The organism is Hoeflea algicola, from assembly GCF_026619415.1.
GTDB classification, from domain to species: domain Bacteria; phylum Pseudomonadota; class Alphaproteobacteria; order Rhizobiales; family Rhizobiaceae; genus Hoeflea; species Hoeflea algicola.
This window is the reverse complement of sequence record NZ_JAOVZR010000001.1, coordinates 3,853,823-4,084,508: the sequence shown is the minus strand read 5'-3', so window position 1 is coordinate 4,084,508 and position 230,686 is coordinate 3,853,823. Positions and strand designations below refer to the sequence as shown.

General features: G+C 59.1%; 215 protein-coding genes, 5 tRNA genes, 15 pseudogenes, 1 riboswitch and 1 other annotated feature (2 of these 237 cut by a window edge). Of the genes and pseudogenes, 94 read left to right on the top strand and 141 right to left on the bottom strand.

The window, feature by feature from the left end; all coding sequences use genetic code 11:
- From OEG84_RS19905 to OEG84_RS19845, 13 genes and pseudogenes are all read right to left on the bottom strand, one after another.
- Positions 1-547: the 5' portion of a protein-glutamate O-methyltransferase gene (locus OEG84_RS19905; RefSeq protein WP_267655343.1), read on the bottom strand. It extends 344 nt beyond the left edge of the window; only the first 547 of its 891 coding nucleotides appear in the window; the start codon lies at positions 545-547; the stop codon falls past the left edge of the window.
- Positions 544-759 carry a hypothetical protein gene (locus OEG84_RS19900; RefSeq protein WP_267655342.1) on the bottom strand — a complete coding sequence of 72 codons (216 nt, stop codon included), beginning with the start codon at positions 757-759 and terminating at the stop codon, positions 544-546. The genes OEG84_RS19905 and OEG84_RS19900 overlap by 4 nt, the downstream gene beginning before the upstream one ends.
- 10 nt (positions 760-769) lie before the next feature.
- Positions 770-3,100 carry a chemotaxis protein CheA gene (locus OEG84_RS19895; protein WP_267655340.1) on the bottom strand — a complete coding sequence of 777 codons (2,331 nt, stop codon included), beginning with the start codon at positions 3,098-3,100 and terminating at the stop codon, positions 770-772.
- Between the two features lie 13 nt (positions 3,101-3,113).
- Positions 3,114-3,478, bottom strand: a pseudogene (locus tag OEG84_RS19890) (response regulator).
- Positions 3,475-3,774: an STAS domain-containing protein gene (locus OEG84_RS19885; RefSeq protein WP_267655339.1), complete on the bottom strand. Its 300-nt coding sequence runs from the start codon at positions 3,772-3,774 to the stop codon at positions 3,475-3,477. The pseudogene OEG84_RS19890 and the gene OEG84_RS19885 overlap by 4 nt, the downstream one beginning before the upstream one ends.
- A gap of 66 nt (positions 3,775-3,840) precedes the next feature.
- Entirely contained in the window at positions 3,841-5,409 is a 1,569-nt protein-coding gene (locus OEG84_RS19880; protein WP_267655338.1) for a globin-coupled sensor protein, read from the bottom strand.
- A 624-nt stretch (positions 5,410-6,033) separates the two neighbouring features.
- Positions 6,034-7,101: a DUF1513 domain-containing protein gene (locus tag OEG84_RS19875; protein WP_267656265.1), complete on the bottom strand. Its 1,068-nt coding sequence runs from the start codon at positions 7,099-7,101 to the stop codon at positions 6,034-6,036.
- 5 nt (positions 7,102-7,106) lie between these two features.
- Positions 7,107-8,198, bottom strand: coding sequence for an imelysin family protein (locus OEG84_RS19870; protein WP_267655337.1), 1,092 nt, complete (start codon positions 8,196-8,198; stop codon positions 7,107-7,109).
- Positions 8,199-8,200: 2 nt separating this feature from the next.
- Complete coding sequence (locus OEG84_RS19865; RefSeq protein WP_267655336.1) at positions 8,201-9,706, bottom strand: di-heme oxidoreductase family protein; 1,506 nt, start codon at positions 9,704-9,706, stop codon at positions 8,201-8,203.
- 160 nt (positions 9,707-9,866) lie between these two features.
- Complete coding sequence (gene bfr / locus OEG84_RS19860; RefSeq protein WP_267655335.1) at positions 9,867-10,349, bottom strand: bacterioferritin; 483 nt, start codon at positions 10,347-10,349, stop codon at positions 9,867-9,869.
- Between the two features lie 46 nt (positions 10,350-10,395).
- Positions 10,396-10,713, bottom strand: coding sequence for a (2Fe-2S)-binding protein (locus OEG84_RS19855; protein WP_267655334.1), 318 nt, complete (start codon positions 10,711-10,713; stop codon positions 10,396-10,398).
- Positions 10,714-10,720: 7 nt separating this feature from the next.
- Entirely contained in the window at positions 10,721-11,995 is a 1,275-nt protein-coding gene (locus OEG84_RS19850; protein WP_267655333.1) for an imelysin family protein, read from the bottom strand.
- A gap of 32 nt (positions 11,996-12,027) precedes the next feature.
- Positions 12,028-12,558 carry a hypothetical protein gene (locus OEG84_RS19845; protein WP_267655332.1) on the bottom strand — a complete coding sequence of 177 codons (531 nt, stop codon included), beginning with the start codon at positions 12,556-12,558 and terminating at the stop codon, positions 12,028-12,030.
- Between the two features lie 400 nt (positions 12,559-12,958).
- Between OEG84_RS19845 and OEG84_RS19840 the strand changes: the two genes are divergently transcribed.
- The 5 genes from OEG84_RS19840 (at position 12,959) to OEG84_RS19820 (ending at position 18,220) form a co-directional block, all read left to right on the top strand.
- Positions 12,959-14,302, top strand: coding sequence for a substrate-binding protein (locus OEG84_RS19840; protein ID WP_267655331.1), 1,344 nt, complete (start codon positions 12,959-12,961; stop codon positions 14,300-14,302).
- A gap of 109 nt (positions 14,303-14,411) precedes the next feature.
- On the top strand, positions 14,412-15,443 hold the full coding sequence (locus tag OEG84_RS19835; protein WP_267655330.1) for a branched-chain amino acid ABC transporter permease: 1,032 nt from the start codon (positions 14,412-14,414) through the stop codon (positions 15,441-15,443).
- Positions 15,444-15,446: 3 nt separating this feature from the next.
- Positions 15,447-16,658 (top strand): branched-chain amino acid ABC transporter permease, encoded by a 1,212-nt coding sequence (locus OEG84_RS19830; RefSeq protein ID WP_267655329.1) that lies wholly within the window; start codon positions 15,447-15,449, stop codon positions 16,656-16,658.
- Positions 16,659-16,676: 18 nt separating this feature from the next.
- Positions 16,677-17,435 carry an ABC transporter ATP-binding protein gene (locus OEG84_RS19825; protein ID WP_267655327.1) on the top strand — a complete coding sequence of 253 codons (759 nt, stop codon included), beginning with the start codon at positions 16,677-16,679 and terminating at the stop codon, positions 17,433-17,435.
- Positions 17,432-18,220, top strand: a complete 789-nt coding sequence (locus OEG84_RS19820; RefSeq protein WP_267655326.1) for an ABC transporter ATP-binding protein — start codon at positions 17,432-17,434, stop codon at positions 18,218-18,220. The genes OEG84_RS19825 and OEG84_RS19820 overlap by 4 nt, the downstream gene beginning before the upstream one ends.
- An 88-nt stretch (positions 18,221-18,308) precedes the next feature.
- Here the strand turns inward: OEG84_RS19820 and OEG84_RS19815 are convergent, their stop codons facing one another.
- From OEG84_RS19815 to OEG84_RS19785, 7 genes are all read right to left on the bottom strand, one after another.
- The gene (locus tag OEG84_RS19815; RefSeq protein ID WP_267655324.1) at positions 18,309-20,117 is read right to left on the bottom strand and encodes an SLC13 family permease; all 1,809 of its coding nucleotides are present in this window, start codon (positions 20,115-20,117) and stop codon (positions 18,309-18,311) included.
- 126 nt (positions 20,118-20,243) lie between these two features.
- Positions 20,244-20,462 carry a hypothetical protein gene (locus OEG84_RS19810; protein WP_267655322.1) on the bottom strand — a complete coding sequence of 73 codons (219 nt, stop codon included), beginning with the start codon at positions 20,460-20,462 and terminating at the stop codon, positions 20,244-20,246.
- A 113-nt stretch (positions 20,463-20,575) separates the two neighbouring features.
- Positions 20,576-20,830 (bottom strand): hypothetical protein, encoded by a 255-nt coding sequence (locus OEG84_RS19805; protein WP_267655320.1) that lies wholly within the window; start codon positions 20,828-20,830, stop codon positions 20,576-20,578.
- Complete coding sequence (locus OEG84_RS19800) at positions 20,827-21,450, bottom strand: NifU N-terminal domain-containing protein (RefSeq protein ID WP_267655319.1); 624 nt, start codon at positions 21,448-21,450, stop codon at positions 20,827-20,829. Before OEG84_RS19800 ends, OEG84_RS19805 begins: the two co-directional genes overlap by 4 nt.
- A 56-nt stretch (positions 21,451-21,506) precedes the next feature.
- The gene (locus tag OEG84_RS19795; protein WP_267655318.1) at positions 21,507-22,049 is read right to left on the bottom strand and encodes a DUF2249 domain-containing protein; all 543 of its coding nucleotides are present in this window, start codon (positions 22,047-22,049) and stop codon (positions 21,507-21,509) included.
- A gap of 19 nt (positions 22,050-22,068) precedes the next feature.
- Positions 22,069-23,466, bottom strand: a complete 1,398-nt coding sequence (locus OEG84_RS19790) for a hypothetical protein (RefSeq protein WP_267655317.1) — start codon at positions 23,464-23,466, stop codon at positions 22,069-22,071.
- 11 nt (positions 23,467-23,477) lie between these two features.
- Positions 23,478-23,723 (bottom strand): DUF2249 domain-containing protein, encoded by a 246-nt coding sequence (locus OEG84_RS19785; RefSeq protein WP_267655316.1) that lies wholly within the window; start codon positions 23,721-23,723, stop codon positions 23,478-23,480.
- A 231-nt stretch (positions 23,724-23,954) separates the two neighbouring features.
- On the opposite strand from OEG84_RS19785, the gene OEG84_RS19780 reads away from it, so the two are divergent.
- The 6 genes and pseudogenes from OEG84_RS19780 (at position 23,955) to OEG84_RS19755 (ending at position 27,443) form a co-directional block, all read left to right on the top strand.
- Complete coding sequence (locus OEG84_RS19780) at positions 23,955-24,611, top strand: hypothetical protein (protein ID WP_267655315.1); 657 nt, start codon at positions 23,955-23,957, stop codon at positions 24,609-24,611.
- The gene (locus OEG84_RS19775) at positions 24,608-24,853 is read left to right on the top strand and encodes a hypothetical protein (RefSeq protein ID WP_267655314.1); all 246 of its coding nucleotides are present in this window, start codon (positions 24,608-24,610) and stop codon (positions 24,851-24,853) included. Before OEG84_RS19780 ends, OEG84_RS19775 begins: the two co-directional genes overlap by 4 nt.
- A 44-nt stretch (positions 24,854-24,897) precedes the next feature.
- On the top strand, positions 24,898-25,062 hold the full coding sequence (locus OEG84_RS19770) for a hypothetical protein (RefSeq protein WP_267655313.1): 165 nt from the start codon (positions 24,898-24,900) through the stop codon (positions 25,060-25,062).
- A gap of 213 nt (positions 25,063-25,275) precedes the next feature.
- A complete protein-coding gene (locus OEG84_RS19765) occupies positions 25,276-25,746 on the top strand; it encodes an RrF2 family transcriptional regulator (RefSeq protein ID WP_267655312.1) in 471 nt (156 codons plus the stop codon).
- Positions 25,747-26,128: 382 nt separating this feature from the next.
- Entirely contained in the window at positions 26,129-26,344 is a 216-nt protein-coding gene (locus OEG84_RS19760) for a hemin uptake protein HemP (RefSeq protein ID WP_267655311.1), read from the top strand.
- A pseudogene (locus OEG84_RS19755) lies at positions 26,341-27,443 on the top strand (alpha-hydroxy acid oxidase). Before OEG84_RS19760 ends, OEG84_RS19755 begins: the two are co-directional and overlap by 4 nt.
- Here the strand turns inward: OEG84_RS19755 and OEG84_RS19750 are convergent.
- The 7 genes from OEG84_RS19750 to OEG84_RS19720 all read right to left on the bottom strand — a co-directional run bounded on the left by OEG84_RS19750 (position 27,428) and on the right by OEG84_RS19720 (position 35,200).
- Complete coding sequence (locus tag OEG84_RS19750) at positions 27,428-28,273, bottom strand: energy transducer TonB (protein ID WP_267655310.1); 846 nt, start codon at positions 28,271-28,273, stop codon at positions 27,428-27,430. The pseudogene OEG84_RS19755 and the gene OEG84_RS19750 overlap by 16 nt on opposite strands.
- Positions 28,270-28,755, bottom strand: coding sequence for a TonB system transport protein ExbD (gene exbD, locus OEG84_RS19745; protein ID WP_267655309.1), 486 nt, complete (start codon positions 28,753-28,755; stop codon positions 28,270-28,272). The genes OEG84_RS19750 and exbD overlap by 4 nt, the downstream gene beginning before the upstream one ends.
- 5 nt (positions 28,756-28,760) lie before the next feature.
- Positions 28,761-29,660 carry a tonB-system energizer ExbB gene (exbB, locus tag OEG84_RS19740; protein WP_267655308.1) on the bottom strand — a complete coding sequence of 300 codons (900 nt, stop codon included), beginning with the start codon at positions 29,658-29,660 and terminating at the stop codon, positions 28,761-28,763.
- A gap of 3 nt (positions 29,661-29,663) precedes the next feature.
- Positions 29,664-30,347: a Fe2+-dependent dioxygenase gene (locus OEG84_RS19735; protein ID WP_267655307.1), complete on the bottom strand. Its 684-nt coding sequence runs from the start codon at positions 30,345-30,347 to the stop codon at positions 29,664-29,666.
- Between the two features lie 63 nt (positions 30,348-30,410).
- Positions 30,411-32,840 (bottom strand): TonB-dependent receptor, encoded by a 2,430-nt coding sequence (locus tag OEG84_RS19730; protein ID WP_267655306.1) that lies wholly within the window; start codon positions 32,838-32,840, stop codon positions 30,411-30,413.
- A gap of 603 nt (positions 32,841-33,443) precedes the next feature.
- Positions 33,444-34,199, bottom strand: coding sequence for an SDR family oxidoreductase (locus OEG84_RS19725; RefSeq protein WP_267655305.1), 756 nt, complete (start codon positions 34,197-34,199; stop codon positions 33,444-33,446).
- 296 nt (positions 34,200-34,495) lie between these two features.
- Positions 34,496-35,200: a fumarylacetoacetate hydrolase family protein gene (locus OEG84_RS19720; RefSeq protein WP_267655304.1), complete on the bottom strand. Its 705-nt coding sequence runs from the start codon at positions 35,198-35,200 to the stop codon at positions 34,496-34,498.
- 273 nt (positions 35,201-35,473) lie between these two features.
- On the opposite strand from OEG84_RS19720, the gene OEG84_RS19715 reads away from it, so the two are divergent.
- The 21 genes from OEG84_RS19715 (at position 35,474) to OEG84_RS19615 (ending at position 52,175) form a co-directional block, all read left to right on the top strand.
- Complete coding sequence (locus OEG84_RS19715; protein ID WP_267655302.1) at positions 35,474-35,860, top strand: transposase; 387 nt, start codon at positions 35,474-35,476, stop codon at positions 35,858-35,860.
- A complete protein-coding gene (tnpB, locus tag OEG84_RS19710; RefSeq protein WP_267653392.1) occupies positions 35,857-36,210 on the top strand; it encodes an IS66 family insertion sequence element accessory protein TnpB in 354 nt (117 codons plus the stop codon). The genes OEG84_RS19715 and tnpB (OEG84_RS19710) overlap by 4 nt, the downstream gene beginning before the upstream one ends.
- 68 nt (positions 36,211-36,278) lie before the next feature.
- Positions 36,279-37,838, top strand: a complete 1,560-nt coding sequence (tnpC, locus tag OEG84_RS19705; protein WP_267655301.1) for an IS66 family transposase — start codon at positions 36,279-36,281, stop codon at positions 37,836-37,838.
- Positions 37,839-38,088: 250 nt separating this feature from the next.
- A complete protein-coding gene (locus OEG84_RS19700; protein WP_267655300.1) occupies positions 38,089-38,997 on the top strand; it encodes a hypothetical protein in 909 nt (302 codons plus the stop codon).
- A gap of 35 nt (positions 38,998-39,032) precedes the next feature.
- Positions 39,033-39,674, top strand: a complete 642-nt coding sequence (locus OEG84_RS19695; RefSeq protein WP_267655299.1) for a hypothetical protein — start codon at positions 39,033-39,035, stop codon at positions 39,672-39,674.
- Between the two features lie 8 nt (positions 39,675-39,682).
- Positions 39,683-40,006, top strand: a complete 324-nt coding sequence (locus tag OEG84_RS19690) for a hypothetical protein (RefSeq protein WP_267655298.1) — start codon at positions 39,683-39,685, stop codon at positions 40,004-40,006.
- Positions 40,007-40,268: 262 nt separating this feature from the next.
- Entirely contained in the window at positions 40,269-41,822 is a 1,554-nt protein-coding gene (locus tag OEG84_RS19685; protein WP_267655297.1) for a hypothetical protein, read from the top strand.
- Between the two features lie 340 nt (positions 41,823-42,162).
- Entirely contained in the window at positions 42,163-42,600 is a 438-nt protein-coding gene (locus tag OEG84_RS19680; RefSeq protein WP_267655296.1) for a MerR family transcriptional regulator, read from the top strand.
- The gene (locus OEG84_RS19675; protein ID WP_267655295.1) at positions 42,593-43,981 is read left to right on the top strand and encodes a phage portal protein; all 1,389 of its coding nucleotides are present in this window, start codon (positions 42,593-42,595) and stop codon (positions 43,979-43,981) included. The genes OEG84_RS19680 and OEG84_RS19675 overlap by 8 nt, the downstream gene beginning before the upstream one ends.
- Positions 43,982-43,995: 14 nt before the next feature.
- The gene (locus tag OEG84_RS19670; protein ID WP_267655294.1) at positions 43,996-45,738 is read left to right on the top strand and encodes a prohead protease/major capsid protein fusion protein; all 1,743 of its coding nucleotides are present in this window, start codon (positions 43,996-43,998) and stop codon (positions 45,736-45,738) included.
- A complete protein-coding gene (locus tag OEG84_RS19665) occupies positions 45,738-45,962 on the top strand; it encodes a phage head-tail joining protein (RefSeq protein ID WP_267655293.1) in 225 nt (74 codons plus the stop codon). Before OEG84_RS19670 ends, OEG84_RS19665 begins: the two co-directional genes overlap by 1 nt.
- A 1-nt stretch (position 45,963) precedes the next feature.
- Positions 45,964-46,338 carry a DUF2190 family protein gene (locus tag OEG84_RS19660; protein WP_267655292.1) on the top strand — a complete coding sequence of 125 codons (375 nt, stop codon included), beginning with the start codon at positions 45,964-45,966 and terminating at the stop codon, positions 46,336-46,338.
- A gap of 2 nt (positions 46,339-46,340) precedes the next feature.
- Positions 46,341-46,715: a hypothetical protein gene (locus OEG84_RS19655; RefSeq protein ID WP_267655291.1), complete on the top strand. Its 375-nt coding sequence runs from the start codon at positions 46,341-46,343 to the stop codon at positions 46,713-46,715.
- Between the two features lie 2 nt (positions 46,716-46,717).
- Positions 46,718-46,942 carry a hypothetical protein gene (locus OEG84_RS19650; protein WP_267655290.1) on the top strand — a complete coding sequence of 75 codons (225 nt, stop codon included), beginning with the start codon at positions 46,718-46,720 and terminating at the stop codon, positions 46,940-46,942.
- 57 nt (positions 46,943-46,999) lie between these two features.
- Complete coding sequence (locus OEG84_RS19645) at positions 47,000-47,719, top strand: TIGR04255 family protein (RefSeq protein ID WP_267655289.1); 720 nt, start codon at positions 47,000-47,002, stop codon at positions 47,717-47,719.
- Positions 47,698-48,312, top strand: a complete 615-nt coding sequence (locus OEG84_RS19640) for a hypothetical protein (RefSeq protein WP_267655288.1) — start codon at positions 47,698-47,700, stop codon at positions 48,310-48,312. Before OEG84_RS19645 ends, OEG84_RS19640 begins: the two co-directional genes overlap by 22 nt.
- Before the next feature lie 22 nt (positions 48,313-48,334).
- A complete protein-coding gene (locus OEG84_RS19635; protein ID WP_267655287.1) occupies positions 48,335-48,787 on the top strand; it encodes a hypothetical protein in 453 nt (150 codons plus the stop codon).
- A 494-nt stretch (positions 48,788-49,281) separates the two neighbouring features.
- Positions 49,282-49,788: a terminase small subunit gene (locus tag OEG84_RS19630; RefSeq protein ID WP_267655286.1), complete on the top strand. Its 507-nt coding sequence runs from the start codon at positions 49,282-49,284 to the stop codon at positions 49,786-49,788.
- Positions 49,712-51,481, top strand: coding sequence for a phage terminase large subunit family protein (locus OEG84_RS19625; RefSeq protein WP_267655285.1), 1,770 nt, complete (start codon positions 49,712-49,714; stop codon positions 51,479-51,481). The genes OEG84_RS19630 and OEG84_RS19625 overlap by 77 nt, the downstream gene beginning before the upstream one ends.
- Positions 51,482-51,483: 2 nt before the next feature.
- Positions 51,484-51,831, top strand: coding sequence for a hypothetical protein (locus OEG84_RS19620; protein WP_267655284.1), 348 nt, complete (start codon positions 51,484-51,486; stop codon positions 51,829-51,831).
- A complete protein-coding gene (locus tag OEG84_RS19615; RefSeq protein ID WP_267655283.1) occupies positions 51,828-52,175 on the top strand; it encodes a hypothetical protein in 348 nt (115 codons plus the stop codon). Before OEG84_RS19620 ends, OEG84_RS19615 begins: the two co-directional genes overlap by 4 nt.
- On the opposite strand, the gene OEG84_RS19610 is transcribed toward OEG84_RS19615, so the two are convergent.
- Together OEG84_RS19610 and OEG84_RS19605 are read right to left on the bottom strand one after the other, a co-directional pair.
- A complete protein-coding gene (locus tag OEG84_RS19610; RefSeq protein ID WP_267655282.1) occupies positions 52,172-52,459 on the bottom strand; it encodes a hypothetical protein in 288 nt (95 codons plus the stop codon). The genes OEG84_RS19615 and OEG84_RS19610 overlap by 4 nt on opposite strands.
- A gap of 85 nt (positions 52,460-52,544) precedes the next feature.
- The gene (locus OEG84_RS19605; protein ID WP_267655281.1) at positions 52,545-52,766 is read right to left on the bottom strand and encodes a helix-turn-helix domain-containing protein; all 222 of its coding nucleotides are present in this window, start codon (positions 52,764-52,766) and stop codon (positions 52,545-52,547) included.
- Positions 52,767-52,891: 125 nt separating this feature from the next.
- Here OEG84_RS19605 and OEG84_RS19600 point away from each other — a divergent pair, with 125 nt between their 5' ends.
- From OEG84_RS19600 to OEG84_RS19585, 4 genes are all read left to right on the top strand, one after another.
- The gene (locus tag OEG84_RS19600) at positions 52,892-53,215 is read left to right on the top strand and encodes a hypothetical protein (RefSeq protein ID WP_267655280.1); all 324 of its coding nucleotides are present in this window, start codon (positions 52,892-52,894) and stop codon (positions 53,213-53,215) included.
- Between the two features lie 11 nt (positions 53,216-53,226).
- Positions 53,227-53,304: transfer RNA gene (locus tag OEG84_RS19595), tRNA-Gln, on the top strand.
- Positions 53,305-53,802: 498 nt separating this feature from the next.
- On the top strand, positions 53,803-54,384 hold the full coding sequence (locus OEG84_RS19590) for a hypothetical protein (protein ID WP_267655279.1): 582 nt from the start codon (positions 53,803-53,805) through the stop codon (positions 54,382-54,384).
- 238 nt (positions 54,385-54,622) lie between these two features.
- The gene (locus tag OEG84_RS19585) at positions 54,623-55,687 is read left to right on the top strand and encodes a tyrosine-type recombinase/integrase (protein ID WP_267655278.1); all 1,065 of its coding nucleotides are present in this window, start codon (positions 54,623-54,625) and stop codon (positions 55,685-55,687) included.
- Positions 55,688-55,771: 84 nt separating this feature from the next.
- Here the strand turns inward: OEG84_RS19585 and OEG84_RS19580 are convergent.
- From OEG84_RS19580 to OEG84_RS19535, 10 genes are all read right to left on the bottom strand, one after another.
- Positions 55,772-55,847: transfer RNA gene (locus OEG84_RS19580), tRNA-Phe, on the bottom strand.
- Positions 55,848-56,221: 374 nt separating this feature from the next.
- Positions 56,222-56,422 carry a DNA gyrase inhibitor YacG gene (yacG, locus tag OEG84_RS19575; protein ID WP_267655276.1) on the bottom strand — a complete coding sequence of 67 codons (201 nt, stop codon included), beginning with the start codon at positions 56,420-56,422 and terminating at the stop codon, positions 56,222-56,224.
- Positions 56,423-56,426: 4 nt separating this feature from the next.
- The gene (locus tag OEG84_RS19570; protein ID WP_267655274.1) at positions 56,427-57,047 is read right to left on the bottom strand and encodes a Maf-like protein; all 621 of its coding nucleotides are present in this window, start codon (positions 57,045-57,047) and stop codon (positions 56,427-56,429) included.
- A 22-nt stretch (positions 57,048-57,069) separates the two neighbouring features.
- Positions 57,070-57,288 carry a translation initiation factor IF-1 gene (infA, locus tag OEG84_RS19565; protein ID WP_004435948.1) on the bottom strand — a complete coding sequence of 73 codons (219 nt, stop codon included), beginning with the start codon at positions 57,286-57,288 and terminating at the stop codon, positions 57,070-57,072.
- A 101-nt stretch (positions 57,289-57,389) separates the two neighbouring features.
- Entirely contained in the window at positions 57,390-57,860 is a 471-nt protein-coding gene (locus tag OEG84_RS19560; RefSeq protein WP_267655272.1) for an arsenate-mycothiol transferase ArsC, read from the bottom strand.
- A gap of 8 nt (positions 57,861-57,868) precedes the next feature.
- Positions 57,869-58,345: a UPF0262 family protein gene (locus OEG84_RS19555; RefSeq protein ID WP_267655271.1), complete on the bottom strand. Its 477-nt coding sequence runs from the start codon at positions 58,343-58,345 to the stop codon at positions 57,869-57,871.
- Positions 58,342-59,658, bottom strand: coding sequence for a histidinol dehydrogenase (gene hisD, locus OEG84_RS19550; protein WP_267655270.1), 1,317 nt, complete (start codon positions 59,656-59,658; stop codon positions 58,342-58,344). The genes OEG84_RS19555 and hisD overlap by 4 nt, the downstream gene beginning before the upstream one ends.
- A gap of 35 nt (positions 59,659-59,693) precedes the next feature.
- Positions 59,694-60,131: a DUF2948 family protein gene (locus OEG84_RS19545; protein WP_267655269.1), complete on the bottom strand. Its 438-nt coding sequence runs from the start codon at positions 60,129-60,131 to the stop codon at positions 59,694-59,696.
- 151 nt (positions 60,132-60,282) lie between these two features.
- A complete protein-coding gene (gene murA, locus OEG84_RS19540) occupies positions 60,283-61,572 on the bottom strand; it encodes a UDP-N-acetylglucosamine 1-carboxyvinyltransferase (protein WP_267655268.1) in 1,290 nt (429 codons plus the stop codon).
- Between the two features lie 117 nt (positions 61,573-61,689).
- Complete coding sequence (locus OEG84_RS19535; protein ID WP_267655267.1) at positions 61,690-61,914, bottom strand: hypothetical protein; 225 nt, start codon at positions 61,912-61,914, stop codon at positions 61,690-61,692.
- Positions 61,915-62,260: 346 nt separating this feature from the next.
- Between OEG84_RS19535 and OEG84_RS19530 the strand changes: the two genes are divergently transcribed.
- A tRNA-Thr gene (locus OEG84_RS19530) sits at positions 62,261-62,335 on the top strand.
- A gap of 354 nt (positions 62,336-62,689) precedes the next feature.
- On the opposite strand, the pseudogene OEG84_RS19525 reads toward OEG84_RS19530, so the two are convergent.
- Positions 62,690-62,782 (bottom strand): annotated as a pseudogene (locus OEG84_RS19525) (transposase); the annotation flags it as partial.
- 117 nt (positions 62,783-62,899) lie between these two features.
- On the opposite strand from OEG84_RS19525, the gene OEG84_RS19520 reads away from it, so the two are divergent.
- A complete protein-coding gene (locus OEG84_RS19520) occupies positions 62,900-63,118 on the top strand; it encodes a phage portal protein family protein (RefSeq protein ID WP_267655266.1) in 219 nt (72 codons plus the stop codon).
- Here OEG84_RS19520 and OEG84_RS19515 read toward each other — a convergent pair.
- Positions 63,113-64,006 (bottom strand): annotated as a pseudogene (locus tag OEG84_RS19515) (IS481 family transposase). The gene OEG84_RS19520 and the pseudogene OEG84_RS19515 sit on opposite strands and share 6 nt — an antisense overlap.
- 687 nt (positions 64,007-64,693) lie before the next feature.
- Between OEG84_RS19515 and OEG84_RS19510 the strand changes: the two are divergent.
- A complete protein-coding gene (locus OEG84_RS19510; RefSeq protein ID WP_267655264.1) occupies positions 64,694-65,479 on the top strand; it encodes an IclR family transcriptional regulator in 786 nt (261 codons plus the stop codon).
- A gap of 474 nt (positions 65,480-65,953) precedes the next feature.
- Here the strand turns inward: OEG84_RS19510 and OEG84_RS19505 are convergent.
- Both OEG84_RS19505 and OEG84_RS19500 read right to left on the bottom strand, forming a co-directional pair.
- Positions 65,954-67,048, bottom strand: a pseudogene (locus OEG84_RS19505) (IS3 family transposase).
- Positions 67,049-67,097: 49 nt separating this feature from the next.
- Positions 67,098-67,895, bottom strand: coding sequence for an IS3 family transposase (locus OEG84_RS19500; RefSeq protein ID WP_425602874.1), 798 nt, complete (start codon positions 67,893-67,895; stop codon positions 67,098-67,100).
- Positions 67,896-67,913: 18 nt separating this feature from the next.
- Here OEG84_RS19500 and OEG84_RS19495 point away from each other — a divergent pair, with 18 nt between their 5' ends.
- The gene (locus tag OEG84_RS19495; protein ID WP_267655263.1) at positions 67,914-68,930 is read left to right on the top strand and encodes an IS110 family RNA-guided transposase; all 1,017 of its coding nucleotides are present in this window, start codon (positions 67,914-67,916) and stop codon (positions 68,928-68,930) included.
- 313 nt (positions 68,931-69,243) lie between these two features.
- Here OEG84_RS19495 and OEG84_RS19490 read toward each other — a convergent pair.
- The 21 genes and pseudogenes from OEG84_RS19490 to OEG84_RS19390 all read right to left on the bottom strand — a co-directional run.
- Positions 69,244-69,711 (bottom strand): annotated as a pseudogene (locus OEG84_RS19490) (DDE-type integrase/transposase/recombinase); the annotation flags it as partial.
- Positions 69,712-69,758: 47 nt separating this feature from the next.
- Complete coding sequence (gene tnpC / locus OEG84_RS19485; RefSeq protein ID WP_267651873.1) at positions 69,759-71,036, bottom strand: IS66 family transposase; 1,278 nt, start codon at positions 71,034-71,036, stop codon at positions 69,759-69,761.
- 146 nt (positions 71,037-71,182) lie between these two features.
- Positions 71,183-72,697 carry a group II intron reverse transcriptase/maturase gene (gene ltrA, locus OEG84_RS19480; protein WP_425602927.1) on the bottom strand — a complete coding sequence of 505 codons (1,515 nt, stop codon included), beginning with the start codon at positions 72,695-72,697 and terminating at the stop codon, positions 71,183-71,185.
- 657 nt (positions 72,698-73,354) lie between these two features.
- Positions 73,355-73,905: pseudogene (locus OEG84_RS19475) on the bottom strand (IS3 family transposase); the annotation flags it as partial.
- Positions 73,706-73,822: a sequence feature (AL1L pseudoknot), on the bottom strand. Its footprint overlaps the pseudogene before it by 117 nt.
- A 110-nt stretch (positions 73,906-74,015) precedes the next feature.
- Positions 74,016-74,774, bottom strand: coding sequence for an IS21-like element helper ATPase IstB (istB, locus tag OEG84_RS19470; protein WP_267652424.1), 759 nt, complete (start codon positions 74,772-74,774; stop codon positions 74,016-74,018).
- A gap of 12 nt (positions 74,775-74,786) precedes the next feature.
- Positions 74,787-76,316, bottom strand: a complete 1,530-nt coding sequence (gene istA, locus OEG84_RS19465; protein WP_267652423.1) for an IS21 family transposase — start codon at positions 76,314-76,316, stop codon at positions 74,787-74,789.
- A 178-nt stretch (positions 76,317-76,494) separates the two neighbouring features.
- Positions 76,495-76,695: pseudogene (locus OEG84_RS19460) on the bottom strand (transposase); the annotation flags it as partial.
- A gap of 58 nt (positions 76,696-76,753) precedes the next feature.
- Positions 76,754-77,163: pseudogene (locus OEG84_RS19455) on the bottom strand (transposase); the annotation flags it as partial.
- 154 nt (positions 77,164-77,317) lie between these two features.
- Entirely contained in the window at positions 77,318-78,091 is a 774-nt protein-coding gene (locus OEG84_RS19450) for an HpcH/HpaI aldolase family protein (RefSeq protein WP_267655261.1), read from the bottom strand.
- Between the two features lie 87 nt (positions 78,092-78,178).
- Positions 78,179-79,906: an L-arabinonate dehydratase gene (araD, locus tag OEG84_RS19445; protein WP_267655260.1), complete on the bottom strand. Its 1,728-nt coding sequence runs from the start codon at positions 79,904-79,906 to the stop codon at positions 78,179-78,181.
- A 39-nt stretch (positions 79,907-79,945) separates the two neighbouring features.
- A complete protein-coding gene (locus OEG84_RS19440; protein ID WP_267655259.1) occupies positions 79,946-80,734 on the bottom strand; it encodes an ATP-binding cassette domain-containing protein in 789 nt (262 codons plus the stop codon).
- A 33-nt stretch (positions 80,735-80,767) separates the two neighbouring features.
- On the bottom strand, positions 80,768-81,760 hold the full coding sequence (locus tag OEG84_RS19435; RefSeq protein ID WP_267655258.1) for a substrate-binding domain-containing protein: 993 nt from the start codon (positions 81,758-81,760) through the stop codon (positions 80,768-80,770).
- Between the two features lie 22 nt (positions 81,761-81,782).
- Positions 81,783-82,763, bottom strand: coding sequence for an ABC transporter permease (locus tag OEG84_RS19430; RefSeq protein WP_267655257.1), 981 nt, complete (start codon positions 82,761-82,763; stop codon positions 81,783-81,785).
- A gap of 63 nt (positions 82,764-82,826) precedes the next feature.
- Entirely contained in the window at positions 82,827-83,276 is a 450-nt protein-coding gene (locus OEG84_RS19425; RefSeq protein ID WP_267655255.1) for a hypothetical protein, read from the bottom strand.
- A gap of 4 nt (positions 83,277-83,280) precedes the next feature.
- Positions 83,281-84,108: an aminotransferase class III-fold pyridoxal phosphate-dependent enzyme gene (locus tag OEG84_RS19420; protein ID WP_267655254.1), complete on the bottom strand. Its 828-nt coding sequence runs from the start codon at positions 84,106-84,108 to the stop codon at positions 83,281-83,283.
- A gap of 39 nt (positions 84,109-84,147) precedes the next feature.
- Positions 84,148-84,576: pseudogene (locus tag OEG84_RS19415) on the bottom strand (SDR family NAD(P)-dependent oxidoreductase); the annotation flags it as partial.
- Between the two features lie 25 nt (positions 84,577-84,601).
- Positions 84,602-85,436, bottom strand: a protein-coding gene (locus tag OEG84_RS19410; protein WP_267655090.1) for an IS5 family transposase whose coding sequence is annotated in 2 segments (ribosomal slippage) — positions 84,602-85,052 and positions 85,051-85,436 — 837 coding nt in all. Because the reading frame shifts where the segments join, the coding sequence is not laid out codon by codon here.
- Positions 85,437-85,496: 60 nt separating this feature from the next.
- Complete coding sequence (locus tag OEG84_RS19405) at positions 85,497-85,898, bottom strand: SDR family NAD(P)-dependent oxidoreductase (protein WP_267655252.1); 402 nt, start codon at positions 85,896-85,898, stop codon at positions 85,497-85,499.
- A complete protein-coding gene (locus OEG84_RS19400) occupies positions 85,891-87,576 on the bottom strand; it encodes a hydantoinase B/oxoprolinase family protein (RefSeq protein WP_267655251.1) in 1,686 nt (561 codons plus the stop codon). Before OEG84_RS19400 ends, OEG84_RS19405 begins: the two co-directional genes overlap by 8 nt.
- A complete protein-coding gene (locus tag OEG84_RS19395; protein WP_267656263.1) occupies positions 87,573-87,878 on the bottom strand; it encodes a hypothetical protein in 306 nt (101 codons plus the stop codon). Before OEG84_RS19395 ends, OEG84_RS19400 begins: the two co-directional genes overlap by 4 nt.
- Positions 87,879-88,211: 333 nt before the next feature.
- Positions 88,212-89,608, bottom strand: a pseudogene (locus OEG84_RS19390) (hydantoinase/oxoprolinase family protein); the annotation flags it as partial.
- Between the two features lie 360 nt (positions 89,609-89,968).
- On the opposite strand from OEG84_RS19390, the gene OEG84_RS19385 reads away from it, so the two are divergent.
- Together OEG84_RS19385 and OEG84_RS19380 are read left to right on the top strand one after the other, a co-directional pair.
- Complete coding sequence (locus OEG84_RS19385; protein ID WP_267655250.1) at positions 89,969-90,238, top strand: transposase; 270 nt, start codon at positions 89,969-89,971, stop codon at positions 90,236-90,238.
- Between the two features lie 5 nt (positions 90,239-90,243).
- Positions 90,244-90,621: an enoyl-CoA hydratase-related protein gene (locus OEG84_RS19380; protein ID WP_267655249.1), complete on the top strand. Its 378-nt coding sequence runs from the start codon at positions 90,244-90,246 to the stop codon at positions 90,619-90,621.
- Positions 90,622-90,731: 110 nt separating this feature from the next.
- Here the strand turns inward: OEG84_RS19380 and galE are convergent, their stop codons facing one another.
- From galE to mscL, 3 genes are all read right to left on the bottom strand, one after another.
- Positions 90,732-91,724, bottom strand: coding sequence for a UDP-glucose 4-epimerase GalE (galE, locus tag OEG84_RS19375; protein WP_267655248.1), 993 nt, complete (start codon positions 91,722-91,724; stop codon positions 90,732-90,734).
- An 82-nt stretch (positions 91,725-91,806) separates the two neighbouring features.
- Positions 91,807-92,973 carry a pyridoxal phosphate-dependent aminotransferase gene (locus OEG84_RS19370; RefSeq protein WP_267655247.1) on the bottom strand — a complete coding sequence of 389 codons (1,167 nt, stop codon included), beginning with the start codon at positions 92,971-92,973 and terminating at the stop codon, positions 91,807-91,809.
- Positions 92,974-93,168: 195 nt separating this feature from the next.
- Positions 93,169-93,582 (bottom strand): large conductance mechanosensitive channel protein MscL, encoded by a 414-nt coding sequence (gene mscL / locus OEG84_RS19365; RefSeq protein WP_267655246.1) that lies wholly within the window; start codon positions 93,580-93,582, stop codon positions 93,169-93,171.
- Between the two features lie 235 nt (positions 93,583-93,817).
- Here mscL and OEG84_RS19360 point away from each other — a divergent pair, with 235 nt between their 5' ends.
- Positions 93,818-97,318, top strand: coding sequence for a PAS domain-containing hybrid sensor histidine kinase/response regulator (locus OEG84_RS19360; RefSeq protein ID WP_267655245.1), 3,501 nt, complete (start codon positions 93,818-93,820; stop codon positions 97,316-97,318).
- Between the two features lie 70 nt (positions 97,319-97,388).
- On the opposite strand, the gene OEG84_RS19355 is transcribed toward OEG84_RS19360, so the two are convergent.
- The 3 genes from OEG84_RS19355 to OEG84_RS19345 all read right to left on the bottom strand — a co-directional run bounded on the left by OEG84_RS19355 (position 97,389) and on the right by OEG84_RS19345 (position 99,086).
- Positions 97,389-98,051 (bottom strand): response regulator, encoded by a 663-nt coding sequence (locus tag OEG84_RS19355; protein ID WP_267655244.1) that lies wholly within the window; start codon positions 98,049-98,051, stop codon positions 97,389-97,391.
- Between the two features lie 66 nt (positions 98,052-98,117).
- Positions 98,118-98,426: a hypothetical protein gene (locus OEG84_RS19350; protein WP_267655243.1), complete on the bottom strand. Its 309-nt coding sequence runs from the start codon at positions 98,424-98,426 to the stop codon at positions 98,118-98,120.
- A 222-nt stretch (positions 98,427-98,648) separates the two neighbouring features.
- Complete coding sequence (locus tag OEG84_RS19345) at positions 98,649-99,086, bottom strand: hypothetical protein (protein WP_267655242.1); 438 nt, start codon at positions 99,084-99,086, stop codon at positions 98,649-98,651.
- Positions 99,087-99,222: 136 nt separating this feature from the next.
- On the opposite strand from OEG84_RS19345, the gene OEG84_RS19340 reads away from it, so the two are divergent.
- Entirely contained in the window at positions 99,223-99,570 is a 348-nt protein-coding gene (locus OEG84_RS19340; protein ID WP_267655241.1) for a DUF952 domain-containing protein, read from the top strand.
- On the top strand, positions 99,567-100,649 hold the full coding sequence (locus tag OEG84_RS19335; protein WP_267655240.1) for a quinone-dependent dihydroorotate dehydrogenase: 1,083 nt from the start codon (positions 99,567-99,569) through the stop codon (positions 100,647-100,649). Before OEG84_RS19340 ends, OEG84_RS19335 begins: the two co-directional genes overlap by 4 nt.
- An 11-nt stretch (positions 100,650-100,660) precedes the next feature.
- Here OEG84_RS19335 and OEG84_RS19330 read toward each other — a convergent pair whose 3' ends face one another.
- A complete protein-coding gene (locus OEG84_RS19330) occupies positions 100,661-102,013 on the bottom strand; it encodes an MATE family efflux transporter (RefSeq protein ID WP_267655238.1) in 1,353 nt (450 codons plus the stop codon).
- Positions 102,014-102,094: 81 nt separating this feature from the next.
- On the opposite strand from OEG84_RS19330, the gene OEG84_RS19325 reads away from it, so the two are divergent.
- Positions 102,095-103,036, top strand: coding sequence for a histone deacetylase family protein (locus OEG84_RS19325; RefSeq protein ID WP_425602873.1), 942 nt, complete (start codon positions 102,095-102,097; stop codon positions 103,034-103,036).
- A 9-nt stretch (positions 103,037-103,045) separates the two neighbouring features.
- Here the strand turns inward: OEG84_RS19325 and OEG84_RS19320 are convergent, their stop codons facing one another.
- The 3 genes from OEG84_RS19320 to OEG84_RS19310 form a co-directional block, all read right to left on the bottom strand.
- Positions 103,046-103,312, bottom strand: a complete 267-nt coding sequence (locus OEG84_RS19320) for a DUF6460 domain-containing protein (RefSeq protein WP_267655237.1) — start codon at positions 103,310-103,312, stop codon at positions 103,046-103,048.
- Positions 103,313-103,379: 67 nt separating this feature from the next.
- On the bottom strand, positions 103,380-104,990 hold the full coding sequence (locus tag OEG84_RS19315) for a cisplatin damage response ATP-dependent DNA ligase (protein WP_267655236.1): 1,611 nt from the start codon (positions 104,988-104,990) through the stop codon (positions 103,380-103,382).
- A 3-nt stretch (positions 104,991-104,993) separates the two neighbouring features.
- Positions 104,994-106,004: a ligase-associated DNA damage response exonuclease gene (locus tag OEG84_RS19310; RefSeq protein ID WP_267656261.1), complete on the bottom strand. Its 1,011-nt coding sequence runs from the start codon at positions 106,002-106,004 to the stop codon at positions 104,994-104,996.
- A 106-nt stretch (positions 106,005-106,110) separates the two neighbouring features.
- Here OEG84_RS19310 and OEG84_RS19305 point away from each other — a divergent pair, with 106 nt between their 5' ends.
- A complete protein-coding gene (locus tag OEG84_RS19305) occupies positions 106,111-107,115 on the top strand; it encodes a class I SAM-dependent methyltransferase (protein WP_267655235.1) in 1,005 nt (334 codons plus the stop codon).
- 36 nt (positions 107,116-107,151) lie between these two features.
- Here OEG84_RS19305 and OEG84_RS19300 read toward each other — a convergent pair whose 3' ends face one another.
- Together OEG84_RS19300 and OEG84_RS19295 are read right to left on the bottom strand one after the other, a co-directional pair.
- On the bottom strand, positions 107,152-107,613 hold the full coding sequence (locus OEG84_RS19300) for a carboxymuconolactone decarboxylase family protein (RefSeq protein ID WP_267655234.1): 462 nt from the start codon (positions 107,611-107,613) through the stop codon (positions 107,152-107,154).
- A 28-nt stretch (positions 107,614-107,641) separates the two neighbouring features.
- The gene (locus OEG84_RS19295; protein WP_267655232.1) at positions 107,642-108,142 is read right to left on the bottom strand and encodes an Rrf2 family transcriptional regulator; all 501 of its coding nucleotides are present in this window, start codon (positions 108,140-108,142) and stop codon (positions 107,642-107,644) included.
- 130 nt (positions 108,143-108,272) lie between these two features.
- Here OEG84_RS19295 and OEG84_RS19290 point away from each other — a divergent pair, with 130 nt between their 5' ends.
- Entirely contained in the window at positions 108,273-110,810 is a 2,538-nt protein-coding gene (locus OEG84_RS19290; RefSeq protein ID WP_267655231.1) for a ligase-associated DNA damage response DEXH box helicase, read from the top strand.
- Positions 110,811-110,821: 11 nt separating this feature from the next.
- Complete coding sequence (gene pdeM / locus OEG84_RS19285; protein ID WP_267655230.1) at positions 110,822-111,550, top strand: ligase-associated DNA damage response endonuclease PdeM; 729 nt, start codon at positions 110,822-110,824, stop codon at positions 111,548-111,550.
- 69 nt (positions 111,551-111,619) lie between these two features.
- Here pdeM and OEG84_RS19280 read toward each other — a convergent pair whose 3' ends face one another.
- The 3 genes from OEG84_RS19280 to OEG84_RS19270 form a co-directional block, all read right to left on the bottom strand.
- Positions 111,620-112,426 carry a TIGR02186 family protein gene (locus tag OEG84_RS19280; RefSeq protein ID WP_267655229.1) on the bottom strand — a complete coding sequence of 269 codons (807 nt, stop codon included), beginning with the start codon at positions 112,424-112,426 and terminating at the stop codon, positions 111,620-111,622.
- The gene (locus OEG84_RS19275; protein WP_267655228.1) at positions 112,426-113,352 is read right to left on the bottom strand and encodes a sulfite exporter TauE/SafE family protein; all 927 of its coding nucleotides are present in this window, start codon (positions 113,350-113,352) and stop codon (positions 112,426-112,428) included. Before OEG84_RS19275 ends, OEG84_RS19280 begins: the two co-directional genes overlap by 1 nt.
- A gap of 281 nt (positions 113,353-113,633) precedes the next feature.
- Entirely contained in the window at positions 113,634-117,560 is a 3,927-nt protein-coding gene (locus tag OEG84_RS19270; RefSeq protein WP_267655227.1) for a peptidoglycan-binding protein, read from the bottom strand.
- 334 nt (positions 117,561-117,894) lie between these two features.
- Here OEG84_RS19270 and OEG84_RS19265 point away from each other — a divergent pair, with 334 nt between their 5' ends.
- From OEG84_RS19265 to OEG84_RS19220, 10 genes are all read left to right on the top strand, one after another.
- Positions 117,895-118,296: a MerR family transcriptional regulator gene (locus tag OEG84_RS19265; protein ID WP_267655226.1), complete on the top strand. Its 402-nt coding sequence runs from the start codon at positions 117,895-117,897 to the stop codon at positions 118,294-118,296.
- Positions 118,297-118,690: 394 nt separating this feature from the next.
- Complete coding sequence (locus tag OEG84_RS19260; protein WP_267655225.1) at positions 118,691-120,487, top strand: acyl-CoA dehydrogenase C-terminal domain-containing protein; 1,797 nt, start codon at positions 118,691-118,693, stop codon at positions 120,485-120,487.
- A 91-nt stretch (positions 120,488-120,578) separates the two neighbouring features.
- Positions 120,579-121,751 (top strand): acyl-CoA dehydrogenase family protein, encoded by a 1,173-nt coding sequence (locus OEG84_RS19255; protein WP_267655223.1) that lies wholly within the window; start codon positions 120,579-120,581, stop codon positions 121,749-121,751.
- A gap of 4 nt (positions 121,752-121,755) precedes the next feature.
- Positions 121,756-122,409: a glutathione S-transferase family protein gene (locus OEG84_RS19250; protein ID WP_267655222.1), complete on the top strand. Its 654-nt coding sequence runs from the start codon at positions 121,756-121,758 to the stop codon at positions 122,407-122,409.
- Positions 122,410-122,437: 28 nt separating this feature from the next.
- A complete protein-coding gene (locus tag OEG84_RS19245; RefSeq protein ID WP_267655221.1) occupies positions 122,438-123,646 on the top strand; it encodes an acetyl-CoA C-acetyltransferase in 1,209 nt (402 codons plus the stop codon).
- Positions 123,647-123,662: 16 nt separating this feature from the next.
- Entirely contained in the window at positions 123,663-125,876 is a 2,214-nt protein-coding gene (locus tag OEG84_RS19240; protein WP_267655220.1) for a 3-hydroxyacyl-CoA dehydrogenase NAD-binding domain-containing protein, read from the top strand.
- Positions 125,877-126,037: 161 nt separating this feature from the next.
- Entirely contained in the window at positions 126,038-126,655 is a 618-nt protein-coding gene (locus tag OEG84_RS19235) for a 2-hydroxychromene-2-carboxylate isomerase (RefSeq protein ID WP_267655219.1), read from the top strand.
- A gap of 152 nt (positions 126,656-126,807) precedes the next feature.
- The gene (locus OEG84_RS19230) at positions 126,808-127,479 is read left to right on the top strand and encodes a S24 family peptidase (protein ID WP_267655218.1); all 672 of its coding nucleotides are present in this window, start codon (positions 126,808-126,810) and stop codon (positions 127,477-127,479) included.
- Between the two features lie 104 nt (positions 127,480-127,583).
- On the top strand, positions 127,584-127,997 hold the full coding sequence (locus tag OEG84_RS19225) for a tellurite resistance TerB family protein (protein ID WP_267655217.1): 414 nt from the start codon (positions 127,584-127,586) through the stop codon (positions 127,995-127,997).
- 108 nt (positions 127,998-128,105) lie between these two features.
- On the top strand, positions 128,106-128,966 hold the full coding sequence (locus OEG84_RS19220; protein WP_267655216.1) for a sterol desaturase family protein: 861 nt from the start codon (positions 128,106-128,108) through the stop codon (positions 128,964-128,966).
- Here OEG84_RS19220 and OEG84_RS19215 read toward each other — a convergent pair.
- A complete protein-coding gene (locus OEG84_RS19215) occupies positions 128,960-129,742 on the bottom strand; it encodes a transporter substrate-binding domain-containing protein (RefSeq protein WP_267655215.1) in 783 nt (260 codons plus the stop codon). The two genes, OEG84_RS19220 and OEG84_RS19215, sit on opposite strands and share 7 nt — an antisense overlap.
- A gap of 232 nt (positions 129,743-129,974) precedes the next feature.
- On the opposite strand from OEG84_RS19215, the gene OEG84_RS19210 reads away from it, so the two are divergent.
- A complete protein-coding gene (locus OEG84_RS19210) occupies positions 129,975-131,798 on the top strand; it encodes a glycosyltransferase family 2 protein (protein ID WP_267655214.1) in 1,824 nt (607 codons plus the stop codon).
- A complete protein-coding gene (locus OEG84_RS19205; protein ID WP_267655213.1) occupies positions 131,773-132,318 on the top strand; it encodes a hypothetical protein in 546 nt (181 codons plus the stop codon). Before OEG84_RS19210 ends, OEG84_RS19205 begins: the two co-directional genes overlap by 26 nt.
- Before the next feature lie 51 nt (positions 132,319-132,369).
- Here OEG84_RS19205 and OEG84_RS19200 read toward each other — a convergent pair whose 3' ends face one another.
- The 3 genes and pseudogenes from OEG84_RS19200 to OEG84_RS19190 form a co-directional block, all read right to left on the bottom strand.
- Positions 132,370-132,675: a hypothetical protein gene (locus tag OEG84_RS19200; RefSeq protein WP_267655212.1), complete on the bottom strand. Its 306-nt coding sequence runs from the start codon at positions 132,673-132,675 to the stop codon at positions 132,370-132,372.
- A 74-nt stretch (positions 132,676-132,749) separates the two neighbouring features.
- Entirely contained in the window at positions 132,750-133,271 is a 522-nt protein-coding gene (locus OEG84_RS19195) for a hypothetical protein (protein WP_267655211.1), read from the bottom strand.
- Positions 133,272-133,379: 108 nt separating this feature from the next.
- Positions 133,380-134,349: pseudogene (locus OEG84_RS19190) on the bottom strand (IS1595 family transposase).
- Between the two features lie 104 nt (positions 134,350-134,453).
- On the opposite strand from OEG84_RS19190, the gene OEG84_RS19185 reads away from it, so the two are divergent.
- The 3 genes from OEG84_RS19185 to OEG84_RS25550 all read left to right on the top strand — a co-directional run bounded on the left by OEG84_RS19185 (position 134,454) and on the right by OEG84_RS25550 (position 136,272).
- Entirely contained in the window at positions 134,454-134,678 is a 225-nt protein-coding gene (locus tag OEG84_RS19185) for a DUF6471 domain-containing protein (protein ID WP_267655210.1), read from the top strand.
- On the top strand, positions 134,636-135,391 hold the full coding sequence (locus OEG84_RS19180; protein WP_267655209.1) for a hypothetical protein: 756 nt from the start codon (positions 134,636-134,638) through the stop codon (positions 135,389-135,391). The genes OEG84_RS19185 and OEG84_RS19180 overlap by 43 nt, the downstream gene beginning before the upstream one ends.
- A gap of 536 nt (positions 135,392-135,927) precedes the next feature.
- The gene (locus OEG84_RS25550; protein WP_425602872.1) at positions 135,928-136,272 is read left to right on the top strand and encodes a Rap1a/Tai family immunity protein; all 345 of its coding nucleotides are present in this window, start codon (positions 135,928-135,930) and stop codon (positions 136,270-136,272) included.
- A gap of 223 nt (positions 136,273-136,495) precedes the next feature.
- Here OEG84_RS25550 and OEG84_RS19175 read toward each other — a convergent pair whose 3' ends face one another.
- Together OEG84_RS19175 and OEG84_RS19170 are read right to left on the bottom strand one after the other, a co-directional pair.
- Complete coding sequence (locus OEG84_RS19175; RefSeq protein ID WP_267655208.1) at positions 136,496-136,795, bottom strand: hypothetical protein; 300 nt, start codon at positions 136,793-136,795, stop codon at positions 136,496-136,498.
- A 420-nt stretch (positions 136,796-137,215) separates the two neighbouring features.
- Positions 137,216-137,289: transfer RNA gene (locus tag OEG84_RS19170), tRNA-Gly, on the bottom strand.
- Positions 137,290-137,415: 126 nt separating this feature from the next.
- Between OEG84_RS19170 and OEG84_RS19165 the strand changes: the two genes are divergently transcribed.
- Positions 137,416-138,219, top strand: coding sequence for an ion transporter (locus OEG84_RS19165; protein ID WP_267655207.1), 804 nt, complete (start codon positions 137,416-137,418; stop codon positions 138,217-138,219).
- 128 nt (positions 138,220-138,347) lie between these two features.
- On the opposite strand, the gene OEG84_RS19160 is transcribed toward OEG84_RS19165, so the two are convergent.
- Positions 138,348-139,436 carry a 2'-deoxycytidine 5'-triphosphate deaminase gene (locus tag OEG84_RS19160; RefSeq protein ID WP_267655206.1) on the bottom strand — a complete coding sequence of 363 codons (1,089 nt, stop codon included), beginning with the start codon at positions 139,434-139,436 and terminating at the stop codon, positions 138,348-138,350.
- A 77-nt stretch (positions 139,437-139,513) separates the two neighbouring features.
- Positions 139,514-139,592, top strand: a riboswitch (SAM riboswitch).
- 47 nt (positions 139,593-139,639) lie between these two features.
- Here OEG84_RS19160 and OEG84_RS19155 point away from each other — a divergent pair.
- Complete coding sequence (locus tag OEG84_RS19155) at positions 139,640-140,824, top strand: O-succinylhomoserine sulfhydrylase (protein ID WP_267655205.1); 1,185 nt, start codon at positions 139,640-139,642, stop codon at positions 140,822-140,824.
- On the opposite strand, the gene OEG84_RS19150 is transcribed toward OEG84_RS19155, so the two are convergent.
- On the bottom strand, positions 140,813-141,436 hold the full coding sequence (locus OEG84_RS19150) for a CDP-alcohol phosphatidyltransferase family protein (protein ID WP_267655204.1): 624 nt from the start codon (positions 141,434-141,436) through the stop codon (positions 140,813-140,815). The genes OEG84_RS19155 and OEG84_RS19150 overlap by 12 nt on opposite strands.
- Positions 141,437-141,623: 187 nt before the next feature.
- Between OEG84_RS19150 and apaG the strand changes: the two genes are divergently transcribed.
- The gene (gene apaG, locus OEG84_RS19145; protein WP_267655203.1) at positions 141,624-142,016 is read left to right on the top strand and encodes a Co2+/Mg2+ efflux protein ApaG; all 393 of its coding nucleotides are present in this window, start codon (positions 141,624-141,626) and stop codon (positions 142,014-142,016) included.
- 26 nt (positions 142,017-142,042) lie between these two features.
- A complete protein-coding gene (locus tag OEG84_RS19140) occupies positions 142,043-143,470 on the top strand; it encodes a TrkH family potassium uptake protein (RefSeq protein WP_267655202.1) in 1,428 nt (475 codons plus the stop codon).
- Between the two features lie 146 nt (positions 143,471-143,616).
- Here the strand turns inward: OEG84_RS19140 and OEG84_RS19135 are convergent, their stop codons facing one another.
- The 3 genes from OEG84_RS19135 to OEG84_RS19125 all read right to left on the bottom strand — a co-directional run bounded on the left by OEG84_RS19135 (position 143,617) and on the right by OEG84_RS19125 (position 146,856).
- Entirely contained in the window at positions 143,617-144,609 is a 993-nt protein-coding gene (locus OEG84_RS19135; RefSeq protein ID WP_267656260.1) for an Hsp33 family molecular chaperone, read from the bottom strand.
- A 116-nt stretch (positions 144,610-144,725) separates the two neighbouring features.
- Entirely contained in the window at positions 144,726-145,649 is a 924-nt protein-coding gene (gene argF / locus OEG84_RS19130; RefSeq protein WP_267655201.1) for an ornithine carbamoyltransferase, read from the bottom strand.
- 13 nt (positions 145,650-145,662) lie between these two features.
- Entirely contained in the window at positions 145,663-146,856 is a 1,194-nt protein-coding gene (locus OEG84_RS19125; protein WP_267655200.1) for an aspartate aminotransferase family protein, read from the bottom strand.
- Between the two features lie 489 nt (positions 146,857-147,345).
- On the opposite strand from OEG84_RS19125, the gene OEG84_RS19120 reads away from it, so the two are divergent.
- Positions 147,346-147,870 (top strand): GcrA family cell cycle regulator, encoded by a 525-nt coding sequence (locus OEG84_RS19120; RefSeq protein ID WP_267655199.1) that lies wholly within the window; start codon positions 147,346-147,348, stop codon positions 147,868-147,870.
- 126 nt (positions 147,871-147,996) lie between these two features.
- Here OEG84_RS19120 and phoB read toward each other — a convergent pair whose 3' ends face one another.
- The 7 genes and pseudogenes from phoB to OEG84_RS19085 all read right to left on the bottom strand — a co-directional run bounded on the left by phoB (position 147,997) and on the right by OEG84_RS19085 (position 155,704).
- Positions 147,997-148,680 carry a phosphate regulon transcriptional regulator PhoB gene (gene phoB / locus OEG84_RS19115; protein ID WP_267656259.1) on the bottom strand — a complete coding sequence of 228 codons (684 nt, stop codon included), beginning with the start codon at positions 148,678-148,680 and terminating at the stop codon, positions 147,997-147,999.
- A gap of 28 nt (positions 148,681-148,708) precedes the next feature.
- The gene (gene phoU, locus OEG84_RS19110) at positions 148,709-149,431 is read right to left on the bottom strand and encodes a phosphate signaling complex protein PhoU (protein WP_267655198.1); all 723 of its coding nucleotides are present in this window, start codon (positions 149,429-149,431) and stop codon (positions 148,709-148,711) included.
- 46 nt (positions 149,432-149,477) lie between these two features.
- The gene (pstB, locus tag OEG84_RS19105) at positions 149,478-150,293 is read right to left on the bottom strand and encodes a phosphate ABC transporter ATP-binding protein PstB (protein ID WP_267655197.1); all 816 of its coding nucleotides are present in this window, start codon (positions 150,291-150,293) and stop codon (positions 149,478-149,480) included.
- A gap of 65 nt (positions 150,294-150,358) precedes the next feature.
- Positions 150,359-151,717 carry a phosphate ABC transporter permease PstA gene (pstA, locus tag OEG84_RS19100; protein ID WP_267655196.1) on the bottom strand — a complete coding sequence of 453 codons (1,359 nt, stop codon included), beginning with the start codon at positions 151,715-151,717 and terminating at the stop codon, positions 150,359-150,361.
- Entirely contained in the window at positions 151,714-153,174 is a 1,461-nt protein-coding gene (pstC, locus tag OEG84_RS19095; protein WP_267655195.1) for a phosphate ABC transporter permease subunit PstC, read from the bottom strand. Before pstC ends, pstA begins: the two co-directional genes overlap by 4 nt.
- A 67-nt stretch (positions 153,175-153,241) precedes the next feature.
- The gene (locus OEG84_RS19090; protein WP_267655194.1) at positions 153,242-154,270 is read right to left on the bottom strand and encodes a substrate-binding domain-containing protein; all 1,029 of its coding nucleotides are present in this window, start codon (positions 154,268-154,270) and stop codon (positions 153,242-153,244) included.
- 166 nt (positions 154,271-154,436) lie between these two features.
- Positions 154,437-155,704 (bottom strand): annotated as a pseudogene (locus OEG84_RS19085) (ATP-binding protein).
- 152 nt (positions 155,705-155,856) lie between these two features.
- Between OEG84_RS19085 and fumC the strand changes: the two are divergent.
- Positions 155,857-157,254 carry a class II fumarate hydratase gene (gene fumC / locus OEG84_RS19080; protein WP_267655193.1) on the top strand — a complete coding sequence of 466 codons (1,398 nt, stop codon included), beginning with the start codon at positions 155,857-155,859 and terminating at the stop codon, positions 157,252-157,254.
- Positions 157,255-157,439: 185 nt separating this feature from the next.
- Positions 157,440-158,318, top strand: a complete 879-nt coding sequence (gene ppk2, locus OEG84_RS19075; protein WP_267655192.1) for a polyphosphate kinase 2 — start codon at positions 157,440-157,442, stop codon at positions 158,316-158,318.
- Between the two features lie 58 nt (positions 158,319-158,376).
- Here the strand turns inward: ppk2 (OEG84_RS19075) and OEG84_RS19070 are convergent, their stop codons facing one another.
- Positions 158,377-159,324 (bottom strand): Gfo/Idh/MocA family protein, encoded by a 948-nt coding sequence (locus OEG84_RS19070; protein ID WP_267655191.1) that lies wholly within the window; start codon positions 159,322-159,324, stop codon positions 158,377-158,379.
- A 339-nt stretch (positions 159,325-159,663) separates the two neighbouring features.
- On the opposite strand from OEG84_RS19070, the gene OEG84_RS19065 reads away from it, so the two are divergent.
- Together OEG84_RS19065 and pgi are read left to right on the top strand one after the other, a co-directional pair.
- Entirely contained in the window at positions 159,664-161,349 is a 1,686-nt protein-coding gene (locus OEG84_RS19065) for a long-chain fatty acid--CoA ligase (RefSeq protein WP_267655190.1), read from the top strand.
- Positions 161,350-161,477: 128 nt separating this feature from the next.
- A complete protein-coding gene (gene pgi, locus OEG84_RS19060; protein ID WP_267656258.1) occupies positions 161,478-163,097 on the top strand; it encodes a glucose-6-phosphate isomerase in 1,620 nt (539 codons plus the stop codon).
- A 24-nt stretch (positions 163,098-163,121) separates the two neighbouring features.
- Here the strand turns inward: pgi and OEG84_RS19055 are convergent, their stop codons facing one another.
- The 3 genes from OEG84_RS19055 to pyrC all read right to left on the bottom strand — a co-directional run bounded on the left by OEG84_RS19055 (position 163,122) and on the right by pyrC (position 165,928).
- On the bottom strand, positions 163,122-164,045 hold the full coding sequence (locus OEG84_RS19055; RefSeq protein ID WP_267655189.1) for a carbohydrate kinase family protein: 924 nt from the start codon (positions 164,043-164,045) through the stop codon (positions 163,122-163,124).
- A 28-nt stretch (positions 164,046-164,073) separates the two neighbouring features.
- On the bottom strand, positions 164,074-164,775 hold the full coding sequence (locus tag OEG84_RS19050) for an orotate phosphoribosyltransferase (RefSeq protein WP_267655188.1): 702 nt from the start codon (positions 164,773-164,775) through the stop codon (positions 164,074-164,076).
- Between the two features lie 97 nt (positions 164,776-164,872).
- Positions 164,873-165,928, bottom strand: a complete 1,056-nt coding sequence (gene pyrC, locus OEG84_RS19045; RefSeq protein WP_425602871.1) for a dihydroorotase — start codon at positions 165,926-165,928, stop codon at positions 164,873-164,875.
- Between the two features lie 103 nt (positions 165,929-166,031).
- Here pyrC and OEG84_RS19040 point away from each other — a divergent pair, with 103 nt between their 5' ends.
- Positions 166,032-166,820, top strand: a complete 789-nt coding sequence (locus tag OEG84_RS19040; RefSeq protein WP_267655186.1) for an SDR family oxidoreductase — start codon at positions 166,032-166,034, stop codon at positions 166,818-166,820.
- Positions 166,821-166,874: 54 nt separating this feature from the next.
- Here the strand turns inward: OEG84_RS19040 and OEG84_RS19035 are convergent, their stop codons facing one another.
- Positions 166,875-167,729: a D-amino-acid transaminase gene (locus tag OEG84_RS19035; RefSeq protein WP_267655185.1), complete on the bottom strand. Its 855-nt coding sequence runs from the start codon at positions 167,727-167,729 to the stop codon at positions 166,875-166,877.
- Positions 167,730-167,869: 140 nt separating this feature from the next.
- Here OEG84_RS19035 and OEG84_RS19030 point away from each other — a divergent pair, with 140 nt between their 5' ends.
- On the top strand, positions 167,870-168,979 hold the full coding sequence (locus OEG84_RS19030; protein ID WP_267655184.1) for a DegT/DnrJ/EryC1/StrS family aminotransferase: 1,110 nt from the start codon (positions 167,870-167,872) through the stop codon (positions 168,977-168,979).
- Positions 168,980-169,072: 93 nt separating this feature from the next.
- On the opposite strand, the gene OEG84_RS19025 is transcribed toward OEG84_RS19030, so the two are convergent.
- The 3 genes from OEG84_RS19025 to rfbF all read right to left on the bottom strand — a co-directional run bounded on the left by OEG84_RS19025 (position 169,073) and on the right by rfbF (position 171,730).
- Entirely contained in the window at positions 169,073-170,305 is a 1,233-nt protein-coding gene (locus tag OEG84_RS19025) for a class I SAM-dependent methyltransferase (protein ID WP_267655183.1), read from the bottom strand.
- Positions 170,302-170,871, bottom strand: a complete 570-nt coding sequence (locus OEG84_RS19020; protein WP_267655182.1) for a dTDP-4-dehydrorhamnose 3,5-epimerase family protein — start codon at positions 170,869-170,871, stop codon at positions 170,302-170,304. Before OEG84_RS19020 ends, OEG84_RS19025 begins: the two co-directional genes overlap by 4 nt.
- A gap of 88 nt (positions 170,872-170,959) precedes the next feature.
- Positions 170,960-171,730, bottom strand: coding sequence for a glucose-1-phosphate cytidylyltransferase (gene rfbF / locus OEG84_RS19015; protein ID WP_267655181.1), 771 nt, complete (start codon positions 171,728-171,730; stop codon positions 170,960-170,962).
- Positions 171,731-172,033: 303 nt separating this feature from the next.
- On the opposite strand from rfbF, the gene OEG84_RS19010 reads away from it, so the two are divergent.
- Positions 172,034-173,623: a helicase HerA-like C-terminal domain-containing protein gene (locus OEG84_RS19010; protein ID WP_267656257.1), complete on the top strand. Its 1,590-nt coding sequence runs from the start codon at positions 172,034-172,036 to the stop codon at positions 173,621-173,623.
- A 443-nt stretch (positions 173,624-174,066) separates the two neighbouring features.
- Complete coding sequence (locus tag OEG84_RS19005; RefSeq protein ID WP_267655180.1) at positions 174,067-174,360, top strand: hypothetical protein; 294 nt, start codon at positions 174,067-174,069, stop codon at positions 174,358-174,360.
- A 222-nt stretch (positions 174,361-174,582) separates the two neighbouring features.
- Here the strand turns inward: OEG84_RS19005 and OEG84_RS19000 are convergent, their stop codons facing one another.
- From OEG84_RS19000 to OEG84_RS18980, 5 genes are all read right to left on the bottom strand, one after another.
- A complete protein-coding gene (locus OEG84_RS19000; protein WP_267655179.1) occupies positions 174,583-175,200 on the bottom strand; it encodes a M23 family metallopeptidase in 618 nt (205 codons plus the stop codon).
- 148 nt (positions 175,201-175,348) lie between these two features.
- Positions 175,349-176,092 (bottom strand): L,D-transpeptidase, encoded by a 744-nt coding sequence (locus OEG84_RS18995; protein WP_267655178.1) that lies wholly within the window; start codon positions 176,090-176,092, stop codon positions 175,349-175,351.
- Between the two features lie 309 nt (positions 176,093-176,401).
- Positions 176,402-177,811 (bottom strand): alpha,alpha-trehalose-phosphate synthase (UDP-forming), encoded by a 1,410-nt coding sequence (locus OEG84_RS18990; RefSeq protein ID WP_267655177.1) that lies wholly within the window; start codon positions 177,809-177,811, stop codon positions 176,402-176,404.
- Between the two features lie 2 nt (positions 177,812-177,813).
- Positions 177,814-178,638, bottom strand: coding sequence for a trehalose-phosphatase (gene otsB / locus OEG84_RS18985; protein WP_267655176.1), 825 nt, complete (start codon positions 178,636-178,638; stop codon positions 177,814-177,816).
- Between the two features lie 139 nt (positions 178,639-178,777).
- Positions 178,778-179,431: a haloacid dehalogenase type II gene (locus OEG84_RS18980; protein WP_267655175.1), complete on the bottom strand. Its 654-nt coding sequence runs from the start codon at positions 179,429-179,431 to the stop codon at positions 178,778-178,780.
- A 294-nt stretch (positions 179,432-179,725) separates the two neighbouring features.
- On the opposite strand from OEG84_RS18980, the gene OEG84_RS18975 reads away from it, so the two are divergent.
- Complete coding sequence (locus OEG84_RS18975) at positions 179,726-180,592, top strand: branched-chain amino acid aminotransferase (RefSeq protein ID WP_267655174.1); 867 nt, start codon at positions 179,726-179,728, stop codon at positions 180,590-180,592.
- Positions 180,593-180,622: 30 nt separating this feature from the next.
- On the top strand, positions 180,623-181,006 hold the full coding sequence (locus OEG84_RS18970) for a RidA family protein (RefSeq protein ID WP_267655173.1): 384 nt from the start codon (positions 180,623-180,625) through the stop codon (positions 181,004-181,006).
- 21 nt (positions 181,007-181,027) lie between these two features.
- Here the strand turns inward: OEG84_RS18970 and OEG84_RS18965 are convergent, their stop codons facing one another.
- Positions 181,028-182,371: a chloride channel protein gene (locus tag OEG84_RS18965; protein ID WP_267655172.1), complete on the bottom strand. Its 1,344-nt coding sequence runs from the start codon at positions 182,369-182,371 to the stop codon at positions 181,028-181,030.
- 180 nt (positions 182,372-182,551) lie between these two features.
- Between OEG84_RS18965 and OEG84_RS18960 the strand changes: the two are divergent.
- Positions 182,552-182,797, top strand: a pseudogene (locus OEG84_RS18960) (transposase); the annotation flags it as partial.
- Positions 182,798-183,709: 912 nt separating this feature from the next.
- Here OEG84_RS18960 and OEG84_RS18955 read toward each other — a convergent pair.
- The 5 genes and pseudogenes from OEG84_RS18955 to ectA all read right to left on the bottom strand — a co-directional run bounded on the left by OEG84_RS18955 (position 183,710) and on the right by ectA (position 189,022).
- Positions 183,710-185,087: pseudogene (locus OEG84_RS18955) on the bottom strand (IS1380 family transposase).
- 111 nt (positions 185,088-185,198) lie between these two features.
- Entirely contained in the window at positions 185,199-186,662 is a 1,464-nt protein-coding gene (locus OEG84_RS18950) for an aspartate kinase (protein ID WP_267655171.1), read from the bottom strand.
- A gap of 76 nt (positions 186,663-186,738) precedes the next feature.
- Complete coding sequence (locus OEG84_RS18945) at positions 186,739-187,131, bottom strand: ectoine synthase (RefSeq protein ID WP_267655170.1); 393 nt, start codon at positions 187,129-187,131, stop codon at positions 186,739-186,741.
- A 9-nt stretch (positions 187,132-187,140) separates the two neighbouring features.
- Positions 187,141-188,433: a diaminobutyrate--2-oxoglutarate transaminase gene (ectB, locus tag OEG84_RS18940; RefSeq protein WP_267655169.1), complete on the bottom strand. Its 1,293-nt coding sequence runs from the start codon at positions 188,431-188,433 to the stop codon at positions 187,141-187,143.
- A 40-nt stretch (positions 188,434-188,473) separates the two neighbouring features.
- Positions 188,474-189,022: a diaminobutyrate acetyltransferase gene (gene ectA, locus OEG84_RS18935; RefSeq protein ID WP_267655168.1), complete on the bottom strand. Its 549-nt coding sequence runs from the start codon at positions 189,020-189,022 to the stop codon at positions 188,474-188,476.
- Positions 189,023-189,305: 283 nt separating this feature from the next.
- On the opposite strand from ectA, the gene OEG84_RS18930 reads away from it, so the two are divergent.
- Together OEG84_RS18930 and OEG84_RS18925 are read left to right on the top strand one after the other, a co-directional pair.
- Complete coding sequence (locus OEG84_RS18930; protein WP_267655167.1) at positions 189,306-189,857, top strand: MarR family winged helix-turn-helix transcriptional regulator; 552 nt, start codon at positions 189,306-189,308, stop codon at positions 189,855-189,857.
- Positions 189,858-190,875: 1,018 nt separating this feature from the next.
- Positions 190,876-191,961 carry a hypothetical protein gene (locus OEG84_RS18925; protein WP_267655166.1) on the top strand — a complete coding sequence of 362 codons (1,086 nt, stop codon included), beginning with the start codon at positions 190,876-190,878 and terminating at the stop codon, positions 191,959-191,961.
- A 178-nt stretch (positions 191,962-192,139) separates the two neighbouring features.
- On the opposite strand, the gene tnpC (OEG84_RS18920) is transcribed toward OEG84_RS18925, so the two are convergent.
- The 3 genes from tnpC (OEG84_RS18920) to OEG84_RS18910 all read right to left on the bottom strand — a co-directional run bounded on the left by tnpC (OEG84_RS18920) (position 192,140) and on the right by OEG84_RS18910 (position 194,504).
- Entirely contained in the window at positions 192,140-193,699 is a 1,560-nt protein-coding gene (tnpC, locus tag OEG84_RS18920; RefSeq protein WP_267653393.1) for an IS66 family transposase, read from the bottom strand.
- A 68-nt stretch (positions 193,700-193,767) separates the two neighbouring features.
- Positions 193,768-194,121, bottom strand: a complete 354-nt coding sequence (tnpB, locus tag OEG84_RS18915) for an IS66 family insertion sequence element accessory protein TnpB (RefSeq protein WP_267653392.1) — start codon at positions 194,119-194,121, stop codon at positions 193,768-193,770.
- Complete coding sequence (locus OEG84_RS18910; RefSeq protein WP_267653391.1) at positions 194,118-194,504, bottom strand: transposase; 387 nt, start codon at positions 194,502-194,504, stop codon at positions 194,118-194,120. The genes tnpB (OEG84_RS18915) and OEG84_RS18910 overlap by 4 nt, the downstream gene beginning before the upstream one ends.
- A 186-nt stretch (positions 194,505-194,690) precedes the next feature.
- On the opposite strand from OEG84_RS18910, the gene tnpC (OEG84_RS18905) reads away from it, so the two are divergent.
- Complete coding sequence (gene tnpC / locus OEG84_RS18905) at positions 194,691-195,968, top strand: IS66 family transposase (RefSeq protein ID WP_267651873.1); 1,278 nt, start codon at positions 194,691-194,693, stop codon at positions 195,966-195,968.
- 34 nt (positions 195,969-196,002) lie between these two features.
- Positions 196,003-196,710, top strand: coding sequence for a hypothetical protein (locus tag OEG84_RS18900; RefSeq protein ID WP_267655165.1), 708 nt, complete (start codon positions 196,003-196,005; stop codon positions 196,708-196,710).
- Between the two features lie 386 nt (positions 196,711-197,096).
- Here OEG84_RS18900 and OEG84_RS18895 read toward each other — a convergent pair.
- Together OEG84_RS18895 and OEG84_RS18890 are read right to left on the bottom strand one after the other, a co-directional pair.
- A tRNA-Thr gene (locus OEG84_RS18895) sits at positions 197,097-197,172 on the bottom strand.
- Positions 197,173-197,428: 256 nt separating this feature from the next.
- Positions 197,429-198,388 carry an NAD(P)H-dependent flavin oxidoreductase gene (locus OEG84_RS18890; protein WP_267655164.1) on the bottom strand — a complete coding sequence of 320 codons (960 nt, stop codon included), beginning with the start codon at positions 198,386-198,388 and terminating at the stop codon, positions 197,429-197,431.
- Between the two features lie 227 nt (positions 198,389-198,615).
- On the opposite strand from OEG84_RS18890, the gene OEG84_RS18885 reads away from it, so the two are divergent.
- The gene (locus OEG84_RS18885) at positions 198,616-198,900 is read left to right on the top strand and encodes a hypothetical protein (protein ID WP_267655163.1); all 285 of its coding nucleotides are present in this window, start codon (positions 198,616-198,618) and stop codon (positions 198,898-198,900) included.
- 92 nt (positions 198,901-198,992) lie between these two features.
- Positions 198,993-199,862 (top strand): biotin transporter BioY, encoded by an 870-nt coding sequence (locus OEG84_RS18880; RefSeq protein ID WP_267655162.1) that lies wholly within the window; start codon positions 198,993-198,995, stop codon positions 199,860-199,862.
- 96 nt (positions 199,863-199,958) lie between these two features.
- On the opposite strand, the gene OEG84_RS18875 is transcribed toward OEG84_RS18880, so the two are convergent.
- The 9 genes from OEG84_RS18875 to OEG84_RS18835 form a co-directional block, all read right to left on the bottom strand.
- A complete protein-coding gene (locus OEG84_RS18875; protein ID WP_267655161.1) occupies positions 199,959-200,588 on the bottom strand; it encodes a peroxiredoxin in 630 nt (209 codons plus the stop codon).
- Positions 200,585-202,372, bottom strand: coding sequence for a SulP family inorganic anion transporter (locus OEG84_RS18870; protein ID WP_267655160.1), 1,788 nt, complete (start codon positions 202,370-202,372; stop codon positions 200,585-200,587). The genes OEG84_RS18875 and OEG84_RS18870 overlap by 4 nt, the downstream gene beginning before the upstream one ends.
- A 126-nt stretch (positions 202,373-202,498) precedes the next feature.
- Positions 202,499-203,383: an MBL fold metallo-hydrolase gene (locus tag OEG84_RS18865; RefSeq protein WP_267655159.1), complete on the bottom strand. Its 885-nt coding sequence runs from the start codon at positions 203,381-203,383 to the stop codon at positions 202,499-202,501.
- Positions 203,384-203,478: 95 nt separating this feature from the next.
- Positions 203,479-203,919: a DUF6691 family protein gene (locus tag OEG84_RS18860; RefSeq protein WP_267655158.1), complete on the bottom strand. Its 441-nt coding sequence runs from the start codon at positions 203,917-203,919 to the stop codon at positions 203,479-203,481.
- A 3-nt stretch (positions 203,920-203,922) separates the two neighbouring features.
- On the bottom strand, positions 203,923-204,348 hold the full coding sequence (locus OEG84_RS18855; RefSeq protein WP_267655157.1) for a YeeE/YedE family protein: 426 nt from the start codon (positions 204,346-204,348) through the stop codon (positions 203,923-203,925).
- A 193-nt stretch (positions 204,349-204,541) separates the two neighbouring features.
- Entirely contained in the window at positions 204,542-205,564 is a 1,023-nt protein-coding gene (gene ppk2, locus OEG84_RS18850; protein ID WP_267655156.1) for a polyphosphate kinase 2, read from the bottom strand.
- Positions 205,565-205,660: 96 nt separating this feature from the next.
- A complete protein-coding gene (locus OEG84_RS18845; RefSeq protein ID WP_267655155.1) occupies positions 205,661-206,806 on the bottom strand; it encodes a benzoate/H(+) symporter BenE family transporter in 1,146 nt (381 codons plus the stop codon).
- 68 nt (positions 206,807-206,874) lie between these two features.
- Positions 206,875-207,321 carry a type II 3-dehydroquinate dehydratase gene (gene aroQ, locus OEG84_RS18840; protein WP_267655154.1) on the bottom strand — a complete coding sequence of 149 codons (447 nt, stop codon included), beginning with the start codon at positions 207,319-207,321 and terminating at the stop codon, positions 206,875-206,877.
- Positions 207,322-207,443: 122 nt separating this feature from the next.
- Positions 207,444-208,883: a helix-turn-helix domain-containing protein gene (locus tag OEG84_RS18835; protein ID WP_267655153.1), complete on the bottom strand. Its 1,440-nt coding sequence runs from the start codon at positions 208,881-208,883 to the stop codon at positions 207,444-207,446.
- Between the two features lie 135 nt (positions 208,884-209,018).
- Between OEG84_RS18835 and OEG84_RS18830 the strand changes: the two genes are divergently transcribed.
- The 7 genes from OEG84_RS18830 to scpA all read left to right on the top strand — a co-directional run bounded on the left by OEG84_RS18830 (position 209,019) and on the right by scpA (position 217,360).
- Positions 209,019-209,597, top strand: coding sequence for a biotin transporter BioY (locus tag OEG84_RS18830; protein WP_267655152.1), 579 nt, complete (start codon positions 209,019-209,021; stop codon positions 209,595-209,597).
- Positions 209,597-211,129 carry an acyl-CoA carboxylase subunit beta gene (locus tag OEG84_RS18825; RefSeq protein ID WP_267655151.1) on the top strand — a complete coding sequence of 511 codons (1,533 nt, stop codon included), beginning with the start codon at positions 209,597-209,599 and terminating at the stop codon, positions 211,127-211,129. Before OEG84_RS18830 ends, OEG84_RS18825 begins: the two co-directional genes overlap by 1 nt.
- Positions 211,130-211,157: 28 nt before the next feature.
- A complete protein-coding gene (locus OEG84_RS18820; protein WP_267655150.1) occupies positions 211,158-211,553 on the top strand; it encodes a (R)-mandelonitrile lyase in 396 nt (131 codons plus the stop codon).
- Between the two features lie 126 nt (positions 211,554-211,679).
- Positions 211,680-212,600, top strand: coding sequence for a glutathione-dependent disulfide-bond oxidoreductase (yghU, locus tag OEG84_RS18815; RefSeq protein WP_267655149.1), 921 nt, complete (start codon positions 211,680-211,682; stop codon positions 212,598-212,600).
- On the top strand, positions 212,600-212,977 hold the full coding sequence (locus OEG84_RS18810; protein WP_267655148.1) for a hypothetical protein: 378 nt from the start codon (positions 212,600-212,602) through the stop codon (positions 212,975-212,977). Before yghU ends, OEG84_RS18810 begins: the two co-directional genes overlap by 1 nt.
- 241 nt (positions 212,978-213,218) lie before the next feature.
- Positions 213,219-215,225 (top strand): acetyl-CoA carboxylase biotin carboxylase subunit, encoded by a 2,007-nt coding sequence (locus OEG84_RS18805; protein WP_267655147.1) that lies wholly within the window; start codon positions 213,219-213,221, stop codon positions 215,223-215,225.
- Positions 215,222-217,360: a methylmalonyl-CoA mutase gene (gene scpA / locus OEG84_RS18800; protein WP_267655146.1), complete on the top strand. Its 2,139-nt coding sequence runs from the start codon at positions 215,222-215,224 to the stop codon at positions 217,358-217,360. Before OEG84_RS18805 ends, scpA begins: the two co-directional genes overlap by 4 nt.
- A 104-nt stretch (positions 217,361-217,464) precedes the next feature.
- Here scpA and OEG84_RS18795 read toward each other — a convergent pair whose 3' ends face one another.
- The 10 genes from OEG84_RS18795 to OEG84_RS18750 form a co-directional block, all read right to left on the bottom strand.
- A complete protein-coding gene (locus OEG84_RS18795; protein WP_267655145.1) occupies positions 217,465-218,538 on the bottom strand; it encodes a dipeptidase in 1,074 nt (357 codons plus the stop codon).
- A 12-nt stretch (positions 218,539-218,550) separates the two neighbouring features.
- Positions 218,551-219,315: an ABC transporter ATP-binding protein gene (locus OEG84_RS18790; protein WP_267656256.1), complete on the bottom strand. Its 765-nt coding sequence runs from the start codon at positions 219,313-219,315 to the stop codon at positions 218,551-218,553.
- A gap of 7 nt (positions 219,316-219,322) precedes the next feature.
- On the bottom strand, positions 219,323-220,156 hold the full coding sequence (locus tag OEG84_RS18785) for an ABC transporter ATP-binding protein (RefSeq protein ID WP_267655144.1): 834 nt from the start codon (positions 220,154-220,156) through the stop codon (positions 219,323-219,325).
- Positions 220,153-221,076, bottom strand: coding sequence for an ABC transporter permease (locus OEG84_RS18780; RefSeq protein WP_267655143.1), 924 nt, complete (start codon positions 221,074-221,076; stop codon positions 220,153-220,155). Before OEG84_RS18780 ends, OEG84_RS18785 begins: the two co-directional genes overlap by 4 nt.
- Positions 221,073-222,071 (bottom strand): ABC transporter permease, encoded by a 999-nt coding sequence (locus OEG84_RS18775; protein WP_267655142.1) that lies wholly within the window; start codon positions 222,069-222,071, stop codon positions 221,073-221,075. Before OEG84_RS18775 ends, OEG84_RS18780 begins: the two co-directional genes overlap by 4 nt.
- Positions 222,072-222,137: 66 nt before the next feature.
- Complete coding sequence (locus OEG84_RS18770) at positions 222,138-223,736, bottom strand: ABC transporter substrate-binding protein (RefSeq protein WP_267655141.1); 1,599 nt, start codon at positions 223,734-223,736, stop codon at positions 222,138-222,140.
- Positions 223,737-224,020: 284 nt separating this feature from the next.
- On the bottom strand, positions 224,021-225,418 hold the full coding sequence (gene lpdA, locus OEG84_RS18765) for a dihydrolipoyl dehydrogenase (RefSeq protein WP_267655140.1): 1,398 nt from the start codon (positions 225,416-225,418) through the stop codon (positions 224,021-224,023).
- Position 225,419: 1 nt separating this feature from the next.
- On the bottom strand, positions 225,420-226,763 hold the full coding sequence (locus OEG84_RS18760) for a dihydrolipoamide acetyltransferase family protein (RefSeq protein WP_267655139.1): 1,344 nt from the start codon (positions 226,761-226,763) through the stop codon (positions 225,420-225,422).
- Between the two features lies 1 nt (position 226,764).
- Entirely contained in the window at positions 226,765-227,778 is a 1,014-nt protein-coding gene (locus tag OEG84_RS18755; RefSeq protein WP_267655138.1) for an alpha-ketoacid dehydrogenase subunit beta, read from the bottom strand.
- A 2-nt stretch (positions 227,779-227,780) separates the two neighbouring features.
- Positions 227,781-229,013, bottom strand: a complete 1,233-nt coding sequence (locus tag OEG84_RS18750; RefSeq protein WP_267655137.1) for a 3-methyl-2-oxobutanoate dehydrogenase (2-methylpropanoyl-transferring) subunit alpha — start codon at positions 229,011-229,013, stop codon at positions 227,781-227,783.
- A gap of 183 nt (positions 229,014-229,196) precedes the next feature.
- Here OEG84_RS18750 and OEG84_RS18745 point away from each other — a divergent pair, with 183 nt between their 5' ends.
- Positions 229,197-229,658 carry an Lrp/AsnC family transcriptional regulator gene (locus OEG84_RS18745; RefSeq protein ID WP_267655136.1) on the top strand — a complete coding sequence of 154 codons (462 nt, stop codon included), beginning with the start codon at positions 229,197-229,199 and terminating at the stop codon, positions 229,656-229,658.
- A 147-nt stretch (positions 229,659-229,805) separates the two neighbouring features.
- Here OEG84_RS18745 and OEG84_RS18740 read toward each other — a convergent pair whose 3' ends face one another.
- Positions 229,806-230,686, bottom strand: partial view of an error-prone DNA polymerase gene (locus tag OEG84_RS18740; RefSeq protein WP_267655135.1) — the final stretch only. The gene runs 2,512 nt beyond the window's last position; 881 of the gene's 3,393 nt are visible here — the last part of the coding sequence; its start codon lies off the right edge, out of view — the gene reads right to left on this strand; it ends in the stop codon at positions 229,806-229,808.

The following is a 230,686-nucleotide window of genomic DNA, read 5'->3' as shown; positions in this document are numbered from 1 at the left end:
CGATGGCCTGCGGATCATAAATCCCGGCCTTAGCCTGGGCGATGATCTTGGGGTCGATATCGGTGGCGAGAATGCGGATATCCATCGACGCCGCGTCGGGCGCCATTCCCAGGATGGTCAGAGCGATCGAATAGGGCTCCTGTCCATCGGAACAGCCGGCCGACCATATGCGGACCCGGCCACCGGCCTTGGCTCGCGTCAGCAGGCCTGGCAGGACTTCCTTGCGCAAATGATCGAAATGGTGGTTCTCGCGGAAGAAACGGGTGAAGTTGGTGGTCAGGAAACTGAGCATCTCGCGCCGCTCCGCCGCCCCTTCGGTCGAGCCGACCAGGGCGCAATAATCGCGAAAACTTTTCATGCCTATCTGCCGGAGCCGCTTGGACAAGCGCGAATAGACCAACGAGGCCTTGGTCTCGTTGAGCGCAATGCCGGCATCGGAATAGATCATGCCGGCGATATCGGAGAGATCCCTGCGGGTGAGCGGATACTCCCCGCTCACGAGGCAATCATCGGGGCGGCCTGACTGGAGAATGGCAGCGGCGCTCATGCGGCCTCGCTTTCGGTGATGCCAACTATGGCGTGGGGTTCAGTACGGCAAATCATTGTGCGTGCGATCGGGTGAAGGCCGGTCGAGACATCAGCCGCGACACTCGCGACAAACGCTCCGAGCAGGCGCACCGACGTGTCGGTCCCCTGACCACGGGCCTTCCGGTTCCCGATCATTCTGGCTTTGTGGCTGTCCATCACGCGTATCGACATTCCGTCGTCCTCACCCGGTTGCCGCAAGCGTCATCTCGGAACTCAGCGCGTGTCCGCGTGAGGCCGTGACGACTGCGTCGACATCCAGGATCAGCGCCACCCGGCCATCGCCGAGAATGGTCGCCGCGGCGATGCCTGGAACATTGGTGTAATTGGCTTCCAGGCTCTTGATGACCACCTGGCGCTGGCCCTGGATGGCATCGACCATCAGCGCGCGCTGGCCGCCGCCTTCCGATTCCACCAGCAGTGCGACACCGTTGACCGGGTCGGCAAGATCGGGACGGAAATTGAGAATGTGACCAACATCGACCAGCGGACAGAAGGTGTCGCGGATGGCGATCAGCCGCTGGCTCGGCCCGAAAGCGTGGATATCGTTCTTTACCGGCTGCAGGGTTTCAACGATGGCCGTCAGCGGTACCACCAGCGTCTGATTGGCTACCGTGACCACCATGCCGTCGAGCACGGCGAGCGTGAGCGGCAGGCTCATGGTGAAGACAGAACCGTGACCGGGCCTGGAGGTGATCGAGATGCGGCCACCCAACGACTGGATGGATCGCTTGACCACATCCATGCCGACGCCGCGACCGGAGATATCGGAGACCTTGTCGGCGGTGGAGAAGCCGGGAAGAAAGATCAGGTTGTCGACTTCCTCGTCACTCAGATTGGCATCGGCGGTGATAAGGCCATTCTCGATGGCCTTGTTGCGCACACGCTCGCGGTTGATGCCGGCGCCGTCATCGGCGATTTCGATGACTATCCGGCCGGAGCGGTGCTTGGCGCTCAGTTTGAGCACGCCCTCGGCGCTCTTGCCCAGTTCGGTGCGCTTCTCTGGCTTTTCGAGCCCGTGATCGACCGCGTTGCGGATCATATGGGTCAACGGTTCGGCGAGCTTGTCGATGACGGTCTTGTCGACTTCGGTGTTTTCGCCTTCGGTGACCAGACGCACGCTCTTGCCGGTGATATCGGCAATTTCACGAACAATGCGACCCATCCTCTGGAACACAGGCTTGACCGGCTGGGCCCGGATCGCCATCACGCTGTCCTGGATTTCCCGGGTCAGTTGCTGGAGTTCTTCAAGCCCGAGGTTGATTGCCGAGGAACCGCTGCTTTCGTTTTCGACAACGCTCTGGGCGAGCATTGCCTGATTGATGACCAGTTCACCCACCAGGTTGATGAGGCGGTCGACGCGATCGAGATCGACGCGGATTGTCTGCGGCGCGGCGGCTACGGAGGCAACCGGAGCTTCTTTCTTTTCGGTTTCAGCGGCAATCGCCTTGGCAGCCAGTGGCAAGGTCGATGGCACCAGCGGCGCGGCATCGACGACGGAAGCGACCTGTTCGACGGGGGCGGCTGCCGCAACAGATTTGACGGATTCAGCTGAAACCAACGGCGCATCGTCGAGCAACGACAGATCGAACGGCACTGGCGCCATCGGCTGTTCCCCGCCCGAGGCATCCGCTGTGGCAGGTGCTTCGTCATCAGCGCCGGCTGAAATTTTCAGTGCGCAATCCCATTCCGCAAACTCGAACACCTGATGAATGGCGTCCTCGCCCTGATCTGTTTCCACGCGGATCAGCCAGGAGAGATAGGCGCCTTCCGGATCGATCTGTTCAATCGGCGGCAAGGTTTCGGTATCGCAACTGACTTGAAGTTCACCGACCTTGGCCAGATCACGCAGCAGCAACACTGTCTCATTGCCCTTGCCGTAAAGGTCGGAACGCGGTTTGAAGCGAACCGTGAACACGGATTTGCCCGACAGCTCGGTTTCATCCAGTACCGACGCCGGCTCATCCTCATCGTCGAAACCGTCAAAGCTGAACGGGACCGGCTGAAAACCACTGTCATCGGTTGGCGCCACGGAATCATCCACTGCCACCGGTGTTTCAGGTTGAGGCGTGGGGGCTGCGGGCTCGGCAGGTGCCGTTGCAGCGGGCGAGGCCCCTGCCGCAGACACCGGCTGCCCCTTGGCGTAAGCCTCAAGTTCGGCAACCAGGCCGGATGTGCGGGATTTGTCGACAGAACCGCCATCGCGCGAAGCGGCCGTGAGGTCGGCGAGCACATCGGCGGAGCGGAGCATTACCTTGAGCAATTCCGAGGATGCCTCGAGCTTGCCGGATCGAACGCAATCAAGCGTGGTCTCGAACACATGCGAAAAGGAAACAAGGTCATCGAGACCAAACGCGCCAGCACCACCCTTGATCGAATGGACCGCACGGAACACCGCATTGACCGTTTCCGGATCGGTGTCACCATCATTGAGTGCAAGCAGACCGGTTTCCAGTTCGGCGAGTTGTTCCTCGCATTCCAGGAAAAAAATGTCCTTGATTTCGTTCATATCCATGGGGGAGGTCCTGTCAGGCGGTTACACGCTCAATCGCCGCAATCAGCTTGCAAGGGTCGAACGGCTTGACGATCCAGCCGGTGGCCCCTGCTTCACGAGCGCGGTTCTTTTTTCCGCATCGCTTTCGGTGGTCAGAACCAGGATCGGAATTGCCCGATAGCGTTCGTTCCGACGCACGCCTTCGATAAATCCGAAACCGTCGAGGCGCGGCATGTTGATGTCGGTGACGATGACATCGGGGTTGGATTCTTCGAGGACTTCCAACCCCTCGACCCCGTCTTCTGCCTGGACGGTCTCGAAACCGGCGTTGTTGAGGGTTACCAGCAACATATTGCGGATGGTCCGCGAGTCATCGACCGTGAGAACCTTCTTCTTCATTTCAACATCTCCCCTGGAAGCAAAGATTCATCAGAAATTCCCAATAATTTCAGTGTTTTAATAAATATATCGGATGCCTGAACGACCTTGAAAGACTGATGATCGAAGCGCCAGCTCTGCGCCGCCGACAGCAGAACCTGGACGCATTGTGCACCAATCCGGCTGACGTCGGAGGCGTCGACATCGATGTTTCCGCCCTTGTGAGCCAGCACCTGTTCATGCAGCCGGTTGGCAGCATTGAGGTCGAGTACCGCCGGCAATTTCAGAATTTTCGTTGTTTCGTCATCAGACGACATGGCGGTAATCCTCACTTGTAACGGGGTTGGGACACTCAATTGCGGCCAGCCTCACAAATCGTTTCATCAGGCAATCCTCCTCAGCGGCGCGCGCCGCTCCGGGTCTTGAGAAACCGGTGCGGTAACGTCGATGCTTTCAAAGCCACGATGGCGCTCCTGCCTATGCAGGCGGATCTGCTCACCCAGTTCGGTGATGACCAGTTGCAGGTCTGCGCCGGTTTCAGACACCGTACCAAGACGGGCGCCGCTCGCGGCGATTTGGGCGGCGGCCTGACCGAGAGCCTTTGCGGAACCACCAATATTGTCTGCTTCGGTTCCGGTCTCTGCGCCAACGCCAGCGACGGACTGAGAAATCTGGCCAACCTGTTCGACAAGGCCGGAGATCGCCGAGCGGGTCTTGCCGACCAGTTCAACGCCGCGACCGACATGAGATTTGGCGTCGGCAACCAGATCCTTGATCTGATCGGCAGCACCGGCTGACCGCTGGGCCAGCGCGCGAACCTCGGTGGCAACCACCGCAAAACCGCGCCCGGCGTCACCGGCCCGCGCCGCCTCGATCCCGGCATTGAGCGCCAACAGATTGGTCTGGAAAGCAATTTCATCGATCACCGAAATGATCTTGCCGATCTGCTCGGCGGATTGTTCGACACCGGCCATGGCGTCCATCGCACTTTCAACCACACGGTCGCCGGATTCAGCGCTTTGCCGCGCTTCAGAGATCAGGGTTTCGGCCTTGCGAGCGGTTTCGCCGGTCAGGCGGATGCGGCTGGCCACAGCGTCAAGCTCGCCATGCTGCTCACCAATCGCCGCACCATAGCCTTCGATGTCGGCGCGCACGGCTTCGAGATCATCACTCAATTTACCGGCAAGCCGTTCAGCCTGCGACAGCTGCTCGGCAGCGCCTGTTACCAGCCCTTCGATGCGGCCTACCGCAGCGTTGAAATTCTCGACCATTTGGCGGTGCGGTTCGATGCTCTCGGGATCGATGCGTACCGACAGGTCGCCTTGGGCCAATTGCGCCAGCGCTGCGCCCAGTGTGGTTTCGACCAGTTCGCGAGCCTCGTCGATTTCGGTTTCACGCTGGTGATGGAGCGCCTTTTGCTGCGAACGCAGGCGATGGGAGACTTGCATGTCGATATCGATCAGCGCCGCCTTGACCACATCGACCAGACGATCGGCGAGCTGGGTGCGGCCTGCCCGATTGGCAAATTTCCCGAAGATGCCGCCGCTGCTTTCCTCGACAAGGCGATGGATCACCCTTTCAAGCACCAGCGCATGACCGCCAATCGACCAGCCGGCATCGAGCCCGATGCGCTGGCGGACTTCGCCAAGGATCACCGACCGGTCGGCATAAAGCCCGTCGAAGCGACCATCGGCGAGGATCGACCAATGGGCGACCTCGAGTTCCTCAAGGCGGTCAATCTGCCTGCCGGACGTAAACAGACCGGCAATCTCCGGGGTGTTCTGCAGGCGCTGGAAAAACGATGCCAGCGCAATCCGAGCTTCGGCCTCGATCATCGACCGCAAATCCCGCAGCCGTTCACGCCCATCGACGTCAAGCGAGGTGAGGTCCAGGCGCGCGCGCAGGCCTTCCGCCGCTGCCGGATCCTGTACCCTTGCCTGAATATGCCCCACGCGCCTACCCCGTATGACGGCCAATGACCGTTTGTAGCCTCTATTTCCGGGCTGGCGCTATTTGCCGAATTCTGCGGATGGTCCGAGCTACACAGTATGTGAAAGCCCGCTTCTGTCCGCATCGCTGACCAGGCGCCGCCTGGAAGAAAATCTGGAAATCCGGACCGGTTCCGGGCCGTCGGGCGGCTTCATGCCTTTGTGGAAGCGCAACACGCAGTTGGCCACAGTTCGACGAGTGCGCTAATTGTTACGGACCAATCCTTGATCGAAGGTTAACATTACAACCCCAGTGTTAAGGGATTAGTGACCTTGTTGTCGCAGGCCAAAACAGCCATTTCAGGCGCAAGCTTCAGGCAAGTTGGGTCTGCCATCCATGTCGGCATCGATGACAATGATGTCACCAGGAAACGAGCAATGATTGTTCTCGGATTTGGCGCGATCGTAATCGCAACTGCCACCCTCGCAAGCTTCTCGGTGCTGCTCTGCAGCAGCGGGGCACGGGTTCGACAGAACCCGGTCTTCTGAGCCGAACCTGCTATTTAGAACCGGTGGAGATTGATCCACCGGCCGGCAGGCTCTGACCGACGACGACTGGCTGCGGCGCTGCCGGCAAGGCTGTGGCTTTCAGGCGACGGCGATATGATTGTCCCACAACAGGTCGTGCTGCTGATGCGCAAACTCACCGGTTTCGGTGGAGCTGACGAAGCCGCGCGCGGATGCCTGAATACCGCAGACACCGGGCTGTTCGATTGATCCGAGAACCTTGCCGGATTGCGCGTCGAGCGTCACCAGGCGCCCCGTCTTGGGCGAGGTGATGGCCAGCCGGGCCCCATCATTGCTAGCCGCAACGGCGCCCACATACATGCCAAATTCTGCCTTGACATCATTCGGCAGCTCGACGGTCTGAAGACCTGCATCAGGGTTCAGCCGCGCCAGTACCGGCGGCACATCCATCGGATCCCCCTCATACTGACCGCCGATCCAGACCTGACCGCGCGCATCCGCCGCCATGTGCCGCAGCGACAGACGGCGGAGGTTGTCCGGCAGACTGTGCGATGACAACAACGATCCGCTTTCGAGATCAATGAAAGCCATCGACGATGCCATGGTCGGCAGATTGAGTTTCTGGCGGCCGTTGTCGGGATGAGTGCGAATGCCGCCATTGGCAACGCACAGCGTCTTGGCGTCGGGCATCAGCAGGATTTCATGCGGCCCGATGCCGTGGGAGGGAAATTCGCCGATACGGGCAAAACCGTTGGTGACGTCATAGACACCGAGCACGCCATCGCCGGTTTCAAACGCGTTCTCGGCTGCAAATAGCAGCTGCCCATCCGCGGAAAAGGCCCCGTGTCCGTAGAAATGGCGGTCTGCCGGGGTATGAAACACCACCGGTTCACGCGCCGATTCGGGATCAAGCGCGACCGCGAAATTTCCCGGACGGCGGGCAAAGGCCACCAGCCAGCCAGCTTGCGGATGCGACGCAAAACCATGGCCGCGTCCCGGCAGCAGATGCCGCGCGACAATCGCCCCGTCCTGATCCAGAAAGGCAATGCCATAGGCGCCCTGGCGGTCCTTGTAGGCGGAGGCGAAGACCACATCGCTGGCCGCCAACCGTTGTGCACCAGCCGGGCCAAGGCTCAAGAGCCAGGCAAGTCCGGCGCCGGCCAGCAGGGCGCGCCGCTCGAGAACCACCGGGCTCAATCGCCGTCTCCAAAGGAAAAGCCGGTCGACAATCCCGCCGCCTGGGCAAAGTCCTGGTCGAAACGGTCGATGATGATGCGGATGGCGTAGCCGAGATAGGCCAGCTTGTCGCGCCTTTGCGGGTCACCGAGCAGTTCAGCGGCAGGCGCGTCGAGGCTTTCGGCAGTACGGATGGCTTGGGTAAACTCAAACCGGATAGTGTTGCCCAGATGGTTGTTCGGGTCGACTGCGGCGGTTTCAAGTGTGCTCGCGTTGAAGAGCGCCTCGAGCCCCGTGAGATTGGCGATGATCGACCCCATGGTCATGTCGGCGCGCCACAACGGCGCAAGTTTGGGGCGGTCTCGGTGCTTATCGCTGCTGTCGAGAAAGGCGCCGAGCCTGGTATCGCGGATGGCTTCGAGACCATGAATCTCGGTCCCGAGCAGCAGGTTCAGGGCTTCCTTGTCAGTGCGGAACAACGGGTTCTGCGCGTCCGGCGCAACGAACATCCGCGAAAGCTGTGTGCCCTCGCGCCACCCTTCTGTGAGTTCACCAGCCATGGTCGCGAGGTTTGCTGCCGCAGCGCGGGCATAGCCGCAGCGATGGCTTGCAGTGCCAGCGGCCAACTCCTCGCTGCCGGTTCCAAACAGGATGTACTCAAGCGCGCCCAGGCCCTGCATGGCGACACTGTTGGCGGCCAGAGCCGCGGCATCTGTGACGCCCGCATCCTTGCCGGCGATTGCTGCCTGCACCTGCTTTCGACCGGTGCCTTTGCGATCCGGGAAGAAGTAGATCCGCTCCAGCCGGTTCTCCGACATCACCGGTCCAATCCGCAGCCATTCGACCTGCGCCCATTGACCAGCGACATTGCGAAATGCGTCGCGTGCAGCCGCAAGGGTTGCCTCAGAGGGGGTATCGCAGAGCGTCTCGACGGCTGTTTCAAGGCCGAGCGTTGTCTGTTCGAAGGCTGTGTAGTGAGGTCGGATGTAGTCAACAAGCGTGTGTTCGAGCACCGATCTGATCGGCGCCTGCGCCGTTTCGCTGCCAACCGCAAGTGCCGGGCTGGCCCAGGCGAGAGCTACCAGCATAAAAATTTGTCGACGTTTCATGATCACAGACTTTCCAGAAATTTCACCAGTGCCTGGCGTTCGGATTCCGCCAGCGCTGCAAATCCGTCACGGGCGGTTTTCGCCTCGCCGCCGTGCCAGAGAACGGCTTCGGTCAAGTTACGGGCACGGCCATCGTGCAGAAAGAACGTGTGACCATTGACAACCTGAGTCAGGCCGATACCCCACAGCGGCGGCGTGCGCCATTCAGTGCCGCTGGCACGGCCGACCTGTTGACCATCGGCCAGCCCCTCGCCCATGTCATGCAGCAGAAAATCCGAATAGGGCCAGATCAACTGAAACCGGTGCGCGGGATTTTCCGCCTTGCGCGAAGTGACATATTTGGGCCGGTGGCAGGCAGCACAGCCGAGGGAATAGAACACCTCTTTGCCTGCCAGCACCTCAGGATCGTCGACATCGCGGCGCGCAGGCGCAGCCAGATTCTGGGAATAGAAGGTTACCAGTCCCATTACTGGATCGGGCGCCTCGGTATCGCCGAGATCTGCCTGAATACCGGCAGGAAGCGACAGGCATGCTGTTTCTGCTGCGGTGCAATCGCCGTACGGGTTGGGAGCGTCCGGCGAGGAGATGCCGATATCGCCACTGAACGCGCCGGCTGCCTGCTGGCGCACCGTGGCATTCTGGGCCTTCCAGCCAAAACGCCCGATCGCGATCTCGCCGGTCGCGGGATCGCGGGTCAGCGCCAGGCGACCGGAGATTCCGTCGCCGTCCCGGTCGTCAGGGTCGGCCTGGTTGACGAGGTCGGCGGGGTGGATGGCCTCAACCAGCCCGGCGCCGGTCATCGGTGGCGTCATCCGTGGCGACAGGGTCGTCTCGGGGTCGAGCGGGCCATAGCCAAGATCGGCGACGCTGTAGGCAGGCTTGCGCAGCGAGACGCGGGTGCCATCAGCCAGGGTAACCGGCTGTTCCTGATAGTCGATCACCATACGGCCCTCGGCCTTAAGCCCTGGCACCGCCAGGTCCTGGAACTGGCCGCCATAGACCGGGTCGGGCACGGAGGCGATCAAATAGTCTTCGAGCGTCTTGCGCTGTTCGTCGGTTTCAGGCGGGCGCGCCAGGCGCAGGAACATCGAGGTGGCATCGGCTGCGCCTTCGGGCGGATGGCCGCGGCCATCCTTGATGTGGCAACTCTGGCAGGCGCGGCCGTTGAACAGCGGGCCAAGGCCGTCGGAGGCAAGCGTTGAGGATGGTGAGGAGACCCAGAGCTTGCGGAACAGCGCATTGCCGAGCTTGAAGGTTTCTTCTTCCTCAAATGTCAGGTTGGCGTTGAAATGCGACAGCGCATCCCGGTTGACCAGCTTGGTCGAGGTGCCCGCGCCACCCTGCATCAGCTCGAACTGCTCGGCTTGGGTAAACGAACTCGTCGGCCGGACAATGCGCTCGACCCGGACGCGATCCTTCTTGTTCAAGTCGTCGCGTTGGTCGGGCAGGCCGGCCAGCGGATCGGCATGGGCAGTGATTGCCGCAGCCAACGCCAAGCCAACTGCCATACCACAACTGAGAACACGACGCCGGAGGCCCGGGCCTGCCGGATAGATGCGGCCGAGGTGCGGTTTGTGGCCTGGGCCTGGCACCGCAGCGAACTGCAAGCGGGAACCCCTGTGACCCCGCGGCATCGTATTCATCGTCATGTCTTTGCTACTCTTTCACTCAGCTTTCATCGGCAGCCGACGCATTCAGCTGCCCGTATTTCTGTTCACCCAGCGTTGTCAGCAGCTCGATTTGCGTTTCGAGAAAATCAATATGACCTTCCTCATCGGCAATCAGCTGTTCAAACAGGTTCTTGCTGACAAAGTCGCCTTCCGCCTCGCAGACATTCCGCGATTTGGTATAGGCATTCCAGGCATCCTTCTCTCCGGCCAGGTCGGCTTCAAGCACTTCCTTGATATTCTGGCCGATTCTGAGCGGTGCCAGGGTCTGCAGGTTTGGAAAACCCTGCAGGAAAATGATCCGTTCGACAATCTTGTCGGCATGCTGCATCTCTTCAATGCTCTCGGCGCGCTCCTTGGCAGCCAGCTTGGTGTAGCCCCAATCCTCCAACAACCGGTAATGCAGCCAGTATTGATTCACCGCACCGAGCTCGAGAAAGAGAGCCTCATTGAGGCAGTCGATAACCTTCTGACTTCGCTTCATGTTCATGTCCGTCCCTGATTGTGAAAACGCCCCTCATTTTCGCACATCAGGCGGCAGCCGACGATTGTTTTCTCACCGCACCCGCCTGCCTGGCGGCGTTCATGCGAAGACGTTGATCGGCAATCCGGCTCAACAGATCGATCACTTGCGCCTGCGGGCTGTTCATCGCCGCGTGATAGCGCTCAGTGGTTTCAACTATGATATCGATGACACCCGGGAAGCAGCCGCAGCATTTGCCACGCTTTTGCATGGCATGAAACACCTTGCCCGGCGTAATCAATTGCCATGGATCACAATCGAGGAAGCCAGTGACGGCTTCCTCGATGTCTGTCTTGGTGATGATGTTGCAGCTGCAAATGATCATGGCTGTCTCACTGGAACACGGCGTTGGGGCTGTCGAGGCTGTCCGACCCTTCAAGTTCAATCGAACCGAGATCAAGTGCCGCGATGGCCCGCTCGATCGACCGGGTCTGCTTGATCAGACCGTCAATGCCGGCCTGCACCGCGGCATTGCCTTCGGTATTGCCGATGGCGATCATCTGGTCATAGGCCTCTACCGTTTCTGCGCGTTTAGCCATGGCTTCCATCGCTGCCACGGTGGCGTCGAGATCCGTCGATAGTTCCTCGGCAATCGCCGGATCCTTCTCGGCGACCAGATCGGAAAGCGCCGGGCCGCTGATGATCGTTCCGTCAACCCGGGTATAGGCGCCGCGGTAGACATTGCGGATGCCGACTGCATCATAGAGATGCGAATTGTGGGTGTTGTCGGAAAAGCAGTCATGCTCTTCTTCCGGATCACCAAGCAGCAGGCCGAGCTTCATCCGTTCGCCGGCGAGTTCACCATAGGACAACGATCCCATGCCGGTGAGAATGGTAGAAAGACCGGCGGACGCTTCGCCCTGCTCAAGGACCGCGCGGGCCTTGCCTCCAGCGCTCCAATTTTCGGCCATCTCCTCCAGATCCATGACCAGCAGATCGGTCACGGCATGAAGATAGTCGCGGCGGCGCTCGCAATGGTCGTTGCTGCAGTTGGTCAGGCTGTAGTCGGTGGCCGGACGGTTGCCTGCGCCCGGGCCATTGCCGTTGAGATCCTGGCCCCAGAGCATGAATTCGATGGCGTGGTAGCCGGAAGCGACATTGGCTTCAATGCCGCCCGCTTCCTGCAGCGTGCTGGAGATCAGATCCGGGGTGATGACACTGGCATCGATGGTCTTGCCGTTGATCTCGATTGAGGGATTGGCAATGACATTGGCTGTGAAAAGCGTGTTCTCGTCGCTTTCGGCGCCGTAGCTTGGGTCGACATAATCGATCAGGCCCTCGTCAAGCGGCCAGGCGTTGACCCGTCCTTCCCAGTCATCGACGATGGCGTTGCCAAAGCGGTAGACCTCGGTCTGCTGGTAAGGCACGCGGGCTGCGAGCCAGGCTTGCCGCGCGGCTTCCAACGTCGTCTCATCAGGGTTTTCCAGAAGCGCTTCGACGGCCGTGTCGAGTGCTTTCGCAGTTGCCAGCGCGTCGTCATACTTGGCTTGTGCGATATCAACATAATTGGCAATAACTGCTTCGGGGGTAACTTCTGCCAGAGCGACCGAGGTCATGGCGCTTGAGGCAAGCAGGCCAACGGCGAGGAAGTGGGCGATCTTGTTCATCGTCTGAGTTACTCCTGTAAAACGTATTGAAATCAGTGAAGTGAACCGCTGGCACCGGGATCGTGGGGCGCGGCGCGGAAGTCGATATCGGCAAGCGCGGCAAAGGGTATGGGCGCCAGACGCTGGTTCTGGCCAAGCAGCACCGCTGCATAAGCGCTGGCCCGGTCGATCACCTCGACGCAGGCATTCGAGCAACTCAGCATCTTGGCTGCAGCAACCAAGGTGTTCTCGTCACCGTGCTGGGCGCCAGCAATCATGCCGAGCATCAGGCATTCATCGCGGCACAGGTGACCGGCGCCCGGTTTATAGAAGCGCAGCGGACAGCGGGCACAGACGCCGAGTTGGTCGATCAACCCGGACAACGCATCGAGCGCGACCTGCCCTTCGACCGCGCCAAGCGCTTCGGCATGGGCCCGCCAGGCCACATCCCAATAGCGCCGGTCCTTTTCGACCAAGCCGGCAATCCAGTTGCGATAGCCATTGACAACGAGGTTTTCCGGCGCCTGCCTGAGATAGGCCGCTGCCGGACATTCCTCGCGCTCATCCGCGTTCCACATGGTCATGCCGTTTTCGCCATTTTTAACATGACAATTTCGGTAAGGTATTTTCAAAGTGGAGTCAAATAGTACAGTTTAAAACGATTCCAAACTGGACCTGATCACGCCCCTATTCGGCGTCGCTTCTGCTGACGACAGCATAATTCACCACGGCTTGGGAGATTATCCAAACCGGCCGAAAACCGGGCACTGGAGCATCCCTGCGCGATGCCCGGCGCCGTGTTCCCATTCATTTTATTAACGGGACACAGTAATGCTCACACCCCGAAACCCTCAGAAACTTTGCGTGAATATACAATAGTCGAATGGTGTCTGACCCAAGGCCATGTTTGTCTTGAGACTGCTATTAATTTAGCGAAGCGGCGAAGCTGGGAGGCTTTGCCCGTTCCACACCAGGGAGGATTTTATGTCAAAATTCCATGTAAATCGACGTACGCTGATTAAGTCAGGCGCGGCGATAGGCGCCGGCCTTGCGCTGCCGACGATTTTCACCAGCTCCGCCAATGCCTACATGAACGAGCCCAAGGGCGGCTCGGTTGTTTTCGGCTTCAACGTTCCGCAGACCGGTCCGTATGCTGACGAAGGCGCCGACGAGCTTCGCGCCTACCAGCTTGCCGTCGAGCACCTTAACGGTGAAGGCGATGGCGGCATGATCGGCACCTTCTCGTCGAAGATGCTCAAGGGCAACGGCGTGCTTGGTAAAAAGGTCGAGTTCGTCTCCGGCGATACCCAGACAAAGTCCGACGCCGCGCGTGCGTCTGCCAAGTCGATGATCGAAAAAGACGGTGCCATCATGATCACCGGTGGTTCATCATCCGGTGTGGCCGTGGCCGTTCAGGGTCTCTGTCAGGAAGCCGGCATCATTTTCATGGCCGGTCTGACCCACTCCAACGACACCACCGGCAAGGACAAGAAGGCCAATGGCTTCCGCCATTTCTTCAATGCCTACATGTCGGGCGCCGCGCTCGCACCGGTGCTGGCGAAGAACTACGGTACGGATCGCCGGGCCTATCACCTGACCGCCGACTACACCTGGGGCTGGACCCAGCAGGAGTCGATCCAGGCCGCAACCGAAGGCGTGGGCTGGGAAACAGTCAACAACGTTCTGACCCCGCTGGCGACCACGGACTTCTCATCCTACATCGCTCCGGTTCTCAACTCTGGCGCCGACGTGCTGATCTTGAACCATTACGGCGGCAACATGGTCAACTCGCTGACCAACGCGGTTCAGTTCGGCCTGCGCGACAAGATGGTCAACGGCAAGCAGTTCGAAATCGTGGTTCCGCTCTACTCCGAGCTGATGGCCAAGGGCGCAGGTCCCAACATCAAGGGCGTGTTTGGCTCGACCAACTGGTCCTGGACACTGCAGGACGAAGGCACCAAGGCATTCGTCAAGTCGTTCGGCGAAAAGTACGGTTTCCCGCCGTCCAACGCCGCCCAGACCTGCTATGCGCAGGCGCTGCTCTATGCTGATGCTGCCGAGCGTGCTGGAACCTTTGATCCTTGCGGCATTGCCGAATCGCTCGAAGGCTTCGAGTTCGACGGCCTCGGCAATGGTCCGACCCTTTACCGCAAGGAAGACCATCAGTGCTTCAAGGACGTGCTGGTCATGAAGGGCAAGGAAGACCCGACCAACGAGTACGATGCGCTGGAAATCGTGGAAGTTACTCCGCGCGCCCAGGTCGAGTACGCACCTGATCATCCGATGTTTGCCGGCGGCGATCTCGGGAAGTGCAATTCGGGCGCCTAAGGCCTGGAATAGTGCATGAACGTTGTCGCGCTGGTCATCGCACCAGCGCGGCAATTTTATCTACCAGGCAAAATTTACGCTTATCACGCCTCAATGATCGGTTGGGACCATGGACGCAATTATCCTTCAATTATTGAACGGGCTCGACAAAGGCAGTGCCTATGCACTGATCGCGCTCGGACTAACCCTCATCTTCGGAACACTCGGTGTGGTCAATTTCGCGCACGGCGCGATGTTCATGATTGGTGCTTTTTGCGCGGTTACAATGCAAAAGATACTGGGCATCTCGACCATTACGCTGGACCCCGAAAAACTGGATTTTCTCGGCAAGCCGCTGCAGATCAAGACGCCCATCGTCGAATCATTGTTTGGCAAGGGACTTGGCGATTCGATCATCAACTGGTCGGTTCCCCTGTCGATCCTGCTGGCGATCCCGGTGATGCTGGTGCTCGGCTACATCATGGAACGCGGCCTGATCAAACACTTCTACAAACGCCCCCACGCCGACCAAATTCTGGTGACGTTTGGCCTGGCGATCGTGCTTCAGGAAATCGTCAAGTATTTCTACGGCGCCAATCCGATCCCGACGGCGGCACCGGATATGTTCCGGGGATCGATCGATTTCGGCGTGCTGATCGGGTTTGCCGAGAACGCCATCATCTATCCGGCATGGCGGCTGGTCTATTTTCTGTTCTCCATGGCGATCGTCGGCGCGGTCTTCGCATTCCTGCGGTTCACGACATTCGGTATGGTCGTCCGTGCTGGCATGGCCGATCGTGAAACCGTCGGCCTGCTCGGCATCAATATCGACAAGCGTTTTACCATCATGTTCGGCATAGCCGCGGCGGTTGCCGGTCTTGCCGGCGTGATGTACGCGCCCATCAACTCGCCCAACTACCATATGGGTATGGACTTTCTGGTCCTGTCCTTCGTCGTGGTCGTTGTCGGCGGCATGGGGTCGCTACCGGGCGCAGTGCTCGCCGGCTTCCTGCTTGGCATTCTGGAGAGCTTCGCTTCCATGAACGAGGTCAAGTCAGTGATCCCCGGCATCGACCAAATCATCATTTATCTGGTTGCAATCATCATCCTTTTGACCCGTCCCCGCGGTCTCATGGGGCGCAAAGGCGTGATGGAGGAATAAGACATGCTGGGACTGAGTAAAAAAGACACGACATTTCTCCTGGTCGTCATATTTCTGACCTTGGCGACGCCGATTTTGCTGCAACCGTTCCCCGAGGGATCGGCGATGGCGCAGTTCAATGCCGGATATCCGGACCTGATGCAGCGTTTCGCGATCTACGGCATCTTTGCGATCGGCTTCAACATCCTGTTCGGTCTGACCGGTTACCTCTCCTTCGGCCATGCGGCGTTTCTGGGGGTCGGCTCCTACTCCGTCGTCTGGATGTACAAGCTTCTGAGCTACAATGTTCTGCCGGGCCTCGTCCTTGCCGTCATCACTTCCGCGTTGTTCGCGCTTTTCATCGGTTACATTTCGCTGCGCCGCTCGGGTATCTATTTCTCGATCCTGACACTGGCCTTTGCCCAGATGTCGTTCAACCTGGCCTATTCGGTGCTGACGCCGCTGACCAATGGTGAAACCGGTCTGCAGGTCTACACCGACGATCCGCAGATCCTGATGGATGCAGCCAGCCCGAACAGCCCGCATTTCTTTGGTATCCTCATGATAGAGAGCACCAAGGTAAATATCGGCGGCTGGCAGTTCACCTTCAACAACGGCTATTATTTCTGCGCCATTATCGCGATCATCGTGTTTTACCTTTCGCTGCGGATCTTCCGGTCGCCGTTTGGCACCATGCTGCGCGCGATCAAGACCAACCAGACCCGGATGAATTACACCGGTCTCAACCCGCGCCCCTACACGCTCGCAGCGTTCGTGATTTCGGGCATGTATGCCGGCCTCGCCGGTGGTCTGCTGGCTTCGATGGACCCGCTTGCCGGCGCCGAGCGCATGCAGTGGACGGCGTCAGGCGAGGTTGTGCTGATGACGATCCTTGGCGGAGCCGGAACCCTGATGGGACCGGTTCTGGGTGCAGGATTCATCAAGTATTTCGAGAACATCTTTTCGAAGATCAACGACAACATTCTGCACAGCTGGTTTTCGGCGCTTCCCGACGGGGTCGAAGATGCGGTCGTATTCCTGGTGCATCCGTTTATCGGCAAGGGCTGGTCGCTGACGCTGGGCCTGCTTTTCATGATGGTCGTCATCTTCCTGCCGGGCGGGCTGATCGAAGGCGGAACCCGGATCTGGAACGCGATTACCGGCAAGAACAGGAAAAGCAACAAGCCCGGCCAGGATGGAAAACATCATCCGAAGCCGTCAGCGCACGTTAACTGATCTGCGGAGATATCAGATATGGGAATTCTCGAAGTCTCTAATGTCAACAAACGGTTCGGTGGTCTTCAGGCCCTCGGCGATGTCAATCTGGATATTGCCGAAGGCACCGTCCATGCGATCATCGGCCCCAACGGCGCCGGCAAATCGACACTGCTCAATGTTCTGGTTGGCAAGCTGATTCCGGACACGGGAACAGTCATGTTCAACGGTCAATCCGTGCTCGGACGCAAACCCTACGAGATCAACCAGCTGGGGATTTCCCGCGTCTTCCAGACGCCGGAAATCTTTGGCGATCTCACGGTGATAGAGAACATGCTGATTCCGTGCTTTGCCAAACGCGACGGTGCCTTCCGCATGCACGCACTGAAGTCGATCGCATCCGAAAAAGGCATCATCGAGAAGGCCGAACACATGCTTTCCGATGTGGACATGACCAACAAGCGGGGCATGACAGCAAGCTCACTGTCGCGCGGCGACAAGCGACGCCTGGAGATGGCCATGTGCCTTGTCCAGGAACCGAAGCTGCTGCTGCTCGATGAGCCGACGGCCGGTATGGCGCGCGCCGACACCAACAACACGATCGAACTGCTCAACCAGATCCACGAACGCCGCGACATCACCATGGTGATCATCGAGCACGACATGCATGTGGTGTTCTCGCTGGCCAAGCGGATCACGGTATTGGCGCAAGGGTCGCCACTCGTCGAGGATACCCCTGAGAACATCAAGGGCCATCCGAAAGTCAAAGAAGCCTATCTTGGAGAGGCCGCAGCATGAGCCAGATCGAACTCATCAAGGGTGGCGCAGAGATCGACCGCCCGGATTTTTCGAAGAACGCCAACCAGGCGGCCACCGCTCCGGCGTTTCTGTCTGTCCACGACATTCATGCCTATTACGGCGAGAGCTACATCGTCCAGGGCGTCAGTTTCAACGTCCACGAAGGCGAAATCCTGGCTCTGCTTGGCCGCAACGGCGCCGGAAAGACCTCGACACTGCGCGCCATCGCCCAGATCGGCTCACCGCAAATGACCAGCGGCGAAGTCTGGCTCGACCATCAGGCGCTGCATCTGATGAGTTCGCACGAGGCATCGCGCGCCGGCTTGTCGCTGGTTCCCGAGGACCGCCGGATTATCGCCGGGCTGACAGTTGAGGAAAACATCCAGCTTGCCCAGATCGCGCCGCCAATCGGCTGGTCGCTGGAACGGATCTATGAGTTGTTCCCGCGCCTGGGCGAGCGTCGCAAACAGGAGGGCATCACCTTGTCGGGTGGTGAGCAGCAGATGCTGGCGATCGGACGGGCACTTGCCCGCGACATCAAGGTGCTGCTTCTCGACGAGCCTTACGAAGGGCTGGCCCCGGTAATTGTCGACGAGATCGAAAAAACCCTCAATATCATCAAGGAACAGGGCATCACGACGATCCTTGTGGAACAAAACGCAGTGCGGGCACTCAAGCTTGCCGACCGGGCGGTCATCCTGGAATCCGGTGAGGTTGTCTTCGACGGCACTGCCGATGAAGTGCTTCACAACGAGCAATTACGGCACGATTACCTGGCTATCTAAAGCGCCCTGCCCTTCAAGCCGGCGGTGTCGCCGCCTCAATGACATCAAAACGGGCCGGCCCTTGAATGGGCGCGGCCCGTTTTTGTCCTCAGCGCACGGCAAAGAACCAGATAGACAGGCAGGACGCGACACCGACCACCACATTCATAACCAGCCCCAGCTTCAGGAAATCCGAAAACCTGTAGCCGCCGGCCGCATAGACGATCGTGTTGGTCTGATAACCGATGGGGGTCGCAAAGCTCGCCGAAGCGCCGAGCATGACGGTATAGACCAACGGCTTCGGGTCCATGCCGATCGAGGCCGCCAGGCTGATTGCCACCGGCGTGAGAATCACCGCCACGGCATTATTCGATACCATCTCGGTCAGCAGCGACGTCAGCGCGTAAAGCGCAAAGATGACGACAAGCGGTGAGGCATCGCTGAGATAGGGCGCTATCACGGCCACCAGCGTCTTGATGACACCGGTGTTTTCCAACCCCTGGCCAATCGCCAGCATGGCGAAAATCAATACCAGTATCGACCCGTCAATTGAATTCCAGGCATCCTCAGCCTCAACACAGCGCGTCAGCAGGATGACGCCGACGCCGAGCAGTGCCAGCGTGACCAGCGGTGCAATATTGAGGATCGACAGCGCCACCACCAGCGCCATCGTGAAGATTGCCAGATTGGCGCGGTGACGCTTGTAGGGCCTCAGCCTGGGTCTCGTCGCGGCAACAAAGCTTTCCGAATGAAGAATCGAGGACAGATCACCGGAACGGCCGTCGAGCAGCACCCGATCACCGGGCCGCAGCCGCACACCGGCGAGTTCCGGACCGGGATTGTGACCGCGGCGAGATATGCCGACAACGCCCACACCTTTTTCGAACCAGTTGAGGTCGCTCACCCGGCGGCCGCTGCTGCGGGCATCGCCCGCATAGACAGCCTCGACCATCTCGCTGCTTGCGCCCTCGCGTGGTTCAAGCCGCTGCTTGTAATACCCCACCTGGTAGCGCGGATGTTCGCGAAGCGTCAGCAATTCGGATTGATTGGCCTGGAAGATGACAAGGTCCTGCCTGGTCAGCAACAGATCCGGATCGGGCTTCAACCGCTCGCTTCCACGCAACACGGACAGCACCCGAGTGCGCGACAGCGCGGTAAAATCCGATAGCGGCCGGTCACCGCCCTCAGCATCCTTTTCATGTTCGCCCGAATATCTGATCCGCGCCTCCGACATGAACTCGATTGCCTCGTCATCGAGGGTTTCATTGGCGGACGCGCGCGTGGGCAGCAGCAGCGGCCCCAGGAAGAACAGCGTGACCGAACCGACGACCAGCGCAGACAGACCGAACGGCAGGATTTCAAGCATCCGCATCGGCTCCATACCCGCCTGCTGCGCCACGCCGTCAATGAGCAGGTTGGTGGACGTTCCGATCAAGGTCAGCGTGCCGCCAAGAATCGACATGTAGGAAAGCGGGATCAGAACCCGGCTCGAGGCGAGCTTAAGCGATTGCGCCATCTTGATGACGATGGGAATGAGAACCAGGACCAGCGGGGTGTTGTTCATCAAGCCCGAGGCAATCGCTGCCCCCAGCAACAACAAAATCAGCGCGCTGAGGCCACGCCTTTTCGCCAATTTGACGAAATAGGAAGAAGCCGCGTCGAGCACGCCAGTGCTCACCAAGGCCGATGACAGGATGAACATGGCAGCGATGGTGATCGGCGCCGGGTTGGAAAACACCTGCAGGACTTCGTCTGTCGAAACGTAGCCCATCAACAGAAAGCCGGCAGCACCCGCGGTGGCGACTGCCGCCGGTGGCAGCTTTTCAAACAGAAATCCCAGGAACACCAGTGCGAGCATGAGGGTGGAGATTAGGCCCGAGGTTTCGGACAGGAACACCCAGAAAGAGACTTGTGACATGCAAATTCCCCGCGGGTGCCGGCGCCTGCGCGACCGCTTGAATAATTATGCAAGATTACCGACTAAGACCCGTGGCGATGGCGCGGAAGCAGAGTACGGCTATCGGAAAGGCTGCACGAGCGGCGCTCAAGTGATGTGAGCTTGGCGGTCGGCCCGGAGTCTGGGCGCAATTTTCCAGGCGAAAAACGGCGTCAGCGCGAATGCAACGACGACAACCAGGGGAATGAGATAGGGCGCCCAGGCTTCAAGAGCCGGCACCGACAGCACCACCACGATGCCGACACCGAACAATACGGCGTTGACCATGCCGGAGATGACCCATGAAATGGCAGTACGCTTTTGCATCTTTGCTCTCCCGGATTGATCTCTCGAAATCCGGCAGACCAACGCGGATGCGCGGGTAAAGTTCCCGTCTGGCTGCGACGAGACCGTTCTCAAAGGGCTGAGCCGGAACAGGGCTACCGATCTCGTGATGCTGCCACTGTGCCGACCTCTGGCGCGCGGCGGGCGAGACGATGAAGCAGCGCATTGAGCCTGCCCCAGCCGCGCGGATCTGAATTTCGCAGGCCGGCGCACGCCTGTCCGGCAAGCCGGCAAGCAGCGTCGACCTGCCCCGCAGAGGCCAGGGCCTCGAGGCTTTTGACAAGAAGCAGCACCAGTCCGGCCTGATCGAGCGCGGACGCTTCATCGTGCGGGGTGCCGCCATCACTCATTGGTCAATTCCGAAATGCAATTTGGCCTCCGGGCTCATCATTTCCGGGGTCCATGGCGGCTCATAGGTCAGGTCGACCTCGACCCCGGTGACACCTTCGACGGCACCTGCGCGTTCGTGAACGCCCTGCTTGAGGTAGTTGGTGGCGGGGCATCCGGGCGTGGTCGTGGTCATGGCCACGAACGTCACGCCGTCGGCGCCGGGTGCCACATCGTAGATCAGCCCGAGATCGACGATGTTGTAGCCGAGTTCCGGGTCGATGACCTGGCGCAGGGATGTCAGGATCTCGGCGACAAGTTCGCTGGTCTCGCCGGCATTGCTGCCCGGCTCTTTTCTTGCCGGACGCATCACCGGCGCATCTGACATGAAATGCTCCATGATGGTGCCCAGCATTGCCGGTTTCAGGTGCTGCCAGTCGCCGCCATTCTTGGTGATGACGAGATAGTCAAAGCCGAAAGCGACCGCGGCCACTTCGGGAATATCGAAAAGACGCTGGGCCAGCGGCGACACCGCCGCTTCCTCCCGATTGGCAAACTCAACCGTTCCGGCGGGGTAGACTTCCTTGCCGGGGAAAAACTTGAGGCGCGATGCATCGGGCATCGGTTCGGTCTGGATGAACATCGTTCAAAACTCCATGAAGGCATAACGCGAAAGGCAGCAACCCGCAGCAAGCTTGGCTATGCCGCTTCTTTGTTGTGAAGTACGCGGATCAGCACCTTGTAGGTCGTGCCATCGGGCTCGAAACCGCCGCGCCATTGATGCCCGCGCTTTTCAAGTTCGGGAAACAGGAAAATCGGCTCGCGGCACAACAATGCCGACAAAACCTGACCGTGCTGCATGGTTTCGATCACGGCGAGAACCCGCACCATCGGCTCTGGCGGTTCCAGATCGCGATTGTCGAGCTGCTGCTCGGGATCCGGCCACTTGCTGTCATCCGCTTCTGCCGCAGCTGCAGCAGGCGCCTGTGTCGGGGTTTCCGCTTCGACCGCCTGTCCCGGGGTGAACAGCACTTCCCAGTCGCCCTCGCCTATTTCCGTGGCTTCATGGGTGAAGCCCTTTGACTTCATGACGTGAAACAGCGGGATAGGCTGGAAGGTTGCCAGCAGCCGCAGGCCCTGGTTGGGACCAAGCGCTGCTATTGCTTTCATAATGAGATCAAACGGCTCCCCGCCGTCCTTGAGGATCGGGCGAACATCGAGATCGACAAATGTCGTGGTCATCAGATTTACTCCTTGGTTTTCAATTCGCGGGCGGGCGGGAGAACAGCAAATGCGGCCTGCGCACCGCATCCGGCCCGTCGGAGCGAGCCTCCACGTCCGAAAGAAGGCGAGCTCGCGCGAACTCGCTGATAATCCCGATGGTTGCCACAAGCATGGCAGCGGCAGCGATGCGGAACGCGGCAGCCTGGCCGACCAGCATCGCCAGAGTGCCGAACCAGACCGCCAGGAAATAAAGCCAGAACCACTTGCGGGCGCGATGCTCGACCACCAGGTCCTGCACTCTGGGGGTCGTCATCCGCCCGAGCACCGGGCCGTAACATTCGAGCCAGGTCAGGAAAGCCACGATCTTGTAGAGCTTGGCGAGGCCCAGCCCCGACAACCAGCCAAAGACCAGAAGAAACACCACCGGGCCGAGCCCGTCGGTGAACCGACCGAAGGCCGCGAGCGCAAAGGTCAGGACAAGGGCGGCCGCAAGCGAGGCCAGCGCAAAAATCGCCATGCGACTGTTGAGCTCGATAAAGCGGCGCCTGCGCGCGCGATAGAGATGGACGATGTCGGCCCCGTAGAGAACAAGCGAGACCAGCGCGAGGATGCTGCCTGCAAGAAGCGGAATGAGCAGGCTGGCGCCGGTCAACACCGCACCGATCCCGACCGCCACCACCACCACCAGGGCGGCGATGGCAAAGGCCAAAACCAGCTTCGGCCGTGCACCACCAAGTTCCGGCGCGAGCATGAACATTGCCAGCAGCCGGTAGCTCACGCCCATGGCCGTCAACGTCAGCCAGCCGCCGATGCCGGCTGCGACATGCAACGGAAGTGCTGCGCCGGCGATGGCAAGCAGGGGTTCCGAGTTCGTCTGCTGACCCAGCACGGTGGCGAAAATAACACCGAAGGTCACGGTCAACGCCAGCGAGACCAAGCCTGTGGCGACAAAACGCGCTGGCAGTGGCAGCGGCCTGGCCGGCCACAATGTACGTCCGAGGTTCCACAGCACCACGGCAAAGCCAGCACTGAGAACGACACCTGCGATCGGCAGCAGCGATGGCAGCGTCGACAGCCAACCGGCAAGCTGCAGAAAGCCGGCCAGCAGCAAGCCAAGGCCGGCCAGCACCAGCAGCAGGGCGGGCAAGGGCAATGTATCGCTGTATAGACGCCGCGCGATCAGCACCGGTGCAAACTGGAACAGTGCGCCGCACATCAGCAGGCTGAGCCAGCCGATGGTGATCACATGAACCAGGACCAACGTTTCAGGCGCGCGCAACCCTGCGGCCGGATAGCCGAAACCGGCTACCATCATGGTCTCTGCGGCGACCAGTGCCGAGAGAGCAGCAAAAAAATAGGACATCGTCCAACGGGACAGTGTGACACCAAGCATCATTTTTTCCTTGGGAATGACGCCAGTTCCGGCTGGCGCCATCCCGTGCGCCTTCAGGCAGCCTTTTCGATCTTGCCGATTGCAACGCGCCAGGCTTCGGGGCCCTGTTCGCGGTATTCCCAGGAAAATTCGCCGGGATACTCGACTTCGAGCTGGTAGTAGAGCGGCTTGGGATCGTGATCGTTGATCAGCTCGAATGATTTGCCCGGTGCGAGCGCATGGACAAGCTGGAAGATCTTGGCGTGGCGTTGTGCGGGGACGAGGCTGCGCAGGTCGACAGCGTCTGTGGCTTCGGTCATTTCTGATTTCCTTCTGTTCAAGATCAAATGCGAACGCGCGGTTACGCGCCCGGCGACCCCTGGGGAGGCTGCGGCGCGCCGGACACCTGGCCACAAGTCCAGGCTGGCGCGCCGATGGCGTCTGCGGTCGGGCAATCGTCCCGGCCGCGTCAGCCATGCCGTAATGTTCTCGTTTAAAGATACATTGTCAATGTATCTTTTATGGGTTAGAACATGACAGAACTTTTCAAGGTGAAGCCGCACGCACCAAACGGCGGGCAGCCTAGACAGTGTCGCGACGAGACGGAGCAAGCGATGGATATCATGGAATTCGGGGATTTACGGGCGATTGGCACCGCCGGGTGTGGGCATGACACGCTGGCGCAGAGCAGCGCCGGCCCCGTTCTCGGCAACAGCGAGTTGGCCGCCGACACCGACATTTTGCCGCAGCCGACAGTGCTCGATCTCGGTCTTGACTTGGGGCTTGAGGCGCTCACTCGCGCTGTTGTCGCTTCATTTCGGGCCAACAGCCACATCACCAACGTGATGACGCATATCTCAGGCGCCCGCTGGGATCAGATAGAAGACGCGCTGCGCGTGATCCTTGATCGCGGCGCACGGCCTCTTCAGCTGTCCAGGCTCGAAGCCAATATCGTTGATCTGATTTGTGCCGAACGCGGGGTGACCGGACGCATGCTTAAGCCCTATTTCCACGCGGTGCTTTGCAGGCTTTTGCCCCCCGCCGCGGCCGCCAGCCTGCAGGCTCACATCATGAGGCTGCACGAAACCACAGTCTCTGGCGTCAACGACGCGATTGCTTCCGTTGCGGACGCTGACGCGACCGTAACAACAGGGCTCGGAGTTTTACGCGACACCGGCAAATCCAAGACGCAGGGAGACGCGCGGTGACACAGCCATCCGATCATCCGCGCCTGGCCTCCGACGGGGCGGTGCTTGTTCACGAACCTGGAAAGCCAGACGTCCCGATGGATCTCGAAGCGCTGGTTCGCGATGACTATGACCGGCTGCGCATTGACGATTCTTTCGAGGATCTGAAACATAGGGCCCGTTTTTCAAAAGAGGATCGAGGTCTCTACGAAGACTGGATGAGCCTTGCCGCACAGAGGGCAGCAGACCGACAATTGCCATGACACCGCCTGTCAATGAAATCCGACAGCCACATAGGAGCAAAAACATGCCGGAACATGCCATTGAAAAGCACGAGAACACACCCAAACCCGCCGAGCCTCAGATCTACGAAACCCGCGACATCGACCAGGACAACACGCTGTTGCCAATGTTGATCGGTGGCCTGGTTGCGGTGGTGATCGGCGCGGTCGTGGTAATGATTTTCGTATGAGACAAGCGCGGAACTAACAGACCGGGTCGTTCGCCTTAGCCGTTGCAGCCGATTTCAGAACGGGGTCTGGTCGATGGACCGGGATCAGCTTCATGCACCGGCACCGCTCTGGCAGATGCGCTTCATTGCGGGTATGGATCGTGCCTGCAGGCAGGACCAGATCCGTCGCGCATCGAGCTCCAGAGGCGATGGCCAACAATACCAGGGAACCCCATGAAACTGACCACTTTCTCAGACTATGCGTTACGGGTGCTGATGTATGCGGGGGCTGCGGGTGAACGGCTGGTGACCATCGAGGAAACGGCCAAGGCCTACCGGGTATCCCAAGCCCATCTGATGAAAGTCGTCAACATGCTGACCAAGGCCGGGTATTTGCGCGGCGTTCGCGGCCGTTCCGGCGGGTTTACGCTGGCCAAACCCGCCGAACAGATAAACCTCGGTGCGGTGATGCGGGCCACCGAAGTGGACTTCGCACTGGTAGAATGCCTGACACCCTCCAATCAGTGCGTCATTTCCGGCTGCTGCCGATTGCCCAGCCTGATGAATCAGGCGCTCAACGCCTTCATGGCCACGTTCGATCAGTATACGCTTGCCGACATCATGTTGTCGCCGCGGGATTTTGCGCTGTCTGCCGCACCAGAAGGCGAAATCCGCGCGCCGGTGCTGCCGAATGCCGGCCAATAGTCCCTGACATCTGCAGTCAAAACGATCTGCATCACGCGCCTGCGCCGTTATTGACCGCACGCGGGGCGGTCCCCGATCGGTGGCCTTGTACATCCCAGCGATCGGCCTGCAGACAGGCCCGAACAATTACCCTTCAGTTGGACATGCCCCGCCAAGGGGTTCTTCTGCTTACGCGATCAGAGTCTGGACCGATGAGGGCGAAAAATGAAGCGAACGCGGGCGTTTGAAAATGGCGATCGAAAGTGGCAAAAACCGTGTCACCAAAGCCGTTCGGGTGGTGGACAAGCAGGGTCAAATTAAATATGAGTATTTTTATCATGTATTTCAAATGCGCCTAACACCGCTTCCACGGATGAGGTCGAGCGCCAGATAGAGTGTTTTCATGCGTAAAACCGATAGCCAGTCGCCGCCGTCCCCGGAGTCTGACCTGTCAGCCTCCCCGACGCCTCAGTCCGCGATGCCTGAAGGTGACGCCTCGGCAGCGGTAATTGCATCGAGTGCACTGTTTGGAGATCGCCGCGAAATCAGCATATCGCATGAAAATCTGCTCTACCGGTTGCGCATCACCCGGCAGGGCAAACTCATCCTCTACAAATGACATCGGCAACCTTGCAGCCAACCTTGCGCGATTATGAAAGCCAAGCTCGCCAGATTCTGAGCGCCGATCGGGCAGCGTATTTCTTCGGTGGCGCAGGTGATGAACTGACGCTTGAAACCAATCACAAAGCTTTTTCCAGGATCGAGTTGCTGCCGCGCATGCTGGCCGATATGCGGAATGGTTCCACCAAGCTTACTCTGCTTGGCCAGCCCATGGCGCATCCGATTCTGGTCGCGCCCGTGGCCTACCAGAAACTGGTTCATCCTTATGGCGAAACAGCCATGGCTATCGGAGCGGCCGCGCAGGACGCGGCACTGGTGCTGAGCGCGCAAAGCAGCATCGACGCCGCCGATGTTCGGGCTGCCAGCACCGCCTGCACCTGGTTCCAGCTTTATTGGGGGCCCAGCCGCGAGGCCAATCTGGCGTTTGTGCAGCGGGTGGCTGACCTCGGGTTCAGCGCCATCGTGCTGACTGTCGATGCCCCGGTCCAGGGTGTCCGTGACCGCGAGATCCGCACCGGTTTCCGGCTACCTGCCGAAATTTCTGCGATCAATCTGGCAGGCATGCCTGCGCCACGTTTCGCACCGCTTGAACAAGGCGAGTCGATGCTGTTTGACCGTATTGCCCATGTCGCGCCGGGATGGGCGGATGTGGAGTGGCTTTGCCGGAACTCCCCCTGCCTGTAATCCTGAAAGGCATCGTCCACCCTGGTGATGCCCGGCTGGCTACCGAAGCCGGCGCCAGCGCCATCGTCGTCTCCAACCATGGCGGCAGAATTCTTGATACTGTGCCGGCCACCATCACATTGCTGCCTGCTATCGTGAAGGCTTGCGACGGGGCCGTTCCGATATTGATGGACGGCGGTGTTCGGCGTGGTACCGACATTTTCAAGGCGCTGGCGCTGGGGGCCACGGCGGTGCTGGTTGGACGTGCAGCGATTTCCGGCCTGGCTGCTGCCGGGGCTGCCGGTGTCAGCCATGTGCTCAGGTTGCTGCGTGACGAGTTCGAGATCGCCATGATGCTGACCGGCTGCCGCACACTGGCCGACATCACGCCAGACCTCATTTATCGACCGGACGCAATTTACCGGAACGAGTAGCGGATTGGCGCCAGCAGCGTGAAGCGGTCGCCTTCGAGGTAGCTTGGCGGGGTCGGCAATTTGCCGATCTGGTCAAAGACAGCGAGTGCCGCCTCATCAAGCACCGGCCACCCCGACGATGTCTCGATCTCAGACGACAAGATTGTTCCATACTGGTCGAGCGTGAAGCGGACCCGTACCTCGCCCTCGATCCGTTTTTCGCGTGCCAGCGCAGGGTACTTCCGGAGCTTGCTGATTCTGAGCACGATATTGCGCTGCCATTTGCGCACCTCCGCCTTCTGTTCCGCGGTCAGTCCCTCGCCGGTCGCCTTGACCGTTTCGGCGGTTTCTTCCGTGGCAACAGCGGCGACAGAAGCATCGGCCGCATCACTTTTCTGAGCGCCGGCGGCGCTCGGCTGGTCGGCGTCTTCCGGCTTGTACTCGGCGGCGATCTCGTGCGCGAGCTTGTCGGTCTCTTCAGCCGGCTCAGGACTGGCCACGCCGAATTTCAGGCTTTCATCCTCCACCTTGTAAGGAATCTGGCTCAGCATCGGTTCTTCCGCAGCTTTGGCCGGGTCGACCACTTCCGGGCTTTCGGTAATGGTCGGCGCTTCAGCGGATTCGTCAGCTTCGGCGCTGTCTTCCGCCATATCAACAGGGGCTGCAATCAGGTCCGAGAGGTCAAACATGATGGCTCCGGTAATGCCTGTATCCACCGCCGGTTTGATCACGGCGGCGGGCTGATCCCGCAAGGCCAGATAGGACAGTCCGCCATGAAGGCCAACACTTGCCACCGCCGCACATGCCCAGAACCAGATGCCGGAGGGGGCACGCTGATAAATCAGGCTCATGGCTGCTGCCCTGTAGCAGTGGACGGTACAGTAGCGCTGCCCACCGGCTGTTGTTCCTCCGGCGGCAATGCATTTTCATCCAGCCCCACCAGTCCGATCTTCAAAAAACCATCGGCCCTGAGAATATTCATTACGCGAATGAACTCACCATAGGGCACCGATTTGTCAGCGCGAATGTAGAGCCGGGTGTCGCGTTTTTGCAGGGTGGCAATCCCGACATCAACGTAGAGCCGCTCAAACGTCGTCTTGGTCTCGCCGACTGACAGCTCCAAGTCTTCGGCAATGGTGATGAACACCGGCTTGAGCGGCCGCTGCGGCGGCTCGGCAACCGCAACCGGCAGTTCCACCGGAATATCCACCGTCGACAGCGGCGCGGCGATCATGAAGATGATCAACAGCACCAGCATCACATCGATGAAGGGCGTGATGTTGATGTCGTGGTTTTCTGCCAGTTCGTCGTCATCGCCAATTCTACCAGCCATGGCGCTTACTCCGCAGCCTCGGCAAGGTCAGGCATTTGTGCAACCGGCACCCCGATCACCACACCTTTGCGGCCTTGCTCGGCGAAATCGAGATCACGCGACAACGTGCGTTCGACCAGTGCAGCCGCGTCGGCCAGCATGACCTTGTATCCGCCGATTCCGCGCGCAACCAGATTGTAAAAGATCACGGCCGGAATTGCCGCCACCAGACCGATAGCGGTGGCCAGCAGCGCTTCGGCAATCCCCGGCGCGACAACCGCCAGATTGGTGGTGTTGCTCTCGGAAATCGAAATGAAGCTGTTCATGATGCCCCAAACCGTTCCGAACAGGCCGACAAAGGGAGCAGTCGAGCCGATATTGGCGAGAATGCCGGTGCCCGACATCATGCTCCTGGCAGCCCCGGCTTCGATCCGCGCAAGCTCTGAGGAAACGCGCTCCTTGATGCCGGCCTTGTCGCCGGGTTTGTCGAGGCCCCCGGCGCTGCTGCGCTCGCGCTCCCGTACCGCCGCATGCAGCATGCGGTTAACAATACCATTGCCCCTCGCGAAGATCGCGTGAACCCCGCTCAGGGTTCCATGTCCGTCCAGCCGGCGAAAACTGCTTTTGAGCCTGGCCTTCTGCCACAGCAGGTCCGCGGTCTTTGCAAAGAAGATGACCCATGTCAGCACGGAGGCAAAGGCCAGCGAGAGCATTACCGCTTTGACAACCCAGTCGGCTGCCATGAACATGCCGATGGCACTCAATTCGTCTTCGCCGGCTTGATGGAACCAGGCCGAAAGAGCGTTCACAACACCGCCAAGCCACTCGCCCTGAATGGAGGACTGGGTGGCGTCTTGCGCAACGGCGCTCCCCGTCAGCACCATGAGTGTGATCAGGGCGGCATATCGGATCGGTTTCGTCTTCATGGTCTAGGTCTCTGCCCATGTGCGGATGAGATTGTGATAAATGCCGGTCAGGCGAACGACTTCACTGTCTCCTGTTCCCAGACGCCCGGCGAGCGACTGGATTGTCTGATCAAGATCGAACAGCATGGTGCGGTGCGCGTCCGAGCGGATCATGCTTTGCAGCCAGAAAAAGGATGCGACCCGCGCACCGCGTGTGACCGGCACCACCTGGTGGAGACTGGTCGACGGATAGAGCACCATGTGGCCCGCTTCCAGCTTGACCTCCTGAGCGCCGTAATGATCTTCAACGATCAGTTCGCCGCCGTCATATTCGTCCGGTTCGCTCAGGAACACCGTCATTGACAGGTCGGTTCTCAGCCGCTCCTGCGTGAGGTGATTGAGGCGGATGGCATTGTCGACATGGATGCCGAAAGTCTCTCCCGTCTCGTAGCGGTTGAACATTGGCGGCAGGATTCTGAGCGGCAGGGCAGCCGACAGAAAGAGCTGATTTGCGGAAAGTTTCTGCAGCAGGAATTGACCGAGCTTGAGCGCAGTCTCGCTCGATACCGGCAATTGCTGGTTCTGCTTGACTGCCTCCGACTGGACCCCAGCGGTCTTAGCGCCAGACTCCCACTCGGCCTCATCGAGGGCTTCGCGGAACTGGCGCACCTCATCCTTGCTCAGGATATCGGGAATTGTGATCAGCATCTGGCTATCCCATTAAAATGCGCTCCGGATGTTTGCCGCCCGGAACGCAGTGTCGACCAGGTCCTAGAACTTGGCTTTCAGGTTGAACGAGAACTCGCGGCCGGGCGCCACATAGGTAAATGGCGAGCCGGAGCGGTAGCCGGAGTCGTAATAGGTCGTGTCAGCCACATTGGTGACGTTGAACTGCAGCTCCGCATGCTCCGAGAACTCGTAGGTCGCCAGCAGGTCGAAGGTCGTGTAGTCCGGCAAGGTATTGCCATTTGCCGACACGCTTCCAAGATTCCTGCCGCCGGCGTAGGTCACCCTCGCCCCCAGCGTGAGTTGGTCGTTGTACTTGTAGGTCCCCAGAAGACTGAATTGCTGGTGGGCGATATTGGCAATATCCTTGCCGACTTCACTGGGCGTGAAGCTTTCGAGGATTTCGCTGTCCATCAACACGACGCCACCGAACAGGCTGATCCGGTCTGTCAGATTACCCGACACGCCCAGTTCAACGCCCGACATCCGGTACTTCAGAGTATCGAGGTACTGGGTGGGCAGCGGACCACCACGGCCATCTGGATCATAATCCTCCCGCGCGTTCGATTTCACGGTCTGGAAGACGGCAGCCGTCAGCAGCAGATTGTCACTGTATTCATATTTGACACCCACCTCATAGGACATGTTGCGTTCCGGAGACAGCAGCGCGCCGCCATCATCAAGCCCACCGTAGAAGCTGCCACCGGCAGCAATTTCCTGCCCCGAAGGGTTCGAGGAACTGGCGATTGCCGCGTAGAGGCTGGTATTCTCCCAGGGCTTGTAGGTGATGCCGGCATTCCAGTTGAACAACGTGTCCTTGCGTGACAGATCCGACGAGCCGGAACTGCGCTCGTTGTCATAGAAATCGACGCGGACACCGCCATTGACCAGCCATTGCTCGTTGAGCTCGATCGTGTCGAGCGCATAAAGCGATGTCGTGCGAACCTTGGTAAGGGTCGCCGAATTCCCCAGCACCGGCGCTTCACCCGCCCAGCAGCCTTCGGCAACCGGGTTCGGGTTGACGGCCGTGACCGTACAACCGCGTTGCCCGGCCGGAGGCAGGTAATCTTCGCTCTGCAGGTTCTGATAGCCGCGTGTATTGACCCGCTCGTCGCTGTAGCTCAGCCCTGCCACATAGGTGTGGGCAACCCCGCCCAGCATGGTTTCGCCAGCCAGTTCCAGCACATCGGAGAACACATCGGTCTCCTGGTACCGGCTCTTGAAACTCAAGGCCACCTGCCAGTCATTGATATCGTTCGAACCGTTGGTGATCAGGCTGCTGGGGGCTGTGAGCACGTAATCATTGATTGAGTGGGAGTAGCGCGCGGTATTGCTCAGTTTGAGACTGTCGTTGAGTTCATAGATCGTCTTGATTGTGCCGACGGTCTGCGTCACGTCCTGGTAATCGCGCCCAACCACGCCGTAAAAGGTTGCACGGTCGACACCATATTCGGTCACCGGGCCACCATTGTTCGACATATATGGCACGCCCCAATCCGGGGTCTGGTTGATGACCGTGTGCGCCACGTCGGCCTCAATAGTAAACTGATCGCTAGGCTTGATGGTCGCTGCCGCGGCAAAGCCACGCCGGTCATCCTCGACATTGTCACGGCCCGCGACATTGCCATCCTGAACCAGCGCATTCATGCGGATCTGGACCTGCTCGTTGAAAGCATGATTGAAATCGATCGTGGCGCGTTTGGTCTTCGCGCTGGTCAATGTCGTCGACGCATCGAAGAACGAGACGTCCTTGGCCTTCTTTGACACAATATCCAGCGCACCGCCGGTTGTGCCGCGGCCGCCGATGGTCCCGGCAGGTCCCTTGATCACCTCGATCTGTTCGGTGTTAAAAGTCTCATGCACGCTAGTGCCGGAATCACGGATACCATCAACATAGAGATCGTTGTTGGCCTTGAAGCCGCGAATGTAGATGTTGTCGCCGAAGGAGTTGCCGCCCTCGCCGAACCCCAGCGAGATGCCCGGTGTGGTGCGGGCAATTTCACGAACCGATGTCATGCCGGTGGCTTCCAGAACTTCTTTGCCGATAGCTGTTACGGTGCGCGGCGTATCGGCAATGCTTCCGGGCAAGCGCGAATTGGCCAGGCGATCGCTTTTGAATGGCGCATCCGGATCGGCATAGGGATTGCCTCGGGCGATTTCCTTGGCCTTGGCGGCAGCTTCAGCCACTGCCCTGGCTTCGGCTTCAGCGCGCTGATTGGCTTCTTCAAGTGCTGCAGCACGTGCGGCAGCGGCATCTGCCTGACGCTGCGCCCTGGCCGCTGCGGCGCGTTGTGCGGCGCGCCTGCTGGCAGCAGCGGCCTGCTGCTTGGCGGCGGCAACCGCAGCTGCAGGCTCCTTTTGCTGTGTGGTTTCAACTTCAACGGTGGGAAGAACGATGGTCTCGCCATCCTGCGCCAATACGTGATGCGATCCCACGGCAACAAAGCAAGCCGCTGCCACTGTGGCAGTCAACATGTCTGAAATCTGCGAGTGCGAATTTTTTCGGCAGCCGGAAACCGGCGCGCCCCTGAGCGAGACTTTCATGTCCCATCCCCCATTTTGAATGTGCAATGATCGGTGAGCCTCCCGAACGGACATACCGCTGAGAGAAGTCTGTTGGCTGGCTCACGATCCACAAACGGGGGACAGTTGGCGGGCTACAATGAGCGGTCTAATAGTTGACTTTTTTTGTCATGTAAAGAACGCCAGCACAGGCGGAAGGTTGAGCCGTGCCTCAAAGCGCAAAACCACCACCGTCAAAAGCGATCTATTTATTTGTTTTAATTGGGTTTCGAAGGATGAGAGAAGTGCGGTGAAAATTTAGTCATTGCGGAATTACGGAGGCAATGTGGCATTTTCGATACAGATTCTCGATGCCATTTGGTTGCTCGCCCGCCAACCGGATCGCCCGCCCGAGATACGCACACGAGTGATCGCACCAGCGATTCCGGTCAGCAACAACACCCTGAGTCCCGAGTGGGTCATGGCTCGAAACGCTCCAGGCACGCAGTCAGCGCCGCAACCACGGCGGATGGGCCGCGGCCTGCGGTACTCGTGAATGAGAAGCGCCGATCTCTTTCAAAGCGAAGCGGTGAGGCCCCCGTCGACATAAAGAACATGCCCGTTGACGAAGGAGGACGCAGACGAAGACAGGAAGATGCAGGCGCCGACGAGTTCGTCGACCTTGCCCCAGCGGCCGGCCGGCGTGCGTTTTTCGAGCCAGGTGGTAAAATCGGCGTCAGCAACCAGCGCAGCGTTCAGCGGCGTGTCGAAATAGCCCGGCGCAATCGCGTTGCATTGCAGGCCGTATTTGGCCCAGTCTGTCGCCATGCCCTTGGTGAGGTTGCCGACGGCCCCCTTGGTCGCTGTATAGGGAGCGATGCCGGGGCGGGCGAGCGCCGTCTGAACGCTGGCGATATTGATGATCTTGCCCGCGCCGCGCTTGATCATGTGGCGGGCGACGGCCTGGCCAACATTGAAGACGGTAGAGATATTGGTCCTGAGCAATTGCTCGAAGGCATCGGCTGGGAACTCCTCCAGCGGAGCCCGATGCTGCATACCGGCATTGTTGACGAGGATGTCGATTGCCCCGGTCTCGGCTTCGAAGGTATCGACGGCCTTGCGCACGACTTCATGATCGGTAGCGTCAAAGGCCAGCAGGTGTTTTGCCCCAAGGCTTTCCGCGGCTGCTTTCAGCTTGGCCTCGTCGCGGCCGTTCAAGATGATATCGGCGCCGGCAGCGGCGAGGCCACGGGCCAGGGCCAACCCGATTCCCTGAGAGGAACCGGTCACAAGAGCGCGCTTGCCGGTCAGGTTGAAGAGGTCGGTGGACATGGTATCTCCCGGAACAATTTACTCTTCTCTAGCAGATAAAGGCACCCCGGGTCTTGATCGATTGCCCCATGTGTTTTGCTTCAAATGCTCCGCACGTTTTCTACTCGGATCAGATTCAATAAACCAGCCTTGCAACACGACGGTTTTCCAGCCCCTTTCCGGATCATCAGTCTCGCAGAACTCCAAACCCTGTCCATGTCGCGCAAAGATGAGCAGCGGTTTTGCGCGACATGGATAAACATAGACCCAATACGGGTCACCCGGATCCGGTTTGACACTGTACGCTCTGGCGTCTGTCAGACGACGTGGACTTCAAGATCGCCAACACCGGCGACATGCCCTGTGAGGACATCACCTCGATTGACTGGGCCAACACCGGAAGGCGTTCCCGACAATATGATATCGCCCGGCATCAACGTAAACAGACCCGAAAGGTAGGAAATCATTTCCGGTACTTTCCAAATCATCTGGTTGAGATCTCCGGTCTGTTTCCGCTCGCCGTTGACATCCAACCAGACAGCACCTTGAGTAGGATGGCCGCTGGCAGTGGCGGGAACGATTGGCGTGCATGGCGCCGCCCCCTCAAACGCCTTGCCTACTTCCCAGGGGCGGCCCATCTTCTTGGCCTCCCCCTGAAGGTCGCGCCGGGTCATATCCAAGGCGACCCCGTATCCGTAGATGCAATCAAGCGCCTTATCGAGGGCAATACCCGTTCCCCCGCTTTTAAGGGCCACCAGCATTTCGATCTCGTAGTGAACGTCTTTCGATGCAGGAGGATAGGAGAACATGCCGCTGCAATCCAGATTGTCAGGGTTCTTCTGAAAGAAAAATGGGGGCTCCTTATCGGGGTCATGACCCATTTCAACTGCGTGCGCGGCATAGTTCCGCCCCACGCAATAAACCCGGTGCACGGGGAACATGTTATCGGTGCCGGCCACTGGAATAGCCGGAATTTCTGTCGGTTCGATAACGTATTTCTCGGCTACACTACGCATTTTCATTGTCTTTCTCCTGCATAAAATTCGACTTTCCCTTCGACCTTCTTGATCAACTCGGCCACCAGCAGGGCGAATGCGAAGAGGATCATGTTAAGAGCCAGAATTCGGCCATTGTTCAAATCCCCAAATCTGCCCCACGGGCGCCAATGTCAGACAAACAAGGGACAGGACGTTGTGCCGGAGGAACTTGTCTGTAAGCGGTGTTCTGTCCCCACATTGCCCTGTCATCGCTGATCTGTGATCGGCTTTCCATGGATGAGCGAAGGGAGTTTCTCCATGGACACTACACTGGAGATACTCACGACTGGGAAGACCGGTCGTGAGCGACATCGCCGTTGGCCTGATGAGGTCAAGGCCAAGATCGTTTCGGAAAGTCTGCGCCCGGACGTGACGGTGAATCAGGTGGCAGAGCGCTACGGGTTGAAGCCCAACCATTTGTCTGCTTGGCGCGCGATGGCACGGCAGGGCAAATTGGTTTTGCCTGCGCCCGAAGATGCGATGGAATTCGCAGCGATGGTCGTCGAGACGCCATCTGCCGAACCGCCGGCCAAAGAAGTCAGCCGTCCCGAGATCATTGTCGGCCCTGTCACGATCCGCCTGGAGGAAGGTGCATCGACCGCTCGGGTCGTGGCTGTTGCACGTGCGCTTGCGACCTCGGCATGATCTTTCCATCAAACCGCGTGCGGATCATGGTGGCGACGAAGCCTGTGGACTTCCGCAAGGGCCATGACGGCTTGGCTGCGCTGGTGAAGAACGAGTTGCGCAAAGACCCGTTCACTGGAACGGTGTTCGTGTTCCGGTCACGCAAGGCGGATCGGTTGAAGCTGATCTACTGGGATGGCAGCGGTCTTGTGATGGCCTACAAGCGACTGGAAGATCACACCTTCACTTGGCCGGGTATCAGAGATGGCCTAATGACATTGGGCCATGCTCAGTTCGAAGCGCTGTTTGCGGGCCTCGACTGGCGACGCGTTCGTTCCGTGGAAACGAGAGCACCGGAGGCCATCGAATAGCTGCGGCACGATGACTCGGGTGGCAAATACCAAAGGCAATTCGAAGCGGGATTTAGTAGATTCCGGCCATGCTGAACGCCGCCGATCTTCCCGATGATGTTGCCGCCCTGAAGGCGATGCTGATTGCGGCGCAGGCACGCGAGGCAGGCAAGGACGCCCAGATTGTCCGCAAAGATGAGCGGATCGAACGGCTGGAGAAACTGGTTGCCGCCTTCAAGCAAGCGGCCTCCGGGCGCAAGTCCGAGAAGACCGATCCCGACCAATTCGATCTGGCACTTGAAGACCTGGAAACGGCAATGGCCGCGATCCATGCCGAGGATGAGGCGGACGCCCCCTCGGGCAAGCGGTTCATCAAGCCACGAGCGACCAATCGCGGCTCTCTTCCAAAGCATCTTCCTCGTGTCGAAGAGGTGATCGAGCCGGAAAGCCTGATCTGCGCCTGCGGCGGATGCCTGCATTGCATCGGCGACGATGTGTCCGAGAGGCTGGACGTGATCCCGGCCCAGTTCCGCGTCATCGTCACACGCCGCCCCAAATATGCCTGCCGCGCCTGCACCGACGGCGTCGTTCAGGCCCCAGCTCCTGCACGTCTGATCCAGGCTGGGTTGCCGACGGAAGCGACGGTCGCCCATGTGCTGGTCTCCAAATATGCCGATCACCTTCCTTTGTATCGGCAGGCTCAGATCATGAGCCGCCAAGATATTGATCTCGACAGGTCCACACTTGCCGATTGGGTCGGTCGCGCAGCCTTCGAATTGTGTCCCGTCTTTGATGCGCTGATCTCCGACCTGAAGCGTTCGAGCAAGCTCTTCATGGACGAGACCCGTGCCCCCGTGCTTGATCCCGGCTCCCGTAAAACCAAGACAGGATACTTCTGGGCCTTGGCTCGTGATGATCGTCCATGGGGCGGTGGTGCGCCACCAGGCGTCGCCTTCACCTACACTCCCGGTCGCGGGGGCATTCATGCCGAACGGATATTGCAGGGCTTCTCGGGCATTCTGCAGGTCGATGGCTATGCCGGATACAACAGGCTGATCGCGCCAGACCGGATTGGCCCGGACATTCGGCTTGCCTATTGTTGGGCCCACGCTCGTCGCAAGCTGGTGGAGATCACCCGCAACGGAGCAGCACCGATTGCCGAGGACGGCGTCAAACGGATCGGCGAACTCTACCGGATCGAAGCCGAATTGCGCGGCCTTCATCCGCAGGCTCGCCTCGCCGGGCGACAGGAACGATCAGCCTCGCTGGTAACCGAATTGGAAACATGGCTCGTTCATCACCGTGCCCGTGTTGCGGCCAAATCGCCGCTTGGCGAAGCCTTGAAATACATCGCCAAATACTGGGAGGGTCTGCTTCTCTTCCTCGCCGACGGCCGCATCGAAATCGACAACAACAGCGTGGAGCGAACCATCCGGCCGATAGCCCTCAATCGGAAGAACGCACTCTTCGCCGGCCATGACGCTGGAGCCGAAAACTGGGCCATCATCGCCTCGCTCGTTGAGACCTGCAAACTCAACGCCGTTGATCCGCAGGCCTATCTGACCAGGACACTTACCGCCATCGTCAACGGTCATAAACAGAGCCGGATCGATGAGCTGCTTCCTTGGAATTATCCTGCCAAGGTGTGAGCGGAACACCGCTTACACTTGACGTCAGACCACGCAAGAATCACCTTAGGGGCGCTAAGAGCTTGATCTTTAGGGTGCTTTCGGAAGAAATAGTGGTGCCCGGAGGCGGATTTGAACCACCGACACGCGGATTTTCAATCCGCAATGAAGCGTTTGTTTTCAATAGCAAGCCACCAAAGAATGTGTCTAGAACTGAAATGCGCGTCAATGGGTTAGCGCCATTTTGTCTAGATATACTGCAGGCCGCAGCATGAGTGCGGACCCTGCTAATGCGGCTAGCCCATTAAAACCAGCAAACGACAATCAGCGCCACCGCGCAACCGTTGCGGAGATGGAGGTGCGCGCTAACTTCCTCATCGGTTACGCCGCCATTCATGCACCCGTCACCGTTCGGCAACTGTACTATGCTGCAACCGTTGTCGGGCTACCCGGCATCCGAAAGGACGACAATGGATATGATGCGGTTCAGCGGCAAGTCCTGAACCTGAGGCGTGAAGGGCGTATGCCCTACCGCCACATTGCTGACCTCACCAGGTTCCAGCGCAAGCCTCTAACGCACAACGGCATCTCCGAGGCTCTGGAAGAGACTGCCATTTTCTACAGACGCGCTCTGTGGCGCGATATGGATTACCATGTTGAGGTTTGGGCGGAGAAGGACGCACTGGCGGGCAGCCTTACCCCAATCACATCAAAGTTTGATGTCCCCCTTATGGTCTGTCGCGGATTCACATCCGAGACGTTTGCCCATGAGGCGGTCCGTCAATGGGAGGGCATCGGCAAGGAAGTGCATGTCTATCACCTCGGCGACTTCGACCGATCGGGCCAGGACGCGGCAAGTGACCTTGAGCGAAAGCTGAAGGGCTTTGCCGCCGGAAGCGGACTCCACGTCATGTTCAACAGGATGGCTGTGAATGCGGAACAGGTCGAGGAGATGGGACTGCCTACGCGCGAGCCGAAACGCGTGACAGCGGCAGATAAGAAGTGGCCATATCCCTTCGCATGTGAGCTTGACGCAATCCCGCCAGACGTCTTGCGCAAGATGCTGGATGACAAACTCACGCAGTACATACCGGAAGACCAGATGCAGGTGCTGCTTGCCGCTGAAGAATCGGAGCGCGAAATTCTGAAGATATTCGCCAGAAGTGCGGCGGACCTATAACGGGACAACCCTGCCCCACCAACCAACTCAAAAAAATGCCCGCCACTGAAAAATCAGGGCGGGCAAAATTGTTCAATTACACACAAGGAACATATGGCATTATGACAAATTTGTCAAGTCCAAAACCAAAATACAAAAGGAAAATTGAAGCTCATCCGATTTCGTTTGTTGAGAAATTCAAGTTTTTGAAGTCAGTAATATTGTCAAAGGATTTTAGCGCACTTGATCACAAGGTAGCTCTTATCGTCTGCGAGCGCTATAAAGACACGTTCGGCAACGCCGAGACCAGCTTGTCCTATCTTGAAGTCGGAACCGGTGCCAGCCGCCAGGGTATCGTTAACAGCCTTGCCCGACTCAAAGCATACGGCGCGCTAATCGTTATTGAGGATTATGCCGGAAGCCGATCCACCCGCTACAGGCCCAACCTAGATTATTCCGGTAGTCAAGTAGACTTGACTACTACTGGTCAAGCGGAGTTGACTAGTAGCGGTAGTCAAGCGGAGTTGACTAGTAGTGGTCAAGCCGAGTTGACCAAGAGCCTCCCTAGTAGTCAAGCGGAGTTGACCCAATACCACTTACTGTACCCACCTACAGGTGAGGTTACAGTAAGGGGTCAAAAAGCCCCGCTGCTGGCGCTGGCCTTTCGGCCGCGCCGCGCGAGGCTTTTGACCGGTTGATAGTCAAAGTGGCTTCAGCGACTCCGGACCGCGATGCGAATGGCGACCACGTCCTGCATGTTGAGTTTGACGTGCCGGGCGACGAATGGACCTGGAGCGACACCTTTATTGCGGAAAGCGATGACCAGCACAGGCAGGCTGTAGGCAGCAAGCGGCTAGCTGAATTCATGGCCGCAACAGACGTGACGATCAACGAATACGATGACCTGGTGGGTGTGTCGGTCGCGCTCATCGATGACCGTCGAAAATCCGATTATGGGTACGAGCTCGTCAATCTGCCGTCGTGGGCCGTATCGCCTTACAGCCAGAGGGGCGTCGCGGAGGCGGCTTAGGGCCGTACTGTAAGCGTTGACAGTATCAAAAGAACTTTCATCCACCCCAAACCGGCATCGGCACGACGTAACGCCACAGCGCCCCACCAGCACGATTCCCGGCCTGCCGATAGGCAATCACCCATACCGCAAGCCAACGCCCGTCAGCGGGCCGTTATGTCGGTGGGGCAACTATCTTAAACTAATTCAAATCTAAATGCAATCCCTGTCGTTGACAAAATCACCGAAATTACTAGTTCCCTTAATAGGACTACCCGCCGGCATGACCGGCAAACCCTGCGGAAGACTCGAAAAGAGCGCCGCTCCATTCTATCGGCCAGGCGCCGACCATTTTTCTACTGGGGAAAAAATGACCACAATGACAAGCCGCGCCGTCGAAGGCGCGCACAAGCCTTTTCAATGGAACCGCACCGACCACCTCCTGTATGGCCAGCGCTTTTATAGCAATCCACGGCTCGCTGCATGGCTAGCCAGAAAGCCGCTACCAGTGGCAAAGAGCCGACAGCTTCCATTGTCGCCAGAATCTGCGGCGGCCAAGTGGATTTCTTTGACCGATATCGACCGCATCGAGGACGGCGACGACGAAGCCACGACGGGCCGGTACATCACCATCACGGAGCGCCTTCACCGCTTGCATACGATTGCCCAGTACTTCGCCGCTATCTGCGATGGTCGCATCGTACCGACGCGCTACCCATGCAAGACTGGCGCTTTGGTCTGGATGCCAAACGACGGACCAACCGACCCGTGGCGCGAGTGGGCGGAAATGGTTTGGGCCTCGATGCCCGCAAATGACTCCGAAATCTTCGCGCGTGCGGCAACGACGGAATCGCCGCGGCTTGCCCACCTCGCCCCTCGACTTCAGCCGACGTTAGCCTGGCGCAGGATGTCCACACCGATTTCGTTTTGCGGCACGAATTGGCATCAGCCCGACAATGACAACTATAAAGAGGGCGAAGAGCAGCCTGCATCTAATCGTGAGCGGCGGATACGTCCCGGCTCGACCTATGCAGAACTGCGCTCGCTCATCAATAAGGCTGGCCCGACCATCGAATGGCGCCACGCCAAGCTAGGCGGCGGCGGCTCGCTCGAACAGCGGCCCGTCGACCTGACCTGGCAGACCGTACCGGACAAAACCAATCGACTTGGCGTACCCACAAAGAGCCACCAGACCGTTGTGCGCGCGGGCAAGCTGCGCATTGCCAACGGGAAGACCGAGTACCGCGGCACGCGCGTCGACGAAGGAACGATTTTGTACCAACCCGACAAGTTCGGCGAGATGCTTGGGCCGGAGCCGGACTTAGCAGAAAAGGTGCGCTCGGCCTCGTATTGGTCTGCGCTATTTAAGGTCGACCGCGAGACGGTTGTTGCGACAGACAAAGATGGCAACGAAAAGCTGCGTTTCATCACGGGTGGCAAGATGCGGCGCACAGTTCTTATCACAGTTGAGGAACAGCAGGCGCTCCTGGCGGGGCCGTTACCGCCTATCACCTACTGCCCGGACGGCTTGCCCCGTGGCTCCGAAGACATCAAGAGCCAGTTTGTTGGCGGCTGGATTTCACAAACCAAGGGAAAAGCGCCGCTTGAGCGTTGGGAGGATGTCGCAGACGAGCTGGCGCGGCAAGGCGAGTTCGACCGGCAGATTGCGGCATTGCCACCGGAGCAGGCGAAGGCAATGAACCTCGCCACCACAGCCGCCAACCTGCAAGAAATCGGCGAGGCGTTCGGCAAGGTCGGTAAGAACGCCGAACGGCACGGGAAGAAGGTCTTAATCGCCGCAAACGACAACCTGAAGAAAATTGTTGCGGCGGCATAGTCCCCTTTTTGCAACTGGGCGGCAAAGTAGTTAGAGGGCAATGCGACCACGTCGGACAACCACCCGGCAGGCGCTACCCCTTCACCACATTGCCGCCCCCAGCGGCCTTTTTTGTTCAGCAATCGGCGGAATCCTTGTCTCCGCTGGTCATGCCCGTCGAGCGCGCACCCGCGAACCGGGCAAAGTTTCTAAGTTTTCCTGGCATACCGGGGAAAACGCTGCCGGCTGGCTCGTAACGGCCGGTGGCAACTTTTCAAATGGACTGGCCGTGCGGCCGGTCTTTTTTTGTGCCGTCATCAAAGTGGTGATGGATCAACCCCTAAACATAACGGAGGGCCGAATGCCCGAACCACTAAAAGGCCGGATCGGCTTCGACCCGCCTGCATACCTGCACGAACAAATCTTCACCCTAAAAGAGGCGGCCGGCGTTCTCGGCGTCCCGTTCGATACTTTATCGTATTGGCTACGAACCCTGCGCCTGCTTGGATTTCCACTGAACGGCAAGTCGCGCAATCGGCGGCTCATGTCGGGCCATGCGGTATATACCGCCGCCGTCATCGCAACCTTGCAGCGCGTTGGCATAACTTGCGGCCCGCAGATCCTCGTCGCAGCACACGGCACTACGCACCCGAACAACAAGCCGCGGCTGCCGTTCCTGATGGAAAAGGGCCATATCGCCGAAGGCAGCGCGGCAATCATCGAAGTCGATCTATCGGCGATTTGGATCGAAATCGAGCCGAAGCTCGCGAGCCTCATCGAGGAGGATAAAAGTGTTTAAGCGGCTCAAAAAACTACTTTCCGGCACGCGCAGCTATCAAGCTGCACAAGGTGGACGGCGCGGTTCGGCGATGCGGACCATGCATCATCCTTTGCAGAGCATTGCCGCATCACGCGGCACGTTAGCGGCAAGGGCACGGTATCTGGCAGCGAACAATCCATTGGCCGCATCCGGCGTCGAAGCGTGGGTATCGGCACTTGTCGGAACCGGCGTCAAAGGCCAGGCAAAGGCCGGCGCACCGTTGCGGGGTATCCTCAATGATGCCTTCGAAAACTGGACTGACGAGGCCGACGCCGATGGGCTGACGGATTTCTACGGGCAGCAAGCTTTGATAGCACGCCGCGTCGTGATCGACGGCGAGGCAGTTGCGATTTTTGTGCAGGACGGCGACCGGATCAGCATCCGCGTTGTCGAGGCCGAGCAACTTGATGCCTCTTACACGGCTAGCCTGATAAACGGGAATGTCGTGGTTCAGGGTGTTGAGCATGACGCCGAGGGCAAGCGTGTTGCATTCCATATTTTCGACAAGCCGGCGTCAATGGACTTCGCATCAATGCGGAAGCGGACCCGCTACCCGGCAAGCGAAGTCATGCATGTTTTCCGGCGCGAGGTTCCTGGCCAGGTTCGCGGCATCAGTTGGTTTGCACCCGTGATTGTTCGCTTGAACGATCTTGACGGATGGCGTGATGCTCAAATGGTTCGCCAGCGTATGGCCGCCATGCTTGCGGGTTTCATCGTCTCGACGGACGGCAGCGCCGAACCCGGCGAAGGCGATCAATCAGGATCCACCGTCGTTGGCGGATGGGAGCCTGGCACGCTTCAATATTTGGAGCCGGGGCAAGATATCCGGTTCAGCGATCCGGCCAAGATAGGCGCCGAGGTGATCGACTTTGCCGATATCACGGAACGCGAAATTGCGGTCGGCCTGGGACTACCCGACTATCTACTCAGCGGCGACTTGTCGGACGTGAATTACAGCAGCATCCGGGCCGGCATGGTCGAGTTCAGACGCCGTGTCGAGGCTCTGCAGCATGGGCTGCTCGCCTTCCAATTCCTGCGGCCCGTGTGGCGCCGATGGGCAACGCTTGAGGTGCTTTCAGGCCGCGTCGAGGCGACTGTCGCCGATGCTTTGCCCGTGTCATGGATCACCCCGAAAGTGCATTGGGTGGATCCGGCCAAGGACGTTCGCGCCGAGATCGAAGCTGTTGCGGCCGGCTTGATGTCGCGCCGGGAAGCCGTTGCGGCTCGCGGGATCGACATCGAACAGCTTGATGCCGAGATAGCGGCCGATAATGCCCGCGCGGCCAGCCTGGGCCTGACGTTCTCAACAACGCCGCCCGCGGCTAACGACAACCAGCCAGCGGCGCAAGCCGCAGCATAACTTTAGGTGACAATATGACCCTGCCCAACGGCACGCAAAAGCGTGCTGCGCCTCTGCGCGCGTCCACCTGGAACGCTGAAGAACTCACGTTCGATATCATACTATCCACCGGCGCTGCCGTCGAACGTGGCGGCTTCACCGAAATCCTGGATTTGTCCGGCGCGACATGGCCGGAGACAATCCCGTTGCTGGATTCACATCGTTCCGGCTCGCTCGATGACAATATCGGCGACGTTACCAACATTCGACTTGAAGGCGCCGAGATCATCGGCACGGCAAAGCTTTCCAAGCATTCCGAGAAGGCAAAGCGCATCGCCGCTGAACTTTCGGAATCCAGAAAATTCGCGGCCAGCATTGGCTACGATGTGGGCCAATGGTCCGAAGCTACGACGGGCGGAAAGCGAACGCTGACGGCTCGAAAATTCCACATCCTCGAGTGCAGTCTCGTGTCGGTTCCGGCCGACGCGGCAGCCGGCATTCGCTCCAAACCTACCACACCCGAAGGGCCTAAAATGACACGAGCAGAAATTAACGCCGAAATTCGTTCCATCGCCAAAGCAACCAACTTGGACGCAGCCTGGATCGACACGCAGATCGATGCCGAGGCAACCGTTGACGCGGCCCGCGCTGCAGCCATCGACGCGATGAAGACGCGCTCAACCACCGCCCCAAGCAACATCCAGATCGGCACCGACCACACAGACCCGGAAAGCATCCGCAGCGCAATGGCCGATGCCTTGGCGCACCGAATTGCGCCGGCAACCCGCAAGCTCGAGGGCCGGGCAGTTGAATATCGCGGCCATAGCGTTCTCGACCTGGTCGGCGACATGGCAACCAGCCGCGGCGAGCGCGTCAACCTTCGCGACCGCGATGCGCTGTTGCAGCGTGCGGTTGGCGCGCATTCGACCAGCGACTTTCCGTTGCTGCTCGCCGATGCGGCAAACAAGGCGCTGCTTTCGCAGTACGAAGTCGCCGCGCCATCGTATAGACAGTGGTGTGCCCGCAAGCCGTTTACGGATTTCAAGGAAACGAGCTTTTTGAGGGCTGGTGACGTTCCGGCGTTCAAGGAGATCAACGAATCTGGCGAGGTCACTTACGGCACCATCAGCGAGAGCGCCGAAAAGGTCACTGCCAAGGAATACGGAACCGGCATCGCCATCGGCCGGCGCGCCTTGATCAATGATGATCTTAGCGCCCTCAGCGACTTCAGTTCGGGCATCGCAATCCGCGCGGCCAATGATGAAAATCGAATGGCCTACCAGGTGCTCGCCACCAACGCCGCGCTGTCCGATACCAAGGCGCTCTTCCATACTGACCACGCCAACCTTGCCGGATCCGGTACGGCGATCGACGCCACAAGCATCGGCGCCGCGGTTGCCGCCTTGCGTGCGCAGAAATCGCTCGATGGGATGGTGCTCAATCTGCAGCCGGCCTTCCTGGTTGTCGGTCCTACCTACGAGACGGCGGCGCGCCAGATCCTCGCATCTATCAATGCGACGAAGGCCAGCGAAGTCAACGTCTGGTCTGGCTTTGCCACGCTTGTGGTCGATGCGAACATCAGCGGCAACGCCTGGTATTTGTTTGCCAGCCCGACCGTCGCGCCAACCGTCGTGTTTGGCTATGTCGGCGGCGCCGAAGGCCCGCAGGTTCGCAGCGAACGCGATTTCGATACCCAGGCGGTGAAGGTTGCGGCCAGCCTTGATTTTGCTGTCGGCGCCATCGACTTCCGCGGCGGCTATAAAAACGCCGGCGCGTGATGGCAACGGTTCTCGAACTTCAAACGATGAGGGCCGCGCTAGTCGCGGCCCGCTCCACCGGCAACTTGCGCACGGTCTTTAACTCGGGCGGCACGCGCAGGGAAGTCGAATACAAATCAGACACCGAAATGGCCGCAGCAATTGCGGCTATCGATCGCGAAATCGCAACGGCGTCCGGCACGAAGCCGCGCCGCTTTCTTCCACAATTCACAGACGGATTCTAAAATGAAAAACTTCACTTCTACTGGCGACATCGTCGAAGTCACCGCACCCGCTAACGTCTCGTCGGGTGACATCGTCGCCGTTGGCGGCCTGATCGGCATTGCCACCGGGGACGCCCTGTCCAGCGCAAGGGTCAATATCAAAACTACAGGCGTTTTCGAGCTTGCAAAAACATCCGCGCAGGCATGGGCCACCGTCGGGTTGGCGATTTATCGCGACAATTCGACCGGCCTGGCTACGAGCGTAGCAGCCGGCAACAAGTTGATCGGCGTCAATCTGGCCGTAGCCGCGAACCCTTCGGCGTCAGGCACTGTGCTGCTGTCGCAGCCGTTCTCGCTGTCTTCGGCCGCGCAGGTCACAGCCGAAATCGGCGCGTAAAGATGGATTGGCGCGCATTGGAGGCCGCAACTGACGCCGTCGTCGTGCGCGCCTTTTCAGAATCGGTTCGGTTGTCGTTCATGAAAAATGGCGTGACCGATCCGCATCGCCCGTTGCAAGACATTATGGCCGTGATTCACAATCCGGCGCCGGAAGGAACAATTTCTCTCGGCGCCGGGGTGATCACGAGGGTGTCGGCCGGTAACGCCGCCCTCGTCATCGAACGCGCGGCATACCCTGATTTGTTCATACCGAACACGCCGACCGAAAAAACAAAGGTTCGCGCGAGCGATCGCGCCGGGCAGCCGTGGTGGGAGGTCAAATCGGTTTCCGACCGGTTCTCGAGCATACTGGTCGCGGAACTGAACGAGCTTTAACCATGCACATCACCGACAAAACGGCGGCAATAGCTGATTGGGTGCTTCTCAAATCCACTCGCGCACTGAGCCGCCAAACGAAAGTGACTAAGGTGTTATCCGCTATGGAGGCATTTCATGCGATACACGGGCTTGATAATTGCGCTCATATCAGCGCATTTTTTCAACTCGCTCGAACTTTTGTCGTCAACGGCGATGATATTTCTGTCGTCGCTAGCGAATCGTGACATGTGTGTATCCATAGGATACAAGCGAATTTATTCACTGTGATTGGAGGTCTCGAGTTGAAATATGAAGCTCCGCCGATCGTTGAAGTTACCGTGGAATTTCGTTTTTCTGAGCCTGTGCCTTACGAGATAATTGAGAAAAAGGCACACATCTTCGAGAATAATTATGAAGGCAAGAAGTTCGAGCAGCAAGCTCGGATAGAACTCAAGTCGTCACCTGAACAAACGGTTCATGCAGATAGACGAATGGTTGGTATTCGTTTCTCGTCAAACAATGAACTTGAGGTTTGTATCATTCACACAAACCGAATTGTCGTTGCGCAGCTGGCCCCATACAATGGATGGGAAGATTTTAGCCCTCGTATAGCGCGTGATCTATCGCTTTTTTCTAAGCATTTCGTAAAACGAAAATTTTCACGGATCGGACTGAGATCAGTTAATAGAATTGATATTCCGGAACAAACCGTTGAGCTGTCCGATTATCTTACCTTGTACCCGCATTTGCCCTTCTATGGAAAAACAATGGGCACTGGGTTCGCTTTGGAATCTACGCAGCAATTCCTTGACACGGACTACCTCTTCAAGGTCAGATCTGCGACGGTAGAGTCGCCGGTGCCAGAAAGCTTATCTTTCCTTTTAGATATTGACCTATCAACAGAGCAAAATATTCCGATGCGAGAAAATGAAATTCTAGCGAAGCTCGATGAAATGCGAGGAATTAAGAACCATATATTTGAGACTTCGATTACTGACAAATGCAGGACGCTCTTCAATTGAATAATCTTCATCTCAGTACAAAATTGCCGGCTTTTAACGCATTTCGGCCGTCAATTGTCAAAGGTATCGGTAACGCCAGCGCAATCGATCAGGCGTTTGAAAGCCTGCGCATAGATGAGCAACTTGCCGAAAGCCAAGACTCTGGCGGATCAGACATCGCATCGCAACTTTTTGATGCAAGATCGAAATTTAAGATTTTCGTTTCGCAGGTGTCTATGCATTTGAAACGGGACTGGATTGATAATCTGTTTATGCAGATCGACAGCATTCTGGATTCCGATGAGTGGGACACTCGTGATCCTGCGCCAACTTTTGGGTCAGCAAAAACCCTTATTAGAATGCTTCTCACCCTGCGTGCCGAAAGGCGACCAGGATTGGGGGCGTCAAACCGTAAAACGCTCTTGGCCGCATGGACTACTGGTCCGAACCGCTTGACCGTAGAATGCCTTGAAGGTGATCGGGTTCGATGGGTGCTCGCCAGGACGCTGGCTGACGGAAGTACCGAACGTGCAGCTGGCGAGGGTGGAATAGAACGACTGGCAAATGTTCTTACTCCTTATAATCCTGAGATTTGGCTGAAACATGCCAAGTAGGTATCTACACGATCATGAGCGCATGCTTCGCTATGTTGGCTGGTCTCACCTTCGGAAGGATGATGATCAGAATGTGCTCGGTGTGTTACCGTCAGCTTTCTATTTGCGGGACGAAGAGAACTATCTCTCGGTCACTTGGTGCGAATACTTCGATGGATTACCTGACGAATCGCTTCGATGCGCAATTGAAGCAATACGTGGCAGTATCAGAGTCGGAGGAAAGGCACGTTTTGCATTGGCGAATGTTGGAAGCATTAAGTCGACGATGGAAAATGAAGCGGGAGTCAAACTCAGGATCGAACATCTTCCTGAGGAAGACAATCCAGCGCACGCAGCGGTAAAACGTTGGCCAAATGAAAATTTTGATCTGCTTGAGTTGATCGCATCTGACGCATGGGCTGAGACCATCGACGCAACATCCGCAAACGCATTACCTATGTCAGCGTGTGCATTAAGTCCTAGGGCGACGGAGTGACTATTGTTTGGAGTTCCTCAGTTGAAACGGCGCTGATTTAACCCGTTTCCGTGACAGAAGTGCTTTTGGCTTCGTGTCAGTTTGCTTGACTGCTTCAAGCCGTCAACCGCCGGGCATACCGTTGAACCCAACGCTGCTATCTCGCCGACTGGGTGGAGAAGCGAGTGAGTGGTTAGCACGACAATTTTGTGTGGACAACGATGACGTTAAGGGAGGACCTCCCATCGAAGAGGCGTAAACAAAGATACCATCACAACATATAGAGATACTTGTTATGCCAAGGGCTATCGCCGATACAGTCAGGCAGATGCTCACGTTGTGCCTCCACGTACTATCTCGCGGCGCGGTTTCGGACGGCTCGAACTAATGGCAAAACCGATGGTCGGTGGGAAAAGGTACTCCCCAGCCTAGGCGGCCTTGCGGGCGGGAAATCCCAGAACCTCACACGCTGAATAAATTCCTATAGCGTTTCCTACCTAAATCAAAGGCTCATCATGGACATGAAAGCTGCACAGCTAGCGCTGATGCTTGGCATATCGGTGCGCCGATTGAACCAGATGGCACACGAGGGCAAGGCCGTCCGCGTGGCGCCGGGAACCTACGACGCTGCCGCAACTATCCAGAACATGCTCGCCGCGGCCAGCGGCAAAGCAGCCGGCGCTGCCGTAACCCTCGACCTCGACAAAGAGCGCGCCCGCCTGGCCGCTGAACAAGCCGATGGTCACGCGCTGAAGAACGCAACAACCCGCGCTGAAATGGTGCGGGCCGCCGATGTCGTTCGGGAATGGCAAGGCATCATAGGCACGGTCCGCAGCGCAATGCTTGCCGTCCCGTCCCGTTGCCGGCGCCGCGCAAGCACCTTTGGCACAGCCGAAATCGAAATTATCGATCGCGAGATCCGAGACGCCCTGGAGGCGATATCCAATGATGAATCAGATGCGCCGCCAGGCGCTGAAAGCGGCGAAGCCTCCGCCGAGAATGAGGCTGTCCAAGTGGATTGAAAAAGAAATCAGGCTGCCCGAAACAGTGTCGGCATTGCCCGGCCGGGTCAGTCTCTATGAGTATCAAAAGGAAATCGCCGACACCATTTCGGATCCGGCGATTGAGCGCGTCACGCTGGTAAAGCCGGTTCGCGTTGGCTTTACGACCCTGCTGACCAGCGCGATTGCATCGTTCATCGCCAACGACCCGGCACCCATCCTTGCCGTCCTTCCAACCGACGACGATTGCCGCGATTACCTAGTATCGGACATCGAGCCAATTTTCGCGGCAAGTCCGACGCTTTCCGGATTGCTTGCAGGTGATAGCGCAGAGGGTGCACGCGACACCATGCTGTCCCGCCGTTTCCCAGGCGGATCGCTGAAAATCGTTGCATCAAAATCACCGCGCAATCTTCGCCGGCACAATGTCCGCGTCCTTTTTATCGATGAAGCCGACGCGATGCCGCCCGGTGCGGAAGGTTCGCCGATCCTGCTTGCGGAAAAACGGACACTGTCGTTTCCGGATCGAAAGATCGTCATGGGCAGCACGCCTGTCGATGCCGTCACGTCGAACGTGCTGCGCTCTTACGAACAATCAGACAAACGGATTTTCGAAGTGCCTTGCCCGGAATGCGGCGAGCACAACGTGATTATGTGGAAAGACATCCAATGGCCGGAAGGCAAGCCGTCTGAGGCGTATTATTGTGCCCCGTGTTGCGGTTCGGTGATTGATGAAAAGCATAAGCTTGGAATGCTAGCCGCGGGGCGTTGGCGCGCTACTGCGCCGGAAGTCAAAGGCCACGCCGGCTTCCAGATCAACGCGCTAATCAGCCCGCTCGAGAACGTGGCCTGGGGCAAGCTTGCCGCTGAATTCCTGCAGGCGAAAAAAGACCCCGAAGACCTTCGGACTTTCATCAACACGATTTTGGCCGAAGGCACTGGCGACGGTGGCGAAGAACTGGACGAGGTGACGCTGTTCGATAGTCGCTTGCCGTTTGGCCTTGATGCGATTCCTGAGTCTGTTCTGGCGATCACCGCCGGCTGTGATTTGCAGCATGACCGCATCGAAATCACGTTTATCGGTTGGGATCGGCACGGCGTTGCGCACGTTCTAGGCCACAGCATCATATGGGGCAGATGGGACGATGGCGGCACCTGGACCGACCTGGACGAACTGCTGCGCACCCGTTGGCGTCACCCGTTCGGCGGCACCATTGGCGTTGATGCGGCGTGCATTGATGCTGGCGATGGCACGACAATGGATGCCGCGTATGCGTTCGCGTTCCCGCGCGCCAGGCGGCGCATCATGGCCATCAAGGGCGTTGGAGGAAGTCGGCCAGCCATCACGGCCAGCAAACAGAAAAAGGGCACGTTGTGGATCGTCGGCGTTGACGGGCTGAAGACGGCCTTGTTCGACCGACTGAAGACCGGCCAGCACTTCAAGTTCTCGAATGACTTGGATCTTGACTGGTTCGAACAGCTTACCGGCGAACGCATGACGGTACGCTACAAAAAGGGCGTGCCGATACGTGAGTTCGTGCCGGTATCTGGCCGCCGACACGAGGCGCTCGACTGCGTTGTCTATGCAACCGCAGCCTACAAGGTTCTCAACCTGAATTGGGACAGACGCGAAAGCGAATTGAAATCCGAACCACAAATGCCGGCGCGGCCGCGCATTGTGCAAAGCAAATGGGCCACCGGCCAAAGGAACTGAACATGCTAGACATCAAAATTTCAACAATGGAACTGATTGAACGGAAACCAGGCGGCGGAAGTCCAGTCGTCGCCACCTTTTCAATCAACATCGGACCGCTTCGCATCTCCGACTGCGCCATCTTCGAACATGATGACGGCACGTTGGCGGCATCTATCCCCCGCTCACGGGCCGGCGGGAAGCTCGTGAAATTTAGGGAACACGAAGACTATGCCAAATTCCAGTCGGTGGCGCTTGCCGCGCACGCAGGCATGATGAGCAGCAACGAGCCGCAAGAAGAACCTGACGATGCCGGTGTGCGGCGCGTCGTGAAATCCGAGTGGGTGACGGCAAAAGGAGTTGGATCATGAAAATGCAGAACCAAATCGAAATCACACGCTGGCAACCGCTCGCTCATGACGGCGCCGGTATCGCATCATTCAATTTCAGGATTCGTGGCGTCACGGTTCGGGCCGCACTGTTCGCGCGTGATGGCGATGGCTACCGGATCGGCATGCCCTTCACGCGGCACGTACAGAACAATGGAATGAGCCTGACGTCGGTTGGCTTGGACTACGATGATCGTCAGGCCGTGACCGCGGCCGCGGTTGCCTACCACGAGAAAATCGACGGAGATTCAGACGACGCGGGGTTGCGGCGGGTTATTGGTGAGACGATGGAATTGGCGGGATTGGGAATCGCGGGGTTGGGTTAGAAGCGACCGCACCAATGCGGTAGCTGCGGCTTGTTTCCCTCCGGCTCCTGATCACGCAAGTTGGAGAAGAAATAGCTACAAAATTCGTTTCCCGCTTCGTATGCCGTCATATCAATTGGTATTCGGTCGGCGACATCTAGGGCGGTCTGCAACTGAGATAACGCATGCGTGGTCGAGAAATTCGCCACAGCGCCTGGATCGCGATCACCATCTGTCGCGAGGCGAACGGTGTTCACTATCAATGCCGTTTGGACGACGAACAAAAAGTCTTCACGCTTGCCCATTTCCACTCTCCCCATTATTCCCCAAAACCATCGCACCCCCGATGCCGGTTGTCCATGGGGGTGCGTTCTATTTTGAAGGGTACTCTTAGGCGTCCCGGATCATGGTGCCGATCCATCCATCTTCACTGATGAACCTGACTCCTGCAGTTTCATAGGCTCGCTGGATGTCTTCGACGGTCCGCTCCCTTAATACCTCACCGGATTCGAAACGTGTGATGGTGTTGGTAGATACCTTAGCCGTCTCGGCAAGATCCTTTATTCCTATCCTCAATGCCGATCTGGCCATCCTGCTTTGTGCTGGCTTCATTGTGGTCTCCTCTGTGTGGTGTATCGCGAAATCGAGTTTTTATGTCGATTTCTATTGACGTGGCGAATCAATGGCGATATAAACACCATATAGCGAATTCGAAACCGAGACAAGGAGCAACGGACATGACGCACACCGCAATTGACGCCGACCTGGATATCAAGAAAATGGCCGATCTGGTCATAGCAATCGAAAGCTTGCGGCACGATTTTCAGCCAATGCCAGACGAGATTATGGGCCAATTGACGAGCGCCCGCTTCACGTTGGCGGAGATGGTTATGAACCGGCAGGCAACGGGAATGGTTGAGCTATCCGCTAAGGTTCGAATGATCGCGGAGACCAATCGATGCGATGACTCATTTGATGTCGGGTTGATTGACGGCCTCGCCATCTGCGCCGCCGAAGCTGAGGTGCTTGCCCGTGACGAATTTGGATTGGCCGTTTCCTAATTTATGAGTTTGCCCCTGTACCGGCGGAGGATTTCTACCCTTCTGGCCGTAACTGGATCATGCGCGTTCGAATCGCGTCAGGGGCTCCAAAACACGGCGCGGTGGGCCTCGCCACCCGCGCCGACACCAGCGGGGCTGGCCTCGCACGGTATTGAATATTTCTGCTTGCCGCCACACGCGGCCTGACGAACACCGGTGTTGCGGCGGCTCGAGCATACCGCAACACCAGAGCGCCATGTTTGGCGCTCCCCTCTGTTCACCACACGCGGAGGGTTCAAATCTGAGCATTGGCTACCAACCGATGCTCACACCACGGGAGACGACCACGACCGCCTCGCTGCCTTTACCGGGAAGCGGGGCGGGCCATCCAGAAATAGCTTGACTTTTGACGTCAGATGTGCATGTGTAGCGTTGGCTTTAAGGCCGAGGGCCCATTGGGCCGCGTCTCGCTCGTAACCCATTTCGCGAGACTCCCAACGCAACGTTGAACCTGCTCTGCAGGCATTGAGAATCCGTGCGCTCATGGTGAGTTCACGGACAACGAACACGCGCGCCGTTACGGCCGCGAGCAATGAGGAGAATGTGAAATGGACAAAAAGGAAATGATGGCCGCTGCCTACCATGAAGCAGGGCATGCAGTAGCTGCTTGGTTCTATGCTGTGCGCTTTTCCTACGTTCAAGTCATGGAAGATGGCTGCAAGAAGGGTGAGATAGTCTATAACGAACAAAATTTCGGTAGCAAAGCAGCGAAGACGCGCACTATAAACCGAGATGCGCATGTGAGTGCAGCCGGACCGCTTGCGGAATCATTCTACTACAACTTGATAGGTAAGCCTCACTTCGAGGCGTCACTTTGGTCTCAAAGCGACTATGAAGGCTTAGCGGACTTTAAAGGTGGACCAGATTCATATTGCGCCGAAACTCATCCCGTAACATGGGCTGTAAAGGATATGATTGGTCGCGATGACATACAGGCCACCATATCGGTGGTAGCCGGCGCGCTATTTGCCAAGGGTCGCTTAGACGCTTCGGAAGTTGCGGATATTGCGAAAAGGATCATTCCGAAGAAAGGTTATGTTCCGTTAGCACAGCACGACATAAGAAATCAGATAGCTTTTGCAGCCGTCGGCCGGCGGGTAGCCGCTGAATCAACTGGAAAGATGAATTAGTGCGCCCGGCTCCCGCAAATGACAACATTCCCCTGCGGCTTCTCACGAAGTCGCAGGCGGCTCGCTATTGCGGCATGAGTGCGCCAACCTTTGGCTCAGTCTGCCCGGTTCGATCAATTGCGCTAGGCGTCGGCGCCAGAATGGAGCGTTACGACGTTCGGGAAATTGACGACTGGATCGATTGTCTTCGCGGAGACGCTGCTACTTATCGTACAGCCGACTTGCTTCTGGATTCGCTATGACCGGCACGGTGGTTCGGGTTAAAGGGCTGAAGAGGTACTTCGAACCGAAGACGGGCAAGTGGTACGCCTATCACCGAAAATCAGGGCGGAGGCTTCAGTCCGAATTCGGAACACCCGAATTCTTCGCCGAACTGGCCGCGATTGATGCCGAGACGAATGGGCAGAAGGCCAGGGCCGGAACGCTTGCCGCCCTTATTGAATCGTATCGCCGATCGGCTGGCTTTCAATCGCTCAAGACCAGAACCAAATCTGACTATCAGAAGATACTGGAATACCTAAAGCCGCTAGGGCCGTCACCCTTGTCTGAATTGACGCAGGGATGGGTTGCCCGTTTGCGCGATAAGACATTCGAGAAGAGGAAACGGAAATTTGCCAACTACACCTTGACGGTTCTATCAATCCTATTCGAGCACGCTATAGAGCAGGAGATGATGACCGATAATCCGGTCGGCAAGGTGAAGCGCGTTCGAAGGGCTACCGACGCACCGGAAGCAAACCGCCCTTGGATGGATTTTGAACGGGATGCGGTGATTGCCGTTATTCCGAACCATATGCGACTTCCGATAGCGTTGATGATGTTCTGCGGCCTTGATCCGCAGGATGCCCTCCAGTTGCCACGGACCGCCGTATCTCACGGACGACTTGATACTCGGCGAGGCAAGACGGGCGTTCCTGTGTGGGTTCCATTACCTAAGCCCGTCATTGAGGCGCTAGATGCCGAACCGGAGCACTCCACGACGACACTTACATTGTGCGCGAACAGCTACGGCAAGCCGTGGACTGTATCGGGGTTCAGAGCGTCATGGCGGCCAGTTAAGCAGAAGCTAGAGGCAGCAGACAAAGTGCAACCAGGCCTCACCCTGAAGGGCCTGAGGCATACCGTGGCGACGATCCTCAGGGAGATGGGCAAGGACCACTCGATCATTGCAGAAATGCTTGGTCAGAAGACGGAAGCCATGGCGAAGCACTATTCAAGGCGAGCCGACATGTCGAAGAGGATGGCCGAGACAATCGCCGATCTTGACGCCGAAGTGAACAGACGGAAAACAAAGGATGTCTAGAAACGCATGACAGTGTGTCTAGAACTTGAATTCATGGAGAAGAAAGAAAGGACCAAATCTTGATAAATATCAAGGAATTAGAAGTGGTGCCCGGAGGCGGATTTGAACCACCGACACGCGGATTTTCAATCCGCTGCTCTACCAACTGAGCTATCCGGGCAACATCCTGACCGCGTCAGAGCGGTTTCAGGAGCTTGCCGGCGGGAGCATAATTTCCATGCCGGAAGCGAGCGCGTTATAGCATCTTGAAAGCCCCTGTCCAGCACCCTTTTCGGCTTTTTCCCTGTCCGGCAAAGAAATCCCACAACGGCTTCGCCCCGGGCTTGCGGCGTCCATCTATTTTGGCGGCGGAACGATGCGACGAGGCCCACTTAGTGACCGGTGAAGCACCGCTTCGAGTAATACCGGGCTCGTAATATCGATACCCGACGCACCGGTCTCTCGCAGTCGTCAGCGCTGAGGCACAAGGCCCGGCACGGAGCCCAAAAAGCACACCCAAGCAGCGATTCACGAAAAAGCGCCACAGCGGCTGCCTCAGCCGCGGTCGTCCTGGTCCTCGTCCTGGTTTTCTCCGACCTCGGTGACCGGGATCGCGTAACCGCCGACCAGCCAGCGGTTGAGGTCGACGGAGCGACAGCGATCCGAGCAGAACGGGTAATTGTCGCGTGTCGACGGTCGTCCGCATTCCGGACAGGGTTGCGCCTTGCGCAGTGGGGTTACCTTGGCGTCGTTCATTGCCTCAGCCCTCAAGCCATTTGAAATGCACGTCATAGCCTTCGCCGGTCAGCAATCCGACAGTTTCGTACAGCGGCAGGCCCACGACATTGGTGTAGGAGCCGACCAGCTTGACCACGAACGTGCCGGCAAGCCCCTGGATGGCATAGCCACCGGCCTTACCGCGCCACTGGCCCGAAGCCAGATAACTTTCGATCTCGACTTGCGAGAGCCGCTTGAAGCGCACCCGGGTTTCGATGATCTTCTGACGGATCTTGTGATCCGGGGTAACCAGGCAAATACCGGTGAAGACTCGATGGTTGCGGCCCGACAGCAGATAGAGCGCGTTCGACGCCTCATCTATCTGCTCGGCCTTGGGCAGCACCCGGCGGCCAACCGAGACGACAGTATCGGCGGCGAGAATATGAGCGTCGCGCCAGGCCGGGTCATTGCCGGTCTGGGTTAGCGCAGCCTCGGCCTTCTCACGCGAAAGCCGCCGCGCGAGCGAGCGCGGATGTTCACTGCGATGCGGCGTTTCGTCGAGATCCATCGGCATCAGCCGGTCGGGAACGATGCCCGCCTGGCCGAGCAGTTCAACTCTGCGCGGCGAACCGGAGGCGAGGATCAGTTTTTGCGATCTGGCCATGGGGTGGCGTCACACCTATCGCTTATTTGAAGCGATAGGTGATACGGCCTTTCGTCAGATCGTAGGGTGTCATTTCAACGAGCACCTTGTCGCCTGCCAACACGCGGATGCGGTTCTTGCGCATCCGGCCAGCAGTGTGAGCGATGATTTCATGCTCGTTTTCAAGCTTTACCCGGAAGGTTGCGTTCGGCAGCAGTTCGGTGACCACGCCCGGAAATTCAAGAACTTCTTCTTTCGCCATTCAGTGTCTGTCTTTCTCGTTTAAGGGCGGGCACATGATGCGCGGGCCCGAATTTTGGTCGGAACCTACACAAAGACGACCGCTTTGTGAACAAAATAGATTCAGGGGCCCAGCGGCTCGCGTGACCAACCCTTGCCAGAGCCGATCCGCTGCCTGAGCATGTCGCGTACCTCGCGGTAGGCGTCAAGAATGCGGTCCCGTGTGCCGGTAACGACAGTCGGGTCCGGTGTTGGCCAGTAGATCACCTCAACGGCGGTACTACCAGTCCTTTCGAGCGCCCGGTGGTGGGCTTCCGGCGCCAGCGTGACAATTACATCGAAATAATCGTCAGCAAGCTCGTCAAGCGCCTGCGGCTGGCGCTCGCCGAGGTCGAGGCCAATTTCGTCGAGCACCTTGTCGACAAACGGATCGCGCTCACCGGGGCGGACACCTGCGGAGGTGATATAGGTACCAGCGGGTAATATCGAGCGGGCGATGACCTCGGCCATTGGCGAGCGGATGGAATTCATCCCGCACACGAACAGAATCGCACCAGGAGTGGTTTTCTCATGGGCAGGCGCGGGGTCCGCCATTGTGTCCTCTATCCGCGCCAGTGCAGCACGCAGACAAGCGTGAACAACCGCCGCGCGGTATCAAAATCCATAGAGACCTTGCCATCCAGCCGATCCATCAGCGTCTGCGAGCCCTCGTTGTGGATGCCGCGGCGGCCCATGTCGATGGCCTCAATCTGGCTCGGCGACGAGGACCTGATCGCCTCGTAATAGCTTTCGCAGATCATGAAGTAATCCTTGACGATGCGCCGGAACGGCGTCAGCGAGAGGATATGCGCGGCGATCGGGACATCGTTCTGATCAGAGATCGAAAACACCAGCTTGGCATCGACCAGCGACAGTTTGAGCTTGTAGGGCCCATCATTGTGGCCAGCCGGCTCAAAACTGTTTTCCTCGATCAGATCGAAAATGGCGACCGCACGCTCATGCTCCACATCCGGCGTGGCACGCCCGATGGTCTCATCGAGAACGACGTCAGAGAGCCGTTGCGTGTCCGCCGTCGTCATTCCCGGTCCCGGCCTCCATCCCAGCGGTTCATCCTGATCGACACCGACCGTGCGTGGGCGTCGAGCCCTTCTGCCCGGGCCAATGTTATGGCAGCCGGGCCGAGAGACTGCAACTGCTCGGCTCCAAGCCTGAGAATCGAGGTGCGCTTGACATAATCAAGCACCGAAAGCCCCGAAGAAAACCGCGCCGAACGCGCCGTCGGCAGGACATGGTTGGACCCACCGACATAATCGCCGATCACTTCGGGCGTGTGCCGGCCAATGAAGATGGCGCCGGCATTGCGGATGCGCCCGGCCAATTCCTCGGCATCGCTGGTGGCAATCTCGAGATGCTCGGCGGCTATCCGGTCGGCCAGCGGGATCGCTGCCTGCCAGTCGGGAACCAGGATAACGGCCCCGAAATCGGCCCAGCTGCGGCGTGCCGTCTCCGAGCGGCTGAGCGTTGAAAGCTGCCGCTCGACGGCGGCCACGACCGAATCGGCAAAGCCCGCGTCGCAGGCCATCAGAATCGACTGGGCACCCACATCGTGTTCGGCCTGAGCCAGCAGATCGGCGGCGATCCAGTCGGGATCGTTGTCAGAATCGGCCATCACCAGCACTTCGGACGGACCGGCGATCATGTCGATGCCGACAGTGCCAAACACCTGCCGCTTGGCTGCGGCCACCCAGGCGTTGCCGGGGCCAACAATCTTGGCCACCGGACGGATGGTTTCGGTGCCATAGGCAAGCGCTGCGATCGCCTGGGCGCCGCCGATCCGGTAGATCTCGTTAACGCCGGCGATGCGGGCGGCGGCGAGCACCACCGGGTTGAGCGCGCCGTCACGCGCCGGCACCACCATGACAATGCGCTCGACGCCGGCCACCTTGGCGGGCACCGCATTCATCAACACCGAACTCGGATAGCTGGCGGTGCCGCCCGGCACATAGAGACCAACGGCCTGGATCGCGGTCCAGCGCGAGCCGAGCTCGACGCCCAGCGCATCGGTGTAGCGGTCATCCTCGGGCATTTGTCGGCGATGATGGCTGGCGATTCGGTCATGGGCCAGTTCAAGCGCCGCGATCACGTCCTTATCGGCCGCCTGGTAGGCTGCCTCGATTTCATCGGCAGTGACCGCCAGTCCGAGGGTGCGGGTGTCGATTCCGTCAAAGCGTTTGGAAAAATCATGCAGGGCCGCATCGCCACGCGCCCGCACTTCGTTGATGATGACGCGCACATCGGTCTCGACGTCTTCGGAGACCTCGCGCTTGGTGGTCAGGAACGCTGCGAATCGGGATTCAAAATCCGATTGCCGGTAATCAAGCCTCAGTACCAATGCCCCTGCCCCTTTGTCATACCAACGTGTCTGCTTTAACCGCTGACCGGATGGCGCGGCTTGAATTTCGTTTCCCAGCCGCCACCGATATCGGCGATTTGCACCTCGATGCAGGCGACGTCGAGCCGGATTGTGGCGTCGCCTGCCAGAACCAGTTCGATAACACCGGCCGGAGCTTCTTCGCCAGCCAGAAACTGCAGCGCAAGCAGCGAATGCACCTTGTCGGTGTCTTTGAGATCAACGCCGCGCGACTTGACCGCATCAACCTGCTTGATCACCAGCACGGCACGCCGGCGCTCAAAGGTTTTCTTGGTTTTCCCCTCTTCCCAGACGAAGCGGTTGGCCTCGAGGGTGAAGCTGCGATCCTTGCCGAAAAAGGCGGTGTCGCCGGTCTTGAATACTGCGTCCTGCAGGCAAGCGGAGATCACGGCCAGATCGGTTTCGTCAAGCGCCATCAGTTTCAGACTGTCCATGAATTCCTCGGATTTTCCAGGTTTGCGATGCCACCCGCCGGAGCATGTGCGAGCGCTTGTTGCACTGCAAGGTAAGTGCGCCAAGGCCAAAGCGCAATGCGGCGATGGTTGAGAGCGTGGCATTTCCCCGGCCCCGCCTCTGCCAAACGCGTCAGCTGCTGATGCGTTCGACGATGGCGCCGCAATTGGTGAGTTTCTCTTCCAGCCGCTCGAAACCGCGATCAAGATGGTAGACCCGGTTGACGGTTGTCTCGCCTTCGGCTGCCAGGCCGGCAATCACCAGCGAGACCGAAGCGCGCAGATCGGTTGCCATCACCGGCGCGCCGCGCAGTTGCGGCACCCCGGTCACCGTCGCCGTCTGGCCCGACAGCGAGATCTTCGCTCCCAGCCGCGCCAGTTCCTGCACGTGCATGAAACGGTTCTCGAAGATCGTCTCGGTGATGTGCGAGACGCCATTGGCACGGCTCATCAGCGCCATGAACTGCGCCTGCAAATCGGTCGGGAAACCGGGAAACGGATCGGTTGTCACATCGACCGGCAAGATATCCCCGCCATTGCGGCGAACGCGGATGCCGCCCGCTTCGGGCGTGATCTCGACGCCGGTGCGGCGCACGGCCAGGAGCGCGTTTTCGAGCAAATCCATCGAGGTGTTTTCGAGCAGCACATCGCCGCCGGTCATCGCCACGGCCATGGCGTAGGTGCCGGTTTCGATTCGGTCGGGCAGCACCCGGTGGCGCGCGCCCGACAGCGATGCCACGCCATCGATCACCAGCGTCGAGGTGCCGGCGCCGGAAATCTTCGCGCCCATGGCGTTGAGGCAGTTGGCGAGATCGACCACTTCGGGCTCGCGCGCCGCGTTCTCGATGATCGTCTGGCCCTTGGCCAGAGTTGCCGCCATCAACAACACATGGGTGGCGCCAACGGAAACCTTGGGAAACACGTAGCGCGCTCCGATCAGCCCCTTGGGGGCGCGGGCGTTGACATAACCGCTTTCAATCTCGATCTCGGCGCCCAGCTGCCTGAGGCCGTCAATGAACAGGTCCACCGGCCGTGTGCCGATGGCGCAACCGCCGGGCAATGAGACCTTGGCTTCGCCCATGCGGGCCAGAAGCGGGCCGATGACCCAGAAACTGGCGCGCATCTTCGACACCAGCTCATAGGGTGCGGTGGTATCGACAATGGTGCGGGCGGTGAAATGCACCGTGCGGGCATAGGCCCCGCCCTGATTCTCGCGCTTGCCGACCACGGCGATATCGACGCCATGATTGCCGAGAATGCGCTGGAGCTGCTCAACATCGGCCAGATGCGGCAGGTTTTCCAACGTCAGCGTGTCATCGGTCAACAGCGAGGCAATCATCAGCGGCAAGGCTGCGTTCTTGGCGCCGGAAATCGGAATGACGCCATTGAGCGGGTTTCCGCCAACGATCCTGATGCGATCCATGCTGTCCTCGTGGGTTTCGGACCGAGCCCCTGTGCTGGCGGCGGGTTCCTGAGAAATTACTGCGGCGCTGTTTAGACCATCCTCGGGAATGCGGCAACACGAAGGACCAGCGTCAGGTTAATCGACTTTGCCACCCTCATCACGGGCAGCCGGCAGGCCGTCGGTCTCGTCGGCACCGCCATCGCGGCGGGCGCGGGTCTGGGATTTGCGCCGCTGCAAATTGGCGCGCAGTTGCTCGGCACGACGCGCGGCGCGGCTGGCAGCCTGGCGTTCTGCTTCGGTCCCGTATTGTGGGGTCCCGTGTTTTGCGGCTTGGGGTTTTGGCGATTTTGTTTCGGTCATGACCAGCCTCCGATAGCGCAAAAACCGCTTGAGGTGAAGAGACAGCGCAATGGGCCGTTAGCCGGCCAGTACCGTTTCAGCCGCATCGCTGAATGCGCGCGGCTTGTCCGGCCCGCCCGCCAATCCACATGGCGCTACGGCGGGGCCGGTTTTCAGGCCCGTGAACCAGTCTCGCACAGGCAATTTCAAAACTGCCTCACCAATCGCCCGTTTGTGCTTGCACTCATATCCAAGCTGTGGCAATAGCGGGCCGCTTCAGTCGTTTTCATCCACTCGGAAACTGCACAAGCGTGACACGGAGACGAATAGGCGCCAAGGCGTCAACATTCCGGATCCGACGCAAAGGGCTGCCGTAGCTCAGGGGTAGAGCACTCCCTTGGTAAGGGAGAGGCCGAGAGTTCGAATCTCTCCGGCAGCACCATTTGTTTTCGTAAGTTACCGATATTGTTATGGTAATCTTGTTTGATGGTGTTTTGATCCACCTTCTCATCCACCTCATCTATGTCGATGACGAGATTGTTTCCACAGCCCCTTGGCGTGTCTCATTGCGGTTCATTCACCCGTGTGCGGGGAACAATTCGAATCCCTCTCTCTCCGCCACATCTTGTCACTAAGTTATTGCTTTATCTGGAATAATCGAAATTATCTTTTTAGGCGTGCACTTCACTTCAATGCTCATTGAATGCATCCAGCAGCTTTCGTCACCATCAGCGATAGGAATCGGCCATACCAGCTAATTGGGGCAGATTGCGCCGTTCCTGATTCAAACTCCTAGGTGCTTGCGGCAAACCTCAGCAGTCGGCAGATCCGCCTCCTGCTCCTTCAATATCCCGATAATCTGCTCTTCCGTGAACCGTGAACGTTTCATCCGTCCGTCTCCTTGTCGTGACGGACTCTACCAAATTCTGGAGGAAGTTTAGGGGCTCAGGTCAATTACTGTCGAGGCGGTCTGCGACGACTCCTTCACGAGGCTCAGACTGAAGCCGTGCGCGAATGGATCAAGCGCGATGAATTGGCCGACGAGCTGTTCGACATGCTCGACGCCGTCGGCAAGGGCTATTCGTTTGCTTACATCATCTGGGACATCTCGGAAGGGCAATGGCGGCCAGACCGGCTGGAATGGCGCGACCCGCGCTGGTTCCGCTTTGATCGAACCGACTGTAAGGTGCGGTTACCCGTGGGACATCTCGATTTCCGATTATAGCTTTTCTCTGAGGGCTTCGTAAGGCGTTTTTCCGTTGTGTGCGCCGTGCGGCCTGTGGAAATTGTAGAAGCGTTCCCATTCGTCCAGTTTGGCTTCGAGATCGACGTCGCCTTTGTAGCTTAGGAGTTGATAGAACTCCTGACCATCCGACATGTGTGACCGTTCGACTTTGCCATTCAATTGCGGTGTGCCGCGTTTGATATATGCATGCCGGATGCCAAGGTCTTCGACGTGCCAATGGAACTTCGCCTGAAACTCATGTCCGTTGTCCGTGCGGATTTCCCGGATCCTGAACGGGAATTTTTCGATGATGTGATCAACGAAGTCGATCGCATTGGCCTGGGTGTGTTTTTCATAGACTTTGAGCGCCCGCACACGCGTCGCATCATCAATCGCGGTATATTGGAACCGCCGTACTTTCTCGCCCTTTTGTCCTATGAATGTCAGGAACTTGACGTCCATCTAGATGTGGTGTCCAGGAACCCGTTTCTGATACCGCTTTGTGTGAACCTTGAGCATCCTTGTTCCGCGCGGCAGCCGGTTTAGACCATGGCGGCGCAAGATGCGCGAAACGGTGGCGTCAGACATCTTGATGTCGTGGTAACGCGCAAGATACCAAACAATCCGCATCGGGCCGAGGTGATATTTGCGGCGCAGATAAAGCACCTTTTCTTCACGCTCAGGGGACGTTCTATTGGCATGCCACTTGGGGATCGGCGGTGCGTTGATCAGACCAGCCTCACCGCGTTCAGCATAAACTTGGCGCCAACGATAGAAACTTGAACGGCCAACACCAAAATAGCGGCATGCTTTCACAACGCTACCAATTTCATCGGCATATCGAAGTATCCGCAATTTGCGCTGTATCTCGCGCTGATCCTTGTTCATAAACATCTCCTTCTTCCCAAATTTGGGAGGCTAAAGGAAATGTCCCGCGAGTAACGGCATATCTACAATAGAAAGTTGCGTGAAATCCGATAAGAAACCCGACAAAGCCAAGGACAAAATCATCTTGCCAGAATCGCGGTGGTAAGCCTTGGTAATGTTGCACAATAGCGATAACGGGGCGTATCGCATTTATTGTATGCTCTGTTGCAAGGCGACGGTTTTGACCGAACATCAAACATTTTCCTTGTGTGCCTTTAAAAGCTGAAGTTGTCCTTTGGGGTTCAATATACCTGAACCCTTGCTACGTGGCGAACGTGGGGGCAGAGTGTCACGGATGAAGATGGCATAGGCCCAGCAACCAAACCAACGCTGATCCTTACCGCAACACAATGCGTCATCGTCCTTGCTCCTCTCAGGAAGCATGGACCAAAGCGCAGTTACACAGAAGACCGGACACTCTCTCCTTCTGTGCTCGCTTGGATCATGAAAAAAACTCCAGCGGCAAACGGTCAAAATTCTTGGAGGCACGTCAATCGGTATCGCACATGAAAAACGAAACCCGCACTTGCCTCTCAATGGAAAATCGGACATCGTCCGCATTTAGCGACAAAGTGCAAAAAACTCGATGAAAACGATCAGCAACACACTAAGGTCTGTCCACCTCTCAATGTCACTTGCTCTCAATTCATGAACAACTCGAGCGAAAAACGCGACACCCTCCTTGAACGGCAAGTCAAAATTCTCGAGGCCATTTCGAGCGCAGCCGATGGCCTATACCTGAATGAGATCAGTGACTTGCTCTCTCTTCCTCGACCGACTGTCTACCGGCTGGTTAATATGCTTGTTGATGTAGAACTCGTAGTTCCGCGAGGAAGCAGTAGAAAGGCGTTCATAATTGGGCCGAGACTAGGTCGATTATTGCAAATGAATTTTGCTGAAAACACTCTGTCGCGAATGGTTTCTCCAATACTGGATGAATTAGTTGATAAACTCAATGAAACGTCTTACGCGTGCCGACTTGTCGGAGCTAAAGTATACGCTATCAATTGGCGCGTGCCAGTGCACGGCGATCGCCGAGGACATTACTATCCAGGCCATCGAATGGCGCCTCATGCAGCCGCGTCAGCAAAGGCAATTTTCGCCTTTCAGGAAGCGAGCCTTATAGAAGAGGCACTCTCCGACGAGCTCGAAAAGTTTACAGAATTCACCAAAATTGAAATCGCTGAAATATTAAACGATTATGCCGAAATTCGTGCCAAGGGTTATTCTGTTTGCGATGAGGAATTAAACCGAGGAATGCTGGCTTATGCCTGCCCGGTATTTACGAACGGAACAAAGGAGGTGTTCTATAGCGTTGCGATGACTGCCTCTTCCAATAGATTGGTGAACAATTCTGTTGACGACATCGTCGGTCATCTATCCGAGGCCGCGAACAAATTCGCGCGACGCCTGAATTTAGGAAATTCGCGTTAAAGTAGGTTGGTAATCGCGCGATATGTTGAAATGTTTTGCAGCCTGACGCCGGCTCATTGCTTCAGAACAAGCCAGACGGACCTTCAGATACAATTCCACGGTATAGATCCCCTAGCCCTCCTGTGTTCGTCACAGAAGGATAAATAGGTGGTCGCCTGTGATTTTCCCGTAAGTATCTGACGGGGCGCCTTTATTCTGGTTTCCAAAGTATCAGGAATCGCAAGGTTTCGTGCTGAACCCCACCAAAACCTTGCGATTTCTTACGCGCCCGCACTTAAGGGATTCCCATCGCCGCCGGGTCGTGGTCCACTCTTAAAGCGCCGTACGTTTAATCGGACGCATATCCAGCTGCTTTGAGATAGTTCCAGTGGCGTGCCCCCATCAGGTGGTCCGGTTTGATTGTTAGTGCATCATGGGCGTGAAGTGCCCCCCAATTTTGGTCCAGCTGGAGCTGGAATTTTCCGGGGTTATGGCTCATGCCGGCGGGGGTGCCGATGAGCCGTTCATGAGCGAAATCGGTACCTTGTTGCCGATCGCGCTGTGTGGCCGGAATTCGTTATAGTCTCTACGCCAATCCTCCAATTTTGAACGAGCGTCGTCAAGGCTCATGAACCAGTGTGTGTTCAGGCACTCCGCCCGAAACTTGCCATTGAAAGATTCGATGAAGCTGTTGTCCGTTGGCTTTCCAGGCCGGGAGAAGTCGAGGGCGACACCCTTCTGGTAGGCCCACAGATCAAGGTCACGAGAGATAAACTCGCTGCCATTGTCGACCCTGATCGATTGCGGATAGCCAACCGTTCGGCATACGCGTTCCAAGGTTTGCACCACATCTTCTCCCTTGTAGTTGAACCGTGGATCAACCACGGGGGAGAAGCGGGAAAAGGTATCAACAACCGTCAAAATGCGCATTTTGCGACCAGTCGCCAACTGGTCATGAACGAAATCCATTGCCCAGACCTGGTTGGAATGGGTTGCGTCCTTCCGGTCTTCTCTGAGCTTCGCCTTCACACGGCGCTTGGGCACCTTGTTGCGGAGTTGCAAGCCCATCTCCTTGTAAAGGCGATAGATCCGGGTTGACCGGCCATCCATCCCGCCTGAGCAGGACATGGACACGCCGGTAGCCATAGCGAACCCGCGTCTGGCAGATGTCCTTGATGCGCAGCTTTAGTTCGGCCTGCTCGCAACGCTTCGACTTGTAAACGTAGAGGGACCGGTCAATCTGCAGCGCCGAGCAAGCTCGGCGTGTCGAGACCTTCCAGTCGCCTATCACCTTGTCCACAAGTTCCCGCTTGCGGGCAGGCCTCAAAGCTTTTTTGACAGCACGTCCTGGAGCATGGCTTTGTCGAGCGACAGGTCCGCAACGATCTTCTTCAGCCTGTTGTTCTCATCTTCCAGCTGTCGCAGCCGCTTCATCTCCGACGGCATCAGGCCTGTATACTTCTTGCGCCAATTGTAAAACGTAGCGTCAGAAATCCCGGCCTTTCGGCACACGTCAGCGACAGCGGCTCCTTCTTCAGCCTGCTTCAAGACAAAGGCTATTTGCGCTTCGGAAAACTTAGATGCCTTCATGGAACTCTCCTTCTGTCCCCACAGGGATCATAATTGGAAAATTCCAGCTTCAAATGGTCCAATTTATTGGGAGCACGTCAGGCGTCTGGTCCATCGGGACAATGCTTTCCGGCGCGGGCGGGCGGTAGCCCAGAGCGCTATGCGGCCTGACGGTGTTGTAGTGGATACGCCATTGCTCGATCAGGATTTGCGCCTCCCTTAGGCTGTAGAAGATTTCGCCGTTCAGCAGCTCGTCGCGGACCCGGGCGTTGAAGCTTTCGCAGTATCCGTTCTCCCATGGTGAGCCTGGCTCTATGTAGGCCGTCTTGGCTCCAACAGCTGCAATCCAATCCCGCACTTTCTGGGCGATAAATTCCGGCCCATTGTCCGACCGAATGTATTCCGGCGGGCCGCGCAGGATGAATAGGTCTGTCAGAGCATCCAGCACGTCCGTTGAGTTGAGCTTGCGGTCCACGCGGATCATGAGTGCCTCCCTGGTGTATTCGTCGATGATATTCAGCGTCCGATAGACGCGGCCGTCAGCGGTTCGATCCTGGACCAAGTCGTAGGACCAGACGTGGTTTGGCCGTTCCGGTCTGAGACGCACACATGATCCGTCGTTCAGCCAAAGCCGTCCCTTTTTCTTCTGCTTTTGTGGCACTTTCAGCCCTTCACGCCGCCAGATGCGCTCAACCCGCTTATGGTTTACCTGCCAGCCCGCGTTGTTCAGCAGACCGGTGACCATGCGATACCCATAGCGCCCGTACTTGTCGGCCAGTTCGATGATATCATCGGTCAGCCGTTGAACTGATGCGGTGGATGCCCCCACCCAGCGGCATCGGGTATACCAAGACGGTTCTATATTCACCGAGCGGAGGGCGCATCAATGACATCGAAGATCAGCATTCTGGCAATCGACTTAGCAAAAGGCAGCTTTCAGGCTTGTGCGGTCGGATCTGATGGGAGGGTACTGTATAATCGGGCACTGTCTCGGAACCGGTTGGCGACGCTTCTGGGCGAGCAGCCGGCCTGTGTAGTCGCGATGGAGGCATGCGCCACGTCGCATCACTGGGGCCGGATGGCGCAGTCTCACGGTCATGAAGTGCGTCTGGTGCCGGCGGCGTATGTGAAACCGTTCGTCAAGCGCCAGAAGAATGACCGCGCGGACGCGGAGGCTATCGCAGAGGCGGCCATGCGCCCGACCATGCGTTTCGTGGCAGTGAAGAGTGCCGAAACCCAAGGCCGTGCTGTGGCGTTCCGCACCCATCAATGCTTGGTCCGGCAGCGCACGCAGCTCATCAACGCGCTCCGCGGACATCTGGCCGAATTCGGGCTGGTGGCGCCGAAGGGACCGGCGAGCCTGAAACTACTCGAGAATGCGTTGGCGGACGAGAGCAGCGACCTGCCTGACCCGGTTCGTGAGATGGGGGCGGTTTATCTCGAGCAGATCGCGCGGCTGACCGACGTGATCGAACGGCTGGCAAACGAGTTGGAAGATACATCGAAGACAGATTGTGAGTTGCGGCGGCTTTGCACCATCCCCGGGATCGGCCCCGTGACGGCAGGCGCCGTGGCGGCGTTTGCGCCCGACCTCGACACTTTTGACAGTGGGCGGAACTTTGCGGCCTGGCTCGGCCTGGTGCCACGGCAGAGGTCCACGGGGGGCAAGGCCAGGCTGGGGTCGGTCAGCAAGATGGGGCAGACCGACATCCGCCGACTGCTAATCGTCGGAGCGATGAGCGTGATCCGCTGGGTCGTCCGAAAGGGTGGCAGTTCGAATCGCTGGCTCGCTGCTCTCGTAGCACGCAAGCCAAGGATGGTCGCGGCCGTTGCGCTGGCGAATAAGATGGCCCGAATGATCTGGGCCATGTCGACCAAGCAAGAGAATTATCGAATGGCGTGACCTGAAACCGAGAAGGGAAAAGGCACGACATGGCCGCAAGGCCGGGGTGAGCGATCGACGAGGAGTACGCGACACGGACTTCGAAGTTCAAGGCAGGGAAATTCAGACCCGGGGCTCGAGCGCTTGCAGCTCTCTGAACCGATGTGAACCCAGCTTTCCGAACAGCATACCGGCCCGTGGCGTCATCGAAGGCCACAACCTGAGGCCTGACACACGTCCGATCGAAGACCCCGCCGAAAAATCGAAGATAAAGCTTGCCAAACAGGGGGCATCCACACACGCCCCGGGTGTGCTGGAGGCTATTTGGTTTAAGTTATGCTGCCATGTCTTCTCTTTCCAGAGCGGCGTAGAAGTTTGCTTCGGCTTCTGCTGGTGGGATGTTTCCGATCGGTTCCAGTAGGCGGCGATTGTTGAACCAGTCGACCCATTCGAGGGTGGCGTATTCGACGGCTTCAAAGCTCCTCCCTGGGCCACGACGATGAATGACTTCCGCTTTGAACAGGCCGTTGATTGTCTCGGCCAATGCATTGTCATAGGAATCCCCGACGCTGCCGACAGAAGGTGCGATTTTGGCTTCGGCCAGCCGTTCCGTGTATTTGATCGATAGATATTGCGACCCACGGTCCGAATGGTGAACGAGTTTGTCCTGTGCCGGTCTGCGTTGATGAATGGCCTGCTCCAAAGCATCCAGAACAAACCAAGCATTGGCTGTGCGGCTTGCCCGCCATCCGACAATCCGGCGCGCAAATACATCGATGACGAAAGCGACGTAGACAAAGCCCGTAATTACCCACCCCCGAATTCGTGATTTCCGGTTCTTCTACCGGCCTATGCCAGGACGGATGCGATGACCTGGAAGGGGTTTGCGCCTTTGAGGCGGGCGGTGTCGATGGTCGTGCGTACATCCGCCTCGGCTTGGGCGGCCCACATGGCGCGATATCCGTTTGTCACCTTTCGCTGAATGACCCATGGACGGAGCTTTCGCTCAGATGTGTTGTTGGTGACATCGACTTCTCCGGGATAGTCGCAAAACGTCAGCAGCTGATCGCGGGCCCGCCCGATCTTGGCCTGGAGCTTTTGGGCCAGGTCGCACGAAGTCGGGGCGCATAGAAGCCCGGCAAGCTGTTTATCGAATTTGCGCTTCTTGCTTGCGACGGTAGACGCAGCGAATGTGCTTATGGCTCTGGCGAAATCAAACACACGGCCAAACCAAAGCTGGAAGCGAAGAGGGAGATCATCCTCGCCATGTTCCAGCGCAAAGGCTGTATCACGCGCCAAATGTGCAAGGCAGGTTTGATGTCGATGGCCGTGAGATTGCTGGGCTGAATACCGATCAGATATCCATACCTCGGGGACATGGCCGCCCATGGTCTCGTGAACGACCCGTGCTGCACGGGAGTAATCGGGCTGGTGGACAACAGCATCCTTGCAATGAAAAACCCAGTGTTGGGCATTTGTGCCCTCGATACGCACACCGGTTTCGTCGCTGGCGACAACGCGGGCGGCTCGAAGGCTGGCCTTGGCGGCCTGTGCTGTGGCCTGGAAGCTCGGACGGGAGCGGGAAAACATGTTCATGATCGCGCCCTCGCTCACATTAAGGCCGAAGATATCCATGAACACACCGCTCAGGCGTTCGTAAGACAATGCATGGAAACTCTTGAGGTAGATCGCCAGCGCGTGAATGCCTGGCCCGAACGGCGTTGCGGTTGCCACGGCAGGTGCGGTGGCTTTTGTTGTCGTGCCGCATTGCGGGCAATGACAGGAAAAACGCCGATGCCGGGTGACATGAGGACGGATCGCAGGAATATCGATCTCGTCATAGGCCCCGGCCAGCACCATCGTATCATCACCGGAAAACGCATGGCCGCATCTCTTGCAGGCGGTCGGTTCATGATCGCGAAACATGTCGGCAAAATCCGCCAGCACCCTATTGTGGGGTTCATGCCCGGGCTTGGCTCCACCCGGTCGTGAGTTGACGCGTTTCTCTTTCTTGTCCGTCGAGGGCGGCTTGGAAGACGTCCGAGAATCCTTGGAAGGCCGTTGGAGCCGAAGCACCATCTCGATCAATTCGTCCTTGCTCAGCTGCTGCAAATCAGTCCGATCCATATCATCATGGATTCAGACATTGTGGTGCATGGCAAGGGGGTGGGTAATTACCAAAGCCCTGCCACGTCGCGAGTGGAGTAAGAAGCGCAGATGCGCTTCTCCTCCCCGAACCGTACTTGCACCTTTCAGCGCATACGGCTCTCCATTCAAGCTTGGCCCATGGCCATAGCAACATCATGGTAATGCGACGTGACGGTACTGCGGTCTTCAATCCGGAAGATGTACGGATTCGTCTCCGGATTGCGCCACCGGAATTGCGCCTTGGGGCTTGAGACAAGCCGTTTCAACGCTTTTCCGACGGGGTCACCGCGTTCAGTCCGACCAAACACGAGCCAGGTTTTCGCCTTGCCCGGTTCCGGGACCCGGTACCATTTCCGCATCAAGGGTTTGATGCGAGATCGGTATTTATGGCCCAGCCAATGCGCCATTTTCCAGAACACGACATGATCGATGCGCCGGAATACGTACGCCGTGAAGTCGGTGAACTTGTAGAACGCCGCCCATCCCACCAACTGGCGGTTCAGACTGGCGATCATGCCGACCGTACTGACACTATGATTGCCGGAAAGGGTTTCGGTAAGCCTGCGGACAAACCCCTTGGCCTTTTCCTTGGGTATCGTCGTGACGATGGACATCCGTCCATGCGCCCCACGCTTGCGGATGATCCGGTGCCCCAGAAAAACGAAGCCGTCATTGACGTGTGTGACATGGGTCTTCTCCATGTTCAGCGTCAACTTCAGTTCACCTTCCAGAAACGCCCGGCACTCCTCACGGATTTCCTCTGCCTGAGCCTTGGTTCCTTTTACGATCACGACAAAGTCGTCAGCGTATCGGCAATAGGCAACGGCAGGTTTCCATTGCCGGTTCTCGCGAGCCGTGATGGGCCTGCCTTGCTGGATGCCGAAGTTCCATGCCCAGCGATCCTTACGAGCCTTTTTGTTCAGATATTTCGCCTCCAGCCACATATCAAACTCGTGGAGCATGATGTTGGACAGGAGCGGTGACAGAACGCCACCTTGCGGAACACCCTCGCTTGAGGCTGTGAACAGGCCACGGTCGATGTGGCCTGCCTTCAGGAACCGCCAGAGAAGATCAACGAGCCGTCCGTCCTGCACCCGTCGCCGCACGCATTTCAGAAGCAGCTTGTGATGGACCGTGTCGAAGTAGCTGGCGAGATCACCTTCGATGACCCAGCGGCCCCTCGTCGTGTCGGCTCCATCCTGAAGCTGTATCCTCACGGTGCGGACGGCATGGTGCACGCTCCGTTCCGGCCGGAAGCCATAGGATAAACGATGGAAATCGCTCTCCCAGATCGGCTCCATGGCCATCAGCATGGCGCGTTGAACGATACGGTCCGTCAGGGTCGGAATACCCAGTGGTCGTAGCTTGCCATTGGCTTTCGGAATATAGACGCGCTTGACCGGCTGGGGGCGATAACTCTCCTCCAGCAGGCTTGTCCGCAGGTCGTCCAGATGCTGATCCAGTTTGACCTGCAGTCTTTGCTTATCCATTCCGTCTATGCCCGGCGTTCGTGCGCCACTTGACGCCAAAACGACACGAGCGGCCTCGGCAAGCCATTCCCGGTTAGCAATCAGCCGAAGAAGCCGATCAAACCGTCGGTTTGGATCGCGTTCGGCCCATGTTGCGAGCTTGTGCTGCATTTCGCTGATTATCAAAGGTCTTCACCTCGCTTGGTCAGATAGTTTGCACTTCAAGCAGCTTGAACTGTTCCCCTTCGCCATGTGACAGGCTTTCCCTGCCGCGGACTACTATGAGAACTCCGCCAACATGATGGACATCAGGGCCAACTCCCTTGCGACGCAGAACATCGTTGTCATTCCATCATGCCTTCCCTCGTTCATATGCTGGACGTCTGCGTATTGGTGAGGCTGCCGGTCGCAGTCTTTTCCCTTGCTTTCCGCAAGTCGATGCCGATGCCATGGTCTGGCTGTATTCTCCCCATGGCTGCCACGGACAACCTACGTATTCGTCCGTGTTGGGATAACGCTGGCGTACATCTCACGCGCCATCATCAGCATTTCACCTGTTAAGCCGTGTAGGCGAAGGCGACATTCCAGCCCTCAGATGCGGGTTAACCGGTTCGTGTTCCTCAACCTTCCAATACTTCAGCCTCGGGAACCATCTCGACGTAACGGCTTCGCCTCAATCCCCTTTACCTGCGGGCTACGTCACCCTGCCAGTTGACGGCAGGTCACCGCCGCTTGGGCTCATGCCCCTTACAGCAGAGGGCAGGCAATTATTCGCATCCTCCTTTCTCTTTTGCATTCCAGTCATATGCCTCCCCGATTGGGGCGAGGCGCACCATAGGTGAAGTCCGAAACCCACAGTCTGTTTGGTGCGGGGGCTTTGAACTGGCGGTTAACCCGGTCAAGCGGGCTCGGAGCAGTCTTGTCCGAGAACGTCGTGCGGATCGGCTTTCCTCGAATGATACCCTGCAAGTTCATAGCCCTCATAAGCCTGGCGACACTGCAGCGGGCCACGTCAAAGCCCTCACGCTTCAATTGCCGCCAGACTTTGCGAACACCATAGACGCGGAAGTTCTGTTCGAAGACACGACGTATCTCGATCTTCAGGCTGATATCGCTGCGGGCGCGGATCGATAGGCAATCCACATCCAGGCGTTTGGCTACATTCTCGTAGTAGGTTGAAGGGGCAATCGGCAGCAGCCTGCAGATCGGCTCGACCCCGAACACACCTCGGTGTTCGTCGATAAACGAGATCATCGCTTGAAGGGGCGGTCGAGCTCCGCCATCGCGAAATATGCAGAGGCTTTGCGCAAAATCTCGTTGGCCTGGCGAAGCTCGCGGTTCTCCCGCTCAAGAGCCTTCATCTTCTCGGCCACATCGCTCGGTGCGCATTCCGGAGTATCCGGCCGGCCATTCCGATAACATCCGGCCACCTAAACCGGGGTATCCGGCCACCCTTATATAGCGGCTGCGAGGCCTGATGATTTGGTTATCAGGATTGGATGCTTTCGTCACCTGTTCCGAGTTTGGTTTTCCTCATGCTCTGGCCGTCGAGTTCGACGCGATAGGCGTTGTGTACGAGGCGATCGAGAATGGCATCGGCGAAGGTGGGTTCCCCGATCACGTCATGCCAGGTGTCGATGGGCAATTGGCTTGTGATCAAGGTTGATCCAACCTCGTATCTGTCCTCGACTATTTCCATAAGGTCACGACGCTGACTGGCATTGAGGCGATCCGGTCCCCAGTCGTCCAGGATTAGCAGTTGAGTTTTGGTAAGGGCCTTGAACAGACGCGGAAAGCGTCCGTCACCATGGGCCAGTTCCAATTCATCAAAGAGACGTGGCATGCGCTTGTACAGCACAGTGATACCGTCTCGGCAGGCGGCTTGCGCCAGAGCGCAGGCCAACCATGTTTTGCCAACGCCGCAGGGGCCAGTGATCATCAGGTTGCGCTTGTCCTTGATCCAGCGCCCGGTCAGCATCTGCTGGAACATGGCTTTGTCGAGGCCGCGCCGCGACTTGTAATCCACGTCCTCCGGCGAGGCACCGACGTGGCGCAGTTTTGCTGTACGCATGCGGCTTTCAAATCGCCTCGTCTCACGACTGGCGGTCTCTCGATCAATGAGCAGCCCAAGCCATTCAGCGTGGCTAAGCCCGGCTGTGCCGTCCTGTTTTTGCATCTCGGCAAAGGCTTCTGCCATGCCGTCGAGCCTGAGTGTTTTGAGCTGATCCAGCGTTGGGTGATCAAGCATTCTCTATCCTCTTCAATGGAAGTAATCCGCACCACGGATATTGGGGTGAGTGATCGCAGGGCCGTCCGTGGTGGGTTCGCGGCGCTGACGGTCCAAACCATTCTTCAGAATGGAATGCAGGGATGTGTAGGAGTGGGCGTTGATCTCAAGCGCACGCAAACAGGCGGCATCCAGGCGCTCCCGCCCGAAGGTCTTGGCCAGCCGTAAAACACCGAGGCACGTTCTGTATCCTTGTTCGGGATGTTTGCGCTGGCGCATGATCACATCGACAAAGACCTCAACATTTGGGCCGATGCGCACAGCTTGCCCGCGGATACGCTGTGGCGTCCAATCCTCGCGGAAGCGATGATGGGCGGGCATGTGATCGCGGATCGTGGAGTGCTGGCGATTGCCCGAGGTTCTGGCGTGAGAGGCAACGCGTTGCCCATTAAAGTATACCTCTACGGTGCGTGCGGTGATCCTTGCCCATAGTTTTTGCTTCAGCAACTGATGCGGCACCGAGTAATAATGGCGGCCAATATCGACATGGTAATCGAGGCCCGCGCGGCACTGCTTCCATTCGGCATAAACATAGGCCTCCATAGACAAGGGCTTCAGAGCGGGCCGATCCAGGCGTTCAAACAGATCGCGGCGGCTTGCACCAAGATGGCGACTGACTTTGCCGTTGAGCTGATCCAGCAATGGCCGGATGGCAGCGTTCACCTCATCAAGGCCAAAAAAGTGCTGGTTGCGCAGCCGCGCCAAAATCCAGCGCTCGGCCAGCAAAACAGCGCCTTCCACCTTTGCCTTGTCTTTCGGCTTTCCAGGCCGCGCCGGAACGATGGCGGTATCGTAATGTGCCGCCATATCACCATAGGTGCGATTGATCTCAGGATCATAAAAACAGGCCTTGGTGACGCCTGCCTTGAGATTGTCTGGAACCAGCTGCGCAGGCACGCCACCGAAGAACTCAAAGGCACGCACATGGCTGGATACCCAGTCCGGCAGGCCCTGTGTCCAGCTGGCTTCGACATAGGTGTAATTGGACGCTCCCAGCGTCGCGACAAAGATTTGTGCGGTGCGCACCTCTCCCGTTTTGGGGCAGACAACATCAACTGTCGGGCCCGCGTAATCGACAAACAGCCGCTCGCCTGCAGGATGACGCTGACGCATCACCGGAGACAGCTTGCCTTCCCAGCGGGTGTAGAGCTCACAGTATCGGCTATAGCCGTATCCATCGTGATGAACCCCGCGATACTCCTCCCACAGCAGCGACAGCGTCACGCCCTTGCGCCGCAACTCGGCATGCACATGCGCCCAGACAGGCTGAGGAACCGCGCGACGGACATCGCCGGGGCAAACGGGAAACAGGCGGTTCTCAAGGTCGGCGTCCGACAGATCAGCAGACAGAGGCCAGCTCAAACCTTCCAGATCAGCGCGCCGAAAATATTCCGAAATCGTCGCACGGGCCACGCACAGGCTTTGCGCCACCTGGCGGCCTGAAAATCCATCCGCCCGAAGCCGCAGGGCTTCCCTTATCTTCCGCATAGGCAATCTCTTCATAAAGGGCTCTCTCCATCCAAAGGAACGGAACAGTAGCCCTGTTACAGATCGCCTCGCAGCAGCCTAAACTGGGTTGAAATGGGGGTGGCCGGATGCCCCGGAATCCCCGGCCGGATCAAATCGGAATGGGTGGCCGGATGCTATCGGAATCAGTGGCCGGATCGCCCCGGAATACGCAGCTCGGCACGCCTGCTCGTTTGCCGCTGTCGACCTCGGTCTTCTTGACCCAGTCGTGCAGCGTGGCTGGTGAGCAGCCGATCTTGGCAGCGATAGATGAAACGGCGGCCCAGCGTGATGGATGCTCGGCTTCATGGTCCAGCACCATGCGAATGGCACGGTTGCGGACCTCAGGTGAAAACTTGTTCGTTGTCTTGCTCATAATGGCTCCACTCTCTCAGAAGTTGGAGCCTCCGGCAAACTCGGGGCGGTTCACGTTCTTCATCTGCCCGGCCCTGTGGCACCTTGCGCTGTGTGGATCGGTGTTGTCCGAGCGTGCGGCAGGCGCGGCGTTCCGATACGCCAAGCTCCCGCCGCACATGGTCGATGCACTTGCGACGACGCGAAGGGCTTAGAAGTTTCCCTTTGCCGCCTCGGTCAGGATGAGTTTGTCCAGTGTCAGGTCAGACACCGCCCGCCGAAGCCGCTGGTTCTCCTTCTCCAGCTCTTTCAGCCGAGTGAGTTGAGATCGCTGCATCCCGCCATAGAGCTTCCGCCATCGATAAAACGTCTGCTGTGTCACGCCGATCTGGCGCACCGCGTCAGCAATCGTCGCACCTTGCCCTTGCAGAACTTCAACCTGCCGAAGCTTCGATACAATCTCTTCCGGCTTCTCTCGTTTTCCAGCCATCGCTGATCCTCCAATTTGAGGGATAATCTATCCCAGTTGGTGGACCACTTTCAGGGGGCAACTCCAGGGGTCAGGATTGCATGCCGATTGACACTATCGTGCTTTTCTCCATCACAAGGGAAATATTGCACCACCAAAATCCGGGATCAAACGTTTAGGCTGAAGATGCAGGAAACTGGGCCCGGAGTTCCGCTGTTGAGCGAACCACCATGTTCGCGTCAACCCCAACTGATACGAACATGGCTCCCTCATCGAGCCAACGATGAGCGTCAGAAGGGATCGGCGCAAGGATACCAGCAACTTTGCCGGCGGAATTGATTCGCCGGATCGCCTCTGAAATTAATGCCTTCATATCAGGATGGTCAGGTCGTCCGAGATAACCAACCGACGCCGCGAGGTCTGAGGGACCGATAAAGACGCCGTCCACTCCTTCTGTTGCCGCGATGTCCTCCAAATTGTCCAATGCTTCCCGTGTTTCCACCTGGACAAGAACGCAGATCTCATCTGCAGCTTCCTGCGTGTAATTTTTCACGCGGCCAAACCGAGACGCTCGCATAGATCCGGCCACCCCTCGGTTACCCAACGGTGGGTATCTGGTCGCCTTCACCGCCAGTTCCGCTTCATGATGGTTTTGCACGAAAGGTATCAAGAAGCTTTGGAATCCCAGATCCAGCAGACGCTTCAGAATGACGGGATCATTCCACGGGGGGCGCACAATCGGTGCTGTATGACGGCAGTCAACAGCCTGCAATTGTCTCAGCACATCTCCAATTTCATTTGGCGCATGTTCCATATCCAATAGGATCCAATCGAACTCAGCATCCGCGATTATCTCTGCAATAAAATCAGAGCCAAGATTGGTCCACATTCCGATTTGCGGAATGCGCTTTTCCAGTGCTCGTTTGAAACGATTGCGTCTAATTTCCATCTCTACTGCCTGCTTCCTTCAATGCTCTCTAGAGTTTTAGATCACATTACGGTTCTAAAATTGCGGTACTCATTGGGAATAAGATGTTTAGTGAATTTCTGGCTCCGGCAAGATTTCCACTCCTTCCAAAAAATCAAAATCGCAACCAAGGTGTGCCTGCGTCACATGTCTGGTGAACATCCCCGCGAAACCACGAGATGAAGAGGGAGGAGGGCTCGAAGATGAAGACATACGCTCTGCGATCACAACATCAGGAACGAGCAAGTTCAGCGAACGAGCTTCAACATCGACGGAGATTAGGTCGCCGTTTCGAACTGCGGACAAAGGCCCTCCGACATGAGCCTCTGGAGAGACATGAAGTATGCACGCCCCATAACTCGTACCACTCATTCGCGCGTCAGATATCCGTAACATGTCGCGAACCCCCTTGTGCAGTAGCTTTCGTGGTATCGGCAGCATCCCCCATTCCGGCATGCCGGGCCCACCAACTGGGCCCGCATTCCGGAGGATCAGCACATGGTCAGGTGTCACGTCTAAATCAGGATCGTTGATTGCCTTAGCCATGTCGTCGTAGTTATCGAAAACCAACGCTGGGCCTGTATGTCTTAAAAGCCTCGCTTCGGCGGCCGCCGGCTTCATCACGCAACCGTTTGGTGCTAGGTTGCCGAACAGCACCGCAGTACCCACTATGGATGAGATCGGTTTGTCGAGTGGCCTGATGACGTCGTTGTCAAAGACCTTTGCTCCGACCAAATTCTCTCCAAGCGTCCTACCCGAGATGGTCTTTTCATCGAGATGAAGAAAAGGAGAAAGAACATTTAGAAGAGCGCGAGTGCCACCGGCAATATGAAAGTCCTCCATTAGCCATGCGCCGGATGGTCTCAGATTTGCAATCACAGGAGTGGTTCTTGCGGAAATGTCGAAGTCGTCCATAGTCAAGGATACTCCAGCGCGACCCGCCATGGCGATTAGATGAATGATGGCATTAGTCGAACCCGCGATCGCATTATGAACCACTAGCGCGTTCTCGAACGACCTCCGTGTGAGAATTGTGCTCGGGGTGACGTCATTCCAGATCATTTCGACGATACGCCGCCCACAGGCAGCCGACATACGTGGATGCGCCGAATCACCCGCAGGAATCGAAGAGGCCCCGGGAAGGCTCAGGCCAAGAGCCTCTGTGATGAGAGTCATGGTCGAAGCAGTACCCATCGTCATACATGTTCCGTGCGATCTGGCAATACCGGCCTCAATATCTCTCCAGTCCCCCTCGGAAATGTTACCTGCCTCCTTTTCAGCCCAGTATTTCCATACATCGGAACCCGATCCGACAATCTTCCCGTTGACATGCCCTCGCATCATCGGACCGGCCGGAAGGAAGATCATCGGAAGATTCATACTGACCGCACCCATAACGGTCGCTGGCGTAGTTTTGTCGCAACCTCCCATAAGCACAACCCCGTCTACCGGATGGCATCGAAGCAGTTCCTCAACTTCCATCGCCAGCAGGTTGCGATAGAGCATCGTCGTGGGCTTGACAAAATTCTCCGACAGCGACATCGCGGGCAATTCGAGTGGAAAACCACCGCCCTGGAGTACCCCGCGCTTCACGTGTTCCACGCGATTGCGGAAGTGAGCGTGGCAAGGGTTTATGTCGCTCCACGTATTGATAATTGCCACGACCGGTTTGCCAAGAAAATCATCCGTGTCGTAGCCCATTTGCATCGCACGAGAGCGGTGGCCAAAACCGCGCAGATCCTCTGCCGCGAACCAGCGACTACTCCTAAGGTCTTTGGATTTGCGGCGCTCTACCATCTTTCTCTCCTCACCAAATAACGTCGTTTCGAATCTGAATCAGGCTTCCTTGTAACTGCGGCCGGAGACGATCATACCTACGACCTCATCGCTGGTTGTTTCCCGAGTATTTACAACCGAGATAAGTTCTCCATTTTTCATCACTGCAATACGATCAGCAATTGCGAAGACATGTTCGAGATTGTGACTGATGATGAGTGTTGACAATTCTCGTTCCCGAAGGGTTACGATCAGATCGAGAACTTTGCGTCCTTCATCAACACCGAGCGCGGCCATCGGCTCGTCCATGATGAGCAAGTGCACCTCATTCAACAGCATGCGAGTGATGGCGACCGCTTGCCTTTGCCCGCCTGACATTGCTTTCACAGGTTGGTCGAGCGACGGCAATCGCAGATCTACTCGGCGGAGCAATTCCTCCGTTAACCTCCGCATTTTGGCGTGGTCAAGTCCCTTGAAGATACCAAGACGACGGCGCGTTAGCTCCTGTCCGAGGAAAATGTTCTCCGGAACATTGAAGACCTCAACAAGTCCTAAGTGTTGATGCAGCGTTTCTATTCCAGCCGTTCGGGCATCGCTGGGACCAAGGAACCTTATCGGCTGACCGTCTATCTCTATGGCACCCCTGTCCGGAGAGATGACGCCAGACAGCATCTTTATAAGAGTTGATTTCCCTGCGCCATTGTCTCCCACAAGGGCAACAACCTCGCCCCTGTGGATTTTGAGGTCAACCTCGCTGACGGCTTTGAGACCGCCATAACTCTTAGAGATCGACTTAGCATGAAGAAAGGTTTTCGTTCCTTTCGGAGCCTCCCAATCATTCGCTTTCATACCTTCCTCCCTCGCTATTTAGAAACTACGCAGCTAGATCTGCGAAGGCCTCATCTTCATGCCTGATTCCGGATCCCAGAACTCGGCGAGGTTTTCCGCATTTATGAAGGGAGACTGGAAAACAATACGTTTGTCGACCGGTTCATCACGCAGAATTTTGGCGACAACCTCGACACCTTCGACACCCATCGGGCTGTTGTGGAAAGTTCCGAATATTTCGCCTTTCGCGATCGCATGCATGATATCTGGTTGCACACCGTCATATCCGGTAATCCAAATATCCCTCTCGCGACCTGCTTCTCGAACCGCCTGAAGTACGCCGAGCGCCATTTCGTCATTATTACAGTAGACGGCATCGATATCTCGTTGACTATTCAGAAATTCTTCCATCTTTCGCAGTGCAAGGCCCCGCTCATAGTTTGCAACGGCATGACCGACTATCTCAATTTCCGGGTTTTTATCGATTACGGAACGCCATCCACGAGTTCGCTCCTCATTAACAAACGATCCAGTTTTCCCCTCTATAAGGATCACTTTGCCCTTGCCGTTAAGCTTTTCTGCATAGATGTGGCCAGCTCTGGTGGAAGTCCCCAAATTGTCGGTGGCAAGATGCGCCGTCCATTCAACACTACTTGCTAACGAAGAACTTAGTACTACTAAAGGAATTCCCGCTTCGTTAATCTGTTTTACAGCGGGTGTGATTGCATCAGCGTAGTAGGTGTTGATGATAATGGCATCCATACGCCGCACCACCAGATCCTCTATGTCCTGAACTTGTTTTGAAGGTCGGTCATTGGCATCCACAACCGATAGCTCGAAGCCGTGCTTTGCCGAAGTTTCTATTACACCGCGACGCTGCGCCACCATCCATTCATTGGCGGCAAGACTGGTCGAATAGCCCACCCGCATACCTTTGAGTGATGATTCCGCCAAGGCGCTGTTTAGAATGACTGGCATCGCCAGGCCAGCTCCAACCATTCCTCCCAATAAGGTGCGACGGGATACAGTTTTTGATTTATCAGTCATTTCTTTCCTCCAAGTTATTGGTTTATTTCAAGACTTTCTGCCGCATTTCACTCATCAGGACAGCGATCACGATGATCACACCCTGAAGGAACATCTGGAGGAATGGTGATATCCCCACCAGGTTGAGCGTATTTCCCAAAATTGCCAGTACGAGAACGCCAATTACCGTTCCTCCAAGACTGCCGATGCCACCCGTGAATGTCGTTCCCCCAATCAACGTTGCGGATATCGCATCCAGCTCCATGAGGTGTCCGGCGTTGGGTTCCGCGACGGTCAGTCGACTCACAAGTATAATCCCTGCCAAAGCGGAGAGCAGGCCACTAAGCATGTATATGCGGAGCGTAACTCCTTTGACGTTGATGCCAAAAAGCTTGCAAGCTTCTTCGTTAGCCCCAATCCCGTACACATGGCGGCCGAATTGCGTTTCGCGCATGACTAAGATCATGCAGATGAAGGCAGCGACTGCGATAACGACCGGGGTGGGGAACGGGCCAACGTATCCAGAACCGATAAAACTGAACCATTTCGGAGGATCGCGAACGACGATATTGGACCCTTCCGTGTACATGTATACAATTCCACGCCCTGAAATGAGCATCGCTAGAGTGGCTATGAAAGGTTGCAAGTTGAATCGGGTTATAAGAAATCCGTTGACAGCTCCAAGAAGGAGTCCGCTAACGAGTGCGAGCGTAACTGCAAGTACTGGGTTGAATGGTATTATTGCCGCTACGACCGTTGCAGAAACGCCTACCAATGAACCAACTGAAAGATCGATGCCGCGACTCAGAATTACGATCGTCGTTCCGATCGCCACCAAAGCAAGAGGCGCTGATCCTCGCAGAAAGTTCATGATGTTTCTCCATTCGAAGAAGTATGGAGACGCTACTCCTGCTATCACTATTAGTGCTATCAATGCGAGTACGTTGCTGTGTCGGATAGCTAAATCTACGATTTCTGCAGATTTATATTTATTTGGAGGGGGTGGATTGACCGTATCACTCATATTCGTGCCTTTTACTATTTCTAATTCCACAATTTTGAGAATTGCCGAAACAAATTTTTGTTATTATATGATTTCATCCAAAGTCATTCCAATAACAGAGAGAGTTTCCTCAATATCCTCTTCGCTGTGTCCTGTAGAGAGATACATCTTGCCACCCGGTGTTGTCAGGACACCGTTTTCGATCAGCTTGCGCCCGAATTTCACGGCCATTTTCTTGTCGGTCTTCAAGACGTCTCGTGCATTGGACAAAGTGTTTTGCTCGGTGAAATATACTTGGATCATCGAGCAACATTCGCCGACGAGAAGTTGAATTCCCTTGCGCTGCCCCATTTGCCTGATGCCGTCACTAAGTTGATGCGTGCGTGCGCGGAGCCTGTCGTAGGTACCAGGTTCCTTCAGCAACCTAAGCGTAGCGAGCCCCGCAGTCGCCGAAATTGGATTTCCAGTCAACGTCCCGGAAAGGAAGCAATAAGGTTCCCCCGCATCACGACGTCGAGGGTCGGCGAGGCTCATCAACTCACGAGGGCCAACAACGGCCGAAAGAGGGAACCCCCACCAATCGCCTTTCCATAGCAGGCAAGATCAGGAACGACCCCGAACACCTCTTGAGCCCCCCCCAAGCCACCCGAAAACCGGTTACGACTTCATCATAGATCAGGAGTATCCCTTCCTTGTGCGTCAGTGCGCGTAGCTGCTCCAAGAATCCGGGTTGAGGCATAATTGCACGTTGGATCGGCTCAATGATGACGCATGCAATATTGTCTCGATTCTGCGCCACGAGCGCTTCGACCGATGTGATGTCATTATAAACTGCGATTAACGCATCTTGGCACATACCCGGAGATCCACCAGCGCTAGAAGGGTTAATCATGGGCGCTGGTCGATCGACGACTGCATCGTTCGACAATTGTGCTAGATCGTGGCTTCCATGAAAGCCACCTTCGAATTTTATTACTTTCGATCGGCCTGTTGCAGCCCGTGCAATCCGCAGTGCTGCCGCCGTTGCTTCGCTACCGGTGGTTTGGTAGTGCAGAGTATCACCACACAGAGAGGCGCCGAGGATCTCTTGAGCAAGTTCAATAGCTGGCATATTTATCGCAAAGTATGCCGATCCCCTCGATAATTGATCGGTCACAGCCTCCACAACTACGGGATGAGCGTGACCTACGATCAACGGTCCGCTGCTCAGGAGGTGGTCGACATAGGATTTTCCCGATGCATCAAAGACTCTGGCGCCATTGCCCCTTACAATTACAGGGCTGAGTTGCGCGGGTAGGTTCATGTAGCCCCATGATGGACCCGGCGTAGCTTTCGCCCACGCATTCACCAGTTCAATTTGTGACATCAACAATCTCCCATTACTCCAATGAAGTCCTGCAGTCTGTTATGCAGGCCAACATTGAGCACCTCCATCCACACGAATGACCTGGCCACTGACGAAATCGCCAAGTGGGCCTACGAATACTTCCGTCACGCGACTTACTTCATCGATAAGGGCGACCCGATCCAGTGTGCCCCCATCCATGAGTCGGTTCTCGTCGACCTCCCTGGTGGCCAAAAAGCGAGCAGTACGAGTTTCCCCAGGCGCGATCGAATTGACGTTTATGCAAAATGGACGCAGTTGGGTGGCAAGGCACCTTGTATAATGAACTGCTGCAGCTTTGGCCGTCGCATATATCGCGGAATTTGGCCTTCCAATAAACGCAGCAGTTGAGCTGATTGTGACAATTCGACCGTTTCGCCTTTGCATCATTCCTTCAGCAGCCGCTTGGCAGGTAAAAATCGTGGCCAGGAGATTGCGCTCAATCACAGCCCTGAGAGTCGGTCCGGAAAGTTGTTCATTTTGAACAGAGCCTTCGCAGCATGAGGCGGATAGACGCGAGTTTGAGAAAGGCGAGCGCGTTGCGCGACAGGTTCTCGAAGTCCTTGGCTAGCCTGCGGCATCGCCCAAGCCACGCGAAAGTCCGTTCGACCACCCAGCGTCTCGGCAGAACCTCAAAACCCTTGACGATGTCGGATCGCTTGATGATCTTGATCGCCAGCCCGGGCATGGCCTTCTTCTGACCCTTGGCGAAGACAGGTCCCTGATAGCCACCGTCCGCAAAGAGTTTCTTCAAAAACGGATAGCGCCCGAACAACGTCTTGATGACCAGCAGACCGCCGTCGCGGTCCTGGATGTCGGCTGGATGAACCAGCGCATGCAGCAGCAGACCTACCGTGTCGACAAGGATATGCCGCTTCTTACCCTTGACCTTCTTCCCCGCATCATACCCGCTCGGGTCGATACAAGCCCCCTTTTTCCGCGCCTTTGACGCTCTGGCTGTCGATGACCGCCGCCGTCGGGCTAGCCTCGCGTCCCATCGCCTCGCGGCATTTCACATAAAGCTCCTGATGAATACGGCCGAGTGTGCCGTCCCAGTTCCAAAGGTCGAAATAGCTGAACAGGGTGCTCTTCGGCGGCAAGTCCTTCGGAACAGCCCGCCATTGGCAGCCGGTGCTGAGAACATAAAGCAGGCCGTTAAGAACCTCGCGCACATTGACCTCACGCCTGCGGCCACCCCGCTTGGCAGGAGGTATCAAAGGCTCGACCAGCGCCCATTCCGCATCCGTCAGATCGCTGGGATAGCGCAGACCATCCCGATTGTATTTCCCACGGTTCGCTTTCGTCCACATAGCCTCCATCCCATCGTCGAATCAAATCAACGGCATCGAATCACAAACGATTCATATCATTCAACTTCTTTGCGGACCGACACTGACATCGTCAGCAACGATATGAACGCAGTCGTTTGGATCGGGTTTGCCGCCTGCCGCGGAAATGTCGCCGCCGGCGTTGTGGACCAAAATATCGAGCGGCCCCAGTTCTTGCTCCACCGTGGCCACCAATGCTCGTGCCTGTAAAGGATCGGTCAGGTCAGCTAGAACGCGCATCGTCCTAATGTCGTGGCGATTTGATATTTGATGCGCGGTTTCAGACAAGGTTCTTCCTTCACCATATTCAGAAGGGCCGTTCTCACGCATTCCGTGAATGGCGATCGAGCACCCTTGACTTGCCAAGTGGTCGGCGATGGCCCGGCCAATGCCGCGTCCGGCGCCTGTGACTAAGGCGACTTTTCCTGTAAGCGACTTAGTCATCAGTCTTCTCGGCCGTTCGAAAATATCCACGTGCGCGATCAACGGCGAGGCTCTCTAGGTCGCGGTCTGCTGCGTCTCCATAACCACCGCCGCCCGGCGTACGAACTTGTACAGCATCACCCGGCGACAATGCGAAGCCGGACCCCTTTGAGACATGAGGAATGTTGACTTGTCGCCCTCCCACTTCCAACTCGATGCAGTTGGAAGCACCACTTTCACCCCCAAGGATACCCGGGGGCCCTATTGCACCATGATCCATAAGAAACGACGCTACCGCTCGGCCACGCAACAACCTCATCCGATAGTTGACACCAAAGCCGCCACGGTATTTACCCGCTCCTGCTGAGTTTTCGCGCAGCGCATACTCTTCCACAAGGAGCGGATAACGCTGCTCTAAGATCTCTACCGGCTGGGTTTTGGAAATCCCTTGGATGGAAGTGCCATTAGTTAGACCATCTCCCGCCCACCAGCCGCCGTAGCCGCCACCTGAGAAGAAATACATAATATAGTGGCGTTCCTTTTCAGGGTCGTAACCGCCCAGCGTAAAATTGCCACTAGTTCCGAACGGGGCTGCGAACAGGCGTTCTGGTATCGCTTGGCTAAGCGCCAGAAAAATAGCCTCCATTATGCGTTGGGATGTTTCCGAAGAGCAGCCGGAAACCGGCCGTGGATATCGTGCGTAGAGAAACGTACCCTCCGGTGGAACAATATTAAACGGGCGGAAACATCCAGCATTAACCAGAACTTCCGGCATGATATGCTTCATGGCGACATACACGGATGCTTGGGTCGTCGCCCAAGTGGAATTGAGCGGCCCTCTGCAAGGCTTGCTGCTTCCGGTAAAATCGAAAGTCAATTCGCCATTTTTGACTGTCAGAGTGAGACTAATTGTCAATCGCCCAACATCGACTCCATCACTGTCGATGAACGATTGGGATGTGTATTTTCCGTTCGGAATTTCGCTTACAAGCGTGCGTACTTGCTGCTCTGAACGGTTATGTAGTTCAGAAATTGCAGATGAAACGACGTCGACACCATATCTGTCCAGTAATTCGACGATTCGATTTTCGCCGACCTGCAATGCTCCGATTTGAGCACGAATATCTCCGAAGCGCTCTTGAGACACACGAATATTAGTCAAAATCATGTCGAGGATGTCTTCGTCCATTACCCCCTGACGGCACAGTTTGACCGGCGGAATTCGTAGTCCTTCCTGTTCGATCTCTGTGGCTTGGCAGGCAAAGCCTCCGGGAACCATTCCCCCTATGTCCGGCCAGTGCCCCGTATTCGCGAGTAGGCACCAAGGCTTGCCCTGATAAAACACTGCCTTCACCATGCGCACATCCTGGAGGTGCGTGCCGCCGCGATAGGGGTCGTTTACGACAACGATATCGCCTTCGTTCAAAGCAGGATACTTGGCAATGGTGTCACGCGCAGTCTCTTGCATGACGCCCATGAATATAGGGAGTCCCCATTCGCCCTGAGCAATAACATCTCCGGTATTGATATCATAAATTCCATTAGATCGGTCGAAAGCTTCGGATATCACCGGAGAGAAGGATGCTTTCTCATGGGAAATATCCATTTCGGAGCATATATGACGAAGTTTATTCTGAATTACAGAAAGAGTAATCGTATCCACGACTGAGCGTTTGTTTTTATCAGTTGAAATATTCATAATTTCACCGTAATAATAATATTACCAAATTCATCTATATTAAAATTGGATTTTGAATCGATATATATCGTAGTATCTACTTGCTTGATAATCGCAGGTCCGATGTATGTATTGTTAGAAATCAAAGCATCACGATAATAAACATTTGTTTTAATCCAAGATCCTTCGAAATAACTTTTCGTGATATGTGTTGAAACGCAACGTTCCTTCTGCTGATCTGATTTCGGGGCAATGATCGATACGTCGACCCTGTCGCGCTTGCCGATGACAGTCGTTCGCAGATTAACGAGGATTAATCTCATGTCCGACAAATCGATGGAAAAGCGCTGAGTGTAACTCTTCTTGAACGCAGCGATTGCCTCGGAGCAACTGAACCGTTCGCCGGTCAGCGAAATTTGCAAGACGTGGGACTGGCCATCGTAGAGGAAATCCGCCGAGTGTTCGACGACGACTTCCTTTAACAGAAGGTTTTGATTTAACACAAACCGACGCCCTTCCACGCCTTGTTGGCGTAGAATAGAGGTCATCTTTTCCTCATCCACCTCCGAGACGGGACGGTTGATCGTCTGCACCAAGTCATGGCGGACATCCGCAAGAATACTGCCGATTGCGGAGGTGACACCTGGGAAAGGAGGGATAATAACCTTTGGAATACCTAATTCTCGTGCCAACGCGACTGCATGCAGGGGGCCTGCTCCCCCGAAGGCGAAGAGTGCGAAATCGCGAGGATCGTGACCACGTGCGACTGATACCAAGTTTATTGCACCCGCCATGTCATTTGTTGCCACCTGAACAACTGCGGCGGCGGCTTCGACGTTACTCAGACCGAGTGGAGTCCCTATACATTGACCGAGCACCGCTGCGACTTGTTCTACCGGGGGCCGAGTGTCGGCACCATTGATGGAGGATGAATCTAAGCGCCCGAGCACTATGTTGGCGTCGGTGATAGTTGGATATTGCCCGCCTCTACCGAAGCAGATCGGCCCAGGAGAGGAGCCAGAACTATCGGGGCCAACGCGCAGCATGCCAGCTTGATCGACGCGTGCAATGCTGCCGCCTCCCGCACTGATTGTATGTACATCCACCATAGGAACGCGGATCGGTACGCCGTAGGCCAAGTCACGCTGGCTACTTACCGATGGCGCTCCATCGAGGATCAGAGTGACGTCGAAGCTGGTCCCCCCATGTCACAACTTATTAAATTGGGAAAGCCAGCCTTCTCACCGATGAGACCCGCTGCTATCGCGCCAGCAGCAGGCCCTGACATGACTGTGTTGATTGCCAACCGTCCCGACTGAGCTGCTGATGCCATTCCTCCATTGCCCTGCATGACAAGAAAGCCACCCTGGAAACCACCTTCGCGCAGCCCATCTTCTACGCGGCCCAGATAACGGGAGACGATAGGGCTGATATATCCATTGATGGCTGCGGCAGTTCCGCGTTCGAACTCACGAACTTCGCGAAGTATTTCCGATCCGGAAATTACGAATGAATTCGGCCAAATCTCCAACGCAATCTCAGTGGCGCGTTGTTCATGCTCAGGGTTCACATATGAGTTGATGAAGTGGATGACAAGTGAATCTGCTCCCGCAGCCTGGAGAGTATACACCGCTTCTCTCACGGCCTGTTCGTCCAATGGCGTGACAATGTTTCCATCAACGTCAATCCGCTCGGGGATTTCCAGTCGGTTTTGCCTCTCGATAAGGGCATCGAAGTTGCCGGATAATCCGTAAGCGTTTGGTCGTGTTCGTCGTCCCAACTCCAAAACATCTCTGAAACCGCGAGTCGTCAGCATTCCGCATATGGCGCCCGTTCGCTCCAGCATGGCATTGGTTCCGACGGTGGTGGCATGAACAAGAAGCTCTATGGCGTCCGGATTTGCTCCAAGTAGCGCCAGTCCGGCCAAAAATCCCTTTGATTGGTCGCCTGGGGTGGTTGGAATCTTCGCGATCTTGCAGCCGCCGCCTATGCCATCCACTAGCAGAAGATCTGTGAAAGTTCCGCCAGTATCTACTCCAACCACCAACCCCATGCGAATGCTTCTCCAAATTTCTTAATATGAACTAATATTTCGTAATATGAAATTCATTGAATAAGCGAAAAATGTCAACCCTAAGGTTTCAAAAAAACCGTCCGCATGACTTTTTACGAGGATGTGTTTGTTTCGGCACTTACAACTATCCCCTTCAGCAGGATTATCGGCGTCCGATTCTGTGCGCCCATTGACAGCCAAGCATAAGTAGTCCGAGGTGCGCTTAGATCATCCAATATTTCGGTTGAGCGCAGCCACTCACTAAACCGTTTGGACGAATTGCTGCCCGCATCGGTTTGAGGAATCCCGAAGCGTTTTCAATGTGATTCATGGAATGACGACTGACGTGGAGGGTCGGCAATGTCAACGAAGATGACGGATGCGGATTGGGCCAACGCGTTGGCCGTGTTTCGGGCGTCGCTTCCCCGACGCGGGGCCAAAGCCCGCGATGACCGGTTGTTCCTCGAAGCACTGCATTATTTCTCGGTTGACAATGTCACACGGCGTGCGCTGCCAGAACGCTTCGGCAAATGGAACAGCATCTGGAACCGGTTCGACCGGCTGAGCAAGGCAGGCGTGTTCGCCGAGTTCTTCGATCATCTAGCGAATCTGAGCTCACGGCACATTTGATCCTGATGTTCGACTCCACGGTGGTTCGCACCCATGTATCGGCGGCGGGGTGGGCACGGCGGATGGTGTATACCGCCGAGCGGCTTCCCGCCGACAAGGCCAGGGAAATCGGCCTGGTCAACGAGGTGTTTGACAGCCCCGCAGCGCTGCTCGACGGGGTCATGGCAATCGCTCGAAAGATTGCCGAGCACTCGCCGCTGGCCATTGCCGGGTGCAAGACCATGGCCAACTATGCTCGCGACCACTCAACCGCCGATGCGCTCGACTATGTGGCGGTATGGAACGCGGCCATGCTGCGCCCCGATGACATCAAGGAAGCCTATATCGCCCGCGGCGAAAAGCGCGCGCCGGTTTTCGACAATCTCAAACCGCTTAAGGACTGAGAAGCCAAGGGCCGGCGCCGGCTTCCATCCGATAGGCCCGAGGTATGGCCCCGAGCGACGCTTTCAGCCGGAATGCACCAGTTGTTCGGCCTGTTGGCACTACTGGAATCCTATTTGTGATTGCGGCGAGCGAGCGACGCTTCCCAGGCCAGCGCGCTGCCGACGATCTCGTCGATATTGTCATGGCGGGGGGTCCAGTCGAGCACTGTCCGCGCCCGGGTGGAATTTGCGACCGAGGTGACGATGTCGCCCGTCCTTCGCGGGCCACGATGGATTTTAAAGTCACGACCGCTGACCCGGCGAACCGCGTCGAGTACCTCCTGGACAGTGTAGCCGCGCCCATAGCCGCAATTGGCCACAAGGCTATCACCGCCGCGCCGCAGGTAACCGAGCGCATCAAGATGGGCCGCAACCAGATCGTTGACGTGGATGAAATCACGCACGCAGGTGCCGTCCCGGGTCGGATAATCGGTACCGAACACCTCGATCGCCTCGCGTTTGCCCATCGCCGTTTCTGTCGCCACCTTGATCAGGTTAACGGCGCCGCGGGTCGACTGTCCGGTGCGGCCTTCCGGATCAGCGCCCGAGACATTGAAATAGCGCAGCGCGACATAGCGGAAATCGTGAGCGGCGGCAGTATCACCGAGCATTGTTTCGGTCATCAGCTTGGAAGCGCCATAGGGCGATTGCGGGCAAGTAGGATCGGTTTCAGTGACCGGTCGATCGTCATCGGGGGTGCCATAAACCGCGGCGGTCGATGAGAAGACGAACTTCTTGACACCGGCGTCGATGGCGCTGCGGATCAGGCCGAGCGAGTTGGCAGTGTTGTTCTGGTAGTAACTCAGCGGATCGGCAATGGATTCGGGCACCGAGATCGAGCCGGCGAAGTGAACGATGGCTTCGATCTCATGAGCCTTGAGCATGTCGGCCATCGCCGCTGCATCGGCGATATCGGCGCGGATCAGCCTGGCCTCTGGCGGGATGGCCCAGTCGAACCCGGTCGACAGCCGGTCGACGACGACCACGTCCTCGCCAGCATCAAGCAGCGCCCATACCATGTGGCTGCCGATATAACCGGCTCCCCCGGTAACCAGAACCGTCATGGCGCTTCCCCAATTATGCAACAACGAGCGCAGAATGAACGTCAAGTTTCAAGAAAGCCTGAACGCGCCTGCGATCGGGCCATTACAGCGCAGAGATATAGGCCGCCAACCGGCCTGCAGCCTCCTCGACATGATCGAGCCTGCGCAGGAAACAGGCACGAAGGAAGCTGCCACCGCCCGCGCCAAACGCGGTACCGGGAGCCAGGCCGACATTGGCACGGTCAACAATATCAATCGCCGCCGCCTTGGTGTCGGTAATTCCGTCGATACGGAAGAACGCGTAAAATGCGCCATCGGGCTTTTGCGTTACCACCCGGTTGGTGGCCGTCAGCGCGTCACAGAACAGATCGCGCGCTGCAGCCGCCCGCGCCACCTGGCTCTCGACATAGGCATCGCCATGCTCGACCGCGGCCAGCGCGCCCTTCTGCATGAACTGGGCGACGCCCGATGTCTGGTACTGAACGCTGTTTTCCAGCACCTGGATCAGCGATGGCGGGGCGACGATCCAGCCGACCCGCCAGCCGGTCATCGACCAGTTCTTGGAAAATGTATTGACGAAGATGATGCGGTCGTCGTCATGCATGATGTCGAGGAATGACGGCGCTCGCCCGCCGGCATAGAAGAACCGCGTGTAGATTTCATCGGCGATGATCCAGAGCCCGTGCTGGCGGGCGAGTGCGAGAATGGCTGTGAGGTCTTCGCGCGTCGCGGTCCAGCCGGTGGGATTGGAAGGCGTATTGATGAACAACGCCCGGGTCCGGGGCGTGATGGCATTGGCGATCCGGTCGGGATCGATGCTCCAGCGGCCCTCGGCATAGTCAAGGGTTGCCGAGACCACGACGCTGCCGGACATCCCCGCGGCAGCGGAAAAATTGGGCCAGGCCGGGGTGATCTGGATGATTTCATCGCCCGGATCGGTCACCGCCTCGACGGCAATCTTGATCGCCTGCATGCCGGACCCGGTCACGCAGAAAGCATCGAGCGGCAGCGTCTTGCCAAAATGGCGCGTGTAGTAATCCGCCAGCGCCTGCCTGAGTTCGGGAATGCCGCGTTGCCAAGTGTAGAAGGTTTCGCCTGCGACAAGCGCTTCGGCTGCCGGGCGGCTGATGAAACCGGGCGTTTTCTCGTCGCCCTCACCGGCCCAGAGCGGAATCAGGCCTTGCTTGAGGCGCCCATGATTGACGACGGCAACAATGCCGCTTTCGGGAGCCGCGATGGCGCGGCGACTGAGATGTTCAGCTTGGTTCATGACAAACTCCGTTTGCCCTTCTTAGACTGGATTTTCTGATCTCGCATCCACCCGCAGATGATCGATCCATCGATATTACTGATGCTAGCGGTGCGGGAGCAATGCCGGCACGAAAAAGCCCCGGACGCAAGCGCCGGAGCCCATTTTCGCGGTTCACCGATGGCTGCAGCAACCATCAGGGAAACACAAGCGCTGTTACTTCTTCAGGAGATCGCGGATCTCGGTGAGAAGTGCAACATCGGCAGGAGGTGCAGCCGGGGCTTCCGGTGCGGCCTCTTCCTTGGCGCGGATCGAATTGACCGCCCTGACCATCAAGAAGATGATCCAGGCAAGGATCAGGAAGTTGATCAAGACCGTGAGGAAGTTACCATAGGCAAGAACTGCACCCTGCTCCCTGGCTGCTTCCAGCGTCGAGGCTGTCACGCCACCGGCTAGCGGAATGAAGTAGTTGGCAAAGTCCAGACCGCCAAAGATGGCGCCGACGATTGGCATGATGATATCATCGACCAACGATTTGACGATAAGGCCAAACGCGCCGCCGATGATGACGCCGACCGCCAGGTCCATGACATTGCCCTTGGCGATAAACGCCTTGAACTCGTTCAGCATTTTTAGTTGCTCCAAATAAAATGCGCTTTCCCTCGTTATATTGACCGGCCAAATTGCGCATATAACCTGACCGGCTTGGGCCATGCCTAGCATAGATGAACAGAAAATTAACCATCAAAACCGCAGGCTCAGGGGGTTGTGGGCAAGTTCTTGCCTTGCCCAACCAAAGGCTGCCTTGTGTGGCGGCAACGAGGGACTATGCTGAAATCCGTAGGCGCGGAGGAGAGCGTAGTTCATGATGCCCGGCTGGCTGGTTTTCGGATCAGCGCTTTTCTACTTGTTGATGCTGTTTGCCATTGCAACTTATGGCGATCGCTCGGCGCGACAACGGCAGCGGCGGACCGCTGGCCGGCCGATCATCTATTCTCTCAGCCTGGCAATCTACTGCACCTCCTGGACCTATTTCGGCGGGGTCGGCCTGGCCGCTTCGCGCGGGCTCGAATTCACGGCGATCTATATCGGCCCGATCCTGATGTTCACGCTCGGTATGCCGGTCCTCAAGCGCATCGTCACCCTGGCCAAGGCCGAGAAACTGACCTCGATCGCCGACTTCATGGCGGCGCGCTATGGCAAGAGCCCGATGGTGGCGGCGCTGGTGGCGCTGATCGCCGTGATCGGCACCATTCCCTACATCGCGTTGCAGCTCAAGGCGGTGTCTTCATCGGTGGCGGTGATGGTCGATGCCGAGCAGTTGAGCCGGGTAACTGGAACCTTTTTCCTGTCCGACATCTCCTTCTTTGTGACGCTGGTGCTGGCTGCATTCGCTGCGATTTTCGGAACCCGGCACACCGATGCCACCGAACACCAGGACGGCCTGATCCTGGCCATCGCCATGGAATCGGTGGTCAAGTTGCTGGCCTTCACGATGATCGGCCTGACGGTGGTGTTCTTCATTTTTGACGGCCCTTCGGACCTGCTCAGCGCCGCCACCCAGAACACCAGCGTGATGACGGCGCTTGCCTATGAAACACCGCCCTTGCGCTGGGGCCTGTTGATCGTGCTTTCGGCCTTCGCCATCATCCTGCTGCCGCGCCAGTTCCATGTCACGGTGGTGGAAAACCGGACCGCGAGCGAACTCAAGCTGGCCGGATGGCTGCTGCCTTTCTACCTGGTTGCCATCAACATCTTCGTGCTGCCAGTGGCGATCGCGGGGTTGCTGCAATTTGGTTCGGGGGAACAGAGCGACCTGTTTGTGCTGACCCTGCCAATGGCCAATGACTTGCCGGTGATCACGCTGATTGCCTTTATCGGCGGGTTTTCGGCGGCAACCGCAATGGTGATCGTCGCTTCGGTAGCTGTCGCCATCATGGTATCCAACGACATCATTGTTCCGGTGATGCTGCGGCGCAGAAACCGGGGCGGCCACAGCGGCGACTTTTCAGGATCGATCCTGCTGGTCCGGCGCCTGGCGATCGCCGGCATCCTGCTTTTGGGCTTCGCCTATTACCGCGCCGCTGACATCAATGCCGGCCTTGCCTCGATCGGGCTGCTGTCGTTCGCGGCGATTGCCCAGCTGGCGCCTGCGTTCTTCGGCGGGCTGCTGTGGCGGCAGGCCAATGCCCGCGGCGCTATTGCCGGACTGTCGGGCGGCATTGCGATCTGGGCTTACATGCTGATGGTGCCGAGCCTGGGCGGTCCCGACAACAGCCATATCGCGGCAGCGATCCTAGATTTTTTCATTCCCGGCACGCACTCCTTTACCGGCCCCACCGCCGATCCGCTGTTCAACTCCGTGGTGCTGAGCCTGATCATCAATTGCCTGCTCTATGTCGGCGGATCGCTTTCGCGGCGGCCGAAATCAATCGAGCGGATCCAGGCGGCGATGTTCATCCCGCAAAGCCGCAGACTGACAACCTCCGGGCGGAGCTGGAAAACCAAGGTAACCGTGGCCGATCTGAAGCAGACGATCAGCCGCTATCTCGGCCATGAGCGGACCGAACGTTCGTTCCATTCGCATGAGCGGGCGATCGGGCGATGGATCAACGATCAAGACCCAGCCGACATGGGGTTGTTGCGGTTTGCCGAACAATTGCTCGGAAGCGCCATCGGCTCGGCGTCGGCCCGGCTGGTGCTGTCGCTGCTGTTCGAACGGACCGACGACATGCCCGGCGATACCGCCCGGCTGCTCGACGAAGCCTCCGAAGCCCTGCAATACAACCGCGATCTGTTGCAAACGGCGCTGGGGCAAATGGACCAGGGCATTACGGTGTTTGACAGTTCCAACCGTCTGACTGTGTGGAACAAGCGCTTCCGGGCGTTGCTGGAGCTTCCTGAACAAGCCGGCCAGGTCGGGTTTCCGCTGGAAAACATCATTTCAATTCTGGCCGCCCGCGGTGACATCGAGCCCGGCAAGGAGCAGGAAGCGCTCGACCGTTTCCTGGTGATGGACGAAACCTTCTCGCTGACCATCGGCCCCGACAAGAGGATCGTTGAAATCCGGTCCAACCCGATGCCCGACAGCGGCATCGTGACAACCTATGCCGACATCACCGAGCGGGTCGCTGCCGACATGGCGCTCAAGCAGGCCAACGAAACCCTTGAGCAGCGCGTTTCCAAGCGCACAGCGGAACTGACCAGGGTCAACAAGGAACTTGAGAAAGCGCAACTGGCCGCCGAAGACGCCAATATCGGCAAGACACGCTTTCTCGCCGCCGCAGGCCACGACATCTTGCAGCCGCTCAACGCCGCCCGGCTTTACTCCTCCACCCTTGTCGAACGGATTGGCAACTCGGCCAACCGCAAGCTGGTGCAAAACATCGATTCCTCACTGGAATCGGTGGAGGCCATTCTTGGCGCTGTACTCGATATTTCGCGGCTCGACACCGGGGCGATGAAGCCGCAACTGGCAAGCTTTCCGCTCAACGACCTGCTGTTGCGGGTGGTCACCGATTTTGCCCCGGTAGCGCGCGAGAAGAACCTGCGTTTCACGGTGATGCCAACCAGCGTGTATGTCCGTTCCGACCCGAACCTGTTGCGCCGACTGATCCAGAATCTGGTTTCCAACGCCATCAAATACACCCGCGAGGGCCGGGTGCTGGTGGGCGTCCGGCGGCGTGGCGACAAGGTGATCATTCAGGTGATCGATACCGGCATCGGCATTCCATCGACCAAGTTTCGGACCGTGTTCAGGGAGTTCGCGCGGCTCGAGGAGGGTGCCCGGGCAGCATCCGGGCTGGGGCTGGGTCTATCGATTGTCGACCGCATCGCCCGTGTTCTCAAGCATTCGGTTGATATCTCCTCGCAATCGGACAAGGGTACCGAATTTCGGGTCGAGTTGCCGGTGGAGACCAATATTGAACGCATCCAGACACCGCTCAATCGCAGCGGCGCCGATCAGATTACCGCCCATATGAAGGGACTTCGGGTGCTGTGTGTCGATAACGAACCAAAGATCCTGGAAGGTATGAAACTGCTTCTGAGCGGCTGGGGCTGCGTCGTGTTATCGGCAGATTCAATGAAGGAAAGTCTCGAGATCGCCGAGACGGAAGACGCACCGGACGCCATTTTTGCGGATTATCATCTTGATGATGGAACCGGGATCGAGGCCATCGTCGCGGCCCGCAAGGTGTGGCGGCGCGATATCCCGGCGGCACTGGTGACTGCCGATCGGACGCCGGAAGTGCGCAGCATGGCCGAAACCCACCACATCGCCACGCAAAACAAGCCGATCAAGCCCGCGGCGCTCAGGGCCTTCCTCAACCAGGTCACCGCCACCCGGCGAAGCGCCGCCGAGTAAAGCCCATAGCCAACCAACAACGCGAGACCAAAAGGCTTCAGGCTCCCGTGTCAGGGCTGCGTCAAGAGCTTCAAGATGCGTCGTTGTGGCCGAGAACTTCGGCACCAATCTTGGACAACTGGATGACAGCCTGCGTGCGGCTGTCGACTCCGAGCTTTTGCAGAACGGCGGAGACGTGCGCCTTGATGGTAGCTTCCGACACGCTGAGCTCATAGGCGATCTGCTTGTTGAGCAGTCCCTCCGCCAGCATGCCCAGTACCCGGCCCTGTTGCGGGGTCAGGGTCTGGATACGGGCAATCAGCGCGGCAATCTCCGGATCATGCTCGGAGCCCAGATCGACCCCGGGCGGGGTCCAGATTCCACCATCGAGTACCGTACGAACGCCCTGGCGGATTCGTTCGATGCTGGCGGATTTCGAAATGAAACCGGAAGCGCCGAGTTCAAGCGAGCGTCGCATGGTTGGCGGATCGTCGCTTGCCGAGACCACAACCACGGGCAGGCTGGGGAATTCGGCGCGGAAAGCGATGAGCCCCGACAGCCCGGACACGCCAGGCATGGTCAAATCAAGCAGGATCAGATCAGCTTCGGGGTGCGCCTCGGCCTTGGTGCGGGCGCCCTCCAAGTCGCCGGCCTCGAGAATGTTGACTTCCGCCTCAATTCCCTCCAGCGCCTGCCGCATCGCTCCCCGAAACAGCGGGTGATCATCAGCGATGATAAATGTCAATTGCGCCATGCAGTTCCCCTCCCGGTCGCGCTGCCGCAACCACACCAACCACGACGTCCGTTGGTCGGCGCCACTTTAACGGCGCGCCAACCGTTCGCGCAAGTGCGGCAGCCGGATGATGAACCATATCACCGTCCATATATTGCCGAGAAACGGTATCGGCAGGATCCACAACAGTGCAACGACCGGTCGGGGCTCACACAGGCCGATGAGAACCGCCGCCAATACAAAACCGAGATAAAGGTCCGCCAGTGTCACAAGTCCCCAGGGCTCGGACGTTAGCCAAGCGCCCGCCGCGGTGAAAGATCCGTCCAGCAAAGCATAGACAATCAGGGCGGCAAGCGTGAAAGCGGCTCCGGCGAGAGTAAATTGCAAAGCGCGCATGGCGGCAGTTCCCGTTCGACAGGTATCGGGCGCAGAAAATCCTTCGCTCGTGCAGATACATACGCCAGATCGGTCCGCGCGGATGATCTGGCACTGCACTATCGGCCAAAGACTTCATTCCGCAGTTTGGAACAGCCGCGCCTATCTGCCGCAACATCACACACCGGTTGGGCACCCGAATCACCCGCAATCAGATCCAGTCAGCATCGGGTTAAGCCCATATCAGGTCCGGTCAGGCAGCGGTTCGGCCGGATGGTCGGGGTCCAGATCGAACTCCTTGCGCAAATCTTCGGCCATGCCGAAAAAGCCGCGCATCATCTTTTTCATGACGCCAAGCGCACGGTCGAGTTCGGCGTCGTCCGGGATATCGAGAGCAGCAGGAGCGTCCGCGTCAAGGCGCTGCTCCAGCGCGGCAACGCGGGCCGAGAGATCCGACAGCGCTTCCTCGAAGGCGCGGCGCTCGTCGGCTGCCAGTTTGCACACCAGTTGCCCGGATTGTTCGCGACAGATCGACATCTCCCCGGTCAGCGTATCCATGCGAACAAAACCGCTTTCGGTCTTTTCCATCGTGAAACGGTTTGCTATCGGCTCCTGCGAGAAGGCTTGGCCGGGGACAGCCAGCATCGCAATGGCAAGAGAGGCAACTGCAAATCGGGTCATGGTGACACACTCCTGTTTGCGCTTGGATCTGAAGCTGTCATGACATGCAATAACGACATTATCGAGAGCGGATTGCCATTTCCGCGAACTGGGACGCCCGATCAATCCCTCAATCAGCGAAATGAGAGTAACAGCCATGCACCCGACGATTTACAAGATTGCAACCGAAACCATGTGGCAGGCTGCCGAGGCAGAAGGCCGGTTTACCGGCGCGCCGATCGATATTGCCGATGGCTACATTCATTTTTCCACGGGCGAACAGGCGATCGAGACCGTCCGGCTGCATTTCGCCGGCCAGGAAGGCCTGGTGCTGGTGGCCGTCGATGCGGGCGCGCTGGGCGATAAGCTGGTGTTTGAGCCCTCGCGTGGCGGCGCGCTGTTTCCGCACCTGTATGCGCCGTTACCGCTGTCGGCGGTCAAATGGGTCAAGCCGCTACCGCTCGGGCCCGACGGCGCACATGTGTTTCCGGACTTGGCGCTGTGAGCAATTTCCTCGAAAGTCTGGCGCGCAACGCGCTGTTCACGCTGGATCCTGAAACGGCCCACGGGCTGTCGATCACCGCGTTGAAAAGCGGCATGGTGCCGGGGTGCCGCGCCAACCGCGACCCGCGGCTCTCGGTCACGCTCGCCGGGCTGAGCTTTGCCAACCCGCTGGGCATGGCGGCTGGCTATGACAAGAATGCCGAGGTCGGCCCGGAACTGGCGCGGCTGGGGTTCGGCTTTGTCGAAGTGGGAACCATTACCCCCAAACCGCAGGACGGAAACCCGAAGCCACGGATTTTCCGGCTGACGCGAGACCGGGCGGTGATCAACCGGCTGGGGTTCAACAATCAAGGCCATGCCGCAGCGCTGGCGCGGATTGCCGCGCGGCCGCAGGCAGGTCTGCTCGGGGTCAATATCGGCGCCAACAAGGACAGCACGGACCGGACCCAGGATTATGTCGAGGGGATCGCAACCTTCGCCGATGTTGCCGACTATTTCACCGTCAACATTTCCTCGCCCAACACGCCGGGGCTGCGTAATCTGCAGACCCGCGCAGCACTTGGCGAATTGCTGACAAGAGTGCTCGCCGAGCGTGATCGGAAAGCGCGCCGGGTGCCTGTGTTCTTGAAGATCGCACCGGATCTCAGCGAATCCGATCTCGACGACATCGCCACCGAAAGCCTGGCGCAGAAGCTTGACGGGCTGGTCGTGTCCAACACGACATTGTCGCGCAGCGGGCTTGCCGCCGATCCCAAGCAGAATGAGGCAGGCGGGCTTTCCGGGCGGCCGCTTTTTGAACGCTCAACCATCGTGCTGGCAAAGATGCGCCAGCGGCTCGGCGCCAGCATGCCGCTGATCGGCGTCGGCGGCATCGACAGCGCCGAGACGGCTGCAGAGAAGATCCGCGCTGGCGCCGATCTCATTCAACTTTACACCGGGTTCATCTATGGCGGGCCGATGCTGCCGGCGGGAATCCTGCGCGATCTGTCGCGGCTGTGTGACCGGGAGAATCTCGCACATCTTTCGGACCTGCGCGACAGACGGACAGCGCATTATGCGGGCTTGCCGATTCCTGACTGATCGGTCCCGGGTTATCCGGCAGGGAACGCTTGATCCATCCGCCGCGGCAACAGCGCAAGCAGGGTGAAACCGCGCAGGGCGAGGAAGATGTTGAAGGCGATCCACAGGCCGAGATTGCCCCAAATTGCAGACAGCGCCAGCGACAGCCCGATAAACAGCACCAGCGAGACCAGCATCATGTTGCGCATGTCGCGTGACCAGGTGGCGCCGATAAAGACACCATCCATCTGGAACGCCAGCACCCCGGAAAGTGCTGTCAGGGCCGCCCAGAACAGATACAAATCGGCCTCGTCGCGCACAGTCTCCAGCGTCGTCATCAGCGCCACCACGTCGGCGCCGAAAAACAGGAAAAAGGCGGTGGTGAAGCCAGCCAGCCCAAGCCCCCAGTAAAGCGTCAGCCTGACTGCCTTGACCAGTGCCGGCCGGAAGCCCGCGCCGACCGCGCGGCCTGAAAATTGCTCGGCGGCGGTGGCAAAACCATCGAGATAATAGCCCGCGACCATAAAGAAGTTCATCAGAATGGCGTTGGCTGCGAGCGTCGTCTCGCCAAAGCCAGTGCCCATGCGGGTGAACCAGGCAAAGCCTGCGATCAGCGCGAAGGAACGGATCATGATATCGCCGTTGAGCGCCATCAGCCTGGCAATCGCCGTCCTGTCGATGATTCTGCTCCAGGATGGCGTATCGGCACGGTCGAAATTGCGGTGGATGATGGCAAAACCAACGGCACAGCCGACGATCTCGGCGGTCACCGTGGCCCAGGCGACGCCTTCAAGTCCATAATCGAGCCCGAGCGCGAGCCAGATCGACAGCACGATGTTGACGCCGTTGATGACTGTTTGCAGGAACAGCCCGGTGCCGCCCATGCCGCGGCCGAGCACATAACCAAGGATGGCGTAATTGGCGAGGGCAGCGGGCGCCGACAGCGACCTGATGGTCAGGTAAGTCGCAGCCGCCGCGGCCACCTCGCCTTGCGCGCCCATGAACGCCAGACCCATTGTCAGCAACAGCGGGGTTGCGGCGATCACAGCGACGCCGGCGACGGCGGCGATCGTCAGCGACCGCCAGAAAATCGCCTGTTCCTCGCTGGCATCGCCCCGGCCCATGGCCTGGGCGACGAGACCGGTGGTCGAGGAGCGCAGGAAATTGAACGAGGTGAAAACCAGATCGAACAGGATTGCGGCAATCGCCAGACCGCCAAGCAGCGCCGCATTGCCAAGCCGGCCGACCACTGCGGTATCTACCAGCCCCAGCAGCGGCGTGGTCAGGAAAGCCAGCGTCATCGGCACGGCAATCGCCAACACCATGCGGTTGGTGACATCAAAGGCCCGTGAAGGCTGCGTGGCGGGCGTCTGAGCTTGCTTCATGGAAGTTTCCGTCGCCCGCGATGATTCGCGTCAGGGTTTTGGTGAAGATAACGTGCGGCCGGAAAATTGCACAGCGCGGGCATGGACGAAATCGCCAGGATGCGGCACATCACTGCCATGCCAGATCTCGTCATTGTTCACGCCCCTCTCTACGATGCCGGCGTCGCCCCCGGCCACCGCTTTCCGATGGGCAAATACACCCGGTTGATGGAACTGATCAAGGAGACCGGTCTGGGGTCGAAAGCGCATTTTCACGCGCCAGCGCCGGCTTCGGCCGAATGGCTGTCGCTGGCCCATGACCGGACCTACGTCGATCAGGTGATCGCCTGCCGGGTTCCTGCGCTGATCGAACGCGAGATCGGTTTTCAGGTCGATCACCGGGTCAGTCTGCGCGCGCAACTGGCGACCGCCGGCACGGTGATGGCGGCGCGGCTGGCGCTTTCGGAAGGTTTGGCCTGCAACACTGCCGGCGGCAGCCATCATGCGCGGCATGCGCAGGGCGCCGGGTTTTGCACCTTCAACGATGTGGCGGTCGCAGCGCTTCTGCTGCTGGCCGATGGCGAGGTGAATCGGGTGCTGGTAATCGATCTCGACGTGCACCAGGGTGACGGCACCGCAGAAATCTGCGCCGGCAATCCGGCGATCCGCACTGTCTCGGTGCACAACGAGAAGAACTATCCGGTGCGCAAGCAGCAATCGAGCATCGATATCGCGCTTCCCGACGGCGTTCGCGACGAGGCCTATCTGGAAACGCTTTCCTGGCTGTTGCCGCAAACAATCGACGGGTTTGCGCCGGATCTGGTGTTCTACAATGCCGGCGTCGACCCGCACGAGCACGACCGGCTGGGACGGTTGTCGCTGACCGATAAGGGGTTGAAGGACCGCGACCGCCGGGTATTCGATTATTATCGCTCGCTTGGCATTCCGGTGGCCAGCGTGCTTGGCGGGGGCTACAGCCGTGACGCCGACGCGGTGGCGCGACGGCACCTGCTCACTTTCGAAGCGGCATTGGAACTGGTCTGAAGATCGCGCCTATTTGCGCAAGTTGAGCAGCCGCATGACGATAAAGACCGGAATCACCACGCCGGCGCCGAGCGCCAGATAGGTGCCGAACCGACCGAGAGCGGCAAAACCGGTTTCCCACAAATTGACCGCGAAATCGCGGATCATGTAGAGGATGTCTTCCGGATACCAGTTGAACGCGGCCATGATCACGCCAACCACAAAAGATGCGACGAGCAGCTTGAGCGCCGTGCGCCCGGGCGTGTCGCCCAAAAATCGTGTCAGCCTGTCGCTCATGGTGATGGTTCCCGGATTCGTCGTTGCCCTCACATAGTCATGGCAGACGCGGCGGGCAAGTCCGGCATCACTGTGTGTCGATCATCCGTTCGAGCGTTTCCAGCCGGTCAGCCTCGTGCGGCGGCTTGTCCCAGCGCAGGCGGCTGATCCGCGGAAAGCGCATGGCGACACCCGATTTGTGGCGGCTCGAGCGGTTGATGCCCTCGAACGCGACCTCGAACACCAAGCCTAAATCGGGTTCCGCGCGCACCGAGCGCACCGGGCCAAAGCGTTCGATGGTATTGGTGCGGACAAATTTGTCGATCTGCGTCAGCTCCTCGTCGGTGAAGCCGAAATAGGCCTTGCCGACCGGCACCAGCTCACCCGGTGCGCGCCAGACGCCGAAGGTGTAATCCGAATAGAATCCCGAACGCTTGCCGTGGCCGCGCTGAGCGTACATCAGCACCGCATCGATCAGGAACGGATCACGCTTCCACTTGAACCACTCGCCCTTGGGCCGACCAGGCAGGTAGGGTGCCGCCTTGCGCTTGATCATCACCCCCTCGATCACCGGCAATGGCGGGTTGGCGCGAAGCGTTGCAAGCGCGTCCCAATCGGAAAAGGCAAGCATTTGCGAGCAATCAAAACGCGCCGGATCGAGCGTCGAGACAAAGGTTTCAAGCCGCGTCCGTCGTTCGAGAAAGCTCAACCCGCGAAGATCCTCGTCGCCGTCCTGGAGCAAATCATAGGCTCTGAAAAAAGCAGGGTGGCTGCGCAATTGTTTTGCAGTCACGCTCTTGCGGTTGAGCCGCTGCTGCAGATCGGAAAAACTGCCGGTCTCGGTCCCGCCATCCACCACTCGTGCGACCAGCAATTCGCCATCAAGCGCACCATCAAAGCCGAAGGCATCGACGAGATCCGGGAAGGTTGCGGAAATGTCGTCGCCGGTGCGGGTGTAGAGCCGGTGGACCCCGCGCTCGGATGTCGCCTGTACCCGGATCCCGTCCCACTTCCATTCGGCAACGAAATCGGCCGGGTCCAGCTTTTCGAAATCGGATTTGTCGATGGCATGCGACAGCATCACCGGGCGGAACGGTGCGGCAGCGGCATTGACCGGCTTGGGAGCCCTGCCCTCGAGCCAGGCAAACAGCTCGAGATAGGGCGGGGCGAGCCCGTGCCAGAGCTCCTCGATCTCGTTGACATGGACATTGCCAAAGCCGGCCAGCGCCTGCTTGATCAGCCGACCGGACAGGCCCATACGGAAACCGCCGGTCACCAGCTTCAGCAGTGCATAGCGCCCCTGCCCGTCGAGCCGGTCGAGCCAGTCCTCGACCAGCGCCGGACCGGCCTGGCGTGAAGCAACGACAAGTGTCTCGACCACTTCGGTCAATCCCGGCGCATCGTTTCTGCCGGCGCGGTTGCCCGATTTCTGCGGCCAGGCCAAGGCGATGGTTTCGGCCAGATCGCCGACGTAATCATAGGAAAGCGCAAACAGCTCCGTGTCCATGCGGGCCGAGATCAGCGCGCGTAATTGCGCAGGCTTGACCGCGGGAATATCAAGATCGCGGGCAATCGCCGCCAGCGCATAGCCGCGCTCGGGATCTGGTACCGTGCGGAAATGCTCCTGCAGCAGCGCGAGCTTGGCATTGCGCGAGGGCGTGAAGGCCAGCATGTCGATAAGTTCGGCAAAACGGTTCATGGGTCAATCGCCCTCGTCTTCATAGCCGACCAGGTGCAATGGCCGGGCGGCGATGCCCTGCATCTGACACCAGCGCACCAAAGCTTCCTCGCGGCCATGGGTTACCCATACCTCGGCTGGCGACACGGCATTTATGGTCTCGGCCAGTTCATCCCAATCGGCATGATCGGAGATCACCAGCGGCAGTTCCACGCCGCGCTGGCGGGCGCGGGCGCGAACCTGCATCCAGCCGGAAGCAAAGCTGATCAGCGGATCGGGAAACCGCCGCGCCCATTTGTCGGCAAAGGCCGAAGGTGGACCGAGCACGATGGCGCCGGCAAATTCGCCCTTGGCGCTGGCTTCAACGGTGGCTGGGCGCAACTCGCCCAGGGCAATGCCCTGGCTTTCGTAATAATCGCACAGCTTTTGCAACGCGCCGTGGATGTAGAGCGGTTGCTGGTAGCCGGCATCGCGGATCAGCCGGATCACCCGCTGCGCCTTGCCGAGCGAATAGACCCCGACGAGATGCGCCCGCTCCGGATTTCGGGCAAGCGAACGCAACAGTCGGGCGATTTCGCCTGTGGCTTCGGGGTGGCGAAACACCGGCAGCGCAAAGGTTGCCTCGGTGATGAAGACATCGCAGGGCACGGGCTCGAAAGCGGCACAGGTCGGGTCGGGTCGCGGCTTGTAATCGCCCGATGCGACAATGCGCAGGCCGTCCTTCTCCACCGAGATCTGCGCCGAGCCGAGCACGTGACCGGCGGGAAGAAATTCCACGGTAACATCGTTGATGCGGATTTGTTCGCCGATTCCCGCGCCTTGCGTGGCGCCGGCGTGATCGTCGCCATAGCGGATTGCCATGATGTCGAGCGTCTCGGCGGTTGCCAGCACATGGCCATGGCCGGCGCGGGCGTGATCGGCATGGCCATGGGTGATCAACGCGCGGTCGACGCCGCGCACCGGATCGATGAAAAAATCGCCGGGAGGGCAATAAAGCCCTTCACGGCGGGGGATGAGTAATTGTTCCGGACGCATGGTCATATGGGCAAGGTAGGGCGGTGGTGCCCTGTGTGAAAGAGCTTGCGTTTTGCTGCGTGCGGCACCATAGGCGACATCACCACAAAAAATTTCCGGTTTCACAATGACCACGTTCCAGCTGTCCTCGGGCGATCTGACTGCCGATCGCCGCGCCCACTACGCTCATCTCTACGCCGAGGGCGGTGATCATGTGGCTGCGATCGACATGCAGACCCAGGCGCTGGCACTGGCGCCGATCTGGGCCGCGGGCTGGCACAGCCTGGGCAACTATCGCGAAGCCGCCGGCGACCTCAAAGGCGCCGCCGATGCCTGGCGCAAAGTGCTGGCGCTTTCGCCGGTCGATATATTCGGTGCGGGGTTGAAACTGTCGCTGACCGGACAGGCGGAAATGCCGCCGCTGCCTCCTTCCGAATATGTCGAAGCGCTGTTTGACGGCTACTCTGACCGTTTCGATACGGCGCTTGTCGAAAACCTCGATTACCGCGTGCCGGAACTGCTGACAGCGCTGCTTGGCGAGGTGGCGGGGGAACGCGCACAATTTGCCAAGGTGATCGACCTGGGGTGCGGCACTGGGTTGTTTGGTGAGCAGATCCGGCATCGGACGTCCTGGCTGGAAGGGTATGATCTGTCACAGGGCATGCTGTCGAAAGCCAGCGGCAAGGCCGTCTATGACCATCTCGCCCAGGCCGATATCCTCTACAGCATCGCCGCCGCGCGCCAGGCCGGCGCCGTGCAGGCCGATCTTGTGGCCGCCGCTGACGTGTTTGCCTATTTCGGCGATCTCAACCCGGTGATGGCCGTTGCCACGAAACTAATAGCGGGCGGTGGATTGCTGGCCTTCTCTCTGGAAGCCGGCTCCGAGGACTGCGACTGGCTGCTGCAACCATCGCTTCGTTACTGTCATGGCGAGCCTTACCTGCGGCGGATGCTCGACCAACACGGCCTGGACCTTCTCAAACTGTCGCGTGCGCCAATCCGGCGTGACGGCGCAGATACCATCACCGGCCTGTTGGCCGTGGCCCGCAAACGCCCCGGCGCAAACGCCGCCATGAGCACCAAAATCGCTGCCGCGGCGCGGGCAACACAGCTGACCATAGCTCTCAACTAGGAGCCATGGCAGCAGTGCGGCCTGTGCAAATCGCTTTCAGGCAGCCGCAGCCGGCTGATCGATGGGATGCGGGCTGCGAAAGCCCACGGCAAGCCGGTTCCAGGTATTGATCGTGCTGATGGCCACGGTGATCTTCATGATTTCCTCGTCGCTGAAATGGGCCTTGAGCGCTTCAAAATCACTGTCAGGAATGCCGGTCTGGGCGATATTCGTCACCGCGTCGACCCAGCCGAGCAAGACACGTTCCTTGGCATCATAGACACCAGCTTCTCGCCAGACACTCATCAGGTTGATCCACTGTTCGCCCAGCCCATCGTGACGGGATTCCTTGACGTGCATGTCGACGCAATAGGCGCAGCCATTGATGATCGATGCGCGCAGCTTGATCAGATTAATGAAGCGGCGATCAAGTCCGGAATTCTGGACATAATTCTCAAGCTGGACGACGGCCTTGAGCGCCTCGGGAGAGGCTTTGTAGAAATCAAGACGAGGATGCATGATTATCTCCTTTTCATTGATGCGGGCCTCAGCGGGCCGATCTGCGTTGATGAATGTCCAAAAAAGCGCAACCGCGGGCAGCAATTCCGCCGTCGTCCAATTCGCCGAGTTGGGCGATCAGGCCGGCCACGGTCACCTGGGCGAGTTCGGCCCGGTAGGCCTTCTCTGCCTTGAGCATGGCGGCGTTGATACCGCAGGGGGCGGTGAAATAGCGTGATGGCAGGGGATTTGGCCCGCGCTGCCTGATTTCGTTGCACCGAAAAGCGGGTGCAGGCCCCTCGACGGCAAGCACGATGTCGAGCAGGCTGATGGAATTAGGCGCCCGGGCCAGGCGGTAACCGCCCTTCGGGCCGGGCACGGTTGCCAGAATGCCGGCGCCCGACAGCGCCTGCAAATGTTTGAGCAGATAGCTGGTCGACACGCCATGAAACTCAGCCAGGCTTGCCGCCGACAGCACGGCGCCGTCTTCAAGCCCGGCCAGCATGGTCACGCTGTGTATCGCTTGCTCGACGCCGTCACTCAGTTTCATATCGCCGCTCCTTATTGTGGATATAATTTATCCACGATTCGAAAAATCTGTCAACTGAGGCTGTTCTCCTGACAAATTGAGCCGATCATCATGCGTATGCTTGGACTGTCAGCAGGCCTGAACTACATTGATGGATGTGAAAGCCGAATCCGCGCCTCCCACAGACACTCCGGGTTTCGAACTGCCCGAGCCGTTCCTCGGCTGGTTCGCCAGTCGTGGCTGGCGGCCGCGGGCACACCAACTCGACCTGCTGGCCGCAACCTCTGCCGGGCGCTCGATGCTGCTGATCGCACCGACGGGAGCCGGCAAGACGCTGGCGGGGTTCCTGCCGAGCCTGACCGAGCTTACGGCACGCGGCAAGCCCAAGCCCGGCAGTGCGCAGGGGCAGTCGCTGCACACGCTCTACATTTCCCCGCTGAAAGCGCTGGCGGTCGATATCGAGCGCAACCTGGCACGGCCTGTCGAGGAGATGGGGCTGCCGATCCGGATCGAGACCCGCACCGGCGACACCCCGCAATCCAAGCGCGCCCGGCAGCGCAGCCATCCGCCCGATATCCTGCTGACCACGCCCGAACAGGTGTCGCTGCTAATTGCCAGTGGCCATGCCGAACGGTTGTTCAAGGATCTGCGTTTTGTGATTTTCGACGAGTTGCATTCGCTTTCGGCTTCCAAGCGCGGCCACCTGCTGTCGCTGGCGCTGGCGCGGCTGAGGCGGCTGGCACCGGGGCTGCGCAGCATCGGTCTGTCGGCCACCGTGGCCGATCCGGCGGAACTTCAACGCTGGCTGGTGCCGCAACCGCCCGACGGCGAAGATCTGGCTGGCCTGATCACCGTCGAAGGCGGAGCAAGCCCGATCATCACCATTCTCGACACCGCCGAGCGGATTCCCTGGTCGGGCCATTCGACGCGCTATGCGGTGCCTGATATCTACGCCACCATCAAGGATCACCGCACCACGCTGATCTTCGTCAACACTCGCAGCCAGGCCGAGCGATTGTTCCAGGAACTCTGGGCCATCAACGACGACAGCCTGCCGATCGCGCTGCATCACGGCTCGCTCGACACCAGCCAGCGGCGGCGGGTGGAAGCAGCGATGGGGCGCAATGAGCTCCGCGCGGTGGTTGCCACCTCGACGCTCGATCTGGGGATCGACTGGGGCGATGTCGATCTCGTCATCCATGTCGGCGCTCCCAAGGGTGCAAGCCGGCTGGCACAGCGTATCGGCCGCGCCAACCACCGCATGGACGAGCCGAGCCGAGCGATCCTGACGCCATCGAACCGGTTCGAAGTGCTCGAGTGCCAGGCCGCTATCGACGCCAATTACGTCGGTGCCCAGGACACCCCGTCTGCCGGCGCGGGTGCGCTTGATGTACTGGCCCAGCATGTACTTGGAATGGCTGCGGCAGCCCCGTTTAGCGCCGATGAGCTCTATCGCGAGGTCACGAGCGCCAACCCTTATTCGACGCTTGATCGTGACCGATTCGACAAGGTGATCGAGTTCGTCGCCACCGGTGGTTACGCGCTCAAGAGCTATGAGCGCTATGCACGCATCCGCAAACGCGCCGACGGGCTGTGGCGGATCTCCAATCCGCAGGTGGCGCAGCAGTACCGGCTCAACATCGGAACCATCGTCGAATCGCCGATGCTCAATGTGCGCATGGTCAGCCAGAAAAGCGGCAAGACCAGCGGCCGTGGCGGACCGACGCTGGGCAAGGTTGAGGAGTATTTTCTGGAAACACTGACCCAGGGCGATACCTTCCTGTTCTCGGGCAAGATCCTCAGATTCGAGGGCATCCGCGAGAATGAATGCCTGGTTTCGCGTGCCTGGGACCAGGACCCGAAGGTGCCCGCTTATGCGGGCGGCAAGTTTCCGCTGTCGACCTATCTGGCCGAACGGGTACGGGCCATGATCGCCGATCCTGAGGAATGGCGCGCGCTCCCCACCCAGGTTTCCGACTGGTTGCGGATCCAGCAGGACGTGTCGCAATTGCCGGGCCGCGATGATCTGCTGATCGAGACCTTTCCGCGGGCGGAGCGGTTTTTCATGGTGATGTATCCGTTTGAGGGCCGGATGGCGCACCAGACGCTCGGCATGCTGATGACCCGGCGGCTGGAACGGTTGCGCGCTCGGCCGCTCGGATTTGTCGCCACCGACTATTCCCTGGCGATCTGGGGGCTTGAGGATCTGGGTGCGATGATCGCGGGCGGGCGGCTGGATCTAAGCGAGCTGTTCGATGAGGACATGCTCGGCGATGATCTCGACGCCTGGCTCGATGAATCCTGGCTGCTCAAGCGCACGTTTCGAAATTGCGCCGTGATTTCCGGCCTGATCGAGCGGCGGCACCCCGGCAAGGAGAAAACCGGGCGCCAGGTGACGGTGTCGGCCGACCTGATCTATGACGTGCTGCGCAGCCACGAACCCGACCATATTCTGCTGCAGGCAACCCGTGCGGATGCGGCGGCAGGGCTTTTGGATATTCACAGGCTCGGGGCTATGCTCAAGCGAATCAAGGGCCATATACAGCACCGGGCGCTCACGCAAATCTCGCCGCTGGCGGTTCCGATCATGCTCGAAATCGGGCGCGAACCGGTGGTCGGCGAGGCCCATGAGAGCATCCTGGCGGAAGCGGCCGATGACCTCCTGGCCGAAGCGCGGGGCAACAATTGAACGGAGCCAACATGCACGGCGCAAAGGCAGCGCTTACACCGCAGGCCGGCGATGCCGTGCCGGCGTCTGTCGAATTCGAGGTCAATGGCACCGCGGTTCTTTGCGACCGGTCCGGCGTGTTGTTGTTGGCCGACAGCGGCGTGCTGGTGGTCTCGGACCTGCATCTGGAAAAGGGCGCAGCCTTTGCCCGCCGCGGGCTGATGCTGCCGCCCTACGATACCGCGGCGACACTGGCGCGGCTCGGCGAGGCAATCGCGCGCTTCAATCCTCGGATGGTGATTAGCCTGGGCGACAGTTTTCACGATCGGGTCGGCTCGCAGTTCCTGCCCGAACACTACCGCGATGCACTCAAGGCATTACAGCAAGGGCGTGAATGGACCTGGATCGAGGGCAATCACGATCCCGACATCCCTGTCGGGCTTGAAGGAGCCTGGTGTTCCGAACTCCATGTCGACAATCTGGTGTTTCGCCATGAACCGGTTCGCGGTGCAGCCGATGGCGAAATCGCCGGCCATCTGCACCCGACCGCCCGCGTTGTGCGGCGTGGCAAGGGCGTTCGGCGGGCCTGCTTCGCCTCGGATGGCAAGCGGCTGTTGATGCCGGCCTTCGGCTCTACCACGGGCGGGCTGGAATTGCGCCATCCTGCGATGCGGGGCTTGTTTGTCCAGAGCCAGTTGGTGGCACATCTGTTGGGGCGCGAGCGGCTCTATTCCATTGCCTTCAATCGCATGAATGGCTGATCTGGCCTTCGGTCAGGTGGCGGCGCTCTTCCGATCTCCCCTGCCTGCCGTCTTGCGTGGGCTGCCTGCTCAATCCTTGCGGAAGATCACGCTGCCCAGCCAGCCTGTCAACGTTGCCAGCAGCACCGCGAAGATGCCGTAAGCCAGCGAATAGCTGTGCGCCATCGTGTAGATAAACTGTTCGAGGCCGGTCTTGACCACCCTCAGCGGGATCACCTTCTCCATCACGAACTCGTTGTTCTTGTAGAGCACGGCGCGAACCTTGTGCGCGCCGACAGGAATATTGGCCGGCAGCCGCACTGAGGCACGGAACAGCGCCTTGGAGATGAACTGCACACCCGTTGGAGCGCGCTGATAGAGCCCACTGGTCTGCTTGATGCGTCGCAAAGCGTCGCGAAAATCCGACAAGCGTGATCCGTCGCCGAAGCCGCCGGTGGGAACCAGGCGGATGTTATTGATGCCGATATCGCGGGAGCCAAGCTCCATCAAATTGGTAATATCGGCTAGCGGCCGGGTGCTCGACATCGAATAGGAAGCCGGGATCGGCTCGAAGCGGATCGAATGGCGATTGATCCAAATTCCCGCCACTCTCTCCTTGCGCCGGACAGTGGTGGATTGGCGCGGGCCCTCGAGTGCGACGACAACATCATAGGCGAAGGTGGACAGCAACAGTTCATCGGCGCCGTCGATAGCGCCGAATACGGTGATATCGGCGCCGGAGAAATCCGACGAAATGGCGATCTCGTTGGTGGAAATGCCGATATCGATTCGTTCCCTGAACTTGTCATTGACCGTAACGGTGTGATCGACGAGCTGGGCCGAGGCCGGCAGGCTTATCAACAGCGACAACAGGGCCATGAGGGTCACCGCACGCATCAGAAACCAAAGCTCCCGCTGACAACCGAATAGATTTCGTCGGGTGGCAACACCAGCCCGAAACCGAGCCGGATGCCGACAGCCAGAACCAGCAGCGCCAGCCCCGCACGCAATTGTTCGCCGCGCATTTTCTGGCCAACGCGAACGCCATACTGGGCGCCGATCACACCCGCAAACATCAGCAGCCAGGCGAGTACGATATCGACCGAGTAGTTGATCGCTGCCTGTACGATGGTGGTGAAGGCGGTGACGAAAATGATCTGAAACAGCGAGGTGCCGATCACCACGTTGGTGGGAATGCGCAGCAAATAAATCATCGCCGGAACCATGATGAAGCCGCCGCCAACACCCATGACCGAAGTGAGGATGCCGATCGCAAAACCGAGCAGGATCACCGGGATAACGCTGAGATAGAGTTTTGAGCGCTTGAAACGCATCTTGAACGGCAGCCGGTGCACCCAATTGTGCTGGCCTGGCTTGCGCAACGGCACCGGGTTGTTCTTGGCGGCGCGGAGCAGCGAATTGACACTCTCCCAGAGCATCAGCCCGCCGATGGACCCGAGAAACACCACATAAAGCAGCGAAATGATCAGATCCAGCTGGCCCATGCGGCGCAGCATGGCAAATATCTGGATACCAACTGTCGCGCCGACGAGACCGCCAGACAAAAGCACCAGCCCAAGTTTGATATCCAGTGTACCACGCCGGAAATGCGCCAGTGCGCCTGAAATCGAGGAGGCGACAACCTGATTGGCGCCAGTGGCCACGGCTACTGCCGGTGGGATGTTGTAAAAAATCAACAGTGGGGTGATCAGAAAACCACCACCGACGCCGAACATTCCTGACAGGAAACCGACCGCTGCGCCCATCCCGAGAATGACGAAGACGTTGACCGACAGTTCGGCGATAGGCAGGTAGATGCTCACCTTGCGCCCCCGGGCACCAATGGCAGGGAAAACAGTTCGTCTCGGGTGTTCCCGAGACCCCGGTTTTGCGCGTTTAAACCGTGCGAGTCAAATGAGTTAAGGCCCATTTGGGCTGTATTTCCGCTTCTTTGCATGCCGCTTTGCGTGCCGCCCGCCGATCTCGATGAAACCGGGACGGATCGACCACAATTGCCGGCACGATCGCAGGTCACGCCGTAGCCTTTTCCCCACTCAGCGGAAAACAGAAACCAAGTCTCGCTGAAATGGCGATTGCGGGCGCCTTACCCGTTACGCGCCAGCAATTCCTTGACCAGAGCATCGGTGATTTCGCCGGTGGGCTCCATGCCGATAGACGACTGGAACGCCTTGATCGCCGAGATGGTTTTCTTGCCCATCATGCCATCAGCTTTACCGGCGTCAAACCCGTTGTTGTTGAGTATGGCCTGGATGTTGCGGATCGCCTTGCCCATGTCCACGGCCGCAGTTTCGGTGCTGTCGCCACCCCAGGTCGCCGGCACTTCGACTGCGTTTGCCTCGGGGCTGATCGGCTTGGCGGTCCAATTGGCAACCGCGGCGCGGGCAGCTTCTGCCTGTTCGGGCCGCAGCGCATTGAAAACCTCGTCGCGTTTGACCGCTGCATCCTTGTCGCCATCATTGGCGGCAATCGCGAACCATTTATAGGATTGGACGAGGTCGCGGGTCACGCCATCGCCGCGGGCGTAGAGAATGGCCAGATTGACCTGGCTGTCACGAACGCCAACATCGGCGGCGCGGCCAAACCATTCGGCTGCGTTGTCAAAATCCGGAGCCTGGCCGGCGGTGGCATAAAGCACCGCGAGATTGTGCATGGCGCTGGCGTTCCCCTGCTCGGCTGCCATCTGGTACCACTTCTTGGCGGCGGCGAGATCGCGATCAACACCGCTGCCCTTCTCGTAGAAATTGGCGATCCGGTATTGTGACGGTGCGTGGCCGAGGTCGGCTGCGCGCTGATACCAGGTCGCCGCACGAGACAGGTCAACGGCGACGCCGCGCCCATCGGTAAAGCGCGCGCCGATTTCGTAAAATGCCAGGGGATTGCCCGCGGCTGCAGCGGCCTTGAGCGCAGCCGGTGCTGCACCTTCAGGCAGCGCATCCAGTTCGGCCATCAGCACGCTGGCGTCGTTGTTTTCAACCTGCACCGCCGGTGCCGGCGAAGCGGCCGGCGCAATCGCCGCGGTTTCCTCGGACGAGACTGCAACCGGCGTATCGGTCACAGATGTATCGCTCACCAACGGATCCTTCCCCGGCTCGATCCGTCTGACTTCAGGCAGGCGCGCCTCAGCGAGTTGTTGCGGATTTTCGATGTCGGCCTCACCCGATTCCGCACTCAGCGGGGCTGCCAATTGTTCAACTGGTGCTGCGGGTTCAACGATTGCCGGTTCCACAGCGGCCTGGTCATCGCTGCCGCCGGACAACATGCCCGTAACCAGCGGGAACGACATGATCGCCAGCAATACCGCGCCCGCTGCCATCAGGATCGGCCGACGGCGAGACTTGAGAACATCGCGCAGACCGCCGCTGGCCTTGCCTGCCTTGCGGCCTTTGCCGATGGTTTCGACTTCGGCGGCCGCGGCCATGGCTGCACGGCGTGCCGACGCCAGGAATTCGGACTTTTCCGATCCGTCGTCCGCAGCGCCACCGCGTTGCCGTTCGACTGCCTGGGCCTCCCGAACCTTTTGCAGGATCCGGTTGATGTCAGGCGCGCCGGAACCGGGCTCCAGCGGCATGTTGGCGGTAGCCGCGTCAAGTTCCATCGAAGGATCAAGCGGCGGTGTATTGGTTTCGGTAAATTGCGGCTCCGCGGCGACAGGCGTCGGGGCTTCCTTGCCGGGACGGATGCGCGCAGCCAGACCGGAAAGGAACGATTTCCCGTCACTTTTGCCGGCGGCATCGAGGGCACCGGAATGCTGGCCCATTTCCTCGCTGGTGGCAAAAGCCGCGGCGCGCGCTGCGGCCTCGGCCGGCGAATGGGGAACGCGGTCGGTATGTTCGCCCTGGCCGGCGATTTTGTGGGCACCAGCTTGGTAGCGGCCTTCTTCGCCACTGCCATCAGCTGATTGCATCGCGTGATCGAGCGCGTCGGTCGAAGCAGACGGCATCGCCGCCTCAACCGCCGTGCGGGCATCAGCAACGGCGTCGCGCATACCGGCCAGTCCTACGGAACCGCCGGAGATTTGCCCCATATCGAGTTTTTCAAGCCGGCCGGCGATTTTCAAGAGCGTGTCCTGCACCGCCTCGAAGGCGCGCATGGTGCGGTCGTCGCTCTTGCGACTGAGACCTTCAAGCGCCTTCAGGTCATCGGCAAGCGCGGTGATGACTTCGATATTGGCGATCGACTGGGCCGAAGGTGCACCACCCATCTGCCCTGAATAAGCCATCAGGGCAGCTTCGGCGGCCTGACGCGCGGCCTCGACAATGAACTCGTCGCTGGTGGCAAGATGTTCCTCAAGCGAGGCGAAGCGATCATCGAAGGCTTCGGAAGCAGCGCTCGACGGAGCCGAACTGACCAGCCGCGACAGATTGGCGATCTGGTCTTCAAGGCCGCGGATCGCCTCGTCACTGGGACCGGCAACGGCATTGCTGGACATATCCAGGCGATCGGCGATATCGGCAAGCCGCGCTTCGAGGTTCTCGATGCCGGGAATGGTGACATGGGCTTGTTCGGCAGGTGCGCGGTCCAGACGGGCGGCAATCTCGGCGAGCTGTGCCTCGACGTTTTCAAGTCCACCTGCCGGTTGCATGGCATAGCCGGCGGCGGTGACTTCGGCTTGCTGCAGCTTGGCGGCAATGTCGGCCAGGCGGGCGTCCAGCGTCTCCAGCCCTGGCAACGGGTCAACCGAGCGCGATGCGGTGGCTTCCGCCCGCCCGATCAGCGCTTCGAGCCGCCCGATGACGGCCTCAGGCACGGCGGCTGGCTGGTGCGGCGTGGCTGCGAAATTCTCGATCTGGTCGGCAAGATTGTCGAGCCGGGCAAGCACTGATGGGTCGACGCCGCGAGCGTCAAGCGCCTCGATCTTGTTGGAGATATCGGAAAGATACTCCGACAATTCCGGCATCCGGTCGCCGCGCGCGCCGTCTTCAACGAGGGTCTGCAGGCGCTCGATCCGGGCGTCGAGGCGGGCGACAGCTTCCTCATCAGCCAGTTCGGCGACACGGGCCGCCAGATGCTCGATGCGAGCGCCGATATCGGATGTGGTTTCCGCCGGCTCGAGCTGAAGCTGATCGATCTTCTGAGCGACCGAAGCGAGCCGTGCCTCAAGGCGATCAAACGGCGCGGTGTCAACCACCGGGGTGGGCGGCGCCGGTATTGCAGCGATGGCGCGGGTGATTTCGTCAAGCCGCGCACCAAGCTGGTCAAACAGCTGCGGGAACTCGGCGCCAAATTCAGCAGGCTGCGTGGTCATGATCTCGATGGCTTGGGCAAGCTCGGCGATCTTGTCCTCGATCGCCTGAACCTGACCGGTTGCCGGCATGGTGGCCAAGGCTTCACGGATGTCGTCGAGACGATAAGCAAGATTGACCAGTTCCTCACGCAGACCGCCGACATCAAGACCGCTGACCTGTTCTTCCATGGCCTGCCAGCGCGATTCCAGCGACTGAACGCTGTCTTCACGTGCCAACCGGTCGATCATCGAGCGCATCGAATCGAGCTCCAGCCGAAGCGAGTCGGCGCCGGAGTCCTGTGCACCAAGCGCGTCGATTGATGCAGAGATGCCCGCCAGATCCCGGCGCAAATCCTGCGGCAACGCCTGATCACGGGCCTCGGTGCGCAATTCGCTCATCTCGCGACGCAGCGCCGCCATTTCCTTGACAAGAGCTTCACTCAGATCGGTGCGCGGCGCAGGGGTTGGCGCAGCGGGCCGGGCGGGTGCCGCGGCTGCGGCTGGCTGTTGAGCGAAGAAATTCGGTGCCTGAGGTTTGACGGCTGAATGCACCGGGCCGCGCTGGATGTTCTCCAGGGCCCGCTGACGGGCACGAATACCGTCGAGCATATCGGATCCGGCGCCGGCCGGCGCCGGGCGCGCGGCGTTGGCTGCCTTGCCCGGCTGGCCACCGCGACCAAGCATATCCTCAATTCGCGCTTCCAGCCCCTCGATGGTCCGGTTGAGCGCGTCCAGCGAGGAGTCGCCCGATCCGTACCGGCTTGAATGTGATCGCGATCCGTTCATTTTCGTTTCCGCTTCGCGTTGTTGTCGGAGCCTTGCTCCACCCCCGTCCGCAGCCAATCCATTTTCGAATCTCGGTCCACTGGCATGATTGCCCGGCTTTCAAAATAAGCGGGCTTCAAACCGGCGACTACGCTAAACAGGGAATCCGGGTTTACTGCACTTCCTGCGCACATTCCGCGAAACGTGGTAAACAACCCGTTAACCAAGGTTACTTTTCTTGGCCGCTACCCCAACAAAGTAACGCGACTTGACGATGCGTAAGGTTTAATGTCACACCGCCTCCCTCGCATTTGGTGAAACATTTTTATGGCGATATTGATCGACGATGAATGACATGGCGGACACCAGCGCAGACCAGGATGAACCGGTCTACAAGATCGGCGACCTGGCCCAGGAATTCGAGGTCACATTGCGGACCTTGCGATTTTACGAGGACAAGGGCCTGCTCAAGCCGACCCGCGTTGGCGTCACGCGGTTATTTACCAGACGCGACCGCGCCCGGCTTAAACTGATCATGCTCGGCAAGCGGGTCGGCTTTTCGCTGACCGAAGTAAAACGGATGATCGATCTGTATGATCCGCGCGGCAAGAATGTCACCCAGCTCAAGGTGGCCCTCGACAAGGGCGAAGCACAAATGCGGGTGCTCGAGGAACAGCGGGACAGCATTCACACGGCGATCGAGGAGCTTGAACGCACGATTGCCATGGTCAGGAATATGCTGGAGGATTCGGCCTGACGCAGGTCACACTTAATATTGGGGCGATTTCCCCCTGCATCAGATCAAAGCGCTAAAGCAGCCCTGATGTTTGGACGCCATCCGTAACCGGTAGCGCCTGCACACGCCCGCCTGAATGGCGGGCTTTTTGTTGCCAAACGAGGCCCCGCAAGGACGCCAGACACAAACTTTGTCTCGCATTGGCAAAATGTGAACGATCACTTTTCGAATTTTTTTACCGCTGCCTTCCTGAAAAACTTCGGTTTTCGACCCATTTTGGGGTAACAGCCTCTCGTGAGCAGGCTTTAGGTCCAATTTTTACGTTTACGCAAACGTCAAAATTGAGTAAGCAGTGTGATGATTGCCGGGCTTCCACGCTTGCGGCGATAAACGTACCACAAAGGGATGGGGAAACATGCCAGTCTTCAAGGCGCCGGTCGACGACACACTTTTCATTCTCAACGATGTGCTCGGCTATGAGCGCTACATGAATTTGCCCGGTTTTGCCGATGCAAGCCCGGATATTGTCGAGGCCATCCTACAGGAAGGCGGCCGCCTGTCCGAGGAAGTGCTGTTTCCGCTCAACCAGAGCGGTGACCAGGAAGGCTGCACCCGGCATGACGACGCAACAGTGTCGACGCCGAAGGGTTTCAAGCAAGCTTTCAAGCAGTATTGCGAAGGCGGCTGGCTCGGGCTTGCAGCACCGGCGGAATTCGGCGGCCAGGGCCTGCCCTATGTGCTGCACACGGCGGTGTCGGAATACATGATCTCGGCCAACCTTTCGTTGATGATGTATCCGGGCCTGACCCAGGGCGCGGTCGCCGCAATCAACGAGCACGGCACCGACGCGCAAAAGGCCAAGTTCCTGCCGAAGATGATCGAGGGCACCTGGACAGGCACCATGAACCTGACCGAACCGCATTGCGGCACCGATCTGGGACTGTTGCGCACCAAAGCGGTGCCCCAGGACGATGGCAGCTACAAGATTTCCGGCCAGAAGATCTTCATCTCGGCCGGCGAGCACGACATGGCCGACAACATCATCCACCTGGTTCTTGCCCGCATCGAGGGTGCACCGGAAGGGGTGAAGGGCATTTCGCTTTTCATCGTGCCCAAATTCATGGTCGGCGACGACGGCTCGCTCGGTGAGCGCAATCCGGTCACTTGCGGCTCGATCGAAGAGAAAATGGGCATCCACGCCAATTCCACCTGCGTAATGAATTACGACGAAGCCACGGGCTATCTCATCGGCGCGGAAAACGCCGGACTGAAGGCGATGTTCGTGATGATGAACGAAGCCCGTCTCGGGGTTGGCCTGCAGGGACAGGCAATCGGTGAAATCGCCTATCAGAACGCCGTCAGCTATGCCCGCGAACGGCTGCAAGGCCGATCGCTTTCCGGCCCCAAGTTCCCCGACAAGAAGGCCGACCCGATCATCGTGCATCCGGATGTGCGACGCACGCTGATGACCATTCGTTCGTTCAATGAAGCCGGCCGCGCCTTCATGTTGTGGACTGCACTCAAATCCGATGTCGCCCACAAATCCGAGGTCGAAAGCGACGTGCAGCAAGCCGACGACCTGCTCAGCCTGGTCACTCCGGTGGTCAAGGGCGTGCTCACCGACAAGGGCTTTGACCATGCGGTTATGGCGCAACAGATGTTCGGTGGCCACGGCTACATTGAAGAATGGGGCATGAGCCAATATGTCCGCGATGCCCGTATCGCCATGATCTATGAGGGCGCCAACGGCATCCAGGCGCTCGATCTTGTGGGCCGCAAGCTCGGCCTCAATGGCGGTCGCGCGGTGATGGCGTTCTTCAAGGAAGTTGGCGATTTCTGCGAAGAGAACCGTTCCAACGAGGAACTGGCGCTCTATACCAAGGGGCTCAAGAAGGGGCTTGGCGATCTGCAGGCCTCGACCATGTGGCTGATGCAGAACGCGATGGCCAAGCCCGACAATGCCGGTGCTGCCTCGGCCGATTACATGCACCTGTTCGGACTTGTGACGCTCGGATACATGTGGGCGCTGATGGCCAAGGCAGCTGTCGAAAAACGTACCAGCGGCGCCGATGGCAAGGGGGAATTCCTCGCCTCCAAACTGCTGGTCGGCAAGTTCTACATGGAGCGGATCATGCCGGAGACGGCGTTGCGCAAGGCTCGCATCGAGACCGGCGCCGACACCATGATGGAACTGGCCGCAGAAGCGTTTTGAACTGTGGTCTTGGTTTGACCAGGTTCGGGAACTGAATTGAGCGTATCGCCGGGCGGACGGCTCGCCCGGCAGCAACTCCCGGGAGAAAATAATGGCGACCATGCCATCTGAAGTTCTTGGTGTCTCGCGTCCGGACTGGATGGACGACGATGTAGCGATGCTCGAAGACATGGCGTTGCGCTGGCTCGAAGCCGAGGTAGCGCCGCATTATGACCGCTACGAGAAGCAGGAAATGGTCGACCGCAGCGCCTGGGAAGGCGCCGGCGCCGCCGGCTTGCTGTGTGCTTCGATGCCGGAGGAATATGGCGGTTCGGGCGGCACCTACGCCCATGAGGCGGTAATCGCCGAAGCGCTGGGCCGTGCCGGCACCGACGGGTTCGGCATCGCGCTGCACAATGCCATCGTGGCGCCCTATATCCTGCATTTCGGCTCGGAAGAACAGAAGAAGAAATGGCTGCCGAAAATGGCTTCCGGCGAAATGATCGGCGCCATCGCCATGACAGAACCGGGTGCCGGCTCGGACCTTCAGGGCATCAAGACAACGGCCAAAAAGGACGGCAACCACTATGTCCTCAATGGCTCGAAAACTTTCATCACCAACGGCCAGCACGCCAATCTGATCATCGTCGTGACCAAGACCGACACATCAAAGGGCGCCAAGGGCGTGTCGTTGATGGTGGTCGAAACCGAGGAGGTTGAAGGCTTCCGCCGCGGCCGCAATCTCGACAAGGTGGGGCTCAAATCCAACGACACATCGGAGCTCTTTTTTGATGATGTCCGCATCCCCACCGCCAACATGCTCGGCACCGAGGAAGGTCAAGGCTTTGCGCAACTGATGACCGAACTGCCGCAGGAACGGCTGCTGATCGCCAACCAGGCGATCTCGATGATTGAGCGGGCACTGGCGATCACCATTGATTACGTCAAGGAGCGCAAAGCCTTCGGCAAGGCGGTCATCGAATTCCAGAACACCCAGTTCAAGCTCGCCGAGCTAAAATCCGAAGCGGTGATGGCGCGGGTATTTGTCAATCACTGCATCGGTGAACACCTCAAGGGCGAACTGAGCTCGACCACGGCCTCGATGGCCAAGTATCTGACCACCGACCTGCAGTGCAAGGTGGTGGATGAGTGCGTGCAGTTGCATGGCGGCTATGGCTACATGAACGAATACCCGGTGGCGCGGATGTTCCGCGATGCCCGCGTGCAGCGGATTTATGGCGGAACCAATGAGATCATGAAGCTGTTGATCGCAAGGAGCCTGTAAACCGATGACAGATTTCACACTCGACTGTTTTTTGGAAAGCGGTAACGCCTACAAGGTGGCGTTGATGCTGGAACTGTGTGGCGCCGACTGGGCACCGCGGCGCGTGGCGTTCTTCACCGGCCAGACCCGATCCGAGGAATTCCGTAGTCTCAATGTGATGGGCGAAGCGCCGGTGCTGACCCATCATAAGGCGGACAGCGACATAGTGCTGAGCCAGTCCGGCGCAATTCTCGATTATCTGTCCCGTGAATTCGACCGGTTCGGTCCGGCAAACGAGGATGAGCGCCGGGAAATCTTGCGCTGGTTGTTCTGGGACAACCACAAGCAGACCAGCTATATGGCCACCTATCGGTTCATGAGCCACTTCCAGAACAAGACTGACGACCCTGTCGCCCAGTTCTTCCACGCCCGAGCAGTCAACGCATGGAAGGTATTGGAAGCCCGCCTGAAGGATCACGACTTTGTCGCCTCCGGTCACCCGACGATCGCCGATTTGTCGATCTGCGGTTACCTGTTCTGGCCCGATCAGATCGGAATGGACGTGAACGCCTACCCGAATATCGCAGCCTGGCTCGACCGCATCAGCGCCCTGCCCGGCTTCAAACGCCCCGAACAATTGATGCCGAGCGGGATCGACCCCGCTACGGCAACTGCCTGATACGAACCCGAACACCCTGGAGAAACCGATGGTTGATGTATTTGTCTATGATCACGCCCGCACCCCGCGGGGCCGCGGCAAGAAGGACGGAAGCCTGCACGAAGTCCCGTCGGTGCGGCTGGCGTCACACATGCTGCAAGCGCTGCGCGACCGCAACGGGCTCGACACAAGCAAGGTTGACGACATTATCATGGGCTGCGTCGATGCCATCGGGGAAGCCGGCGGCGACATCGCCCGCGCGGCCACCTTCGAGGCCGGCTATGCCACCGAAGCCCCCGGTATCCAGATCAACCGTTTCTGCGCCTCCGGGCTTGATGCGATCAATATGGGCGCAGGCAAGATTGCCTATGGCGCCGATGATATCGTCATTGCCGGCGGTGTGGAATCGATGTCACGGATCGGCATCGGCGCCCAGGGCGGCGCCTGGTTCATGGATCCTTCAGTCAACATCCCGGCCTATTTCATGCCGCAGGGCGTTTCCGCCGACCTGATCGCCACCAAATACGGTTTCTCCCGTGATGATGTCGACGCCTATGCGGTGGAAAGCCAGAAGCGGGCCGAACACTCCTGGAAAAACGGCTATTTCGACAAGTCGGTGGTACCGGTCAAGGATATCAATGGCCTGACCATTCTCGACCGCGACGAGCACATGCGGCCGGGCACCGACATGCAGACGCTGGCCAGCCTGAATGCATCGTTCGGTATGATGGCGGAAATGGGCGGCTTTGGCGCCGTTGCCATTCAGGCGCACCCGGAAGTCGAGATCATCAACCACGTCCACCACGCCGGCAACTCGTCGGGCATCGTTGACGGCGCCGGCCTGGTGCTGCTTGGCTCCAAGCGCGGTGGCAAGACCATGGGACTGGAGCCGCGTGCAAAAATCCGCGCCTTCGCCAATATCGGCTCCGATCCGGCATTGATGCTGACCGGCCCGGTAGATGTCACCGAGAAGCTGCTCAAGCGCGCCAAGATGAAGATCTCGGATATTGATCTATTCGAACTCAACGAGGCCTTCGCCGCCGTGGTGCTGCGCTATCAGCAAGCCTTCGACATTCCATCGGACAAGATCAACGTCAATGGCGGCGCCATCGCCATGGGGCACCCGCTGGGCGCCACCGGGGCGATGATCCTCGGTACCGTGCTCGATGAGCTCGAACGCCGCGATCTCAACACCGCCCTTGTCACGCTGTGCATCGGCGCGGGCATGGGCACCGCGACGATCATCGAACGCGTTTGATTACCGGAGAACCACAATGAGCAATGAAATTTACACCGTAGACGTCGACAATGACGGCATCGCGCTCGTCACCTGGGACATGGCCGGCCGGTCGATGAACGTGTTCACGCAGGAAGCGCTTGAGCAGCTCGACGGGCTGGTTGACCGGTTTGTCGCCGATGACGCCGTCAAGGGCGTGATCTTCACGTCCGGAAAGTCATCCTTTTCCGGCGGCGCCGACCTGACCATGATGAAGACCATGCTGACCGGCATGGCGGAAGAAAAACGCAACAATCCGGAAAATGCGCAGAAGCTGCTGTTTGACCAGGTTGGCAAGATGAGCCAGCTGTTTCGCAAGATCGAGACCTGCGGCAAGCCGTGGGTGTCGGCCATCAATGGTGTGTGCATGGGTGGGGCGTTCGAATTGTCGCTGGCCTGCCACGGCCGGGTCGCAGCGGATTCACCGTCAGTCAAGATGGCGCTGCCGGAAGTCAAGGTCGGCATCTTCCCGGGCGCTGGTGGCACCCAACGCGTTCCGCGCCTGACCAATGCGCAGGATGCGTTGCAGATGATGACCACCGGGCAGTCGCTGACACCGGCGCGCGCCAAGGCGATGGGGCTGATTCACGACGTTGTGGAACCCAAGAAACTGGTTGCCGCCGCCAAGGCGATGATCAAGGGCGGGCTTTCCCCGGTCGCTCCCTGGGACGTCAAGGGGTTCAAGCTGCCGGGTGGGCAGATCTGGTCGGCACAGGGCGCACAGCTCTGGCCTGCGGCTTCCGCCATCCTGCGGCGCGAAACCCAGAACAATTACCCTGCAGCCAAGGCCATCCTGCAAAGCGTGTTTGAAGGATTGCAGGTGCCTATCGACACCGGCTTGCGGATCGAGCAGCGCTATTTCAGTCATATCCTGCAAACCAATGAAGCCCAGTCGATGATCCGGTCGCTGTTCGTCTCGCTGCAGGAGATCAACAAGGGCGCACGCCGTCCCGACGGCATCAAGCCCACCAAGTTCCGCAAAATCGGCGTTGTCGGCGCCGGTTTCATGGGCGCGGGCATTGCCTATGTGACGGCCAAGGCCGGCATTCCGGTGGTGCTGATAGACCGCGATCTCGAAGTTGCCGGCAAGGGCAAGGCTTATTCGGAAGACCTCGTCAAAAAGGGCATCCAGAAGGGCAAGACCACCAAGGAAGAAGGCGACAAACTGTTGTCGCTGATCACCACCTCGGCCGATCATGCAGATCTGGCGGATGCGGATCTGGTGATTGAAGCCGTTTTTGAAGATCGCGACGTCAAGAAGGCAGTGACAGAATCGATCGAAGCGCAGATCCGGCCGACCACGGTCTATGCCTCGAACACTTCGACGCTGCCTATCACCGGGCTTGCCAAGAACTCGAAGCGCCCAAAGAACTTCATCGGCATCCACTTTTTCTCGCCGGTCGACAAGATGCTGCTGGTGGAGATCATTCTCGGCCGCAAGACCTCGGACAAGGCGCTGGCCGTGGCACTCGATTATGTCGCCGCAATCAAGAAGACGCCGATCGTGGTCAACGACACCCGCGGCTTCTTCGTCAACCGCTGCGTGCTGCGTTACATGAACGAGAGCTACAACATGCTTGCCGAGGGCGTGCCGCCGGCAATGATCGAGAACGCCGCCAAGATGGCCGGCATGCCGGTCGGGCCGCTGTCGCTCAATGACGAGGTGGCCATCGACCTGTCGCTCAAGATCCTGCGCGCTGCCGTTGCCGATCTCGGCGAAAAGGCGGTCGATCCGCGTCACCTGGCGCTGGTCGAACGGATGGTCGAGAAGGAAGGCCGGCTCGGCCGCAAGAACGGCAAGGGCTTTTACGATTACCCGGCCAAGCCCGCCAAGAAGCATCTGTGGCCCGAGCTGAAGACGCTCTATCCACAGCTGGATCCAGCCAAGGTCGACGTCAAGGAACTGCAGAACCGCTATCTTGCGGTAATTGCACTGGAAGCCGCACGCACGGTCGAGGAAGGCATTGTCACCGATCCGCGTGAGGCCGATCTCGGCACCATCCTCGGCTTCGGTTTCGCGCCCTATACCGGCGGGGCGCTGAGCTACATCGACAGCATGGGCGCCAAGGCCTTTGTGGCCATGTGCAAGGTGCTGGCGCGCAAATATGGCAGCCAGTTCCGCGCCCCCAAACTGCTGCTTGATATGGCTGAAAAGGACGAAACCTTCTACGGACGGTTTAATCCCTACCGCGACGACAAGGCTGCGGCATAACGCGCAGCATACCAGCGAAAAACGAGATCATGAACGGGCCTTCGGGCCCGTTTTGCATTTCCAGTCCTGCATCTGGCAGCGCTGATCCGGCAATCGGGATGAATGGGCTTGCCGGAACGCTTCGGCTTCTGCACTGTGGTGAAAACAGGAGGCCAAGTCCAATGTCAGTGATCGACTATTATTTTTATTGCGCGTCGCCTTTCACCTATCTCGGCCACAATAAAATCTGCGATCTGGCCGAACGGCACAAGGTCTTGCTCAACTACAAGCCGGTCAATCTGAAAGCGCTGTGGGACATATCCGGTGCGGTTCCACCCGGACAACGACCTCCGGTCAGGCAGCGGCTGCGGCTGATCGAGTTGCAGCGGCTTGCAGCCTGGCGGGAACTGCCGATCAAGACCACGCCAAAATACTTTCCGGTTGATCCGGCGCTGGCTGACAAGGTGGTCATCGCGCTGAGCCAGGACGGACATGACCCGCGCTATTTCATGGCCAAGGTGCTGGCCGGCGTCTGGGCCAATGACGACGACATCGCCGATGAGGCTGTGCTGGCCTCTTACCTGTCGCAGGTCGGCCTCGATCCCGGACCACCGCTCGCCGATGCCAAAACAGAGGCGGTTGCCGCCATTCGCGAACAGAACTCCCGCGAAGCCATCGCCGCCGACGCGGTGGGCGTACCGACCTACGTGTTCAACGGTGAGCCGTTCTGGGGCCAGGACCGGATCGAACTGCTGGAACAGGCGCTTGTCACCGGCCGACAGCCTTATCGTCCGGCCTGAGTGGCCGGAAATTCCGATCCGCGTGGCATGACAAAATCAGGATATTTTTCCTAACCGGCTTTACGCGGGGGCCTTGCCTCATGTAGAAAGGGCCTTTCCGGGCCTTATCGGCGCGTGCCAAGGCCATGTCCCTTAACAGCGGGAACTCGACCATGCTCTCGCATGAACGCATCTGGTCAGCGCTTGACGCGCTTGCGGAACGCCACGGGCTGACGGCATCCGGACTGGCACGCCGTGCCGGTCTGGATCCCACATCATTCAACAAGTCCAAGCGCCGCGGCACCGACGGCCGCGACCGCTGGCCATCCACGGAATCGCTCTCCAAGGTGCTTGGCGCGACTGGCTCGTCCCTTGATGAATTCTTGAGCCTTGTCGCCGGTGACAATTCCGGCGCCGGCAATCCCATTCCCGAGGGGGCGTTTCCGCCGCAGACCGGCTCTATCCCGTTGCTGGGATTTGCCCAAGCCGGATCGGGAGGATTTTTCGATGATGGCGGATTCCCCGCGGGCCAGGGCTGGGATGTTGTCGATTTTCCGACCCAGCCATCGGAGCGACCCGGGGTCTATGCGCTGGAGGTTCAGGGCGACAGCATGATGCCGCTCTACCGTGATGGCGACATTCTGATTGTCGAGCCCGGCGGGCAGATCCGTCGCGGTGACCGGGTGGTGGTGCGCTCGTGCGAGGGGGAGGTGATGGCCAAGGTACTCACCCGCCAGAGCGCGCGATCGGTGGAACTGATGTCGCTCAATCCCGACCATCCCAACCGCAGTTTCGAGCTGAGCGAGATCGACTGGATGGCGCGGATCATCTGGGCCAGCCAGTAAATGACCGTCCCGGCACGGTGGATTGGCAGATGCTACCGGTTGCCGCTTGTGCCTGAAGGCCGGAGTTCTTATCTTTCGAGCCTAATCGAGGAGAAATTTTGCCCATGACCGCACGCATTACCGCCCACGACGCGCTGATCTATCTGATGGTGACGATGTCGGCCGTCGACAAGACCATGAACGACGCGGAGCTGGCGCGCATCGGCCGCCTTATCACTTTCCTTCCGGTGTTCGAGGGCTTTGACGAGGACCGGCTAATTGATGTCACGCGGTCAGCTGCGGAATTGCTGAAGGGACCGGAAGGCCTCGACATCGTGCTGGAGGTGGTGCGCGACGCGGTGCCGCACAAGTTCTATGACACGGCTTACGCGCTGGCAGTGGAGATCGCCTCGGCGGACTACAACATCCAGCAGGAGGAAATCCGGCTGTTGCAGATGTTGCGCGACCGGTTGGGTCTCGACAAACTCACATGCGCTGCAATCGAACGTGGCGCGATTGCGCGGTTCCGCAGCAACTGAGCCCACTGCCGGAAGCTTAGGGGAGACCTCGCCACCTGCTCACCAGATCGTGTTTCGCCAGACAGCACCGCTTGTGTCATCAGACCATGAGCCAATCAGGAGGCGATCATGACATTGTTGGGACTATCCGAACCGGTAATCCGGCTGCTGGCGTTTTCGTCAATTTTCGTAACGCTCGCGGCAATTGAACTGCTGGCGCCGCGGCTTGAACGCGACGAGATGCGCGGCGCGCTGAAATCACGCCGCTGGATAACCAACCTGGCCATGGTGGTACTCTCCTCGGTGGTGCTCAGAATCGTGTTCCCGCTGGCCGCCGTAGGTACCGCGTTGTGGGCCCAGTCGGAGGGCCTGGGGTTGCTGCCACTCACCCAATTGCCGCTCTGGCTTGTCGCCATCATCTCCTTCGTGGTGCTTGATTTCGCCGTCTGGCTTGAACATCTGGTCAGCCACAAATGGCCGTGGCTGTGGCGTATCCACCGCATGCACCACGCCGACACAGGATTTGACCTGACGACGGCACTGAGGTTCCACCCGTTCGAAATCGTGCTGTCGATGTTCTGGAAGGCCGCTGTCATCATCGCGCTCGGCGCGCCGCCGGCAGCGGTGCTGATCTTCGAGATCGTGCTCAATGGTGCCGCTATGTTCAACCATGCCAACATCAGTTTGCCAAAGCCGGTCGACCGAGTGTTGCGGCGGTTGATCGTGACCCCGGACATGCACCGCATTCACCATTCCACCGACCAGCGTGAAACGGATTCGAATTACGGGTTCAACCTGGCGATCTGGGATCGGTTGTTTTCCACCTACACGGAAACGCCGCGGCGGGGCGAAACAGGTATCGAGATCGGGCTGTCGGAATGGCGCGACGGGCGCACCGCCAAATTTGGCTGGGGACTGGCGTTGCCGTTCTTGCCAACGCCTGCCCGGCGCGACCGGAGTGATCGCGACGGGACCGACAGCGCTCAGTAGAGCCCGTTCGGGAACCAGCGGAGATAGAGTTCGGCGAAGCGGCCGTCGCGGTTGAGTGCTGCCAGCGCATTGTCGAACGCCACTGCCAGAGCCGCGTTGCGGGGCGCCACGGCAATTGCCAGGCCTTCGCCCAGATGGGCGCGTGAGAAATACGGCCCGTCAAAGAACCGGCAACAGGATTCCGCGGTCTGGCTCGACAACCAGAACGACAATTGCAGCCCATCGCCATAGACGGCGTCGAGGTTGCCGGATTTGAGCGCGTCGAACATCCAGTCCGGCCGCGAGAAGGTGACCGGTTTGAGCGCCGGGAACCATTCGCGCAGCATCGCCTCGTGGGCGGCACCCCCGACGACGCCGACGCGCCGTGCGGCCAGCGCCTTGGCATCAATGCCACCGGGAGCGGCGTCCTTGCGGATTGCAAAGCGCGCCGGCAATTGCAAATAGGGGCGGGTAAAGCGGTAGTCGGCCCGGCTCTTGGCGGTCATGGCAAGGCCAGAGATCATGGCTTCCGCCTGCCCGGTTTTCAGGGCGTTGGCCAGCTCGGTCCAGGGCAATGCCTGAATCTGGCATTTTGGCAACGCATTCATTTCCGCGCAGATGGCGCGGGCGAGATCAATGTGGAAACCTGAAAGACGGTTGGTCTGATCGAAAAAACTGAACGGCGGAAAATCAACCGTGGTGACAAAACGGATACGGTTGAAAGACTGGGAATCCGGCGCGGGTATCCGTTCGCGCGGATCGATGTAATTGGGAACAACGACATCCCCGGCAGCCATGGCCGCCTGAATATTGATCAAAATTGCGAACAAACCGATCAATATGCGTGAAACGCCCTTGAATTTCAGAGGTGCATTCAGGCGTGCATTCACTACCATAGATTTATCGCCTCGCTACAATCGTCATGTGTTTATCAGAGTCATGGCTTCAAACAAAACCATCGATCCGCGGATTCCCGGCCGACCAGTCCAGCACTTGCGTTTGATCCCGGATCGCCACACTGGAGCCAGATTGATCCGGTTGCCCGTTGCGGCCACGGACCGCAAGAGAGAAACACGGGAGGCACGGTTTTTTCTCGATTGCGGCATCGGCAAACCCCATGTCGATGCCGCGCTGGCCGCAGCCAATGCTAATGCCACCACTGTCGAAAAAGAGCTTCTGGCCGAAGGCCTGATCGAACCGGAACTGTACTACCGCTGGCTGGCGGGCGAACTGGGGTTGAACTTTATCGACCGGATTGACCCGGCGGAAGTGGTCCGACTTCCCTCAATGGACACGCTGCTTCATCGCGACGGGCCGCTTCGACTGTGGCGCGACGGCCGACAATTGACGGTGATCGTTCCTGAAGCGCGCCGACTTGAGGCGGAGAATGCGCGACTTGCCGCAACGCCGGAGCTGCGCGGCGGTCTGGCCGTCGCCTCGCCCGCCACCATCCGCAAGGCGGTCTGGCAGGCCGCAGCGGATGATCGGGTGCGACAGACAACCTTCCAGCTCGATCAGGATTATCGTCATGCCAGTGCCAGACAGGTCCTGACCGGGGCGCAGGGTTTTGTGCTGGCGTTGGTGCTGTGCCTTGGCTTGGCCGGATTATTGCTGCACCCGGTCATGGCGCTGCTCGCGCTGCATGTGGTTCTGACCCTGTTTTTCTCCGGCGGCATAATGTTGCGCCTGACCGCACTGGCGGCGTCGGTGATCAAACCGGCACACCGGGTTGCACATCAGCCAGCGGCAATGCCGCTGCCTATCTATACGGTGTTGATCGCACTGCTGGATGAAGCCGAGATGGTGCCCGCAATCGTTTCGCGAATTGATGCGCTGGACTGGCCCAAAAGCCGGCTCGACATCAAATACATCTGCGAGGTCGGAGACAGGACGACACTCGCGGCGCTTGAGGCACAGGCTCTCGGACCCGAGTGCGAAATCGTCATGGTTCCCGATTTCGGCCCGCGCACCAAGCCAAAGGCGCTGCAATACGCGTTCAAGGGTGCGCGCGGATCGCTGGTTGCTGTCTATGACGCAGAAGACAAGCCCGCGCCGCGGCAATTGCGGGAAGCCTCGGCTCGATTTGCCCTGGGCGATGACCGCCTGGCGTGCCTGCAGGCGCCGCTCGCCATCGCCAACATGCGCACCAACTGGATCAGCGGGCTGTTCGCGCTCGAATACAGCGGGCTTTTCCGGGTGCTGATCCCGTTTCTTGCCCGCACCGGCATGCCGATACCGCTGGGTGGCACCTCCAACCATTTCCGGCGCGCAGCACTTGAAGCCGTCGGCGGGTGGGATCCCCACAATGTGACCGAAGATGCCGATCTAGGCTTGCGACTGTATGCGCATGGCTACCGCACCGGCACGATCGCCAGCGCCACGGTGGAGGCGGCGCCAGTTGCGCTTGATGCGTGGACCCGGCAGCGCACCCGGTGGCTCAAGGGCTGGGCGCAGACATGGCTGGTGATCATGCGCCAACCACTGAAAACCTGCCGCAGCCTGGGTATGGGCGGATTTGCTGTCTTTCAGTTGATGATTGCTGGGATGCTGGTCTCGGCGCTCGCACATCCGTTGATGTACGTCTTTGTCTGCATGACGCTGGCCTGGCTCGCGACCACGGCGACAGTATCGCCGTTGCACACCACGCTGATGTGGCTCGACCTGTACAACATAGCGGGCAGCTACCTGACCTTCGCAGCGATGGGATGGCGCGGATTCACGGGCTATGAACGCCGCCGGCTCAAATGCCGCTGGCTGTTACTGGCACCAGTCTATTGGCTGCTGATGTCATTTGCCGGATGGCGGGCGCTGGCACAATTGAGACGAGATGCGCATCTGTGCGGTCTTATGTAGCAAAAGCACCAAGATTCCGCACGATCAAAACGCCGCTTTTCCCTACAATCCCCACATGCCTAGAGCCAAACACAACATATCCCGCCAGCGGACACGCGGCTATGCCATCACCATCAACGGTCTGTTTACAGCCAGGTCTAAATGCCTGCGCTCTCTCAGGCTTGAAGATGGCGACATTGAAACCATCCGATCAGACATTGCCGCGATTGACCGCGTACTGCTCAACGTCCTTGGCTATAGCGGCGACATAGAAGCCGTCTCACGCGATTTCAAACGCAACCCGTCATTCGGGCGGGGCGAACTGTTGCGGGCTGTGCTGGACGTTCTGCGCAAGGTACAAGCGCCAATGCTCACGCGGGAACTGACTGTTGCTGTTTTTGAAGCCAAGGGGCTGACATTGCCGCCGGGGGAGACCGGGAGGTCACGCATCAACCGGGTGCGGAAGATATGCCAGCAGGTGCCGGGGATCTGTGAGGCGGGGAATGGAAGTCAGGCTTGGAAAATTAAACGCCGCCCTTAAGGTGCGGGCGGCAGTTCGGGATGGAGACGTGGTATAAAATACATAGGGCGGTCATGCAGCAACCATCATACCTTGTTCTATGCCGCTCAACAAAGCCCTGCGCGCTTCTGTCAGGTCAGACTCTGCCCAACTCCGTAGATCGTCCGTAACTTCACAGCTTTGGTACTTTCCTAGCCATTTACCAATCCTTTCAATAGAATAGGCTTCTAGCCAATCAGCTTCTTCCCAGACAATGATGAAGTCTTTGATGGCAGTTAATGCCACCTCACGCTGGTCAAGGTCGGAAAGAGCCTTATCTAAGATGTCTCGATCACTCGGACGAAAAGTGCTCAAATGAGGCAAAAGGTACGCCGTCATTTTATTTCTCCCCGGTTATATCGCGCGTAGATTATGAGCCAAAACTTGCGCGAATGTTAACGAAACAACTTTACCTAGTCCAAGTCAACGCTCACATCAACTCCGAGTTCCAAAAAACGCGCAGCTACATTCTGAATTTGTTTTTCTGATGGCGGCATGTGGCGACAATATCGACCGGAGCTAGCGTTCAAGACCCAATGCAGTCCGCCCTCTTTTTCGTCGAAAGCCAACTCACCGGCGATCCTCGCTTTTTGGCCGTCTAGCAGTGTAGGGTGCCCCAACTTCTTGTCTTCCGATGGATGTTTGTAGCCCCTTCTTCTCGGATACCCAGAAAAGGTTGCCTCTGGCTGTCGGATAGATAGCTCTTCGACAGAAATTTTTATGGAGCCATCCTCGGTGACAGCCCAGATGTAGCTTTGCGTTCTCGCCGCTGGCTTGAGCAGGTTTGACTGTACAATACGACTCAATTCAGCAAGCCTCTGAGCTAGCTCTGTGTCAAGGGACGATAAGGAAAGCGGGCTCCTACCATTCTCCCACTCTTCTATTCTTTCCGCCCCTCTGAGGACTCCGAAAGTCTCATCTAAGTCATCTGGCATGAAGCACATCAACCTGAATTTATCTGCCGATTCCAATTTTCTAGCAAACGTATAAGGTTAATGAAAGATGCAATGCAACTTTTGCAATGGTTTTAGTTGCGGTCCCTATCAGCCTTTTTGTGACCGCTGCCAATACCCCTTCCAAACCCGGCTGACACCATGAGCCATCGCTTTACCGAGAACGTCAGCGGCGTTTTCGCCGTTTGAATTGCGGCGGTTGTCTTCCAACCATGCGGCGTGGTTTGCGTACTGGTGAAGGTACTGCGGCGAAACGTGGTGGTGCTGGCCAGTCACCATGCGGCGAAGGCGGCTGAAATAGCTCTCAACCCAATTGGTGTGCTTGCCGTGGTCGCTGTAGTTGACCGAGTGATTGACCCGCTCGGTGTCCCAACCAGAATGCAGCATGTCCCAATGGCTGGCTTCGTCGGCATGCATGATTGCCAGACGATCAACGTGCTGCTTTGCCAGTTCAACGCCATCGGCTTCTGACATGGTGACGAAAGGACGTGTGCGGCCCAGACGCTCACGGAAGGCCACCACAACGCGGCGCTTGCCGGTCTGGTGTTCTGCCAGACCGGCGGTCCTTACGGTCTTCCTTGCGGTTCTCAGGGCGGATATGGCCACCAACGTAGCAACCATCAACCTCAACGTCGTCTTCAAGCGGGGTGTTGTCCTGAATTTCCAGAGACAGAGCTTCGCGAAGCTTGTGTGCCAGTACCCATGCAGTCTTGTACTGAACGTCCAGATCGCGGGAAAGCTGGAGAGCGGAAAGGCCCTTTACGGCATTGACGAAAATGCAGACCGCGCCAAGCAGATCGGTGAAGTCCATCTTGCGGCTTGCAAAGATGGTGCCCGAAGTCACGCTGAACTGAGCATGACAAGCGGCGCACTTGAACTTGCGACGGGTGCTGATTTCGTAATGGTCCAGGCATCCGCACTTCGGGCAAACAGGGTTGCCGTCTGTTGCAGCCCAACGCAGCTTTTTGAAAGCCTGATAAGCCTTGTCCTCACCACCCTTGTAGATTTCCTTGAGGGAGAGTGTGCGGGCCTGAGCCGAAAGGAGAAAATGTTGAGCCATGACGTACTGTTTCCGTTACCTATGTAACGTATATAGTACGTTGACGCACTGCATGCAAGGGCATACGTATCGCATATGTTACTTTTTGCAACGTGAGCGATACAATGGCAGAAAAAACAGATTGGGAAATGAAAGCCGCCAACCTCCTAAAGGCGGAATTGAAGCGTAAGGGCGTAACCTACGCGGGGTTAGTCGAAAGGCTGGCGCAATTAGGAGTTGACGAGAAGGAGGTGAACGTCCGTAATAAGCTCTCGCGGGGCAAATTCACGGCGGCATTTCTACTTCAATGTCTAAGCGCTATTGGATCATCTTCATTGCATTTGGATTAGCCGCACTAACCAGCGAAGCAAAAGCACAATACCCCGTCCCATCTACCGCTGACCGCCCACCCATAGAAAATGGTGGTGACCAGAGCGCAAGGGAATATGATCGCACCACAGGCCAATTTGCGATTCCTATCATCATAATAGAAGATGCCGAAAATGCCGAACGCGCCGAGCGCCGCGAAGCTGATTCCGACCAGCGTGAGCGCGATGACCTCACCGCTCAGCAATCTATGGCGGAATCGACTGAGCGCATCGTATTTATATCGTGGTGGCAACTCGGTTTGGCTACTGCTGGCACCATTCTCGTTTTTGGCTCTTTGGGGGCTGCATTCTGGGCTAACTGGATAGCCAGAGACACAGCTAAACGCCAACTTCGAGCCTACGTCGCGGTTCCGGGTGGGGTTCTCAGCCCAGTCAAGGACTCTAAAACCAAACTTCGGTATGACATTCGCATCGAAAATACCGGGCAAACGCCGGCTTACAACGTCAGTTGCTGGACTAATTCTCGCTTCGCTGAATACCCATTGACTACGACCCTGCTCCCGCCCGACGACAAGATTAATCCTATGGGGGTTCTTAATGGTGGCCTTAGAGTGCCAGTTCTCTTTGGAAAAACGGCTGATAATTTCACCGCCGTGCAGAAAAAAGAATGCGAAGCGGGAACTTTGCATTTTATATCTACGGAACCGTTACCTATGAGGATTGCTTTGGAGTAAGCAGAGCTACAGATTTCCGATTTTTCTACACTACCAGCAATGACGATGGCACTTTGATGTACTGTGACGATGGAAATAATTCCACATAGTGCCACCACCACGGCCCACGCCGCGCGCGCTCTCACGCCGCCGCCCCTACATCACCGCCTCCTTTCGGAATCGGGCTTGGTGCTTTTGATACATAAGACCGCATCTGTGGGAAAAGACGCCGCACCCTGCCGAGAACCACGACGGGGAGCATTCCCCGGATACAGGCATCATAGCGCCGGGAGCGATGGAGCGGGTGAAGGGAATCGAATTCAACGCTAAGTCATTGTTTTTGCTGCGCTTTTCGCTTTCCATTTTCTCGATACCGTCACCGATACCGTCAGAAAGGTGAGACGCAGAGAGCCTAAATGAGCATATATGAGACGATTACGCCAAGCAAATTCGTGGACACCGGCGTCCAAGATGCTGGTAATCTGGTACTGTACGCAGGCTTAGGCGAGCGTTGGGAAATGCGGCTAACACGGGTCTGAACCGAAGGGGCGTAGACGATGGGTTTAAAGTTCACACTTGCGATTGTCGCAATGAGCCTTTTGGCGACAACTCAGGCAGCGCGATCTGAATATGTAACCGGATACGACTTGAGCAAATGGTGTCAGGAGAACAACGCCGGTGCGGTCGGTTATGTTCTGGGCGTCTATGATGGCTTCACCACCGCTCAGAGATACACGGACAGACCTGATCTCCGTTCCTGTGTGGCCCCTGAAGTGTCCCGTGGCCAACTATATGAGGTCGCGTGCAAGTACACTCGCGACAACCCACAGACATGGCACCTATCGGCATCCTCCATAGTGTGGAGTGCCTTCCATGACGCATTCCCCTGTAACTCTGACTAGCGTGGGAAATGCGGCAGGGCGCTATCTGAATTAGAGGTTGGCGCGCCATTTAGGGTGGTGCCTAATTTATATTCACGCCTCTACTTGCCCCTCGCCGTCGCATTCATCGCATGAGCCTACGCCTTCGCAAGTCGGGCAGTCGTCATCGCCATCTCCCATGCAATCTTGGCAATCCCCAGACCCGTAGCATGTATCGCATTGTTCGTATGCTACGGGTTCCATATCACCCATCTCCGTTGGTCCGTATTTCATTGGTCAGGGCCGTCGGGACTTTGAATGGGTAATCCTGACCAGACCTATTCTGCCCCTTGCTCATGTTCCTAAAATGCGCACCGATGTAAGATATTTCGGCGTTTTTGGGAGCCTCAAGGTTATTGTCGATTAGCGCCTGCACAATAAGCGGCCCCGCGCTTTTGGCATCAAACGGCCCGACCATTTCGGCATTTTCCCCGTCGAGGATGGCCAGCGACATGGTTCGCTTGTCCCCGTCAGACACATATATCAAATCCCAGACTTTCCCCATCGCTTCCGCTCCTTATTTATTATATTCAATTCAACATTATGTTGAATACTTGTATCGCCAAGCAGAATGGTAGTTCAATAATTCGTTTTATTTTTTGAATACTTCTACTCATCAATAAACAGCATAGGTGCAGTTCGATTCCCGTGTTTAGAACCTAACCCTCGTCGTCTTCAGGAATCGAACTAGCAGGCACAGCGAAGCAGCGCCCAACAAAATCAATGAGTTGGGCGCTGCTAAAATCAGGTCTGACGGTATCGGGGACGGTACGCTCTACGATACCGTCACGAGTACCGTCGAATGAGATTCATAGGGGGTGGGATATGCTAAAAATCGGGAAAATCTTAGAATAAATTCCGCTGGCTATTTGATTTGGTAGAATACTATTCTCTAAATTAAGCCATTTAGGGATTTTAATTCTAATGGAGCGGGTGAAGGGAATCGAACCCTCGTCGTAAGCTTGGGAAGCTTCTGCTCTACCATTGAGCTACACCCGCGAAAGCCGGTCGTTCATGGCGCTGAACTGCGGCGGTGTCAAGTCGCCTGGATGGCCTGGACCGGGTTGACTGGACGCAGGTCCGATCTCATATGGGGGGCTACTCTGCCTTAACCTAGATTGATCCATGGACCAGCTTAAAGCCTTTCTAACGTCGCGACGCTTCGAAGGTGTGATCACTGTGCTGATCATCATCAATGCGATTACTCTTGGACTGGAAACCGTACCTGCAGCAGTGGAGCGGTTCGGTGGTTTCCTGAGCCTGCTCGACCGCGCCATACTCGGTGTGTTTGTTCTGGAAGTGACGGCGCGGCTTGTCGCGTGGCGGCTTGATTTCTTCCGTGACCCCTGGCGGATATTTGACCTGGTCGTGGTGGGAGTGGCGCTTGTCCCGGCCACGGGCGCGCTATCGGTGCTCCGGGCGCTTCGCATTCTCAGAGTGCTCCGGATCATAAGCATGGTTCCATCGCTGAAGCGGGTTGTCGGAGGCCTGGTCAGCGCCCTGCCCGGCATGGGTTCGATCATGCTGCTTTTGACCCTGGTTTTTTATGTTTTCTCGGTAATGGCGACTAAACTCTATGGTGACAGCTTTCCCGTCTGGTTTGGCTCCATCCCGGCTTCAGCCTACTCGTTGTTTCAGGTCATGACGCTGGAAAGCTGGTCGATGGGCATCGTCCGCCCTGTGATGGAAGTCCATCCGATGGCGTGGGCGTTCTTCATTCCGTTCATCGCCTGCACCACGTTTACTGTGCTTAACCTGTTCATCGGCATCATCGTCTCTGCGATGCAGGAAGAACATGAAGCCGAGGTCACGGCAGACCGCGAAGCCATGGTGTCTGACCAGAGCGCAATGCTGGAAGAACTCAAGGCAATCCGCAGGGATCTGGCCGAATTGCGTGCGGCGCAGACACGCGCAACCCAGCCGTCCTGATGAGAATGTCGGGAACGCCTAAACCACGCCGTGCAAAAATGTGCAGCGATTTTGCTGTAACGACATGTCAAAACAAGGGCTAATGCGCCTCACCGGAATCGATGCGTCGAGCATTGGCGCCCGTGAAGCTAGCCGCGGAAATGCTTGGAAAGCTTCAGGCCTTGCGCCTGGTAGTTCGATCCCAGCCCCGTTCCATAGAGCGCCTCGGGGCGTTCGAGCATTTTCTCATAGACCAGCCGGCCGACGATCTGGCCGTGTTCGAGGATGAACGGCACCTCGTGGCTGCGCACTTCGAGCACCGCACGGCTGCCAGCGCCGCCGGCTTCGCTATGGCCAAAGCCGGGGTCGAAAAATCCTGCGTAATGAACCCTGAACTCGCCAACCAGCGGGTCGAACGGGGTCATTTCGGCGGCGTAGAGCGGCGGCACGTGCACCGATTCACGGCTGACCAGAATGTAGAATTCGTCCGGATCCAAGATCAGATCAGCGGAGCCGCGATTGTGGATCGGTTCCCAGAAATCGAAGACGTCATGGGCGGCTCGCTTATCAACATCGATCACCGCCGTATGGTGTTTGCCGCGGTAGCCAACCAGCGCATCCGGTCCCTGTCCCTTGAGATCTATCGACAACGCAATGCCGCCGCCTGAGACATTGGCGGCGTCGGAATCCACCAGTGTTTCGGCCTGGTGGAGTTGCGACAGCGCAGTCTCGTCGAGCAACGCATGGCCTTCGCGGAAACGGACCTGCGACAGCCGCGAGCCGGTGCGGACCACGATCGGGAATGTGCGGGGGCTGACCTCCAGCCACAAGGGACCATGATAGCCGGCAGCGATTTTGTCGAATTCCTGGCCGAAATCGGTCATGACCCGGGTAAAAATGTCTAGCCGGCCGGTCGAACTCTTGGGGTTGGCGGAGGCGGAAATCGCCTGTGGCAACGCCAGGCTTTCAAGCAACGGGACAATGTAGACGCAACCGGTTTCGAGCACGGCACCGGCCGACAGGTCGATCTCGTGCATGCTGAGCCGGGCGAGCTTGTCAGTCACCTTGCTGAGCGGTCCTGGAAGGAACGAGGCGCGCACCCGGTAGGCTGTGGCGCCAAGTCGCAGGTCAAGACTGGCGGGCTGGATCTGATCCGCATCAAGCGCCCGGCCAGCCTGCAGCGCACCGTGATCAAACAGGGTTCGGATAGCCCTGTCAGAGAGAATGCCAGCACTCACTTGTTACCGCTCCGTTTCAACTTTGGTCTTGATGGCAAGACACGACGATTGACGCAAGCGCAACGAGATATTAAACACGGTTATCCCGTGGTGATTTGGCCGACCGGCTTGCAGCCACGTTAAACAAGTCGCTAAAAAGGTCGGGTTGCAAAACCGGCTGGCGACTTTCGCAAGCCGGTTTTTTTGTATGTTGGACCAAGACCATGACAAGCAACCATACCCTTCGCCCCGCAACCCAACTCGTGCACGGCGGGTTTACCCGATCCAATTTTGGCGAGACCTCCGAAGCGATCTACATGACGCAAGGTTTCGTCTATGACAGCGCGGAAGCGGCAGAAGCACGCTTCAGGGGCGAAGATCCCGGTTTCATCTATGCGCGTTACGCCAGTCCGACCAACGACATTTTCGAAAAACGCATGTGCTTGATGGAAGGCGCCGAAGAGGCCCGCGCCACCGCCTCGGGCATGGCGGCGGTTTCAGCCGCGCTTCTGTGCCAGCTCAGCGCCGGCGATCATGTGGTTTCGGCGCGGGCACTGTTTGGCTCCTGCCGCTGGGTGATCGATACATTGTTGCCCCGATATGGCATCGAATCGACGCTGGTCGATGGCCGTGATCTCGCCAATTTCGAGGCTGCCATCCGCCCAAACACCAAGGTTTTCTTTCTTGAAAGCCCTGCCAACCCGACGCTTGAAGTGGTTGATATCGCCGGCGTGGCGAAGCTTGCCAACCAGCTTGGCGCCAAGCTGGTGGTCGACAACGTATTCGCCACGCCACTGATGCAGAAGCCGTTGGAACTGGGCGCTCATGTCGTTGCCTATTCGGCGACCAAACACATTGACGGCCAGGGCCGCTGCTTGGGTGGCGTGGTGCTGTCGGACAAGGCGTGGATCGACGAGCATCTGCACGACTATTTCCGCCACACCGGGCCATCGCTGTCACCCTTCAACGCATGGACCCTTCTCAAGGGTCTGGAAACCCTGCCGCTACGAGTGCGCCAGCAAACTAGCAATGCCGGTGCGGTGACCGATTTCCTTGCCGAGCATCCGGCGGTGGCGAAGGTGACCTACCCGGGGCGTGCCGATCACCCGCAAGCTGAAATCTGCGCGCGGCAGATGTCGGGCGGATCGACGCTGGTGGCGTTCGAACTAAAGGGCGGCAAATCCGCAGCGTTCGCGATGCAGAACGCGCTCGAAGTGGTGCGGATTTCCAACAATCTCGGCGATGCCAAGAGCCTGATCACACACCCGGCGACAACCACCCACAAAAACCTGACCGACGAAGCCCGCGACGAGCTGGGGATCGCCCCGGGCATGGTCCGGCTTTCGCTGGGGATCGAGGATGTCCAGGATCTGATTGAGGATTTCGACCGGGCGCTTTCAGGCCTCTAAGATCGGCTCACCAAACACGGCGCGCGCCTGCATGATGCGGGAGAGCGCCGTGTACAGACAGATGACGGCAAACACCCATGCGATGGGTGCGAACCAGGCCGGCCACAGGCAGAACAGCCCGAACACGAAGAAGGTCTCGCTGGCTTCGGCGAGACCGGTGGTGAAATAGATCGATTTGACACCGCGCGCGGTCGACGTCAGCCCCCGCTTCTCAGCGACGATGGCATAGGCGAGGAAACTCGCACCATTGACGTAAAAAGCAAAGATCAGCGCCGCACCGGCCAGACCGTTAGCTGTCGGATCATGAATGACGAAGCCCAGCGGAATGGCACCGTAAAAGACGAAATCGAGGGTGATATCGAGATAGCCCCCGAAATCGGTCTTTTTCGATGCACGGGCGACCGAGCCGTCGAGACCGTCGCCGATGCGGCTGACAAGAATCAACGTCAGCGCCCAGTACATGTGACCCAACGCAATCAGACCAGCGGCGGCAAGCCCGAGCAGGCACGCCGTTACGGTCACATGATCGGCTCTGACGCCCCGCGCCGCAAGCCAGCGTCCCGCGCCGTCGAGCCCGGGCTGGATCAGTTTTCGCGCGGTTCCATCCAACATGAGGTCATCCTTTGATCTTCTCTGGCTGTGATAGCGCGGCTACCACCGATCGTCACGCGCGACCGCCTGGTTCAGGCATCACAATCAGGTCAACACCAATCCAATCATGGGGGTACAGCGGCACGCAGGCGCGGATATGGTTGACGAGAGCGCGACACTGTACAATGAGTGAGCCAAGGAGTGCTGCATGTATCGCGCGTTAACACGTGACATCGAAGTGACTGTCGATCCGTATTATCTCGAGGACCAATCGGACCCCGAGGACGGGCGCTATGTGTGGGGTTACCGCGTGGTAATTACCAACCATTCCGACCAGATCGTCCAGCTCAGAAGCCGGCATTGGAAGATCACAGACGAGAACGGCCTCATTGATGAAGTGCGCGGCCCCGGCGTCGTCGGCGAGCAACCGGTTCTCGGACCCGGCGATACCTATGAATACTCCTCCGGCTGTCCGCTGGACACACCGTCCGGCGTGATGGTCGGCAGCTATCAGATGCAATCATCGGAAGGCGAATTTTTCGATGTTGAGATTCCCGCGTTCTCGCTGGACCTGCCGGGCATGGCAAGAACACTGAATTGACCGCTCTTTCCGAATTCCGGCCCGTCATGCTGGTAACCGGGGTGCTCGTGGGCACACTCGGGCTGGCGATGTTGTTGCCCGCACTTGTCGACCTGGCCGCGGACAATGACGACTGGATGATCTTCGTCAGCGCGGCGATGGTGACGATGCTGTTCGGTTTTGGCCTTTTCATCGCCAATCGCGGCGCACCGAAAGGGCTTTCGACGCGTCAGGCCATGCTGATGACAGTGGTATCGTGGGTTGCCCTGGTGGCGTTTGGCGCGCTGCCGTTTCATTGGTCGGGCATTGTTCCCACTTACACCGACGCCTTTTTCGAATCGATGTCAGGCCTGACCACCACCGGCGCCACGGTGATTACCGGGCTGGATTCGACACCAGTGGGGCTGTTGTTCTGGCGCGGGCTGCTGCAATGGCTCGGCGGCCTCGGCATCATCGTGATGGCGATTGCCGTGCTGCCGATGCTGCAGATCGGCGGCATGCAGCTGTTCAAGGCCGAGGCATTTGACACGGCGGAAAAGATCCTGCCCCGCGCCGCCCAGATTTCCACCTCGATCACCCTGGTGTTCATCGCCATGACCGGGCTCAGCGCGGTGGCCTATATGGCTGTCGGCATGGCGGCGGACGACGCGGTGATTCACGCCATGACAACGGTCGCCACCGGCGGCTTCTCGACCAAGGACGCCTCGATCGGCGCTTTCAACAATCCCGGCGTTGAATGGGTCGCCATCGTGTTCATGACCCTGGGGTCAATCCCGTTCCTGCTTTATGTGCAGATGCTGCAGGGCAAGTTCCGACCATTCCTGGCCGACGAACAGGTCAAGGCGTTCCTGGCGTTTCTTGGCGTGGCGATTCTGATGGCCTGGATGATGGCCCATTTCGGCAAGTTTCATGTCGGTCTGGAGGGGTTGCGGCACTCTGCCTTCAATGTCGTCTCGATTGTCACCGGAACCGGCTATTCCTCAACCGACTACGGCCTCTGGGGCAGCCACGCGGTGGCGTTCTTTTTCATCATCATGTTTGCCGGCGGCTGCGCCGGGTCAACCTCCTGCGGGATCAAGATCTTCCGCTTCCAGGTACTGTTCGAGGCGGTTCGCCAGCACATCGCCCAGGTGATGTATCCGCATGGCGTGTTCAGGGCGCATTTCAACGGAAAGCCGATCGAGGACCGGGTTGTCGCCTCGGTGATGAGCTTCTTCTTCCTGTTCATGGCGTCGTTCGTGGTGCTGGCACTGCTGCTCAGGTTCAGCGGGCTCGACACCATCACCGCCTTGTCCGGCGCCGGCACGGCGCTGTCGAATGTTGGCCCCGGGCTTGGCGACATCATCGGCCCGGCCGGCAATTTCCAATCGCTCAGCGATGTCCAGAAATGGCTGCTGGCCGCCGGCATGCTGCTTGGTCGACTGGAGCTGTTTACCGTGCTGGTTCTGTTCCTGCCGCGCTTCTGGCGGTCTTAAGCGGGCGCAAACAATTGAAACCGGCACCGGTTCTTGGACAGCCCCTGAATGGCAGGGCGCGCACGGCTATTCCAAGCGCTTCATAGCCAGTAGAACCATGAAGCGCTCGGCTGTTCGTCATCTTTCGCCGGAACAGGCAGACGTCGTCAGCCTTCAAATTCCGAGGGATCGAAACGATAGGCAGTCGAGCAGAACTCGCATTGCACCGTGATCGCCCCGTCCTCGACGCTTTCGGCGAGTTCCTCGGCGGAGAAGCCACCCAGCACCTCTCCCAGCCGCTCGCGCGAACAGGAGCACTGATCAAACACCGGCACCGGCGGATAGACCCGCGCACCGCGCTCGTGGAACAGGCGAAACAGCAGCCGCTCGGCGCCAACTTCGGGATCGGTCAACTCGCCTGGCGACACAGTGGCAACCAGCGCCTTGGCTTCGGCCCAGCTGTCATCGTCGGTGATATGGAAGCCCTCGGCCCCCTCCGACTCATCGCCGCCGGGAAGATCTGGTTGCCGCATCCGGTCCGGGGCCTGGGGCAAAAACTGCACGACGATGCCACCGGCGCGCCAACTGTGCCGCGGGTTGCCGTCCTGGTCCTTGTCGAACAGTTCGGCCACGGCCAGACGCACGATCGTCGGGATCTGCTCGGACTGACGGAAATAGGTCTCCGCCATGGCTTCCAGGGTTTCGCCCTTCATTTCGACAATGCCCTGGTAGCGCTGCATGTAGGCGCCCTGGTCGATGGTAAAAGCGAGAATGCCGTTGCCCAGCAGCTCGGTCGGGCTGGTGGTGCCGGCCCGCTCGGCGGCTTCGACGCGATCGGCATCAAAACGCGCATAGGCGCGCAGACTGCCCGGCGTGGTAAAATCGGCCACCATCAGATCCACCGGCCCATCGCCCTTGGTCTGGATGATCAGCTTGCCTTCGAACTTGAGCGAAGTGCCCAGAAGCACGGTCAGCGCGATCGCCTCGGCCAGCAGGCGGGCGACCGGTTCAGGATAATCGTGACGCCCGAGTATGGCATCGATCATCGGGCCAAGCTGAACGGTACGACCGCGCACGTCGAGGCCATCAACCTCGAAGGGCAGCACGCAATCATCGCCGGCAAAGCCCGGCTCGCCGAGGGTGCGGATTTCGGTTTCCATCATCAATCCCGATTGTCAGAGGTGGCGCAACTAGTCACGCACAGGCAAGCCGGGCGCCGTGTCCACCATTTCCAAAAACCGCATATAGGCACTCGCACGCGCAAGTGCCAGAGGCGTTACAGTACGCCCATGCACCAGCGCATGATCGCCTTTTGCGCATGAAGCCGGTTTTCAGCCTCGTCAAACACCACCGACCGCGGTCCGTCCATCACCTCGTCGGTGACTTCCTCGCCGCGATGGGCTGGCAGACAATGCATGAAGAGAGCGTCGTCATTGGCCTTGTCCATCAGGGCCTGGTTGACCTGATAGGGTTGAAACACGTTCTGGCCGCGGGCGCGATGTTCCTGGTTCATTGACACCCAGGTGTCAGTGATGATGCAGTCGGCCCCGGAGGCCGCCCGGTCCGGATCGCTGCTGATATCAATTTCTGCGCCCTTGGCACGCGCCCATTCGACAAACCTTGCGTCAGGCTCGGAGCCTTCCGGAGTGGCTATCTGCATCCGGTAGCCAAATTGCCCCGCGCCCTCGATCAGCGAATGCAGCACATTGTTGCCGTCTCCGGTCCAGGCCAGCGTCTTGCCCTTGATCGGGCCACGATGTTCCTCGAAGGTCAGCACGTCGGCCATGATCTGGCAAGGATGGGTGTCATCGGTCAGCGCATTGATCACCGGCACGGTGGCGTGCTCGGCAAGTTCGAGCATGCGTTCGTGGTCCATTGTGCGGATCATGATCATGTCGACATAGCGCGACAGTACCTTCGCCGTGTCGGCAATGGTTTCGGCACGGCCGAGTTGCATTTCGGTGCCCGACAGGAACAAGGTCTCGCCGCCGAGCTGGCGCATGCCGACATCGAATGACACCCGGGTACGGGTCGAAGGTTTCTCGAAGATCATCGCCAGCATCTTGCCGGCCAGTGGACGGTCCTCGACGGCTCCGGATTTGGCGGCGCGGGCGCCGTCGATCATTGCGCGCACGTCGGCGGCGCTGACGGCGGAAAGATCGAGAAAATGGCGGGTGCCGGCGGTTATTGTCTCAGTCATCATAATGGTCCAGTCAACTGGCTTGGGCTTTTTGGGATAGCATGCCGAGTGCAGCGTCGATCCTGTTGAGTGCCTCGCGCGCCTCTTCCGCCGAAACGATCAACGGCGGCAGCAGCCGCACGACATTGTCGCCGGCAGGGACACCCAGAATATACTCGTTGCGCATCGCCATGACGAGATCGGCGTTGGACTTGGCGCACTGGATACCCAGCATCAGTCCGGTTCCGCGAATATCCTTGATCAGATCCGGATAACGGTCCTTGAGCGAAGCCAGGCCCTGGCGCAGGACCAAGGCGATATCGTTGACATGGGTGAGGAAGCCGTCTTCGAGCACGATGTCGAGCACGGCGTTGCCGACCGCCATGGCCAACGGATTGCCGCCATAGGTGGTGCCATGAGTACCAAGCGTCATGCCGTCGGCGGCCTCGGCGGTCGCCAGGCAGGCGCCAAACGGAAAGCCGCCGCCGATGCCCTTGGCGACGGCCATGATATCGGGCTCGATACCGGCCCACTCATGGGCAAACAGCTTGCCAGTACGGCCGACGCCGCACTGGACTTCATCAAGGATCAACAGCATTCCGTGCTCATCGCAGAGATCGCGCAATTCCCGCAGCATCTCCTTGGGAAGCGGGCGAACACCGCCCTCGCCCTGAACCGGTTCGACCAGAATCGCCGCGGTATCATCGGTGACGGCCGCCTTCAGGGCTTCGAAATCACCAAACGGAACCTGATCAAAACCCTCGACCTTGGGGCCAAAGCCTTCAAGATACTTGGCCTGGCCGCCGGCAGCGATGGTGGCCAGCGTGCGCCCGTGAAAGGCGCCCTCGATGGTAATGATACGGTAGCGATCGGGCTGACCGTTGACGTAGAAATGGCGGCGCGCGGTCTTGATTGCGCATTCGAGCGCCTCGGCGCCGGAATTGGTGAAGAACACCTTGTCAGCGAAGGTCGCTGCGGTGAGGCGCTCGGCCAGACGGGTCTGATCGGGGATCTCGTGAAGATTGGACAGGTGCCAGAGGCGATCGGCCTGCGCCTTTAGCGCTTCCACCAGATGCGGATGGGTGTGACCAAGCGAATTGACTGCAATGCCGGCGGCGAAATCAAGATAGCGCTCGCCGTCTACCGTCTCCAGCCATACGCCGTGCCCGCGCTCGAAAACCATTGGCGCGCGGGTATATGTTTCATAAAGCGGCTTGGCATCAGCCATGGCGCTCGTCTCCTCGTTAGAAGCCGACAAATCGAAGCCCGGACCGGTCCTTCAGCGGTTAGCCTGACCGGCCCGGCAAACAGTTGCCGAAAAACCAAAACGCCGCCCTTTCCGGGGCGGCCCGAGCACTATTTACATTTCACCCGAGGCTGTCAATGAGACAGCCATGGCAGCGTGCCCGTCCGGCGCCAACCTGCCTTTTATCGCGAAAGCACTAGGATCGACGTGCAGGCTCGGCGCTCAACCGCAAGGATTGCTCAGCAACACGGCTGCACGCCCGGTAAGTTGGGGAAAACCAAAAAAACGAATCACCTTGAATTGGCTGACTCTTGTCACGGAGTCCTGCGAGCACTAGGTTATAGTCATGAATTAGGGGTCCGCGGCGGGCACTAATTACCTCACAGTAAGCGAGCGTTTCAGCTCCGGTCATCCGGGGCGATGGTGAGCGATTCTGCCATCCCGCAACACGGGGTACAGGGAGTGCATAGCATGAATTGGACTGATGAACGGGTCGAAAGGCTCAAGAAACTCTGGGCGGACGGGCTCAGCGCGAGCCAGATCGCAGCGCAATTGGGCGGCGTCAGCCGCAATGCGGTGATCGGCAAGGTGCACCGGCTCAATCTTCCCGGACGCGCCAAGAGCGGCGGCCAGGCTTCCGTACGCACCAAGCGCACGACAGCAGCCCCGCGCGCACCGGCCTATGCCGGCCGGACTGCGGCCCAGGCAACCCGGACGGTCAGCCGTTCGAGCGGCGGTGCGGCCCTTCAGCAGCAAGTTGACGCGGTGGCTGTCGAAGAAATCGATACCCGTCCGACGGAAGATGTGGTGGTGCCGATTTCGCGCCGGTTGACGCTGGTGGAGCTTTCCGAGCGCACCTGCAAATGGCCGATCGGCGATCCGCTGCAGGAAGGGTTTCACTTCTGCGGCAACGATTCCGGCGAAGCTTCGCCTTATTGCGGCTATCACGCCAAGCTGGCGTTTCAGCCATCAAGCGAACGCCGTCGGGCGCGCTGAGATCAGATCAAGGCGGGATTGGCGGGTTCAGTTGAACGCGCGCCGCTTGAGCACTCAATCAGACAAAGGCCCCGGATCGTCGATCCAGGGCCTTTGTCGTTTTACCTATGTTGAGCGCGATGCGGCTCAGCTTTCGATCGAGTAGCCGGCACCGCGTACGGTGCGGATGATGTCGCGCATGCCCGACAGATTGACCGCCTTGCGTAACCGTCCGACATGGACATCTACCGTGCGCTCGTCGACATAGACATCATGACCCCAGACGCCATCGAGCAGTTGCGCGCGCGAATAGACCCGGCCTGGCGAGCTCATCAGAAACTCCAGCAGACGGAATTCGGTCGGTCCGAGCTTGATGTCGCGGGTCAGACGGCGCACCCGGTGAGTCTCGCGGTCAAGTTCGATATCGCCCACCTTGAGCTGGCTTGAAATCACTTCCGGACGGGCGCGGCGCAGCATGGCCCGCACCCGGGCCAGCAGTTCCGGCGTCGAGAACGGCTTGACGACGTAATCGTCAGCCCCGGTGGCGAGCCCCCGGACCCGTTCGCTTTCCTCGCCACGGGCGGTCAGCATGATGATCGGCAGGCGCTCGGTTTCGGCCCGGGCGCGCAGCCGCCGGCACAATTCGATCCCGGAGATGCCCGGAAGCATCCAGTCGAGGATCAGCAGGTCGGGCACCCGCTCCTGCAACTGGATTTCTGCCTCATCTCCCCTGAGCACGGTGTCGACTTCATAGCCTTCGGATTCGAGATTGTATCTCAGGAGCACCGAGAGTGCTTCCTCGTCCTCAACCACGGTGATGCGCGGACTCATTGCCATTATCGAATTGCTCCCGCAGCCATCATGCCTCGCCTTGTGCCTGGACGATCATGCTCGCCGTATCGTCATCCTTGGGTCGGTCATCCGTCAGTTGTTCACCGGTGGCAACGTAATAGACGGTCTCGGCGATGTTGGTGGCGTGGTCGCCAATGCGCTCGATGTTCTTGGCGCAGAACAGGAGATGGGTGCAAGCGGTGATGTTGCGCGGGTCTTCCATCATGTAGGTCAGAAGCTCGCGGAACAGCGAGGTATAGATCGCGTCGATCTCCTCGTCACGCTCACGGATCGAGTTGGCCAAATCCGGAGAACGCGTGGCAAACGCGTCAAGCACTTCCTTGAGCTGGGTCAGCGCCAGTTCGGCCAGGTGCTCGAGGCCGCGCACCAGTTTGCGCGGCTGCGCCATGGTGTGCACGGCAAGTACCCGCTTGGCGATGTTCTTGCCAAGATCGCCAACCCGCTCGAGGTCAGAGGCGATACGGATCGACCCGATGATCTCGCGCAAGTCCGAGGCCATCGGCTGGCGCTTGGCGATCAGCAGCACCGCCTTGTCGTAGATTTCGCGCTCGCCATTGTCGAGCAGCAGGTCTTCCGAGATGACCCGCTGGGCCGAGGCGGTGTCAGCGTTGACCAGCGCGGCGACTGCGTCGGCGACCATGCGTTCGGCGATGCCGCCCATTTCGGATAGGCGGCGCACCAGAAAACGCAGATCGTCATCGTAAGCCGTGACGGTATGAGATTCGGACATCATAGATTCCTTCAATCCTGAAAACGTGGTGCGATTGGCAATCGTCTTAGCCGAACCGGCCGGTGATGTAGTCCTGGGTGATCTTGCTGTCGGGATTGGTGAACATCTTGTCGGTAGGGCCTTCATCGACAAGTTTCCCCAAGTGGAACATCGCCGTGCGCTGCGACACACGAGCGGCCTGCTGCATCGAGTGGGTGACAATGACGATGGTGTAGTTGACCCGCAATTCGTCAATCAGTTCCTCGACCTTGGCAGTGGCGATCGGGTCGAGCGCCGAGCAGGGCTCATCCATCAGAATGACTTCGGGGCTGACAGCGATGGCACGGGCGATGCACAAGCGTTGCTGCTGGCCGCCCGAAAGACCGGTTCCCGCCTCGTGCAGTCGGTCCTTGACCTCGTTGAAGAGTCCTGCCTTGATCAGGCTGCGCTCGACCACTTCATCCATCTCGGCACGGCTGCGGACCTGACCATGGATGCGCGGTCCGTAGACAACATTTTCATAGATCGATTTGGGGAACGGATTGGGCTTCTGGAACACCATGCCGACGCGGGCCCGCAATTCAACGACATCAATCATCGGCGCATAGATGTTTTCATCCTCAAGCGTGATCTCGCCCGATACGCGGCAGATATCGATGGTGTCGTTCATCCGATTGAGACAGCGCAGAAACGTTGACTTGCCACAACCAGAGGGGCCGATAAGCGCCGTCACGGCGTTCTTGCGAATGTCGAGATTGACGTCAAACAGGGCCTGCTTCTCACCGTAGAAAACGCAAACATCCTTGCCGCGCATCTTGATTTCGGGCTGCTCTGTCTGGGCGTTGACCGCCAATTCCGTAGCCGCTTCCGACATGATGTTCATCTCCGTCTTCCCTTTCCTTATTCCAGAATACCCAGGGCTTTGTTTTTTCAAGGACCACACCTTGGCTACCAGCGACGTTCAAAGCGACGGCGCAGAAGAACGGCAATTGCGTTCATCAACAGAAGGAATACCAGCAACACGATAATGGCACCCGAGGCCCGCTCTACAAAGGCCGGATCACCACGCTGGGTCCAGTTGTAGACCTGGACCGGCAGCGCCGAAGCCGGATCGAAGAAGCCTTCCGGCGGCGCGCCGGGATATTCGCGAACGAAAGCCACCATGCCGATCAGCAGCAGCGGTGCGGTTTCACCCAGTGCCTGGGCCAGGCCAATGATCGTGCCGGTGAGGATGCCAGGCGCTGCCAGCGGCAGAACATGGTGAAAGATCGCCTGCATTTTCGACGCGCCTATACCAAGCGCTGCATCGCGAATGGAGGGCGGCACCGCCTTCAGCGCCGCACGCGTGGCGATGATGATCGTTGGCAATGTCATCAGGGTCAACACGAGCCCGCCGACCACCGGCGCGGATTGCGGCAATCCGACGAAATTGATGAAGATGGCGAGACCGAGGATACCGAACACGATGGAAGGCACAGCAGCCAGATTGGAGATATTGACCTCGATAAGATCGGTCCAGCGGTTCCTTGGGGCGAATTCCTCAAGGTAGATCGAAGCCGCCACGCCGATCGGCAGCGCCAGCACCAGTACGATCAACATCATGTAAGCCGAGCCGAGAATGGCGACGCCGAGGCCTGCCGCTTCTGGCCGCGTGTCGGACGCATCGGGTGCGGTCAAGAACGACCAGTTGAACCGCGATTGCAGGATGCCTGCCTGTTTCAGCTTGTCGGCCAGTAGCAACTGTTCGGGCGAGACGTTGCGGTCAAGCGCCGCCGAGTCCATCGTCACGCGGCCCTTGTAGTACCCGTCGATCCGGCCGTTGGCCAAAAGCTCGAACGAGACGGTCTTGCCGATTTCGCCCGGATCGGCCAGCACATAGCGGCGCACATCCGCGGGAGCTTCCTTGGAGATCATCTCGAAGGCCTTCTTGGCATTGACGCCGTCGGCCTCGATGCCCCGATCCTCCATGGTCTTTTTCAACGCCGCCTGAATCAGCGGATTGATCGTGAACGTGGTTATCTTCTGAATATCGGCGGGATCGCGGTTGCCGTTTTTGTCCAGCTTGGCGGGATCGAGGAAAACGTCGATCGCCACGTAAGTCTGTTGAAATGACGACAGACCGTTGGACAGGATTGAAGCCATCAGACCGACCAGTGCCAGGATGCCGAAGATAACGGCGGCAAGGCCAAGTCTGCGGAAGCGGCGTTCGGATGCGTGACGTTTGCGGGTACGCTCGCCAACTTCGAAGAGCGACCGGTTTTGCTTGTGGCTGGCTGATGCCGAAGTCTCGGCTGTCAGGTCGGTCATTCGTATTGCTCCCGATATTTACGCACGATGTAAAGCGCCAGAATGTTGAGGCAGAGGGTGAAGACAAACAGGGTCAGGCCGAGCGCAAAGGCCACCAGCGTTTCGGGGCTTGCGAATTCCGTGTCTCCGGTCAGCTGGCTGACGATCTTGACGGTGACCGTTGTCATCGCCTCGAAGGGATTGAGGCCGAGTTGTGCGGCGGCGCCGGCACCCATGACCACAATCATGGTCTCGCCGATGGCACGGCTGGCAGCCAGCAAAAAGGCGCCGACGATGCCGGGAAGGGCGGCTGGCAGGATCACCCGCCGGATCGTTTCCGACTTGGTGGCGCCCAGACCGTAGGAACCATCGCGCATGGCTTGAGGCACGGCGTTGATGATGTCGTCTGACAGCGACGAGATGAAGGGGATCAGCATGACCCCCATGACCAGACCGGCTGTCATCACCGATGACGACGAGGTTCCGAGGCCAAGCGGCTGGGCGATCCAGTCGCGCAGGAACGGGCCGACGGTGATCAGCGCGAACAACCCGTAAACGATGGTGGGAATGCCGGCGAGCATCTCGATGGCCGGCTTTGCAAAGCCGCGCAGCGTGGTTCCGGCATATTCTGCCAGGTAAAGCGCGATCATCAGGCCGATAGGAACAGCCAGCGCCAGCGCCACGAAAGAAACGTAGAAGGTGCCCCACAAAAGCGGCAGGAAGCCGAGATCGGAACCGCCGCGAAACTGCGGATTCCAGGTTGTCGACAGGAAGAAATCCTCGGCCGGGTAGAGCTTGAAGAATGCAACCGATTCAAACAGCAATGACCCGACAATGCCGACGGTGGTAAGGATCGCGACCATTGACGAGCCCATCAATAGCGCCAGCACAAAGGTCTCGCTGATATTGCGGGCGCGCATCCGCGGCTGCACCCGGGCCCAGGCCCAGAAGCCAAAACCAAGCGCGACAAGAAAGACGGCGATGTTGCGGACGAAATCGCCCGAAAGTTCGATGCTGCGGTATTCCTTGGCGGCCTCGAAAACCACGGGCGACACATCGGAGCCGAGCGCGACACCAACCGTGGCGAGTTGCGCGCGGACATTGGTCACTTCCGCGCTCATATCGGAAAGTTCGTTTTCGGTAACATCGCCCTGCTCGATGAGCAGGCTGACACCCTTGGCAATGCGGCGCACATCGACCATTATCAGGCTTCTTGCACCGGCATCGGCAATGGCGCTGTCAGGGATCTTGCCGCTGATGCTGCTTTCGATCGCAATCGGCTGCAGGAACAGCCATGCGCCGAGAAGGAAGAAGGCGGGAACTGCGGTAAACAGGGCCACTGACTGACCGTAATAGCCCGGCAATGAATGGAGTTTCACTCCATCCCGGGCGGCTGCCTGCAAGGCACGTTGCCGGCCAAGAAAATAGCCGACAATCGCCAGACCGAGCACACTGAGTACGAGAACACTGGGAGTCATGTGACATTCGCCCTGGTTTCAAGGAGGGGCGACGCCGGATGCGTCGCCCCTTTGATTGTCAAACTGATCAGTTCAGCATGCCCATCGGGGTGCGGTTCTTGACCATTTCCTGGGTCTTGGCCAGTTCCGGGTCGGAAACCAGGCCATAAGCAGCCAGCGGACCATCAGGACCGGCGATCTCGTCGGAGACGAAGAACTCGATGTAGTCCTGCAGGCCGGGGATCACGTCGAGATGTGCGTTCTTGACGTAGAAGTAGAGCGGGCGCGAAACCGGATATTCGCCCGAAGCAATAGTCTCGGTCGACGGGTTGATGCCGGACATGGTGGCGACCTGCAGTTTGTCGGTGTTGTTCTCGTAGAACGACAGGCCGAACACGCCGATGGCATTTTTGTTGGCATCGATGCGGGCGAGGGTTTCGGTGTAGTCGCCGTCAATGTCGACCGAAATGCCGTCGGTGCGCAGGGCGGTGCAGCCCTTGGCCTTTTCATCGCCAGCAGCCTTGAAGGCTTCTTCTGCGCCGGTTGCTTCACAGCCAGCTTCGAGCACCTTCACGTCGAACACTTCGCGGGTGCCGTGCTTGGTGCCGGGGATGAAAGCCAGAATGTCCTGGGCGGGCAGATCCGGGTTGACGTCGGCCCATGTCTTGGCCGTGTTGTCGACCAGCGCGCCGTCCTTGACGACCTTGGCGGCAAGCGCGTTGTACCAGTCAGCCGGGGTGAAGGCGAAGCTGGCGCCGTTGATGTCGGAAGCGAAGACGATGCCGTCGTAGCCGATGCGAACTTCCTGGATTTCGGTAACGCCGTTGGCAGCGCACAGGTCGATATCGGACTGCTTGATGCGCGACGAGGAGTTGGCAATGTCGATGGTGTTTTCACCAACGCCTTCGCAGAGCTTCTTGCGACCGGCGCCCGAGCCACCCGATTCAACAACCGGGGTCGAGAAGCTGGTGTTTTCGCCGAAGGCCTCGGCAACGATGGAAGCGTAGGGCAGAACGGTAGACGAACCGGCGATCTGGATCTGGTCGCGGGCAACAGCGGCGCCGGCAAGGGCTGTGGTAGCTACGAGTGCGGCAGCGGCAATTTTGAGTACGGTCATGGGAATCTCCCGTCATGGGTCAGAATTTCTTGGCCCGTTGGCGGGGCCGCGGATCAGCCATCTGAGGCTGGCTCTTTCTAGGCCCTTCGAGATTCTGTTTTATGACAGTAATGATACTGTTTTGTGACAGATTATCTATTTGATTTTTATCATTTTTTTCCGCATCCTAAGCTGTATCCGCATGCTCCGGGAGGCTGAATTTGACAATAAACACGGCCCCCTCACCCGACTGGGAGCGAATGACAAGCCGGGCACGATGGCGGTTGAGTATGTGCTTGACGATCGCCAACCCCAGTCCTGTGCCATGCTTTGTCCGGCTCGTCTCGTCGTCGACACGGTAGAAGCGCTCGGTCAGACGCGGGACGTGTTCCTTGGGAATTCCGGGACCAAAGTCGCGCACCATCACCTCCGACCCGTTCGCGTCGGTATTAATCACACTGATCTCCACCCGCTTTCCGGACTGTCCATATTTGCAGGCGTTCTCGATGAGATTGGAGAACACCTGAATGAGTTCATCGGCATCGCCGATCAGGATGACGGGCTGATCCGGCGTCGAGAAGTCGATTTCCACGCCCAGTTCACTGGCCATGGGCCTGAGCGTATCGATGACATGGGCGACGGTGGCGCCGAGATCGACCTTGGCTGTGAGCGCCAGATGAGCCCGCATCTCCAGCCGCGAAAGCGACAGCAGGTCATCGATCAACCGTGACATGCGCTGGGCCTGATCAAGCATGATGCCGAAAAACCGGGTGCGCGCCGCTTCATCATTGCGGGCCGGGCCCTGCATGGTCTCGATGAAACCGATCACCGAGGCCAGAGGGGTTCTAAGTTCATGGCTGGCATTGGCGACAAAATCCGACCGCATCCGGTCCAGCCGGCGCGATTGTGTGAGGTCCCGGTAGGTCAGCACGAACAGCCGTTGACCGGCAGCGGAGCGGGCCGATACCGGGGCGACACGGACCTCGTGCCAGCGCTCCGAGGGCACACGGTCGGCATCTTCAACGGTTTCAGGCTCTCCGCGGTCAATGACGCGGGCTACCAGTTCGAGCACTGCGGGGGAGCGAATCCGGGCCGACAACGTGGCATTGGGGGGAAGGCGCCAGTCAGCGACACCGCAGCGGCGTTCTGACGCATCACCAGGGTTTGATCGTCAAACACGATGGTTGGCAGATCCAGCGCATCCAGAAGCTTGAAATCCTCAGGCCCTGCGGCCGTGTTGTTGTCTTTGTCGCGCGCTCTTGCGGCCGCGCTGCCGGGCAGCCGGATCAGCAGGGCAACGGCGAAAACCCCATAGCCTACAACCGCCTGCCAGGGCTGCACTCCAGCCGGAACCGCGGCGAGCGCCGCCAATGCCGCAACGCCCAATGGACGCCGGAGGTTCCTGACGCGGGCCCTGAGAGTGTCGGGCGCCAGCTTTTCGGCGCCGTCCTTCATGCTTCTTTCAACCATCTGCTTCGCCCGCTCCTGGCGCTACGTGAGCGCTGTTGGTGCAGCTTGTTTAACCGCGCTGCTTGAAATCTCAATGACGATATGGCCATTCATGCACGTGGGCGGCGGTTGCCGTCCGAATTGATTGAACCAGGGTGATGATGATGTCCAGCAACCGTACCGAAACCGATAGCTTTGGCGCCATTGAAGTGGCAGCCGACAAATATTGGGGGGCGCAGGCGCAGCGCTCGCTTGGAAACTTCAAAATCGGCTGGGAGAAACAACCACTGTCGATCGTGCGGGCACTCGGTATCGTCAAACGCGCCGCGGCAGAGGCCAACATGGACCTCAAGCGGCTTGATCCGGAACTTGGCGCGACCATCGTCAAAGCCGCACAGGAAGTGATCGACGGCAAGCTCGATGCCCACTTCCCGCTGGTTGTCTGGCAGACTGGATCGGGCACCCAGTCAAACATGAACGCCAATGAGGTGGTCTCCAACCGGGCCATCGAAATGCTGGGGGGCGAGATGGGCTCCAAAAAGCCGGTGCATCCCAACGACCACGTCAATATGAGCCAGTCGTCGAACGACACCTACCCCACTGCGATGCACATTGCCTGTGCGGAGCAGACCGTGCGGGCGTTGCTGCCGGCGCTGAAGCATTTGCACGCAGCCCTAGACGAGAAGGCAAAGAAATTTTCCGGTATCATCAAGATCGGTCGCACCCATACGCAAGACGCAACGCCGCTGACGCTCGGCCAGGAATTCAGTGGCTATGTGGCTCAGGTTGCCGCGTCGATCGAACGCATCGAACTGACACTAGCTGGCCTTTACGAACTGGCGCAGGGCGGCACCGCCGTCGGCACCGGGCTCAACGCTCCGGTGGGCTTTGCCGAGAAGGTCGCCGAACGCATTGCCACTATTACCGGGCTTCCGTTCGTCACCGCGCCCAACAAGTTTGCGGCACTGGCTGCCCATGACGCCATGGTGTTTTCGCACGGGGCGATCAACGCCACGGCAGCGGCGCTGTTCAAAGTCGCCAATGACATTCGCTTCCTGGGTTCGGGGCCCCGTTCCGGCTTGGGCGAACTGGCGCTGCCGGAAAACGAGCCCGGTTCCTCGATCATGCCGGGAAAGGTCAATCCGACCCAGTGCGAGGCGATGACACAGGTCTGCGTGCAGGTGTTCGGAAACCACGCCGCGCTCACCTTTGCCGGCAGCCAGGGCCATTTCGAACTCAATGTCTACAATCCGGTGATGGCCTATAATTTCCTTCAGTCGGTGCAGTTGCTGAGCGACGCCGCGATCTCGTTTACCGACAATTGCGTTGTTGGCATCGAGGCCCGCGAGGACAACATCAAGGCGGCGCTTGACCGTTCGCTGATGCTCGTCACCGCGCTGGCGCCAACCATCGGCTATGACAATGCGGCGACGATTGCCAAGACCGCACACAAGAACGGCACCACCCTGCGCGAAGAGGCGTTGAAGGCGGGGTACGTCACCGCGGAGGACTATGACCGCATCGTCCGGCCGGAAGACATGACGCATCCGGGTTGAGCGGTTTGCCGGCAACAATGCCGCGCTGACTGCCATCGCGCTTCTGTAAGCGTGTGCTGCACGCTTACCGTTTGGGCGCAGGACTGCTATGTCTGAAGATCGAAATCGCAGGCAGAGCGGCGTTTGCATGAACAGGGCTGCTGTTTTCGCTGTATGTTTGAAGACCAGATCCAAAGGAGCAAACGATGGGCAATCAGAAAACCGACAGGACCGTGGAACTTGAAATCGACGGCAAGAAGCGGGTTTTTGATATCGATGACCCGAAACTGCCCGACTGGGTGGAGGACAAGGCCTTCGGCTCCGACAACTATCCCTATGAGGAAAAGCTCAAGCGCAAGGAATATGAAAAAACGCTGGAGGCGCTGCAGGTCGAACTGGTCAAGGTGCAATCCTGGCTCGGCGAGACCGGACACCGGGTGATTGCCGTCTATGAAGGCCGTGACGCCGCTGGCAAAGGCGGATCGATCGGGGCCACCCGGGCCTACATGAACCCGCGGGCGGCACGGATCGTGGCGCTGCCCAAGCCGACCGAAACCGAACGCGGGCAATGGTACTATCAACGCTATGTCGACCATTTCCCGACATCGGGCGAGTTCGTGCTGCTGGACCGCTCCTGGTACAACCGCGCCGGTGTCGAACCGGTGATGGGGTTCTGCACACCCGAACAGCACCGGCTTTTCCTGGAGGAAACACCGCATTTCGAGCGCATGCCCGTCAAGGCCGGAATTCACATGTTCAAATTCTGGCTCAATATCGGACGGGAAATGCAGCTCAAGCGGTTCCACGACCGGCGCCACAGCGCGCTCAAGTCCTGGAAACTCTCACCGATGGACATCGCCAGTCTCAACAAGTGGGACGATTACACCGAAAAACGCGACCAGATGCTCGAGGCCACCCATACCGAACACGCGCCGTGGACCGTGGTACGCGCAAACGACAAGCGACGGGCGCGGATCAATGTGATCCGCACCATCCTGACCAAGCTTCCTTATGACGGCAAGGACGAGAATGTGATCGGCGAACTCGACCCCGCCATCGTCACCGATGGACCGGACGGGTTTTAAGCGCTGACGGCATCTCCCACCAACCGCTGAACCGCGGCTGTGATCTCTTGAACGGGGATCACTCGACGAACGGGGCGGTCGGCTTGATGTCGGCCAGCATGAAGGCGTCGGCGACATGGCGGAATGGTGCGAGATCGACGTCGCTGCGCCCGTCTGCGATCAGGCCGGAGAACCTGCGGTAGATCCGATCGTATTCGGTCACATGCTGGTCAGAGCCCGGCTTCGGCGCGCTATCGTCAAAGGCAATACGGCTGCCGCCTTGCGACAGTGTGACGGTGCCATCAGTCGTCTCGATACGGATATCCCAGGTCTGCGGGCCCTTCTGACGCCAATCAAAATCCGCCTCGATCTCAGCGCCGCCAGGGCCTGCGAAAGCAAGAGAAGCGGCAATCGGCTGGCTGCGGTTTTCGGGAACTTCCAGTGTCGAGCGAACCAGATGCACAGCAAAAGGCAAAATTTCTGTCAGGATCGACAGCGCGTTGATGCCGGGGTCGAACACGCCCATGCCGCCGGGCTCCCAGATCCAGTCCTGTCCCGGGTGCCAATGGGTGACATCTTCGCGCCAGGTAATGTGACCGTCGGTCACCGTGCGTTGTTCAAGCCACAGCCGCGCGGTTTCCACGCAAGCCGCATGGCGGGAATGCCAGGTTGCGTAGAGAGTCACCCCTGCTGCCTGGGCGCGATCCACAAGATCATGCACTTCTGACAGGGTGACACCGGGTGGTTTTTCCAAAAGCACATGCTTGCCCGCTGCAATTGCTGCGCAGGCCATATCGTAGCGAACCTGCGGCGGCGTGCACAGCGCCACCGCTTCAAGCTCGGGCGCGCCGGCGAGCATTTCGTCCAGTGCGCGGAAACCGGCGACGCCGTCAACGCCGGCGTTGCGGCTGGCGGTCGCCGAAAGCACGAAGCCACCTGTACGTCCAATCGACGGGATGTGTTCATCGCGGGCGATCTTGCCAACCCCGGCAATGCCGAGCCTCAGTGGTTTGTCTGGCTGTATCATGACGGCTCCTTTGACGCAGCAGCGGTAGCAAGCACGCGGTGACCGGGCAAGCGCAACCGTCGCGGTGGCCGCGTTATATCCACTCCGGAAGCGGAAAGAACGAGTTGGCAGGGGACTACAACCGGCAACGGGGGCCGCAGTTGCGATTATCGAGACTAATTGTCACGGTAGCAGCAGCGGAAACGCGTGATTTGCCGAGAAAGTTACGTTTACGTCAAAGGAATGTATTGCAACGGGTTCCACGCCATTCTAAATCCGTTATATGCTTTGGGGTTAGGGAAGAGGTACCCGGCGGCGTGTTGCACCTACTCGCGTCCGGACAAGAGGGAGAACGACATCATGACAAAGACCGCTGCTGCCGACCGCATCTGGCTCGCATCCTACCCGCCAAATACGCCGGCTGACATCGCACCACTGGCCCATGCTTCGGTTGGCGCGCTGATCGAAGATTCCTTCCGGCGTTTTCCAAACCGCCCCGCTTATACCTGTATGGGCAAGACCATGACCTATGCCGATATGGAGCGCGTCTCGACAACGCTGGGCGCATGGCTGCAGTCGCTGGGCCTGGAAAAAGGCGACCGGGTGGCGCTGATGATGCCGAACATCCTGCAGATGCCGGTGGCGCTGGCCGCCGTCTTGCGCGCCGGCTATACAGTGGTCAATGTCAACCCGCTCTACACGCCGCGCGAACTCCAGCACCAACTGAAGGATTCAGGCGCCAAGGCGATCATCATTCTGGAAAATTTCGCTGTCACGCTGGAACAGGTGATCAAGAATACCGAGGTCAAGCATGTCTGCGTTGCTACCATGGGCGATCTGCTCGGACTGAAGGGCCATCTGGTCAATTTCGTGGTCCGCAAGGTCAAGAAGATGGTGCCCGCCTGGTCACTGCCCGGTCATGTCAGCTTCAAGCAGGCGCTCTCTGCGGGCGCAGGTAAGGCGCTCAAGCCTGCAGCCACGGAACCCTCCGATGTGGCGTTTCTGCAATATACCGGCGGCACCACGGGTGTCTCCAAAGGGGCGACGCTGCTGCATTCGAACGTGCTGGCAAATACCGCGCAGAATGATCTCTGGCTGGCTGCCGCCTTCATCAACAAGCCCAAGCCCGAGAGCCTGGTGTTTGTGTGCGCGCTGCCGCTCTATCATATCTTCGCGCTGACAGTGAACGCGCTGATGGGAATGGCGCAAGGCGCGCACAATATCCTGATCCCGAACCCGCGCGACATTCCGGGCTTCGTCAAGGAACTGGGCAAATACGAGTTCAACGTGTTTCCCGGGCTCAACACGCTGTTTAACGCGTTGCTCAACAATGACGACTTCCAGAAGCTCGATTTCAAGCCGCTGTTGCTGACACTCGGCGGCGGCATGGCCGTGCAACGCCCGGTCGCCGAACGCTGGAAGACCCTGACCGGCTGCGTGATTTCGGAAGGCTACGGGCTTTCGGAGACGTCGCCGGTGGCGACCGCCAACCGCTTCGACGCCGAGAGCTTTTCGGGCACGATCGGGCTGCCGTTGCCATCGACCTATATCGACATTCGCGACGAGGACGGCGCCTCGATGCCGACCGGCGAGGTCGGAGAGATCTGCATCAAGGGGCCGCAGGTAATGCACGGCTACTGGAACCGGCCCGACGAGACCGCCAATGTGATGGCCAAGGACGGCTATTTCCGTTCCGGCGACATGGGGTTCATGGATGAGAAGGGCTACACCAAGATCGTTGACCGCAAGAAGGACATGATCCTGGTGTCAGGCTTCAACGTCTACCCGAATGAGGTCGAAGAGGTTGCTGTCGAACATCCCGGCATTGCCGAAGCCGCTGCGGTGGCCGTTCCCGACGAACATTCAGGTGAAGCTGTGAAGCTGTTTGTGGTCAGAAAAGACCTCAATCTCACCGAGGCGGATGTGAAAGCGCACTGTGCCAAGGGTCTGACCAATTACAAGCGTCCGAAGATCGTGGTATTCAAGGATGAACTGCCGAAAACCAATGTCGGCAAGATCCTGCGGCGTGAATTGCGCGATGCCTGACGTATAGGCCGAACAACGACAGAACCAGCCGAGGCCCGCGGGAAACTTGATTTCCCGCGGGCCTCGCCGCATAGGTGATCCAGCACAATCACGGAGGCTTTCCCTTGACCCCTGAAGTCCGCCAGGTTCTGTCCCTGTTGCAATCCCACCGCGACAGCGGCGCACCGCGCGACATGCGCGCGAGCTTTGCCGCCGATCCCGCCCGCTCCGAACGTTTTTCGGCCCGTTGCGATGATATACAGATGGATTATTCCAAATGCGCGGTCAATGACGAGACACTCGACCTGCTTGCCGACCTGGCCTCCGCCGCAAAAATTGAAGCCCGGCGCGACAGCATGTTCGCAGGCGAACCGATCAACTCGACCGAAGGCCGCGCGGTGCTGCACACTGCCTTGCGGGCAGGACCAACGGCCGACATCCGGGTTGACGGTGAGAATGTGGTGCCAGGCGTGCATGCGGTGCTCGCCGCCATGGGCGCGTTTGCCGACGGCGTGCGCGAGGGCAGCATCCGCGGCGCCACCGGCAAGGCTTTCACCGATATCGTCAATATCGGCATCGGCGGCTCGGATCTCGGCCCGGTGATGGCGACGCTGGCGCTGACACCCTATCACGACGGCCCGCGGGTCCATTTCGTCTCCAATGTCGATGGCGCGCATATTGCCGACACGCTCTCGGGTCTCGACCCCGAGACAACGCTGATGATCGTCGCCTCGAAGACCTTCACCACCATTGAAACCATGACCAATGCGGAAACTGCGCGCGCCTTCATCGTCGCCAAGCTGGGCGAGAGGGCGGTGGCGGATCATTTCGCAGCCGTCTCCACGGCGCTCGACAAGGTCGGCGCTTTCGGCCTCGCCCCGGACCGGGTGTTCGGATTCTGGGACTGGGTGGGCGGACGCTATTCACTGTGGTCGGCAATCGGCCTGCCGGTGATGATTGCCATCGGCAAGGACGCTTTTGGCGAATTTCTCGCTGGCGCCCGGGCAATGGATGAGCATTTCAGATCCGCGCCGGTTGCTCAGAACCTGCCGATGCTGCTGGGGCTGATCGGCGTCTGGCACCGGCTGGTCTGCCACTACCCGAGCCGGGCGATCATTCCCTATGACCAGCGGCTGTCGCGGTTTCCCGCCTATCTGCAGCAGCTCGACATGGAATCGAACGGCAAGTCGGTGGGCATTGACGGCGAACCGGTTGAGACCGCGTCGGGCCCCATCGTCTGGGGCGAACCGGGCACCAACGGCCAGCACGCGTTTTTCCAGTTGCTGCACCAGGGAACAGATGTAATCCCGGTCGAGTTCATGATTGCCGCCAACGGCCATGAGCCGGAGCTCGCCCACCAGCATCAGTTGCTGATTGCCAATTGCCTGGCGCAATCGGAAGCGCTGATGCGCGGTCGCACCGGCGCTGAGGCCCGTGCGCAACTGATCGCCAGCGGTGCTTCTGAAGCAGAAGCCGACCGGCTGGCACCACACAAGACATTTGCCGGCAACCGACCGTCGATCACCCTGGTCTATGATCGGTTGACGCCGTTCGCGCTGGGGCGACTGATCGCCCTTTACGAACACCGGGTGTTTGTCGAGGCGCAGATCTTCGGAATCAACGCGTTCGACCAGTGGGGTGTGGAATTGGGCAAGGAACTGGCAACCGCGCTGTTGCCGGTGGTCCGGGGCGAAAGTACTGGCGGTGACCATGACAGCTCGACGCTGGCGCTCGCCAAAAACATCCGCGAGATGCGCGGCGAAAGCTGATGTGCGCGCAACTTCGAGCCAGGCTTAAAAACCGATCTCGTTGGCCCACGGCGGATTGGCGCCGGGGCGGGAAACGGTGACGGCTGCGGCGCGGGCGCCAAGTTTCAGTGCATTGCCGATGGCATCCGCCGACAGGGTGCTGATCGCGGACTTGCTCAACAGCCCGTCGCGCTTGAGCGAGGCGAGAATGCCGGCATTGAATGTATCGCCTGCGCCGACAGTGTCGGCCACGGTGACCTTCTCGCCTTCGACCTCGACCATCTGGTCGCAGGTAAAGCCGACAGCGCCACGGGCGCCGCGGGTAAACACAACGAGGCTTGCACCCTGCCCCTGCCAGGTCCGGGCGGCGGTCTCCATGTCGGCCATGCCGAACCATTCGAGATCCTCGTCCGACATCTTGACGATGTCGCTCATGGCGATCATTCGGTCGATCCGCGCCCGATGACTGGCAGGGTCGGTGATGAAACCGGGCCGGATATTGGGATCAAGCGAAATCACACGGGTCCGGCTTTCGCGGCGCATCAGACGCTCAAAGGTGGCGCCGCAGGGATTTGGGATCAGACTGATGGCGCCGAAATGCAGCGCTTCGACTTTGGCACCAAGCGCCGGCAAATGCGCCTCGGTAATCATCCGCCCGGCGGTATTCTCGTCAAAGAACGCATAACTTGCCTGGCCGTTGATCAACCGCACGAAGGCCAGCGTCGTGTGCAGATCAAGCGTGGCGCAATAGCTGTGGTCAACTCCACTCTTGTCGAGAGCTTCGCGCAGGATGTCGCCGAACATGTCGCTCGACAGGCCGGTGAAGAAACCGGTCTGAAGACCCAGCCGTCCGAGCGCCAGCGCAGTATTGAACACCGAGCCGCCAGCGTAGGGCGCGAACGCTGCCTCGCCCTCGGCCGATGTGCGCGGCAGCATGTCAATCAGCGCTTCTCCGCAGCAGATGATCATCGCGTTTCCTTCTCCGTCGGCTTGTATTTCAAGGCTGCACCGGCAATTCAGAAACGCCACCGTGATCCGCCGACCATTTCAGCGGCGCATCCAGAAATGCCTCCACCGAGGCAAGGGTCGCAGGATCAAACGCCTTCTGCCGGGTCGCCGCTGCCAGCACATCGCGCCAGGTTGCCAGATAATGCAGTGTTACGTCACCATTGGCAAAGCGGTCGGCGGCTTCATCAAAGATTCCGTAATAGAACAGGGCGATGCCGTGTTCGACGGTTGCGTCAGCGGCGCGCAGCGCATCGATGAAGGTGAACATCGACCCGCCAGCCGTGGTCAGGTCCTCGATCACCAGCACCCGCGAGCCGGGCGCCAGATGGCCTTCAATCTGAGCGTTGCGGCCATGCCCCTTGGGCTTCTTGCGGACATAGACCATCGGCAGGCCGAGGCGTTCGGCGAGAAAGGCGGCGAAGGGAATGCCGGCCGTCTCGCCACCGGCGATGCAATCGAATTGCTCGAAACCGGCTTCCGACAGGATCGTGGCAGCTGCGAAATCCATCACCGCCGAACGAACCCGCGGGTAGGAAATAAGCTTGCGGCAATCGATATAGACCGGGCTCATCATGCCCGAAGCCAGCTTGTAGGGTTCGGCGGCATTGAAATGTACCGCCTTGATCTCGAGAAGCATCCGCGCGACCGTATCGGCGATCACCTTCCGGTCAGGAAAACTGTTGGAGAACATCGGTATCACCCCCGCGACTGTGGGACCTGGGTGAAATACCCGATCCGGCCCTGTTTTGCGCTCCGCATACCAGCTTGGCGGAGCGGTTGAAAGATGATCAGGCAATTTCCCAGTGGATGGGCAAAAGCGGATCAAACACGGTGACCGGCCCGTCGCCGGTTTCGATCTTGTCGGGCCAGGTCACTGGCTGGTCGCGCCGCACCAGCGTGACTGTCTCGGTATTGACCGGCAAGCCGTACCAGGCCGGGCCGTTGATACTGGCGAAGGCGGCAAGATTGTCGAGCGCATCGTCCTGTTCAAACACCTGCGCGAGGCAAGAATGTGTGTTGATAGAGGTGAAGATACCGGCGCAGCCGCAGGCGCATTCCTTCAACGGATCAACATGGGGGGCGGAATCGGTGCCGAGGAAAAACCGTGCATCGCCGGACGTCGCGGCCTTGCGCAAAGCCAGGCGATGGCTCTCGCGCTTGGCGACAGGCAAGCAGTAATAATGCGGCTTGATGCCGCCGGCGAGGATGGCGTTGCGGTTGATCATCAGATGGTGGGTGGTGATGGTGGCGGCGAGATTGGCGACGGCCCCCATCACGTAATCAACCCCGTTGGAAGTGGTTACGTGCTCGAGCGTGATCCGGAGTTCCGGGATCCGCCGACGCAATGGCTCCAGCACCGTGTCGATGAATACCGCCTCGCGGTCAAAAATATCGACCTCCGGGTCGGTGACCTCGCCATGGATGCACAGCGGCATGCCGATTGCCGCCATTTTTTCGAGCACCGGCATCACCTTGTCGAGGTCGCGCACGCCGGAATGGGAATTGGTGGTGGCGCCAGCCGGGTAGAGCTTGACGGCGGTGACCAGTCCCGATGCATGGGCTTGCGCTACATCGGCGGGGTCGGTGCCTTCGGTCAGATAAAGGGTCATCAACGGCGTGAAACCGAGCCCCTTGGGCAGGGCCGACATGATCCGGTCGCGGTAGGCGCGGGCATCATCGGCGGTAACCACCGGCGGCACCAGATTGGGCATGATGATGGCGCGGGCGAAATCGCGGGCGCTGTAGGGCAGCACCCCTTCCATCATAGCGCCATCGCGCAGATGTAGATGCCAATCGTCCGGTTTCGGAATGGTGATTTCGACCACGTGCGGGCACTCCTTCATTTGTGATGTCGGCTCGGCCACGTCGCGGGTTGACCTTTTGACGGTTGGCGGCAACTGATAGCGCAAGCCTTTAGCAGGCAAACCGCAAGCAGGGAAATACATCATGGATCTGGGACTGACAGGAAAACGCGCGCTGGTGCTGGCGTCATCACGCGGGCTGGGCCTCGGCGTGGCCGAAGCGCTGGCGGCCGAGGGCGCCAATGTGCTGATCACCGGGCGCGACGGGGAGCGGCTGCAAGCGGCCAGCGAAGCGATCAACAAACGCGGCGCGGGACAGGCGAAATTCATGGTGTCGGATCTGTCGGACAAGAACACTCCGGCATTGCTGGAAGAAACTGTGGGCAAGGAATTCGGCGGGCTCGACGTCCTGGTCAACAATACCGGCGGCCCGCCGCCCGGAATGATGAGCGAGGCCGATCTTGCTGTCGTTCACCGTCAGTTCGAAATCATGGTGCTGAGCGTGATGGACGTCACCGCCCGGTTTCTGCCCGGCATGCGGGCCCAGGGATGGGGACGGGTGCTGACGCTGGCCTCATCGGGCGTTGTCCAGCCAATCCCCAACCTGGGCTTGTCGAATGCGCTGAGAGCCACGCTGGTGGGCTGGTCCAAATCGATGGCCAATGAGGTTGCCGGCGATGGCGTGACCTTCAACATGCTGCTGCCGGGCCGGATCGAAACCGCCCGGCTCAAGCAGCTCGACGCCGCCAATGCCGAGCGTTCGGGCAAGAGCCTCGAGGCGATCGGCGCTGCGGCGCAGGCGCAGATCCCCGTGGGCCGCTATGGCGCGGTGGAAGAATTCGCAGCCACGGCCGCGTTTCTGGTGAGTGCGCGGGCAAGCTATGTCAACGGTTCGATGATCCGCTGCGACGGCGGTGCAATCAAATCGGTCTGACGCTCGACCTTCACCATAGAACGGCACGGGTGCCGGGGTCAGCGAACCCCGGCCTCAGATGGCACGCTTGAGGCTTTCCTCGATATATTGCTTCCGCAAGCCAAGCGTCACCGGGCCGGGTTTTCCGCCCGACAGTTCGACGCCATCAATCGAGACCACCGGTCCGACGAAGACCGAGGCAGAGGTAATAAAGGCTTCGGCCGCGTTGCGGGCTTCCTCGATGGTGAATTCACGCTCCTCCACCGGTGTTCCGCTGACGGCCGAATAGTCCATCAATGCCGCGCGGGTAATGCCCGGCAGGATCGACGGCGACAATGGCCGGGTGACGATCGCCCCCTCTTGGGTAACAATAAACGCGTTGTTCGACGTGCCTTCGGTAACAACGCCGTCTCGCACCATCCAGGCGTCGTCGGCGCCGCGTGACTTGGCTTCCATCTTGCCAAGCGAGGGATAGAGCAATTGCACGGTCTTGATGTCGCAGCGGCCCCAGCGCAGGTCAGGAATCGAGACGATCTTCATGCCTGCCTTGGCCACACCGGTATCGACCAACGGTCGGTTCTGGGTAAACAGCACCAGTGTCGGCGTCAGTTTTTCGGTATCGAACATGAAATCGCGGTCGATGGCGCCGCGGGTCATCTGCAGATAAACCACACCCTCGTCGACGCCGTTGCGGCTGATCAGTTCGCGGTGGATGGCCAGCAGTTCCTCGTCGCTGACGGTGAAGCGCATGCCAAGCTCGTTTGCCGAGCGGTGTAGCCGCGCGGTGTGCGCCGGAAAATCAATCAGCTTGCCACCGACAACCGCTGCAACTTCATAGATGCCGTCGCCAAACAGGAAGCCACGGTCGAACACGGAAACCGTGGCCTCATTTTCGGGCACATAGGCTCCGTTGACATAGACTGTACGCATGGCGATCCCCTGATTTCTAAACGCCCCTTTCTTGCCAGATTCTGCTGCGCCTCGCCATCGGCTTTTTCGACGCTGGTGGCGCAATCTCCGCGCAGGGTCGATGCACTAGACAGAATCCGACAGAACAGCGGACCAGACCCATGAGCAATCGCATCGCCTATACCAAACCGTCGATCACCGAACGTGAGGTGGCGTATGCCACCGACGCGGCGCGGCATGGCTGGGGCGCGCGTTGTTATGATTACATCCATCGGCTGGAGCGCGATTATGCTGTCCATCTCGGCGTCAAGCACGCAACCGCTACGTCGAGCTGCACCGGCGCGCTGCATCTGGGGCTCGCGGCGCTTGGCATCGGCGCCGGTGATGAGGTGATCCTGGCCGACAGCAACTGGATCGCCTCGGTGGCGCCAGTGGTTCACCTCGGCGCCACGCCGGTGTTTGTCGACATTCTCAGCGACAGCTGGTGTCTGGATCCCGATCTGGTCGAAGCGGCAATCACGCCACAGACCCGGGCGATCATCGCCGTGCATCTGTATGGCTCGATGTGCGACATGGACCGGTTGCTGGAGATCGGCGCGCGCCACGGCGTCGCCGTCATAGAGGATGCAGCCGAAGCAATCGGCTCGGCCTGGGGGGCCAAACGCGCGGGGTCGATGGGCGCCTTTGGCACCTTCTCGTTTCACGGCACCAAGACCATGACCACCGGTGAAGGCGGCATGTTCGTGACCAATGACTCAGCCCTTTTCGAGCGAGTGACGACCCTGTCCAACCATGGCCGCGACGCCAACGAGCCGCGCCAGTTCTTTCCCACCGTCACCGGCTACAAGTTCAAGATGTCCAATATTTCCGCGGCCATCGGCTGCGCACAGATGGAGCGGATCGACGAATTGATCGGCCGTAAACGCGCCATCATGACTGGCTATCGCCAGCTTCTGGGTGCGCTTGACGGAATTTCGCTGAATATCGAACCTGAGGGCGTGACCAATGGCTACTGGATGCCGACGGTGGTTTTTGACCGTGACACCGGCGTCACCCGGGATATGCTGATCGAAGCGTTCAGGGCCGCCGAGATCGATGGGCGGGTATTCTTCTGGCCGCTGTCGGAGTTGCCGATGTTCGAGGCCCGGCCAGATAATGTCAACGCCCACGACATTGCCGCGCGCGCCATCAACCTGCCGAGCTATCACGACATGGACGAGCACGGCCAGAAGCGTGTGGCCGACGTGATCCGTGGTCTTCTGAAGGCATAATCAGCTATACAGAGACTCAAGCGTCCGGCTTGCGCTTTGATGTCTCGCCGGTGTTGTCAGCCTTGTCGGACAGTTCGATTTCGAGCTTCGATTTCAGCTCAGAACCCTCAGCTTCGGCACCGCTGTCACGAACCGTCCATCCCAGTCGCTGATATACGAAAGCTGCGTCCTGATTTCCGTCTCGATGTTCCATGGCAGTATTACCACCCTGTCTGGTTGGTCAGAAACAAGCCGGTCCTCGCCGACAATCGGAATATGTGAACCGGGCATGTAATGCCCCTGCTTGGCCGGGTTGCGGTCAACCACGAAAGCAATGTCGCCAGCGTCCACACCAGCGAAGTTCAACAGCGTGTTGCCCTTGGCAGCCGCGCCATATGCCGCCACCTTCAGCCCTGCCGCACGAGCCTCGTTGAGGAAGCTGCGAAAACCGTCGCGCACGGCTTCCGCATTTGCCTGCAGGCCTGCGTAAAAGGCTGGAGAACCCATCCCGGCCTGGCGCTCGGTCTCGCGCATGGCCTCAACGGCAGGCGTCAGCTGATGGGCGCAGACGTCGCTGCGACAGGCATAGATTCTGAGGCTGCCGCCATGGTGCGGCGTGGTCCCGACGTCGAACACGGTGAGCCCATTGGCGGCAAAGATGGGCTCGACGGCAAGCAGCGAGAGATAGGAATAGTGTTCGTGATAGGCGGTGTCGAACTGGTTGCCACGAACCATCTCGTAGAGATGCGGAAACTCGAAGGTGGCGACACCGGCGGGCTTGAGCAACGCCGAGAAACCTGCAACGAAATCGTTGATGTCTGGCACATGGGCGAGCACATTGTTGGCGGCGATCAGATCCGCCTGCCGGCCCTCGCCTGCCAGTTTTTCACCCAGCTCACGGCCGAAAAATTCCTCGACAATGTCGATGCCCTTGGCGCGCGCCGCCTCGGCCGTGCCGTGGGTCGGCTCGACGCCGTAGCATGGGATGCCGAGCGCTTTCACATATTGCAGCAGATAGCCGTCATTGGCGGCAATTTCAGCCACCATACTGTCCGCGCCGAGGCCGAAACGCGTCTGCATGTCGGCGACATAGGTTTGCGCATGCTCGAGCCAGGTTTTCGAGAAAGAGGAAAAATAGGCATAGTCGTCGGAGAAAAACTCTTCGCGGTCGGCAAAGTCTTCAGTCTGGGTGAGCCAGCATTCGGTGCAGGTGCTGATGACCAGCGGGTAAAGCTTTTCCGGTTGGGAAAGGGTTTCCGCATCGAGATAGGAATTGGAGGGTGGGGCCCGACCCAGATCAAGAAACGGAACGAACGCGGTGCCGCCGCAATGCCTGCAGCTGATCATGGGTTTTCTCCTGCAGTGTCGAGCAGCGGATGGGAGCCATCGCGCGCGGAAATACCGGTAACCGGCAATGGCCAGGCAATCGCCAGCGCCGGATCATCGGCGCGCAACCCGGCTTCATGATCTGGCGCATAGGCGGTGGAATGAACATAGATCAGTTCAGCATCGTCGCTCAGCGCCTGAAACCCGTGGGCAAAGCCTTCGGGCACATACATCGCCGTGCCGGCTTCCGCCGACAGCTTGGCCGCTGCGTGCCGATAGCGTGTCGGGCTATTCTCGCGGGTATCGACAGCAACATCGAACACCGCGCCACGAATGCAGATCACCAGCTTGGCCTCGGCATGGGGCGCGCGCTGGAAATGCAGGCCACGAAGGGTGCCCGCCTTGCGGGTCTGGCTATGGTTGATCTGTGCCACCGGCCCCGGCCAACCGACCGCTGCCAGCGCCTCGGCGCAGAAAATACGGGCAAAGGCGCCGCGGTCGTCAATCCGAGGCGACCTTGTGACAAGCATCGGACCGCCGGAGGTGCCGGGCATCAGTTCGGTCAGGGAGAACGGCGTCGTACTCACGAAACGGCTCCTGCGGCGGCGTGGCGGATACTGCCGGTCATCGCCACCTTGCGGCTACACCAGAATTCGCGGATGGGGCTCGCCTCGGTCACCAGTTTTTCCAAGGCGCATTTCCCTCGTTCCACAATGCCTCGAGCATGTTCTTGTCGCGCAGCGTATCCATCGGCTGCCAGAAGCTGCGGTGAAAAAACGCGCGCAACTCTCCCGCACTTGCAAGACCGGCAAGCGGCGCCCCCTCGAAGCTGGTGCTGTCGCCCTCGATGCGCTCCAGCACCGGGGTTGAGAGCACGAAAAACCCGCCATTGATAAAGCCGCCCTCGCCCTCGGGTTTTTCGATGAACCCCTGCACCTCGTCGCCATCGAGCTTGAGCGCACCAAACCGGGCTGGCGGGCGAACTGCGGTGACGGTGGCCAGATGGCCATGTGATTTGTGGAAATCGATGGTGGCGGAAATATCGACATTGGCCAGACCGTCGCCATAGGTGAAGCAGAAACTCTCTTCGCCCTCAAGGTAGGGTGCCACCCGCTTGAGGCGACCGCCGGTCAGCGTCGATTCGCCGGTGTCGACCAGGGTGACACGCCAGTCTTCGGCACTCTGGCGGTGAAAATGGATGGTGTTGTCGGACATGTCGAAGGTCAGATCCGACATGTGCAGCGCGTAATTGGCGAAATATTCCTTGATCACGTAACCGCGAAAGCCGCAACAGATGATGAAATCGCGCAGACCGTGGCTGTGATAGAGCTTCATGATGTGCCACAGAATCGGCCGACCACCGATTTCAACCATCGGCTTGGGTCGGAGATGAGTTTCTTCCGACAGCCGCGACCCTAGTCCGCCGGCAAGAATGACAACCTTCATTTTCGCATCTCCGGGATAACACCAATACGGCTGAGCCCGCCCGCCAGGCTTTTCTGCCCGCGCATGCTCTTACGCCTGGTGTCTGCCCCATGCTCCATGCCGCCCGAAGATCCCCTGGCAATCAGTTTGCCGAGGCTAGGCCGGCAAGCTTTCGCGAAACTGTTGGCAACCAAGCACCGTCGGCAACGACAATCGGCGTCGGCCATTGTTCGCAAAGCACGGCATGCCTATAAGTGGACGACCATGCCTGCGCCCGCCGCACGCGAATGCAAGCCGCCACGACCGGCGCGACACGAGGACGACATGCTCGAAGATGGCAAGCTATATCTCGGCACCAGCCGCAATCCCGATGACAGTATCAACAAGGGCGAATATCTCGACCTGAGATATGCCAACCGCCACGGCCTGGTTACCGGCGCCACCGGCACCGGCAAGACGGTGACGCTACAGATCCTCGCCGAGAGCTTCTCCAATGCCGGCGTGCCGGTGTTCTGCGCCGATGTGAAGGGCGACCTGTCCGGCATCGCGGCGATCGGTGAGACCAAGGATTTCCTCGAAAAGCGCGCCAAGACCATCGGGCTTGATCCCTATGTGTACCAGGAGTTCCCGGTCATCTTCTGGGATCTTTTCGGCGACAAGGGGCACCGGGTCCGCACCACCATTTCTGAGATGGGGCCGCTGCTGCTGGCGCGGCTGATGGACATGTCGGACGCGCAGGAAGGCGTGCTCAACATTGCCTTCAAGCTGGCCGACGAGAACGGTTTGCCACTGCTCGATTTGAAGGATCTGCGCTCGCTTTTGTCCTACATGGCGGGCGAGACCGAGAAGCTCTCTGCGATGTATGGCAACATCAGCAAGCAGTCGCTGGCGACGATCCAGCGCGGTCTTCTTGTGCTGGAGCAACAGGGCGCAGAACACTTTTTCGGCGAACCGGCGCTGAAGATCGCCGACATCATGCGTACCACCAATGACGGTCGCGGGGCGATTTCGGTGCTCGCCGCAGACAAGTTGATGATGAACCCCCGGCTTTACGCCACCTTCCTGTTGTGGCTGCTCTCGGAACTGTTCGAGGAATTGCCCGAAGTGGGCGATTCCGACAAGCCGCGGCTGGTGTTCTTTTTTGACGAAGCGCATCTGTTGTTTGATGAAGCACCAAAAGTCCTGATCGACCGGGTCGAACAGGTTGTGCGGCTGATCCGATCCAAAGGCATCGGCGTGTTTTTTGTCACCCAGAACCCGCTTGATGTGCCCGAAACCGTGCTGTCGCAGCTGGGCAACCGGGTTCAGCACGCGCTCAGGGCCTATACGCCGCGCGAGCAGAAGGCGGTGAAAGTGGCGGCCGAGACGTTCCGGCCCAACCCGGCCTTCGATTGTTTCGAGGCTATCACCCAACTGGGTGTCGGCGAGGCGCTGGTTTCAACGCTCGGGGCCAAGGGCGTGCCTTCGATGGTAGAGCGCACATTGATCCGCCCACCGTCCTCACGGCTCGGCCCGATTTCGGAATCGGAACGGGCGAAAGTGATGGCCGTCAGCCCGGTGGCCGGACAGTATGACGAGGATCTCGACCGCGACAGCGCCTTTGAAATGCTGCAACGCAAGGCTGCGGAAGCCGCCAAGGCGGAAGAAGCCGAGCGCCGCCGCGAGGAGGAAGATGATGAAAAGGAACAGCCCGAGAGCCGCCGCTGGACCTTGCCCGGCTATGGCGATGACGATGATGACGACGACCGCCGCCGCACCTCACCCAAGCGGCGCAAATCGAGCAAGTCGCGGCCCGGATATCAGCGCCAGACCGTAACCGAGGCAGCGATCAAATCGATGGCGCGGTCAGCCGCGAGTTCGCTCGGCCGTGCACTGGTGCGCGGCATCCTCGGGTCACTGAAAAAGGGATTCTAGAACTTGCGCTTGGTTAAGCGATTTTGACGACAATCAACGGAATTGAGGCTCAATCCGGGCAATTCGTCACCTGAGCTTGTCGAAAATATCCAAATGTCAATACTTGGCTTTTGATAAAAAATCGTAGAATGTTGACAATGTAATTCTGGACGAGAGATTTGAACTACCAATAAGTGCCCGTTCGCTCAGTATTCACGCTTGGATTCCCGAGCGGTGCCGCGAGCAGCCATGAGCCCGAAGGAGCAGACACTTTATGCTAAAATTTTTCAGGATGAAAATTAAGGCTTCATCTGAGGCGAAGCGTGACGATGCCGAGACGATGTCGCGACGTCATTTTCTGGTCGGCGCCTGCGCCGTGATTGGAACTGCTTCTGTTGCCACCGGTCTTGGCGTTTCCGATGTATTGGCAACACCCTCGGCAGCAGTCCCGTTGAATGAGGCAGATGATGGCCTGGTCGAGTTGGTGCAGCGGCGCGACGACCGCAGAGACCGTCGCCGGAGACGCGACGACCGTAGAGACCGCCGCCGGAGACGTGACCGCCGCGGACGGCGACGGGATGATCGAGGGGGCCGCCGGGTCAACCGCCGAGACATTGTACGGCAATGCGAACGGTCAAGGCGCTTCCGTCGCAACAACCGGCGGCTTTGCAACCGGGTTACCGGAAGAGGTCGTGGACGCAGAGGATCCTGCATCCAGATCGGACCGCTTCAGGTTTGCGAATAGGAATAGGGACTGACCTTATTGCTATCGCCGTATAATCGATGCTTGGCCTTTGGGGGGAACTCCCGAGGCCAAGCGATTCAAGGTCACGTGGCCGGATGTCTCAAATCGTTCTTTTGGAGTATCCGGCGCCCACAAGATTGTGGCATTTAGAGCTGGTACCTGATGCGTGGCGCATTCAAATCAGAGCGTTGAAGCCGGCCGCGCCTCCACACGGATGCGCAGCGTTGCACATCAGTCACTGGCCGCGGCAAGGGACCGGATAGGTGGAGCGGAACACCGTGGCGTCATAGGTGATAGCGGGATCAAAGCAGGTGACCTGCCCGGGTCCATTGACCCAGAAGATCTGCGGGTCGGTCGGGGTTTCGCCGCTTGACCCGTTTTGCCGGTAGATTTCGAAATGCAGATGCGGAAACCTGCCGCCGCCGAGCACCCCGGTGGTGCCGATGGTGCCGAGTTGCTGGCCACGCATGACCATCGTCCCCTTGGCTACCTGACGGCTGTCGAGATGCTTGTAAACGGCGACAATACGCCTGCCAGTGGCGTCCGGTCCGTGTTCGACAACAACCCGGTTGCCATACATGGGCTCCGAATAGGATCCCGCCACATAGCCGTCGGCCACCGCGATCACCGGATCACCAACGGCGCCGATCACATCTATGCCGAGATGTTTTGCATCGCTGGTAGTAAACAGGAACTGCTGGGAAATCGACGGGGCTCCCGCGGGCATCACCACCTTGAGCTTCGGTTGTTGCGGCGACTTGTAGAGCGATGCCCAGCCTTGCCCCTGCGGGACACATCCGGCGGCAATCAGGCCGCAGGCCAACAGGACCGCACCGCGTCCAAGATGTTTCATGCGCGCCCCCGCCGCCATCGCTAGCCGGACGCATGTCCAATCGCTCAGGCCCAAGAGCATCATTATCCTGACAGGATGATGCTCTGAAGCGCGCTTCTAGCACAAATCGCCCGTGAGCCTCAAGCGGGGCAGCCTTTCGGCTGCGGTTCTAGACGACCACAATCGGTGTCCGGTTGGGCACGCGATCATAGAGATCGACGATATCCTGATTGATCAGCCGCACGCAGCCGGAGGAAACGGCCTTACCGATCGACTTGTATTCGGGGCTACCGTGCAGCCGGTAAAGTGTATCTTCGCCATTCTGGAAGATGTAAAGTGCGCGGGCCCCGAGCGGATTGTTCAATCCCGGCGCCATACCGCCGTTTTCGGCTGAGTAAGGCTCCAGATCAGGCTGGCGCGCGATCATTTCCTGCGGCGGGGTCCATTTCGGCCATTTCTGCTTCCACTGCACAATTGCGCGACCGGACCAGGAAAAGCCGGCGCGACCGATACCGACGCCGTAGCGCATGGCGCGGCCGTTCTCGCGTACCAGATAGAGCATCCGTTCCGAGGTGTTGACGACAATGGTTCCCGGACGTTCGCCGGTGGGATCGGCCACTTCCTGACGCAGGAAGGCCGGATCGATCTCGTAATAGGGAATCGCCGGCAGCGGAAACGGCTCATCGGGCTTGGGGCCATACATAATGTCGTAATAATCAGACCGCCGCGCCAGACCCGATCCACGATTGACCGGTGTGCGGAACGTGGGTGTGGTTTCGGCGTTGAACCGTTCGGTTGTCGTAGACGTGCAGCCGGCAAGAGCGGCCGTGGCTCCCATGCCAAGCGCCAGGAAGCCCCGACGGGAAGGTGTGCGATAGTCATCTTGGTTTCCGGTGATACCGGTCACTGTCATATTCTTGTTTTTTGATCCGGTCATGGCGCGGAAAGTCCTTAAGGCTCGGGGTATCGGCGTCTCGTCAGGCCGGACCGGAATTCGCTCCGACGGGTATAAAGCCGCGAGATCACATTTGAGTTCCGATTGTGACCATCCAAGGCCCGTGCTGTGGCCAATTCGCCACAGCGGCCGACCACGGATTGACGTTTATGTGATCCTGCCAGCAGTGTGAAAGGAAAAAATTTCGTCGGCGGCTGCTGGGAGTGCCCGAATTGCCACTATTTCCGGGCGACTCTGGCCGAATACGAGCCCTGCGGTGATTGCACCTCATCCAGTCTTCGACCACACGCCCTGGCCTGGAAACCGAGCCACATTGTCCGGACCTATATCATCGGGGGCTCTCAATCGTTTGAGGAATGCTGCGCTCCAGCGGGCGATATCGTTGCCTTCGAGATGGGCATATAATGTGGTGTGACGCTCGATGCGTTCGCCCAGCGGCATGTCGAGCGCTTTCTTGATGGCTTCGGCAATGCCGACTGGATTATGCGGATTGATAATCAGCGCCGCCGTCATTTCCTCTGCCGCACCGGCAAATTGCGACAGGATCAACACGCCGGGATCGGCTTCATCCTGGGCGGCAACATACTCCTTGGCGACGAGATTCATGCCGTCGAACAACGGCGTTACCAGACCGACGCGGGACAACCGGAACAATACCGCCAGTTCGTCGCGCGGCATGGCACGGTGAATATACTGCACCGGTGTCCAGTCGATGGTGCCGAAATCGCCGTTGATCTTGCCGGAAAGATGTTCGAGTTCGGACCGGATGTCCTTGTAGGCGTCGACATCGTCGCGGGTTGGTGGCGCGATCTGCAACAGCGACACTTTGCTGCGGAACTGCGGGTATTTGCTCAGGAAGGTCTCGTAGCCGGCGAGGCGCTGCGGAAGCCCCTTGGAATAATCCAGCCGGTCGACACCAATCAGGCGGGGCAGCGGCGGCGGCTCGGTGGCAACCGCACCTTCGGCGGCAAGACGCCGAAAACCTTGGACATCAATCGAGATCGGAAAACAGCCAATCGCCACTTCACGACCGTTGATGCCGATATTGCCATTGGCGCGCAGTTCGCCACGCAAGCCATGACGGAAAATTGTGATCATGTTGGCGAGATCGCGCCGGGTCTGGAATCCGATCAGATTGTAATCGGCCAGCCACTTTACCATCTCGCGCCAGTCGGGAATTGCCATGAATGTTTGCAGGTCCGGCAATGGAATATGCAGAAAAAAGCCGATCCGGCACTTCACCCCGAGCGCCTTGAGATAGTGTGCCAGCGGAATCAGCTGATAGTCGTGCACCCAGATGAGATCGTCGTCACGTACTGTTTCGGCGATCTGTCGGGCCAGCCGCTCAGCCACCTGACGATAGGCCGCTGCATAGCGTGGCTTGACGACAATCAGGTCAACCCGACCATGAAACGCTGGCCACAGCACCGAGTTGGAATAGCCCAGATAGTAATCGTCATGAAGCTCCGGCTCGAGTTCGAACAGAGCGACGTCGAAATCCGGCCGGTGGTGAAGGACAAGTTCAGACGACGGGTTCTCGTGCTGCTCGGGGGCACCGCCGATCCACAATCCGCCATCTTTCGACAGCGCATCCTTGAGCGCCACGACGAGGCCGCCAGAATCGCTGCTCCCATCAATTGACGGCGCCCTGTTTGACACAACAATCAGACGTCCCACGGTCAATTCCCCTGCCGTGCAAGCTTGAGCTGGGCCGAATTGAACTGGGCCCGCAGCCATTTCTTGAAACTCGCGGGGTTGGCCGTGCGGTACTGGGCCGCGGTGACGCCCTCGCCGACCTTGATTGTCGTACCGCCCTGCCCGTTGACCCAGGCAAAGGCCACCTCGTCGGTCGTATCGTCGCCAGCAAAGACGATGTCACGCCCCCTGAACTCGTCGAACTGCATGATGCGCTCAATCGCTCGGGCCTTGGAAACATCCTTCGGTTTGATTTCGATCGCCATCTTGGCCGATTGCATCTCGAACTCCTCGTCATCCTCGATCAGACATCCGACAAAGTCACGCACCTTGCCTTCGACCTCCGGGTGCTGACGAAAATGCAGCACGATGCCGAAGCGCTTGTCCTCGGCGATCACGCGCGGATCAATGACGGCGAACTCCATGACCGCGCTCTTGATATGCTCAAGCCGGTCAAAGTTGCAGTCGATACCTGGCAATGTGCGGGCGTTGCGGCGCAATTCAGCGCCGTGGCCACCGGAAATTGTGCCCTTGAATGTGTCGAGATAATGGACGATTTCTTCAAGATTACGACCCGACACGATTGCCAGGGCGCCACCATGGCGTGCGTGCAACTGATCGAGCAGCGCTTTGTCGCTAGAGGTGACACGGATCGAACCCGGCGTCGGAGCGATATCGACCAAGGTGCCGTCAAAATCGACGAGCAATGCTGTCTGCTGCGCCGACAAGCCCAGCCTGTCGAGTTCATCTGGCAAAGTCGAATCGGGTTTGAACCCAACCAGACTGTAATAGTCCAGGTGCTGTTGCATGGCTGAAACTCTCCTTGATCTCCTTCTCAACGGATTTGCCGCGGCTTCGTTCCACAGCGGGCCTGTAAAATATTAGCTGTCCCGGTCACTGTCAAAACCCCATGACCATCGGCCACCGGCCCAGCAACAGGCGCGGGGTTCATATGACGTCATTGAGATCCGGCAGGATCAGCGACGGCGACAGATCGAGATATTCGTCCGGCATCTGGGTACGGTTGATCCAGATGGTGCGAAATCCGAACTTGGTTGCGCCAGCCACGTCCCAACGGTTGGACGACTGGAACGAGACCGCATCGGGATAGAGCCGGTAGGCGGTGGTGACCATGTCGTAGACCGACGGATCGGTCTTGAAGGTCTGGAGCGCGTCGACTGAGAAGACGTCGTCGATGACGCTGTCGAGCGCCGCATTCTTGACCGCCGACGCAAGCATCTCGGTCGAGCCGTTGGACAATATGGCCACCCGTGCTCCGGTGGCTTTCAGCGTCTTCAGCACGGCAGGGACTTCAGGATAACAATCCAGCTTGAAATAAGCGTCGAGCAATTCCGCGCGCAGGCTTTTGTCGGCGCTCGGCACCCGCGCAAAAGCATGATCCAGCGCTTCCTCGGTCAACGCCCAGAAATCACGCCATTGTCCCATCAGGCTACGTGTCCAAGAATATTCCAGCTGCTTGGCGCGCCAGATCTCCGACAAAAGCTGGCCATCGGGGCCAACGGCTGCCGCGTGGCGACGCACCGCAGCGTGAACATCGAACAAAGTTCCATAGGCGTCAAAGACATAAGCGGCGTATGACATCTCGAAATTCCCTCGTGCAATTGGAGCAACGATGCGCCTGTTGCAGTGCAACAGTCAAGCATGGCCTGACACCTTCAGGTAGACCCGGCAACTGCCAAACGTAACCGGCGGGCGCCGGACCGCGCATGGATGCCAACAAATGCCTGTATGATTTGTTGCCGCTGGCGACCGCTGTGCGCAAGGATCATGCGATTGCGGCTGCAGCCATGGTTTCGCGCCGGGGATTGACTTGACGGCGGCAGCGGCACTGGTCGATTGTCATTGCCAAGCAGATGACACCGGCAGGAGGAACACATGGCCGTCAACACCCAAGCGCGCACCAAGACCTGGACCTTTGTTGATGGCGAATGGCTGGAGGGCAACCCGCCGCTAATTGGCCCGGTCAGCCATGCCATGTGGCTCGGATCGACCGTGTTTGACGGCGCCCGCTGGTTTGACGGCGTCGCTCCTGATCTCGACCTGCATTGCCAACGGGTCAACCGCTCGGCAGAGGCGCTGGGTCTGAAGGCAATCATGCAGGCGACAGAAATTGAAGCGCTGGCACATGAGGGGCTGACAAAATTCGACGGCAAGACCGCCGTCTACATCAAGCCGATGTACTGGGCCGAGCACGGCGGGTACATGTCGGTTCCGGCCGATCCGGAATCGACCCGCTTCTGCCTGTGTCTGTTTGAAAGTCCGATGATCGCTTCCAGCGGGTTTTCCGTCAGCGTGTCGCCGTTCCGCCGCCCCTCCTATGAATGCGCGCCGACCAATGCCAAGGCGGGATGCCTGTATCCCAACAATGGCCGGGCCGTGATGGAAGCCAAATCACGCGGCTTCGACAATGCGTTGGTTCTCGACATGCTCGGCAATGTGGCCGAGACCGGCACCTCGAACATCTTCATGGTCAAGGATGGCGTCGTGTTCACGCCGGTGCCGAATGGCAGCTTCCTGTCCGGCATTACCCGCGCGCGCGCCATCGCACTGTTGCGCGCGGCCGGCACCGAGGTCGTGGAGAAGACGCTTTCGGTCGCCGATTTCAAGGATGCCGACGAGATCTTTTCGACCGGCAACCACTCCAAGGTGGTGCCGATCATCCGCATCGAGGACCGCGAATTGCAGGCCGGACCGGTGGCGCGCGACGCCCGCCAACTCTACATGGACTGGGCGCATGGCTGAGACACCGCGCATCGTGGCGGATCACCGGATATGAACCCGCGCCGCACGCATTCAACCGGGTCGCCGATGGAACAGGCGGCGGCCTATTCGCGCGCGGTGCGGGTGGGCGCGTTCGTGCATGTCTCCGGCACCACCGGCTATGATTATGCGAGTATGGAGATGCCCGCGGGCGTGGCTGACCAGGCGCGCAATTGCTTTACCACCATCGCCGCCTCGCTAACGGCGCTGGATGCCGAGCTCGGCAACATCGTGCGGGTGACCTATTACGTCACCAAGCCCGAGCATTTCGATGCGGTGGCGCCGGTGCTGCGCGAGTTCCTGGGTGACATCAACCCCGCAGCCACAATGATCGTCTGCCAATTGATCCGTCCGGAAATGCTGATCGAAATCGAGGTCACTGCCCAGGTGGCATGAGTCCAGCAGTTTTGCTGACGCCTATTTGCGACGATGGCGTTGCCACCATCTGAGCAAGCCGTGCGACAGACGCGCCTTTTCGGCACCGATTAGCACGTCAGGCTGGATCCGTATCCAGGACGATTTGGTATAGGCCACGCGCTGTTCAAGATAGACGCTGCGGTGACCGATGATGACATAGGCCGCGATTGCGGCACCGGCCACATAGATGGAATCGACCGCGCCGCCAAACAGCTCCATGCCCATCAGCACTGCAGCAATCGGCGTGTTGGAAGCCGCGGCAATGACCGAAACCAGCCCGACGGCCGCTCCCAGGCCGGGATCCAGCCCGAACAACGGCGCGAAGGCATTTCCGGCCATGGCCCCGATCACGAATTGCGGCGTGACGATGCCGCCGTAAAAACCCGATCCCAGGGTGATTGCCACCAGCAGCGTCTTCCACACAAACCCCATATACGGCATCGTTTCCCCCGAAACCGCGCGTTCAACCATGGGCAGGCTCAGGCCCAGATAATCGGTCGGTATGAATACAATCAACATCGCGAGAACCACACCGCCAAAGACAGGCATCAAGGGTGGCCAGACATTGAAGCGGAGCTTCACTGCCGTGAAAAGACGGGTCATGCGGTGTACGGATTCCGCAAAGATCAGTGCCACGACCCCGGCGATGATGCCGATCATCATGGTCTTGAAGAAAACCAGTTCGGAAAACACCGGAAGGATGGCGACGTCATAATAGTCAAACGGCACACCCCAGAATTTGGTGATCTCAAAAGACGCAACGCCTGCGACAACTGCCGGAAACAGAAAGTCGTGGCGGATGCGGCCGACTGCGAGTACCTCGACACCATAGATGGCGCCGGCGATCGGCGTGCCAAAGACACTGGCAAAGCCAGCGCTCACGCCGCAGGCAACAAGACGCAGGCGGAGTTCGGAATTGAGATGCAGAAGCTGACCAATTGCCGCTGCCAGCGACGCCCCGATATGGGAGCATGGCCCTTCCTTGCCGGCCGAGCCGCCGCTGGCCAGGGTTATGATGGCGGCAACCGGCTTGATCAGCATGGTCCGGAATGGCATTCGCCCGTTCTGAACATGAACGGCTGCAAACATCGAATCCTTCAAACCGCTCGGACTGTTGAGGTAGCCGTAATGCAGCAGCAGACCGTTCAGCAGTCCGCCCAAGGGCAGCAGCATCATCTGCAGCCAGAGCGAGACGTCGGCAGTGCGATCGGTGAGGAAAAACAATCCGTGCAAAAACAGGCTGGTTCCTGTGCCGACGATGGCGCCTGCGATGGTTGCAAGCACCAGCCACTGGATCACTGTGGCCAGCATGATTACGAGTTCGAAATAGTCAAAGCGACGCATTGGGGGAGACGACTGGTCGAAGGAAGGAAATCACCCTCTAGCATGGCGCAAATAGAGGGTGAAGGACCGGCTCTCCCTCAATTAGTAGTGTAGCCGGATCTCATGGGGGTGGGCTTGTCCGGTCGAGCCGGATCGCCCACCCAAGCCAAGAGACTTGCCCGGTACGCCGATTATTCCTGAACCTGTATTGTCCATCTCGTGCGCCATTCTCTGAACTTCTGCGCCTGGAAAGACCGCAAGCTTGTGGCCACTGATCTGCGCCGGATTTACGGGGCCGCGACCGCCGACCAAGCGGCGGCCGAGCTGGACGCGTTCGAGGGGAAATGGGCCGGAAAATATGCGTCCATCGCCCCGGCCTGGCGGAGGGCTTGGGCCGAAGTGATCCCGTTCTTCGCCTTCGATCCGGCGATCCGCAAGATCATTTATGCCCGATCAACCAGATCGCGCTACGGTTCGTGCCTAACAGAATGAACTGATTTGACTCCATCAAATGGTTCAATCTAAGCCGGAAGTGCCCTAGTTTTGGGTGGACATTGAGGATTTTGCTGTGGCACGACGAAAGCGGCGTTCATGGAGTGATGAAGAGTATTTATAAGCATAAAAGTCGCAAGCAGTCTGACGGACATCACCTGGTCAACGAAGGAATCAATTCTGTAGGCACCTACTCCTATCCTGTTCAGAAATTTTGGTGCATCCCTCTATTTGATCACCTATCTTTTCGAATCTCTCGAGTATATTTTCAATTTTTCTCAGTTGAGCAAGGGTGGGCTCTAAATCGTCCAGGCAGCGTGCGTGAGACCTGAAGGCGGCGGCTGCGCATACTTCAGCTTTTTTCTCTGACAATGCGCGGTCATCCGCGCAACCGGCTAACCCGGCAACCGCGCAAGCCGACCGACCGACGAACCCGTCAATCCCGTCAACGGCCAAAGATGAAGACGGCTGGAGGACGAGAGCCAGAACAAAAAGGCCGGATAAAATGGGTTTCATGTAGTCAAACTCCTAGAACGGCGTGGGCAAAGGCGGGTCCCCGGGGGGAGTGGTGTCAGCCATAAGCAGCGAACGCATGATTGCTGTCGTGTCTGGTCGCGAGTTTTGGTGGAAATTTACTCCGGCGTTGACAGATGGGCCAAACTCTTACTTAACCGACATTTCCCATATACCTTTACTTGGTCGCCAATTTAGCAGCTCCCGTTACCAGAAGATAGAATTTTCCCCGATCGGTGATGCGACAGCCTCGATTTGACGGTCTGGTCAAGCTCAGGCTCCCTGTTCGCAGTTTTTGTCGTCATCCGAACGCACTTCTCCCATCTGGTTCCCTGTGCTGTCGATGATCCCGGCCTACGCCGGAGCGGGTCTTCGTCGCAGGTCGTCAATCAGGCTCAGGATTTTCCGGAACAGTTCCCTCGGCACGGCGACCTCCGCCATTTGGAAAGTGGCATAGCGGCCATGGCGAACGACCTTGGCTCCGATCTTGACCAGCTTCTCTCTCAGCGTCGTCAGCGACCAATGCTCGACCTCTTCGGGCAGGGCCAATGTCCGCATGAAGTTGGCGAGGTTGTAGGCCAGGGCATGAAGCTGAAGGCGAACCTCGTTGTTGCGGAACTTGCGGCACGACAGCCGGGTCCACTTTATGGCGTTCCTGCCTTCTTTGATGTGCTGCTCCGCCGTGCCACGGTGATTGTAAAACGCCACAACCCGATTGGCAGGACGAGACAGGTTGGTGACGATGAAGCCGACGCGGGGGTACAACTCGCCGGGATGCCATTCGACCTTGGCAACGACGCGGCGTTTTCTGTTCCACGATCCGGCCTGATAGCTGAAGCTGGCGTAATAGCGCCGCACATGGTTCGGTGGGCGACCGACGGGGCGGGTCAGCAGATGAGCAATGCATCCCTGGAGAATCTTGTTCGCTTTGAGGCGGATGGCGTAAAGAAACCTTCTGCTTCCAGAAACTCGTATATGTCCGGCGAAGCGAATGCCGCGTCGCGACGAAAATAAAGCCGAACCTTCTTTTCCTTGTAGCGGTTCACCACCGGCTCCAGAACAGCACGCCAACCATCGGCGCTGTGGACATTGCCGGGGCGCAGGGAGCATCTTTCCAGATCACCGAACTGGTTGAACAGGAATAGCGGATGATAGCAGCTGCAGCCGAAGTGGCCGTTGTATGCCGTTCCCTCCTGTTCGCCATGGGTCGGGCTAACGCTACTGTCCATGTCGAGAATGATCATCTTCGGTGGACGGCGGTCATGAACACGGTCAATCCACGCCCCGCTCATATCGGTCAGGGATTCAAAGTTAGCATCGGCCGCCAGAATTTTAGTCTCGAAGCGCCCCATCTGGCTGCTTGATACAGCCTGTCTTTCGACGGCCTTGCCGCCAACAACCCAACACATGGCGGGATCATGACCCAGGCGCTCGGCATCGTTCACGTCTTCATAACCGCCAACGCGACCAAACAGAGATTGGCGGAACTGACCCGTCATGCCATGCCATCCGTTCTTGCCAGTACGGCTGTCCTGAAAAACATGACCGGCAACCTCGGTCAGGCCAAGGGCGTCATCAAGCTCTCGATAGGCGAGAAGCCCACCGTCGGAGGTAATCTTGGAACCGTGGAATCCAGCTTCAGTCGGCGGTCAAAATCGACCCGCAAAGGGGACTTTTTGCTTTCACCCGCCGGGTGACGTGAGGTGCGTCTGTTCTGATGTGTGTATGACATTGATTTTTATAGCAAAATCTGCCAATAATATCACCAAATCTGTGATCTATATGTGAAATAGGGGCTGAACTAAAGGTCTATTTTGGGCGGATTTTCCAACCAGAGGGCCCGTTAAGCCGCAGTTTTCATCAGGTTTTCCTGAGTGCCCACGCTGGCGGAACTTCCTGTTTCAGCGCTGCTTTCCACCAAGGCTTTGTGCAGGGCACAGATTGCGGCTTGCTTGTGTTTGCGCTCGACAATGAACTGCACGTCGACCGACCGGCCACCCTGGTGCAGGGCAATCGGCGTGATGCCCGCCTCGCCCAATGCATTCAGCCCATCCAGACAGACCGGCACGCCTTTCAGGTTGCGCCCCACCGCGCTGACAAGCGCAACGCTCTGGGTGTGCACACGGGCAGACGGATAGGCCTCGGCGATCTCGTGTTCGACGCGGCGGGCGGACTTCAACGAGGCATCCACATAGTGGGTGATGGTGTTGGCATTTGAGTGCTTTGAAACGATACGCACCGCATGACGGGTCAGAGCCTTCAGGATCGTTGCGTCATAGCCTTTGACGCCCACCATATCCTGCTCGAAAACCTCAAGGCCGAGAACATCAAGGCCTGTGACCATTTCCACCCGTGCATCGCCACCCGGTTCGGCGTCAATCAGTGTTCCGGGATCGGATGGTTCAAAGGCGTTGGCAACGCGCAAGGCGATATCGGACTGCCTGAGGATCTTGGCTGCGCGCGGGTGAATGGCTTCCATGCCCAGATTGGACAATTGGTCGGCAACTTCGAAATTGGTCTGGCCGATCTTGCGAACAGAATTCGCGCCAACGACCTTCGGGTCGGCGCTCGACAGGTGGAATTCCTTGTGAATCACCGCTTCGCGTGCGGCGGTCGCAGCTGCGATCCGGGCAAAAGTCACCTCGGAATATCCGCGGTCATAAAGCTTCATCAAGCCTTCCCTGCACTGTGCGTAGCCGGTGACGATGGGCAATTCGGTCTTCAGGTCGATATCGCTGAATTCACGCTCGATCCGTTCACCGAGATCGGGCTCGCTTTCGTCGCGCCAGCCGGTGAGATCCACAAAGCGGGCATTCACACCGCGCCGCTGCAGCATCAGGGCAGTGGTAAATGCCGAGTGCGTTTCGCCCAGCCCGGAGAGCAATTCGCGGATTGTCATCATGTGTTCGTTGAGCCGAAAGTGCCCGTAAGAGCAGAGCCGCTGCAGGTCTATGAGACATCTGCGCGCGCCCTCGATGCGTTCGCGTATGAAGCCGTCCGCTGTCCTGCGGTCGGCCGGATGCTCGAGAAGGCGGTTATGGATTTCCGACATTTTTTCAAAAGTACTGTCGAGCGCCTCGCTCCAGGCGAGGCTTGAATCGGAAGCCGCAAACAGCCCGTAGACCCCGGGCGTTCCGGTTTTCTTGGCTTCCAGCAACAGGTCGGTGATGCCGCCATAGGCAGAGACGACAAATACGCGGTCGTAAAAATCGGCGCCTTCGCGGTTGCCCAGAAACAAGGTGTCGACCAACTCGTCTGACCGGCTCATTGATGTGCCGCCGATTTTTTCAACTGTATGCGTACTCATGACAAAATTCCTTGGCCGGCGTCATCAACGCCGACCTCCTCTATGCTGTTTTAAAACGGAAGATGGTATTTCGGGGTCAGGCGTCGGTTGAGGCCGGTGCGTATGACCCGTCTTCCCTGTGCACTTCCGTTCCGGTCACCGGCGGGTTGAAGCAACAGGCGAGCACCAGCTGTTCTTCGGCAACCAGCGTATGCTTGTCGTGAGCATCCAGGGCGTACATCACGCCGGGCTTGATCTGGTGGGTCTCGCCGTTCGCCAGATCCGTGATCGCGCCCTTGCCCGAGATGCAATAGACGCTCTCGAAATGGTGCTTGTAGTGGAATGTGTGCTCCGATCCGGCTTCGATAACCGTGATGTGGAAGCTGAACCCCATGCCGTCATCGGCAAGCAGCATCCGCACCGATTTCCACTTGGCATCGGCTACCGTCCGGTCAGTATTTATCAGTTCGTTGAAATCGCGAATGATCATTGTTGGCTCCTATTCGGCGGCGATGCGAAGAAACGATGTGTTTTCAGCGATTGCTGATTCAAGAATATCGAGCCCAACACTGAACTGCTCCATCGGGATGGTCAGCGGTGCCAACACCTTGACGACTTCGTCATGGGCACCCGATGTCTCGATGATCAAACCATTGTCGAAGCAGTCCGCGCAGATTTCCGCCGCAAGCTCGCCCGAGCCAACGTCGATACCCCGCATCATGCCGCGACCCTTGATCGTCGCACCCGACAGAAACTTGTCCCGCATCAGTTCCAGACGCCGCTCCAGAAAGGCAGCCTTGTCGCCGAGTTGTTTGACAAAAGTGTCATCGGCCCAGAATTTTTTCAGCGCCACGGTGGCCGTCACGAAGGCATGGTTGTTGCCGCGGAATGTACCATTGTGCTCGGCGGGCTGCCAAACATCGAGTTCCGGCTTCAGCAGCAACGTGGCGAAAGGCAGCCCCATTCCCGACAGTGACTTGGCAAGCGTGATCATATCCGGGTCGATGCCGAATTCCTCGGTGCTGAAGAACCTGCCGGTGCGGCCGATGCCAGCTTGAATATCGTCGATGATCAACAGGGCGCCGTGCTTTTTGGCGAGCCGGGCAATGCCCTGCATCCATTTCTTGGAAGCCGCATTCAGCCCACCTTCGCCCTGCACCGGCTCGACAATGATGGCTGCCGGCGCATCGAGCCCGCTGGAAGGGTTGCTCAGCATCATCTCGATCTGGGCCAGGGTATCAGCTGCGGCACCGAAGGCGCCTTCATAGGGCATGCGGGCAATTCCGGTCAGAGGCGTACTCGCACCATCGCGCTTGCCCGAGTTGCCGGTTGCGCTCAGCGCGCCGAGCGTCATGCCGTGAAAGCCGTTTGTGAACGCGATGATGGTGTTGCGACCAGTGACCTTGCGCGCAAGCTTCATCGCAGCTTCAACGGCATTGGTGCCCGTAGGGCCGGTGAACATCACCTTGTGGTCCATGCCACGCGGCTTGAGGATCAGTTCCTCGAAAGTCTCCAGAAAATCGGCCTTGGCACTGGTGAACATGTCGAGCCCGTGCGCAACCCCGTCGCCACTGATGTAATCGATCAGGGCTGCCTTCATGTCGGGGTCATTGTGGCCGTAGTTGAGCGACGAACAACCGGCGAGAAAATCGATATATTCTCGCCCGTTCTGGTCAGTTAATGTCGCATTCTCAGCGCTCGTGAAGACCACCGGGAAGCTGCGGCAATAGCTGCGCGCTTCGGACTCGCGGCGTTCGAACACGGCTGTATCAACCGTTGTTTCAATGGTCATGGGAACCTCTAGTGTTGGGATAACAGGGATGCGCCGGGGGTCAGGCTGCTGCTGACTTGCGCTCGCCAAAAGGGGCGATCGTCACCATGTGCTCGGTGGCGTGGCGACCATCAAAGTGATCGTCGCGCACGTAATGGGCATCATGGGCGAGAGGCGCGTTGTTCTGGTCGGCGAAAGCGTTGAACAGCGCCCAGCTGGCATCATTGTCGCGTGTGATCGTGGTCTTCAGAGTTGAAACGCCGGCGCAGCATTTCCGCGAGACCAGTTCGTTCAGCATCCTCTTGGCGACACCCATTCCGCGGGCGCGATCGGATACCGCCACCTGCCAGACGAACAGCGTATCGGGGTCGGAGGGAACTATGTAGCCCGACACCCAGCCAACAATGTCGCCATCCTTTTCAGCCACTACACAGGTATCTGCGAAATGGTCGCACTGCAGCAGATTGCAGTACATCGAATTGCGGTCGAGTGGCTCGCATTCGCGAATGAGCTGCCAGATCAGGGACCCGTCTTCGGGTTCCGGTGTGCGGAACTTAATAACATTCCTGTTCGGGTTGCTGGCCTCGTTTCTAAGGATATGGGGACGCATAAATTCCTCGTTTTTGTTCGTTTTCCGAACCATACGGATTACGAGATCGTTTACAACCCTAAATCATATTTAACTGCGGTCTTCCCCATTTTGCAAATAAGATATTGTTTTTGTTTAGTTATATACAATATCTCTTTCGCAGCGCAGCAAAATCTAATTCGTTTTTTAAACTATTTATGGCGGAAAGAAGGAGAATTCATTTCGGCATCGGGAATTTCAATTGCGCGACCTGCTACTGAGGATTAAACAGGGTAGTCAGATTGTTTTTAAAGTGAGTGGCCGAATGGACCGGGCTTTGAGTTGCCTTGCGGCTTTACGCGGCGTACTGGACATTGCCGAACGCAATGACCGTGCACTCGCCCGCTCGACAGGGCTGACGACCGCCCAGCTGCTGGTCCTGCGGCTGGTCAAGAGCCTGCATGAAGTCACACCAAAAGCGATCGCTCAGCGAGCCGGGGTCGCACCGGCCAGCGCCACCGCGCTGATCGAAAAACTGGTGCGGTTTGATTATCTCACGCGCCGGCGCAGTGAAACGGACCGCCGAAAATACTGGGTTTCCCTTACCGATGCTGGGCACACCGCACTCGAGACCGCGCCAGACCCGCTCCATCAACGGTTTCTGGAAGCGTTTGCCGACATACCGGATTGGGAACAGGCGATGATTCTGGCTGGTCTCGAGCGAATAGCCGCACTGCTCGATGATGAAACAACCCAGCAACCGCTTGGCGGTGAAGTGCATGAGCTCTCGGCCGCGCTGTCGTTTCCGGCGGAGCCAGATCACGGGTTCGAAGAAATGCCGGAAGCAGGCGAACCGGAAGACCCGAACAAGAGCTGACGAAATGGCTTGCGTAAGCGGCAACCTTGGCAGCCTGTCAGCGAGCCTCAGCCCCTGCCACCCAAATGTGCCGATCACACGCGAAAGCTGTCAAACCGCGCAACTCTGTGACCAAAAAGTGGGAACCAAACGATGGGCACCCCGAGACGAGGAGCGCAGGAAAGTGGTGCCGCTTGCAGGACTCGAACCTGCGACCCCATCATTACGAAGAAAAGGAAGAATATCTAACATATTGATATAATTGTACTTTTTATCTTTCAGTATGTCAGAGTATGCATTTTAAGCTATTTAATCTGTGACTATATGTTCAATATAATGTCATTCTATTTGACTGTAAAGTATAGTTTTGTGGCGCTTGCAGCCGCCACGTTCCGTTCGATCATCACGCAATCGATGGAATAGCGAGACGCGCAGCGCACGGATGACACCAGTTATGAAATGATAAATGAGGCTGTTTATTAGAGGTAAGCACGGCCGCAGTCAGAACCACCGAAAAACCCTCGACAGCGATTTTGTGAGACACCAAAGCCTAATGTTTACGGCATATCAATTGCCATCACAGGCACGACCCACGCATGAGATCGTTTTGGCTTTTAGGCTGAATCAGCTCAGCAAAACGCTTGCACTCCCAGAACCGCCTAGACAGCCACATGCCGGAGCCGCCGTTAATGATTTATAGGCCGCGGCCCCTTTCTGAGAGAGCTTTGTGAACAATATACGACCGAGCAAGTTGAGAAGGCGCACTGTCCGCTCTTCCATCGATCGCCACCCTCGGTCGGATCCGTCGGGAAGTTCAATGTATCAATCTCACGGAGATAACCAACGAATACCGAGTCATTGCATAACGGCTCACTCTACCAAACCATCCGGACCCCAGACATTTGTGGAATCTCTCGGCTAGGATTCACCCGCTGGCTAAACGCGCACTTTTCCGCCATTTCGAGTTTACCTCAGAAAATGAATAGTTGCGCGCCACCGCCCTTAGGTTGTATCCGTCATTTGTAATCGGGAGGTCAAAATGGCAGATTTACACAGCGACGTTGTTGGTCAGGTTGCACGACTTCCTCTCAGACCTTCAGAAGGTAATGCCCTGTTGCCCTTGTTCGAGGCGATCAGCAATTCCCTGCACGCGATCAATGAACGGTTCGGTGATGACGGCTTGGTGAAACATGGCCGTATTGATATCGACATTCTCCGGGGAGGACTTCCAGATGGCAGTTCCCCCGTTGTCGGGTTCATTGTTAAGGACAATGGTATCGGACTCAACAATGAGAATTTTGCGTCGTTCTGCACCCCCTTCTCCCGGCACAAAATAAAGAAGGGTGGCAAAGGTGTTGGGCGACTCGGCTGGCTGAAGGTGTTCAGAAAGATTTCTATTAGCTCGGCCTTTCAGAACGGTTCAGGGCTTGAGCAAATAGCGTTCGATTTTGTGCTGCGCGAAAAAAACCAGATCGACACCATGAATCCGACTGGTCCGGTTCCCAAGGAGCCGGGCACTACCATCGTACTATCTGAATTTGTGGAGTCGTATGGCACGAAGTGTCCGGTCAAATCAGATACGATTGTTCTCCGAATTCTCGCGCACTTCTTGCCGGTCTTTGCCGGAGATAAATCGCCACGCATATGTTTGCATGACGACGGTACGACGGACCTCCAAACAGAGTTCGAGGAGAGGATTAATCAGTCCGTAGAACAGATAATAGAAGTAGAAATAGAAGGCGAAAGGCAACCAATAATTATTCGACATATGAAATGCGAAAAAAGCATCCGGCCTCGCGGACCGGTAAATAACTGGATGTGTTTTTGTGCGAATGACCGTGGAGTGAAGGAGTATGGCATCGATGAGCAGATCGGTTTAAAACTGCTCGACGGCGAACAGATATACGTCGGTACAGTGACGGGTGACTATCTCGACACTCACGTCAACCCACAACGTACCGACTTCATCTTCGACCCTGAGGAAGGACGCCTCATTCGCCGCCAAGTCGCTTCAAGTGTTAGAGAATTCTTGAGTGATTATGTGGAAGAGGCGCTCGCACAAAAAAGGGTACTCACTACCGATATCATCAAGAAACACCCACAGTATCTTTATCTTCAGGGGTAGATGGACGATTTCGTTGGCAACCTTCAACCTAACAGTAACAATGAAGAGAAAATATATGTTGAGATGGCACAACACCGCTATCGCCGACAACGCCGATTCAATGGTGTGCGGCGGGATATAGTTGATGCACTTCAATATGACGAAGCTATTGCTGGAAAAATTGTAAGCGGTGTTCCGCTCACACCTTGGCAGGATAATTCCAAGGAAGCAGCTCATCGATCCGGCTCTGTTTATGACCGTTGACGATGGCGGTAAGTGTCCTGGTCAGATAGGCCTGCGGATCAACGGCGTTGAGTTTGCAGGTCTCAACGAGCGAGGCGATGATGGCCCAGTTTTCGGCTCCAGCGTCATGGCCGGCGAAGAGTGCGTTCTTCCGATTGAGGGCTATCGGCCGGATGGTTCGCTCCACGCTGTTGTTGTCGATTTCGATGCGGCCGTCGGCGAGGAAGAGAAGCAGACCCTCCCAGTATTTGGCGATGTATTTCAAGGCTTCGCCAAGCGGCGATTTGGCCGCAACACGGGCACGGTGATGAACGAGCCATGTTTCCAATTCGGTTACCAGCGAGGCTGATCGTTCCTGTCGCCCGGCGAGGCGAGCCTGCGGATGAAGGCCGCGCAATTCGGCTTCGATCCGGTAGAGTTCGCCGATCCGTTTGACGCCGTCCTCGGCAATCGGTGCTGCTCCGTTGCGGGTGATCTCCACCAGCTTGCGACGAGCGTGGGCCCAACAATAGGCAAGCCGAATGTCCGGGCCAATCCGGTCTGGCGCGATCAGCCTGTTGTATCCGGCATAGCCATCGACCTGCAGAATGCCCGAGAAGCCCTGCAATATCCGTTCGGCATGAATGCCCCCGCGACCGGGAGTGTAGGTGAAGGCGACGCCTGGTGGCGCACCACCGCCCCATGGACGATCATCACGAGCCAAGGCCCAGAAGTATCCTGTCTTGGTTTTACGGGAGCCGGGATCAAGCACGGGGGCACGGGTCTCGTCCATGAAGAGCTTGCTCGAACGCTTCAGGTCGGAGATCAGCGCATCAAAGACGGGACACAATTCGAAGGCTGCGCGACCGACCCAATCGGCAAGTGTGGACCTGTCGAGATCAATATCTTGGCGGCTCATGATCTGAGCCTGCCGATACAAAGGAAGGTGATCGGCATATTTGGAGACCAGCACATGGGCGACCGTCGCTTCCGTCGGCAACCCAGCCTGGATCAGACGTGCAGGAGCTGGGGCCTGAACGACGCCGTCGGTGCAGGCGCGGCAGGCATATTTGGGGCGGCGTGTGACGATGACGCGGAACTGGGCCGGGATCACGTCCAGCCTCTCGGACACATCGTCGCCGATGCAATGCAGGCATCCGCCGCAGGCGCAGATCAGGCTTTCCGGCTCGATCACCTCTTCGACACGAGGAAGATGCTTTGGAAGAGAGCCGCGATTGGTCGCTCGTGGCTTGATGAACCGCTTGCCCAAGGGGGCGTCCGCCTCATCCTCGGCATGGATCGCGGCCATTGCCGTTTCCAGGTCTTCAAGTGCCAGATCGAATTGGTCGGGATCGGTCTTCTCGGACTTGCGCCCGAAGGCCGCTTGCTTGAAGGCGGCAACCAGTTTCTCCAGCCGTTCGATCCGCTCATCTTTGCGGACAATCTGGGCGTCCTTGCCTGCCTCGCGTGCCTGCGCCGCAATCAGCATCGCCTTCAGGGCGGCAACATCATCGGGAAGATCGGCGGCGTTCAGCATGGCCGGAATCTACTAAATCCCGCTTCGAATTGCCTTTGGTATTTGCCACCCGAGTCATCGTGCCGCAGCTATTCGATGGCCTCCGGTGCTCTCGTTTCCACGGAACGAACGCGTCGCCAGTCGAGGCCCGCAAACAGCGCTTCGAACTGAGCATGGCCCAATGTCATTAGGCCATCTCTGATACCCGGCCAAGTGAAGGTGTGATCTTCCAGTCGCTTGTAGGCCATCACAAGACCGCTGCCATCCCAGTAGATCAGCTTCAACCGATCCGCCTTGCGTGACCGGAACACGAACACCGTTCCAGTGAACGGGTCTTTGCGCAACTCGTTCTTCACCAGCGCAGCCAAGCCGTCATGGCCCTTGCGGAAGTCCACAGGCTTCGTCGCCACCATGATCCGCACGCGGTTTGATGGAAAGATCATGCCGAGGTCGCAAGCGCACGTGCAACAGCCACGACCCGAGCGGTCGATGCACCTTCCTCCAGGCGGATCGTGACAGGGCCGACAATGATCTCGGGACGGCTGACTTCTTTGGCCGGCGGTTCGGCAGATGGCGTCTCGACGACCATCGCTGCGAATTCCATCGCATCTTCGGGCGCAGGCAAAACCAATTTGCCCTGCCGTGCCATCGCGCGCCAAGCAGACAAATGGTTGGGCTTCAACCCGTAGCGCTCTGCCACCTGATTCACCGTCACGTCCGGGCGCAGACTTTCCGAAACGATCTTGGCCTTGACCGCATCAGGCCAACGGCGATGTCGCTCACGACCGGTCTTCCCAGTCGTGAGTATCTCCAGTGTAGTGTCCATGGAGAAACTCCCTTCGCTCATCCATGGAAAGCCGATCACAGATCAGCGATGACAGGGCAATGTGGGGACAGAACACCGCTTACGAAAAATTGAAGAGTATAAGGAGTACATCCTCGACGACAAAAAGGGATCGCTGTAATTACCCACCCCCTTGCCATGCACCACAATGTCTGAATCCATGATGATATGGATCGGACTGATTTGCAGCAGCTGAGCAAGGACGAATTGATCGAGATGGTGCTTCGGCTCCAACGGCCTTCCAAGGATTCTCGGACGTCTTCCAAGCCGCCCTCGACGGACAAGAAAGAGAAACGCGTCAACTCACGACCGGGTGGAGCCAAGCCCGGGCATGAACCCCACAATAGGGTGCTGGCGGATTTTGCCGACATGTTTCGCGATCATGAACCGACCGCCTGCAAGAGATGCGGCCATGCGTTTTCCGGTGATGATACGATGGTGCTGGCCGGGGCCTATGACGAGATCGATATTCCTGCGATCCGTCCTCATGTCACCCGGCATCGGCGTTTTTCCTGTCATTGCCCGCAATGCGGCACGACAACAAAAGCCACCGCACCTGCCGTGGCAACCGCAACGCCGTTCGGGCCAGGCATTCACGCGCTGGCGATCTACCTCAAGAGTTTCCATGCATTGTCTTACGAACGCCTGAGCGGTGTGTTCATGGATATCTTCGGCCTTAATGTGAGCGAGGGCGCGATCATGAACATGTTTTCCCGCTCCCGTCCGAGCTTCCAGGCCACAGCACAGGCCGCCAAGGCCAGCCTTCGAGCCGCCCGCGTTGTCGCCAGCGACGAAACCGGTGTGCGTATCGAGGGCACAAATGCCCAACACTGGGTTTTTCATTGCAAGGATGCTGTTGTCCACCAGCCCGATTACTCCCGTGCAGCACGGGTCGTTCACGAGACCATGGGCGGCCATGTCCCCGAGGTATGGATATCTGATCGGTATTCAGCCCAGCAATCTCACGGCCATCGACATCAAACCTGCCTTGCACATTTGGCGCGTGATACAGCCTTTGCGCTGGAACATGGCGAGGATGATCTCCCTCTTCGCTTCCAGCTTTGGTTTGGCCGTGTGTTTGATTTCGCCAGAGCCATAAGCACATTCGCTGCGTCTACCGTCGCAAGCAAGAAGCGCAAATTCGATAAACAGCTTGCCGGGCTTCTATGCGCCCCGACTTCGTGCGACCTGGCCCAAAAGCTCCAGGCCAAGATCGGGCGGGCCCGCGATCAGCTGCTGACGTTTTGCGACTATCCCGGAGAAGTCGATGTCACCAACAACACATCTGAGCGAAAGCTCCGTCCATGGGTCATTCAGCGAAAGGTGACAAACGGATATCGCGCCATGTGGGCCGCCCAAGCCGAGGCGGATGTACGCACGACCATCGACACCGCCCGCCTCAAAGGCGCAAACCCCTTCCAGGTCATCGCATCCGTCCTGGCATAGGCCGGTAGAAGAACCGGAAATCACGAATTCGGGGGTGGGTAATTACGGATCGCTCGCCGAGTACGTCATAAAGAGAAAAGCGGTTCTTGATTTACTCGATAAGCTTCGCGGTTTTGCAAATGTCGATGAAGAAAAACATCACCTTGAAGACGCCATACATCAGTTAATTTGCCCAATGCGGGTCGATTCTAACGAACTTTGTATCGACGACCACAACCTCTGGATTCTCGATGATCGGCTCGCGTTCTACAATTTCTTTGCTTCGGACAAACCCATCCGCAGCTTTACGGATGCCGCTTCCAGGCGTGAACCGGATATTGCCTTTATCTATGATAGCTGCGTGGCTTGGCGGGAGAGCGAGCGCGCCTGCGATACCGTCATTCTCGTCGAATTCAAGCGACCTGGCCTTGAAATCTACAGCGACAAGAACGACCCGCTCATACAACTTATGGATTACGTGACGTTGTTTAAGTCAGGTAAAACGGTTCGCAACCGAAAAGGCAACGTAATTTCCGGCATCGGAGCGAACACATCTTTTCACTGCTACATTGTGGCAGATGTGACCGACGGCTTGGCAAAACGCCTTCGGGGCAGGTTCGACCCGACTCCTGACGGAAAAGGCCTTTTTGGATACACTAGGAATCCGGACACCTATGTGGAAGTTATTCCCTACGACAAACTGCTACTCGACGCACAGGCGCGCAACGCCATATTTTTCGACAAGTTAGGCCTCGGCAATTAAAGTTAGCGCGACAGAAGACTACGCTAGCTTCGGATAACTCCGGTGCCGCCGCCTCAAAGGCCTGTTGTCAACTTCCTCCTATTCATCAACGGTTGGCGGTCATTTTCCCGCGCTTGAGCGCTAGAAGTCTACGGACTCACAAGACACGAAAATAATGACTGTCATTGGTCAGCTTTTCTGACGCAGTAAACTGCCGAAGTGGATTTCCGTGTATTCATGTCGCGTTTTTCGTATGCATAACGGTCATATTTCTGCATATTTTTGGGTTCTACAAGGCTGTTTTGGGCTGTTTTTCGCAAAAAAGTGGACCATATAAACCACCACTTCAGATCCGCCCTGACCAGCACGTCTTTGTTAAGTCCTTGATTTTATTAGGATAATCTGTCTGGTGCCGCTTGCAGGACTCGAACCTGCGACCCCATCATTACGAATGATGTGCTCTACCACCTGAGCTAAAGCGGCGTACCAGTCCCTGTGCGGGGTTGGCAATAAAGACCGTGACCGCAGGATGGAGGGCAATTACCGTGATTGCCGCCCGATATCAAGTCGACATCTGCCGGTCTGCAGAAATTTTGCGCCGCGCCGAGCGTTGCGAGGGCCGGGTTAAGGACAGTTGCTTTTGCCGCCACTGGCACCGCAACCGTACTACCGTGCGCAAAAGCAATTGTCACCGTCCTTGCTGCCCCTCCGCCGTTGCCGTCCCTATCCGCTCCTGAGGCTACAACGCCAGGCGCTGGCGTGTGGCCTTGTATTCGGCTTCGAGGCGGTCGACCAGGCTCGCTACCGGGCCCACCTGTTTGACTGCGCCGATGCCCTGGCCGCAGCCCCAGATATCCTTCCAGGCCTTGGCGCCGGTGGTTGCGGCTTCAAAATCCATCTTGCTCGGATCGGCTTCGGGAAGATTGTCCGGATCCATACCCGACGCGGCGATCGACGGCTTGAGGTAGTTGCCGTGAATGCCGGTGAAATAATTGGAGTAGACGATATCCTTGGAGGCGGATTCGACGATCATCTGCTTGTAGGCTTCGCTGGCGCGGGCCTCGTCGGTGGCGATGAAGGGCGAGCCGATATAAGCCATGTCGGCGCCCATGGCCTGGGCGGCCAGCACCGCGCCGCCGGTCGAAATCGAGCCCGACAGCAACAGCGGGCCATCAAACCATTCGCGGATTTCCTGCACCAGCGCAAACGGCGAGAGCGGTCCGGCATGGCCGCCGGCGCCGGCGGCAACGGCGATCAGGCCATCAGCCCCCTTGCGGATCGCCGAATTGGCGTGACGGTTGTTGATGATATCGTGCAGCACGATGCCGCCATAGGAATGGATCGCATCATTGACCTCGGGCACCGCGCCGAGCGAGGAGATCACCACCGGCACCTTGTATTTGACGCACATGGTCAGATCGTGCTCGAGCCGCTTGTTGGAACGATGAACGATCTGGTTGACGGCAAAGGGAGCGGCCGGGCGATCCGGATTTGCGGCATTGTGGGCGGCCAGACCTTCGGTAATTTCGGCCAGCCATTCATCGAGCTGGGATTCGGGCCGGGCGTTGAGCGCCGGGAACGAACCCATGACGCCTGCCTTGCATTGCGCCATGACCAGCGGCGGATGGGAAATGATGAACAAGGGGGCAGCCACGACGGGCAGCCGAAATTTGTCCTTGAGGATGGCGGGTAGGGTCATGGAGCCTCGCAAATTCAGATTGACGTTTACGCAAACGTCAATTCTCTTAGCAGAGCCAACCGGCGCTGAAAAGACCGGAAAGCACGCCGAGGATCAATGCGGTGCGCAGGCACAGAACCGCGCCACGCTTGAGTTTTGCCCACTTACCGGCTAGGCACAACAAAAGGCCAGCTGACGCTGCGGCGCATCGAATTGTGGCGTGGCCGGACCACAACGGAGACGGGCGTTTGAAGGGTATGGAAGCGGCAATTCGCAGCGCGTTGGAGCGTGCGGGCATTCCCGGCGCGCAGGCCCGTGAGCGGATTTATGAATCTGCCCGCGGCGCACTCGAACGCAGCCTTGAGCGCCAGGGGATCGATCAGCCTGAACGTGCCGTCGAACACCGGCAACGGCTCGATGCGTTGATCGCCGAGATCGAAGCCGAATGGACCCCGCCGACAGAGCAGGCGCCAATCCTGCATGCCGCTGCCCCCCTTCCCGCACCGATCCGGCAGCCGGGCAGCAATCCGTAGTTCCCGAAGTTTCCGCTGCTCCTGTGCGCGGCAATGGCAACGCGCCAACCGTCGCCGCACCATCGGTTGCCCCACCCGCCGGCGAGCCGAGAATGGCGCCGCCCGATGATGGCGACAACCGTCTCGACATCGCACCTGGAGGACGCGCCCCGACCGGTACTCAGGCACCCGCGGCAGATGCCGAGGTGCGCACGCCGCGCCGCGAAGCCATCCCGGTTGCGCCCGTGCAGGGAGGCAAGCCAACCAAAGCCGCCAAGCAGGCCAAACCACCAAAACCGCCAAAGGCGCTACGTCCGCGCAAGGAAAAGAAGCGTCGGAAGCCGATTTTCGCCTCTATCTTCTCGGCTGCGGTGCTGCTGTCGTTCCTGGGGATCGGGGTCTGGTGGGTGATCGAGAGCGGGGCGTTGAAAAGTGCCGCTGAACGCGACACCGGCGTGCCCAACCCGCCGCCGTCGCTCAGCCGTGATGATTACGCCGGCGGGCCGCGGCCGCTCAATCCCGGCACCGGGTTTTCGGGCGAATGGGCCAGCGTATTCACACCCGGCCGTGATGGCACGCCAACCACCCGTGGCAATGCCCAGGTCCAGGTGATCGAGGAAGAGGGCGGCAATGTTCTCAGGATCGTTTCCGGCTCCGGCGACGAAAGTGGTGAAGTGCTGATCCCGCTCGGTGCGGAAGTGATGCAGGCGCTGGCCGGACGTCAGTCGATGCTGGCGCTTACCGTGCGCTCGGCATCGTCAGAGACAACCCAGATCTATGTCCGCTGCGAGTTTTCCGTGCTCGGCGATTGCGGCCGCCGCCGTTTCGACGTGAGCTACGAGACCACCGATTTGCTGTTCAGCCTCGATTACGATCGGGCGCTGGCTCCCAACGAGGCGGGCAATCTGGTGATCAACAGCGACATTTCCGGCGAGGGCAAGGGGATCGACCTGCTGGCGGTACGGATTCGTCCAGCCAATTAACCGGCCCGTACCGAGCATTCAGCATTCAACCTTCCCGATACAGAAAATCCGCCCGCGCCAGGCGCGAGCGGACCAGGTCTTGTCAGGCGCGTTTGGTCAGTTGACGTCGGTGACCCGCAGATAGGGGCGGATTTCTTCCCAACCCTGCGGGAAGATGTCCTTGGCTTCCTCATTGGAGATCGACGGCGGGATGATCACCTTGCCGCCTGGACGCCAGTCGGCGGGGGTGGCGACCTTCTTGGCGTCAGCCAGTTGCAAGGCGTCGATGACGCGCAGGATTTCATCGAAATCACGACCAACATTCATCGGGTAGGTCAGCGTCAGGCGGACCTTCTTGTTGGGGTCGATGATGAACACCGAGCGGACAGCCGCGGTAGTGCTCTCATTGGGATGGATCATGCCGTAAAGCTGGGAGACCTTGAGGTCCTTGTCGGCGACGATCGGGAAAGTCAGCGTGGTGTTCTGGGTATCATTGATGTCGCCAATCCAGGTCTTGTGCTCGGCAACCGTATCGGTCGACAGGCCCAATGGCTTGACGTTGCGGGCTCCGAACTGATCGGAAAGCTGCGCGGTGCGCCCCATTTCGGTGGTGCAGACCGGCGTGAAATCGGCCGGGTGGCTGAAGAAGAACACCCACGACGAGCCGATCCATTCATGGAAGTTGATCGGGCCGTTTGTGGTCTCGACGTCGAAATCAGGGGCGATGTCGCCAATGCGTGGGCTCATGGTGAGGTCCTTTCTTGGGGGTGGGAACTTGAAACTCTTATTTGTGGATTTTCTCCGGTAATTTCAACTATCGCTTGGTGCTGGCTCAAGAAAACCTTGCCGCTCAGGTGATGGAGAAAATCGGATCGACGAAGCCTGTCCATCACCGGACCCTTGACCTCGCTCAGATTGAAGGTGACGCCCAGCACCTTGAGCCGTTCATTGATCGCCTCCAGCGATTCCAGCGCACTCATGTCGATTTCATTGACCGCCGGACACATCAACACCACATGCTTGAGCTTCGGCCGGGCGGCAACCATGTCGTACAGACTGTCCTCGAGATAGCGTGCATTGGCAAAATACAGGCTTTCATCGACACGCAGCGTCAATACCGTTTCGTCGATTTCGACCTTGTGCTGATTGACGTTGCGGAAATGCTCGGTGCCCGGCACGCGTCCGACTACGGCCATGTGCGGGCGCGAGGACTTGTAGAGATGAATGAGAATTGACAGCACCACACCCGCGGTCACCCCGATCTCGACACCGAAGCCCAGGGTGAGCAGGATGGTGGCACTGACGGCGGCAAAATCAGCCTTGGAATAGACCCAAGTCTTTTTCAGGATCGAGAAATCAACCAGCGACAGCACAGCGACGATGATGGTGGCGGCCAGCGTGGCCTGCGGCAAATGGTAGATCAGCGGCGTCAGCAACAACGCCGCCAGCAGCAGGCCGATGGCTGTGAAGGCGCCGGCTGCCGGGGTTTCGGCACCGGCGTCGAAATTGACCACCGAGCGGGCAAAGCCGCCGGTAACCGGGTAGCCGCCAGTAAACGCCGCGCCGACATTGGCCATGCCAAGGCCGATCAGTTCCTGGTCGGGAACGATGCGCTGGCGTTTGCGCGCGGCGAGCGTCTGCGCCACGGAGACGGACTCGACAAAACCGATGATCGAGATCAGCACCGCAGACCCCGCCAGCGTGCCCCACAGATCGAGCGAGAAGGACGGCATGGTCAATGGCGGCAGGCCTTGCGGCACATCGCCCACCACCCGTACACCGGCGCTTTCGCCAAGGTTGAACACCCAGACCGCAAAGGTGGAGACAACGACGGCTGCCACCGGCCCGGCCTTGGCCAACACACCGGCTAGCTTGGGGTTCAAGCCGGTCGACAGCAACAGCGGTTTCAACCCCTTGCGCACCCAGAACAGGAACGCCGTGGCGCTGGCGCCGATGGCAAAGGTGGTCCAGTTGACCTGGCCGAGATTTTCAATCAACGACACAACCAGTTCCGGCAAGTTGTCGCCGCCAGCCTGAATTCCCAGAATGTGGCGCAACTGGCTGGCGGCGATCAGGATGCCGGTGGCGGTGATGAAACCGGCAATCACCGGGTGAGACAGGAAATTGGCGAGAAAGCCGAGCCGGAAAACACCGAGCAGGATCAGAAAGACACCGGACAGCAGCGCCAGCGTGATCGCCGCAACCAGCAATTCCGGCGAACCGGGCTCCGCCAGATGGCCGATCGCCGCAGCGGTCATCAACGACACCACCGCGACCGGGCCGACCGCCAGCGCCCGACTGGTGCCGAAGATCGCGTAGAGCACGATCGGCGCAATCGATGCGTATATGCCGGTCTCGGCGGGCAGTCCGGCCAGCAGCGCATAGGCCAGCGACTGCGGGATCAGCATGATGGTGACGATCACGGCGGCAACCAGATCATTGCCGAACGCATCGCGGTCGTAGCGGCGGCCCCAGTCGAGAACCGGCATGACACGTGCCAGGCGGTCAATTAGGGCAGATTGGCTCGACATTACACTATCCTTGATCTGGCTGCGCCTGGCGCGGTGCTGCGGCCCGCCGGTTCAGGCATGGCTGGAAGATATGCGAGGCGGCCCGACAGCCGGCTGGCAAACGCCTGCTGTCGGGTATCTGTTCGGCTAAAGCTTGTTGACCGGAACCTTGAGCATCGGGTTCCCGTCCTTGTCGGTGGGAATATCGCCGGCGCGCATGTTGACCTGCAGCGACGGGATGATCAGCCGCGGCATGGCAAGCTGCTGGTCGCGCTCGGTACGGAAGCGGATGAAATCGGCGCGAGTCTTGCCGCCGCCGACATGGATGTTGTGCGCCTTTTCCTCAGCCACAGTGGTTTCCCACTGGATGTCGCGGCCGTTGGGACCATAATCATGGCACATGAACAGCCGCATCTCGTCGGGCAGCGCCAGTACCTTCTGGATTGAATCATAAAGCTGGCCGGCATCGCCGCCGGGGAAGTCGGCGCGCGCCGATCCGCCATCGGGCATGAACAGGGTGTCGCCGACAAAGGCGGCGTTGCCCATCACGTGCACCATGCAGGCCGGCGTATGGCCAGGCGTGTAGATGGTGAACGCCTCGAGATTGCCAATCTTGTAGGTGTCGCCATCGGCAAACAGGGCATCAAACTGGGAGCCGTCGCGCTGGAACTCGGTGCCTTCATTGAACACCTTGCCGAAGGTATCCTGCACCACCATGATCTTGTCGCCGATGCCAATCTTGCCGCCCAGCTTCTGCTGAATATAGGGCGCTGCGGAGAGATGGTCGGCGTGGACATGGGTCTCGATGATCCATTCCAGCTTGAGCCCGTTATCGGTGATCCATGAAATGATCTTGTCGGCGTGCTTGTAGGTGATGCGCCCGGCGGCATAATCGATATCCATGACCGAATCGATCACCGCACAGGCAGCCGAGGCAGGATCCTTGACCACATAGCTGATGGTGTTGGTATCAGGATCGAAAAAGGCCTTGACCTCGGGCGTGACCGACATGTCCACGGGATAGTTCGACATTGCAGCATCTCCTGTTTTCGTCACCACTGGCGCGGCGTTGCAACGCGCCATCGATTATCTTGCCCGGGCCGGATCGAGCCGGCAGGGACTCTCTCTCAAAACGCCTTGACGGGCTTGTGGCGCAGGCCGTCCAGCGCGCGCGCCAGGACGATGCCGATCACCATGGCGCCGGTAAAGGCTATCACCGAAACGCCGCCGAAGCCCAGAGCCGGGATGGCACCGCCGGGACAGAAACCGGCGATACCCCAGCCAATGCCGAAGGTCGCCGATCCGGCAATCAGACGAGCATCGATGATCTTGTTGATCGGCAGATGGAACTCGGCGTCAAACAGCGGTTTGCTGGCCGCGCCGAATACCAGCCGGTAGCCGAGCGCGGTGGTCAGCAGGGCACCACCCATGACAAAGATCAGGCTTGGATCCCAGCTGCCGGCGACATCAAAGAAATTGAGCACCTTGGCGGGATTGGCCATGCCGGAAATTGCGATGCCGAGGCCGAAGATGGCGCCGATCAGTCCTGAATAGATCAGTTTCTGCATGGCTCAGATCTCCGCAATATGGCGGACGACATAGACCGTCACGGCGGTGGCTATCATGAAGGTGGCGGTAGCGGCGATCGAGCGCGGCGACAGTCGCGCCATGCCGCAGACGCCATGGCCCGAGGTGCAACCGGCGCCGTAGTAGACACCGACCCCGACAATCAATCCACCCAAGATCAGCAGTGGCAACGACACCGGCACCGCGTAGGCTATTTCACCGCCAGCGAAAAGATAGATCACCGGCGCCACAATCGCGCCAACGAGAAAGGCGATGCGCCAGGCCCAGTCGGTCGAGAACGGCGGGATGATGCCGGTGAGAATTCCGGTCATGCCGGCAATGCGGCCATTCATGGCCATTAACAATGTGGCCGACAGGCCAATGAGCACCCCGCCCGCCAGCGACAGCCATGGTGTGAATTCGGTTTCCATCATCTCGTCCCTCTAGATCATCTCAGCCGCACAGCGGCAGGCGTCGTTGCGCCTCGTCTGCATATATATAAACGACATTCAATATTCAAGAGATCGAATGTATTGGATCTGTGTATCCGCAACACGGAAACGCCGACACAACCAGACGTCACGCTCTCCACCAAACCGTGCCACAGTTGATGCATGACACCGCTTAGCTCGCCGGCGCCTTGGGTTTACGGATGTCCGGATGAAGCGTCTTTCCCAGAATATGATCATCGGTTCCGATGACATGGCTGCTCGACCCGACAATCAATCGGTCTGGATGGTGCACGATCAAGTGGTCCTTGTTCGGGTATGGCAGACTGGACAGGAAATGCTTCATGCAATTGATCCGGGCGCGTTTCTTGCAGTCGGATTTGACTATGGTCCAGGGCGCATCCGCAGTGTCGGTGTAGAAGAACATTGCCTCTTTGGCTTCGGTGTAATCGTCCCACTTGTCGAGCGACGCCTTGTCGATCGGTGACAGCTTCCACTGCTTGAGCGGATCCTTCTCGCGCTGGGCGAAACGTCTGAGCTGCTCACCTTGCGTGACCGAAAACCAGTATTTGAACAAGAGTATTCCTGAACGTGTGAGCATGCGCTCGATCTCAGGCGCCTCGCGCATGAACTCGAGATATTCGGTGGGTGTGCAAAAACCCATAACCCGCTCGACACCGGCACGGTTGTACCAGGAGCGGTCGAACAGCACCATTTCACCTGCCGCCGGCAGATGCTCGATATAACGCTGGAAATACCATTGCGTGCGCTCGCGATCGGTCGGCTTGGAGAGCGCGACGACGCGGGCCATACGCGGATTGAGGTGCTCCATGAAGCGCTTGATGGTCCCGCCCTTGCCGGCCGCGTCGCGCCCTTCAAACAACATCACCACCTTCTGTCCGGTGTCCTCGATCCAACGCTGCGCCTTGAGAAGCTCGACCTGCAGCTTGGCCTTTTCATGCTCATAGGCGGCGCGGCGCATCTTGGTCTTGTAGGGATAGACGCCCTGCTCGAACAATTGCGCGATGGCAACTTCGTCCTTGCGGATTTCCGCGGTGTTCAGCCCTGTCGGTTTCTTGTCGGACAAACCGCTTTCAGCAGTCTGCGAAGCTTCGACCGCGTTGGTGCCCGGATCTTCGACGCTTTCGGCAAAAGCGCCGTCGGAGTTTGCATCCAATTTGGTTTTGGAATCATTCATTCCGGGCCCTCGCTGGTTAAAAAAGCATTCTGCCCCGGAAACGCCATTTCCGACTTGACCCGAGTCAAATCGCCGCGAAAAGCACAGCCCTGCCTGTCAGCGCGCTTTCAGTCGCTCCATCAGATAGACCACCAGCCCGGCCAGAAGCCCCCAGAACGCAGCGCCGATTCCGAAGGCAGCAACCCCGGAAGCCGTGACGGCAAAGGTGGCTGCGGCGGGAAACCGGGTCGCCGGAACATCAAAGGCCGAGACGACCGCGCCAATCAGTGGCGGGATCAGCGCAAGGCCTGCGACCACGGCAATGATTTCGGGCGGCATGGCGAGAATGGCCGGCACGATCATCGGACCGGACAGCCCCAGCATGGCCCAGACCGCAGCATAGGCAAGCCCGACCTTCCAGCGCTGGGCCTTGTCGGGGTGCACATCATCGCCGAGACAGATCGCGGCTGTAATGGCTGCCATGTTGATGGTATGGGCGCCGAACAACGCGAAAAACGCCGATAGCAGCCCGGTGACACCGAGGGCTTCTGTCACCGGCGGCTGATAGCCATTGGCCCGCAGCACGGCAAATCCGGGCAGGTTCTGCGACGCCATGGTCACCAGATAGAGCGGCACACCGAGCCCGATCAGCACGGCGGCGTCGAATGTCGGGGCAATGAAGGTCAGCGCCACCCAATCAACCGGGGTTGCAGGCAGCGGCGCGGCGCCAAGCGTGAAGGCAATGGCCAAGCCGGCAAACAACGCCGCAAGCACGGCCATCAGCGGATTAAACAGCCGCACTGCCAGAAAGACCGCGATCAGCGGCAACACCAGCATCGACTCGCTTGCCGCATGGGTGGCGACCGCCATGGTGAATGGCAGCAATACACCAGCCAACATGCCCGAGGCGACGCCGGTCGGGATTGCGCTGACCGCGCGGTTGAGCGGGCGGATAGCCGCCGTCAGCGCGATCAGCACCCCGGTAAAGATGAAGGCGCCGACTGCCTGATGAATATCGACCCCGGTAGAAGCCGCAATCAGCGCCGCACCCGGCGTCGACCAGGCCAGCACCATCGGAACCTTTTTCCAGGTGCTTAGCAGCGCCGAGCCGATGGCCTTGGAAAAGCAGATCGCCGCCACCCAGGACGCGGTCTGAGACGCATCGGCGCCCACCGCGGCGGCAGCGGCCAGCACCAGTGCAATGGTGGAACCGTAGCCAACGAGCGCCGCCACCAGCACTGCAGAAATCATCGAAACTGGCAAGCATGTCGCTCCGAAATACAGTAAATGGGATCAGTCGATGACAGTCCGTGCCGCCTGGCCCGACCTGCTCAGTTCGCGTCAGCCAGCAGTTTTGCCAGTCGGTCGATCGCCAACAGATAGCCCTGCGTTCCGCAGCCTGCGATAACGCCATCGGCTCTCAGCGAGACGAAGGAATGGTGGCGAAATTCTTCGCGCTTGTGCACGTTGGAAATATGAACCTCGATCACCGGACCATCGAAAGCGTTGAGCGCATCGAGGATCGCCACCGAGGTGTGGGTATAGGCGGCCGGGTTGATGACTATGCCTGCGGCCTGGTCGCGGGCTTCGTGGATCCAGTCGATCAACTGATGCTCGGCGTTGGATTGCAGGAAGCGGGTGCTCATGCCGTGGCTTTCGGCCTGGCGCGCGGTTGCGACTTCGACATCGGCCAGCGTTTCGCTGCCATAGATCCCGGGCTGGCGCTTGCCGAGAAGATTGAGATTGGGTCCGTTGAGGACAAAGATCGTGCCGGTCACGGGGCTTGCCTTTCGCATAGGGGTTCAGACCCTGGCCCCGATGAAAGGGGCGATGCATTTTCCTAGCCTGTCAGCATGACCTGCCGCAAGTCTCGTTGGCAGATCGGCGGATGGAGCCGTCATCACTCCACGTCATAGGGCACGGCCTTGCGGATATTGGGATCGACCCGCAGCCGCCGCTTGAGCGGCGGTACCGCGCGCTGATGGCAATCGCGGCGCTCGCAGATCCGGCAGGACACGCCGATCGGCTCGAAGGCCTCGGCGCGGGCAATATCGAGATCGTCGGCATAGACCAGTTCGCTGGCATGGGCGACCTCGCAGCCAAGCGCCAACGCATAGGTCTGGACCGGATCGCGCCAGCCGCCGGACGGTTTGGAAACCGCTGTAGCGAGACAGAGGTAGCGCACGCCATCAGGCGTTTCGGCCAGTTGCCGGATGATGCGGTTGGGGGTCTCGAAAGCCGAGTGGGCATTCCACAGGGGACAAGCCGAGCCGAAGCGGGCAAACTGCAGCTTGGTCGCCGAATGTCGCTTGGTGATGTTGCCGGCCTTGTCGACGCGGGCGAAAAAGAACGGAACGCCCTTCTGGCCCGGGCGCTGCAGGGTCGAAAGCCGGTGCGCCACCTGCTCGAGGCTAGTCGAGAACCGGTCAGCCAGCAGCACCAGATCGTGGCGCAATTCGCGCGCGGCGGCAGAAAAGGCGGCATAGGGCAGGATCGCGGCGCCGGCGAAATAATTGGCAAGCCCGATGCGGCAGATGCCGGCGGCATCGGCGGAGCGGAATTTGGCTTCCTCGATGATCCGGCTCATCACCGCCTCATGCTCGATCAGGGCGATCTGGCAAGCGATCTGGAAGGCCTGGGTCGAGGCCGGGCTGCGCGGGTTGAGCCAGAGCACGCGCGAGACCGGATCAAACCGGCGCAGGCCGCCGCCTGTCTCGCTGGCAGATGCGTCCGGTTCGCCGCCAGCGCCGATCACCACCCGCACCCGGTGGCGGCGTTCGATATGATCGGCCAGCGCCTTGAGACTGACGCCACGGGTTTTCGCCAGATCGCGGCTCAACGCCTCGCCGGCGAGATCGAGATCGTGAATGTAGTTGTCGACGTAATGGAAAAAATCACGAACCTCTTCATAGGGCGTCGGCTCGTTGAGCGCGCCCGAGCGCTCCAGCGTTTCATCAAGTTCGGCCAGCTGATCGCCGGAGCGGCGCATGGCCTGATGCAGCGACAGGAAGGCGCGGGCGAAGGACGGTGCGTTCTGCACCACCAGCTTGACGTCGGTCAGCGACGGCTGGGCGCCGCCCGAGACCGGATCGGCCAGTGCTTCGGCGACATCGGCCAACAACCGGTCGGTGTCCTGATCGGACAGGGTGGTGATATCGACAGAGAAAGCCTCGGCGAGCGCCAGCAGCACCGTGGCGCTGACATGACGCTGGTTGTTTTCAATCTGGTTGAGATAGCTGGTCGAGATGCCGAGCTTCTGGGCAAAGCCTGCCTGGGTCAGCTCATGCTCGCCACGGATGGCGCGGATCTTGCCGCCGATGAAGAGTTTACGCGAGCGCATGAAAAAATTCGCAATGTTGCAAAAACGACTATGCAAATATTGCTAATGCAACATGCTTGCCTTTTCAACCCTGTTGCAGCGCGTCCATTCGCGCTACCACCATGAAACCAGATTCAGCGCCTGAAGGAACATGTAATGACGCTTTATGCCGCCCTGACCGCCACCCGCCCCGAAAAGATGGCCACCGCAGCGCTTGTCGCGCTTGCCGGATCGATGCTGCTGACGCTGTCGGCCAAATTCGCCATCCCGTTCTACCCTGTGCCGCTGACCATGACGACCTTCGTCGTCATCGGGCTTGGTCTGGCGCTGGGACCACGGCTCGGCACGGCGGCTGTCGCTCTCTATCTGCTTCAGGGTGCAGCCGGTCTGCCGGTGTTTACCGGCACTCCGGAAAAGGGTCTGGGGCTCCTCTATATGGCGGGACCGACCGGCGGTTACCTCCTGGGCTTCCTGCTGGCGGCCTTCGTTGCCGGCACGCTGGCCGAACGCGGCATGGACCGCTCGCCTCTCCTGGCGTTCGTAGCCGCGCTTTTCGCCGGGGCAATCATCTATCTGCCCGGCCTGTTGTGGCTCGGCACGCTGCTTGGCTGGGACAAGCCGATTCTGGCCTGGGGCCTGATGCCGTTCATCCTCGGTGACCTCGCAAAGGCAGCGCTTGCGGCGATGGTGTTTCCGGCAGCGTGGTCGATGATCTCCAGTCAGGGAGGCCTTTGATGCGCGACATTATTGCAGAGGTTGAGCAGCGGCGCGAACAGGCCCGGCTTGGCGGCGGACAGAAGCGCATCGACGCACAGCATGCCAAGGGCAAGCTGACCGCGCGCGAACGGCTCGACGTGCTTCTCGACGAGGGATCGTTCGAGGAATACGACATGTACAAGACCCATCGCTGCACCGATTTCGGCATGGCCGAAACCACGGTGCCGGGCGACGGGGTGATTACCGGCTGGGGCACCATCAATGGCCGCCCGGTCTATGTGTTCTCACAGGATTTTACCGTGTTTGGCGGCTCGCTGTCGGAAACCCATGCGGAGAAAATCTGCAAGGTGATGGATCTGGCAGTGCAGAACGGCGTGCCGCTGATCGGTCTCAATGATTCCGGCGGCGCCCGCATCCAGGAAGGCGTGGCCTCGCTCGGCGGCTATGCCGAAGTGTTCTGGCGCAATGTCCAGGCCTCGGGCGTGATCCCGCAGATCTCGGTGATCATGGGCCCGTGCGCGGGCGGTGCGGTGTATTCGCCGGCGATGACCGACTTCATCTTCATGGTGAAAGACACAAGCTACATGTTCGTAACCGGCCCGGACGTGGTCAAGACCGTGACCAACGAGATCGTCACCGCCGAAGAACTCGGTGGTGCCTCGACCCACACCAAAAAATCCTCCGTCGCCGATGGCGCCTACGACAACGATGTCGAGGCGCTGATCGAAATCCGCCGGATGTTCGATTTCCTGCCGCTGTCGAGCCGCGAGCAACCGCCGGTGATCCCCACTGCGGACGCGCCGGACCGGATCGAGAATGCGCTGGATACGCTGATTCCGGACAATCCAAACAAGCCCTATGACATGCGCGAAGTGATCGCTCGTGTCGGCGACGAGGGCGATTTCTTCGAGATCCAGGGCGACCACGCCAGGAACATTCTCTGCGGCTTCATCCGCCTCAACGGCTCGACTGTCGGCGTCGTCGCCAACCAGCCGATGGTGCTGGCTGGCTGCCTCGACATCGATTCCTCGAAAAAGGCGGCGCGTTTCGTGCGCTTCTGCGACGCATTCAACATCCCGATCCTGACGCTGGTCGACGTACCCGGCTTCCTGCCCGGCGTCAGCCAGGAATATGGCGGCATCATCAAGCACGGAGCCAAGCTGCTGTTTGCCTATGCCGAAGCGACGGTGCCGAAGGTCACGGTGATCACCCGCAAGGCCTATGGCGGCGCCTATGACGTGATGAGCTCCAAGCACATCCGCGCCGACGTCAACTATGCCTGGCCGACGGCGCAAATCGCGGTGATGGGCGCCAAGGGCGCGACCGAGATCCTGTATCGCTCGGAACTGGGCGACCCGGACAAGATCGCCAAGCGCACCGCCGATTACGAGGACCGGTTCGCCAACCCGTTCGTCGCCGCCCAGCGCGGCTTCATCGACGAGGTGATCATGCCGCACTCGACGCGGCGCCGCGTGGTCCGCGCGTTTGAAATGCTGAAAACCAAGAAAGCCACCCACCCCTTGCGCAAGCACAACAACATTCCGTTGTGAGCCACCACACCACCCAGAGGACCACGCCATGAAGATCACCCGCGCAGGATCGACGCCTTCGGCCAAGGGGCCGGAAGATTACTTCACCGGCACGGTGCGGCTCGACAAGCTGGTTGCTGCGGAAGCGCCGGGGCGGGTTCAGGGGGCGTCGGTGACGTTCGAGCCGGGCGCGCGGACCGCCTGGCACACGCATCCGCTGGGGCAGACGATCATTGTCACCTCCGGCCTCGGCCGGGCGCAGCGCCAAGGCGGGCCTGTGGAGGAAATCCGGCCCGGTGACGTGGTCTGGTTTGCCGCCGGAGAAAAGCACTGGCATGGCGCAGCGCCCGATGTGGCAATGACCCACATCGCCATTCAGGAAGCGCTCGACGGGGTGGCTGTAGACTGGCTGGAGAAGGTGGAGGACGCAGACTATCTCGGCTGATCGGCAATGTGGCGGGCGCTCACGCGTTTTTGACCGGAAAACCGGTGCGCTCTACGGCTGCAATTCTTGCCTGTCCGGCCTATATCTCCCGGTGAGACAATTCTCGCCAAAAAGGACCAGATTTTTATGACTGACGAAACCACGTTCCCGCCCGAAAACAACCTGCCTGCCGGCTATCAACCCGCGAAAGTGTGGGAATGGAAGCAAGGCAATGGCGGCAAGTTCGCCAATATCAACCGCCCGGTCTCCGGACCGACCCATGGCAAGGAACTGCAGGTCGGCAAACATCCGCTGCAGCTCTACTCGCTGGCAACGCCGAATGGCGTCAAGGTGACCGTGATGCTCGAGGAGTTGCTCGCCTCCGGTCATTCGGGCGCGGAATACGACGCATGGCTGATCAATATCGGCGAAGGCGACCAGTTCGGATCGGGCTTTGTCGAGATCAATCCGAACTCGAAGATTCCGGCGATGGTCGACCGTTCGACTCCGAAACCGACGCGGCTGTTCGAAAGCGGCTCGATCCTGTTGTATCTGGCCGAGAAATTCGACGCGTTCCTGCCCAAGGACCCGGCCAAGCGCACCGAGGCGCTCAACTGGCTGTTCTGGCAGATGGGCTCCGGGCCGTTCCTGGGCGGTGGCTTCGGGCATTTCTATGCCTATGCGCCGATGAAGATCGAATATGCGATCGACCGCTTCGCCATGGAGGTCAAGCGCCAGCTTGATGTGCTCGACAAACGGTTGGCCGACAATGAATTCATGGCGGGTGACGAGTATTCGATTGCCGACATGGCAATCTGGCCCTGGTACGGCGTGCTCACGCAAGGCACGATCTATGGGGATGCCGCCACCTATCTCGATACCGAAAGCTACACCAACCTCATCCGCTGGACCAAGCAGATCGCGGAACGCCCCGCGGTCAAGCGTGGCCGCATGGTCAACCGCACCTTTGGCGATCCCGCCGAGCAGTTGCATGAGCGTCACGATGCCAGCGATTTTGATCTGCGCACGCAGGACAAGCTGGAAGCCCGAGAGAAAGGCGCGGCCTGATGGCAAAACTGCCGGAAATGACCAAGCATCGCGGTATCCCGTCCGGCCTGCCCGGCACGGGGTTCCAGTTCACCATCCGCCGCGCCAACCCGCGCGGGGTGACGGCGATCATCGCCCGGCGGCGCATGGCTGACCGGACGCCGACGGAGAAACTTGCTGATACCGCGTTTCTGCACGCGCTTTGGCACAAGTTCGGCGATGAGCCGTTCGAGCGCGGCAATCTTGATGCGGGTCGGATCAGCTGGCTGTTCGGTCGCGAAATCGTGGCCGCGGAAGACCCTTTCGATGCGCAATCCTACTCGGCCCTGCTGCAAATAGACGAGCGCACGGGGCGGGCAAATTACCCCGACGCGTTCGAGGATGTGCTGATCGTATGATGATGGCTTCTTCCCCTTTGGGGGAGAAAGCAATTTCGGTGGCCTAGCCACAGGCTAAACGCCCGAGTCCGCGGGAGAGGTCATGCCTCGCCGCTCCTCCTTTCCCGATCTTTGCCGGGAAAGACCAGACCAATTGCCCCGGAATGGCGGGTGCAAGAAAATTGAATTAGGTCCCCGGGCGCGCCCGGGGACAAGCGACGAATTTACGGGGCTTGAATGCCCCTCAATGGGGATGATGTGCATGTTTTCCAAGATCCTGATCGCCAATCGCGGTGAAATTGCCTGCCGGGTGATCAAGACCGCGCGTGCCATGGGCATCAAGACGGTGGCGGTCTATTCCGACGCCGACCGCAATGCCGTGCATGTCGAAATGGCCGACGAGGCCGTGCATATCGGCCCATCGCCAGCCAACCAGTCCTACCTGATCCCCGAGAAGATCATCGAAGCCTGCAAGCAGACCGGCGCGCAAGCGGTGCATCCAGGCTACGGGTTTCTCTCCGAGCGCGCCTCGTTCTGCGAAGCGCTGGAAGCCGAGGGCATTGCCTTCATCGGCCCGAAGGTCAAAGCCATCGAGGCGATGGGCGACAAGATCACCTCAAAGAAGATCGCCGCGGAAGCCGGTGTTTCGACCGTGCCCGGCCATATGGACCTGATCGACGACGAGGCCCATGCGGCCAAGATCGCCGCCGAAATCGGTTATCCGGTGATGATCAAGGCCTCGGCCGGCGGCGGCGGCAAGGGCATGCGCGTGGCTTGGAACGATGCCGAGGCGCGCGAGGGGTTTTCCCGCTCGAAATCCGAAGCGGCAAGCTCGTTTGGCGACGACCGGATCTTCATCGAGAAGTTCATCGAGGAGCCGCGGCATATCGAGATACAGCTGATCGGCGACAGCTTTGGCAATGTCATCTATCTGGGCGAACGCGAATGCTCGATCCAGCGACGCAACCAGAAAGTGGTCGAGGAAGCCCCCTCGCCTTTCCTTGACGCCGAAACCCGCAAGGCGATGGGCGAGCAATCGGTGGCGCTGGCCAAGGCGGTTGACTACCAGTCAGCCGGCACCGTCGAATTCATCGTCGACAAGCACCGCAAGTTCTATTTCCTGGAAATGAACACTCGGTTGCAGGTGGAGCACCCGGTGACCGAACTGATCACCGGCATCGATCTGGTCGAGCAGATGATCCGGGTTGCGGCCGGCGAGAAACTGTCATTTACCCAAGCCGATGTGAAACTGGATGGCTGGGCCGTGGAAAGCCGGCTCTATGCCGAAGACCCCTACCGCAATTTCCTGCCCTCGATCGGTCGGCTGACACGCTACCGGCCGCCGCAGGAAGGCACCATCGGCGACATCACCATCCGCAACGACACCGGCGTGACCGAGGGTTCGGAGATCTCGATGTTCTACGATCCGATGGTCGCCAAATTGTGCACCCATGCGCCGACGCGGCTGGAAGCGGTTGACGCCATGGCCGACGCGCTGGACCGGTTCGAAGTCGAAGGCATCGGCCACAACCTGCCGTTCCTGTCGGCGCTGATGCAGCACCCGCGCTGGCGCGAGGGGCGGCTGTCGACCGGTTTCATCGCCGAGGAATATCCCGACGGCTTCGGCCCGGTGCCACCGACCGAGGCAGTGGTCGAGCGCTTCGCCATCGCAGCCCTGCTGCTCAGCCACATTCACGACAAGCGCAACGCCAAGATCTCCGGCGCACGCTTCAACCAGGCTGAAAAACGCGCCCATGAGGACAGGGTGGCGCGCGTCGCCGGCCATGAAATCAACGGCCATATCGATGACAGCAACGGCGGCTACATGGTGCGCCTGTCGAGCCGCGAGGCAATGCAGGTGTCGACCGACTGGACGCCCGGCGCGCGGCTTGCCAATGTCACCATCAACGGCACCGGATACGCCATCAAGGTGGAACCCGCCGACGCTGGCTGGCGGCTGAGACAACTTGGTGTAGACGTCAAGGTGCAGGTGTTCAGCCCGCGGATTGCGGAACTGGCGCGGCTAATGCCTGAAAAGGTGGCGCCCGACACCTCGAAATTCCTGCTCTGCCCGATGCCCGGACTGATCGTTTCGATCGCCGTGAGCGAGGGCGACGAAGTGCAGGAAGGCCAGACGCTGGCGGTGGTCGAGGCGATGAAGATGGAAAACGTGCTGAAGGCCGAGCGCAAGGGCACGGTCTCCAGCATCCCGGTCAAGGCAGGCGACAGCCTTGCCGTCGACGAGATCATCATGGAGTTCGCGCAATGACCAAGACCAAACGCGACTGGCTCGAGCTTGCCACCAAGGATCTCAAGGGCAAGCCGATCGAAAGCCTCAACACGGCAACACCCGAAGGCATCACGCTGCAACCGCTCTACACAGTGGAAGACCTGCCCGAACAGGCAGCCACCGAGCTGCCGGGGTTTGCGCCGTTCACCCGTGGGGTTCGCGCCACCATGTATGCCGGCCAGCCCTGGACCATCCGCCAATATGCGGGATTCTCGACCGCGGAAGAGAGCAACGCGTTTTACCGCAAGAACCTCGCTGCCGGCCAAAAAGGCCTTTCAGTCGCCTTCGATCTGGCCACCCACCGGGGCTATGATTCCGACCATCCGAGGGTCACCGGCGATGTCGGCAAGGCCGGCGTGGCAATCGATTCCGTCGAGGACATGAAGATCCTGTTCGACGGCATTCCGCTCGGCGAGATGAGCGTGTCGATGACCATGAACGGGGCGATCCTGCCGGTACTGGCGATGTTCATCGTTGCCGGTGAGGAACAGGGCGTTGACCGCAAGGCGCTTACCGGCACCGTGCAGAACGACATCCTCAAGGAATTCATGGTTCGCAACACCTATATCTATTCGCCGGAACCCTCGATGCGGATCGTTGCCGACATCATCGAGTTCACGGCCAAGGAAATGCCGAAATTCAACTCGATCTCGATTTCCGGCTACCACATGCAGGAAGCCGGCGCGACGCTGGCGCAGGAACTGGCCTACACGCTGGCCGACGGCATGGAATATGTCCGCGCGGCGATGGCCAAGGGGCTCGATGTGGATGCCTTTGCCGGCCGGCTGTCATTCTTCTTCTGCATCGGCATGAACGTGTTCATGGAAGCGGCCAAGCTGCGCGCGGCGCGGCAGATGTGGTCAAAGATCATGACCGACTTCGGCGCCAAATCCGAGCGCTCGAAGATGCTCCGCACTCATTGTCAGACATCCGGCGTGTCGCTGACCGAGCAGGATCCCTACAACAACGTGGTGCGCACCGCGTTTGAAGCCATGGCCGCCGTGCTTGGCGGCACCCAGTCGCTGCACACCAATTCGTTTGACGAGGCAATCGCGCTGCCGACCGAATTCTCGGCCCGCATTGCCCGCAACACGCAGCTGATCCTGGCGCATGAAACCGGCATCACCAATGTCGTCGATCCGCTCGGCGGCTCCTACTATGTCGAGAAGCTGACGGCTGATCTCGCCGAGAAAGCCTGGGAGCTGATCGCAGAGGTCGAGGCGCTTGGCGGCATGACCAAGGCTGTCGAGCAAGGCCTGCCGAAGATGCGCATCGAGGAGGCCGCAGCCCGCCGGCAGGCACGGATCGACCGTGGCGAGGATGTGATCGTCGGCGTCAACCGGTTCCGGCTCGACGACGAACCGCAGGTCGACATCTTGAACATCGACACCGACAAGGTGCGCGCCGGCCAGGTGGCGCGGCTCAAGAAAATGCGCGACAGCCGCGATGGCAAGGTGCACCAGGCAGCCCTTGCGGAACTGGAAAAGGTCGCAGCGTCCGGCAAGGGCAACCTGCTTTCGGCCGCCGTCGATGCGGCGCGGGCGCGGGCTTCGCTGGGCGAGATTTCCGACGCCATGGAGCGCGGCTTTGGCGGACGCCACCGGGCGGTGACGCGGGTGATCAGCGGCGTCTATGAGGACGCTTACGGCTCCGATCCGGAATACCAGGCGATCCGCGAACGCATCGCAGATTATACCACCGAGAAAGGCCGGGCGCCGCATGTGCTGGTGGCCAAGATGGGCCAGGACGGCCACGACCGCGGCGCCAAGGTGATCGCCACGGCGTTTGCCGACATGGGCTTCAAGGTGGACCTCACCGACATGTTCGAGACGCCTCAGGAAGTCACCGAGAAGGCGATCACACTCGGCGTCGACGTGGTCGGCGTGTCATCGCTGGCGGCAGGTCACAAATCGCTGGTGCCAGACCTGATCAACCGGCTGAAAGACAAGGGCCGTGCCGACATTCAGGTGGTGGTCGGCGGCGTTATCCCCGAACAGGATTACGCCTTCCTGCGCGAAGCCGGCGTGGCCGAAATTTTCGGCCCGGGCTCAAATGTGCTGGATGCCGCCAACGCCGTGCTGGCGCGGGTATCGGGGCTGAAGCGGAATATCTGAGGAGCAAGCCACCTTCCTTCTCCCCTTGTGGGAGAAGGTGGATACGGGCGTTCCGTGAACGCCCGTAGACGGATAAGGGGTGCTGTCAAGCACACCGGGCAGCGTCACACCCCCCAGGTCCGCTCCAGCAGCGCTACCCAGTTCTTCCGGGCGATCTTCTCGATCAACTCTTCGCCATATTGCCGCTCCCGCATCTGCCCGATCAGTGCCTGGACGCCGGTGACGTCGCCGATCACATCGGGGAGTTCGGCGCCGTCGAAATCGGAGCCAAAACCGACATGGTCTTCGCCGAGCTTGTCGACCAGATGATCGAGATGGCGCATCACCGGGTCCCAGCCGCAATCGGTTGCCTTGCGGCCATCCTCGCGCAGGAACAGGGTGGCGTAGTTGAGCCCCACCATGCCGCCACTCTCGCGGATCATCGCAAGCTGACGGTCGGTGAGATTACGGGTCGAGGGCGTGACCGCATGGGCGTTGGAATGGGTGGCGACCAGCGGCGCATCCGAGAGCCGGGCGACGTCGTCAAAGCCCTTTTCATTGAGATGCGACAGATCGATCATGATCCTGAGCTCGTTGCAGGCCTTGACCAGCTGCTTGCCGGCATCGGTCAGGCCCGGCCCGGTGTCGGGGTCGCCCGGAAAGCGGAACGGCACGCCGTGGCCGAAGATTGTCGGCCGGCTCCACACCGGGCCGAGCGATCTCAACCCCATGACATGGAACGCGTAGAGCGCATCGAGATCCGCGCCGATGGCTTCCGCGCCCTCCATGTGCATGATTGCCGCAATGGTGCCGTCGGCCATGCAGGCATGCAGATCGGCGGTGGTGCGGCAGATCTTCAGGGCGCCGGCAGCGGCGCGCTCCATCCACATCAGGTGGCCTGCCATGGCCAGCGCGATATGCTGGGTTTCGCTTGCTGTCATCAGGCCAGGCAGCGGCAGATCATAGGGCGGGGCGTCCATCATCGCCTCATAATCGGGCGCGTCCGCTTCCGGTGGAGAAGGAATGTAAATTGCGAAAAAGCCGCCAGCAAAGCCCGCCTTCTGCATTCGCGGCAGGTCGAGATGGCCCTCCTCACCGGCTCCAAGCCATAATTCCTCGCGCTGTTCCGGCGTTCGCAGCAGGCGCAAGAGAAAATCATTGTGACCATCGATGAAGGGCACATTGGGCATGGGGGACATGGGTGGCTCCGTTCAGTTTTGCCGGGCGGGGTCGCGGGTAAACCCCTCGCTGGCTGTCAGTAGATTGCGTGTGTAATCGTCTTTGGTGGCGTGCGCCTGCAGCTGCTCCCGGGTCAGTTCCTCGACCACCTCGCCGCCCTGCATCACCACAAGACGATCGCACATATGCGAGACCACCGCCAGATCATGGCTGACCAGCACATAGGTCAGACCGCGCTCGGCGCGCAGGCGATCGAGCAGGTTGAGCACCTCGGCTTGAATCGAGGCGTCGAGTGCCGAGGTCGGCTCGTCGAGCAGGATCACCTTCGGCTCCAGAATCAGCGCCCGGGCGATAGCGACACGCTGGCGTTGGCCACCGGAAAGCTGATGCGGATAGCGAAAGCGGAATCCAGCCCCAAGGCCGACATCGTCAAGCGCCTGCTCGACGCGCTGCTCGCGCCGGTCGAAGTCGTGAATGGCCAACGGCTCGGAAAGCACCCGGTCAATGGTATGGCGCGGGTGCAGCGAGGCGTAGGGATCTTGAAACACCATTTGCACGCGGCGGTAAAAATCAGCATCGCGAGGTTGGGTCAGCGGCTTGCCGTCAATTAGAATGCGCCCGCCGGTGACCGGCGCCAGACCGCAAATGGCGCGCAGCACGGTCGATTTTCCTGACCCGCTTTCGCCGACAATGCCGAAGCTTTCTTCTTCCTCGACGGAAATAGAGACGCCGCGCAACGCATGCACCAGGCGGTCGGCGCCGCCAAATGTGACTTCAAGATTTTCTATTTCCAGCAGCACCGCATCACCCTTCGTTCAGCCAGGCGGCATCGCGCGCCAGCACCGGCAACGGCCGTTGATCGCCGGCAATTTTGGGCAGGCAGTTGAGCAGGCCCTGGGTATAGGGATGGCGGGCCTCACCGAGCTTGCTGGCGTCGAGTTCCTCGACCACCTGACCGGCATACATCACCAGCACCCGATCACAAAAGGTCGAAACCAGTTGCAGGTCATGGCTGATGAAGATCAGCCCCATGCCGCGCTCGCTGACCAGCCGGTCGAGAATCCGCAGCACTTCGATCTGGACGGTAACATCCAGCGCCGAGGTGGGTTCGTCGGCAATCAGCAGATCCGGCTCGGTGACCAGCATCATGGCGATCATCGCGCGCTGCCCCATGCCGCCGGAAAGCTCGTGCGGATAGGCGGCCATCACCCGCTCGGGATCACGGATCTGCACCGCCTCGAGCATGGCCACGGATTTGTCGCGCGCCTCGGAGCGGCCGCCATGCAGCTTGACCGCTTCCATTATCTGCTTGCCGATGGTCATCACCGGATTGAGCGAGAATTTCGGATCCTGCATGACCATCGACATCCGCGCCCCGCGCAAGGCCCGCCATTGCATGGCATCGGCTTGGCGCAGGTCAATGCCGTCGAATTCGAGCTTGTCGGCCGTGGCTGTGCCGGTGGCGGGCGTCAGACCCAGGATCGCGCGACCGGTCTGGGACTTGCCGGAGCCGCTTTCGCCGACAATGCCGAGCCGTTCACGGCCGAGACTGAAGCTGACACCACGGACCACTTCCACCGGACCTTGCCGCGAGGGAAACGAAATCCGCAGGTTCTCGACCGTCAGCAGCGGGCTCATTTGGCAGCCTTCGGATCAAGCACGTCGCGGAGACCATCGCCGAGCAGATTGAACCCCAGCGAAACCACGAAAATGGCGATACCGGGCATGGTTGCCACCCACCAATAATCGATGAGGAAGCGGCGTCCGCCGGCAATCATCGCGCCCCATTCGGGCTGCGGCGGCTGGGCGCCAAGGCCGAGAAAACCAAGGCCTGCAGCGGTGAGGATGATGCCGGCCATGTCGAGGGTAACGCGGATGATCACCGACGACAGGCATAGGGGCGTTACATGGCCCCAGATGATGCGCAGCGAGGAGGCACCCTGCAGCCGGATGGCGTCGATGTGCTCGGCATTGCGGATGGTCAGGGTTTCGGCGCGGGCAAGGCGCGCGTAGGGCGGCCAGGAGGTGATTGCGATGGCGATGATGGCATTTTCGATGCCCGGCCCCAGCGCTGCGACAAAGGCCAGCGCCAGGATCAGCCGTGGAAAGGCCAGAAAAATGTCGGTGATCCGCATCAGCACGGTGTCGAGCCAGCCGCCATAATAGCCTGAAGTGGTGCCGACCAGAAGCCCGATCGGCGTGGCGATGATCGCCACCAGCGCCACCACCATCAGCGTCAGCCGGGCGCCGTGAACGACGCGGCTGAAAATATCACGGGCAAGATCATCGGTGCCCATCAGATGAACCATTGATGGCGGCAGCAGCCGTGCCGTGCGCAGATCTCCTCCGAGAACCGGGTCAAAAGGGGCGATGACATCGGCGAAGATGGCGATCAGCACCAGCAGCACGACAATGGTCAGCCCGACCATGCCGAGCCGGTTTGAGCGGAAAGCAAGCCAAGTGCGCCAGGCCTGACCGATGCGGGCCTGGCCGCGCGAAGCCGGCTGCTCGCTCAGCAGCCATTCTCTGAAGCCTTCGCGTTCAGGTGTGGCGGTCATGTGCGCCTCCTGACCCGGGGATCGAGCAGGGTGTAGAGAAAATCAGACAACAGGTTGAGGCCGACAAAAATGATGCCTATCAGCAGGGTGCCACCAAGCACTGCGTTCATATCGGCGTTCTGCAGGGAATTGGTGAGATACTGCCCCAGACCCGGCCAGGCAAACACGGTTTCGGTCAGGACCGAGCCCTCCAGCAGGCCGGCATAGGACAGCGTAATCACGGTGACTAGCGGCACGGCGGCATTCCTGAGCGCATGCACCCAGATGATGCGCCATTCAGCCACGCCCTTGACCCGGGCGGTGACGATGTATTCCTGCGCCAATTCGTTGAGCATGAAGCTGCGGGTCATGCGGGCGATATAGGCCATCGAATAATAGCCCAGCAGCGCTGCCGGCAGGGCGATGTGGGAAACCACATTGCGAAACGCATCCCACTGGCCCTGCATGGCGGTGTCGAGCAGAAACAGTCCGGTGGTCGGGGTAAAGGCATATTCATAGGAAATGTCGATGCGCCCGGGACCGGCGACGAGGCCCCACTTGGCGTAAAATATCAAAAGTCCGACCAGGCCGAGCCAGAAGATCGGCGCCGAATAGCCGATCAGGCCCAAAATCCGCACCACCTGATCTGCCAGTTTGCCCTGCCGCACCGCCGCCCAGACGCCAACCGGCACGCCGAAAAGGGTGCCGATGATGATCCCCACCGTGGCGAGTTCCAGGGTGGCGGGAAAGGCCCGGGCGATATCATCGATGATCGGCTTCTTGGTCAGAAAGCTCTCACCGAAATCGCCGGTTACGGCTTTTTCGACATAGAGCGCGAACTGCACATAGAGCGGCTGATCAAGTCCGAGTTCGACAAAGGCCTTGTCGTAGGTCGATTGCGAGGCGCGGTCGCCGACCACGGCAAGCACCGGATCAACGGGAACCACCCGGCCGATCAGGAAGGTAACAACCAACAGGCCAAGGATCGTGAACGCCACGGTCGCTGCCAGCCGCATGGCCTTGCCGAGAACGGCCGGAAGGGCGCTGCGGCGCCCTTCCGATGAGTCAGACAGAGCGGTCAACTACTTGGTCACCGCCTTGAAGGAGTTGTCGTTAAACGACGGTCCAACGACAAAACCTTCGACATTCTTGCGTCGGGCGAGAACCTCGATCTCCTGGAACATGATGACAAACGGCGATGTCTGCTGGTGCTCTGTCTGCAGGTCGACATACATCTGCGCGCGTTTGCCAGCATCGGCTTCGAGCACGGCGGCATCGGCCTTGGCTGTCATTTCCGGGATATCCCAGGCATTGCGCCAGGCCAGCGGCTTGGAGGCCGCGTCATCGGAGTTGTCGGGGTTACGGGCAAAGGTATCGGCATTGGTATGCGGATCCTGATAGTCCGGGCCCCAGCGGCCGATATAGATGTCGTGGTTGCGGGCACGATACTTGGTAAGCGTCTGCTGACCATCACCCGGGATCAATTCCATCTTGATGCCGGCCATGGCCATGGTCTGCTGAATGGCCTGGCCCATGGCGGTGATTTCGTTGGTGTTGCGGGTGTCCATGGTGACGGTGAAGCCATCCGGCAGGCCGGCTTCGGCCAGCAGTTCCTTGGCCTTGTCGACACTGAGCGAGAACGGGGTGTCCTCGAGTGCGCCAAGGAAGCCGCGTGGCAGGAAGGCCTGATGCGGGATCACCTTGCCCTTCATGATGGTGTCGGCGATGGTCGCGTAATCGACCAGATATTTCATCGCCTGGCGAACCTCGGGCTTGGCCAGGTTCTCGTTCTTCTGGTTGAGACCGAGATAGTAGATCGATCCCTTGACGCCATCTTCGATTACGATGTCGGCATTGGTCGACATTGCCGAAATTTCCTCGGCGCTGACATTGCGGGCAATGTCGATGTCGCCCTTTTCCAGCAACAGGCGCTGGGTCGCGGTTTCGGGAATGTGACGGTAGATAGCACGGGCCATCGGCGGTGCTTTTCCGGAATAATTGTCGTTGCGCTCAAGCACCACTGCTTCGTTGGCGCGCCAGTCGCGAATGGTGAAGGCGCCGGAACCGGCGTAGTTGGTCTTGAGCCAGTTGTAGCCGAAATCGCCGTCAACTTCGTGGCTGGTCACCAGTTCCTTGTCGACGATGAAGCCGACCGTCGCGGTCAGGCAATACAGCACCAGCGTCGGCGCGTAGGGCTTGTCCATCTCGAATTCGAAACTCATGTCGCCGGTCTTGCGGATCATCGCATCGACATTGTCGGGCGTGAAGCCGAACTGGCTGAGGATGAAGGCCGGTGACTTGTCGAGCTTGATCACCCGTTGCAGCGTATAGACCGCGTCATCGGCGGTGATCGGGTTGCCGGAGGCGAATTTCATGTCCGGGCGAATGGTGAAGGAGAAGGTCTTGCCGTCCTCGGAGATTTCCCATTTCTCGGCGATAACGCCAAAGATTTCAGATACGTCCTTGACGTTGTAGCCAACCAGACCCTGATAGGAGTTGCCAAGGATCTCGGAGGCGCTGAATTCGAACACTTCAGCCGGATCGAGGGTGATGATGTCATCAATGGCCCAGGCTTGTATCAGCGTGTCGGCCGGCGTTTCAGCTTGCGCGGTGACTGGCGTGAAAGCGGCCGCTGTGCACATCAGCGCAACCGCCACGAATTTCTGAACGTGTCTCACCATAACTCTCCCTGTTGAAATTGTTCCCTAATTCGCGACGCTGGACCGGGGCGGTTCGTTCCGTCCCATACCAGCCGAAGACATAATCAGCACACAGGGGGGCATGACTGTCAAGCAAAGCTTCCGGTGGGGAAACCCGCGTCTCGGGCAGCGGCAAGCCGGACCGCATTCAAGGTCAAGTGGTGGAAACCGGGAGCAAAAGTGCGTAGCGGATAGAAACCCTGTTTCACTCGGCTGAAACAGATGGAAGCGGTTCCACCTGACCGTGCAACCAACCCCTGGGCGCCTTACAAATGCAACCCGCGACCAAGGGCTGCAAGTGCGGATTCCTGGATCGCCTCGCCCATGGTCGGATGGGCATGGATGGTATCGGCGATATCCTCGAGCCGGACGCCCATTTCGATGGCCAGAGAAAAAGCGCTGGCGAATTCGGCGACACCGGCGCCCACGGCCTCGATGCCGAGCACGACATGATTGTCTTCGCGCGCGATCACCCGAACGAAGCCGTCCTCGCGGGCAAGCGACATGGCACGGCCATTAGCGCGGAATGGGAAAGTTCCGACCAGCACGGCCTGACCATCGCGGCGGGCGGCATCCGGGCCAAGCCCGACGGAAACAATTTCCGGGTCGGTAAAGCAGACGGCGGGGATGGCGCGCTTGTCCCAGACACGGGGTTGGCCAGCGATCAGATCGGCGACCATTTCACCCTGGGCCATGGCGCGGTGAGCCAGCATCGGCTCGCCGGTGACATCGCCGATGGCATAAACACCACGCATGGCTGTGCGGCACTGGTTGTCGATGCGGATGAACGGCCCGTCCATCGGCAAGGCCAGTTGCTCGAGTCCAAAACCTTGAGTGCGCGGTCGGCGGCCGACCGCGACCAGTATCTTGTCGGCAGCAAGCGTGATGTCGGACCCGTCGTCTGTGGCGACCTGCAGGGTTTCGCCGTCGTCCGTCAGGCCGGTGACCTTGGCGCCGGTCATGACTTCGACACCGAGTGCCGCCAGCCGCTTGGCAACCGGGCCGGTAAGTTCCGCGTCCCAGACCGGCAATATCCGCGGTGCGGCCTCGACCACGGTGACCTTGACGCCGAGCTTGGCGTAGGCGGTACCGATTTCCAGACCGATATAGCCGCCGCCAACGACGACCAGGCTTTCAGGCAATTGGGTGAGCGCCAGCGCACCGGTGGAGGAGATCACCTTGCCGCCAAAGGGCAGCGACGGCAATTCAACCGGCTCCGATCCAGTGGCGATGACAATGGTCTCGGCATGAACGGTTTGCGGACCGAGATCGGTTTCGACGGTCACGGTCTTGCCATCGCGGATGCTGGCGCGGCCGCGGAGCGACTTGGCTCCGGCTTTCTTGAGCAGCCCGGCGACGCCGCCGGTAAGCCGGGTGACGATACCATCTTTCCAGGCCATGGTCTTGCCGAGATCGATCGCCGGAGAAGCGGCTGAAAGACCGAAGGGCGAGCCACCGGTGGCTGCTTCGGTGAGCTTGTGGAATTCCTCGCCGGCGTGGATCAGCGCCTTCGATGGAATGCAGCCGATATTGAGGCAGGTGCCGCCGAGCGGCCCCTCGTCAACGATCAGCGTGTCGATGCCGAGCTGGGCCGCACGGATTGCAGTGACATAACCGCCGGGACCGCCGCCGATGATCAGGAGCTTACAGACAATCTCGGCCATATCAGCCCTCCACAAAAATCAGCGCCGGGGTTTCCAGCAGGGTTTTCAGCCGCTTGACGAATATCGCCGCATCCCATCCATCGATCACCCGGTGATCGAAGCTTGACGACAGATTCATGATCTTGCGCGGAACGAACTGGGCGCCATCCCAGACCGGGCGCATGGCCATCTTGTTGACCCCGACAATTGCCGTTTCGGGCGCATTGATCAGCGGCGTGGTGGCAATCGCCCCCAGCGCGCCGAGCGAGGTGATGGTGATGGTCGAGCCGGACAGCTCATCGCGCAGCGCGGTGTTGTCGCGAGCCGCTTCGGCAACGCGGGCGATCTCGATGGCCGTGTCATCCAGCGAACGGCTTTCGGCATGGCGGACAACCGGTACCTTCAGCCCCTGCGGCGTCTGGGTGGCGATGCCGACGTGAACGCCGGCGAATTGCCGGAGCTGGCCTGCCTCGTCGTCATGATGGGCATTCATGTCAGGCTGGTCTGCGACCGCCCGCACCAGCGCCTGGACCAAAAACGGCAGGATGGTAAGGCGCGGCTTGCCTTCCTTGCGTTCGGCGTTCAGGCCGGCGCGCAGTTCCTCAAGCGCGCTAACGTCGATTTCCTCGACGATGGTGATATGCGGCACCTTCGACCAGGTCTGGCCGAGCTTGCGCGAGATCGCCCGGCGCAGGCCGATGATCGGGATCTCGGTGACTTCGGTGCGGCGTACACGTCCGCCGGTGACCGGCGCCGATTCCGGCGCATCGAGCCAGGCGTCGAGATCGGCATGGGTAAGGCGACCGGCCGGACCGGACCCCGATACGCGCCTGAGATCAACGCCTGCCTCAAGCGCGCGGCGGCGGATGGCGGGGCTTGCGAGCGGCTTTTCGCCGGCGGCACGGCGCGGGGGCTGAACGTGCCGGGCGGGTACGCCCGATGCTGGCGCGGCAGGCTTGGCGCTATGCGTTTCGGCATCCGTTGCCGGTTTGGCCGGTGCTGCGTTTTTTTGTTCGGGCGCAGGTTCTGGTGCGTCAGAGGGAGCTGCGTCGGGCGTGGCCGGGGGAGCCTGCGCGGGTTCGGGCGCTGCGGCCTCGATCTGCGCATTAGCATCGGGCGAGATCCTGACCAGATCGGCGCCGACCGAGATCATGTCGCCCACCTTGCCGCCGAGCCAGATCACCTTGCCGGTGATCGATGACGGAATCTCAACCGTGGCCTTGTCGGTCATCACCGCGGCGATCACATCGTCTTCGCGGACCATGTCGCCCGGCTGGGCGTGCCATTCCACCAGTTCCGCCTCGGCAATACCTTCGCCGACATCGGGCATGCGGATGACAAAAATCTCGTTATCGGAATTTCCCATCTCAGGCCTCCATCACAGCGTTGAGCGCACGGATGATCCGCGCGGGCCCTGGGAAGTAATCCCATTCCTGCGAGTGCGGATAAGGCGTATCCCAGCCGGCCACGCGCATGATCGGCGCCTCGAGATGATAAAAACACTCGGCCTGGACCTGGGCAGCCAGTTCGGCGCCGAAGCCGGAGGTCTGGGTAGCCTCGTGAACGATGACGCAGCGACCGGTCTTGCGGACCGATTCCATGATCGTTTTGGTGTCGAGCGGCACCAGCGTGCGCAAGTCGATGACCTCGGCGTCGATCCCTGCCTCTTCGACGGCGGCCATGGCAACATGCACCATGGTGCCATAGGCAAGCACTGTCAGTCCCTCGCCCTGCCTGCGGATGGCCGCCTTGCCGAGCGGCGTCTTGTAATAGTTCTCGTCAACCTCGCCACCTTCATGCTTTTTCCAGGGCACGATCGGGCGATCATGGTGACCGTCGAACGGGCCGTTGTAGATCCGCTTGGGCTCGAGGAAGATCACCGGATCGGGATCCTCGATGGCCGCAGTCAGCAGACCCTTGGCATCGGCCGGGGTCGATGGCACCACCACCTTGAGGCCGGCGACATGGGTAAACAGCGCCTCGGGGCTCTGGCTGTGGGTCTGGCCGCCATAAATGCCGCCACCGGCGGGCATGCGGACCACGAGCGGGCAGGTGAAGCCGCCGGCCGAGCGGTAGCGCAGCCGCGCTGCTTCCGAGACGATCTGGTCGTAAGCCGGGTAGACGTAATCGGCAAACTGGATTTCGACACAGGGCTTGAGGCCATAGGCGGCCATGCCGATGGCGGCGCCGACAATGCCCAGTTCGCTGATCGGCGTGTCGAAGCAGCGCGACCTGCCGTATTTTTTCTGCAGCCCGGCGGTGCAGCGGAAGACGCCGCCGAAATAGCCGACATCCTCGCCAAAGACGACAACGCGTTCGTCCCTGCCCATGGAAATATCAAGCGCGTTCTGGATCGCCTCGATCATTGTCATCCGCGCCATGATCAGTACCCCGCCTGGTGCCGCTGGGCGATGAGATGCGGCGGCATTTCTTCATAGACGTCCTCGAACATGTCGCGTGGCGAGGGCCGCCGGCCGGTGTGCAGGGTGCCGATTGCCTCGGCTTCCTTCTGCGCGGTGATCACCCGGTCATGCACTTCGGCTTCCAGTTGCTTGTGGCGCTCTTCGCTCCACAGTCCGCGAGCGATCAGATGCGCCTTGAGCCTGAGTACCGGATCGCCGAGCGGCCAGGCGTCGCTTTCCTCCTTGGGCCGGTAGGCGGAAGGATCATCGGAGGTCGAGTGGCCGCCGGCGCGGTAGGTGACGTATTCGACAATCGTTGGCCCGAGATTGCGGCGGGCGCGCTCGGCTGCCCATTTGCCAACCGCGTGAACGGCCAGAAAATCATTGCCATCGACCCGGAGCGCGGGAATGCCAAAACCATGGCCACGGGCCGCAAAGGTGCCCGAACCGCCACGGGCAATGCCCTGGAAGGTGGAGATGGCCCACTGATTGTTGACGATGTTGAGCACCACCGGCGCCTTGTAGGTGGAGGCAAACACCAGGGCTGCGTGAAAATCGCTTTCGGCGGTGGAGCCGTCACCGATCCAGGCAGCGGCGATCTTGTCGTCACCGGAAATGGCCGAGGCCATGGCCCAACCAACCGCCTGAATATACTGCGTGGCGAGGTTGCCGGAAATCGAGAAGAAGCCGTGTTCCTTGGAGGAATACATGATCGGCAATTGCCGACCGCGCAACGGGTCGGCCTCGTTGGAATAGACCTGGTTCATCATCGTCACCAGCGGATAGCCTGATGAAATCAGCAGCCCGGCCTGGCGGTAGGTGGGAAAGTTCATGTCACCTTGCCTGAGCACCTGCTGGAACGCGCAACTGACGGCCTCCTCACCCAGGTGCTGCATGTAGAACGAGGTCTTGCCCTGGCGCTGGGCGTTCATCATCCGCGCATCATAGGTCCTGAGCGTGAGCATGTGCTCGAGTCCTGCGCGCAATTCGCCATCCGTGAGCGTACCGGCCCAGGGGCCAACAGCCTCGCCATTGCGGTTAAGCACGCGGATGATGCCAAACGCCAGATCGCGCATGTTTTCGGGATCTTCGTCGACATCGGGACGCCGGATAGCGCCGGCGCTGGGGATCTTGACCGAAGAAAAGTCCGGCTGGCCACCGGGGCGCACCTCCGGCTCCGGAACATTCAGCGAGAGAGGCTCATGCTGATCCATCGTCATCCTCCTCCAAGACGCCAGGGCGGTAGGTGATCGATCCGCATGCCTGCGCCACTCCAATATCTTATTGGACGATACACGATAAATTCTCTCGTTTTCTTGCAAATATGGCGCGCTTACGAAATTATCTTTCAGGAAAAGGGTCGTTTTGCGCCTGAAAATATTTAGTGGAGTTTCCCCGTGGCAAAGCCGCTCGACGCAATAGACCGCAAGATCCTGGCCGCGCTTGTGACCGATGGCCGGATCAGCAACAATTTGCTGGCGGAAAAGGTCGGGCTGTCGCCCGCGCCGTGCTGGCAGCGGATGCGGCGGCTGGAAAAGGAAGGCTATATCGAAGCCTATTCGGCGATCCTCAATCAGGAAAAACTTGGCATGGCCGAAACCGCGCTGGTCGACATCGGCCTCAACCAGCATGACGACGCCACCGTCAACGGTTTCGGGCAGGCAATCACGGCGATGCCGGAAGTGCTGGAGGTGTATCTGACCACCGGTGAATATGACTATTTCATCAAGGTCGCCGTCGAGGGTACCCGCGGCTACGAGAAGTTCCTGCGCCGGCTTTACAAGGTGCCCGGCGTGCGCAGTACGCGATCGAGCTTCACGCTGAGGTGCTTGAAAAAGGTCTCGTCGGTCAGCCCCTGAGCGCATGGCCAGTGCCACCACTTTCGTAAGGCCCGAGCTGGAAATGGCGGGACGCCCAGCAGGTGCTGGTCTGACAAAAGTTCTTCCGGTGAAGATATCGGGAGAGCTGATTACAGCATCTGAAGCGGCGTCGATGCGCGGCCCGTCTCAGTGGAAATTGCGGCCCTTGGGTAGGGCGCTGCCGGCGGCCCTGACGCTTGCCAGTTGTTCGTAATCGCCGCGCAGTTCCGGCGCGTCGCGGATCAGCTTGATGAGGCGCGCGGCGGGCTTGCGGTCGCGCCCCCGCGTGTCGTCAATCGGGCGGCGCACCTCGTCGGCATTGGCAAGCCCGCCCATCTCGCTCGCCATGTCTGAAATCTGCGCCATCATCGGGGTCAGATCCTCGAGATACTCGGCCACCACATGGATGACGCCTTCCTCGTTTTGAAGCTTGCCGCGCACGCCGATACAGCGGCTGCCAAGCACGATGGCGCGGAATTTCTCGAACACTTTTGGCCAGACGATGATGTTGGCAACACCGGTCTCATCCTCAATGGTCGCGAACACCACGCCCTTGGCCGAGCCCGGCCGCTGCCGGACCAGCACAAGCCCCGAGACCTTGACCACCCTGCCCGTGCGGATTGTCTGCAGATCGGAATTGGGCCTGCAGCCTGCGCTGGCCAATCGCTCGCGCAGGAATGACATCGGGTGCGCCTTGAGCGAAAATGACAATGACTGGTAGTCGTTGATCACCTGCTCACCGAGCGGCATCGGTGGCAGGTCGACATCGGGCTCGTTCTGCAGATCTTGGGTGTCGGCAGCGGCAAACAACGGCAGCCGCTCGGCGCTCGAGAGTGGATCAAGCGCCTTGACTGCCCACAGCGCGTCGCGGCGTTCAAGCCCGATCGAGCGGAAACAATCGGCCTCGGCGAGCTGCTCGATGGCGCGTCGCGGCAGGCCCGAACGCATCCACAGGTCGCGGACGCTGTCATAGCCGCGGCCACGGCGAGCCATCAGGGTTTCGGCGTCGGCCTTGCTCAACCCCTTCA

Coding starts and splice junctions, on each gene's coding strand:
- OEG84_RS19900 (WP_267655342.1), bottom strand. CDS start 759: ATGTCGATACGCGTGATGGACAGCCACAAAGCCAGAATGATCGGGAAC.
- OEG84_RS19895 (WP_267655340.1), bottom strand. CDS start 3,100: ATGGATATGAACGAAATCAAGGACATTTTTTTCCTGGAATGCGAGGAA.
- OEG84_RS19885 (WP_267655339.1), bottom strand. CDS start 3,774: ATGTCGTCTGATGACGAAACAACGAAAATTCTGAAATTGCCGGCGGTA.
- OEG84_RS19870 (WP_267655337.1), bottom strand. CDS start 8,198: ATGAAACGTCGACAAATTTTTATGCTGGTAGCTCTCGCCTGGGCCAGC.
- OEG84_RS19865 (WP_267655336.1), bottom strand. CDS start 9,706: ATGGCAGTTGGCTTGGCGTTGGCTGCGGCAATCACTGCCCATGCCGAT.
- bfr (WP_267655335.1), bottom strand. CDS start 10,349: ATGAAGCGAAGTCAGAAGGTTATCGACTGCCTCAATGAGGCTCTCTTT.
- OEG84_RS19855 (WP_267655334.1), bottom strand. CDS start 10,713: ATGATCATTTGCAGCTGCAACATCATCACCAAGACAGACATCGAGGAA.
- OEG84_RS19850 (WP_267655333.1), bottom strand. CDS start 11,995: ATGAACAAGATCGCCCACTTCCTCGCCGTTGGCCTGCTTGCCTCAAGC.
- OEG84_RS19845 (WP_267655332.1), bottom strand. CDS start 12,558: ATGACCATGTGGAACGCGGATGAGCGCGAGGAATGTCCGGCAGCGGCC.
- OEG84_RS19840 (WP_267655331.1), top strand. CDS start 12,959: ATGTCAAAATTCCATGTAAATCGACGTACGCTGATTAAGTCAGGCGCG.
- OEG84_RS19835 (WP_267655330.1), top strand. CDS start 14,412: ATGGACGCAATTATCCTTCAATTATTGAACGGGCTCGACAAAGGCAGT.
- OEG84_RS19830 (WP_267655329.1), top strand. CDS start 15,447: ATGCTGGGACTGAGTAAAAAAGACACGACATTTCTCCTGGTCGTCATA.
- OEG84_RS19825 (WP_267655327.1), top strand. CDS start 16,677: ATGGGAATTCTCGAAGTCTCTAATGTCAACAAACGGTTCGGTGGTCTT.
- OEG84_RS19820 (WP_267655326.1), top strand. CDS start 17,432: ATGAGCCAGATCGAACTCATCAAGGGTGGCGCAGAGATCGACCGCCCG.
- OEG84_RS19815 (WP_267655324.1), bottom strand. CDS start 20,117: ATGTCACAAGTCTCTTTCTGGGTGTTCCTGTCCGAAACCTCGGGCCTA.
- OEG84_RS19810 (WP_267655322.1), bottom strand. CDS start 20,462: ATGCAAAAGCGTACTGCCATTTCATGGGTCATCTCCGGCATGGTCAAC.
- OEG84_RS19805 (WP_267655320.1), bottom strand. CDS start 20,830: ATGAGTGATGGCGGCACCCCGCACGATGAAGCGTCCGCGCTCGATCAG.
- OEG84_RS19800 (WP_267655319.1), bottom strand. CDS start 21,450: ATGTTCATCCAGACCGAACCGATGCCCGATGCATCGCGCCTCAAGTTT.
- OEG84_RS19795 (WP_267655318.1), bottom strand. CDS start 22,049: ATGACCACGACATTTGTCGATCTCGATGTTCGCCCGATCCTCAAGGAC.
- OEG84_RS19790 (WP_267655317.1), bottom strand. CDS start 23,466: ATGGCGCCAGCCGGAACTGGCGTCATTCCCAAGGAAAAAATGATGCTT.
- OEG84_RS19785 (WP_267655316.1), bottom strand. CDS start 23,723: ATGACCGAAGCCACAGACGCTGTCGACCTGCGCAGCCTCGTCCCCGCA.
- OEG84_RS19770 (WP_267655313.1), top strand. CDS start 24,898: ATGCCGGAACATGCCATTGAAAAGCACGAGAACACACCCAAACCCGCC.
- OEG84_RS19765 (WP_267655312.1), top strand. CDS start 25,276: ATGAAACTGACCACTTTCTCAGACTATGCGTTACGGGTGCTGATGTAT.
- OEG84_RS19760 (WP_267655311.1), top strand. CDS start 26,129: ATGCGTAAAACCGATAGCCAGTCGCCGCCGTCCCCGGAGTCTGACCTG.
- OEG84_RS19750 (WP_267655310.1), bottom strand. CDS start 28,273: ATGAGCCTGATTTATCAGCGTGCCCCCTCCGGCATCTGGTTCTGGGCA.
- exbD (WP_267655309.1), bottom strand. CDS start 28,755: ATGGCTGGTAGAATTGGCGATGACGACGAACTGGCAGAAAACCACGAC.
- exbB (WP_267655308.1), bottom strand. CDS start 29,660: ATGAAGACGAAACCGATCCGATATGCCGCCCTGATCACACTCATGGTG.
- OEG84_RS19735 (WP_267655307.1), bottom strand. CDS start 30,347: ATGCTGATCACAATTCCCGATATCCTGAGCAAGGATGAGGTGCGCCAG.
- OEG84_RS19730 (WP_267655306.1), bottom strand. CDS start 32,840: ATGTTGACTGCCACAGTGGCAGCGGCTTGCTTTGTTGCCGTGGGATCG.
- OEG84_RS19725 (WP_267655305.1), bottom strand. CDS start 34,199: ATGTCCACCGACCTCTTCAACCTGACCGGCAAGCGCGCTCTTGTGACC.
- OEG84_RS19720 (WP_267655304.1), bottom strand. CDS start 35,200: ATGAAAATGCGTAGTGTAGCCGAGAAATACGTTATCGAACCGACAGAA.
- OEG84_RS19715 (WP_267655302.1), top strand. CDS start 35,474: ATGGACACTACACTGGAGATACTCACGACTGGGAAGACCGGTCGTGAG.
- tnpB (WP_267653392.1), top strand. CDS start 35,857: ATGATCTTTCCATCAAACCGCGTGCGGATCATGGTGGCGACGAAGCCT.
- tnpC (WP_267655301.1), top strand. CDS start 36,279: ATGCTGAACGCCGCCGATCTTCCCGATGATGTTGCCGCCCTGAAGGCG.
- OEG84_RS19700 (WP_267655300.1), top strand. CDS start 38,089: ATGAGTGCGGACCCTGCTAATGCGGCTAGCCCATTAAAACCAGCAAAC.
- OEG84_RS19695 (WP_267655299.1), top strand. CDS start 39,033: ATGCCCGCCACTGAAAAATCAGGGCGGGCAAAATTGTTCAATTACACA.
- OEG84_RS19685 (WP_267655297.1), top strand. CDS start 40,269: ATGACCGGCAAACCCTGCGGAAGACTCGAAAAGAGCGCCGCTCCATTC.
- OEG84_RS19680 (WP_267655296.1), top strand. CDS start 42,163: ATGCCCGAACCACTAAAAGGCCGGATCGGCTTCGACCCGCCTGCATAC.
- OEG84_RS19670 (WP_267655294.1), top strand. CDS start 43,996: ATGACCCTGCCCAACGGCACGCAAAAGCGTGCTGCGCCTCTGCGCGCG.
- OEG84_RS19665 (WP_267655293.1), top strand. CDS start 45,738: ATGGCAACGGTTCTCGAACTTCAAACGATGAGGGCCGCGCTAGTCGCG.
- OEG84_RS19660 (WP_267655292.1), top strand. CDS start 45,964: ATGAAAAACTTCACTTCTACTGGCGACATCGTCGAAGTCACCGCACCC.
- OEG84_RS19655 (WP_267655291.1), top strand. CDS start 46,341: ATGGATTGGCGCGCATTGGAGGCCGCAACTGACGCCGTCGTCGTGCGC.
- OEG84_RS19650 (WP_267655290.1), top strand. CDS start 46,718: ATGCACATCACCGACAAAACGGCGGCAATAGCTGATTGGGTGCTTCTC.
- OEG84_RS19640 (WP_267655288.1), top strand. CDS start 47,698: ATGCAGGACGCTCTTCAATTGAATAATCTTCATCTCAGTACAAAATTG.
- OEG84_RS19635 (WP_267655287.1), top strand. CDS start 48,335: ATGCTTCGCTATGTTGGCTGGTCTCACCTTCGGAAGGATGATGATCAG.
- OEG84_RS19630 (WP_267655286.1), top strand. CDS start 49,282: ATGGACATGAAAGCTGCACAGCTAGCGCTGATGCTTGGCATATCGGTG.
- OEG84_RS19625 (WP_267655285.1), top strand. CDS start 49,712: ATGATGAATCAGATGCGCCGCCAGGCGCTGAAAGCGGCGAAGCCTCCG.
- OEG84_RS19620 (WP_267655284.1), top strand. CDS start 51,484: ATGCTAGACATCAAAATTTCAACAATGGAACTGATTGAACGGAAACCA.
- OEG84_RS19615 (WP_267655283.1), top strand. CDS start 51,828: ATGAAAATGCAGAACCAAATCGAAATCACACGCTGGCAACCGCTCGCT.
- OEG84_RS19610 (WP_267655282.1), bottom strand. CDS start 52,459: ATGGGCAAGCGTGAAGACTTTTTGTTCGTCGTCCAAACGGCATTGATA.
- OEG84_RS19605 (WP_267655281.1), bottom strand. CDS start 52,766: ATGAAGCCAGCACAAAGCAGGATGGCCAGATCGGCATTGAGGATAGGA.
- OEG84_RS19600 (WP_267655280.1), top strand. CDS start 52,892: ATGACGCACACCGCAATTGACGCCGACCTGGATATCAAGAAAATGGCC.
- OEG84_RS19590 (WP_267655279.1), top strand. CDS start 53,803: ATGGACAAAAAGGAAATGATGGCCGCTGCCTACCATGAAGCAGGGCAT.
- OEG84_RS19585 (WP_267655278.1), top strand. CDS start 54,623: ATGACCGGCACGGTGGTTCGGGTTAAAGGGCTGAAGAGGTACTTCGAA.
- yacG (WP_267655276.1), bottom strand. CDS start 56,422: ATGAACGACGCCAAGGTAACCCCACTGCGCAAGGCGCAACCCTGTCCG.
- OEG84_RS19570 (WP_267655274.1), bottom strand. CDS start 57,047: ATGGCCAGATCGCAAAAACTGATCCTCGCCTCCGGTTCGCCGCGCAGA.
- infA (WP_004435948.1), bottom strand. CDS start 57,288: ATGGCGAAAGAAGAAGTTCTTGAATTTCCGGGCGTGGTCACCGAACTG.
- OEG84_RS19560 (WP_267655272.1), bottom strand. CDS start 57,860: ATGGCGGACCCCGCGCCTGCCCATGAGAAAACCACTCCTGGTGCGATT.
- OEG84_RS19555 (WP_267655271.1), bottom strand. CDS start 58,345: ATGACGACGGCGGACACGCAACGGCTCTCTGACGTCGTTCTCGATGAG.
- OEG84_RS19545 (WP_267655269.1), bottom strand. CDS start 60,131: ATGGACAGTCTGAAACTGATGGCGCTTGACGAAACCGATCTGGCCGTG.
- murA (WP_267655268.1), bottom strand. CDS start 61,572: ATGGATCGCATCAGGATCGTTGGCGGAAACCCGCTCAATGGCGTCATT.
- OEG84_RS19535 (WP_267655267.1), bottom strand. CDS start 61,914: ATGACCGAAACAAAATCGCCAAAACCCCAAGCCGCAAAACACGGGACC.
- OEG84_RS19510 (WP_267655264.1), top strand. CDS start 64,694: ATGAACAACTCGAGCGAAAAACGCGACACCCTCCTTGAACGGCAAGTC.
- OEG84_RS19495 (WP_267655263.1), top strand. CDS start 67,914: ATGACATCGAAGATCAGCATTCTGGCAATCGACTTAGCAAAAGGCAGC.
- tnpC (WP_267651873.1), bottom strand. CDS start 71,036: ATGGATCGGACTGATTTGCAGCAGCTGAGCAAGGACGAATTGATCGAG.
- ltrA (WP_425602927.1), bottom strand. CDS start 72,697: ATGCAGCACAAGCTCGCAACATGGGCCGAACGCGATCCAAACCGACGG.
- istB (WP_267652424.1), bottom strand. CDS start 74,774: ATGCTTGATCACCCAACGCTGGATCAGCTCAAAACACTCAGGCTCGAC.
- istA (WP_267652423.1), bottom strand. CDS start 76,316: ATGAAGAGATTGCCTATGCGGAAGATAAGGGAAGCCCTGCGGCTTCGG.
- OEG84_RS19450 (WP_267655261.1), bottom strand. CDS start 78,091: ATGGAAATTAGACGCAATCGTTTCAAACGAGCACTGGAAAAGCGCATT.
- araD (WP_267655260.1), bottom strand. CDS start 79,906: ATGGTAGAGCGCCGCAAATCCAAAGACCTTAGGAGTAGTCGCTGGTTC.
- OEG84_RS19440 (WP_267655259.1), bottom strand. CDS start 80,734: ATGAAAGCGAATGATTGGGAGGCTCCGAAAGGAACGAAAACCTTTCTT.
- OEG84_RS19435 (WP_267655258.1), bottom strand. CDS start 81,760: ATGACTGATAAATCAAAAACTGTATCCCGTCGCACCTTATTGGGAGGA.
- OEG84_RS19430 (WP_267655257.1), bottom strand. CDS start 82,763: ATGAGTGATACGGTCAATCCACCCCCTCCAAATAAATATAAATCTGCA.
- OEG84_RS19425 (WP_267655255.1), bottom strand. CDS start 83,276: ATGAGCCTCGCCGACCCTCGACGTCGTGATGCGGGGGAACCTTATTGC.
- OEG84_RS19420 (WP_267655254.1), bottom strand. CDS start 84,108: ATGTCACAAATTGAACTGGTGAATGCGTGGGCGAAAGCTACGCCGGGT.
- OEG84_RS19405 (WP_267655252.1), bottom strand. CDS start 85,898: ATGACTAAGTCGCTTACAGGAAAAGTCGCCTTAGTCACAGGCGCCGGA.
- OEG84_RS19400 (WP_267655251.1), bottom strand. CDS start 87,576: ATGAATATTTCAACTGATAAAAACAAACGCTCAGTCGTGGATACGATT.
- OEG84_RS19395 (WP_267656263.1), bottom strand. CDS start 87,878: ATGAGATTAATCCTCGTTAATCTGCGAACGACTGTCATCGGCAAGCGC.
- OEG84_RS19385 (WP_267655250.1), top strand. CDS start 89,969: ATGTCAACGAAGATGACGGATGCGGATTGGGCCAACGCGTTGGCCGTG.
- OEG84_RS19380 (WP_267655249.1), top strand. CDS start 90,244: ATGTTCGACTCCACGGTGGTTCGCACCCATGTATCGGCGGCGGGGTGG.
- galE (WP_267655248.1), bottom strand. CDS start 91,724: ATGACGGTTCTGGTTACCGGGGGAGCCGGTTATATCGGCAGCCACATG.
- OEG84_RS19370 (WP_267655247.1), bottom strand. CDS start 92,973: ATGAACCAAGCTGAACATCTCAGTCGCCGCGCCATCGCGGCTCCCGAA.
- mscL (WP_267655246.1), bottom strand. CDS start 93,582: ATGCTGAACGAGTTCAAGGCGTTTATCGCCAAGGGCAATGTCATGGAC.
- OEG84_RS19360 (WP_267655245.1), top strand. CDS start 93,818: ATGATGCCCGGCTGGCTGGTTTTCGGATCAGCGCTTTTCTACTTGTTG.
- OEG84_RS19355 (WP_267655244.1), bottom strand. CDS start 98,051: ATGGCGCAATTGACATTTATCATCGCTGATGATCACCCGCTGTTTCGG.
- OEG84_RS19350 (WP_267655243.1), bottom strand. CDS start 98,426: ATGCGCGCTTTGCAATTTACTCTCGCCGGAGCCGCTTTCACGCTTGCC.
- OEG84_RS19345 (WP_267655242.1), bottom strand. CDS start 99,086: ATGACCCGATTTGCAGTTGCCTCTCTTGCCATTGCGATGCTGGCTGTC.
- OEG84_RS19340 (WP_267655241.1), top strand. CDS start 99,223: ATGCACCCGACGATTTACAAGATTGCAACCGAAACCATGTGGCAGGCT.
- OEG84_RS19330 (WP_267655238.1), bottom strand. CDS start 102,013: ATGAAGCAAGCTCAGACGCCCGCCACGCAGCCTTCACGGGCCTTTGAT.
- OEG84_RS19325 (WP_425602873.1), top strand. CDS start 102,095: ATGGACGAAATCGCCAGGATGCGGCACATCACTGCCATGCCAGATCTC.
- OEG84_RS19320 (WP_267655237.1), bottom strand. CDS start 103,312: ATGAGCGACAGGCTGACACGATTTTTGGGCGACACGCCCGGGCGCACG.
- OEG84_RS19315 (WP_267655236.1), bottom strand. CDS start 104,990: ATGAACCGTTTTGCCGAACTTATCGACATGCTGGCCTTCACGCCCTCG.
- OEG84_RS19310 (WP_267656261.1), bottom strand. CDS start 106,004: ATGCGTCCGGAACAATTACTCATCCCCCGCCGTGAAGGGCTTTATTGC.
- OEG84_RS19305 (WP_267655235.1), top strand. CDS start 106,111: ATGACCACGTTCCAGCTGTCCTCGGGCGATCTGACTGCCGATCGCCGC.
- OEG84_RS19300 (WP_267655234.1), bottom strand. CDS start 107,613: ATGCATCCTCGTCTTGATTTCTACAAAGCCTCTCCCGAGGCGCTCAAG.
- OEG84_RS19295 (WP_267655232.1), bottom strand. CDS start 108,142: ATGAAACTGAGTGACGGCGTCGAGCAAGCGATACACAGCGTGACCATG.
- OEG84_RS19290 (WP_267655231.1), top strand. CDS start 108,273: ATGGATGTGAAAGCCGAATCCGCGCCTCCCACAGACACTCCGGGTTTC.
- pdeM (WP_267655230.1), top strand. CDS start 110,822: ATGCACGGCGCAAAGGCAGCGCTTACACCGCAGGCCGGCGATGCCGTG.
- OEG84_RS19280 (WP_267655229.1), bottom strand. CDS start 112,426: ATGCGTGCGGTGACCCTCATGGCCCTGTTGTCGCTGTTGATAAGCCTG.
- OEG84_RS19270 (WP_267655227.1), bottom strand. CDS start 117,560: ATGAACGGATCGCGATCACATTCAAGCCGGTACGGATCGGGCGACTCC.
- OEG84_RS19265 (WP_267655226.1), top strand. CDS start 117,895: ATGGCGGACACCAGCGCAGACCAGGATGAACCGGTCTACAAGATCGGC.
- OEG84_RS19260 (WP_267655225.1), top strand. CDS start 118,691: ATGCCAGTCTTCAAGGCGCCGGTCGACGACACACTTTTCATTCTCAAC.
- OEG84_RS19255 (WP_267655223.1), top strand. CDS start 120,579: ATGGCGACCATGCCATCTGAAGTTCTTGGTGTCTCGCGTCCGGACTGG.
- OEG84_RS19250 (WP_267655222.1), top strand. CDS start 121,756: ATGACAGATTTCACACTCGACTGTTTTTTGGAAAGCGGTAACGCCTAC.
- OEG84_RS19245 (WP_267655221.1), top strand. CDS start 122,438: ATGGTTGATGTATTTGTCTATGATCACGCCCGCACCCCGCGGGGCCGC.
- OEG84_RS19240 (WP_267655220.1), top strand. CDS start 123,663: ATGAGCAATGAAATTTACACCGTAGACGTCGACAATGACGGCATCGCG.
- OEG84_RS19235 (WP_267655219.1), top strand. CDS start 126,038: ATGTCAGTGATCGACTATTATTTTTATTGCGCGTCGCCTTTCACCTAT.
- OEG84_RS19230 (WP_267655218.1), top strand. CDS start 126,808: ATGCTCTCGCATGAACGCATCTGGTCAGCGCTTGACGCGCTTGCGGAA.
- OEG84_RS19225 (WP_267655217.1), top strand. CDS start 127,584: ATGACCGCACGCATTACCGCCCACGACGCGCTGATCTATCTGATGGTG.
- OEG84_RS19220 (WP_267655216.1), top strand. CDS start 128,106: ATGACATTGTTGGGACTATCCGAACCGGTAATCCGGCTGCTGGCGTTT.
- OEG84_RS19215 (WP_267655215.1), bottom strand. CDS start 129,742: ATGGCTGCCGGGGATGTCGTTGTTCCCAATTACATCGATCCGCGCGAA.
- OEG84_RS19205 (WP_267655213.1), top strand. CDS start 131,773: ATGCGCATCTGTGCGGTCTTATGTAGCAAAAGCACCAAGATTCCGCAC.
- OEG84_RS19200 (WP_267655212.1), bottom strand. CDS start 132,675: ATGACGGCGTACCTTTTGCCTCATTTGAGCACTTTTCGTCCGAGTGAT.
- OEG84_RS19195 (WP_267655211.1), bottom strand. CDS start 133,271: ATGCCAGATGACTTAGATGAGACTTTCGGAGTCCTCAGAGGGGCGGAA.
- OEG84_RS19185 (WP_267655210.1), top strand. CDS start 134,454: ATGGCAGAAAAAACAGATTGGGAAATGAAAGCCGCCAACCTCCTAAAG.
- OEG84_RS19180 (WP_267655209.1), top strand. CDS start 134,636: ATGTCTAAGCGCTATTGGATCATCTTCATTGCATTTGGATTAGCCGCA.
- OEG84_RS25550 (WP_425602872.1), top strand. CDS start 135,928: ATGGGTTTAAAGTTCACACTTGCGATTGTCGCAATGAGCCTTTTGGCG.
- OEG84_RS19175 (WP_267655208.1), bottom strand. CDS start 136,795: ATGGGGAAAGTCTGGGATTTGATATATGTGTCTGACGGGGACAAGCGA.
- OEG84_RS19165 (WP_267655207.1), top strand. CDS start 137,416: ATGGACCAGCTTAAAGCCTTTCTAACGTCGCGACGCTTCGAAGGTGTG.
- OEG84_RS19155 (WP_267655205.1), top strand. CDS start 139,640: ATGACAAGCAACCATACCCTTCGCCCCGCAACCCAACTCGTGCACGGC.
- OEG84_RS19150 (WP_267655204.1), bottom strand. CDS start 141,436: ATGTTGGATGGAACCGCGCGAAAACTGATCCAGCCCGGGCTCGACGGC.
- apaG (WP_267655203.1), top strand. CDS start 141,624: ATGTATCGCGCGTTAACACGTGACATCGAAGTGACTGTCGATCCGTAT.
- OEG84_RS19140 (WP_267655202.1), top strand. CDS start 142,043: ATGCTGGTAACCGGGGTGCTCGTGGGCACACTCGGGCTGGCGATGTTG.
- OEG84_RS19135 (WP_267656260.1), bottom strand. CDS start 144,609: ATGGAAACCGAAATCCGCACCCTCGGCGAGCCGGGCTTTGCCGGCGAT.
- argF (WP_267655201.1), bottom strand. CDS start 145,649: ATGACTGAGACAATAACCGCCGGCACCCGCCATTTTCTCGATCTTTCC.
- OEG84_RS19125 (WP_267655200.1), bottom strand. CDS start 146,856: ATGGCTGATGCCAAGCCGCTTTATGAAACATATACCCGCGCGCCAATG.
- OEG84_RS19120 (WP_267655199.1), top strand. CDS start 147,346: ATGAATTGGACTGATGAACGGGTCGAAAGGCTCAAGAAACTCTGGGCG.
- phoB (WP_267656259.1), bottom strand. CDS start 148,680: ATGAGTCCGCGCATCACCGTGGTTGAGGACGAGGAAGCACTCTCGGTG.
- phoU (WP_267655198.1), bottom strand. CDS start 149,431: ATGTCCGAATCTCATACCGTCACGGCTTACGATGACGATCTGCGTTTT.
- pstB (WP_267655197.1), bottom strand. CDS start 150,293: ATGAACATCATGTCGGAAGCGGCTACGGAATTGGCGGTCAACGCCCAG.
- pstA (WP_267655196.1), bottom strand. CDS start 151,717: ATGACCGACCTGACAGCCGAGACTTCGGCATCAGCCAGCCACAAGCAA.
- pstC (WP_267655195.1), bottom strand. CDS start 153,174: ATGACTCCCAGTGTTCTCGTACTCAGTGTGCTCGGTCTGGCGATTGTC.
- OEG84_RS19090 (WP_267655194.1), bottom strand. CDS start 154,270: ATGACCGTACTCAAAATTGCCGCTGCCGCACTCGTAGCTACCACAGCC.
- fumC (WP_267655193.1), top strand. CDS start 155,857: ATGATGATGTCCAGCAACCGTACCGAAACCGATAGCTTTGGCGCCATT.
- ppk2 (WP_267655192.1), top strand. CDS start 157,440: ATGGGCAATCAGAAAACCGACAGGACCGTGGAACTTGAAATCGACGGC.
- OEG84_RS19070 (WP_267655191.1), bottom strand. CDS start 159,324: ATGATACAGCCAGACAAACCACTGAGGCTCGGCATTGCCGGGGTTGGC.
- OEG84_RS19065 (WP_267655190.1), top strand. CDS start 159,664: ATGACAAAGACCGCTGCTGCCGACCGCATCTGGCTCGCATCCTACCCG.
- OEG84_RS19055 (WP_267655189.1), bottom strand. CDS start 164,045: ATGATCATCTGCTGCGGAGAAGCGCTGATTGACATGCTGCCGCGCACA.
- OEG84_RS19050 (WP_267655188.1), bottom strand. CDS start 164,775: ATGTTCTCCAACAGTTTTCCTGACCGGAAGGTGATCGCCGATACGGTC.
- pyrC (WP_425602871.1), bottom strand. CDS start 165,928: ATGAAGGAGTGCCCGCACGTGGTCGAAATCACCATTCCGAAACCGGAC.
- OEG84_RS19040 (WP_267655186.1), top strand. CDS start 166,032: ATGGATCTGGGACTGACAGGAAAACGCGCGCTGGTGCTGGCGTCATCA.
- OEG84_RS19035 (WP_267655185.1), bottom strand. CDS start 167,729: ATGCGTACAGTCTATGTCAACGGAGCCTATGTGCCCGAAAATGAGGCC.
- OEG84_RS19030 (WP_267655184.1), top strand. CDS start 167,870: ATGAGCAATCGCATCGCCTATACCAAACCGTCGATCACCGAACGTGAG.
- OEG84_RS19025 (WP_267655183.1), bottom strand. CDS start 170,305: ATGATCAGCTGCAGGCATTGCGGCGGCACCGCGTTCGTTCCGTTTCTT.
- rfbF (WP_267655181.1), bottom strand. CDS start 171,730: ATGAAGGTTGTCATTCTTGCCGGCGGACTAGGGTCGCGGCTGTCGGAA.
- OEG84_RS19010 (WP_267656257.1), top strand. CDS start 172,034: ATGCTCGAAGATGGCAAGCTATATCTCGGCACCAGCCGCAATCCCGAT.
- OEG84_RS19005 (WP_267655180.1), top strand. CDS start 174,067: ATGATGGCCTGGTCGAGTTGGTGCAGCGGCGCGACGACCGCAGAGACC.
- OEG84_RS19000 (WP_267655179.1), bottom strand. CDS start 175,200: ATGAAACATCTTGGACGCGGTGCGGTCCTGTTGGCCTGCGGCCTGATT.
- OEG84_RS18995 (WP_267655178.1), bottom strand. CDS start 176,092: ATGACAGTGACCGGTATCACCGGAAACCAAGATGACTATCGCACACCT.
- otsB (WP_267655176.1), bottom strand. CDS start 178,638: ATGCAACAGCACCTGGACTATTACAGTCTGGTTGGGTTCAAACCCGAT.
- OEG84_RS18980 (WP_267655175.1), bottom strand. CDS start 179,431: ATGTCATACGCCGCTTATGTCTTTGACGCCTATGGAACTTTGTTCGAT.
- OEG84_RS18975 (WP_267655174.1), top strand. CDS start 179,726: ATGGCCGTCAACACCCAAGCGCGCACCAAGACCTGGACCTTTGTTGAT.
- OEG84_RS18970 (WP_267655173.1), top strand. CDS start 180,623: ATGAACCCGCGCCGCACGCATTCAACCGGGTCGCCGATGGAACAGGCG.
- OEG84_RS18965 (WP_267655172.1), bottom strand. CDS start 182,371: ATGCGTCGCTTTGACTATTTCGAACTCGTAATCATGCTGGCCACAGTG.
- OEG84_RS18950 (WP_267655171.1), bottom strand. CDS start 186,662: ATGAGTACGCATACAGTTGAAAAAATCGGCGGCACATCAATGAGCCGG.
- OEG84_RS18945 (WP_267655170.1), bottom strand. CDS start 187,131: ATGATCATTCGCGATTTCAACGAACTGATAAATACTGACCGGACGGTA.
- ectB (WP_267655169.1), bottom strand. CDS start 188,433: ATGACCATTGAAACAACGGTTGATACAGCCGTGTTCGAACGCCGCGAG.
- ectA (WP_267655168.1), bottom strand. CDS start 189,022: ATGCGTCCCCATATCCTTAGAAACGAGGCCAGCAACCCGAACAGGAAT.
- OEG84_RS18930 (WP_267655167.1), top strand. CDS start 189,306: ATGGACCGGGCTTTGAGTTGCCTTGCGGCTTTACGCGGCGTACTGGAC.
- OEG84_RS18925 (WP_267655166.1), top strand. CDS start 190,876: ATGGCAGATTTACACAGCGACGTTGTTGGTCAGGTTGCACGACTTCCT.
- tnpC (WP_267653393.1), bottom strand. CDS start 193,699: ATGCTGAACGCCGCCGATCTTCCCGATGATGTTGCCGCCCTGAAGGCG.
- tnpB (WP_267653392.1), bottom strand. CDS start 194,121: ATGATCTTTCCATCAAACCGCGTGCGGATCATGGTGGCGACGAAGCCT.
- OEG84_RS18910 (WP_267653391.1), bottom strand. CDS start 194,504: ATGGACACTACACTGGAGATACTCACGACTGGGAAGACCGGTCGTGAG.
- tnpC (WP_267651873.1), top strand. CDS start 194,691: ATGGATCGGACTGATTTGCAGCAGCTGAGCAAGGACGAATTGATCGAG.
- OEG84_RS18890 (WP_267655164.1), bottom strand. CDS start 198,388: ATGACCCTACCCGCCATCCTCAAGGACAAATTTCGGCTGCCCGTCGTG.
- OEG84_RS18880 (WP_267655162.1), top strand. CDS start 198,993: ATGGCGCCGCCCGATGATGGCGACAACCGTCTCGACATCGCACCTGGA.
- OEG84_RS18875 (WP_267655161.1), bottom strand. CDS start 200,588: ATGAGCCCACGCATTGGCGACATCGCCCCTGATTTCGACGTCGAGACC.
- OEG84_RS18870 (WP_267655160.1), bottom strand. CDS start 202,372: ATGTCGAGCCAATCTGCCCTAATTGACCGCCTGGCACGTGTCATGCCG.
- OEG84_RS18865 (WP_267655159.1), bottom strand. CDS start 203,383: ATGTCGAACTATCCCGTGGACATGTCGGTCACGCCCGAGGTCAAGGCC.
- OEG84_RS18860 (WP_267655158.1), bottom strand. CDS start 203,919: ATGCAGAAACTGATCTATTCAGGACTGATCGGCGCCATCTTCGGCCTC.
- OEG84_RS18855 (WP_267655157.1), bottom strand. CDS start 204,348: ATGGAAACCGAATTCACACCATGGCTGTCGCTGGCGGGCGGGGTGCTC.
- ppk2 (WP_267655156.1), bottom strand. CDS start 205,564: ATGAATGATTCCAAAACCAAATTGGATGCAAACTCCGACGGCGCTTTT.
- OEG84_RS18835 (WP_267655153.1), bottom strand. CDS start 208,883: ATGCGCTCGCGTAAACTCTTCATCGGCGGCAAGATCCGCGCCATCCGT.
- OEG84_RS18830 (WP_267655152.1), top strand. CDS start 209,019: ATGACGCTTTATGCCGCCCTGACCGCCACCCGCCCCGAAAAGATGGCC.
- OEG84_RS18825 (WP_267655151.1), top strand. CDS start 209,597: ATGCGCGACATTATTGCAGAGGTTGAGCAGCGGCGCGAACAGGCCCGG.
- OEG84_RS18820 (WP_267655150.1), top strand. CDS start 211,158: ATGAAGATCACCCGCGCAGGATCGACGCCTTCGGCCAAGGGGCCGGAA.
- yghU (WP_267655149.1), top strand. CDS start 211,680: ATGACTGACGAAACCACGTTCCCGCCCGAAAACAACCTGCCTGCCGGC.
- OEG84_RS18810 (WP_267655148.1), top strand. CDS start 212,600: ATGGCAAAACTGCCGGAAATGACCAAGCATCGCGGTATCCCGTCCGGC.
- OEG84_RS18805 (WP_267655147.1), top strand. CDS start 213,219: ATGTTTTCCAAGATCCTGATCGCCAATCGCGGTGAAATTGCCTGCCGG.
- scpA (WP_267655146.1), top strand. CDS start 215,222: ATGACCAAGACCAAACGCGACTGGCTCGAGCTTGCCACCAAGGATCTC.
- OEG84_RS18795 (WP_267655145.1), bottom strand. CDS start 218,538: ATGTCCCCCATGCCCAATGTGCCCTTCATCGATGGTCACAATGATTTT.
- OEG84_RS18785 (WP_267655144.1), bottom strand. CDS start 220,156: ATGAGCCCGCTGCTGACGGTCGAGAACCTGCGGATTTCGTTTCCCTCG.
- OEG84_RS18780 (WP_267655143.1), bottom strand. CDS start 221,076: ATGACCGCCACACCTGAACGCGAAGGCTTCAGAGAATGGCTGCTGAGC.
- OEG84_RS18775 (WP_267655142.1), bottom strand. CDS start 222,071: ATGCGGCTGGCAGCGACCGTGGCGTTCACGATCCTTGGCCTGTTGGTT.
- OEG84_RS18770 (WP_267655141.1), bottom strand. CDS start 223,736: ATGGTGAGACACGTTCAGAAATTCGTGGCGGTTGCGCTGATGTGCACA.
- lpdA (WP_267655140.1), bottom strand. CDS start 225,418: ATGGCCGAGATTGTCTGTAAGCTCCTGATCATCGGCGGCGGTCCCGGC.
- OEG84_RS18760 (WP_267655139.1), bottom strand. CDS start 226,763: ATGGGAAATTCCGATAACGAGATTTTTGTCATCCGCATGCCCGATGTC.
- OEG84_RS18755 (WP_267655138.1), bottom strand. CDS start 227,778: ATGGCGCGGATGACAATGATCGAGGCGATCCAGAACGCGCTTGATATT.
- OEG84_RS18750 (WP_267655137.1), bottom strand. CDS start 229,013: ATGGATCAGCATGAGCCTCTCTCGCTGAATGTTCCGGAGCCGGAGGTG.